This window comes from Gemmatimonadota bacterium, assembly GCA_009841265.1.
GTDB lineage: Bacteria > JAAXHH01 > JAAXHH01 > JAAXHH01 > JAAXHH01 > JAAXHH01.
Map to the genome: position 1 here is coordinate 1 of VXMB01000001.1, position 230,686 is coordinate 230,686.

A 230,686-nucleotide genomic window follows, 5' to 3' on the forward strand; every position below is an offset into this window, starting at 1 on the left:
TAAGCGGCCTCAACGAAGCGGGCACGACCATCATCATGGTGACCCACGACCAGACGCTGGCCGACCACGCCCACCGGATCATCCGTCTCTTCGACGGGCGTATCGTGCAGGAAGCCGCGGCGTAGGCCCCAAATAGAAAAGGCGCCCGAAATGAATCGAGCGCCTTTTCAGCATCCCCCGGCAGCGTCCTACTCTCCTGGATATTCAATTCGTCTCCCCGGCATCGTTGTTGACTTCAGGATGCCCTACTTGAGTAAAGTAGGGTATCACCCTATTGATGTTCGGTCCGTCCTGCGTTAACTTAAATTACAGACGGCGCTCTCGTACCCATTCTGAAGGAGGTACGAAATTGATTGCTCGACACTTCCTGCTGACAATTGCCGCGTGCGCGATGACGCTGGAAGTGGCATCACAGCCCGCTGCCGGCCAACCGGAATCTGTTGAAAGTCCTTCCCCCCTGGAATCCCCCCTGGAAACCGGCAAATCCTTTTACCAGCAGGGTCGATTCGACGAAGCCCTGCCCCTCTTCCGGCAGGCGGTGCGCGACGAGGGAAGATCAGCGCCGGCGCGTTCCTGGCTCGGTATGGCCTGGTTGGCCCTCGGAAACGATGATGAAGCGTTGAAGGCGTTCAGGCGGGCCACACAGTTGGACAGGCACTGGGCGCCCGGCCACGTCGGCATGGCCATGGTGTACATGCGCTCTCCCAACCGGCGGCTCGACGCCCGTAAGGCCCTGCGGAACGCGATCGAGGCCGAACCCGATAACGCGGATATTCACTACTACCTGGGCATGACCTACATGGACCAGGTCCGGACGAGCAGGTTGATCGGCAGCGATAAAGACGGGAGACGGTATTTCCAGAAAACCGTAGAGCTGAACCCCTCGCATCCGGACGCCTACTTCCAACTCGGCCGCTGCTACGACAGCCCGCCGGAGCCGGAACACGAGAAAGCGATCGCGGCGTATATGTACCAATACCGCGTCAATCCGGATCACGACGAATCGCTGCTGCGTTTCGCCGACGTGAATCATCGTTCCGAACGTTACGATTTCGGGGTTGTGCAACTCAGAGGGCTGGTATGGCAACTGGGTGAGGACGCGCCGGCCAGGGTCCGTACCATGCTGGCGCAATTCGAGGTGCTGTCCCTTGGATCCAAAGGAAATTACGGGCAACTGCAGGAGGCCCTGGAAGACTATGTCGCCCTGCTGGACGCGGATGAACGGGCGGTCTACAGGGATCTGCGCCATGTCGCGCCGCAGGAGGAACTGCAGGCCTGGAAATCGGCGACCGGACCGGAACGCGAATCCCTGTGGCGTGCCTTCTGGAACGAGCGGGACGCGAATCCGGCTACGACAGAGAACGAGCGCCTGGTCGAGCACTACCGTCGCGTCATGTACGCCAGGGTTCATTTCTCCGAGGGACAGCAACCCTACGACCGCCGCGGCGAGATCTACATCCGTTACGGAGCGCCCGACGACCGGCGGCGCTTCGTGTTTCGCCACTATGAAGATCCGGACATCCCCCACATGCTTACCGGAAACCCGGCCGTAGACGCAATTCGCGAAAAGAACCTCCTGACCGGCTACAGGCTGCAGCTTCATGACAGCGAGTCGCCATTGCCCATGATGCAAAGGACGGTGAACCGGGTGGAAGCGGCCTGGCTCAACGCGCGAAGCGAGATGGAGACCCAGCCGGGATACGTGGTGGAAAGCTGGGTCTACGTACAGCACGACCTGGAGCTGTTCTTCGTGGACATGTTGAAGGATGGGAATTTCGACTATCCGCTCAAGACCGTCAGTAATTTCACAAGTGATATGGTCCGGCAGGATCGATTCCACCCCCGTCAACGCACAGCCGAACTGATCGACCGCCGTCCCGAGGTCTACGCGCATGACTTCGGCGGTGAACTCCTCGAGTATGCCTTCGATGCAGTGTCCTTCCGGGGCGACAGCGGATCGACCGAGGTGGTACTCTCCTACAGCATTCCGGTCTGGCAGTTCGGCAACATCACCGACGAAAAGGGCGACCGGACCTGGCTGAACAACCAGGTCACCGTGCGAGATACGGTACAGACGCCGGTCCTCTCCCGCGCGTACAGGTTCGGACCCATAGACCGGCCCGAAAGGCAGGCGGGCAACCGGGAACTCCAGGGAGCGGCCTTTACACTGGTCGCGGAACTGACCGCCCCTTCGGGCATGTTCACAGCCGCCGTGGAAATGCGGGACGAAGCCACGAGGCGAATCGGGGTTTACAAGAAGTCCGTGTCTTTCTCGGATTACAGCGGCGGCGGCCTGCTCATCAGCGATCTCAAGCTGTCCACTGCCATCACGCCCGCGGCGAGTTCGGGCCCCTTCGTGCGCAGGGGTCTGAACGTCGTGCCCAATCCGGGCCGGCTGTACCCCCGAGGACACCTGGTGTACGTGTACTACGAGGTGTACAACCTGAAGATGGACGAAGGCGGACGGACTTCCTACGAGACGCTATACGAGATCACGCCGAAGGGCATGCCCGCCCTTCGAAACAGGAGGGCGAGACCTCCAGGAGACATGCAGACGGTCATGTCGTTCTTCGAAGGAGCGGGGCATGTGGAGGAAGATGCGGAGTACACAGCCCTGGACACCACGGACCTCGAAGCCGGAGAATACGTGCTCACTGTGACGCTGACGGACCGCTACGGAGACGATTCCGTCTCCAAATCCGTCAACTTCATGGTGGTGGAGCCGTAGGCCGGGCTTCGCAGAAATGTGGCGGCCGAAAAGGGTGGCGGCCCGGTCGCTAATTCGTTAGCGTGGCGGCCGCTAACCCTGGACCAGGACGGTCTGCTCTTCACCCGCCGCCATTTCAAGCACCGGATCGAACGCCGCCTCGCCCGAATCCCCCAATCGCAGCCGCGACAGCCTGAGTGCTCCGTGGAGGACGCTCATTTCGGCCTGCAGTCCAGCACCGTTACGCGACACCACGCACGTCCCCCACGCATATCCGGTCGACCAGAAATACCGGCCCGGCCGGTCGGTCAGGGCCATGGTCTTCGTAACCGCCGAGTAATGAAAGCCGGTCAGGGCGAGGTGGGCGGCCCAGGCGGCCATGGCCCGGGCGTAGTGATGTCCGCATTCGGCCTCGTCGAAGGGATTGCGCCGCCGTCCGTCGTACCGGTTGCGGATGTCCTGGATGCAGGCCAGGCCCTCATCGACCATGCCCTCGTAGATCATGCCGATGGCCGCGGTGTACTCGAAACCGGTCATGACCTCGGTGAAGTAGGAGAAGGGGTTGTCGGGACGGTCCTTCGGGTAGGACGCCATGAGCAGCGCCGACTCGTCGCCGAGGACGTAGGACCGCATGACGTTGGTGTGGCGCTGGAAGCCCTCCAGCCTGTTGTACGCCAGGATGCTTTCATGCGACTTGCATACCTTGCCGGCGTCCGCCAGGTATCCCAGGCCGCAGACGTGGGCCATGTACTGGCCGACGAGCTGGTCCACCAGGCAGCCCGGACCGAGCTGGTAGTCCGGGTTCGACAGGTCCTTCGGCCCCATGCCGACGGTGAGTCCTTCCGCGATATCCTGCGCGCTCCGCGGCGTCCGGATCTCGTGTTCGTAGTAGTCGCCGTTGAAGAGATGGGCGTCGGTCCATGCGCTTCCGCGCTCGTACAGATCTCGGCATTTCCCGGCGAAGTCGTCGTCTTCCAGGTAGCGGGCCATCTCTTCCGCGGCGCGCAATGCGCCCAGGTACCAGAACTCCATCTGGGGATTGGGTCCGAAGTATTCCACGTCCATGGTATTGTGCTGGCAGCCTTCCATGACGCCGTCGCGGTCGGCGTCCCATCCGCCGGGAATCCAGCAGAAGGCCAGCGACTTCATCACATCGGGCCACAGCGCTCTAAGCCGCTCGGCGTCGCCAGAAAGTTGCCAATCGCGGTACATCTTCATGACGCAACCCATCTGGCCGTCCGCCGCCGCGCGATTGAAACTGCGGGCTCGCGCCAGGGGCAGCCAGACGCGGAAGCTCATCAGCCCGTTTTCGTCGGTGGCGTGGGCGAACTCCACTTCGCGCATGGTCTGCGCCAGATCGCCGAAGAGGAAGGCCGTGGACTGCTCGTAGTTCCAGACGTGGGTGCAGGAACCCAGGCAGCACCCCGCCGCGTCGTGGCATCCTTCCCAGCCGTAAAAGCGGCCGTCGGGCGTGCGGAAGCAGGTCTGGCTGCGCAACGTGCTCAGGTTGAACAGGGCCGCTTCCTTGACGACCTCCGGCAGGTCCGATCCGCTGAACGCCTCGACGAACCGGAGCGTGTCCGTTTCCAGGCTGTCCAGATCGGGTGCGACCTGCTCCACCACGTCCCAGGCGTCCTCGAACCGCGTCGAATAGTAGTTTCCGATCCGGTCGCCCGTGTCGCAACAGGCGCTCCCGTCATCGCAGCAGTCGCTACCTTCGTCTCCGCCGTCGCCGTTGTTGCCGCTGTCCTCGCAACAACCCTCACCTTCGTCGCAGCAGGCGTCATCATCGGCGGTCTCCGTATCGCCGCCCACCGTCAGGTCCTCCTTCGTCGCGGGCGTCCAGGTATAGCGGTTGGGGAAGTGCCAGGCCAGCACGAAGGTCACGCTGGACGTTTCGCCCAGCGCCAGGTCGATGCGAGCGGAAAGGGAGGCCATGGGCCGGTCGTTGTTGCCGGCTTCCCGGTCCGTAAGCACACCGCCGGCACTGAATTCATCCCAGAAGTCGAGGAGCGGAGTGCCCCAGCCGGCCTCCCGCCAGGCGGTGCGGTAGCTGACCGTCTCCGCCGTAGTGGCCAGCGCCATCGTGCCCCACTGCGCAGCCTCCCGGTCCACGCCCTTCGAGGCCATGAACAGCCCGCGGTACCCGTCGCCCGCGCGGTATCGGTTCCGGTTTTCGCTGCAGGCCCCGTCCGTGCCGTCCATGCCGATGAAATTGGGGATCGAGCCGCAGACGGCAGCCGAAACGGGAACGTCGGTCCGGTTGGCCAGCACGTACCGGAGGACCGCCACGGGCAGTCCGCTGCGGTCGGCATCGCAGGGGATGAGGGGATTGAACGCCTCCAGCCGCACGTCGACCGGCACGTCATCGTCGGACAGGTGGACCCGGCCGAAAGGGTAGGCCGCGTCGAAGGTGCACCGGGCGAAGCGGGGCAGGCCGTGATTGGCCGTGGGGCTCCCGCTCGCGCCTTCGTATTCGAAGTATTCCAGGGGGCCTTCGAGCAGGCGGGTCACTTCGGCCCCGCCGTCAGGCCGCGCATAAAGTACGAACGAAGGCGGACACCGGTTGTCCCGGCCGGGAATGAACCCCTTGGCCGGGCGATTCATCAGCTCCCAGTCCCGGAGGTCGCCCCGCCCTCCCAGGGAAACCGTACCGGTGCCGATGCCGCCCAGGGGCAGGGCGATGCGCGCGAGATGATCCTGGTCGTAGTGATGTAGAACGGGCCACGTCATGGGTATTTATCCCTTCTTATCCCAGTTGAAAGCGTTTCCGGTAGTCCCGAATCGCCGCCATCACTTTGGGCGACAGGAGCAGGGCCGAGAGCATGGTGGGGATGGCCATCAGGGCGAACGTGCCGTCGATCATGCTGATGGCGGTATCCAGTGAAGCGACCGAGGCGGCGATGATGCAGCCTACGTAGAAATAGTTGTACAGAAACTGCCACCGGGCCCCGACCAGGAAGCCGAGGCACTTCGTTCCGTAATAGGAATAGGTGAATATGGTGCTGGTGCTGAAGAAGAGCACACACACGATCAGCATGTAGGAACCGAAGCCCGGCATGGCGGATTCGAAGGCGTTGGCCGTCAGCGTCACGCCGTTGTCGGACGTCGTCTGCCATACCCCGGTCATCATGATTACGAGGGCCGTGCAGGTGCACACGATCATGGTGTCGATGACGGGCTCCAACATGGCGACCAGGCCCTCGCGCGTGGGTTCCCGGGTCTTCGTCGCGCCGTGGACGAGGGATTCGGTGCCGATGCCCGCTTCGTTCGAGAAGGCGGCGCGGCGCACGCCGGTCATGATGACCGCGCCCACGGCACCGCCCGCCGCGGCTTCTCCGGAGAAGGCGTCGGTGACGATCAGCATGAGGTACCGCGGGACATCCGGTAAGTTCGCTACGATGATCCACAGGGCGCAGAACATGTACAGGATCACCATGGCCGGGACGACGCGGGAGGCGACGTCGGCGATCCGGGTGATACCGCCGAATATGACGGTGCCGACGAGCAGCACCAGCACCACGCCGGCCGTGAGGTCGAACCAGAAATGATCTTCGCCGACCACGCCCATGGGGACGAAGATCACGTCGCGCATGATCTGCACCAGCTGGTTGACCTGGAACAGGGGCAGGCACCCGATCACCGCCACGACGGCGAAGAAAAAGGCCAGGGGTTTCCAACTCGGGCCCAGTCCCTCCTGGACGACGTACATCGGCCCGCCCTGCGTTTTGCCGGCGCTGTCCTTGCCCCGGTACATGATGGCCAGGGAGCAGGTGAAGAACTTGGTCGCGATGCCCACGAGGGCGCTGACCCACATCCAGAACATGGCGCCCGGCCCGCCGACCGCGATGGCGACGGCCACACCGGAGATGTTGCCCATCCCGATGGTGGCGGCGAGGGCGCTGACCAGCGCCTGGAAATGCGTGATGTCGCCGGGTTCGTTCGGGTCGTCGTATTTACCGCGGATGATTTCAATAGAGTGCTTGAAATGCCTGAGCGGCATGAAACGGGAGTACAGCAGGAGAAACAGGCCGCCGCCGATCAGGAGGTACAGCAGATACGACCAGGCGGTATCGGCGAAGAAGACGATACCACGTTCCATTAGCTCCATGAGTCTCCTCCTCCGAGGCGCGTCGTGATGATTTGCGTCAGTCTGATGAATCGCGGCGGTCTGTCGAAGCTATTTCCTGGTGAAGACCAGGGTGCCGCCCGCAAGCCGGGAGGTATCCGGCACGTTGGCGGCGACCAGTACTTCGCTGCGGGGCACCAGGAACACGGTATCGTTCCGACGTACGGCCTGGCGGCCGGCGCTGTTTAACGCGACCGGCGCGTTGTATCGGACAAGCACCCGCGTCCCCGGCGGAATGCGGTCCCATCGGCGGACCTGCCTACCGTGTTTTATCGTGCCCGTTGGAAAGATGTAGTAGGTGTCGGAGCGCCGGTAAGCCGTACCGGCGATGTCGAAGGCCGTGGTTCCCTGGATGATGACGGGTACGACGGCGGTGACCGCCTTCACATCTTCGGTGCGATCACGGTTGAGATAGACCTTCGTCCCGACCGGGATCCGGTCCCAGTTCCTGATCTGGTTCCCCCGCATGACCGTCCCGTTGGGGAAATGGTACACCGTCGAGGCCTCGTCATAGTGCCCGCGGGCGATGCGCCACGCCGTGTTGCGCCGGGTAATGACGTTTTCGGACAGCTGGGCGACTTCTATGTCGTACCTCCCGCGGTCCACGAGGCGAACCCGGGCAATATCGATGTCGGGATCCGGAATGAGCCGCCCCGCCCTGACGTCCGGATCATAGAGTATGCTGTTGCGCGGATCCTCCGAGGTCAGGCCGGCCCGGGCCCGGCTGAAATTGAACACGCCGGGATCTTTCTTGCGTCCGCGGTGGAGCCGTTTTACCCACCTGTTCGGCCTGCCGTAGGCGACACGGTAGTGTTCCAGCACATGGTAATCGGGAATCTTGTACACCCGCTGCAATACTTCGATCAACCATTTCAGGGCATCGTACTGGGACGCGCTAAAGGGGTCGTTGTGGTATCCCACCAGTTCGATGCCGATGGAATGGCTGCTGATGTCCCTCAGCCCGTTCCACATGCTCAGACCCGCGTGGTGCGAACGGTACTTCTTGTCCAGGATTCGATAGATGGTCCCGTTGCGGGCGACGAGGTAGTTGGAGTACCCCCTGCGCGAAACAGTGTTCAATGCACTTCTCAACCCCGATTCCGTGCTGTGTATTACGATGAAACGACTGGATTTGCGGAGGCGTTTCCTGAAGGACCGGGGTAGGCGATTTTGAATGTCGACGATTTTCGGAGTCGCCGGAGCCGGGGGGGCTGCCAGGGCCGTCAGGGCCGACGAAGTTGCCGGGGCCGAGGGGGTTGCCGGGGCCGCCTCGAGGACTTCCGGATCGAAGGAAACGGACCAGAGCAGGGCCAGGCAGATGAGCCAGACCGGCGTGCGGACCAGCACGAGGGAGCTGTATTTCCTTGGGATCAGGACCATCGTGATGGCAAGATAATAAACATATGTTTTGTTTAGTACCGCTTTTTTATACCTGCCGTCCATTCACGGACCGCACGGTTCCGACATGGGCAGCGCGCGATACCGCCACGCGATTTCGGCCGCGGCCCTGCCAATCGATCGGAAAACCCGTTACCAGTTCGTGAAAGATCCGTCTTCGCGCTGCAGCATGTGACCCCGGGCCGGTTGGTACGGATGTCGTTTGGCGGCCTCTTCGTCGAACTCCACCCCAAGACCGGGTCGGGCAGGCGGCAGCAGGTAGCCTTCTTTCCATTCGACCTGGACGGGGAAGACCTCCGGGAGCATGCCCGGCAGCTGGGGCAGTTCCTGCACGGCGAAGTTCGATGACGCCAGACTCAGGTGCAGGCAGGCCGCCGTGGACACGGGGCCGAGGGGATTGTGCGGCGCCAGGTCGATGTAGTGGGTCTCGCACCAGCCTGCGACCTTGCGCGCCTCGGTCAATCCGCCCACGAGGCAGAGGTCTGTGCGGGCGTAGTTGATCAGGTCTTCCTCGATCAGTTCCCGGAATTCCCATTTGCTGGTGAAGTGTTCGCCGACACCGAGGGGTACGGCGACGTGCTGCCGGAGCATGCGGTAGGACGACTTGTTTTCGGAACGCAGGGGATCTTCGATGAAAAAGGGACGGTAGGGTTCGGCGGCACGGCAGAATGCGACCGCATCGGGCGGGTCGAGACGGGTATGGACGTCGCAGATCAATTCGACGTCGTCGCCCAGGGCTTCCCGGAGGGCCTGGAACAGCGCGATGCCCGTACGCACCGCCCGGGTGGGCTCCAGTACGTTGCCTTCGTGGGGCAACCCCCAGCGGATGAACTTCCAGCCGTCTTCCATCCGGCTGCGCGCCTGGTCGACCAGCGCCCCGGACGGACCGTCGCCGCCGCAGTGGGTATAACAGACCGCCTTGTCCCGGCACAGGCCGCCGAGCAACTCGTAGACGGGCACGCCGAGCGCTTTGCCGTGTATATCCCAGAGGGCGATGTCGATGGCGCTGACCGCGGCGGAAAGGGCGTGGGCGCCGGGAAAGAAACCGCCGCGGAACATCACCTGCCAGAGGTGTTCTTTGCGCACCGGGTCCTGGCCGACGAGCCGGTCGCGGAGGGCGTGGACGATCTCCTTGACGGCCAGTTCGCACCAGGTCAGGCCGCTTTCACCGATCCCGTAGATGCCCTCGTCCGTCTCCACCTTGACGATGAGATAGTTTCGGCTTCCGCCCCAGACCGGAAAGACTTTGACGTCGGAAATGCGCATGGGTATCGCAGGCTTCTGCTCCTTGCCGTGAGAGCGGAGGCCGGGAGCCTGCTGCTCGTTCCTTAACCGTGATCTACTTATCTGGAACCGTGATCTACTTCTCGGGCTCAAAGTCCAGGGAAGCGGAATTCATGCAGTACCGCAGGCCCGTTGGCTGCGGGCCGTCGGTAAACACGTGCCCCAGGTGAGAGTCGCATCGCTTGCACAACACCTCTGTACGGATCATGCCGTAGCTGAGGTCCTGCTTCTCGTCGATGTTCTCTTCGGCGACCGGCTCGTAGAAACTGGGCCAGCCTGTGCCGGATTCGTACTTGGTCCTGGACGAGAAGAGCGGCGTGCCGCAACCGATGCACTTGTAGACACCGTCTTCATTGTGCTTGTTGTATTTACCCGTAAAGGCCCGTTCCGTGCCCTTCTCCCGGGTGACATAGTACTGCTCGTCGGTGAGTCGCTCTTTCCATTCGTCTTTGGTCCTGACCACTTTATCCACCGTAACGGCTCCTTTCTTCGTTCCGTCGGAAGCGACCTCGACAATGGTCACCTTCTCAACCTTACCGGACTTGTCCTGGGCCACCGCCTCGTCCTGTCTCGGCATGCCCGAATCGCATGCGGCTACGAAGGCAAACGCGGATACGGCTAAGATCATTCGGTACATGACGCCACCTCCCCGTCAACAATCGAGTTTCGGTCGGATTCGGCCAACAGGGCGCTAGCCGGTGCCAACAGGCGCTAACCGGTGCCAATCTCCTGCATGAGCGCCGCCCCGGCCGTGGAAATCCCGGGGACGGGGAAACCGGCACAGAGTTCCCTGACCTCATCATGGATCGACGATAGTTTCTCGTCGTTTCCGTGGTTTTCGATTGCCGTGTCGATCCAGCAGGCGATCTGCTTCATCTCGGGTTCCTTCATCCCTCGCGTCGTGGCCGCGGGCGTGCCGATGCGGATCCCGCTCGGGCTGAAGGGCGATCTCGTGTCGAAGGGCACCGTGTTCTTGTTCACGGTCAGTCCGGCCTTGTCGAGGGCGGTTTCGGCGTCCTTGCCGATGATGCCCTTGTTGGTCAGATCCACCAGGACGAGATGGTTGTCGGTCCCGCCGGAAACGAGATCGAAACCGTGCCCGAGCAATGCCTCGGCCAGGGCCTTCGCGTTGGCCACGATCTGGCGGGCATAGTCCATGAACTCCGGCCTCATGGCCTCCTTGAAGGTCAGCGCCTTGGCCGCCGTGATGTGATCGTGGGGGCCGCCTTGCAGCCCCGGGAACACGGCCCGGTCGATATCCTTCGCGTATTTCTTGTGGCACATGATGATCGCGCTGCGCGGACCCCGCAGCGTCTTGTGGGTGGTCGTGGTGACGACGTCCGTGAAGGGCAGCGGACTCGGATGGACGCCCCCCACGATGAGACCGGAGATATGGGAGATGTCGGCCATGGGCACGGCCCCGACCTCGTCGGAGATGGCCTTGAACGCCTCGAAGTCGAACTGCCGAGGGTAGGCCGTGGCCCCGGAGATGATCAGCTTCGGCCGGTGCTCGAGGGCCAGGTCGCGGACCTCGTCCATGTCGATGCGGCCCGTTTCCCGTTGCACCCCGTAGGAGACCACGTTATAGGACTTGCCGGAGTAGTTGACATGGAGCCCGTGGGTCAGGTGGCCGCCCTGGTCGAGCTTCATGCCCATGATCGTGTCGCCGTAGTCCAGCAGGCCGAACATGACCGCGGTATTGGCCGGGCTGCCGGAGTAGCACTGCACGTTGACGTGCTCGGCGCCGAAGAGTTCCTTCGCCCGCCGGCGGGCCAGGTTCTCGATCTTGTCGATGTACTGCTGCCCGCCGTAGTACCGCTTGCCCGGGTATCCTTCGGAGTACTTGTTGGTCAGGACGGACCCCATGGCTTCCAGGATGGCCGGCGAGACGTAGTTCTCCGAAGGGATGAGTTCGATCCCGTCCCGCTGGCGTTCGCGCTCGGCCACCAGCAGGCCGTATAGTTCTTCGTCTCGTTGCTGTATCGCGGAAAAGTCCTGCATGTTCACTCCCCGTCCCGGGCCTTCGTAAAAACCCACGACTCACGGGTTCATACTAAGCAAATCGGCCGTGAGTCGCAAGCGAAAAGGGATGCGTCCAACCCCGTGCGGCACCGCTGTCGGGACGCGGTATCGTGGTACATCGAGGCATGGATTTCTGTCCGTATTTCAACGTTTTTTGCGAGGTGTCCAAGGTAGTTCCGCACTATAACCTTTACATCATGTCATTTGGCGATCACTAGACGCAGTCCGCGAAGGAGCTGAAATGCCAGGAGAAGATCAGTTGGAAGTGCCGGCAACCCGTTGGGATTTTCTCGTCGAACGGTTGAACAAAGTCGACAACCGTCTGAACAAGATCGACAATCGCCTGTCCGCCCTCGAAGATGCGCAGAAACACGTCGCAACGAAGAGGTGGGTTGTCGGCACGGGACTGACGAGCATCGTCGTGCTGACGGGACTGATCATCAATCTGCTGAACTACTTCAAACCCTGATGGTCCGGAAGACCGGACGTCTTGCGTGTCGTCACTTCTGCAGCATGCCCGCGGCGCTGACGACGAAGGCCGAGAGGAGCACCACGGTGGAGAGCACGCCCAGGACGAGCATGGCGGGACGGGTGCGGTATGCGGGGGGCAGTTTGAAATTCAGGTAGACGGCCGCGCAGCAGACGATGCCCACGCCCAGGTTGGTGGCCAGGAGCGCCACGATCTGCGTGATCAGGTCGAAGGTGATGTCACTCCAGATCGCCGCGGAGGAGGAGATGAAGAACCAGATCACGATCCAGGTCTGCAGCCTGCGGTAGGAATAGGACTTGAACCGGGGCCAAACGGCCGTCAGGAATTCATGGGCGAACCGGGTCAGGGCCTCCGGTATGGTGGCCAGGGTTCCCCACAGGGCCGCGAGGATGGCCACGTAGTACACGGGGATGAGGGCGGCGTGGATCTGCGCCCAGATGGAGGACTGTCGCGTGAGCAGGTCCCACGCGTTGCCGGGGAGGACCGTCTGCCGCGGGTAGAGCACGACCGCGCCGGCGATCATGAAGGCGGCGGTGACGATGAAGAGCACGAGCGCGCCCATGGACACGTCCCATTTGAGCGGCGAAAGCAGCACGCGCATGCGCCGCGCCTCCGACGGATCCTCCTTCAGATAGTTGATTTTCAGCGTGTGGTCGATCCGGCTGCCGAGCCACTCCATCCCGCCATGATTCGTCAGGCCCCAGCCCCGTTGCGCCACCCAGCCGGAATAGGCCAGGTAGGTACTCAATGTGCCTCCCACGTAGCCGAAGACGGTGACCAGGTTCAGGAAGTAGTCGTTCCTGGCCGCGATGGGCGCCCAGTCGGGGGCAGCGGGCAGGTTTCCGATGGACAGCGTTCCGATGAGGACGCCGCCCAAATTTGGCCAGACGATCACGGTGGCCAGGATGGTGCCGGAGACCAGGACGCCGCAGATGATGATCTGCTGCTTCTCCAGGAACTCGTAGGACGTCAGCAGGCTCAACCCGATGGCCAGGCCCAGGAATCCGGTCGTTACCAGGTTCGCCCAGAACGTATCGGTCGGTCCGGCCGGCAGCGAATCCGAGAAAATGTGTACGACGAGATTGCCGCAGGGCTTGGCGACCGCCGTCAGGGCGATGCTCAGGGCGAGCAGCTCGATGGTCAAAAGCGTCAGGATGAACCAGCCGCGGGGACCCGGCAGCTTCGCCAGCATCCGGCCGAAGGGCTGGCCGCTCACCGCCGTGAAACGGCCCAGCAGGTACGTTACGGCGACGCCCTTGACCAGCACGCTCAGCAGGATGAGCCAGAGCAGGCCGTATTCCGCCCAGGCGCCTACGCCCGTAACCAGGATGGTCTCTCCCGCGCCCACGGCCATGGACGCCACCAGCGCGGCGGGCCCGAAGAAACCGAGCATGCGCCTGAACTTCCTCCAGGACCACGGTTCCGCGTAGACGCCGGCAGGTTCGGGAATGGACAGGAATTCGGAGGAATCGGGACCTTTCGGGGCTTCTTTCATGGAACTAAAATGATATGATCACGAAGCCGTCACATCAAGCATTAATACCGGGGATGGGCCATGAACGGACCGTGTTGTGAGACGGCTCTGAATACCGGAACAGTAGCGCAGGCACAACCTGCGAATTTCGTTCACAAAAACCTGTTTCAACCGGTGTCGACTTTGTATAATCAACCCATACCTTCCCTATCTCACGATGTGGATGGTCTACCGGCCATCCGCGCGTTTTCTGGATTGTGATCCGGCGGTCAGAAAGGAAGCCATCCGATGGACCCCAGCCTTCAGGCGATTTTAGATGAAGCAGGCAAATCAACGACCCGTTCCAAAGACCGGGAAGCCCTGACCCGGCGCGCCTTTCTCAAGCAGGCGGCCTTCGCGGCCGCGGCGATGGCGACGCCCTTTCCCGTGCTGGCGGATCCGTACGCGCCGCAGGCCGGAAGTAACGCGGCGGCCGGCGCGCATCCCGTCCGCCCGGTCCGCCCGGTGCGCGTCTCCGGACGCGTCACAGCCGGCCGCGTGAGTCTGGCCGGGGTCGCGGTCACGGACGGGTTGACGGTCACGTCAACAGACGCGGACGGACGCTTCGAAATCGTTTCCAATACGCTTCAGACTTTCGTTTCGATCTCCACGCCCGACGGATACGCCATAGCACAGAATCCAAGCGGCACGGCCTCCTTCTACCGGCCGATCATGGCGGACGGGTCGGGGGAGATGGCCGCGCGCTTCGAACTCGAGGCCCTGGACGGATCGGATGATCGCCACGGATTCCTGGTCCTCTCCGATCCCCAGACCCAGGACGCCTACGAAATGGGCCTCTTCCACGCGGAGACGGTCCCCGACGTGCGGGAGACCGCTGCCGCGCTGGCCGACCGCCGGCTGTTCGGCGTGGGCTGCGGGGATATCATGTTCGACGACCTGACCCTGTATCCGGAGTACGAACGGGGCGTAGGTCAAATGGGCATGCCTTTCTTCCAGGTCGTCGGCAACCACGACCTGGACTTCGGCCCGACCGACGACGGATCCGTCCGCACGTTCTGCCGCCATTTCGGCCCCAACTACTATTCCTTCGACCGGGGAGAAGTCCACTACATCGTGCTGGACAACGTGTTCTGGCACGGCCAGGGCTACATCGGTTACGTGACCGACGATCAGCTCAACTGGCTCGCCCAGGACCTTGCCCTGGTGGAAGCCGGCCGGACCGTGGCGGTGTTCAACCACATCCCCCAGTACACTACGCGCCATATCCGAACCGGCGACGGCAGTCCGTCCATCTCGTCCACGACCGTGAACCGCGAGCGCATGTACCGGATGCTCGAGCCCTACCGGGCCCACGTGTTCTCCGGCCACGTGCACGAACACGAACACATCTTCGAAGGCGGGGTGCACGAAATCGTCCAGGGCACGGTCTGCGGCGCCTGGTGGAGCGGTCCCATCTGCTGGGACGGGACGCCCAGCGGGTACGGTGTCTACGAGGTCGACGGATCGGATATCCGATGGCGCTACAAGTCCACGGGACTGGACGAGAACCACCAGATGCGGGTCTATCTCCGCGGCGCCGATCCGGGGGCGCCGGACGAGATCGTGGCGAACATCTGGGACTGGGAACCCGATTGGCGGGTCGTCTGGTATGAAGACGGCATGCGGAGAGGCGCCATGGCCCGCCGGCCGGGCACCGATCCCCTGTCGGAGTCCATCCACCGCGGGCCAGACCTGCCCGAACGCCGTCCCTGGGTGGATCCGGTCCCCACGAATCACCTGTTCTACGCGCCCGTGTCACCCGACGCAGGGAAGGTGGTGGTCGAGGCCACGGACCGCTTCGGCAGGACGTACACAGAAGAATTGGGTTGAGGCCGGATCTGGCAATTTCAGCGGAAGCCGGCTACGAGCAGCGTTTCCATTCACTAAGACACGACACCATTAACCGCCAGACCACGGGGAGAGCACCATGGCGAGCGACGGGCTGATCAGCCCCTTCGACATCGATGACGACGGATACTTCTGGCTCAAGGGCAACCTGCATTCCCACACCACCAATTCCGACGGAAAACCGTCCCCCCAGGAGCGGCTGGACGGTTACGTCAACCAGGGTTACGACTTCCTTTGTATCTCCGATCACTACAAGATCACCCGGATCGATACGGTAAGCGCGCCGGACGATTTCGTGCTGGTGCAGGGAGCGGAGATCCATCCGGAAAACCCCTTCGGCGGCCAGACCCACCATTTCCTGGCGTACAACATCGACGAAGACTTGGACTCGAAGCGCATGCCGCCGCAGCACGTGATCAACGAAGTCAGGCGGCAGGGCGGCTCGATCTGGCTCGCCCACCCCCACTGGAGTTCGGTCAACATCCTCCGGGACACGCTTCCCCTGGACGGCCTGGCCGGCATCGAGGTTTTCAACACCACCTGCCGCTGCGCCGGACGGGGCGAGTCCTCCGTGCACTGGGACGACTGGATGGACCTTCTCGGCCGCACGATACCGGCCCTGTCCAACGACGATTCCCACGCCCTCGAATCGGACAACAAGGACACCTACGGGGGCTGGAACATGGTGAAGGTCAGGGAACGCTCGGCGGAAGCGATCATCGACGCGCTGGAACGGGGCTGCGCCTACGCGAGCTCAGGACCCGAGATCCGGGATATCCAGCTTCGCCGGGTCGACGATCGGGGAGACGGGAATCGCGTCGTTGAGGCGAGCATCCGGTGCTCCGAGGCACAGCGCATCATTGCCGTGTTCGATTCCTACGGAACGGAGCACCGGCCAAAGGACGGCAGGTCCTTCGAAGAGGCCACGTTTACCCTACGGCCTAACGCGCGTTGGGTGAGATTTGAAATCATCGCGCCGGACGGCACGAAAGCGTGGTCGAACCCGATGGATCTGGAGAACGCAGGGCGGTAGAAACTACGGCAGGTCCTGGCGGCGGATGGCCTCGGCGAGCACGACGGCCGAGGTCGAGGCGTTTTCGTTGTAGTAGGAGACGAAGCGTTTCGTCTCGTGGGCATCGTAGGGGACGAGATTCTGCGCCCACCGGAAGCCGATCGTCTGGAACATGAGCCGCGCCCGAACGTCGACGCGCTGCACGCCGGCCGGGACCTCGACCTGGTACCGGATCCTGTCGCTGCCGGCCTGGAAGTCCGCGTCTTCCCCCGCCATACCGTGCACCATGATGGCGGCGTCGGCCGTCTCACGGTCAAAGCCCTCGGGAAGCAGCCGGTTGTCCTTGGCGTAGGTGACGGCCGTAAGCAGGCCCGTGGTGACCCTTCCCGACCCGTCCGCGATAATCGGTTCATAGATCTGTACCTGGCCCGGATCGTCGATCACCTCGTAATGCGGCTCGTAGCGGGACGCGTCCGCGTCGTTGTCGTTGCCCTCGATGCTCCCGTCGGGATGCATGGCGCCGGATTCGAACACCAGGTTCCCGACGTCATCACGCACCTCGAGATGGATCCAGGCCCTTCGCGACGGGTAAGCCGTCGGCAGCTTGTGGCCCGCCAGGTTCGTTACCTCGATGTCGATAGAAATGTGGTCCTCTTCGCGGGTCACGGTCAGCACCTCCAACCGGGCGGTGGCGGTCTCCAGGTTTTCCAGGGTCGCCTCGGCGGCGCGCTGAAGATCGCCAGGCGGCGCGGTCACGAGCAGTTCATCGCGGTACTTGTCCAGAATTCGCAGCATAAACACGTTGCCGCCACGGAACACATGCTGCGAGACATCCTCCCGGTATTCCCCAAGCACCGAGGAGATGGGGGCCGATGCGATCTCCGGCATATGGCAGGACTGGCAGCTCTCCGACTCCGCGAAGGCGCTGTGCCGCCACTCCAGGTAGGGCGTCTGTTCCGGGAAACGGGCCACTTCCCGTCCCTCGGCGTCCAGGCTCGTCGTAAACAGGGTGTGGCACGTGGCGCAGAACTCGGACTGCTGGACGTGGGTGGAACTGTCCGGGAGGAAACCCGTGGCAGACTGCATGACCCGGGTCAGTCCGTCGTCCACTTCAAACGGTCCGAATATCTGCGGGGCGACGCCGGCTTCCGTCCGAATCACGAAGTTTCCGTCGAAGCTCGATTCCTCGCCGAGATTATCGGGCCGTATCTGGTGGCAGGTCGTGCAGGACACCCCGTCCATGGCGAGCAGCGCACTTTCCTCGCTCCGCCGGGCGGCTTCGAGGTGCGCGAACACCTCACCGAGTCCACCGTTCTCCCGCGCCACCACACGCGCCATGGGCATGTGGCAGGTCGAGCAGGTATCCTCGATCTCGGCCCGCGCGCCCGGATGGTCGGTGACCTCCCGCCGCACGGATGCCTGCCAGTAAGGGTCCCGGGCGGATTGCGCCATCATGGACCCGCGCCAGACATGACCGATGGACACGTTCTGCCCGTCCGCGTCGACGATATTGCTGTGGCAGGCGATGCACTGGTCCGAAGTGGCGAAGGTGCTGTGGTTCACCGATTGCGTGTCGACTGACTGTGCGTCAACGGATGCACACGCCAGCCCGACGAACGCCAGCCAGGCGAAGGCCAGCCAGGCGAGACCGAGCGGCACCTGCGCGCTGTACGCCCTCAGCCGCATCCACACACTGCCCGCCGTCCGGCTACCAACCATCGCGGAATCCTCCGTCGAACCAGTCCCACAGCAGGTACATGACGATCTGCGACTTGCGGCCCTGACTGTTGGCGACCGGTACCCGCACGCCTACGTTGAGGAGGATATGCTGGCGCGTATTCAAGGCCACCTGCATTTGAGGTACCAGGTCGAGCGTCACGTCGGCCCCGGAAACAGTTTCGCGTGAGGCGAGCAGCTCGACCATGGGACTCCAGGCCCGGCCGAATTCGCCTTCCGTGATGGTCCTGCCGATCGCGGTGCGGACAATACCCTTGTCCGGTGCGGACCCCGTTACGGCGAAGTCCATCTGCACCTGGGACTGGAAAAATGCGTCGCCGGGCAATAGCTGGACGAAGGATACATGGGGCTCCAGCTTCGTCGAGCCGGTACCGAAGCCGTCGTCCTCATCGCCGGTGGGCAGTACGACTTCGCCGCCGATGCTGAAGGCGTTCCCGCGATCCAGATTGTGGTAGAGCGCATACCGGTAGCCCACGGTAAGGTCGCCGAAGCCGATCTCCGTCCCGTCGTCTCCCCCGGTCTGGCGCCGGCCGAAAGGCACTTTCGCTTCGATCATGCCGCGGGGGCCGAACCGCTTTTCGTACAAAGGCTCAATGACCACAGCCTTGCTTTCGTCCGTGTCCAACCTCACGTTGAATACAGTCTCGTCTTCGGGGAAGGCCTTTTCGGTAAACAGGGGCTTGGGCACGTTGAATTCGCCGCGGGGCCAGTTGTCGTTGGTGCAGAAGGTGCGGACGTGCCCGAGGATGGCGTATATCTCCTCGTCCGTCAGGGCATCCCCGAAGGCAGGCATCATGCGGTCGAAGGCCCGCACCGGCCCGCCTTCATGGATCACGGCGTGCCAGTCGGGATCAGGTTCGCGGGACGCGAATTCGCAGTCCGTAAAGTCCGGAAGCTCCAGGGCGAAGCCACGTTCCTCGAGCGGCCGTCCCCTTCCGTCCGAACCGTGGCAGGCCGCACAGGCCTGTTCATAGAGTTTTGCTCCATCCAAGGGTCTGGTTCCGGTAACGGGATTGGCCCCGTTTACCTGGTCGGCGAAGGCAGGCCGCGCCAGAAAAAGACCGATGAGACAGAGCGGCACCGCAAAGTATCTGTAGTGTAGTTGCATATCCAGGCAAGATCTCGCGACGGTGGATATGATATTAAACGGTGTGTTATATTAGACCGATTTGGGATCGGTTTCCTGCGATACGAATTCAAACGACACGTTCGATCCGTACGCGTTTCGCCCCTTCCCGGCGTATCCGGTAACACACTGCGCAGAAGTCACTGGCGTCTCCGACCATCCGGGCAAAGAGGTTTACTGAGACGGGGCCGTCCGGCATGTTGGGGCGACCGTCCCTTCCGTAGAACCAGCACAGTTCGGTGATGCCGTCCAGCCATCCGTGCATCAGGCCCGGTTCCAGGCGGTAGTAGCAGATATCACCGGGCAACGTGCGGCTCGTCAGGTTCTCGGGCGGAATGACGATGTCCTCGGACAGGAAGTAGGCGATCTCGCTGCCCGAGTACACGGCGTGGATGCCCTCCTCCTCCAGGGGCAGGGCGTCCCATACCGCCTGACAGGTCCTCGGGGCCTCGTCCTCGAGCAATTCGGCTTCGACGGAAACGTCTTCGTCGACAAATGTCAATCGAATCCTGCGCGGCATGGTTTGTTCGGAAATCCTTGATATAACGGAGGTTAGCTACAAGGTCGGAATTACAACTTCATGAAAAGTCCGATGTCCCAGGCGGGCGCGTCCAGCACATTGTGGGCGCCCGTGTACTTCGTCACGCCCGCGGTGATCCCCGCGTTGGGCGTGATGTAGAAACTTACCTCCGGACCGAAGGATGCGTACTGCTGGTCGTACACGGTCCATTCTCCATCCGTACCAATCGCCTTCGCGCCGCGGACCCAGCCGGATACGCCAAAGCGCTCGCCGACCATGAATCCCGCTTCCACGGCATACCGTATCTCGTCCGAAAAATCGCTCTCACGGTTGTTGTATCCGATTTCGGCTTTGAGATAGCCCGGTGTCGGCCACAGGGAATGACCGACCTGGAGCATAAACAACTGGTTGAATTCTCCGTCCCCGGTAAACAGGCCGACTTCCTGTTGATCGGAAAAGGAATCTCCTAGCGGCAGGCCGGCCATGACCTGAATGCTCACGACCGTGGCCCGGTTGGTGAGCAATCCTATCCGGGCGCCAAGCTCCCAGTCGCCCGTTCCCGTCTTGGCTTCGGCTCCGCGCCGGTCTTCGCTGATACGCTGGTAAAAGGGGATGTAGCCAACGAGCGTCAACCGGTTTGCCAAGCCGTATTCGCCGTACAGGCTGGTGGTATACCGGCTCTGGTCCGTTATGTCTATCCGGTCACCGGACGGCTCGAAATACGAATCGCTCCGTATGATCTGCTCGTTCAGCTTGAAGTAGCCTTTGCCCGGAGCGTGCGTCCATCCCCCGGCGAAGACCGTGCTAGCCTGAAAGACGAATACCGCGAGCATCGCGGCGAGAAAGACGATTCTCGACATCGGCTGTTTCCTACAGTTTCAGAAAAACGCCGAATTCCCAGGCAGGCGCGTCCAGCATGTTATGGCTTCGGGTGAATCTTGACATACTGGCGGTAATCCCAGCGTTTGGCGTAACGTAGAAATCGACCTGGGGCCCATAGGACAGGTACTCGACATCGTTACGCGGATGAAACTCGTCGTCCGCTCTGTCGAGGGCTTCGACACCGCGAATGCTAAATGCAACGCCGACCCGTTCGGCGATCGTATATCCGGCCTGCATGCTGTACCGCAACTCGTCGGCGTAATTGTCTTCAATGTTGTCACTGCTCTTACGGTTGTTGTATCCGATCTCACCCTTTAAGTAGGCAGGTACGGGATAGAGCGAATGGCCCACCTGAAGTGAGAAATGCTGATTGAATTCCCCGTCGCCGGTCCAGAGGAGGATGTCGTCCCCTGATTCACCAAGCGGCAATCCGGCCATGGCCTGCAGGCTGACCACCGTTGGTCCTTCGGTGAGAATTCCGACCCTCAACCCTACGTCCCAGTCACCAATTCCTGACGATGACGGTATCCCTTCCAAATCCGCGCTGAAATTGGTATAAGCGGGCATGTAACCTACCAGCGTCAAGCGGTCGAGCAAACCGAATTCGCCGTACAAGCTCGTCGTATATCCACTGACTGTGGTGGGGATTTTATGGCGTTCGCCGTTCGGCCGTGTAATTGCATCTGCCCGTACGACCTGCTGGCTCAGTTTGAAATACCCCTTACCCCTTGGTTGAGTCCATCCGCCGGCGTGGGTAGTGGAAATATGGCCCGCAAATACAGCAACGATAAACAAGCAGAAGGCCAATCGCTTCATACTGCTGCTCCTTATTAGTCTAATTACTCAGTGAATTCGAGGAGATTAGCAGGTTGAATGCCCTACAATAGAGGATGACATAGTCGTAGGAGTCGATATCCTTGCCAGATGGGGGAGTAAATGTACTCGTAAAATCCCCATCTGGAACTTTACCGAAACTGCGCGCAGTGCTGGGTAAAGGTGTCCCTGTAGGCCACTGAATGTTCGCATTCTCTGATAAAGCCAACCACGTATCAGGAGCAGTGCTATTCAGACCTGTTATTGTCAGCTTTAGTTGCCCGCCGGAAACTTCACTTAGTGTTACATTTCCAGCAGCTGAATAAGCGCCCGAAATTCGTCCTGTCCGACTTCTCAGCGCGGTTATAGTCAGCGTCGCATCGCCTGACTCTCCCTCTGTAGTCGCTGTAATCGTAACAGAACCCGCATCCCGGCCTGTAGCCAACCCTGTAGAATTGACCGTTGCCATTAAGGGATTGCTGCTTGTCCACGTAAAGGTCTTGCCTGTTATCTCATTGTTGTCCGAGTCATATGCCGTAGCGCTGAACTGTTGCGTCTCTCCCTCTTTGACCGTAGCTTCCGACGGACTCACCGAAACGCTGGCTACCATCGGCTCGGGAGGTGGTGGCGGTGGATCCGGCATGTCCGGTGGATCCGGCGTGTCCGGTGGATCCGGCGTGTCCGGTTCCGTGACGGTAAGTGTAGCAGAACCCATAACACCGCCTGCCGTCGCCGTGATCATCGCCTCGCCTGCTCCGACACCGTTCGCCAGACCATTCGCGTCGACCATCGCCACCAGAACGTCCGAACTCGACCAGGCAAACTCCACGTCCGGGATCTCCATCCCGTCCGACGTCAAAGCCATAGCCGTGAACTGTTGCATCTCGCCTTCCTCGATCATCGCTTCATCCGGACTCACCGATACGCTCGCTACCACCGGCTCATCAGTCGGGGGGACACCCACCGTCAGCATCGCCGTGCCGGAAATGCTGTCCGCGGTGGCCGTAATCATCGCTTCTCCCGCACCGACACCGGTCGCCAGACCGTCCGAATCGACCGTCGCGACCATTTCATCCGAACTCGACCAGGTAAATTCCACATCCGGGATTTCCATCCCGTCCGACGTAAGCGCCTTCGCCGAAAACCGCTGCGTCGCGTCCGTCTCGATCATCGCCTCCGTCGGACTCACCGTTACGCTCGCTACTACCGGCTCGGGCGGCGGAGGTTCGGCCACGTTGATGGTAACCGGGGAACTCGTAATACCGTCCGCGGTAGCGCGGACCATTGCCGTACCGGCGCTGACGGCTGTGGCCACGCCGGCGGAAGTAATAGTCACTACGCCGGTGTCGCTGCTCGCCCACGAAATACTGACATCACCGCGGACCGCGCCCCCAGCCGTCCGGGCCGTTGCCATGAAGGTGACCGTTTCACCGATCATCAACTCCTGGGTCGAGGACGGAGAGACCGTGACACGGGCTACTGCGGCCACGGTGACCGTGATCGTCACCGCCGCGCTCGAAACACCGTTTCCGGTCGCCCGAATGGCGGCCGTTCCGGCGGCTACGGCCGTGGCAACCCCGTTGTTATTGATAGTAGCCACGGCGGTATTGCTGCTCGACCAGGCAAAATCGACCCCGCTGATCACGGTGCCGTCGGAAGCTTTGGCGGTCGCGACAAACCGCTGAGTCTTGCCTACCTCCAGCGTTGCCATGTTCGGGCTGACTTCGACAACGGAGACCGTCGGCGCAGGCGGCGGTGGAGGCGGGGGGGATGGTGTAGAAGGGGTCGGCTGGGTCGGTGAATCGCCTCCGCCGCAACCCGCGGTCCAGAGACCGCCAGTAATGACCAGCATGGCAAAACGAGTTGTTATCAATCGGATCGACATAATACCTCCCACCGTACCGATAGACTACATTGCGTTCGTGTTGCAGGCACACACCAGATTAGGCCGGGCCAACACGCATGATTCTGATATAAGATATCGACTTCCCTTCATGATACTAAAACATTTTAAGCATTGGCTCGTTCCAGTTACGCGCAGTCCTATTTCCCGTTCCCGTCACCGTTCCCGTTCCCGTCCCCGTTCCAGCGGCCGCGGCCGTTCCGCTTCCTGCCGTTCATCTCCACCGGTTTCCATCCGCTTTCACCGCTGTGCACGGGCGCGCCAGCCAGCCGGACCCGTTTCGCGCCGCTGGATTCACGCAGCGTCTTCAGCAGCTCGTCCGTGGGCCTGACCTGGAGATGATTCCCCGCCCTTACGCCGATCTCGCCGTGATCGGCCGTCGACACTTCGAGCACCACGTCGCATTTTCCCGGGTAGGTCTCCAGCACGTCCTTGAGCGACGCGAGGTTTTCATCCCCGACCTTTTCGTACTCCATGGACACCACGACGGACCGCGCCAGCCGGTCCCGGGCATCCGTCAAGGCGATGATTTCGGAAGCGATGACCTTGTTGTCCTCTTCTTTTTTCGACAGGTGCCCGTTCACGAGGATCAGCGCGTCGATCGACACAAGATCGCGGTACAATGCGTATGGTTCCGAAAAGACGAGCACTTCGCCGGATCCGGAGAAGTCCTCGAGCGTGACGAAGGCCATGGTCTTGCCGTTCCGGTCTACGATGGGCTTGATCTCGGTCACGATACCGCCGACCACGACGCCGTCCTGCCGGCCGTTGGCGAGTTCGAGGCGCCGCATTTCCGCCGTCGTGAACGCCCGGATGTCTTCCTCGTATTCCTTCAGCGGGTGCCCCGTCACGTAGAATCCGAGCAGTTCCTTCTCGAGGTCCAGTTCCTGGCTGGCCGCCCACCGTGGGACCATCGGCAGCACGGGCTTGTGTACTTCCAGCCCGGAGCTTCCTCCCATGCCATCGAGGTCGAAGAGGGAGGTCTGGCCCTTTTCCCGGTCCTGCTGGCGGGTCTGCGCCCCTTCGATGACCGAATCGAGCACGTCCATGAGTTGCGCCCGGTGTCCCTCGAGGCTGTCGCAGGCGCCGGCCTGGATCAGAGACTCCAGCACCCGCTTGTTGACCAGCCGCAGATCGATGTGCTCGCAGAGCCCGAATACATCCTCGAAGGTTCCATGCTCCTTCCTCGCCTCGACGATGGATTCCACCGCGGCCTGCCCCACGTTCTTGATGGCGCATAGCCCGAACCGGATGGAGGGACCTTCCACGACGAAGGTCTTGTCGCTACTGTTGACGTCGGGCGGCAACACCTCGATGCCCATCTTCCGGCATTCGTTGATCAGTACGACGATTTCCTCGGTATTGGACATCGTGTTTGACAACAGCGCGGCCATGAAGGGCACCGGGTAGTGCACCTTCAGGTAGGCCTCCTGGAAAGCGAGTACGGCATAGCCCGCCGAATGGCTCTTGTTGAACGCGTAGCCGCCGAAGTACTCGATCAGGCCGAAGACCTCTTCCGCGATGCTTTTCTCGATGCCGTTCTCCACGGCGCCGTCGACAAAGTTCCGCCGTTCTTCGGCCATGACTTCAGGCTGCTTCTTGGCCATGGCCTTCCGGAGGAAATCGGCGCGGCCCAGGGTGTAACCCGCCATGTCGCGGGCGATCTGCATCGCCTGTTCCTGGTAGACGATGAGGCCGTACGTCTCCTTCAGGGCCGTTTCCATCACGGCGTGGTGATAGGTGACCTCCTTGCGCCCGTGCTTGCGGTCGATGTAGTCGTCCACCACCCCGCCGTTCAGGGGGCCGGGCCGGCAAAGCGCGTTCATGGCGATCAGGTCGTCGACGCCGTCCGGCCGGAGCCGTCGCAGGAATTCGTGGAGCCAGCCGCTGTGGAACTGGAAGATCCCCGTGGTCTCGCCCCGGCGGAACAGATCGAGGGTCTTCGGGTCGTCCAGGGGAATGTCGTCCAGCTCGATCTCGTCGCCCGTCGTGTCCTTGATGATCGCGAGAGCGTCCTGGATGACGGACAGGTTCTGCAGGCCCAGGAAGTCCATCTTGGGCAGGCCGATGTCCTCCATGAGCTCGCCTGGATACTGGGTGACGATCGTATCCTTGTTGCTCGGCTTGTACAGCGGCACGTAGTCGGTCAGTTCGCCCGGCGTGATCACCACCCCTGCCGCGTGGACGGACGCGTGGCGGGCCAGGCCTTCCAGGGTCCTGGCGTACTGGATCAGCTGGCCTTCCGTGCCGCCGCCGTCGGCCATCTGCTTCAACTCCGGGACCTGGTCGATGGCCCGGTCGAGTGTGATCTTCAGTTCGCCGGGCACCAGCTTGGCCACGCGGTCCACGTCGCCGTAAGACATGCCAAGGACGCGGCCCACGTCGCGGATCGCCGCCTTGGCCCCCATGGTGCCGAAGGTGATGATCTGGGCCACGCTGTTCTTGCCGTATTTCTCCACCACGTAGTTGATGACCTTGTCGCGTTCGCGGTCCGCGAGGTCGATGTCGATGTCGGGCATGCTGACGCGCTCGGGATTCAGAAAGCGTTCGAATAGCAGCCCGTACTCGATAGGGTCGATGTTCGTAATGCCCAGCACGTACGCCACCATGCATCCCAGGCCGGATCCCCGCGTCATGAGCGGGATGCCCTGCTCCGCGGCGAACCGGGCGATATCCTCGACGATGAGGAAGTAGCTCGGATAGCCCATCTGGCTGATGACGCCCAGTTCGTATTCGAGGCGCGCCTTCAACTCTGGGGTGACGGTGTCGTACCGCTTTGCCATCCCGTCGAAAGACAGCTTGTGCAGGTAGGCGTCCGCGCTGTCATAACCTTCCGGCAGCGGGAAGTGGGGAAACTTGAACTGGCCCATTTCCATCTCGAATTCGATGGACTCGGCGATGGATACCGTGTTTGCCAGGGCGCCGGAAACGTGGCCGAACAACTGGCTCATCTCGTCGGCGTTCTTGAAGTAGAGTGAATCCGTGGCGAACCTGAGCCGCTTGGGGTCGTTCAGTTCCTTCCCGGTCTGAATGCAGACCAGCACGTCCTGGGCGGGGGCGTCGCCCTGCTTCAAATAGTGGGCGTCGTTGGTCGCGACGATGGGGAGGTCGAACTCCCGGGAAAAATCGATCATCGCGTTGTTGATGGGCTTGTCGAACTCCAGTCCGTGGTCCTGGATCTCCAGGTAGAAGTTGGATCCGAAGACCTCTTTGAGCTCGGCGCATTTCGTCCGGGCCCGGTCGATCTGGCCGTCCACCACCAGGTTGGCCAGCGGCCCCTTGGCGCAGGCGGACAGGGCGATCAGCCCTTCGCTGTGCTTCTTCAAAAGCTCCATGTCCACCCGGGGCTTGTAGTAGAATCCCTCAAGGTACCCGGCGGAGGTGAGCTTCATCAGGTTCCGGTAGCCCGTCGCGTTCTTTGCGAGCACGACGAAATGAGTAGTCTGATCGGCACGTTCACCGCCCCGGACCGGGCGCTTTTCCTTCCTGCTGCCCGGGGCCAGGTACAGTTCGCAACCGATGATCGGCCTCAGGCCTGCGGCCGTGACCGTCTTGTAGAACTCCACGGCGCCGAACATGTTGCCATGGTCGGTCATGGCGATGGCGGGCATGTCGAAGGCTTTGGCGGTCTCGGCGAGATCCCCGATGCGGCTGGCGCCGTCGAGGAGGCTGTAATGGGTATGGTTGTGCAGGTGTACGAACGAGGACACGGGGTTCGTCCTTGAGGCAGATACCGCAGTTCACCTGTTGCGGACGGGCGGGGTCCTGCCTGATGAGTGCCTGACGGGCTTCAAAGTGGGAATGAAGTTACGAGACTGCCTCTGGAAAAATAGGTTGATAAGAACCACCGGCGCAAGGTATTTTACGTTTTTTTCCGGTGGGTCTGAGCACGATCCGGGTGATGGGCAGGAAGGCTTCGATCAGACCGGGAATCCGGCAGTTTCTTCGGCCGTTTATCCGGTCGTGTTTCAGTCCGGGTTTACGCCTGAGCTACAGTCCGGACTTCAGCCCGGATTTACATATCACGTAAAAGGAGTACCCGGCGCGTCATGCATCACGTTATCGTCCTCGACAAACTGGCCCGGGAAGGGCTCGAACGGCTCACCGGGGCAGACGAAGTATTCCACGACGTGCGTACCGGCCTCGACGGAGAAGCGCTGCGCGACGCCCTCCTGGAATACGACGGCGCCATCTGCCGGAGCGACACGAAGATCACGGCGGACGTGCTGAAAGGCAACGCGCGCCTGCGCGGCATCGTGCGGGCGGGCGTGGGCACGGACAACATCGACCGGGTCGCGGCGACCCGGCAGGGCATCGTGGTCATGAACACGCCGACCGGCAATACACTGAGCACGGCGGAACACACGTTCACCCTCATCGCGGCCCTTTCGCGCAACATCGCGCCGGCGAACCGGAGTCTCATGGAAGGACGGTGGGACCGCGGCGCGTTCACGGGGGTCCAGCTGGCAGGCAAGACCCTGGGCATCATCGGCATGGGCCGCATCGGCCGGGAGGTCGCTGCGCGGGCGCAGGCCTTCGCCATGCGCGTTATCGGTTTCGACCCCTTTCTTTCGCCCGATCAGGCCGCCAAGCTGGGCGTGGAGTACGTCGACGAAGTGCGCGACCTGCTGCCCGAGGTGGACTACCTGACCGTGCATACGCCGCTGACGCCGGAGACCCGCCACCTGGTGAGCCACGACGAGATCGACCTGCTAAAACCGGGTGCGCGGCTGGTCAACTGCGCCCGCGGCGGAATCTACGACGAGGAAGCGCTGATCCGGGGCCTCGAATCCGGGAAGCTGGCCGGCGTGGCGCTGGACGTCTACGAAGAGGAGCCCTGTGTCGACAGCCCGCTGTTTCACATGCCCGGCGTGCTGTGCACCCCCCATCTCGGGGCGAGCACGGAAGAGGCGCAGGCCGACGTCGCGGTGGAAGCCGTGGACCTCCTGGTCAACTTTTTGGTCACCGGGGAAGTCCGCCACTCCGTGAACGCCGTCACCATCGATTCGAATACGTACCAGACGCTGGGCGGCTATCTCGACGTGGCCTACCGGCTGGGCATCCTGCTGTCCCAGTGGCACAGCGGGGGGCCGCGCGCGTGCCGGCTTACCTACCGCGGCAAGGTGGTCGACGAGAACACGCGCCTGCTCACCTCCGCCTTCTGCGCGGGCCTGCTCGAGGACGCTCTCGACGAAGAAGTCAATATCGTCAACGGCGAGATGCTGCTCCGGGAACGGGGCATCCACCTGACGGAACAGACCCGCAGCGCGGCCGGGTTCTTCTCCTCGGCCATCAGTGTCGAGATCGAATGCGCCGACGAGACCTACCGCGCCGACGGAACGGTTTTTGGAAACAACATGCCGAGGTTGATCCGCCTGGGCGAACACCGCATGGAGGCGTACCTGGACGGCAACCTCCTGGTCTTCCACCACAGCGACGTGCCCGGCATCGTCGGCGCTATCGGCGACACCTTCGGACGGTACAAGGTCAACATCGCCCAGATGGCCGTGGGCAGGCTGGGGAACGAGCCCGGCGGCAAAGCCGTGGGCGTGCTGAACCTGGACGACGTGCCGCCTCAGGAATCCATCGACGAGATCATGCGCCACCCGGCCATCAACAGTGCGCGGTTCATCAGGCTGCCCGCCCACGGAGCCCTGCCGCCCTGGATGCCCGGATGATGCCGACCGCGCGCAATGTGGAACGATTGAAGAAAAACAGCCGTTTAAGGGAATACAGAGTCTATGGCTAAACTTAGTGTCAACGTAAACAAGGTGGCCCTGCTGCGTAACACGCGCCTGCACGGCATACCCAGCGTGACGGGCTTGTCCCGGACCGCGATCGAGGCCGGCGCCTACGGCATCACGGTGCACCCGCGGCCCGACCAGCGGCATATTACGCCCGGCGACGTGGACGACCTGGCCGAAATGCTGAAGGACTACCCCGATATCGAATACAATATCGAGGGCAATCCCTTCCACCAGGTCATGGACATCGTCCGAAAGACCCGGCCCACGCAGGCCACGCTGGTCCCGGACGACCCGGACGCCTTCACCTCGGACCAAGGCTGGGACGTTGAGACCCATGCCGATAGACTCAAACCGATCATCGCGGAACTGAAGGACCTCGGCTGCCGGGTCAGCCTGTTCATGGACGCGGACCTCGACCAGATCGAGCGGGTGCCCGATATCGGCGCCGACCGGATCGAACTGTATACCGAACCCTACGCCGTGGCCTTCGCGGCAGGTCCCGAAGAGATGCAGCCCGTGCTTTCGGCCTTCGCCAGGGCGGCGGAACGCGCCCACGAGATCGGCCTGGGGGTCAATGCCGGCCACGATCTCAACCTGGACAACCTGGCGTTGTTCTGCGGCACCGTACCTAACGTACTCGAGGTCTCGATCGGCCATGCGCTGGTCGCCGACGCGCTCGAAATGGGACTGAAGACCGCGGTGGGCGCGTACCTGGGCGAACTCGAAAAAGCGGAAGTGATTTCCGCAGCGAACCCTTCCAAACCATAAATCAGGATTCCCCTGTAAATCAGGTTTCCCTGGAGGTTATTACATGAAGACTCGATTAACGCGCTACATCCCACTGGCCGTCCTGGTTCTTGCCTTGTCCGGCCCGTCCGGTCCGGCGATGTCCCAGGACCTGGCCGCCTTCGAGCAGAACGTCACGGAATTCACCCTCGACAACGGACTCACCTTCATCGTGGTGGAGAACCATGACGCCCCGGTCCTAAGCGTCCTTACCTACGCGGACGTCGGCTCCGCGGACGAGGTCAAGGGCATCACCGGCATAGCCCACCTCTTCGAGCACATGGCATTCAAGGGTACCACGACCATCGGCGCCATGGACCTGGAAGCCGAGTATGCTGCCATGGAGAAGGTGGACGAGATTTTCGACGATCTCCGGAACGAACGGCACAAGGGCCACCTGGCCGACCCCGAGCGCCTGGCCAGCCTGGAGCAGGCCTTCGAAAACGCCAAGACGGCGGCCCGGGAACTCGGCCGGTCCAATGCCATGGACGAGGCCATCGATCGCGCCGGCGGAACGGGGTTGAATGCCTCGACCAGCCGGGACGCCACGCGGTACTACTATAGTCTTCCCTCGAACAAGCTCGAGCTATTCTTCGCGCTGGAGTCCAACCGCTTCCTCGAACCGGTGCTCCGGGAGTTCTTCATAGAACGGGACGTGGTCAAGGAAGAACGCCGGATGAGCGAAAGCAGTCCGGTCGGACGCCTGGTGGAGGAGATGCTGAGCGCTGCGTACAAGGCCCATCCCTACGGTGAGCCGATCGTGGGCCACATGTCGGACATTGATTCCATGACCCGCGCGGAGGCGATGGATTTCTTCAGGCGATACTATGGCGCCGGCAACCTGACGATCATCATCTCGGGCGACGCGGACCCCGCGCACGTCAAGGAACTGGCCCACGAGTATTTCGACCGCCTTCCAGCCGGACCTCCGGTCGAACCGGTTGAGACGACCGAACCCCCGCAAATAGCGGAGCGTCGCGTAACCATGGAAGACCGGTCCCAGCCGGTGATCCTGATGGGTTACCATAAGGTCGACATCAACCACGAAGACGACGTGGTGTTCAACGTACTGTCCGATATCCTGGGAAGCGGCCGCACCAGCCGATTGTATACAAAACTCGTCAAGGATCAGAAAATCGCGGTGAACGCCTCCTCCTTCACGGACTTCCCTGGCAGCAAGTACCCCAACATGATCGTGTTCTTCGCCTTTCCGAGTAAGGACTACACCGCGGCGGACACGGAGCAAGCCATCGAGGAGGAAATCGAACGGATCCGTAACGAGGAAGTCACCGAAGAGGAACTGTCCAGGGCGAAAGTGCGGGCCCGGGTCAACCTGATCCGGGGACTCGAGTCCAACATGGGACTTGCGACTCAACTGGCTTATTTTCATGTACTTACCGGAGACTGGCGGAACCTCTTCCACAGTATTGACGCGATCAATGAGGTGACCGCCGAAGATATCAAGCGCGTAGCCAACCAGTACCTGGTTTCCAAGAACCGGACGGTGGCTTCGATCGTTACCATGGATGATGGCGGAACCGAGTGATCACGGACCTAATGTTCACGGAACGACGCGAACATCCGCTGCCCTGAACACAGGAGTCGAACACAGGAGTCGAACCCATGCGCAGTACCCGTCTGAAAGTCATTACACTTGGCCTGATGCTGGCAGGGCTGGTCTTTTCGGCCTTGCCGGTCGCGGCACAGAAGGACTACAGAGCGCTGCAATTCCCGCCGCTCAACGACATAGTCACCCCGACGCCGACCAGGGTAGTCCTGGATAACGGGATCATCCTGTACCTTGTGGAAGACCGCCGGCTGCCGATGATCAACCTGAGCGCCCGCTTCGGCGTGGGCTCCGTCAATGAACCGGCGGACAAGATCGGCCTGGCCGGAATCACCGGCGCGGTAATGCGCACGGGTGGGTCCACGAGCATGTCGGGCGACGAGATCGACGAGACGCTTGAGGGGCTCGGGGCGGCCGTGGAAACGAGTATCGGCCTGGTTTCCGGCTCCGCGTTCATGTCGGTCCTGAAGGACAACGTGGATACCGTGCTACCCATACTCGCGGACGTGCTCATGCATCCCGCCTTCCCCGAAGACAAGATCGAACTGGAGAAAGTCACCGCGCGATCCACGATCTCCCGTCGGAACGACGACCCGACCGACATGGCCTTCCGGGAATACCGCAAGCTGATCTACGGCGCGGAGAGCGTGTACGCGCGCCACGCCGAATACGCCACGATCGACGCCATTACCCGGGACGACCTCGTGGCCTTTCATCGGGACTGGATGCATCCGGACAACACCATGTTCGGCGTGTGGGGGGATTTCGACACGGACGAGATGGTAAAGAAGATCTCCGATGTTTTCGGGGGATGGGAGAAGGCCGGGTTCGTGCGGCCCGATCTGCCCGATGTCGACTATACCTACGACAGTTCGGTGAACCTGGTCCGGAAGGACGATATCAACCAGAGCACGGTCGTCCTCGGCCACATCGGCGGCGTCAGGGACAATCCCGACTACTTCGCCCTGCGGGTCATGAACGATATCCTCAGCGGCGGGTTTTCCGGCCGGCTCTTTCGAATTGTCCGGTCGGAGCAGGGCCTGGCCTACGCCGTCTTCGGCATCTACAGCGCCAACTACAATTTCCCCGGGATTTTCTACGTGGCCTGCATGACCAGTTCGGAAACCACGGCGCAGGCGATCAGGTCTCTCCGGCACGAGGTGGGTCGGATGACGACCGATGAAATCACGGAAGAGGAACTGAACCTGGCCAAGGAAAGTTTCCTGAATTCCTTCGTCTTCAATTTCGACAGTCGCCGTGAGATCATCGACCGGCAGATGACCTACGAGTACTACGGTTATCCCCAGGATTTCCTCGAGAAGACCAAGACCGGGATCGAAAAGGTGACCGTGGAAGACGTCAAGCGCGTGGCTCGCGAATACCTGCAGCCGGACAAGATGCGCCTCATCGTGGTCGGGAACGACCAGGATTTCGACGAGGCGATGTCGGCGTTCGGCGAGGTCAACGAGATCGACGTGACCATCGCGCTTCCCGCCGTGGAAGCCCCGGTAGCCACCGAGGACGACGTGGCCATGGGCAGGGATTTACTGATGCGCTCGGCCGAGGCCCTGGGAGGGCTCGATGCCCTGGCAGCGGTTCAGGCGGTCAGGGTAACCGCGGAAGTCACAGTGATCCAGCCCATGGGTGAGATGGCCATCGGCGTGGAAAGCCTGGTCGCGTTTCCGGACAGAATGAAGACGACGATGCAGACGCCGATGGGAAACATCGATATGATATTAACCGGCGACCAGGCCCTGGTAGTTGATCCCATGGGCAATACGCAGCCCCTTCCGGACCAGCAGCGGGATTCGATGCGAGAGGAACTCTGGCGGAACCTGGTCTTTTTGTACAGCCGGATGGACGCGGAGGGGTTGATGGTGCAACATATCGGGCAGGAAGAGATCGAAGGACGGACGGCGGAAGCGCTTCTGATCACGCCTCCGGGTCTGAACCCCTTCAGGCTGTACCTGGACGCGGAGACCATGTTGCCGGTCAGGAAGGCCGGCCAGTCCATGTCCCAGCAGGGCCCCGTGGAAGCCGAATCGACCATGAGCGATTACCGCGAAGTCGGGGGAATCAAACTGCCCTTCAAGGAGTCGATGAAACAAAACGGAAATCCCAGCGGTGAGTCCGTGACCCAGACTATCGAGATCAACCCGGAGTTACCGGCCGACGCGTTTTCGGCGCCTGAATAAAAGGAAGCGAGTATGTCCGCAGCTATCAAGCACCTGATCGACTGGAAGTACTGGGACGACGGCGAGATTGTTGAGATCCTGGACCTGGCCCGGCGTGTCAAGCACTACCGCTGGGAGTACCAGGGCAGGATGCAGGGCAACACGCTGGTCATGATCTTCCAGAAGACTTCCACGCGCACCCGGGTTTCCTTCGAGGCGGGCATGACCGAAATGGGCGGCCACGCCATCAACCTGGACTGGATGGCGACCAACTTCACCCTGAGCAAGGTCCGCTTCGAGACGCGGTACCTGGGACGCAACGCGGCGATCATCATGGCGCGGCTGAAGGACAACCGGGACCTGCTGGAGATGGAGAAGGCCTCCACGGTGCCGGTCATCAACGGGTGCTGCAACCTCTACCACCCCTGCCAGGCCCTGGCGGACGTGCTGACCATCGCGGAAGACCGTCCGGAGGGCGTGGAAGGCGCGAGGCTGACCTACATCGGCGTGTACAACAACGTGGTAAATTCGCTGGTTTCCATCGCCGCGCCGCTGGGCGTGCACCTGACGCTGGTCTGTCCGATCAGGGAGCCGGCAAGTGTCGACGAGGAAAGCCGGAAGAAGTTGCTTGACAGGGGGCTGCTCACGGAGACGCTGGATGCCGGGGAGGCGGTTGCGGAGGCCGACTACGTCTACACGGACACCTGGCTCGACATGGAACTCTTCAACGATCCCGACTACGCGGCCGAGAAGGAAAAGCGTAGCGGGATCATGATGCCCTACCAGATCACCGCGTCCCTGCTCGCCGGCAGCCGTGCGAAGATCATGCACGACATGCCCATCCATCCCGGCTACGAAATCGCCGAGGACATGATCGAGCACGAGCAGTCGATCATCTACGACCAGGCCGAGAACCGCCTGGACGCCCAGAAGGCCATCATGCTGCGGCTGCTGAACCGGTTGTAACGGGCGTCATGTCCACCGGCGCCTTCCATGCCGGCTGCCGGAATCTTCGCGCTTCTCTGGGACGCCCCGGACATCGCCTGTCACGGCAAGCTCAGCACCACCAGTTCCGCCCTTTCCGACGCCCCGCCTATCGGTACGGCGACGTACTGCTTGCCACCCTCCATATAGGTCATGGGATTGCCCGTCGCATTGCCGGGAAGGGGGATTTCCGCGATCAGATAGCCGTTATCCGGATCGAAGGCCCGCAGGAACGCCTCGTTGCTCTCGGAATCGTAGGTCATGGCGTTGCCGCGGTCCGACACCTGCCGGTCCAGCACGATCCCCATTTGGGCGGCGAACAGCAAAGACGGTGTCAGTAGCGGGAAGGTGCGGCGGTCCCACCCCAGAGGCGGCAGGTCCAGGCCTTCCAGGGCCGGGTGATTCCGGGGTCCGCTGCCCACCGGACTCATCCACACATGCTCGCCCGTGTTCAGATCGATGGCGGTGATGCGGCCATAGGGCGGCTTGATCACCGGCAGGCCGTCCATGACGGTGGGACCGTAGGCGAACCGGCCGGTGTACGCGTAGGGCGCGTCCGCCTCCTCCGACGCGTTTACGATCATGATGGCCGGCAGGCTGTAGGAGGGCACGTACAGCATGCCCGTCTCCGGGTTTACGGCCGCCCCCGACCAGCTCGCGCCGCCCACCAGTCCGGGCACCGCGATGACGCCTCTCGTGGTCGGCGGGCTGAAAAGCGGACCATGGTCGTATTCCGCGATCGCGTCCAGGGCCGCCTGGCGCAGTTCGGGCGTGAAATCGATGAGATCGGCTTCCGTCAGCCCCTGGCGCTCGAAGGCCGTCGGTTTCGTGGGGAAGGGCTGCGTGGGCGAGGCCGTTTCTCCGGGTACGGTGGACGGCGGCGTCTCCCGTTCCTCGATCGGCCAGACCGGCTCTCCGGTTACCCGGTCGAAGACGAAGGTGAATCCCTGCTTGGTGACCTGGACCGCCGCCTTGATCTCACGGCCGTCCACCGTGATGTCCAGCAGGATCGGCGCGGCGGGCAGATCGTAGTCCCATATGCCGTGATGCACGGTTTGGAAGTGCCAGACCCGTTCGCCGGTTTCTGCATTGACGCAGACCAGGCTCTCGGCGAAGAGATTGTCGCCCAGCCGGTGGCCGCCGTAGAAGTCGTTGGTAGGCGTGCTGACCGGTAGATAGACGTAGCCGAGTTCCTCGTCCGCGCTCATCCACGTCCACACGTTCGTACTGCCCGCGGTCTTCCAGGACTCGTCCAGCCAGGTATCGTTGCCGTACTCACCCTCCTGCGGTATGGTCTGAAACACCCATTTCTGTTCGCCTGTCCGCACGTCGAACCCGCGCACGTCGCCCGGCGGCATGGCTGCGTCGGGCATCCGGTCGACGGCGAATGAATCCAGCACCGTCGCCCCCACCACGACTGTCCCGCGGACGATCGCAGGCGGACTCGAAACGGCGTAGAGGCTCCGGTCGACCGGACGGCGCAGGCCCTTCGTCAGGTCCACGCGGCCGTTGTCGCCGAAGGCCGGGATCGGTTCGCCCGTTCCCGCGTCCAGCGCAATGAGCCAGGCGTCACCCGTGGCATAGAGGATGCGCCGGTCCTCGCCCTCCTCCCAGTAGGCCACGCCGCGATGGACGAAACCCACGTTTGCGGGCGTCCCATCCTTCCACGTACCGGGATCGTATGACCAGATCGTCTCCCCCGTAGCCGCGTCGATGGCCGCCACCTGGCTCAGAGCTGTACTCGTGTACAGCACGCCGCCGACCTTGAGCGGCGTCGCCTCGTTCACGAATACACGCAGGGTCGAATCCGCCTCCAGGATGGCGTTGTCGATGGAATCCCAGCGCCACGCGACCTCGAGGTCCGTCACGTTATGCCGGTCGATCACGGCCAGGGGCGCGTACTTGGTGCTCGCGTGGTCTCCGGCGTACGCGCGCCATTCCTTCTGGGAGGCGTCACCCGCTGGACCGGCGTCACCGGTGCAGGACGACATCACGGCGAGCCACAGGACCGAGAGCGTCAACGCGGTCAATGAACGCAAGCTTTGCATGTTGAAATCTCCTGGAAAACAGGATTAAGTCGAATACCTGCGATGTCTATTATGTTTCAAGTGTTTCATCACCGTCACGTATACCTTGCGTGGTTCAGTATTGTACAATTGTACAACTCATATGACCTCTATGTGTAACATCGCGCCTACGTTCCATCAGATGTAGGACGTCGACCCGTCAGGACGAATGGTACATGTCCGCTGCCAGTGCACGATCTTATTGTCTTTCAGCGCCTCCTCGTCGATTTCGATACCCAGCCCGGGACGATCGCGCAACAACAGGTAGCCATCCTCGGGAAGATATGGATCGGCGATACACTGTTCCCATTCAGTACCCACAGGAAGGCCATATTCGAGTATCTTGAAATTGGGTGTGGCCGCCGCGAAGTGCACGTTGACGGCCGTGGCCAGCGGACCCATGGGATTGTGTGGGGCGATGGATACGTAGTGCGCTTCGGCGATAGCAGCGATCTTGCGCATCTCCAGCAATCCTCCGCATACGCAGATGTCCGGCTGTATGATATCGGCGCCGTGGGCTGCCATGAGGTCCAGGAACTCGAACCGTGTGTAGAGCGATTCACCGGTAGCAAGCGGTACCTGCATTTGCGACCGCAACCGTGCCCACGCGGGAATGTGTTCGGGACGCAGGGGCTCTTCGTAGAAATACGGATCGTATGGCGCCAGGGCGTTGGCGAGTTGCAGCGCCCTGACCGGCTCGAAAATCCGGGCGTGGGGATCGAAGGCGAATTCCCATTCGTCGGGCGTGCGGTCCCTTACATCCTCAAAAAACCGCGCGGCGGCGCTGCAGACCCGGCCCCACCGTACGGCCTCGATATCTACCTGGTAGGGACTCGTCTTAAAGGCCGTAAATCCCCATCGGTCATGCAGTTCGTGCGCCTGGTCAGATGCTTCGCCTGCGTTTCCGCCGACGCTGTGATACACCCGAACGCGGTCCCTGACGGTGCCGCCAAGAAGCATGTAGACCGGAAGCCCGGCGGCTTTTCCACTGATATCCCAAAGAGCGTGATCGACGGCGGACATGACCGCCAGACCCGTACCGCCCGGTGGAAAGCGAAACTGCTGGAACAGCTTCAGCATGATGTATTCGACGCGCCTGGGATCTTCCCCCTTGATCATTTCGAAGATATAGTCGGCAATTGGTTCCACGGACTTGTCGGGACCGATCGAGTAGGCTTCCCCCCAGCCGTACAGCCCCTCGTCCGTCTCCACCTTGACCAGTCCGCGCGAACGGTTTTTGAAGTATCCGGCAAGTGTTTTGATGGCGGTGATTTTCATGAACGAGACTCCGGACGAATGGGGTGCTGAACTCCGCAACCGTGGCAGCATCCAGAAAGATTCAAGTGACGAACAGGGGGCGGGTGAGTCTTGAGCAAGATAGACGGGTGGATTCGGGCTGTCAAGGAAGGGCAGACGAGCCGGAAGCGAGCGGTAGAAGGTGAGTCAGGGCACCAGCAGACGCTGTTTTTCGGTGTGGTTGACTTGCCCTGCCCAATGCATATCTTGATTTGATGGGTTACGCGATTGAACTGTTTTACGATGATGCGAGCGAACAGGCCGTTCGCCATATCTGGGACGGACTGGGCAGGGTCCTGGGTCAACCTTCGCTGTCGGAACTCGGCGCCCGGCCGCACGTTTCCCTCGCGGTCTACGGCGACGCCCTCGATACGACCGGTTTCCCGGAGCGGCTGCTCGAATTCGCGCGATCCATTGATCCGTTCGACTTTACATTGAGCAGCCTGGGGACTTTCCCCGGCCAGGAAGGGGTGGTATTCCTGGCGCCCGTGGTAACTCGCCGGTTGCTGGAAGTCCACGCGCAATTTCACGAGGTGTTTTCGAAACACGAGAACGCGGGCATGGGCTACTACCTGCCCGGCAACTGGGTGCCGCACTGCACGATCGCCATCGACCTGTGGGCGGCCGAAGTGATCGAGGCCGTGGCGTACGGTCGTGAGGCCTTCCAACCGATTTCGGGACGGTACCGTGAGATCGGACTGGTGGAATTCCGTCCCGTGAAGGAACTGTTTACCTGTGCATTAGGTTAGCATTACTATGAGCCGCAAACATGGTTGCCGAAAACCCCGTTAGCACATCGAATCTGTAAGGATCCCCATGGCCAGTCTGATCGTCGAAGGCGGTAAACCCCTCTCCGGCACGGTCGTTCCGTCCGGCAACAAGAACGCCGTGCTGCCCATTCTCTGCGCTACCCTGCTGACCGACGAGACGGTGACGATCCGGAACGTGCCGGACATCACCGACGTGCAGAAAATCGTCACGTTCCTCGAAGCCCTGGGCTCCCGGATCGACTGGGACCGGGACGCCGGTTCGCTTCAGGTCAACAACGCAGGATTCCATGACGACACGGGCGAGGTGGCCCTGCCGGAAGGCATGCGTTCCGCCCTGCTCCTCCTGCCCGGCCTGTTGCATCGGACCCGGTCCATCCGCTTCGCGAACGTCAAGGGATGCGCCCTTGGGGTGCGGGAGATCGACCCGCACGTGGACGTACTGCGCGCACTGGGGGGGCGTATCGTATCGGAAGATCCCATTGAATTCGAGCTGAACGGCCGGTTCAGGGGCGACCGGATCTGGCAGGATTACGTATCGGTGACCGGGACCGAGAACTTCATCATGGCCGCGGTCCTGGGCGAGGGCAAATCGACGCTGGTCAACGCGGCGTGCGAACCCAACGTGCAAGACCTGTGCCATTTCCTCAACACCCTCGGGGCGAGGATCGAGGGCATCGGTGCGAATGTCCTGCACATCCAGGGCGTGGAACGTCTCGGCGGCGGCACGGTGGAGATCACGCCCGATCATCACGAGATCACGACGTTTCTGGCCGTGGGCGCCATGACGGGCGGCGAAGTGCGGGTCGAGCAGGCCATACCCCACCATTTCGACCTGATCAACCGCTGCTTCAGGAAACTGGGCGTAACCATCGAATACGAAGGCGATACCGCGCTGGTGCGGAACGGCCAGCCACACCGGATCGAGAACCCCTTCACGTCCAATATCCTGGCCAAGATCGAGGCCGCGCCCTGGCCCTACCTGCCCGCCGACCTCCTGCCCCTGATGATCCCCCTGGCCATCCGGGCCGAAGGATCGATCATGTTCTGGAACAAGGTATACGAAGGCGCCTTCTTCTGGATCTCGGAACTGGTCAAATTCGGTGCCCACGCGGTCATCAACGACCCCCACCGCATCATCGTCTTCGGTAACCGTCCCCTTCAGCCGGCCACCGTGGAGGCGCCCTACATCATCCGGGCGGCCGTGGCCCTGTACATGACCGCCGCGAGCATCCCGGGCACCAGCGTCATCAACGGCGCGGAGTCCATCAACCGGGCCCATCCGAATTTCGTGGAGAACCTGCGCGCCCTGGGTGCGGAAGTGTCGTGGGAAGGGTTGGAAGAGGATTGAAGGGAAGGCGGGGGTGGCGGTGTGGGTGGCGAATATAGCCGTCGCGCTTTACTAGCCGATCACCCGTATGGGCAGAAGGGGTTTCGAGGCGTCGACTCCGAAGTCCAGCCTGACTTCCTGGTCCCCCTTGCGAAACGTCATCTTGCCTGTTCCGGCAGGCGCGTCCACCCCGGGCGCCTCGTACAGCGGGTAGGCGTCGTAGTCGATGGCCTCGCCGTCCACCCTGTGCTGGCTATGCTGACCATGCTGGCCATCGAAGTACATCTCCATCTGGTTTCCGTCCAGCGTCTCGACGGTGACGCGGTCGCTCCCCGGCCATCCGGACAGGTCGGGTGATAAAGCGGCCCGGCGCGCGCAGAACGCTTCAAACGATTGCTCGCTGTCCGCCTCCCTGGCTTCAAGCACCAGTCCGCCATGCAGGTCCGGGATCCTGAGTAGCCAGCCGTCGATCTGGTCGGGATTGGCCGCCAGGTGGCGCATGGACCCTTCCTCCCGGATTTCCGACCACCCGTAGGGACCGATCGGATAGAGGGCGATATAGGCGCCGGCGCCGGTATCTCCCATGATCCAGCCTTCGCGCTCCACCCAGCCGATAGACCGGGGCAGAAACAGGTTGATGAAGGGGGCCTCGTCGTCCGTTGGAATCTTGTACAGGACGATGACGGTGCCCTTGTGCTGCATCATCCTTTCATAGGGTGATGCGCCGAAAAGCCGGTCGGGCCATTGGAGATAGGGCTTGTCGGATCCGATCTGCCGTCTGATCTGCTGCGGATAGCCCACGAGAAAGGCGCTGAACCGTTCCGGGCTGCGATAGGGGTGGTTGCAGCAGATCTTGGCCTGCTGATTCTCTCCCCGCCACGTTAGGTCCCATGAAATCAGGTCGATGGGGCCGGCCCCGGGGCCCGGCAGGCCCAGCTGCGACGACCCGAGGGCGAAGGACGGGCTCATATACGTGTACTTCCGGACCGGACGCGCCTCGTGCTCCACGCGTCGGTAGATCGTCCTGGGCGCCTTGGTCTTCTTGACGACGTGGGCCGTGGACCGGTCCACCGCCATCTCCGCGAAGAGGGCCGGGGGCCGGTAGGCGGCCGTGGCCGGCGGGATGCAGAAGCCATGGACGTGATGCTTCGGTTCGAACTCCTCGTCGCCGAAGTACAGATACTGCAGTGCGGAGATCGCGCCGGATTTCCTCCAGGTGTTCTCCCGGTAGCCTTCGCGGCTGTGGCCGCCCGCCCAGGATCCGTAGTAATACTCCAGCGCCATGTCCGCCACATACAAGGACAGCACCTGTTCGACCTGCCGGCGCAGGTGGGGGTCGGCCGCATGGTCCGCGAGCGTGATCATCGGCACCATGTGCTCCACGTGGTACTGGGGAGAGTCGTATTCGTGGTGGCCGTTGACTGCGGTGCGTTCGATCATCCCCAGGATCCAGCGCATGGCCTCGGCCCGGTTGGCTTCCGCGGACAGGCCGTTCCACATGCATGTCGCGTCCGGCCACCGTTCCGCCGCCAGCAGGTTACCCACGTAGAACATCAGCCAGTGGTTCTCCGTGTTGCCGCGCTCGAGGACGCCGTCCATCATGAAATCCCGGATGATCCCCAAAGCTTCCTCCGGCAGCCGGTCGGGCCACCGGGCGATGAGCGCGCCGCAGGGATATACGTGGAACGGACCGCCGGCGGGGCGGCCTCCCCATCCGTCCGTCTGGTCCGAAAGCGCGTTCCGCACGATGTCGACGACCTTCGCGTCGTCCATGCCCATCGCAAGGTGCGCGTTCAGGTCCCAGAGACCGCCACCGTCCCGCGTCGACCATTGCCGGACGACCCGGTCGGCCCGCTCGTCTACCTGCCTGTTGTAAGTTGCCTGGTCCATGTGTTGGTTTTTGGGGGTTTGACTAAGCTTCAGGTGCAATGATCGCGCGAACGTTTACGAAACCCGGTATCTGTTGCCACCCATGACCGCAGTCGTCCGTGTACCACAGCCCGCCCGGTGTGGCGCCGGCCAGCCAGGTCGACGTCGAACCGGGATGGCATCGCACGGCCGCGCACAGGTGGCGGGGTCCCCTACGAACCCAGTGGCCCGAACCATCGCCGATGGCCACGCCGTGTTCCGTGGCGGCAACGATATCGTCGCCGGCCCGCATCAATTCGAAGACCGCGCCGCCGTCCGCCGTATGGCCCGCCGAATCCCAGCGTTCACCGTCCTCGCTGCGCCAGATCCCCCGGTCGTCGGTGCCCGCCCAGAACTGACCGCCCATATGTGCCAGCGCGCGAACGGCCGTACCCGAGATACTGGTCCGCCGCCACGCCGCTCCCGAGTCGTCCGCGATCAGGACGCCGCCTTCGGTGCCGATCAACCACGTCTTGGGCTCGTCGGGATGCACGAGGATGGCGTTGGTGAAACGTTCGTTGACGCGGAGCGCGTCCGAGTGATGCGTCCAGCGGACCGCCCCGAGGTCGTCGTAGCGACCCGTGGCGATGCCGTAGGGGGATCCAGCAATCACACCCGGCGATCCTGCGATCGCTGCGATGGCCATGATCTCGGTTAGCGTCTCGTCGTGCAGTTGCTTCCAGCGGCCGGCCTGGTCCGCGTCGTTCGGCCACTCCCAGAGTCCGCTGCCCCAGCTCGCGCCAGCCACCAGGCGGCTCGGTTCACGGATCAGGCTGGAGATGCCGTACTCCTGGGCGCCGATGCGCGTCCAGGATCCACCAATGGTGCCGTGGTATACGCCCTTGGATCCGATAAGCCAGTGATCACGGGGGACAGTTCCCAATGAACACTCCAAATTTAACTGATTGAAATTGTTGTTTTTATCGGCTGCGGTGCAACATCTTCAATTCAACTTCCCAACGATGGTCGTCCCGCGTGAATAGGACAATTTCAACGTCCACCTCGCGGAAACACCGCCCCAAAATAAACACTGGCCATGAGGCAAACAAGGAAGTTTCCCGGTAGCCGGAAAGTTTAGGGTTGCGCGACAACGCGCAGTGGTTCCAGATTCCAGAAACACCCCCATGGCCCGTTGCCCCCAACGAAGGAAGTCGATTTGACGGATACCCGGGAACTCGCCGACTGGCTGTATCAGTTGCCCGACCTGCCTCGCGCGCCGTTGGTTCAACTACCCACGCCGATTCATCAACTCCCGAATCTCGGCGCGCACCTGGGAGGGCCGGAGCTTTGGATCAAGCGCGACGATCTGACCGGGCTGGCGGGTGGCGGCAACAAGTCGCGCAAGCTGGAGTTCCTGGTGGGCGACGCCCTGCGGATGGGCGACGATACCCTGGTCACGGTCGGTGCCATACAGTCGAACCACACCCGGCAGACGGCGGCCGCGGCAGCCCGGTGCGGGTTGCGGTGCGCGCTGCTGCATTGCGCCTGGACCAGAGATGCGGGACCCGGATACCGTCACGTGGGTAACATCCTGCTCAGCAATATCCTGGGCGCCGAACTCTACCTGGATGACCGCGAACGATCCATCGAGGACAAAGGTCCGCTTGAAGATCTGGCCGAACACCTGCGCCGGCAGGGACGCAATCCGTATCTCATCCCGGGCGGCGCTTCCGATCACACACTGGGCAGCATGGGCTATGTCGCCTGCGCCGCCGAGATCACGCGGCAGTCACGCGACCAGGGCTTTAAATTCGACTACGTGGTGCATTGCACGGGCAGCAGCAGCACGCAGTCGGGACTGGTCGCCGGTTTCGCGGCGATGGCAGCCGGTACGCGCGTGATCGGCGTGTCGGACGATAACGAGGCCGAGATCAAAAAGACGAGGGTACTCCGGCTTGCAAATACTACGCTGGAAACCCTGGCCCTGCCGCAGCGCGTCCGTCCCGACGACATCGAGATTGTCACCGCCACGGCCGATCCCTATGGTATCGCGAACGAAGAGGTGTTCAAGGGGATCCAGCTTCTCGCGCGCAGCGAGGGAATCATGGCCGATCCCGTCTACGAGGGGAAGGCAATACACGGCCTGCTCAAGCTGGCTGCTGAAGGACGGTTCGAACCGGACGCCCGGATACTGCTCATGCACCTGGGCGGCACCCCGGCGGTCCACGCCTATGCCGGACAGTTTCCCCCGGTGGAGTTTACGCGATTCGAGCCTTGATCGGGTCGCGTCGGATCCCTTCGATTTCCCCATCCTTGACCCTAGTAACCCGCCCGGCTATACTCTCCTACCATGTACCGGACCCTATTCTGGTTCCTCCTCCCCCTCGTCATCACCGAACTGATCTACGAACTGGGCATCCAGGTCATCAACGGCGGCATCGCCCGTGTGCCCCGACCCACCGAAACCCTGGCCGCGTACGGTATTGCCTGGGGGCTGACGTCCTTCCTGACCGGCACCGTCTCCCAGACCCGGCAGATGTCCATGGTCCTCGTCCGGGACCGGGCGACCTTCCACACCGTGTTTCGATGCGTCGCCGGTTTCGGCGGCGTGCACTTCCTCGTACTGGCGTGTCTGGCGTTCACGCCGGTGGGGCTGTGGGTGATCGACGAACTTCACGCTGTGGACCCGATCCTCGGCGGCACGGTGCGCAGCGCGCTCGGACTCCTGCTGCCCATACCGCTGATTGTGGGCATCACGAGGTTCCTGTCGGGACTCCTGTTGCGGGTGCGGCGGACCGACATCATCAGTTATGCCATGATGGCGGGCATCAGCATGAGTGTGGTGTCCGTGTTCCTGTTCCTTCCGACGCCGACCGTTCAGGCCGATCCCATTCTGCTGCCGGTGGCCGCGACCTACTTCGGCGTCCTGACGGAACTGGCCGTGATCATCTACGGCTACCGGCGATTCGTTCGGAGATCACTGCGGAGGGGCGGGAGCACGGAAGTGGAGCGAGCGGCTGGACAGGATGCGGCCGGGCAGGATGCAGTGGGCGAACCGGTCTCCAGGAGACAACATCCGCTGACCGCGGCCTATGTGTTGCGGTTCTACTGGCCCCTGGCCGTAACGATCGGCATTCAGGCCTTGAGCCGGCCCATCATCAACCTGTTCGTCGCCCGGGGCGCGGACGGCACGGAATCCCTGGCCGTGCTCACCATCGTGTACGCCCTCGCGCATCTGCCCTACGGGTGGCTGAACGAACTCAAGAACCTGCCGCCCGCCTTTCAGCGGCAGGATCCGGAAGGCCGGATCATCCGCCGGTTCACGGCCATCTGTGGTCTGATTTCCTTTGGGACGATGGTCCTGATGTTCTGGACCCCGATGAGGTTTTTCCTGCTTGAGACGCTGATCGGCGTGGATCACGATTTCGCCGTGCGCTGCACCGTGCCGCTGATCATCTTCTCCTTCTTTCCCCTCGCCGTCACGATCCGGTCCTATCTCCACGGGATCGCGCTGCGGGACCTCCGGACGGGCGCCATCGCACCGAGCGGCCCCGCCCGGGCCGGCGCGATCGTCATCGTCGTGAACGTACTCGCGCTCTTCGACCTGCACGGGGCGATCCGCGGCGTGGCGGCCCTCTACAGTGGTTTCGTCACGGAAACGATCGTGGTGCGGTGGCGCATGGGCAGAAGCCGCGGCTAGCTGGCGGTCTCCCTCCAGCCCTTCGTGATGTCCAGAAAGGCGTCGATGTCCTGCTCGTTGTTGAACATGGCGGGACCCACGCGGATCTGGGTGTTGTTCTCCCGGAAGGACAACCAGACGCTCGCGTCGTTGAGCTGCTTTTCGATCACCTCCTGATCGGCGCCGTGGTTGAAGGACACGATGGCGGACTGGTTGCCGGGCGGCGTGAAGACCTCGAACCCCTGCTCGGTCAATCCGGCGTGCAGGCGGTGCGCCAGGGCGACCGTGTGCTGTTCGATTCGGTCGGTTCCCACGTTAAGCAGGTAATCCAGCGACCCGGAAAGCTGGTAGATCGCCGCGAAGGCCGGCGTGGCGTATCCGAACTTCCTGGCGTCGGTATATAGCGTGTACTGGTAGTCGGGCAGCCTTTCGTCCACCATTCTCCATCCCAGGCGGTCGGGTTTCACCACGTCCATTACCGATTCCCGCACGTAAAACGGCGCCACGCCGAAACCGCCGAGGAGCCACTTGTAGGATCCCGTAGTGAGGAAATCGACCCCGGTCGGTCCGACGTCGAGATCGACCATGCCCACGCCCTGTACGGCGTCCGCATACAGGTAGGCGCCCTGGGCGTGAGCCACGTCCGCCAGGGCTTTCAGATCGTGGCGATAGCCGTTCCGGTTGGATATCCAGGCCACGGAGACCAGCTTCGTGTTCTCGTCCACCATCTCGGCGAAGGAATCGGGCGAAGCCACGCCGTCCACGTTCCGGACGATACGCGTTTCGATGCCCAGGGTCTCGGCAAGTTGACTGTACATCACGAGCGAAGTCATGTAGTGTAGATCGTCGATCACCACGTTGTCCCCGGCCTTCAGGTCCAGGGAGTTGACCACGATGTTCTCGCCTTCGCTGGTGGACGACACCAGGCCGATCTCCCCGATCCGGGCCCGTATGAGGCGCGAAAACTTCTCCCGCACGGCTTCCTCTTCATCGAGCATGGCGCGCAAATGGACCGGATCGCGGGACTTGGCCGCGAGGAACTCGATAGTCTTGTCCACCGCAGGCTGGGGCGACGGACCGATGTACGGTGTATTCAGGTACAGGTTATCGCCGGCGACCGGAAAATCCGCGCGAACGCCCAGCGGATCGTCGCCGGTGGGAGGCGCGGCGCTGACATCCGCCGGGGCCTGGTTCGATTCGTCGCTGCATGCGAGTCCGGCGGCGCCGGCGAGGGCGGCCGTGGACACGACGCCCATGAACTCCCGTCTCGATACGGACATGAGTTGCTCCTTGTTGTATTTCCATGTTGATTGATGATTTTGTGCTGGGAATGGCGTACGAGGACGGTACAGGATCCGGTGCCCGGCGTCAAGGAAAGTTCACCGGCCGGCGCCGGTCGAAATCCCTTGACGGTACGCGCCATATGGCATAGTCTGGCAGGAATTCCAATTACCTCGATTCTTCCTGCTATAAAGCCAGTTCTGATCATACAGGGTTCAAGTCGGAACCCTTGTCTCGTGACCGTTTTTAACGGATGCTGTCATAGGAGACCGAAGCATGTCCTTTCGCCTCGCTATTCCAATAATTGGCCTGTTGCTCGCCGTACCGTTGCTCGCAGCACCCCTCCAAGCCCAGGAAGCCGATCCGCCCTTCGGCGATCCGGAGTTCATCTCGCCCGACGCACGCCTGGAGATGGTGTTCAACGAGGGTCTCGCCCTGACCGAAAGTCCCGCCGAGGGCCCGGACGGGATGATCTACTTCAGCGACATCACCTTCACCACGTCGGCGGGTGCGGACGGCATCGAGGCCGGCCACATCTGGCGGTACGACCCCGATACGGGCGAGACCACCATATTCCGGTCGCCCAGCGGGATGTCCAACGGCCTCAAATTTGACGCCCAGGACCGGCTCATCGCCGCGGAGGGCGCCGACCAAGGCGGACGGCGGGTAACGCGGACGGACATGGAGACGGGCAAGGCCTACATCATCGCCCACGAGTATGAAGGGCGGCCCTTCAACGCCCCGAATGACGTAGCCATCGACGAGCAGGGACGGGTCTACTTCAGCGATCCCAAGTACATCGGCAACGAATCGGTGGAACAACCCGTAATGGCCGTGTACCGCATCGATACGGACGGGTCGATCCACCGGATCATCACCGACGCGGGCAAGCCGAACGGCGTGGTGGTCTCTCCCGACCAGCAGACTCTCTACGTGGTCAGCAACGACAACGGTTCCATCGACCTGGGCAAGATCACCCTCGACATCCCCGTGCACAAGGGACGCATGGCCCTGCTGGCCTACGACCTGCACGAGGACGGGTCCGCCACGTTCCGGAGCGTTCTCGTGGACTACCTGCCCGACGACGGGCCCGACGGCCTGGTCGTCGACGTCGAAGGCAACCTGTACGTGTCCGAGCGCGACATGACCCGGCCGGGCATCGCCATACGCGCGCCGGACGGGACCGAAAAGGCCTTCATCCCCACCGGCGTGCTGCCTACCAACGTGGGCTTCGGCCGCGGCGAGAACAGCAAGATCCTGTACATCACCGCGGGTACCGGGCTCTACCGGATCCCCGTGATGAAGGACGGCTACCATCTTCCACGGTAGCAAATGCGGGAATCGGCGCGGCTACCCAACGATCCACGACCTCGTCGGACCGGCTTGTTGACCATCCGAACCATCACCAGGCCGGTCCGGCACCTTGCCCCACGCGTCCCGGACCCATGTCCTTTCTAGACTGGACCATCGTCTTTCTCGTCAACGGCGGCATCGTCCTGTACGGCCTGCTGGCCTTCCGCGAGAAAGGCGAGAGCTTCGACTGGTACCTGGCGGCCAAGTCCATGCCCTGGTGGGCCATTGGTCTGTCCGCCTTCGGCACCGCCGTGGACAGCGGCGACTACGTGGCCATCGCCGGCGGCTCGTACCAGTTCGGCCTCTCCCAGCTATCCCAGTGGTGGCTCGGGATCGCCATCGGCTGGTTCGTGCTTGCCTTCTTCGTCATCCTGCCCATGTACCGGTCGGGCGTCTTCACCAACGCCGAGTGGCTGGAGTACCGCTTCGGGCCGTCCGTCCGCATCATGGCGGTCCTCATCAACATCCAGTCCCGCACCAACGTCCTCGCCAACATCTTCTTCTCCATGTACCTGGTACTGAGCGTCCTCGCCGGGTTCTCCACGACCGCCAGCTGGTTCGTCGTGGTGGCGGTGGCCGCGTCCGCGACCCTCTATGTGGTGCGCGGCGGCCTGCAGGCGGGGGTGTTTACCGACGCCGTCCAGGGCGTGGCCATGATCATCGGATCCTTCGTGCTCTGGATCGTGGTCTGGGTCCGGGGCGGCGGATGGTCGGGGTTGAACGAGCGCCTTGCCGCCGTGGACCCCGGACTGCCCGACGTCATGCTCCACGTGGGCGGTTACGCGCCGCCCGGTGTCCCCGCGGTCGTGGTCATCCTCAGCTTCATCGTTGTGCTGACCATGTACGCCGTCATCAACCAGTACGAGGCGATCCGGTTCCTGGGCGCCCGGTCGGAGTGGGATTTCAAGATGGCCGCCGTAGTGGCCAGCACGGCCACGGCCGTGTGTCTCTGGTTCAACATCACCATGGGCCCCATGGCCCGGGCGGATTTCCCCGCACTGGAAACCATCGACCAGGCCTATCCCCTGATGATCCAGGCCTACCTGCCCCACGGGCTCATCGGGATCGTCGTGGCGGGGCTCATCGCGGGCGGGTATTCCACCTTCGACTCCATCGGCATCGGCATATCTAGCCTCTTCGTCCGCGACATCTACGCCCGGTTCATCGTGAAGCGCGCGTCGGACGCCCACTATACCCGCGTGGGCCGCATCACGGCTCCTTTCATCATGGCCCTGGGATTCGCCTACGTGCCCTTCATCCAGGAGGGCATGCTGGCCTTCTATCTTCGGCTGGCCGGCGCCATCGCGGTACCTCTCATGACAGTCATCCTGATGGGGGTGTTCACCCGCGTGCACCGCTCGGCCGGCATCGTGGGCCTGCTCGTCGGACTGGCCTACGGCGTGACGGCCATTTTGGGCGAAAGCCTGGAATGGGGCCTGCCGGTCTGGTATACCAACACGTGGTGGACTTACCTGTGGAACATCGTGCTGCCCGCCGGCGGCATGCTGGTCGCGTCGGCGCTGATCACGCTCCGGCGCGGTCCTATGTCCGACGAGGACCTGGAAGGACTCGTCTACGCACGGGAAAACGACATCCCCTCGGTGCGCAACCGCATGGCCCACCGGCTGAAAGCCCTTGAAGGCACCTGGCTGCAGAAGACCCTGGCCGAGATGCCTGTTCGGGGGGCCTATCCCTTTAAGCTGCCGCCCGGAGGATTGCCGCTGTTCCGCAGACCCGGTGTATTGGCCCTGGGCTACCTGGCGATTGCGTCGGGCTTGCTGTTCGGGGTGCTTTGGTAGTACTCCTGCCGTAGTTGTACACATCCAGATAAACTTGATAATTGAGCTACAGCCTACCTTCTGTTTGAACTGTGTCCCGCAACTTAAACCGGTTACATTGAGTCTTAATACCAGATCCTCGGGGCCCTGAATCCGGGAACTGTATCCTGAAACCGTACAACCCTTCTTTAACAACGGGAGTGATTCTTGCTTAAAAACTACATGACTGTCGTATTAAGACATCTGCTGAAATACAAGGGCTATTCGGCGATCAACGTCCTGGGGCTGGCCATCGGTATGGCCAGCTGTGTGCTGATCATGCTCTACGTGCAGGACGAACTCAGCTACGACGGGTTTCATGAAAAGAGCGACCGGATATACCGTCTGGTGGAATCGGCGACGGTGGCGGGCAGGCCTGTCGAGGCCGCGGTCACGCCCCCGCCCTGGGCTCCGGCACTCGCGACGGACTATCCTGGGATCGAAGCGTACACCCGGATCAAGCCGCCGAATTCCCGCTGGCTGATCCGGTATGATGACAAGCGGTTCTACGAGCGGTACTTCATTTTCGCGGATTCATCGGTTTTCGATGTTTTCACGCTCCCTCTCGTCCAGGGCAAAGCCGAAACGGCCTTGGCCGAACCTCATACCGTGGTACTGTCGCAATCCATGGCGGACAAGTACTTCGGGAATGAAAATCCGATCGGCAAGGTGATTACCGGGGATGGCCGCTATGAGTTTACGATCACAGGCATCATGAAGGACATGCCGGCGAACTCGCACTTCCACGCCGACTTCCTGGCTTCCTACGCCTCGCTGGCGCCACACAGGCTTTACGGTGAGCCTTCCTCGATGCAGGGGAACGCATTCAACCATACGCTGTACACCTATTTTCTGCTGGAAGACGGTTACGGGCCCGAAACCCTTGAAAGAGAACTCCCCGGTTTTCTGGACAGATACCTGGGTGAATTGTTGCAATCCATCGGCATTGTGGCCACACCCTACCTGCAGCCAATCACGGATATCCATCTGCATTCCCGCCTGGAAGGTGAAATCGCGCCAAACAGCGATATCCGTTACGTGTACATCTTCTCTTCGCTGGCCGTGTTTCTCCTCCTGATCGCATGCGTCAATTTCATGAACCTGTCCACGGCCCGTTCCGCCCGCAGGGCACAGGAAGTGGGCATTCGAAAAGTTCTCGGCGCCCAGCGGCAACAACTGATCAAGCAGTTCGTGGGAGAATCCGTACTGTATGCCGTGATCGCGCTCGTCTTTGCGCTGGGACTGGTTCACCTGCTTCTGCCGCAGTTCAACGCGCTTTCCGGCAAGTCGCTGGTGATGGACTACCATTCCACGTGGCTGGCGCCTGTGCTGGTGGGCATCGCCCTGTTTACGGGCATCGTCGCGGGAGGCTATCCCGCCTTCGTCCTCTCTTCCTTCAGGCCGGTGGCCGTGCTGACGGGCGCGCTGAAAGCGGGCGCTTCCGGTTCACTGCTGCGAAAGGTACTGATCTCTTTCCAGTTTATCGTCTCCATCGTCATGATCGTCGGAACGGTCGTGATCCACGATCAGTTAGCGTATATGCAGAACAAGAAACTGGGCTTCGACAAAGATCACCTGGTGGTCGTTCGTTTGCCGGATGAAGATGCCATCAAGGGGTATCCGGCCTACAAAAACGAAGCCCTGCAGTATCCTGAAATCGTGAACGTGAGTTCTGCGACCAGCGTGCCCGGCAGTCCGCCCAGTCTCAATCTGGTTACGCCGGAAGGCGTGCAGGAGGATGAGAGTCCGCTTTACCAGATGATCTGGACGGACTACGACTTTGTGGAAACCATGGATATCAATTTGGTGTCGGGCCGGTCGTTTTCCCGTGAATTCGGCTCGGACTCCACCGCCTGCCTGATCAACGAAGCAGCCGTGCGCGCCCTGGGTTGGGAGAACCCTATCGGCAAGACCTACAGGATTACGGGCGCTTCCGACGACGAGCCTATGCTGAGCGTCATCGGCGTCATGGAGGATTTCCACAACCAGTCGTTGCACCAGCCCATCGAACCGCTGATGATACAGGTGATCCAGGAACCATCCGCGTTCATGGTAATACGGATACAGGGAAGCAACGGTTCACGCGGACTGGAGGTGATTCAGGAACAGTGGCGACGGATCTATCCCGGCCATCCCGCCATGGAGTATACCTTTCTCGAAGAAGACCTGGAGCAGCTCTACCAGGCCGAACAACGATTGAGTTCCGTGTTCGTTGCCGGCGCCGTCCTTTCCATACTCATCGCCTGCCTGGGACTGTTGGGCCTCTCGTCCTTCATGGCCGAACAGCGGACCCGGGAGATCGGGGTTCGCAAGGTCCTCGGCGCCACGATTACCAACGTGATCCTGCTGTTGTCCAGGGACTTTACGAAGCTGGTCCTGCTGGCATTCGTAGTCGGCGCGCCGACGAGTTACTATGTCATACAGGCCTGGCTCGAGGGTTTCCCCTACCGTATCGAGCCGGGACCGGAGGTGTTCTTCTTAGCGGGCCTCGCCGCGTTGTTGATTGCCTGGCTGACCGTTGGATACCAGGCTTTTAAAGCCGCGACCGCTAACCCGGCGGACGCGGTTCACGCAGAGTGAGATGTAACCCGATGACTCGTTTCCGGCGTAACGATCCCGGGGCAATACGGTCGTAGCTTCGGCGTTGCTTTTGGGGTGGTTTGGTGATACAATAAGCCCCATGATCCGAAACTACCTGACCGTCGCCTTACGAAACCTGCTCAGGCACAAGGGTTATTCGGCCATCAACGTCCTCGGGCTGGCCATCGGCATGGCAAGCTGCGTGCTGATCCTGCTCTACGTGCAGGACGAACTCGCCTTCGACCAGCATCATGAGAAAAAAGACCGGATCTACCGCATCGCGGAATCCGCCACGATCACGGGCCGGGCGATCGAAGCGGCCGTCACGCCCCCGCCTTGGGCGCCGGTCCTCGCGCGGGACTATCCGGAAATCGAGTCCTACACCCGGATCAAGCCACCGGGATCCCGCTGGCTCATCCGGTACGAGGAGAATCGATTCTACGAGCGGTACTTCATTTTCGCGGACTCGTCGGTCTTCGACATCTTCACCATCCCCCTCGTACAGGGCAACCCCGCGACCGCCCTGGTCGAACCGCATACCGTGGTGCTGTCCGAGTCCATGGCCGACAAGTACTTCGGAGACGAGAACCCGATCGGGAATGTGATCACGGGGGACGACCTCTACGAATTCACCGTGACGGGCATCATGGGGGACATGCCGCGGACTTCCCACTTCCATTTCGATTTCCTGGCTTCCTTCGCCACGCTGGCGCCGAACCAACTTTACTACAGCGATCCGGACGACATTCAGAATGGCGGGTTCAACCACGACCTGTACACCTATCTGCTGCTTCGGGAAGGCGCCACGCGCGAGGAAATGGAATCCAGGTTCCGCCCGTTCCTGGACAAGTACCTCGGTGAAGTGCTCCAATCCGCAGGCATTGAAGCCAACCCCTACCTGCAGCCGCTCACGGAGATCTACCTCCATTCCAACATCGAAGCCGAGCTGCGGCCCAACAGCGATATCCGCTATGTCTATATCTTCACGTCCCTGGCCGTCTTCATTCTCGTCATCGCCTGCGTAAATTTCATGAACCTGTCCACCGCCCGGTCCGCCCGCAGGGCGCAGGAGGTCGGGATCCGGAAGGTCCTGGGCGCCCAGCGTATCCAGCTGATCCGGCAGTTCATCGGCGAATCGGTACTGCTCGCGCTGCTCGCGCTGGTCATCGCCCTCGCGCTGGTGCACCTGCTGCTTCCGCAATTCAACCTGCTGTCCGGCAAGGACCTGGTCATGGACTACGGGTCGACCTGGCTGGTTCCGGCCCTGGCGGCCATCACGCTTTTCGTGGGTTTCGCCGCCGGCGGATATCCCGCGTTCCTGCTCTCTTCCTTCAGGCCGGTGGCCGTGCTGACCGGCGCGCTGAAAAGCGGCGCCTCCCATTCGATCCTCAGGAAGGTGCTGATCACCTTCCAGTTCAGCGTATCGATCCTCATGATGGTGGGCACGGGAGTGGTCCTCAGCCAGCTGGAGTTCATGCAGAACAAGCGGCTGGGATTCGAAAGCGAGCACCTGGCGGTCGTCCGCATGCCGGATGAAGCGGCCCTCAGAGGATATGGGGCCTACAAGAACGCGGTGCTGCAGTATCCCGAGATCCTGAAGGTGAGCACTTCGAGCAGCGTACCGGGCGCGCAGACCAGCCTGAACCTGTTGACGCCCGAGGGGATGCCGCCCGACCAGAGCCCGGTATTCCAGACGATCTGGGGAGATTTCGACTTCGCGGAAACCATGGCGTTCGAGCTGGCCGCGGGACGTACGTTTGACACCGCCTTCGCCACCGATTCATCGGCCTGTCTGATCAACGAGACCGCGGTTCGAGCCCTGGGTTGGGAAGAGCCGATCGACAAGACCTTCCGGTTCGCGGGTTCACCGGAAACCGCCCCGTCGCACCGGGTGATCGGCGTCATGAGGGACTTCCACCAGCACTCGCTGCGCCAACCCATTGAACCCCTCATGATCCTGTTCAACGCGCCCGGTCCGTACTTGGTCATCCGGATGCGGGGAGAGGACCCACGGCGGGGCATGGAGATCCTGCAGGACCAGTGGCGGCAGACCTATCCGAACCACCCGGCCATGGAGATCTCGTTTCTCGACGCGAACCTCGAGCAACTGTACTCCGCCGAAGAACGGCTGGGCAGCGTCTTCATCGCCGGCGCCGCGCTTTCCATGCTGATCGCCTGCCTGGGTCTCCTGGGCCTTTCGTCCTACATGGCCGAACAGCGGACCCGGGAGATCGGGATCCGCAAGGTACTCGGCGCAACGATATCGAACGTGATCGTGCTATTGTCCGGGGACTTTACGAAACTGGTCCTGCTGGCCTTCGTGATCGGCGCCCCCGTGGGATACCTGGCCATGGGTGCTTGGCTCGAGGACTTCCCTTACCGCGTCGAACTGGGTTTCGGCGTTTTCGTACTGGCCGGTCTGGTCGCGCTGATCATTTCCTGGCTGACGGTGGGATACCAGGCGTTCAAGGCGGCCACGGCCAACCCGGCGGACGCGGTGCATGGGGAGTGAGGGGGATTGCCTCTAACTGCTCACCAGCACCTTCTTCAGCGCCGCGATGAAGGCCTCGTTCTCCTCGGGCAGGCCGGCGGTGACGCGGATCCAGCCTTCGATATTCCAGCGCGCCCTCGCGTTGCCCACCAGGACGTTGTGTTCCTCGCGCAGCCGGCGGACGAGTTCATCCACGTCCGTCTTCATGTTCATCATTACGAAACTCGACTCGCTCGGCGCGTATTCGATGCCCATGGCGTCCAGCTGCTCGTAGAAATAGCGTTTCCCCCGGCTCACCAGTTCCTGTGACCGACGCAGGTGATTCGTATCGTCGAGGGCCGCCGATGCAGCGTGCGTGGACAGCAGAGTGAGCGTGTTAGCCCGGTGGCGGCCGATCCGCTCGATCACCTCCGGTTGGGCGACTGCGTATCCCACCCGCATGCCAGCCATGCCGAAGACCTTGGAAAAGGTGCGCGTCACGATGACGTTCGGGTGATCCGCGACCAGCGACGCCGCGCCTTCGCGGTCTGCCTCGTTCTCCGCGAATTCGATATAGGCTTCATCGACGAGGACCAGCGCGCGCGCGGGGATCGATTCGACGAAGGGCCTTAACTGCGACATGGGGGTCAACTGGCCCGTGGGATTGCCGGGAGTGGTCACAACGACCATGGCGGTCCGGTCAGTCACGGCCGCGCTGAGACCGTCCAGATCGGGTTTCATCCCTTCCAGCAAGGGAACCCGGACCGGTTCCGCGTTGGCCACGCCGGCGAATCGGGTGATGAAACCGAAGCCTGGCAGGCTTTCCACGACCTCCGTGCCCTCGCGAACGTAAGCGTGACCGATGGCGAACAGCAGATCCGACGACCCGGCGCCCACCGCGATCCACGCGTCTGGTACCGGGGCGAAGGGACTGTCCGTCCACTCCACCACGGGTACGCCGTGCCGGCGGGCGAGCTTGCCCAGCAGGTCCGGGTTCTGGCCGTACCGGTTGATGCTGGTCACCAGGGACAGCACCGCCTCGACGGCACGGGGAGACGGCCCCAGGGCGTTCTCGTTGGCGTCGATGCGCACCAGGCCCGGGGGCACCCCCCAGCCACGTACGGAAGGACCGCCCACCATCTGGGCCGCGGCCTCGTAACTGCCAAACGAAATCGCACCGGCACCCGCAAGAGCCCCTTTCAGGAATCCCCGGCGCGAAAACCCTGGTCTGGACCGTGATTGCCCCGGCCTGGGTGACGAAAGCCCCGGCCTGGCCGTGGTACTTGCTTCTTTTCTGTCGGACATTGGAACACTCCTTCTCCGATTGTCGAGTTTTCGGAATTTCGATTCGCCGTATACACCGATTGATTACATGTTATACCGTCATGATACAACGTCGCAAAACGGATGGGAAGATCAATTGCGTCGACCCTGACGCCCCAGGACCTTGACGCACGCCGACGTTGGCGCTCTCACCGACCTTAACGTGCGCTCCGACCTTGACGATCTCCCGGACCTCCCGTAGATTTATGGCACGCCACACGCGTAGTCCATCCCCCTAGAAGGAGACCGCGATCTTCAGCCAGTTCCACCCCGTATCAACTGAAACCCACCTCCTGCTGGACCGGTTGCTCTCCGAACGCATCCTCATTTTCGACGGCGCCATGGGGTCGGTCCTCCAGGGCCATGCGCTCGACGAGGCCGATTTCCGCGGAACCACGTTCAAAGACCACCCCGTTTCGTTGCGGGGCGACCTCGATCTGCTGTCGATCACGCAGCCGGACCTCATCGAAGAGGTCCACCGACAGTACCTGGACGCCGGCGCCGACATCATCGAGACCAACACCTTCAATGCCACGGCGATCTCGCAGGCCGACTATGGCCTGCAGGACCGGGTTTACGACATCAACGTGGCGGCAGCGAAAATCGCGAAACGGACCGCCGTGGCCGCCATGGCCGCCGATCCGGAGAGGCCGCGCTTCGTGGCCGGCGCCCTGGGGCCCACCACCCGGTCGGCTTCCGTCGCCTCCGACGTGAGCGACCCGGCTTTCCGGTCCGTTACCTTCGACGAACTGGCCGCCGCCTACCGAGAGCAGGCCCGGGCACTCCTCGACGGTGGCGTGGACCTGCTTCTGGTCGAGACCCAGATCGATACCCTCAACCTGAAGGCCGCGCTGTTCGCCATCAACACCCTGTTCGACGAAGGGACGCGCCGCGTACCCCTCATGGCCTCGTTCTGCATCGTCGACGCCAGCGGCCGTACGCTGTCGGGCCAGACGGTGGAGGCCTGCTGGACGTCCATACGCCACGGGGACCTGTACAGCGTGGGGATCAACTGCGCTCTGGGCGCCACCGAACTGCGGCCCTACATCGAAGAACTGTCGGCCATCGCGAACCTCCCGGTTACCTGCTATCCGAACGCGGGGCTCCCGAACGAACTGGGCGGTTACGACGACACCCCGGACCACATGGCCGAGTTGCTGGGAGGCTTCGCCGAAGAAGGCTGGCTCAACATGGTCGGCGGATGCTGCGGCACGACCCCCGCGCACATCGCCGCGATCTCGGAGGCCGTAAAGCAGCGGGGGAAACTGCGGGTTCCCCACCCCGTCGAGCCCCTGTCCCGGTACAGCGGACTCGAAACCTTCACCGTCCGGCCTGACGGCAACTTCACCATGATCGGCGAACGGACGAACGTGACGGGTTCGCGGAAATTCGCCCGGCTGGTCCGTCAGGAGAAATACGAGGAAGCCCTGGGGGTGGCCCGGCAGCAGATCGAGGGCGGGGCGAACATCATCGACGTGAACATGGACGAGGGCCTGCTCGACAGCGAACGGGCCATGACCACCTTCCTGAACCTGATCGCGTCCGAACCCGACATCGCCGCAACGCCCGTCATGATCGACAGCTCGAGCTGGCCGGTGATCGAAGCGGGCCTGAAATGCGTTCAGGGCAAGAGCATCGCCAATTCCATCAGCCTGAAGGAGGGCAAGGAGGTCTTCAAGACCCAGGCCCGCGTGGCGAAACGGTACGGAGCCGCCGTGGTGGTGATGGCCTTCGACGAGGACGGGCAGGCCACGGATACGGACCGCAAGGTGGAGATCCTGAGCCGTTCCTACCGGATCCTCACCGAAGAGATCGGCATGGACCCCACGGATGTCATCTTCGACCCCAACATCCTCACCGTCGCCACGGGCATCGAGGAACACGACGACTACGCCGTCAACTTCATCGAGGCCGTCCGCCGGCTGAAGGAGCGGCACCCCCTCGCCCGGGTCAGCGGCGGCGTGAGCAACATCTCCTTCTCCTTTCGCGGCAACGACCATATCCGGGAGGCGATGCACGCCGCCTTCCTGTACCACGCCATCCAGGCCGGCCTGGACATGGGCATCGTCAACGCGGGACAACTGGCGATCTACGAGGACATCGAACACGATACGCTGGCCATGGTGGAAGACGTCCTGCTGAACCGCCGGCCCGATGCCACCGAACGGTTGCTGGAATTCGCGGCATCACGTAGAGGTGACGCGGCCGAACGGGTGCGCAGGGACGAAGACTGGCGCAACGACAGCCTGGAAGAACGCATCTCCCACGCCCTGGTCAGCGGTATCGCCGACCACGTCGAGGCGGACATGGACGAGGCGCTGCAGCGCTACGACCGTCCACTTCACATTATCGAGGGGCCCCTGATGGCCGGGATGTCCATCGTCGGCGATCTCTTCCAGGAGGGAAAGATGTTCCTGCCCCAGGTGGTCAAGAGCGCGCGGGTCATGAAAAAGGCCGTGGCCCACCTGGTGCCGCACATGGAAGCCGAGCACGGTGACGGCGGGGAGAGACAGTACCAGGGGACCATCCTCCTGGCCACGGTGAAGGGGGACGTGCACGACATCGGCAAGAACATCGTGGGCGTGGTCCTGGGATGCAACAACTACCGCATCATCGACCTGGGCGTCATGGTACCGGCGGAGAAGATCATCGGTACGGCCGTAGACGAAGGCGTCGACCTCATCGGATTGAGCGGGCTGATCACCCCGTCCCTCCACGAGATGATCCACGTGGCCCGCGAGGTTGAGCGCAACGGCTTCGAACTGCCCCTGCTCATCGGCGGCGCCACGACGAGCCGCAGGCACACGGCCATCAAGATCGAGCCGGCCTATCACGGGCCAACCGTGCACGTGACGGACGCGTCGCGGGCCGTGGAAGTCGTCGGCAGCCTCCTCAGCGACGATTTGAGGACAGGCTACGTCCGGGGCGTCCGGGAAGACTATCAGCATATCCGAGAAACCTACGAAAGTCGCACGCCACGCGCACCCCTCGTACCCTTCGCCGAGGCGAGCGCGCGGCGGCCGGTCCTCGAGTGGTCTGCAGCGACCATCGCGGTACCCGAATTCACCGGGGTCCGCGTCGACGACGACTATCCGCTGGAGGAACTCGTACCCTTTATCGACTGGACGCCCTTCTTCGGTGCGTGGGAGTTAAGGGGGCGTTATCCCGCCCTCCTGGAGGACGAGAAGGTCGGCGAGGAGGCGCGGAAGCTCTTTGAAGACGCAAGGAACCTGCTGGATGAGATCGTGGAGGGAGGATTGTTGCGGGCCCGGTCCGCGTGGGGATTCTTCCCCGCCCATTCCACCGGAAACGACATCGTGCTTTTCGACGATGCCGCGCGGTCGGAGGCGCTCGCGACCTTCCCCATGCTGCGCCAGCAGCGGCCCCGGTCGGCGGACGGACCCTGCCTCGCGCTTTCCGATTTCGTGAGTCCCAAGGGCACGGAGGACTACATCGGCGCCTTCGCGGTCACCGCCGGCATCGGTCTCGACGCATTGGTCAGGCGGTACGAGACCGATCACGACGACTACCGCGCCATCATGGTCAAGGCGCTCGCCGATCGGCTGGCCGAAGCATTGGCGGAGCACACCCATCAGCGGGCCCGCCGCGCCTGGGGTTACGGGCGGAACGAGGACCTTACGGGAGAAGACCTGATCCGGGAGAAATACCGCGGGATCCGGCCGGCGCCGGGATATCCGGCCTGCCCCGACCACACCGAAAAACGCCGGCTCTTCGACCTGCTGCAGGCCGAGGAAATGATCGGCGTCACGCTGACCGAAAGCTACGCCATGGATCCGCCGCCGTCCGTGGCCGGCCTATATTTCGGCCATCCCGAGGCCCGGTACTTCAACGTGGGAAAAATTGGACGGGACCAGGTGGAGGACTACGCCCGGCGCAAGCGGATGACGGTGGAATCCATCGAACGGTGGCTCGCGCCCAACCTGGATTACGAGCCGGCGGATGGTGCCGCCGCGATTCCGGCCCCATAGCTCACGACGTGGGTTCCCATAGTTCGATCGCGTTTCCTTCGGGGTCATGTATGCGGGCGAAGCGGCCGATGCCCTCCATCTCGATTTCGTGGCTGACCACGATATCCGCGGACTTCAGTTGCGTGATCATCGCGTCCAAATCAGCCACGCGGAAATTCAGCATGAATGACTTATCCGGCGCGAAATAGTCCGTATCGGCATCGAAGGGTGAGAAAACCGTCACACCGGACTCGGTTACCCAGGGCGCCGTCTCCATGTCTGTCGGAGCGGGATTGATGCCAAGATGATCCAGATACCATTTCGCAAGTCCTTCTGCGTCCTTTGCCCGAAAGAAGAACCCGCCGAATCCCTGAACTCTTTGCACGCTACGTCCTTTCGATGATGGTCTGGTCGACCTCTTCTCTTCTCGCCAACTACCTGCTTAACACCGCCGTGCCCCACGTGCTGGGGTCCACGTGGACGCGCAGGTCCCGCCCGGCGCTCCACCACTGGGCGGGATACTCCGAATTGTTGAGGAAATAGGTGAAGCCCAGCCGGGGGAACTCTTCCGGGTCGTATCCGCTGAGGGTTTCGGTCGGGAGGCACACCTCCAGGGTGTAACCGCGGTCCGTGATCAGGGACGCGATGGGTAGCGCTTCCGATTCCGGCATGTTCCACTTCTCGCGGGCGCGGTCGACCTGCGAGGGCTTGACCACGGGCCGGTCCCCGCGGTCGCCGCCCCCGGTGGGGAGGCAGTTGAACTGGTGGCAGTATCTTCCCGCCCGCCTGGCCGTCTTCACGTCGCGCGTGTCGAGCCAGACCTGAAAGCTGTCTCCGGTCCAATGCCGTCCGTAGTGGGACTGGACCGGCTTTCGCTTGCGCACGTCCACCGCGAAGTACAGCCCCTCGTCGTTCCAGGCCATGTAGACGTCCGCGGCTTTCGGCCGGTTCTCCAGGAAACCCAGGTCGGGTACCAGGTATTCGGTATCCCAGTCGTCGAGGACGCCATTGATCCGGGGCGCCTGCTCGCGGTATCTGCACTGGAAGGCGTAGGCGAAGTAGACTCGGTTGGGAATATCCAGCGGCATAGGCGTTCAGCGGTTGTAGTCCGTACCCTCAAGATCGAGCAGAAACGCCTTGACCTCCGGCCGGCCGCCGTAGCCTCCCAGGCGTCCGTCGCTGGTGATCACGCGGTGGCAGGGAACCAGGATGCCGATGTCGTTGCTGCTGTTGGCCTGACCCACCGCCCGGGCGGCCCGGGGCCTTCGAACCTGCTCGGCCACCCACTTGTAAGAACGCCACTGCCCGTATGGAATGGCCTGCTGCGCGGTCCAGACCTGCCGGGTAAAGGACGTGCCCCGCAGGAAATTCACCGGGAGGTCGAAATCCTTCAGTTTTCCTTCGAAATACCGCGTGATCTGGTCTACGACCGTGGTAAGCAATCCGTCGTCCGGGACGAAGGCGAGTTCCGCGTCGAAGCGGTTCAGCATGTCCGTCGCGAATGCCTCGTCCGTGACGCCGGAGGTAACCCGGCATACGCCCGCTTCACTGGCCGCCGCGTACATGGGGCCGAGCGGCGTGGGGAAGACCGTGTATTTCAATACCTGCTTCAATAGGGTCTGGACTATCCTACGATGTCGCGGTCCCGCAGGCCCTGGGCCAGCGCCTGCGCGATGACCTCGCTGCCTTCGATGGTGGGATGCCAGGTATCGGCGAAGTACCGTTCGCGTTCACCGTCCATCCCGGTAAAAGCGGCGTTGAGATCGATGAGGTCCGTATCCTCTTCCATGGCCAGCCGGCGGATCGAGCCATCGTAGATATCGTAGAGTTGCCTGAGGCGGTCGAGGTCGCCCCGGGCCATAAAGGACGGATACCGCATCTTGTCGAGGCTTTGCATGGACATCTCTGCGCCGTTACCGGATATGAGCGTCGGCAGGGTCGTCAGGACGACGCGGATCCGGTCGTGCTTCGCCGTCTGAATGAGGCGGCGCATATTGTACTCGTAATTCTCGGGCAGGAAGTCCTCGAGGTCGAAGGAGCCAATGGGCGGCGGCGTGTTCAGTTCCAGGATCTCCTTGGCTTCGTCCAGCAGTCTCAGGCCCGTGTTGCCACCGTTGCCGTAGTGCCAGTAAGACTGGGTCTTCCTGCGCATGTCGGGATAGTGCTTCGGGTTTCCCAGCCACATGTCGTTCCAGCCGATGTAGACGATCAGGATATCCGGTTCGAACGCCAGGAGCCTGGGAAGGCGCAACTGGGCGTTGATGGACGCGTGGTCTTCGACGCCGGCATTGATTACATGATGATCGCGTTCCAGGTCCATGTGGGCCAATTGCCGTTCCAGCTGGTAGGGATAGGGTGAATCATCCCCGGGCGCGCCGAAGGTGCAGGAGTCGCCGAGACACATGATCCGGACGGCTTCGGGATCCTTCCGTATCGGGAAGTCCGTCCCCCGGAACCCGTAGTCGTTGATCCGGATGCCGGCCACGCTGTATCCCGGCATCAGTTCCCAGCCGCTGCGGTTGTGAAACACGATGTAGGGATGGGCGCCGTCGTATTCCTCGTGGAACCAGCGGTCCCTGTTGTACGCGTGATCCTGCCGGCGGAGGTAGAACTCCGCACCCACGAGGGCGCCCACCGCGGCGCCGGCCATGGCGGCAAATGCGTAACGCTTCATACCCGTTCTCCGGCTGTGAAATTGAACTGCACCGTCCCCATTCACGTTACCGTCGCACTCCCCCTGAATCTAAGGGCACACAGGCCGAAATCGCAAGTGAAAACGCGTACCCGGTTTTGTTTGACGACAACGCCTTCGTTCCCTGTATAACCAATAGTGAAAGGTCTTGACGATGACCGGACCGACTTCCATATTCACAGGGTGGTTCCCAACCCGTTTACCACAGAACACCGGTCTTGCCGGTTCCGGTTCTCGTGATTACTCGCCAGCCTGGTTCTGTCGTTAGCACTCCGTCAGTTCGGATGGCTTTGATTTGATGGCATAATACGTGAAGAGGAGGTCCTATGGCTGATCGACACGATGAAGCCAGGCCCGATGAATCGTCCCATTCCGAAACGAAATCGGGGACCCGGTTCACGCGCCGTGGTTTTCTCAAGGGCGCGGGCGCGGGTGCGGTAACGGCTGCCGTAGCGCCGGCCATCCTGGTTTCAGAAGCCGGGACGGCGGCCGCCCAGGAAGCCGAGGGCGTCATGTCGGCGACCATAACGCTCGACGTGAACGGCCAGTCCCACAACGTCGAGGTGGAAGCGCGCACGACCCTGGCCGACGCGCTGCGGGACAGGCTGGAGATCACCGGTCCCAAAGTGGTCTGCGACAAGGGCGAGTGCGGGGCCTGCACCGTGGAGATGGACGGAAAGCTCGTCTTCAGCTGCATGACGCTGGCCATGGACGCCCAGGGCCGAAAGATCGAGACTGTGGAAGGCATGGCGGACGGCGACAGTCTGCATCCCATCCAGGAAGCCTTTGTCGAGAAAGACGCCCTGATGTGCGGATTCTGCACGCCGGGGTTCCTGATGTCCTCCAAGTCGTTGCTGGACGCCAACGACAACCCGACGCCGGAAGAGGTCCGGGAGGGTCTGTCCGGCAACATCTGTCGCTGCGGCACCTATCCCCACGTGTTCGAGGCCGTGATGAGCGCCGCCGAAAAGATGCGGAAGGGAGGGTGAGCCGATGCAGCAGAAGATGAAGACCGTCACGATCACCATCCAGGAAGACGGTGAACCCAGAGAAATAGAGATACAGGTCCCCGATACCGGCGAAGGCGGCTGGGGAGACCTCTCGAAGAACACCTATATCAACAAGCCCCACACCCGCGTGGACGCGGTCGACAAGGTCACCGGCCGCGCCAAGTACACCGCCGACATCAAGTTGCCCGGCCTGCTCTACGGTCGCATCCTGCGGTCGGCCCACCCCCGCGCCCGGATCAATCGCATCGATGCCACCCGGGCGATGGCGCTGCCCGGCGTGAGCGTGGTGGTGCTCCCCAACGACGACCCCGAGGTCTTCTCGCGGGAGTGCCGGTTCGCCGGACAGGAAATAGCGGCCGTGGCGGCAACGACGCCGGAGGTCGCCGAAGACGCGCTCCATGCCATCGACGTGGATTACGAGGTGCTGCCCTTTGTCGTGGACGAAGACGCGGCGCGGGACCCGGACGCGGCCCAGGTGCACAGCGACCGCGGTAACGTAGGTGAGCCCAGGGTCGGCGAGCAGGGCGACATCGCCGCGGGATTCGCCCAGGCCGACGTGACCCTCGAGGCCTCCTACCGGTGCCAGGTGCAGTCCCACATCGCGCTGGAGACCCACGGCAACGTGTGCCAGTGGGAAGGCGACAAGCTGACGGTCTGGGCCTCCACCCAGGGCGTATTCAGCGTGCGCGGCGAACTGGCCGGGCATTTCGGAATTCCCGAAACGAACGTCCGCGTGATCACGGAGTTCATGGGCGGCGGGTTCGGCGCCAAGTTCGGCGCCCGCAAGGAAGGCGTGATCTGCGCACTGCTCGCCCGGAAGGCCGGAGCCCCCGTGAAGCTGATGCTGACGCGCAAGGAAGAGCACCTGGCCACCGGGAACCGGCCCTCCGCCGTGCAGCATGTGAAGCTGGGCGCGACGAGCGACGGCAAGCTGGTCGCCTACGAGCGGTCCAACTACGGTACGCCCGGCGTCGCCGGCAGCGCCAACATTCCCGGGGCGCCGTACCTCTACGAGATCCCCAACTACCGCATCGAACAGACGAGCGTGTTCACCAACGCCGGGCCGATGGCCGCCCAGCGCGCGCCGGGACATCCCCAGGCGGCCTTCGCCATGGAATCCATGATGGACGAGATGGCCGAGGCGCTGGGCATGGACCCCATCGACATCCGCCAGATGAACGATCCGGATGAAGCGCGGCGCAACATGGTGGCCATGGGGGCGGAGCACATCGGATGGAAGACCCGCCGGAGCGCCACGCCCAATTCCCAGACCGGCCGGATCAAGACCGGCATGGGTGTGGGATCGTGCCGGTGGGGCGGCGGCGGCGGAAGGACGCAGGCCGAGTGTACCATCAATCCCGATGGGAGCGTGCAGGTGAAGTGCGGCACGCAGGACATCGGTACCGGGACGCTCACCCTGGTGCACATGGTCGCTGCGGAAGAGTTCGGGTTGAAGATGGAGGACATTACCGTCGGCATCGGCGACACGAACTACCCTTATTCGGGCGGAAGCGGCGGTAGCACAACGGCCGCGTCGGTATCGCCCGCCATCAAGGGTACGACGATGCTGGCGAAACTCGAACTGTTCAAGAAGATCGCGCCCAGGTTCGGCGTGGAACCGGGTGAACTCGTAGCCTCGGACGGCAACGTGTTCGTGGGCAGCGATCCTTCCAAGAGCATGACCTGGCAACAGGCGACGGCACAGCTCGGGGACGAACCCATATTCTTCCACGGCCAGTGGCTGCCCGGCTACTCGGACAGCGGCGTGCCCGGCGTGCACTTCGTCGAGGTCAGCGTCGACACCGAGACCGGCCTGGTGAAGGTCGACCGGGTCGTGGCCGTCCACAACAGCGGCATGATCCTGAACCCGCTCACCTGGGCGAGCCAGGTGAACGGCGGCGTCCTGATGGGTATCGGATACGGCATGTACGAGAACCGCATCATGGACCCCGCGACGGGCTACATGGTCAACGCCAACCTGGAAGACTACAAGGTCATGGGCTCCACGGACATCCCTGAAATCGAAATCCTCAGGTACGACGAACCGGAACGGGGCGTCATCGGCATCGGCGAACCCGCGACGATCCCGACCCCCGCCTCCATCGCCAACGCCATCTACAACGCCTGCGGCGCCCGGATACGGGAGATGCCGTTCACCCCCGACAAAGTGCTCAGCGCGCTGGCCGCAGTGAAGGAGGGCTGACCCATGCAGAACTTTTCCTACGTCAATGCGACGTCGATAGAGCAGGTGCCTTCCCTTCTGGGACGTAGCTGGGACGACGCGGTGGTCATGGCAGGCGGAACGGACCTGGTCGGCGAGATGAAGGACTACGCCGCCGTTCCGAAACGCGTGGTCAACCTCAAGTCCATCGAAGGGCTCGACTACATCCGGCAGGATGACGCCGGGATGCGTATCGGCGCGCTGACCACGCTGACGGACGTGTTGGAAAACAGCGCCGTGTCGCAGGATTTGCCGGTGCTGCACCAGGCGGTATCCGTCATCGCCTCGCCGCAGATCCGCAACATGGCCACACTGGCCGGGAACATCCTGCAACGGCCGCGGTGCTGGTATTACCGCAGCGAGGACTTTCCGTGCCTCAAGAAGGGCGGCGCAAGGTGCTACGCGGTGGGCGGAGTCAATACCTACCACGCGATCTTCGGGTCCGGACCGAGCTACATCGTCCATCCCTCCGACGCGGCCCCGGCGCTCATGGCCCTGGGTGCCACGGTGAACATACACGGTCCCCGTGGCGCGAACGAAGTCGTCCTGGACGATTTCTTCACCATGCCCGAAATGAACATCCGGCGGGAGAACATCCTTCGTCCCAACGAGATCGTGACGGAAATTACGATTCCGAAACCGGAGGCGAACAGCAGGGGCATGTTCCTCAAGGTGCGGGAGCGGGAATCCATCGATTTCGCCCTCGTCAGCCTGGCCGCGCAGATGACCGTGGTGAACGGGACCTGCGAACGGGCCAGCCTCGTGCTGGGCGGCGTGGCGCCTATTCCGTGGCGTGCCGTCGAGGCGGAAGACTACCTCAGAGGCCGCAGGATAACGGAAGCCCGGGCGGAAAGCGCCGCGGAGGCCGCGGTGGAAGACGCCGCGCCCATGCCGCACAACGGTTACAAGGTGGAGATCGCGAAGAACCTCGTGAAACAGGCCGTTCAGGCCCTGGCGGCGTAGGCAGTTCAACGTCGCAAGCAAGGAGTCTATCATGGCACAACCCGTATGCCGGTACCTGAGGACGAAATCGTTCTACACGGCGGAAAAGAGCGACACGACCCTTACCGAAGAAAAACCCGGCCGTTCATTCTGGTGCGTCCGCTCCGTGTCGGGCATCGGTCCCGATGACAAGGTCGTGGGTCCCACGGAATGCGACGCCCACCGCACCTGCTTCGAAACCGTCGACGTACGTTTCGTGTAAGGAGACGTCCGGCTTGAACGACTATGTCCATCGCGAGCTCCTGCCCCTGGGGAAGGACGCGACGCCGTACCGTCTGCTCACCAGCGATCACGTCTCATCGGGCACCTTCGAAGGCAGGGACATCCTCAAGGTCGACACGGATGGCCTGATCCTGCTCGCGGACCAGGCCATCCGCGACAGTTCCCACCTGCTGCGTCCGGAACACCTCGCCCAGCTGCGCAAGATCCTCGACGACCCGGAAGCGTCCGACAACGACCGTTTCGTCGCCATGGAGATGCTGAAGAACGCCAACATCTCCGCCGGCGGCATCCTGCCCATGTGCCAGGACACGGGAACGATCATCGTCACGGGCAAGAAGGGCAATCGAGTCTGGACGGAGGGCGACGATGAGTCCGCCCTCTCGCAGGGCACCATGAACGCCTTCCTCAGCACCAACCTGCGGTACAGCCAGCAGGCGCCCCTCGACATGTTCACGGAGACGAACACGCGGACCAACCTGCCTGCCCAGATCGAGATCTACGCGGACCGGGGCGACGAGTACAAGCTGATGTTCATGACCAAGGGCGGTGGGTCGGCGAACAAGAGCTTCCTCTTCCAGGAGACCCGGGCGCTGCTGAACGAGGAACGGTTCCTTGATTTCGTCGACGAGAAGCTGCGCATGCTCGGCACGGCGGCCTGTCCGCCGTACCACCTGGCCATCGTGGTGGGCGGTACCTCCGCGGAATACACGCTGAAAACGGCCAAGCTGGCGAGCGCGCGCTTCCTGGACACCCTGCCGACCGAGGGCAACGAGTACGGACAGGCCTTCCGCGACCTCGACATGGAAGCGAGGGTGCTGAAGATGAGCCAGGAAATTGGCATCGGCGCTCAGTTCGGCGGGAAGTACTTCTGCCACGACGTGCGGGTGGTCCGCATGCCGCGGCACGGCGCCTCGTGTCCGGTGGGCATTGCCGTTTCCTGCGCCGCCGACCGGCAGATCCTGTCGAAGATCACGCGGGACGGCATCTTCCTGGAACAGTTGGAGACCGAGCCATCCAAATACCTGCCTGAGATCGCCGACGAGACCCTGGACGGCGATGTGGTGGAAATCGACCTGAACCGGCCCATGTCCGAGGTCCGCGCCACCCTCAGCAGCTACTCGGTCGCCACGCGCCTTTCCCTGACGGGTCCCATGATCGTCGCCCGGGACATCGCCCACGCCCGGCTCAAAGAGCGGCTCGACGGCGGCGAGGAACTGCCGCAGTACTTCAAGGACCTTTGCGTCTACTACGCGGGGCCGGCCAAGACGCCGGAAGGGTACGCTTCGGGGTCCTTCGGGCCGACGACGGCGGGCCGCATGGACACCTACGTGGACCAGTTCCAGGCGGCCGGCGGCAGCATGGTCATGCTCGCCAAGGGCAACCGGTCCGTCCAGGTCACCAACGCCTGCAAGAAGCACGGCGGATTCTATCTCGGGTCCATCGGGGGACCGGCCGCGCGGCTGGCGAAGGACTCCATCCGGGAGGTCTCGCTGGTGGAGTACCCCGAACTGGGCATGGAGGCCATCTGGCGCATCCAGGTGGAGAAATTCCCGGCCTTCATCGTGGTGGACGACAAGGGCAACGACTTCTTCTCGGGGTTCATGCGCCGGAACTGATCTCCGGTGCGTCCTCCAGACGGCCGCGGCACGCTCCGGTGCGGTCGGCGCTTCGGTGCGGCCAGCCGCCGCGTCACCCTGATCTCAGGGGTTTATTCGGCCAGTTCCAGTTCCAGGTGGGTTTCGGGCATCCGGCCGTCCACCAGGACCAGCGGTTGCCATGACCACGTGGCCTGCCAGCGATGTCCGCGCTGGTCGATTACCTGCCGGCGTAGCAGGCCGATCCGCCATACGTCTCCCGGAACGGGGGCGGTGGCCTGCCCATCGGCCAGCCATTTCAAGCCTTCCCACGGCAGGGCCAACTCCACGGTCCAGCCCCGATCGACCCGGTCCCTTCTGCCCGGTTCGCCATCCACTTTCACCCCGGCCTGCAATCCCGGTAAGCGCCAATCCGAAAAGGCCCAACGCATGGCACGGATGTCGGTCCGCGTGTGGCCGCCCAGTACCTCGGGCTGGTGGACCACCAGGTCGAATTCCGGCACGTGGAACCGATCGTCGTCCCGGTGGGCTTCTTTCCAGATGTAGCACATTTCCGAGGTGGCGCCCAGCGGATTCACGGCCAGGTCGTAGTACGTGCCGGGACCGGTGATGAGCACGCCCACGTGGCTGTCCTCCCGTACCTCGTGAGCAGATTCTTCCTGGGTGGCCTGAATATCGCGATCCTCCAGCCAGAACCCGATGTAGAGGCTCTTGTCGTCCCAGGCCACGGCCGCCGTGGTATCGAACAGGGCACGGGCGCCCGTGTGATCGCTGAACAGCGCAGATCGCTCCGCCAGCGCCCACGTTTCCTTGCCCAGGTCGCCGTCAACAACCAGGTCGCCCCGCGACCTCCGGCACCGGTATCGTGCGGCCTGCGCGACCTGTTCGGCCCGCCCGGTCCGGGTTGCCGTCGCGGGACGCGCGCTGCCGATCACACCCACCTGCTCCACGCGATTAACCGGTTCATCACTTGTCGCCTGTGGTTCACCGCTCGTCGATCGCGATCCGTCCTCACCCACCGCTTTCTCGGAGAAATGGATCACGCTGAATCGATCGGGGATGTGCGAATCGTAGATCCCGTGGCTGTTCCAGGCCCATCCCGGACACGTCCTGAAGCCGCCTTCGTCGATCCACTGGAACCGCGAGAAATCCATGCGCCAGGTATCCCCTTCCCGCGCCGGCAGCGAACGCCCGTCCGCAAGATGCTTCAGGTCCTGCCAGGGGAAAGCGATCTCGGCCGTCCATCCCCGGTCCCGGTCGGACGGGTCGTTGATGGTGCCGTCCACGTGCACCGCCCACTTCAAGCCAGGCATGTCCCATTGGCGGAACGCCCAACGGCGTCCGCGCGGATGGGCGTGGCCGGTCTTGATACCCCCGAGCGTATCCACCAGGTCGGTGCCCTGCAGGTCGAATTCGGGATGCGCGCCGAATCCGGCCTCCACGTAGGCGTTCTGCCACACGTAGAACCGTTCCATGATGGTTCCCAGGGGGTTCAGTTCGAATTCATAGTAACTGTCTTCCCCGGCGATGAAGACTTCCACGTCGTTTTCCTCGCAGATCATGGAATCACGCTCCGTGTACGTCGCCCGCACATCGGGGTCCTCCACCCAGAAGCCCACGTACAGGTAGTCGTCGTCCCAGAGTACCGCGGCCCGCGTGTCGAACAGCGCCGGCCGGCCCGGCTCCTCCAGGTCCTCGAAGCGCGGCGAACGGACCGCGTACTGCCACGAAGGCTCGTCGAGGCGACCGTCCACCACGATGGGACCGATGGTCCGGCACGCGGTGTAGTGCTTCAGCCCTTCTTCCGAATAACCCCAATCACTGGTCATGCGTTTGATCTCCAAAATGTTCTAATCCCTTGACACTCCTCGGACATTTACGTCCGCCTACGCTTCCCAGGGTACCTTCAGCCCGAATTTTGTCGCGACCTCAATGAGCTTGTCCCGGGTGCCGGCGGGCAGGGGGATCCCGTGCTCGATGCGCTCGTTGTGGACGAGCTCTTCCGGTTCGCCCGGTACGAAGAGTTCGTCGACCCCTTCGACACGGGGCAGGCCCTTCATGGCCGAAACGAGCTCATCGATCTGCGTGCGGTAGGTGTCCGGATCGGTGAACGTCGCGATATCGATGGCGCCGATGAAGCTGTTCTGCGCGCCGGGCCTTGCGCCGCGTCCCGAGATGGCGGCCGTCAACAGGGGATTGCCGACCATCAGGCTCGACAGGCACTCGAAGATGAGGGCCAGTCCATAACCCTTGTAGCCGGCCGCGGGCTGCAGGAACCGGGCCCTGCGGGGATCCGTCGTCGGATGTCCGTCGCCGTCCAGCGCCCACGTGTCGGGGATGGACTCGCCCCGGTCCACGGCCACGTCCAGCTTGCCGAAGGCGGCCACGCTCGTGGCCATATCCAGGGATATGGTACGGCCACCGCTGCCCGGTACGGCGATGGCGATCGGACTGTTGTGGACCCCCGGCGCCCTCGCGCCCGGAGGGGCCATGTTCGGGGGGTTGCAGACGGAAGCGATGCCGGCCATGTTCTCCCGGGCGGCCATCTGGGCGTAGTATGCCATGGCGCCCTGGTGGGTCGTGTTGCGGATCAGCACCCATCCGATGCCCGCCCCGCGGGCCTTCTCGACGGCCTGCTTCATGGCGTAGGTCGTGACCACCGGTCCGAAGGCGCTGTCGGCCTCGATGAGCATCGTGGCGGGCGTCTCCCGTTCGATCCGGATGTCCGGCCGGGTATTGTAGTGTCCGGCTTCCACCGCATGGACATATCCGTTGACCCGCTGGACACCGTGGGAGTCCACTCCGCGCAGGTTCGCCCATACCAGCACTTCGGCCTCGATGGCCGCGTCTGCAGGCGTCAGGCCGACCTTTTCGAAGACCGCCGCCGTGAATGCCCGCAGTTTCTCCCCATCCACGCGGATGTCCGCCATGAGACTCCTTTCCGAACGGTGTCGCCGCAACCACCTGGGTATCATCAGACTGGCGTAAGATAGATGGGCAAATCGCTCCACGCCAGTGGTTACTTTCCGGCTCGAGATCCGGTTGGTCGGAATCCGCAGCGGCGTCGAATCGAGACGCGGGCAACCGGGGCGTTCTGGCCCTATCTTCGTCGTTGACAAAGCCCACGTTGGTCGGTAAAGTTCCCATGCACTCGGAGCGCAGCGAAATTCGTCTGATACGCCACTATCATGATCCTGATCCAGATACTACGGATATACCTGGTCCTCATCATCGGCCGCGCGGTCATGTCCTGGTTCAATCCGGATCCGGCCTCTCCGCTGGTACGTCTGCTGACGTGGCTCACGGAGCCGGTCCTGTTGCCCTTCAGACGGATCATACCACCCATTCCCGTGCCGAAGACGAACGTTCGGATCGACCTGGCCCCGGTCTTCGTGCTATTGATCGGCGGCTGGCTGTTGACCAAGCTGCGTTACTGACCATGACGGAGACAACTCGACCATGATCGTCGTGGGACTCGAGACTTCATCCACAATCGCCGGGATCGCCGTGATCCGGGACCGCCAGGTGATGGCTGAAGCGTCGCAGGAGTTGGGCGGCGTGCACGCCGAAAAGCTGCCCGGAATGCTGGAACGTATCATGGGCGACCTGGACGTGCAGTGGTCGGAAGTGGAAGCATTCGCGATCTCAATCGGACCCGGATCGTATACCGGGCTGCGGGTGGGATTGAGCCTGGTCAAGGGCCTTGCCTACGTGACGAAGCGGCCGGTCGCCGCCGTGCCCACGCTCGATGCCATCGCCTTCCAGGTGCCCTGCTGCAGGTATCCCGTCCACGTGCTGACCGATGCCCGCAGGGGCCAGGTCTACGAAGCCCGCTACGATACGTCCGGCGGCTGGCCCGAGCGGCAGTCCGAATTCCGGGTGGGGCAGCTCGAAGACGTGTTGGCATCCATCGAGGACGAGGTATTGCTCGTCGGCAGCGGTGTCGACGCGTATCGTCCGAACATCGTCGCCGTTCTCGGTGAACGGGCCTGCTTCCCGCACGAGGGCGCCGGGCGGCTGATGGCCTCCTCGACCGCGTTTCTTGGCCTGGACCGACTCAAGCGGGGCGAGCAGTCAGACCTGAACACGCTCGAACCCCTGTACCTGCGAAAAACCGACTTCGCCAGGCAACCGCCATCCCGGCTCGAACGGACGCCATCGGCCAGTGCTTCCCCTGCCGCGCCTGGCTCGCCTGGCCGGGCCGAAACCTCGTCTGAATAACCCATGACCGAGGCGAACCCCTTCGTCATACGGAAAATGGACCGTTCACACGTGCCCCCGGTCCTGGATATCGAACGGGCGTGCTATCCGGCGCCCTGGTCCGAATCCGCCTTTAACCATGAAATGACGTCGGGAACTTCCGTTGCCCTGGTCGCGGTGGACGGGGAGTCTGTCGCGGGTTTCCTGGTGGGGTGGATCGCTGCCGACCAGGTGCACGTCGCCAACATTGCCGTGGCAGCCGGGTATCGGCGTCGGGGTGTCGGAACCGGGATGATGCTGCGGCTTCTCGAGGAGGCGGTCCGACGGGGGTGCGTTTCCTCCAGCCTGGAAGTGCGCGAGTCGAACCTGGCGGCCCGGTCGATGTACAGCCGGTTGGGATACCACGCGGCAGCCCTAAGGAAGTCCTACTATTCGAGTCCTGCCGAAGACGCCGTGGTCATGGTGAAGGACCTCGAAACATAAGACTGGGCTGTGGCGCTATCGAAAAGCATCAACGCCACCCGTCACCAGTTTCTCCAGCACTGCAGACGCGGATCGTCCGATCTGTTCCGTGGAAGCGTGGTCGCGGAAGACGCGGCTGCCGCCCTCGGCGATCCTGCGCAGCAGTTCGCGGTCCCCGTGCAACCGGCGGACGGCGCCGGCGAGCGCTTCCGGATCTCCGCGCCTGCACAGTATGGCGCTTTCCCCGTCGGCAAGCAGCTCCCTGATGGCCGGTGAGTCCGCCGTGATGACCGCCTTGCCCGCCGAGAGGGCCACGAACACCTTGCCCGGGATCACGCGGACCGCTTTGTCCGACGTGCCGAAAATCCCGAGACATGCGCCCCATCCCTGCAGGAACCGGTGCAACTGCTCGTAGGGTATCCAGTCCGTGAAGCGTACGTTCGCCAGGTTCAGTCTCCGCGCAGTTTCGTGTATTTCGTCCGTCAGTTGACCCGATCCGACGAAGTGAAATTCGATATCCGGTACGTCCTTCAGGCGGTTCGCCGCTTCCAGCATGAACGGCAATCCGTGTAGCGGAATGAACTTGCCGATGAACATGACCCTGAAGGGGGCGTCCCTGGAATTCGTGTCCTCCGAGGGCGGGCCTTCAGCGGGCGGGTCAATGGCCGGCGGGTCAATGGCGGCCCTGTCCTCCACGCGCGCATCCAATTCCACGGCGCCGACGAATACCCGGGCAAACCGCTTCGGCGGCAGGTTGAATGCCTGCACGAAATAGTCTATGTGGGCTTCCGTGTCGAGCAGCACAAGGTCCGCCTTCGCGCAGGCCTGCCGGTCCAGCCAGCGCAGAAAGCGGCTCATGAGCGTGCCTTCCGCAATGGACCGGCGGTCATCGACGAGGGTATCGTAGAGAGAGATCAGCGGACTGAAAACGAGGGGCCGGCGCGGAAACCGGGTGAGCAGCCAGGCCAGCGGCATATCGAAATGACCGATATACCCGACCAGCATGACGTCGTAGCGGCCGACCGTGAAGACAAACTTGAATAACAGCCGGAGGCAGGCCAGCTTCAGCTCGACCGCGCGCAGGACAAGCGAGATCGGTCCCAGGTACCGGCCGGTCTTGTCGCGTTCCTTCTCCCAGAGCGGCACGTGGCACTCCAGCACCTGCCAGCCGGCCCGTTTCAGGCCTTCGGCGAGCGTCCGGTTCCGCGGATAGTCGCGTTCGTAGGTACCGAAGAAGCAGACTCGGCCGCGCGGGGTGGGTGTCATGACCTCATCCCAGCCGTTCCCGGACGGCGTAGTCTTCCGTGCGCCGGGCCTGGTGGGCGATCATTTCGGCGATCAGCCCCATGGAGACCAGCTGGATGCCGAGGACCATGAGGAAGACGGAGAACAGCAACAGGGGTCGGGTCCCGATCCCGATACCGGTCAGCCAGAGCCAGGTCAGGTAGAGCGCGATCCCCACGCCGACGACGAAGGACAACAGGCCGAAGGAGCCGAAAAGGTGGAGTGGCCGCCGGGTGTAGTTCGACACGAAATACACGGTGAGCAGGTCGAAGAACCCGTGGGTGAACCGTCCCAGGCCGAACTTGCTGTGGCCGTGCTTCCTGGGATGATGCAGCACCGGCGTTTCCGTCACGTGGAAACCGGCCCAGTGCGCCAGCACCGGCAGATAGCGGTGGAGTTCGCCGTAGACGGGAATGGTCTCCACGACGGCCCGGCGATAGGCTTTCAGCCCGCAGTTGAAATCGTGCAGCCGCAGGCCGCTGACGATCCCCGTGACCCGGTTGAACAGCTTTGACGGAATGCGCTTGGACAGCGGGTCCTTCCGCGTTTTCTTCCAGCCGGACACCAGGTCGAAGCCCTCGTCCAGCAGGTCGACCATGCCGGGCACTTCCGCGGGATCGTCCTGCAGATCTCCGTCCATGGTCACGACGACCTCGCCGCGGCTCGCTTCGAAGCCGACGGCCAGCGCCGCGGACTTCCCGTAGTTGCGGCGGAACCGGATGGCCCTCACCCGGTCGTCCTCCTCCCGGAGCCGGCGCAATTCGTCGAAGGACCCATCCCGGCTTCCGTCGTCGATAAAGAGCACGTCGAAGGACTTCCCCGACGCTTCGAGGGCCGTCACGATGCGCGCGTGGAGTTCCCGCAGGCTCTCCGCCTCGTTGAACAGGGGAATCACCACGGTGATGTCCATCTTCTCCTCCCTGTCATCCGCTATCGCCGGATCGTCACGCGGCATCGGTGCTTTCCCCCATGGAACGCCGGATTACCTGCAGCGTCTGCCGGGCCGTGTTCTCCCAGGTATAAAGCCTGCTCCTCGCCACGGCATTCCCGGCAAGCCGTTCGCGCTTTACCCGGTCGCGCAGCAGGTCGATCAACGCGCGCGCCATGGCCTCCCGGTCCCCGAGCGGGACCAGCACGCCCGTTTCCCCGTCGACCACGGCGTCCCGAAGTCCGGGCACCCGGGCCGCCACGACGGGCACGCCGCAGGCATTGGCCTCGATCACGGTGATGCCCCATCCTTCCTTGCTTGAGGGATAGGCCGCCACCTCGGCGCGGGTCAGCAGGCGCAGTTTTTCATCCTCGGAAACGAAACCCGTGAAACGCACCGTGTCGTCCAGGCCCTTGGAACGCGTCAATGCCTCGAGCGCGCGCCGCCGGTCGCCCGTGCCCACGATCACCAGGCACGCACCGGGCACCTCCTCGCGGACGATCGCCATGGCCTGGATCAGGTGGTCCACGTTCTTGTACTTCTTGAGGCGGCCGAGGTAAATGACCAGGCCGGGTTCTTTCCGGTCCGGTGTGGCCGGCGCATCCTTCCGGTCCGGCGCGGCGGGTGCGTCCTTCAGGTCCGGTGTGGCCGGCGCACCCGTGTTACCGGCGTCCAGGAACCGGCTGTCCAACCCGTTGTGCACGACGCTGATCCGGTCCGCCGCGACCCCCATCCTGACGAGTTCGTCCCGGGTGCTTTCGGAAACCGCTTCGAAGAGGCAACGGCGGTACACCCGGGGAATCAGCCGTTCCATGAAGTACAGGTAGGTCGCGAGCACCGGGTTGATTTCCCGGTAGAACGTGGTCCCGAAAAGATGGTGCAGCAGGACCATCAGCGGGGGGCCGTCCAGAAACCAGGGCATCAGGGCCGGGATCTTGTTGATGTCTTCGATGACGACGTCGAAGGACCGGTGAGCCAGATGCCTTCTATAATACCAGGGCGCGGTGAGGTTGAACGTCCATTTCCCGCCGTGACGGATGACGTCGATCCCGTCGATCCGCTCGGATTCCGCCGCGGCGGGAAACCGGCTGCAGAGCAAGGTGACCTCGTTTCCCCATGTGGCGATCCGCGAGAAGGTCTCGTGCAGGTGTACTTCGGCGCCGCCCGCTTCCGGGTTGCGGATATCCCTCCAGTTTATGACCAGAATGCGCATTGGACTGAACCGGCTGGCGGCCCGGCCTCAGTGAAATCAGGACCCGGGACGCGGCCCGGCCTCAGGGATCGCTCGCATCGCCGCGCCTAGGGTCCGCTCGCATCGGCGGCTTCCTTCAGATCCTCGATCATGTCCTGTACGACCGTATCCCCCGGAGCGATCCGCTGCCACCTTTCGAGCGTTTCAAGCATGCGGTCCGAATCATCCATCTGGAAATAGAGATTCACCAGTTGATCGTATCCCGTAGCGTATTCGGGATGGGACGAAACGCCCCGTTCCAGCAGTTCAGCGGCCTCCGCCTCGCGGCCCAGTCTCCGCAGGGACTGGCTCAGGATGGTATACCCGTCGAAGGTACTGAATTCCCCGGCCAGTTCTGACGCAAGGCCCTCGACGGCGGCAAACTCGCCCTGGTCGGCGTTGAACTGGATGAGCATCAGCCGTTCAAGCGCGCCGTTCGTGATGTCGTACTCCAGGTACTTCTCCATGGTCTCGATGGCCTGGTCCGGCCGGCCGCGTCGCCACTGGTTCAGCGCCAGTTGATGGAAGGACACGGTGTAGTTCCGCAGGAGGGTGCGGATCTGCGGGTCCTTGTAGACTTCGGGATCCGCTATGCCGCGGTACTGATAGACGTTCCAGAGGTTGTGCCGGGTCCGCTCCACGTCCATCAGGTCCGGATCGGGATCCGGGAGGACCCGCCAGACCATGCCTTCCAGCTGCATGTAATCGTCCAGGCCTACGTCGTTCTCCGGCGAGACGGTCACGGCGAAGAATACGGGTTTTGCCCAGTTGTTCTGCTCCAGGATGTGCAGGATCATCAGGTCCTGTACCCTGAGATATCCGATGTCCTCTCCCAGCATGCCGGCCGGGGGCACGGTCCACGTAATGCCCGCGTGATTCACCTCCCGTTCCTCCCAGCCCTGGATGTTCAGCATGTCGATGGTCTCGTCGGCCAGGGTGATGGGCACCCTGGGTTCCAGGTGCTTCAGTTGCTTGATGTACCAGTTCGTGTTGAGTAGGCTGAGATTGATCACCCGCACGTCCTTGCGAATGCCTTCCACCTCCTGGAGAAACCAGAGCGTGAAGGTGTCGTTGTCGCCGTTCGTGAAGATGAGACTGTTCTCGTCGCAGGACTGCAGCATGTTGTAGGCGTAGTCGTAGGGTATGTAATTGCCTTCCCGGGAATGTGACTCGTAATGATAGGCAAAGGGGACCAGGGGCAGTGCGGTCATCAGCACGGCGATACCGGCCGTTCCCTTGTCCACGGGCAGCTTAAGCCGGCCCAGCCAGACGCCGACCTGGTTCAGCAGAGACCGGACGCCGATGCCCATCAGCACCGCGGCGAATACGAAGGCCGGGGTGTAGAAGTAGTCCCGGATGCGGACCTCCCGTTGTATACCGCGCGAACCGTCCGAGAAGTTCAGATACAGGATCATCCCGACGCTGCAGATCAACAGCATGGCGCCCAGGAAGACGATGCTGCGGCGGTCCCGCTCCGCCTGGGAGACGATACCCAGGGCGACCAGCAGGACGGGAAAGAGCCAGAAGGGAAAGGACGGGGCGCTGAACTGACGGGAAAAGAACCGCCAGAACCCCATGTTTTCTCCGTTTCCGAACTGGGAGGACCAACTGCCCTTTCTGTTGAACATCGATTCGAACATGCTTTCCTGGCCGTACTGCTTGCGTTCCAGAAATCCCTCGAAGTTCTGCCAGGTCGACGGATCGTTCTCGTTGATGACGGGCTGCTGGGCCGCCCGGATCGGCACGTAGAAGTTCACGGAATAGCCCATTACGGCGAGAAAGAGCACCACCGTCCAGAACGGCCACTTGTAGCGTCCGGGATCGTCGGCCGTGGCCGAGACCAGGGCCAGGACCGCGCTTACCAGCGCCAGGCTGAACATCACGGTGCCGAAGGTGGCCTCGAATCCGCCGATCACGATCAGTGGAAGTCCGTTGTATGCGCCCACGCCGTCCATGCCGAAGAATACCACGGCGACGGCGAAGATGCACAGCAGCGCCAGGTAACCCCATGGCAGCCGCCCCCGGGTGAGAACCAGCCCGGCGATGGCGAGGGGTACCGTGACGAAAAACACGTCGATGGAAGCCACGACGCTGAACAGGATCAGGCCCATGGCCGCGCATAGCAGCACCAGCTTCCGGTTCGAACGGATGACCCGGTCCGTGAAGACCACGCAGAGGAACGCGGCCGGCAGAATCAGCATGGTGAACATGTGCACAGCGATGCCGAGAAAGGCCAGGTAGCCGACCAGGAAGAGATAACGCTCGCTGCCGTTTTGCTCGTGCCGTTCGATCCAGTGCAGCATCAGCCAGGTACAGGCCATCATGCACAGCATGGAGAGCGCGTAGACCTCAGCTTCCACCGCGTTGAACCAGAACGTATCGGAGAAGGCCAGCAACAGCCCGCCCGTCAACGCGCTGCAGCAGACGGCCAGGCTTTCGTAGAGGGACAGCCCATCCCGGTCCCGGTTGAGCGTAACCGCCTTCACGATGACCAGGTAAACGCCCGTTACCGTCAGCGCGCTGAAGAGACACGAGGAGAAATTCACCAGCCAGGCGATGCCCAGGCCCAGGTCGGGCAATACGGTGAAGAGCCGGCCGATCAGGATGTAAAGCGGGGATCCCGGCGGATGGGGTATGCCCAGGATATAGGATGCCGCGATGAATTCGCCGCCGTCCCAGAAGGGCACCGTAGGCGCGATGGTCTTGGTGTACACGGCCAGCGACACGATGAACGCCACCGCCATGCCGGTCATGGAAACAACGCGATAAGCAACCATGTGCTCGTAATCCTCAGTCACCGACCGAATTCAAGCGTCACCGGCCGAATTCAAGCCGCTCGGCGAGCAGGTCCGGCAGGCCGGCCTTGCGAATCTTCCGCTGTGCGGAGTCCAGGTCGTAGGGCACCCGCTTGATCTCGATCTGCTTCATCTCCGTATCGTATACACAGTACGCCGCCCGGGGATCTCCGTCCCGCGGCTGGCCCACGCTGCCCACATTCACGATGTATCTACGCTCTGATACCAGTTCAAGCGCGGACGGCGGAATCTGTATGCTGCGGTCCTCCGCGTTCCGCTTCTCGAAGATCATCGGCGCGTGCGTGTGGCCCAGCGCGCAAAGCGCCACACCGGCGGGCATCGCCTCGAAGGCTTCGTCCGCCTGCCAGGGCGAAGTCAGGTAGATCCACTCCTCCGGACGGACCGGGCTCGCGTGGACGAGAAAAAGATCCTCGTTCCGCCAGACATAGGGCAACCCTCCCAGGTAGCGCCGGCCGTCGGGTGTAAGCTGCCGCCGCGTCCACAGCGCCGCTTCCGCCGCATAGGGGTTGAACGTGGAGATATCCAGCTTCCCGATCGCGGCATGATCGTGATTTCCCGCGATCACGTCCGCCGTCAGTCCGGTAACGCGGTCGAGGCACGCATTGGGACTGGCACCGTATCCAACGATGTCGCCCAGGCAAAGGTAACAGCCGATACGCTCACCGGCCATCGCTTCGAGTACGGCATCCAGTGCTTCCAGGTTCCCATGTATGTCGGACAATATGCCGTATCGCACGTCGAGGTTTCATTTCCTGTGTATGCGCCGGCAAGCCGATCGGGCGGGATCAGGCCTGGTCCGCCGCCGTGAAATGTCTCGCGGCCACGGCGTCCAGGACGCCATTGACGAACCCGCCGGACTGTTCCGTGCTGTACTTCTTGGCCAGTTCGATCGCTTCGTTGATGGATACCGCCGTCGGGATATCGAGAAAGGCGATGAGTTCGCAGGCGCCCAGCCGGAGGATGCAGTCGTCGATGCGGGCCACGCGGTCCCGGTCCCAGTGCCGCACCACCGCGGTGATGTGGCCGTTCACAATCTCTTCGTGCTGCAGCAGCCGATCGATCAGCGCCTCGGCGAAACGCCGGGCTTGCTCGGACGCCAAGGGCCACCCGGGCAACCCGGGAAGGGCCTTGCCGGGATCCCCCCCGGTCTGTTCGGAAAGATAAAGCGACTGCAACGCCAGTTCACGGCCCAGGCGACGTTCCCCCGCGCGTACGTTCACTCCGGATCCCCTGGTCCGCCTGGTCCGCCTGGCCCGTCCGGCCCGCCTAGCTTGCGCATCACGTCCACCATTTCCAGGGCGGCCAGCGCGGCGTCCCAACCCCGGTTGCCCGCCTTCGTACCCGCCCGTTCGATGGCCTGTTCGAGGTTTTCCGTGGTCAGCACGCCGAAGATCACCGGCACGCCGGTGTCCCGGGCCGCGGCGGCGATCCCGCTGGCCGCTTCCCCGGCCACGTAGTCGAAGTGGGGAGTGGCGCCGCGGATGACGCATCCCAGGCAGATCACGGCGCCATAACGCCCGCTTGCCGCCATGTTCCGGGCTACCAGGGGAATCTCGAAAGCGCCCGGCACCCAGGCCACGTCGATCCGGTTTTCATCCACTCCGTGGCGGTGAAGCCCGTCCAGCGCGCCTTTCAGCAGGGACTCGGTGATGAACCCGTTGAAACGGCCGGCTACGATGGCGTACCGGTCGTCTCCTCCGCTCTCCACGCTGCCTTCAATGGTTCTCGTCACGCAGGCACTCCTTGCAGATTGCTTCCGGGCCGCGCGGCCGCGAGGGCACGGCGGTGTATCGGCCGGCACGGCGGTGTATCGGCCGGCACGGCATGCACGGCCGGCGCGGCACGTGCATCACAGCAGGCTGTCGAATCCGACGTCGTCCGGCGGCTCTTCAAGGTCGAGCAGGTGACCCAGCTTTCCGCGCTTGGTCTTGAGATATCCCACGTTGTAACAATTCGGAAAAGTCTGCAGCGGGACGCGTTCGGTCACTTCGAGTCCGTACCCCTCGATCCCGAACCGTTTCGACGGGTTGTTGGTCATGATCCGGATCGTGGTCAGTCCAAGGTCCGCCAGGATCTGGGAACCGATCCCGTAGTCGCGCGCGTCCACGGGCAGGCCCAGCGCCAGGTTCGCTTCCACCGTGTCATGACCCTGGTCCTGAAGAGCGTAGGCCCTGAGCTTGTTGGCCAGTCCGATGCCCCGTCCCTCCTGGCGCATGTAAAGGAGCACGCCGCTGCCTTCGTCGCTGATTCGCTTGAGCGCCTGCTGCAGCTGTTCACCGCAATCGCATCGCATGGATCCGAAAACGTCCCCCGTGAGACACTGGGAGTGCACGCGGACGAGCACGTTCTGCTCGCCGTCCACGTGGCCCTTGACCAGGGCGACGTGGTGGTCGCCGGTCAACTGGTCCTCGTACAGGTGGGACTCGAACTCCCCGTGCCTGCTGGGGATAGTCGTCGTGACCACCCGCTTGACGAGTTTCTCGCTGCGCCGGCGATACTCGATCAGGTCCTTGATCGTAATGATCTTCAGGTCGTGCTCGTTCGCGATCTCGACCAGCCGGGGCAGGCGGGCCATGGACCCGTCGTCGTCCATGATCTCGCAGAGCACGCCGGCGGGGTAGAGGCCGGCCAGTTTCACCAGGTCGACCGTGGCTTCGGTGTGTCCGGCACGGCGCAACACGCCGCCGTCGAAGGCCTGCAGCGGAAAGATATGGCCCGGACGCGCCAGGTCCTCGGGTCTGCTTCCCTGGCGGACGAACACCTGGACCGTCTCGGAGCGGTCCGCCGCCGAAATGCCCGACGTCGTTCCATTCACGGCATCGACGGATACGGTGAAGCGCGTGCTGTGCAACGCCGTGTTGACCTCTTCGCCGACCATAGCGGGCACTTTCAGCTCTTCCAGGCGTTCGCGCGTGGTCGGAAGGCAGATCAGTCCACGGCCGTACCGGGCCATGAAATTGATGGCCGCCGGAGTCGTTCTTTCGGCGGCCATGATGAAATCGCCTTCGTTTTCGCGGTCTTCGTCGTCTATGACAATCAGTATGTGCCCGGACTTGATCTCCTCGACCGCTTCCGGGATGGAACAAAAGGGGGACGACATGCTTTATAACCGTTTAGTTCGGTCGACCGGTCTCGGCGGACCTTGGTCTTTATTCGAACCGCCGCCGGGTCTTGCCGACGCTACATGCGTTCTTTCAACCAGGATTCGGTGATGGGTGACGGACCCGGGTGCGCTCCCTGGCTTGTATCGCCGCCGGCATGCAAAAGAGACGCGACGTACCGGCCGATCATGTCCACTTCTATGTTCACTTTGTCACCGATCTGCCTGCCGCCGAACGTCGTAATCGACGCGGTATGCGGTATGATCGATACGGCGGCCAAACTACCCGTCAGACCGGCGATTGTCAAGCTTATTCCATCCAGTGCGATGGACCCTTTCTCGATGACGAAGGGCGTCAGATCGTCCGGGATTTCCACCTCGTACCACAGGCTGTTGTCCCGTTCTTCCCGCGCCGCGATGCGTCCCACGCCGTCCACGTGCCCCTGGACCAGGTGGCCGTCTATCCGGTCCGAAAGACGCAGCGGCCGCTCCAGGTTGACCTGGTGCCCGGGCTTCAGGCTTCCGAAGGTCGTCCGGGAGACCGTTTCGGGGACGATTTCCACGGAAAACGCCTCGCCGGCAGTTTCCACGACGGTCAGGCAGACGCCGTTGACGGCGACGCTGGCGCCCTGCTCGAAGTCCGGCGCCATGGACGGCGCCTCCACGGTCAGCCTGAGGCCGCCCGATGCATTCTCGCCTGCATCGTCGCCCGGTAAGTTTTCGCTTGTGCCCGCGGCCTCGCCAGCGTCGTCGCTCGTGTTGTCGCCCGATGCATTCTTGCATGCGTCGTCGTCCGAGGAGTTTTCGCCCGCGACCCGGTCCAGCGACCGGACGACGCCCGTGGTTTCAACGATACCCGTGAACATGGTTCATACTCCGTGCCAGGTTCCTGCTACGTGCCAAGTCCGAATGACGTGCCATTGCCAGGTTCATGTTACGTGCCGACCGGCGCCGATGATCTCCTAAGGCGCGGCTTCCGACTGCCCGCGACCACTTCAGGCGTACCCCGGCGTGCCGGTGACAAGTAGATCGCCGTCCAGTTGTTCCACCCGCGTATCGTTCAACTGGATCGCCTTCGAAAGGTCGTCCAGTGCCAGGTCGGCGATCGATGGGATCCCCGCGCCCAGAATGCGCGGCGCAACGAAGCAGGCGATCCGGTCGACGGCGCGTTCCCGCAGGAAGGAAGCGGCCACGCGGCTACCGCCTTCTACCATCAGGGTCACGATCCCTGCCTTTCCAAGTGCCGATTTAAGCGGTGTTATAGGAATGGACCCCTCCCCGCCAGGCAATACCAGCACCTCGGCACCCGTTCCTTTCAGTCCCTCAACCCGATCCGCGGGCGCGGCCTCCGCAACGCACACCGTCGCCGGTGCTTCGCCGTTCAATACCCGAGCGTCCAGCGGGGTGCGGGCCCGGCTGTCGAGCACGATGCGGCGAGGCTGGCGGCCGTCCACGTGCCGGACCGTGAGCCGCGGGTCGTCCGCCAGCACGGTGTCGATGCCCACGAGCACAGCATCCGCCTGGCTGCGCATCAGGTGAACCCGTTTCCGCGCGGCCTCCCCGGTAATCCACTTCGAATGGCCGTTCCTCGTGGCAATGCGTCCGTCCAGCGTCTGGGCAAGCTTGAGCAGCACGTAGGGCTGGCCGGATTCCCGGTGGCGCACGTAGGCCGCGTTCAGTTCCCGCGCTTCCGCTTCCAGCAGGCCCGTCTCCACGGTCATGCCGGCGGCGCGCAGCCGCTCGATCCCCTTGCCGGAGACGCGCCGGTCCGGATCGGCCATAGCGACGTGGACGCGGGCGATGCCCGATGCGATGATCGCTTCCGTGCACGGCGGCGTACTGCCCTGGTGGCAGCAGGGCTCCAGGGTAACGTACAACGTGCCCCCCCGCGCACGCGCTCCCGCCTCCTCGAGCGACTGCGGTTCGGCGTGCCGCCCGCCGTACTCCCGGTAGTAGCCCTCGCCCAGGACGACGCCGTCGCGGACGACCACGGAACCCACCATGGGATTGGGACTGGTACGCCCTATTCCCTGCGCCGCGAGGTCCAGCGCCTGGCGCATGAATACCGCGTCATGGTCCGATTTCGTCATGGCGTAAGCTAGGGGATTCGCGAAGAGGGTGTCAAGCCTTTTGCCCTTGACAACGGGGGGTTAGCCCCCTAGTTTGCGCCAGATTGTCGGCGCAGATCGAACCGCAGAAAGGAGACCTTGATGGCCACCCTGCCGGAGGCCGAATACATCTGGTTCAATGGGAAACTGGTACCCTGGAAAGACGCGAAGCTCCACGTGCTTTCCCACGTGGTGCACTACGGTTCGAGTTTCTTCGAAGGCATGCGCTGCTATAAGACGAATCAGGGCTCCGCGGTGTTCCGGCTCCAGGAGCACGTGGACAGGCTCTTCGACTCCTGCAAGATCTACCGGGTGGAAATCCCCTACTCCCCAGCGGAAATCAGCGATGCCGTCCTGGAGACCATCCGATCCAACAAGCACGCTTCCTGTTACGTCCGCCCCGTCGTATACCGCGGGTACGGCCTGCTGAGCGTCGACCCCCTGGGATGCCCCGTGGAAGTCGCCATCGGGACATGGGACTGGGGCACCTATCTAGGCGACGACGTACTGGAAAACGGCGTCGACGTGTGCATCTCGTCCTGGACCCGTCCCGCGCCAAATACCCACCCCGCCCTGTCCAAGGCCGGAGGTAACTACCTCAATTCCCAGCTCATCCGCATGGAAGCCATTGAGAACGGGTACAGCGAAGGCATTGCGCTGAACACCGATGGCCTGATCAGCGAAGGTAGCGGCGAGAACATCTTCGTCGTGAAGGAGGGCCGGGTCATCACGAACAGCCTGACGGCCTCGGTCCTCGGCGGCATCACCCGCAACTCCGTCATGACGCTCGCCCAGGACGCCGGGTTCGAGGTCGTCGAACAGGACATCCCCCGGGAAATGCTCTACATCGCCGACGAGGTGTTCTTCGTGGGCAGCGCCGTGGAGGTAACGCCGGTCCGGTCCATCGACCGCATCACGGTGGGTGCCGGGTACCGCGGTCCGGTCACGAAGGAGATCCAGGACCGGTTCTTCGCGGTCACCACCGGCGAGGGAGAGGATGCCCACGGCTGGCTGACCTACGTGTGAAGCGAGTCATTGACTCATCTGGCCGTCGAATTAGTCTAAGTCTTTCGCTTGACAGACTGCCCCGTAGGATAGCCTTTTCAATTGATGTTGGCATCCATACAAACTCGTGGGTGCGAAATGACCTCCTATAAAGCCCAAAACGAGCCTCCAACCCTCAGGCTAGCTCGCTACCTAAAGGAATTTGTTGGACTCCGGACGACCACGATTCGCGACATTGAACAATACGACGAATTCCTCTGGTTCGGAGACATGCCTCAGGATCATGACTGCCAGAGTGCTGCTTGGACGGACGATTTCGACGAGGACGATCCATGGCTAGAGGTAAGAAAACAGCAGTTTGAAAAAGTGCCGGCACCTCCCGAGTCCGCCCAGCCATGGGTGGATAAACAGGCACTCTCAAAAGCATCACACAGATTTCCCCCGCTCCACTCAACCATAGTTGTACCAGACGACGAAACCGTTCTTGAAAAGGACGAAACCCCACCACTGAAGTCGCTATCACTTATCGATCATCCTGAAGTTTCACAAGCCTATGAGAGGTACCGGCCACGCTGGGAAGCTTGGTCAAAGGAACATCGTCGTCGGAAAGCGATACAACGTGTGTACGCCGATTTGTTTCGGTTGCATACACAGGTGCTGAAGCAAGGTGAGATAGTCGAGGTCGTCTTGGGGCTTGGTTTCTTGGACTGGCGTAGCAAAGTAAATGAAAAAGCTATACCCATCCGTCGTCACGTAGTCGTAGCACAAGTAGACATAGAGTTCAATCCGGATAAAGGTGTGATCAGAATTTGCCCTCCCGGTGACGGTGCCCGACTACAAATCGAAGATGATATGTTAGAAGCCGAACTCCGTCCTGATCGCACCTTCTACGACATAGCCGAAAGCCAACTGAATGAGATTGGAGATGATATTTGGGACAAACCGCAAACGCATTCTATGCTCAAAGCCTGGGTAGGGGCCCTGAATCCAAATTCCCAGTGGACGGACAGCCTTATCGCTCGGGAGAGCACAACGAATGACCCGGTTCTGAGTTTTGCTCCCGCGCTCATTATGCGTAAAAGAACCCAGATCGGTATGGCACGAATCTACGACAGGTTAATTGAACAGCTTTCTCATAATAACGCTACAGTACCAAAATTGTGGCATGGATTGATCGAGGACGTTGAAGACAGCGGAAACGACATTGGTCAAGAAAACGGTCGGTATGAAAGAGCCGATCAGCATTTAGACTCTTCCGAAGTCTACTTTCCCTTGCCCGCGAACAGGGAACAACGACGCATCGTACAAGCGATTGACGATCGATCCGGTGTACTCGTACAGGGACCGCCTGGGACCGGTAAAAGTCATACTATTGTCAACCTAATGTGCCATCTGCTGGCAAACGGCAAACGATTGTTGATCACTGCCGAGACCGGACGAGCCCTAAGGGTTCTCAAGGAAAAGCTCCCGGTGGAGATCCAGCCGTTATGCATCAGCCTTTTAGGGCAGGGTGGTGACGCGTTCGCGGAGCTGAGCAAGTCGGTGCAAGGGATTACGACACGGCAAGCCACCTATATGCCGGGCGATTACAAAGACAGAATCGATGAAATCGACCAAGATCTCGACAATTCTCGTCGTCGCCTGGCAGAAATTGAGTCTGAACTACGCAGTCTCCGCGAGGACGAAACAACCGTCCATTCGGTTGCTGACGGAATCTATCTCGGGACGGCGTCGGCTATCGCAGAACAAGTGGCTCGAGAAAAAGATAAGTATAAGTGGCTACAGTTACCCCGAGAAGCAGACACAAGACCGCCTGTTTCAAATGAAGATATGATCTCATGGCTCGAAATCCGACGAAGGTACACTGACCAACAGATATTGGAAGCCAATAAACAGATTCCTTCGAGAGATGACGTACCATCCCCGACTCAATTCGCCGCTTCAGTCAACCAAGAAGCAGAAGCACTCAAGCTGTACGAGCAACACGAGCACATGCGATCTCACGAGGCGTATGGCCCGATCCTCTCACTACCTGACAACTCGCGGGAGCAACTGCGGTCAGAATTGGAGGCGGTTGAAAATCAACATCACGAACTGAGACGGCAAGGAGGGGGATGGAGTCAGATCGCAATTCAAGATCTGATTTCGGGTCAACAAGCCCGCTGGAGTACTGTTCTCGAAGTAAGTGGCGGATGTCTACCAAGAATCGAGAACTTGATCCAGAAGGTCAGTGCCCGAACGGTGGAATTGCCTGAAGGCAGCGATGCCAGGAAGGTGCTTGCCGACGCGATTGCTGTGATCGACTACTTCAAGAACGGTGGTAAGTGGAAGCGATTTCGTGTCTTTACGCCAAAAGAAGTAAAGGATCGCACCTATTTGAAAGACAGTGTTTTTGTCGATGGAGAACGTGCTTCGAATACCGATAATCTAGAGGTTGTCCGCGATAAACTGGAACTGGAATTAGAGTTGGCAGATCTTCATTCGGTTTGGAACGGGGTTGGCGTGTCGTCCCCTGAAGGTATTAGCCGCTTGAGGTTTGCCGAACTAACGGAGCGAACTTCAATTCTTAGGCGGTGCTTCGAGTACACGCACGGCTGCGATCTCCTCTCGCAATTCATGACCAACGCGTCACCACCCGTACCAGTGCCGGATTGGATCAGTGGCCAAACGCAGGAATACCTTGACTTGATTAAAGCGACATCCGTCGAGGAACAACTCAACGAAACAACGAGCGCAGTCGACTCATGTGCAAGAAGTCTTAGAAGTCTACAGGAATTACATGATGTCCATCCTGTGGTTAATGTACTTCTACGCGCAATAGAAGACCGAGATGTTCGTTCATACAGCCAGGGTCATACAAGTGTTGTTTCAACTGAACAAACTCGATTGGATCAACAGCGGCGGATGCGTGTAGAGAACTTGCTCGCCAGTTATGTTCCCAGCCTTGTGGACTGTGTTTCAACGAGTCTCGATGATGAAGCCTGGGAGACTCGTTTTCGAACATGGCAGTCGGCATGGCATTGGGCTATAACTGACTCATGGCTCGTTAAACGTTCGGATTTTGAATACCAACGAGAACTTTGGGAGCGACAAAGTGAGATTGAAGCTGGAATCGGTGAGCTTCTAGCGGAAGCGGCCGCTCTCCGTGCGTGGACGTATTTCTTCGACCGTCTCTCTCCCAAAGAGACCGCAGCCCTTAAAAGCTGGCGGGAAGCCGTTCGAGCCATGGGAAAGGGCACGGGTAAATCAGCCAAGATGGCACGTTTACGACAGGAAGCGCGACGATATATGGCCGAATGCCGTGAAGCGATTCCTGTCTGGGTCATGCCTCGCTATTTGGTAGCTGAAATGGTTGATCCCGCACCTGACCGCTACGATCTTGTAATCGTGGACGAGGCGAGCCAGTTAGGAATAGAAAGCCTCTTTTTGTTCTATATTGCGAAAAAAATGGTGGTGGTCGGGGACGATCAGCAAATCAGTCCGTACGGCGTAGGCGTACCCGATGCCGCGATCTCAGGGATGCAGCAGCACTATCTCTCGGGTATCCCACATCTTCATGCGCTCTCAGCTCAGAGCAGTTTGTATGCTAATGCCAAAATCCGGTTTAGTCAGAACATCGTGTTGCGCGAACACTTCCGTTGTATGCCTGAGATAATTCAGTTCTCGAATGATCTTTGTTATGCGAGCAACGGAACACCTCTTGATCCTTTGCGTACCTATCCAGCGAATCGTCTACAGCCGCTCGTACTACGTCATGTTCCAGAAGGCTATCGACGCGGACGTACGCAACATGCACAAAATCCGCCCGAAGCGGACGCCGTCGTTAGCCAAATACATGCATGCGTCAAAGATCCCCGTTACAGTGGGTTGACTATGGGGGTCATTAGCCTTCAGGGTGAAGGACAGTCCAAGTTAATAGAACAGAAACTTTTGGAAACACTAGACCCCGAGATCATTGAAGAACGTCGTCTTATCTGTGGAGACGCCTATGCTTTCCAAGGAGACGAGCGCAACGTTGTCTTCTTAAGCATGGTCGCTGCACCTGGAGAGATTAGGATCGGTGCGTTAACGGCCGAATCGGCACGGCAGCGTTTCAATGTTGCTGCAAGCAGAGCACAGGATCAACTTTGGCTTTTTCATACGGCTAATCTCGATGTGCTAAGTGATTTGTGCATGCGTCATCGTCTACTGAGCTACATGTTAAATCCATCACGCCAGTCTACTGATGAAAACGAACAACGTTTCGAATCCCAATTTGAGCGAGATGTATATCGTTGCCTTACCGAACGAGGTTTTCATGTACGTACCCAGGTCTGCGTAGGTGACCCAACTAATCACAGGTATCGAATCGATCTTGTTGTGGAAGGTATGCAAGGACGACTTGCGGTTGAGTGCGACGGTGATGAATGGCATGGGCCCGAGCGGTATGAACATGACATGGCTAGACAACGTGATCTCGAACGAGCCGGGTGGCAATTCGTTCGTATTCGTGGAAGCGATTTCTACCGAGACCGTACGCGGACTATGGAGTCGGTCTGGAGCGAATTGGAACGGTTCGGTATCGAACCCGGTGGAATCGATAAAGTTGCAACTGAACCTCCACTAACGGCAAACCTGAATATGGACGACGTTTGGTCAGGTCCACCAACCTCACCCGAAAGGACAGAATCTTCGATTGGTGCAGTAGCATCGGAACTCTCTGTTGTACCGCCAGCAGAAGAGTTAGATCGAGAGACGACTCGACGAATTTCTGGTATGTCGAACTCAAACGCCTGCCCGCCACGAATACCCTATGCTAACTTTAAAGGCGAAAGTGGACCCGATCCACGACATGCTAGTACTGCGCAAGTATCGGATGTTCTTGTACAGATCATAAATTTAGAGGGACCAATGCTTGCGAAACGATCTTACGACATCTATCTACGTAGTTGCGGGATCCGCAGGATGGGAGGCCCACTCAAACGTGCAATGAATAAGGCCTTGCAGCACGCAATTCGAAGCAACTACATCGTTTTGGAGGACGAATCGGGCAAAGGTGGTCTCACGTATTCGATTGCTCGCTCAGCGAACACATCTCCAGTTATCGTTCGCGAACGAGGTCCGCGTTCCTTTGATGAAATCCCACCGAGCGAACTCCAGTTTGTCGGGAGATGGTTGCTAAGAAACGAAAATGAGGAACTCGAGCGAGGATCAGATGATCATTTGAAGGCTGTACTTCGATGCTTTGATTTGAAACGACTTACAACTCAGGTAGGACTGAAATTGCGAAATATCTTGAATCACCATTATCCCTATGTAGATGTAATGTTAGATGGCGATGATGAAAGCACAGTTAAGCACAACAACGATTAGGGCAAGAACTAACCACACACAAATAGATGACTATCAAAATACCCAGCTGTTTTCTAACTTTAACAACCCCCTTACCCAATCACCCCACCCACACCGGGTGATCCGCGCCCAGGTGTTCGTATCCGTTTGTAAGCTTCCGCGCATTGCCGCCGTCGGCATCGACCAGCCAGATGGCGCTGGGCGATCCCACCTCGGCGCGGCAGAAAGCGAACATGGAACCGTCCGGTGACCAGGCCGACCGGAAGTTCCAGACCAGGGGTTCGTAAGGAATGAACTCCGATTCCTCTCCCGAAAAAGGACTGAGCAGGCAGATGGCGGTGCCGCCGCGGGCTGCTGCAGGGTAGTAGTCCCGGTTGAAATGGTCGGTGTCCGGCCGTTGCGCCTGATATGGCCAGGCCGTCCGGGAACCGGGCTCCGCACGGGTGTAGGTGACTCTCTTCCCGTCTGGCGTCCACTGGGCAATGTTGGAACCGCTGCCCCGCGAGTCCGGGTTGCCATAGGACGTGGCGAACCACTGGCGTTGTCCCGTCGTGACTTTTCGGTGGCGCGCGCCATCGGGGCCGTCCGGACTGCCGAGGCACAGATCGGCCCAGTCGTGTCCCGGATCATCGGGATAGTGGCAGTCCTGGTAAATCAGCCACCGCCCGTCCGGCGACCACATGGGACCGAAGTACAAATGTCCCTGTGCCGCAGCTACTTCCACCCGGTTTCCAGCATCCAGATCCGAGACGAATATGCAATAACTGTCCCGGCCTTCCAGCATGGTGGAATGGTAGGCGAATCGGCGGCCATCCGGGCTGATCTGCACGCAGTAGACGAACCCGTCCTCCGCGCCAGTGATCTCTCTCGGATCGGACCCGTCCAGATCCATGGTCCAGATGCGCTGCTTCCCGTCGATGATTGGGTTCGTCACGAGCCGTTCTTCCCCGGGCAGGATATGGGTGCAACCCATGAACGGTGCGGGCCGGTTCTTCAGTGCGATTTCCTCCAGCAGACGGTCTTCCTCCAGGTCGTAAATCCATAGATGGACCTGCACGTTGCCCTCCCAGGCCTTGCCGGGTTCATAGCTGGAAAGGATCACCCTGCGACGGTCCTCGAACAGGGGTCCCCAGCCCCAACTGGCCATACCCGGAGCGTCGGGATTCGGATACCAGACCTGCACCCCCGTCGTGGCCGCGGCGGCATCCAGGGCAGTCGGGTCCCGGGCGGCATCAACGCCCGGCTTGGCTCTGGAGGCATCCAGTTCGATCACGCCCAACCGCCCGTGGGAGTTGAAAAGTATTCGCTTGTGCGTGTTATTCATGCTGATTCCCGCTGATTCCCGAGGTAACGGCCGCCAGGGCATCTCTGTTCCGCGGTCCGGGCGTCGTCGTCCGGCACCACAACAGCTAGGGCGTCCTCCACACGAGTCCGACGTGCAGCCCCACATCGGGGGTGTTCTGATACTGGCTGAGGTTTTCGGTCAGACCGGCATCGAGCGACAACGACTCGGACAGGGCGTACCGCACGCCGGCGGTCGCCTCGATGGCTGTGCGATTCAAGGGGCCCAGCCTGCTGCTCGGAAAGGGACCGATGTTGACCTGCGTCTGGAGCAGCGCAGCGAGCCGGCCCGTGGTCCGGTATTCGAAGGCCAGCACGAGCGTCGTGATGGACCGCAGGGGAAATCCCTCGCCGTGGGTCGGTTTGCCCAGCCGGCTGTGGGCGAGGTTGGCATGGAAGATCATGTCCTTCTTCGGTCGGTCCGGCCGCCAGGTAGCGAAAAACGCCGCCTGGAAATCCCATCCCCCGCTGCCGGTCAGCGTTTCCAGGCTGCCCGTGGGCAGCTTCAGGGCGCCGGCAATGGCCATGACGACCTGCTCTCCGCCACGGTTCAATGGCGTCTTCATCCGCACTACCAGGTCCCCGGGCCTGAAGCCGGCGGACTCGACGCTCCTGATCCAGAAACGGCGGTCGCGTACGACGAATACGCCATAGTCGTTCCTCGGAGCCCACTCCCGGCCCCCGTTGGACAGGTTGAACGCGCCGTGGAACCCCTCTACCACGCCGTCCAGGAAGCCCCCGCCATGCTTCAGGAACGGCAGCGTCATGCCGACCTGCAGCCTCGACGCGATCCGCCAGTCCAGATCCACCGACAGGCGCAGGGATTCCGTGTCCACGAAAAGCCGGTACTCGTCTGGCGGCGCGGCCCGGTAGTAGTCGTCGGCGATCAGGGTATCGCCCACGGGAAGGGTGCTCGCATAGGTATTGGCGTAGTCGAACTGCACCGCCCACTGGATCGATCTCCGCAGAAGGAGGTCCCCGGTCTCGGGACGTAGTCCGAGGAACAACATTCGGACGGGGAACTGGTCGCGCTGCATGAAGGGACCGGTGGCCGGGGACTGGGAAAAGGCGGGATAAGCGGGGATTACGAGCATCAACATGCCGCAGGAAACGGCCCGGCGCAATATGCGGACCGCGCTCAGTATACGGGCCGCATTCCGCGTGCGGGCCGCGGTCAGCATTCGGGCGTTCGGCGTGCGGGCCGCGTTCATGAAGTGTGTTTTAAGGCAAATGCGGTGTATGGGGAATCCGGCCATGCGACGCTCCAGCCCTAGGGATCCGGATCGGGGGTACTCAGGTACTCAACCCAGGTAGGCCAGCGTCTGGCCCGCGATCACCTGGACGCCGGGGTTTATGGAGACATGGGTCACGGTTCCGGCGACATCGGCAGTGACCTCCATCTCCATTTTCATGGCTTCCAGGACCACGATGACGTCCCCTTCCTCGACGGCCTGTCCGGGCGTGACCGCCACCTTGAGAACTTTCCCGGGGATCGGGGCGATGACCGGCGTGGTCCCGGCGCGTTCCGCCGCTTCCGTCGCGGCCTCGGACATATCGGGCTGCAGGTCGACGTCATAGGCCTTGCCGTTCACGATCGCCGTCTTCCCCTCGATCCGCAGCGCGTAACTCCGACCGTTGACGGTCACCTGGTATCCGCGGGGGCCGTTCGTCGAGGCCATCGCGTCCTCCTCCAGCACCTCCTGGTCGGCCGGTGACTTCTTGCGGACGCCGATGAACCCTTCGCCCTTGAGGAAGGCCAGCCCTCGCTCGCCGCATGCCGCGACGATGAAGATGTTCTCGTCCGTATCCTCTATCCCGGCTTCTTTCAGCGCGCTACGCGCCGCTTCGACCCCTTTCTTCGGGTCGTTGTCGTTGAGTTCCAGCACCGGCCGCCGGTTGGGCGGCAGACCGAGCTGCTCCGAGGCGATGTTCACGACCACCGGGTCCGGGGGCACGGGCGTCCGGCCGAAATAGCCCAGCACCATCCGGCCGTAGTCCTCCGCGATCTTCTTCCAGGGGCCCATCATCACGTTGTTGAAAGCCTGCTGGAAGTAGAACTGGGAAACGGGCGTGACGGACGTGCCGTACCCGCCCTTCTCCACGACCTCGCTCATGGCCTTGATGATGGCGGGATAGCGGTCCATGATCCCGTTGTCCCGGAGCATCTGCGTGTTGGCGGTCAGGGCGCCGCCCGGCATGGGACTCCAGGGAAGCAAAGGCTCCACGGCCACGGCCTCGGGCGGCAGGAAATAGTCCTCCATGCACTCCTTCAGGATCTCCGCTGCTTCGCGCACGCCGTCCGGGTCGATGTCCAGGTCGTAGTCCGTCCCGCGAAGCGCGTGCCACATGACGAGGATGTCGGGCTGGGAAGTGCCGCCCGACACGGGCGCGAAGGCCAGGTCGATGGCGTCTGCGCCGGCTTCGAGCGCCGCCTGGTACGCCGCGACGGCGATGCCGGCCGTGTCGTGGGTGTGGTAGTGGATCCAGGTTCCCTCGGGCAGCAGTTTCCGGGCGGCCTTGACGGATTCATACACCTTGGAGGGCACGGCCGTGCCCGACGCGTCCTTGAAACACACCGAGTCGAAGGGGATGTCGGCGTCGAGGATCTTCCTGAACGTGTCCGTGTAGAACGCCGCGTCGTGGGCGCCCGCGCAGCCCGGGGGCAGTTCCATAACGGTGACGCACACCTGGTGCTTCAGACCGGCTTCCGTGATGCACCGACCGCTGTGCACGAGGTTCTCCACGTCGTTCAGGGCGTCGAAGTTCCGGATGGTCGTCATGCCGTGCTTCTTGAACAACTCGGCGTGCAGCCGGATGATGTCGCTGGGCTGCGAATCCAGCCCGACCACGTTCACGCCCCTGGACAGGGTCTGCAGGTTGGCGTCCGGGCCCACCGCCTCCCGGATGGCGTCCATCCGCTCGAAGGCGTCCTCGTTGCAGTAGAAATAGGGCGACTGGAACAGGGCCCCGCCGCCGGCTTCGAAGTAGTCGATCCCCGCGTCCCGCGCCGCTTCCACCGCGGGCATGAAGTCCCGGGTGAAGACGCGCGCGCCGTAAACGGACTGGAATCCGTCGCGGAACGTGGTGCACATGAAATGAACTTTTTTCTTCACGTTGGTTCCCTCGTTTTAAGGGTTCAATGTATTCACCTTAATTACCCGCCCACCAGGACGGACCAGAGTATGCCCGCGGCGATGGCGGAGCCGAGGACGCCCGCCACGTTGGGCGCCATGGCGTGAAACAACAGGAAATTCCGCGGGTCTTCGCGATGGGCTTCCACCTGGGCCACCCGCGCCGCCATGGGCACGGCGGAGACGCCCGCCGCGCCGATCAGCGGGTTGATCTTGTCTTTGACGAAAAGGTTCAGGAACTTGGCAAAGAGCACGCCGCCGGTCGTCGCGATGCAGAAAGCGACCACGCCCAGGGTGAAAATGAAGAGCGATTCCAGCGAAAGGAACGCCGACGCCTGCGTGCTGGCGCCGACCGAGAACCCCAGGAGGATGGTGACGATGTCGATCATCGAGGTCCGCGCCGTATTGGCCAGCCGTTCGGTGACGCCGCATTCCTTGAGCAGGTTGCCGAAGAAGAGCATGCCCACGAGCACGATCGAATCCGGCGCGATCATGGCGGCGATGATGAAGGCGACGATGGGGAAGAGGATCTTCTCCCGCTGCGAGACCGCCCGGGGCGGCGCCATGCGGATCAGCCGTTCCTGCCGTGTCGTGAAAAGCCGCATGATGGGCGGCTGGATGATGGGTACCAGGGCCATGTAGGAATAGGACGCGATGGCGATCATGGAAAGCAGGTGGGGCGCCAGTTTCGATGACAGGAAAATGGCCGTGGGACCGTCCGCGCCGCCGATGATGGCGATGGCGCCCGATTCGGCGGGCGTAAAACCGATGGCCATGGCGCCCAGAAGGGTCAGGAAGATGCCGATCTGCGCGGCGGCGCCCAGGAGGACGAGCCGCGGGTTGGACAGCATGGCCGAGAAATCGGTCATGGCCCCGATGCCCAGGAAGATCAGGGGAGGGAAGACGCCTTCCCTGACGCCGAAGTAGATGTAGTAGAGGACGCTTCCTTCATCGTAGACGCCGTGCCCGTCCCCTTCCATCATGGGGATGTTGCCCAGCATGATGCCGAAACCGATGGGCACCAGGAGCAGCGGTTCGTAACGGCGGATGATCGCCAGGCCGATCATGACCATGCCGATCAGGATCATCACGGCATGTCCCCACGTCGCCGCGGCCAGACCGGAAGCCGACAGAAAATCGTACAGTATCGTCATTTAGTCCGTCCGCATGGCCTGGTTACCGGTGGTTGTTCTTCTCGTCGAGCGCGAACCCGACGGCCGCGGCCACGGCTTCTTCGTCCTGCGGGGAATCCGTACCGGTGGGGTTGTGCGGATGTTCAGGGAGCATGCCCCCCAGCGCCGCCACGACCCTGGGTAGCATGGCAATGCAGAAGCTGATGGCGGCAAGGGCCAGGAACACGATGAACATGCCCGTGAAGGCGACTTCGAGACCCTGGCCGTCCAGGATTCGTTGCCATCCGGTGTGCAGAGGATTGGACATTAGCCCTTTGACAGAATCCACGGTGACGTTAGATATTACCGATGGTTCAAATAAAGGACGGGGCACGCTGCGGGCAAGGGATTTATGCCGGGTCGAACGAGGTGGTAAAGGCACCTGTCCGGGACGCCGGGCGGCGACCGGCAGCCGGCAACCTGTACGCGGGATACCTTCATGAAGGCAGACAGGAGGAACGTCATGTACGCACTGGCCCCGGACCGTATCTGGGACGGCGTTTCCGGCGAGACGCGAAGCGGTGTGGCCGTCGTGGTGAAGGACGACTTGATCGACGCGGTCCTGCCCGTCTCCGAAATCCCCGCCGTCATGGAGACCGCGGCCCTGCCGGAATGCACGCTCCTGCCGGGCCTGATGGACGCCCACGTCCACTACAGTTCCGTCATGGGACCGGCTTTCCTGGCCGCCGGGGTGACCACGATCCGCGACGTGGGCAACGACCTGGCCTGGATCCTGGGCGAGCGCGAGCGCCACGCGATGGACCTTTCCGCCGGTCCCGCCATCCTGTGCTGCGGACACCTGCTCGACGGGCCCAGGGTCTACTGGCCCCAATTGGGCCGCGCCCACGGCACACCCGGCGAGATCGCCGATTCGGTCCGGCGGCACGTGGAAGCCGGGGTGGACCAGATCAAGCTGTACGCGGGCGTGGAACCCCCACTGCTGAAGGCGGCGGTCGACGCCGCCCACGCATCGGGCAAATTCGTGGTGGCCCACCTCCAATCAACCACCGCGGATGATGCCGCGCGGCTCGGACTGGATGAGTTCGAGCATCTGGCCGGGTGCGGCGTGGCCTGGCGAGCGGCTTCCGAGGCGGAAGACGATCTCATGATCGACCTGCTCCTGGAACGGGACGTGATCATCGACCCGACCCTGGTGGTCTGGGACCGGCTAGGGCGCGTCCTGGACCGGCCCTTCCACCACGACACCCGGAGAGCCTGGGTACACCCTCGCCACCTGGATATATGGCAGCGGTATCTAGGCCGTTTCGGTCCGCCGGAATACCGGTTGAGATACCAGGGCGCCATGTCGCACCTGAAGCGGTTCCTGCGCCGGGCCCATCAGCGGGGGGTGACCGTCGCACTGGGCACGGACACGCCCTTCCCCCACCTCGTGCCCGGGATGAGCGTGCATGACGAACTCGTCATGTACACGGACGCCGGCATCCCGGCCGTGGACGCGCTGCGATCGGCCACATCGATAAACGCCCGGGTCCTGGGCATCGACGGCCGGACCGGTTCGATCCGGCCGGGTCTGCGGGCCGACCTGGTGGCGGTCCGGGGGAACCCCCTCGAAAGGATCGAAGATATCGAAAACGTACAATGCACCGTGCGCGAAGGTAGGCGGTTCGAGCCGCCCGACCTGATGCGGGTCTTCAAGGCGACCTTCGACCGGGAGCCCGACGGCGCGGTCACACGGGATCTGCTGGACTACGTCGACGGCAAACATGTGAATCGGCCGGCCTCATGAAACCCATGATCAAGAGTCTTCTTTTCTGCCTGATTGTATCCGCCGCTACCGCGGCTATTCCCGCGGCCGGCGTAAGCACGCTGCTGTCGATGACCGGGATCATCGAGGACGACCGGGCGCTGATCTGGATTTTCCTGGCCCTCGCCCTACCCATTTTCGTTATTGCCTATGTGCGCGTTACGAGAAACTCGCGGGGCTAAACCGGGGCGAACGAGACCGGCCCCACACTCCACGGAGGACGGCTACATGACTCAAGAGACGCAGACGGCGACGCTGGGCGGTGGTTGCTTCTGGTGCCTGGAAGCGATCTACCAGCAGGTCAGGGGCGTGACGAGCGTGGTGTCGGGCTATGCCGGCGGCAGCGTAGACAACCCGGATTACAAGTCCGTATGCACCGGCGCTACGGGCCATGCCGAGGTCGTGCGGATCACCTTCGATCCGGCCGTGATCAGCTACGCGGAACTCCTGCACATCTTCTGGCGCATACACGACCCGACTACGCTCAACCGCCAGGGCGGGGACGTCGGGACGCAGTACCGTTCGATCATCCTCTACCACGACGAAGAACAGCAGCGCGCGGCCGAGTATTCGAGGACGGAGGCCGACGCGTCGGACCTGTGGAGCGCGGCGATCGTTACGGAGATCGAACCCCTCGAGGTTTTTTACGAGGCCGAAGCGTACCATCACGACTACTATCGCAACAATCCACGGCAACCCTACTGTTTCATGGTCATCGACCCGAAGGTGGACAAGTTCAGAAAATCCTTCCAGCACATGCTGTCGTGATCCACTGTCGTACGGGCCGCAGCAGGGTCCGCAGCCGAAGGAGCGCAATTCCGTGCGCGTGGGCATCCTCTCGCTGATCCACGAATCCAATACGTTCAGCCACACGCCGACGACCCTCGACCTGTTCCGGCGGGACGGGATCCTGACAGGTGAAGCCGTCGCCGATCATTTCAGGGGTGGATTCCACGAGATCAGCGGCTTCCTGGAGGGACTGGACGACGCCGGCATCGACGCCGTTCCGCTGTTCTACGCGTCCACCCCGCCGTCCGGCCGGATCACGCGGGACACCTGCAACGTGCTGATCGAGATGATGTTCGCGCAGCTCGCGGGTGCGGGGCCGCTCGACGGCCTGCTGGTCGCTCCCCACGGCGCCAATGCCGGCGAGGGGGCGGATTACCACGACCTGGACGGGTACTGGCTGACCCGGCTGCGGGGGGAGGTCGGGCCGGATCTTCCGATCATCTGCACCATCGACCCCCACGCCAATCTCTCCCGGCGCATGGTCGAGGCCTGCGACGCCACCATCGCCTACCGCACCAACCCGCACCTGGACCAGAAGCAGCGGGGCCTGGAGGCCGCTACGCTCATGGCCCGGACCCTGCGCGGAGAAGTCCGGCCCGTGCAGGCCGCGGCTTTTCCGCCGGTGGCCATCGGCATCGAGCGCCAGGACACGTCCTCTCCGCCCTGCCGGCCTCTTTATGAGAAAGCGGACGCGTGGCTGGAGAAAACCGGCGTCCTGTCGAACAGCGTCGTCCTCGGGTTTCCGTACGCGGACGTGCCGGAGATGGGTTCGGCCTTCATTGCCGTGACTGACGGTGACGCCGGTCTGGCCCGGCGTATCGCGGATGAACTCGCCGATTACCTGGCCGCGCACCGGGACGAGTTCGTCGGCGAGTTCATTTCCATCCCCGAGGCCGTCGATGCCGTCCTGGACGGCGAGGGGCCCGTGTGCCTGCTCGACATGGGTGACAACGTGGGCGGCGGATCGGCCGCAGACGGCACGCTCATTGCCCACGAGATCTTGAGCCGCGGGGACGTGAAGACCTTCCTCTGCCTGTTCGATCCCGGATCCGTCGAACGGGCCGTTGCAGCGGGCGTGGGTGCGAGGCTCACGCTGGTCATGGGCGGCAAGACGGACGACCGGCACGGCCCGCCCATCCGGACCGAGGTGCGGGTGCAGGGGATCCACGAAGGACGCTTCACCGAATCGGCTGTTCGCCACGGGGGCAAGACATCGTTCAATATGGGGCAGACCGCTGTCGTGGCCACGGACAACGGACTGACGGTGAGCCTGACGTCGCTCCGGACGGTGCCGGTCAGCCTGGGTATGATGACCAGTATCGGCCTGGACCCGGCCGACTTCCACGTGCTCATCGCCAAGGGCGTTCATGCGCCAACAGCAGCCTACGCGCCCGTGAGCAAGCGGCTGATCCGGGTGGACACGCCCGGCGCCACGACCGCGGACATGCGGCGATTCGACTTCCGGTACCGGCGTCGTCCGCTCTATCCGTTCGAGGAATGATCCCGCGGGGCCTCGCCGAACCGGTCCTCGCCCGGCCGTCGAGGAGGCCGTCGCGCAGCCCACGAGTCGTCCTGCGAGGCGTCCCGTATGCCTTGACAGCAAATGTTCCCGTGTTTATGGTCTTGTCGAAATCCGCGGGGTGAACCCTAAGCGGCCGGTGCGCGACCGTTACGCGGCCGTTGCGGGACCGGTGCGCGACCGGTCGGACCACCGATTTCCGGATCAGGCAGCGGTGTACTTTAGCAGCAGCGTACTTTAGCAACGGCGTACTTGACAACGGCGTACAAGGAGAGACCAGGTGAAAGATCTCGACGAAAAACTGGATCAACTGGAACGGGACGGTTTCGTGCTCCTCAAGGGTGCCCTGTCCCCGGAGGAAACCGAGCAGGTGCGGTCCCGCATATTCCACGCCAAGGAGCAGGGATGGGAGGAAGGACTGAACGCGGTCGGGAACATGTGGTTCGACACCCTGCTGGACCGGGAGCCCGACGTCTTCGCCCCGCTCGTGGGCCATCCGAGCGTGGCGCCGCTGCTCTACGCCATGATGGGCAAGCAGTGCCAGCTCCGCAGTTTCCGGGCGCACATCAACCCCGGCGCCTACACCCAGGAATGGCACATGGACTTCTATGGTTATTGGAACGAGAAGCGGGAGACGGAAAAACGCAGGCTGGCCGTGCAGCCCAGCAGCGTGAACACGACCTTCTACTTCCAGGACAACGTCCCCGGCCAGGGCAATCTCCGCTTCGTCAAGAACGGCCATCTCTCCGAGCCGCCCCACCTCTACCCCCGGATCGACCACGTCGCGTTCGAAGAGTGGTGCTACGCGCAGGAACACGTCGTGCTGCACCCCATGGCCGGCGACGCGGTCGTCTTCCTCAGCCACATCCCCCACCAGGGCGCCAAGGAAGATGTCGACATGGAACGGTGCAACGTGGTCTGCCACTACCAGACCTGCCCGATGTACGAGGGCGTGTGGTACGTCTCCAGCCCCCGTCCCTTCAAGGGGTCCTTCCCCTTCCACGAAACGACGCCGGCGGGGATGAATTAAGTCCATAAAATGCCGATTACCGGTGTTACAACGGAAGCCGTTCGCCGATTCGAACATGACCAGGACACCGCATTTATACCGTACCGGCTTGGTTGGCAAAACTGCTTGGTTCATACGCAGATTCGGCGCGAAAGAAATAGTGATGAAACCCTTGCGCCGGATCCTGGCGCCGATCGTCATACCTCGACTTGAAGAAGCAACCTTCCAGTACCAGGGCCAATCCCTCCCCCTTACCTATCATCCTAATGGCGCTACCTGGTCCAACGAACGGGCCGTCGAGATCGCGATCGCCCGGGACTATCTAGAACGCTATAAAGGAAAAACTGTCCTGGAAGTAGGCAACGTCACCTCACATTACTACGACGTGCGGCATGCAATCCTCGACAAGTACGAAAAGGGGACCGGTTCAATTGAGGTGATCAACGAGGATGTGGTAGAATTCGAAACCGAAAGACGATTTGATCTGGTCATTTCAATTTCGACCATCGAGCACATTGGATTCGACGACGACGGAGACAGCCGCCAGAAGATTCCACTGGCCATCGCAAAGTGCCGAAGCCTGTTGACGCCCGGCGGGTTGTTCCTAGCCACGGTTCCCCTGGGATATAACCCCGTCCTGGACGAGCTTGTCGCATCCGATGGGCTGGGCTTCGACCGGGAGACCTTCATCCGCAGGAACGGCCGGCTTGCGTGGGTTCAATGTGAAAAAGTAGACGCGCTTCGCTGCAACTACGGCAGGCCGTTCCCCTATGCCAATTGCATCATGGTGGCTGAGTTGGATGGATCTTCAACGTGTTGAACGACCATCCGTCGAATCCAGCAACAAACTTGCATTTCCAGCTTCGCGACAAAATCCGTTGACAGGGCGAATACCGCCCCTTAGAATACGTGCGGCGTTGTTAAGTTGAATTAATGCAAAGGGATAGCGTCCGTTGCGTACCGGTGTGCCGATTGCCGGGAGGAGGCCTTCATGACCACCACCAAGAAAGAATTGGTGGAACTGATCAGCAAGCGTCTGGGGCTTAAGAAAGAGCAGGTGTTTCCCGTGGTCGACCAGACGTTCGTGGCCATGCGGGACTCCCTGATCGAGGGAGACCGGATCGAAATCAGGGGATTCGGGGTTTTCGAGGTCAAGGACACGAAAGCCCGCACTTCCGCGCGCAATCCCCGCACGAGCGATATCGTTTACGTCCCGGCAGGTAAAAAGACCCGTTTCAAACCCGGAAAACTATTGAAAGAAGCCCTGCGGGTCCCCTTAGATGACTGAAAAAAAGGCGGACCGCAACACTCCCGCCATCCTGTCGACCGTTTGTAAATACGCCCGCCCATATCTGTTCCGATGTCTGCTGTGCCTGAGTCCGCTCCAGGCCGCACCTCAGGACACGACCGTCGCCGCAGTACCGCCCCAAACTTCCTCCATTACGCTTGAGAAAGCCGTTGCCCTTTACGAATCGGGCCGGCACGACCAGGCGCGCGAGGCCTTCCTGCTCATGCTGGACGACCGGCCCGAAGACCCAGTGGTCCTGTACTACCTGGGACGCCTGGATCCGGACCGGGAAGCGGCCGAGCAGTATTTCCTGAAGGTCCTGATGCACGGCCCGGAACACGTCCTCGCGGACGACGCGCTGCTGGAGGTCGCCCGCATCCAGTTCGCCCTGGAACGACACGACGACGCGGTGAACGCCTGCAATCGGTTCCTGTCGGCCTATCCCGACTCGGAACTGGAGGATGAAGCGCGCTTCCTGCTGGGGCAGGCGCTCCTTGCCGGAAGGCGGCCGGAACTCTCGCGCATGGTCTTCCAGCAACTGCTTGCTTCCGAGCCCGATACGACGCTCGTGCAGTCGGCGCGTCTCGCCATAGCGGAAAGCTACCGCGCGCAGGAGGATTTCATCGAAGCCGCCCGACAGTACCTCAGGTTCGAGATCGACTTTCAAGGTGTGGAAGGCCTGGAGGCGGTTTTGTGGGAGGCGGGGCAATGCCTCGAAGCCGCGGGACGCACCGTCGAGGCCGGTTTCGTGTACCAGCGGCTGATCAAGCGGTATCCCGACTCACCGGAGGCGAACCGCGCCCGGGTGGAAAGACCCCTGCTCGAGTAACGTCGTGCCCGGCGCTACGGCGCGGGGATTACCGATGCCAGAGCAGCGGCACGCCCGTGCCTTACCGGGCCGCCTTGAAGTACACCGAGAAATCCGGCGCGATGTCGATGCGCTTCGCCCTGTCCGGCAATGCATACTCGAAGGTCTGGCGCCTTTGGGCGTTCCAGATCTCCCGGACGATCCGGTCGCCGTTCTCCAACTCGATGACCAGGGGCACGATCGCATGGAATACGCGGCCTTCCTGTTCCTGCAATAGCTGTCCGCGCACCGTGAACCCCCTGGCGGTCCTCTCACCGCCCGAATCTAATCCGCCCTGACCCGGACCGCTAGATGCCGCACCGCCGGACACCGCACCTACGCCCCCTTCGCTGCTGGTGAAATACACCCGGTAGACCGGAAAGCCCGTGTCCCGGATCCACTGGTCGAAGAACCAGCCCATCTCCCGGCCCGTTTCCGTTTCCACCGCCGCCTCGAAATCCGCCGTCGTAACCAGCTTGCCCGCGTATTGCCGGCTGAATCGTGAGAGCACGTTCATGAAGTGCTCGTCGCCGATGGTGCGCCGCAGCATGTGGAGTACCACGGCGCCCTTTTCGTAGACGACCGCCTGGTAATGTTCCCCGAGCCGCATGCCCAGGTCGATCGCACCGTGCCGGTCGGCGTACAGCGCCTGGTCCGTGTGCCGTTTCAGCATCTCGCGGAACGCTTCGGGACCGGTCTCACTTTCGATGTAAAGGTCCGCCGCGTACGTCGCCACTGCCTCCGAAAGCCAGGCGTCGCGATAGGTCTTCGGGACCACGGTGCCGCCCCACCACTGGTGGGCGAGTTCGTGGGCCAGGAACCCGCGGAAGAGGTGCTGCACTTCCGTGTACATGTGGGCGTGCAGGTTCGCGTCCAGGCGGAAGGCATCCTGGAAGTACAGTCCCCACAGCATCAGCATCGACGGAAGGGCCCGTCCGAAGGCGTAGTCGTCCGGCATTTGCACGACGTCGAGCTTCTCGTAGGGGTAGGGACCGAAGACGCCGCCGAAGAAGTCCAGCGCGGGGCCGATGTGCGTGAGGATCCGCGCTGTGTTCGATTCGGCCGGGCGCCGGTCTTCATCCACGCTGAGGATCACGTCGATGCCACCTGCGGAGACCGTGCGGGTACGGTTTTCGGAGACCGTCATGCCCAGCGAGGACACGGGCCGCGTCCGCCGCCAGCGTGTGACGCGCGCATCTTCCTCCTCATGACTGGCCACGTGTGCGCCGACCGTCGCCACGGTCAGCTCGTCCGGATAGCGCAGTTCCAGGTCGAAAGTGTACAGATCCTCGTTGGAATGAACGGGAAGCCACTGCTGGTTGGTCAACAGGCCGAAGACGCTGCCACCGCGGTGCTGGAAGACGTCGCCCTCGTACCAGAGGGTCAGCGTGGAGGTGCTGTCCCCCGGCACCGGCCGCCGGAACGGGACCGTGAGCCAGGTGCCCTGCCGCGTGAACAGCGCGCCGTCGCCGCCGGCGTAGTCCACGCGGTAGACATCCAGATCCGGGTTCAGCGTGAAAGTCGCCGCGGTGAGCGGGGCCGCCCGGGCCGTGATTTCCAGTGTCGTCTTCATGCGCATGCGGCGGCCGTCCTGCTCCAGGGATCCCGTGAGATCGTAGTGGTCCAGGGACAGCAGCGGACCCCGGACCGTCTCGTCCTTCGCGGCGCGGCCGGCGCGGTCGGCGCGGCCGGACGGTCCCTCCGGACCCGGCGAGAAACGGCACCAGACCACGGGCGGACTGATGTCCGGGTTCCTGGGAAACCCACTCTTCTGAACCAGGCTGACCGATTCCGATTCATAGGGGCTGTTCGTATAGACAAGCCACCGGTCCGAGTCCGAGAGATCGATCTCCGCCTGCAGGAATCCAGGATGCGTGTGGGCGAGGGAGAAGCGTTCACGGGCGGGTTTCATGTCCAGCAGGTAGTCCCGGTCGACGCGGTTCAGCAGGGCCTTCGCCCGGTCGAATGCCCGTCCGCCCTCGACACGCGAAAGCGCCACGCCTTCCACCAGGTGCTCATATCCCCCGGGCGACAGGACCAGCACCATCCGGTCGAAGTCCGTCGTGTAGGTATCGTCGGCCGTGCGGGCGTACTTGTTCATCTGGTGACGCTCTACGCGGTCCGAAGGCGTAAAGGTGAATCGTCCCGCGCCCACGAGGACCGCGCGTCCGATCCGATCTCCCGAGAACCCGGGCATCAGCAGGCCGTCTTCGATCTCGAATACTCCGGCGGGCCGCTCGATCGTCAGGTAGTCGAAAGCGTAGAACTCATCCTCCCGCAGGGAGAATCGGAAACCGAGGTGGGCCGTCAGCAGCGGCTTAAACCGTTCGGCTTTCCAGCCATCCCCATGCCGGGTGAAATGAATGTCCCACAGTTCGGCTGAAAGCCGCTCTTCCTCTTCGAAGAAAACGTTCAGCCGTATTTCGGGACGGGCGAGGAGGCTGTCCAGCGCGTGCCGCTCCCTCAGCCTGATCCTGGCGTCGCCATACCGTTCGGCCAGGGAAGGATCGCCGTCGTCGAGGATCTCTTCGAGGGGGTTTTCGTCAATTCGCCGGCCATTCAGCTGCCGGTACAGCTCCGCCAGGGCCGCTTCGATGGCTGGGCCCGGGATGTTGGGACGGTCGACGGTCGCTGGACCGGAAATGGCCTGCGGATTGGGTATTGCCGCGCGGGCGCCTGGGGTATCGGACGCGAGGGAAAAGAGGTTGAACAGCAGGCCCGACAAGAGAGCGGGCAACAGCCGGGACGACGGACGGGGCGGGAAGGCGATCATGACCGTTTCCTGAACGCGGAATGCATGGCCCTAGTCCATCGAATCCCGTATCTCGATCAGGCGGGACCGCAACCACTGGATGAGTTCGGATTGGGAGGAGGTATCGGTCGGGGGGGTCTTCCGCTCGCCGGGGTCCGCATGCTCGCCCGGGGCCGCCGACTCCGCGCCAGGGGCCGCCTGCTCGCCAGGATCAGCCTGCGCCGCGCCAGGATCCGCTTTCACCGGGCTGGGCGCTGCCTGTTCCGCGGCGCGGTCCGCCCTTTCCGCGGTTCGGACCGCCTTCTCCGCGCCCCGGTTCGCCGCGAATTCCTGAAGCTTCTTTTTAGCGCCGGCGATCGTGTATCCTTCGTCCCGTGTGAGCTGCTTGATCGTGCGGATGAGCTCGATGTCCTTCTCCCGGTACATCCGCTTGCCGGCGCGGTTCCGCTTGATGCGAAGCTGGCCGAACTGGTCTTCCCAGAATCGGAGTACGGACGGCTCCAGCTCGAGCATGGTCGAGACTTCGCTGCTGGAATAGTACAGCTTGCTCATCGTTTCCCTTCCCGCCCGCGGATCAGCACGCGTATGGGCGAACCCTCGAATACGAAGGTCTCCCGGAGCCGGTTCGACAGGTACCGCCTGTACGAATCCGGGATCGCGTCCAGATGGTTCACGAAAAACACGAAGGTGGGCGGCGCGTTCTGTACCTGCGTGCAGTAGAGGATGCTGGTCGCCCGCCCGTCCGGCGCGGCCGGGGGCGGATAATAAGCCGTGATGCTTTCCACAACGCGGTTCAGCTCGCCGGTGGATACCCGGAGCGAACGCATTTCGTGGACGTGGCGCGTCTTCTGCATGATCTGGGTCACCCCGCGGCGGGTCTCGGCCGACACGAACAGGATCGGCGCGTAGTCGGCGAACCGGAGGTACTCCCTGGCCGTCTGGGCGTAGGCCTCCGTCGGATGCTCGGTCCGGTCCACCAGATCCCACTTGTTGAAGGCGACGACCAGCCCCTTACCGGCCTCGTCCACCTGCGATACGATCCGCTGCTCCTGCGTGGCCAGGCCGTCCACGGCGTCCACCAGGAGTACCGCCACGTCGCAGCGCGCTATGCTCCGCATCGTCCGCGTGATACTGTAGAACTCGATGTCGCTCTTGATCCGGGACCGGCGCCGGAGGCCGGCCGTGTCGATCAGACTGTACGTCACGCCCTGCCGGGTGATTTGCGTGTCTACCGAGTCCCGCGTGGTGCCGGGGACGTCGGAGACGATTACCGTGTCCCTGCCCACGATGGCGTTGACCAGGGACGATTTGCCCACGTTGGGCCTGCCCACGATCGCCACCTTGATCGCGCCGTCGTCCTCTTCTTCGACAGGCTCGGGTTCAGGAATCCGCTCCGCCAGCAGGTCCATCAGGTCGCCCGTATTGCGTCCCTTCAGGGCGGAGATCATCACGGGCTCGCCCAATCCCAGGGCGCCGAACTCGTAGGCATGGTTTTCCTGGGCGCCGCTGTCCACCTTGTTGGCGACGACGATGACCTGCTTGCCGGCCCGGCGGACGACTTCGGCCGCCTTCTGGTCCAGGGGCGTGATGCCCGTGCGGACGTCCGTGACCAATAGGATCACATCGGCTTCGCTGACGGCCAGCCGGGCCTGCTGCTCGATGGCCGCCTCCATGGGCTCGTCGGATTCCGGGACCAGGCCCCCCGTGTCCACCACGGTGAACTTCTTCCCGAACCAGTCGGCGTCGGCGTAATGCCGGTCCCTCGTGATGCCCGGGGCGTCGTGCACGATGGCGTCGCGGCGGCCGATCATCCGGTTGAACAGCACCGACTTGCCCACGTTGGGGCGTCCTATGATGGCGATTACAGGGGACATGTTTGTCTAACCGTTCGCTTCCGCCAGCCCCGGAAGATCCCGCACGTGGCCGGGGAAGAGTTCCACGGGCACCCCGATCCGCTCGCTCAGGCCGGGCAGGTTCATGTCGTCCAGCAGCAGGCCGTCGTCGTTCAGCACGTTCGGAGGAAGGTACACGCGGTCGCCCACTTCCTCGTCCTTCAGCGCATGGAGGATGTCCCGGCCGGTCAGCAGTCCCGACACCGTGATCCCCGGGCCGAAGAACGTGTTCTCCGCCACGACCAGCTTCGCTTCCACGTGCTCCACCCGGTTCAGGGGTTCCACGAGCGATGTCCGGACCACGTCTTGTGCCAGTTCGGCCGTGACCAGCGTCGCCCAGAGCGGTTCGGCCGCCCGTTCGGGAAGCGAACGCGTCTGCTCGGCAATTTCGGTTTCGAAATGTGTGACCATGCCGACGCCGTTCTCCACGACTGGACAGTCCTCGTAGAAGGACGGCGGAGGAAAGGGCGTGGAAGACATCAGGTACCATTCGTCGGACAGATACACCAGCGGATGCCCAAGCCGCTCGCGGAGTTCCTCCTGCCAGTCGCCGACCGTATCGATCATGCGCCGGGCGTAGTCCACGGTGACCGGCTCGAGGTGATACAGTCCCTGACGGTGCGCGGTGAGGCCGACGGGCACGATGGAGATCGACTCCACCGCCGGATACAGTTCGGCCAGGTCGTCTACGGTCTTTCGCAGCGCGGGGCCGTCGTTGAGTCCGGGACAGAGGACGATCTGCGTCTCGATCAGGATCCCGCCATCCGCCAGCCGCCGGAGGATGGGCATGACGTCTTTCGCCTTGGGCGCGCCCAGCAGCATCCGCCGCAGTTCCGGGTCCGTGGCGTGGACCGACACGTAGATCGGACTCAGGCGCTGCACGATGATCCGGTCGAGGTACGCGTCGGAAGCGAAGGCCAGCGTCACGTAGTTGCCGTAGAGGAACGTGAGGCGCACGTCCTCGTCCTGGAAGTACACGGCCTTGCGCATGCCCTTCGGATTCTGGTGGATGAAGCAGAACACGCACTTGTTCGCGCAGGCCTGGTAGGGCGGCTCGTGGAGAGACAGGCCGAGGTCCTCATCCGGATCCTTCTCCACGTCGATCAGCACGCGGTTTCCATTGGCCTGTAGAACGTCGAGTTCCAGCACGTCTTCGCTGGACCAGAACCTGTAGTCGAGGGAATCCCTGACCCGGGCCTGGTTGATCCGGATCAACCGGTCTCCCGGGACCAGGCCGACATGTTCCGCGATGCTGTCCGGACGCACCTGTTCTATCCGCATATCACCTAACACTTTGAAATATCAGTGACAACATAGCGTCATCACAAGCAATCGTTTAGGTATCTACATTTAACAAATTGCGACCCTTGGAAATATAGAGAATCGGACCCTTTCTGTCAAGGGGATTGGCGGGTTCCGGAACCCGTGAATGCCGCACCGGCAAACCCGTGGATGCCGCACCGGGAAGCCTGCATGAGACGGGTGCCGACAACCGGAAAACGAAGCCGCCGGGACTCGGACTTTTCGCTTGCCCGCGGGGCCGCTGTCAGGCTATATTGGATCAGTTGGCCCGTAAGACGGAACCGCGGGTGTAAGCGTATGAATTTACGGTCTTTACAGGCCGCCGTGCAGTGCCGCGCCTGTTTATGAATCGGAAGAATCCCGGGGAAACAGCAATGCCTCCCAAAACCATGTACGAGAAGGTCTGGGACCAGCACGTCGTCAAGGAGATGCCGGACGGGCTCACCGTCCTGTACATCGACGCCCACCTGATCCACGAGGTGACCTCTCCGCAGGCTTTCGAAGGGCTGCGGACCGCCGGCCGGAAGCTCAGGCGGCCCGACCTGACCTACGCCACGATGGACCACAACGTGCCCACCACCGACCGCTCCCTGCCCATGACCGACGAGATCGCGCGCCTGCAGGTGGACATGCTGGCCCGGAACTGCGAGGAGTTCGGCGTGCCCCTGTACGATCTCGACTCGCCCCACAACGGGATCGTTCACGTGATCGGTCCGGAACTGGGCATCACGCAGCCGGGCAGGACCATGGTCTGCGGCGACAGCCACACGTCCACCCACGGCGCCTTCGGCGCGCTGGCCTTCGGCATCGGCACGAGCGAAGTCGAGCACGTCATGGCCACGCAGTGCTTGCTCCAGAAGCACTCCCGGACCTTCGAGATCCGCGTGGACGGCGTGTTGAGCGAGGGGGTGACGGCCAAGGACATCATCCTGAACATCATCCGCCGCACCGGTACGGCCGGGGGCACGGGCACGGTCATCGAGTACGCGGGCAGCACGATCCGCGGTCTTTCGATGGACGAAAGGATGACGATCTGCAACATGTCCATCGAACTGGGCGCGCGGGCCGGCCTCATCGCGCCGGACGACACGACCTTCGAGTACCTGGCGGGGCGGGAGTTCGCCCCGGAAGGCGCGGCGTTCGACCGGGCCGTGGCGGAGTGGCGTACGCTGGCCACCGACGACGGGGCCGAATTCGACGAGCGGCTCGCGCTGAAGGCGGACGAGATCGTACCCCAGGTGTCGTGGGGAACCAATCCCGGCATGGTGACGGACGTGACCGGCGTCGTGCCCGATCCTGTAGAGATGGACAGCGAGAACGACCGGCGCGCGGCCGAGAAGGCCCTCTCCTACATGGCGCTGGAGCCCAACACGTCGATCACCGATATCGAGATCGACCGTGTCTTCATCGGCAGCTGCACCAATTCCCGGTTGAGCGACCTGCGGGCGGCCGCGGACGTCATCAAGGGCCGACGCGTATCGCCGCGGGTGACCGCCCTCGTGGTGCCCGGGTCCCACGCGGTCAAGCAGCAGGCCGAGGCCGAGGGACTGGACCGTGTGTTCCTGGAGGCCGGCTTCGAATGGCGCGAGGCCGGTTGCAGCATGTGCCTGGGCATGAACCCGGACATCCTGCAGCCCGGCGAGCGGTGCGCCAGCACCTCGAACCGCAATTTCGAAGGGCGGCAGGGCCGGAACGGACGCACGCACCTGGTCAGCCCGGCCATGGCCGCGGCGGCCGCCGTCGCCGGCCATTTCGTCGACGTGCGAGACTGGTAAGGCAAACCGAAACGGAGCATATCGGTAACGGAGCAAACCGGAAACGGAGCAAACATGGCGGATCCCTTTACCACGCACACCGGCCTGACCGTCCCGCTCGACCGGATCAACGTGGACACGGACCAGATCATCCCCAAGCAGTTCCTGAAACGGATCGAGCGCACCGGGTTCGGCCAGTTCCTGTTCTACGACTGGCGGTTCACGGGCGACGGCTCGACCGACCCCGGTTTCGTGCTCAACGAAGACCGCTACCGGGACGCCACGATCCTGGTAACCGGGGACAACTTCGGCTGCGGGAGTTCCCGCGAGCACGCGCCCTGGGCCCTGCAGGACTACGGCATTCGCGTAATCATCGCGCCGTCCTTCGCGGACATCTTCTACAACAACTGCTTCAAGAACGGGCTGCTTCCCGTCGTGCTGCCCGGCGATACCGTGCGCCGCATGCTCCGGAACGCGGCGGAGCAGCACCCCTATTCCGTCTCGGTGGACCTCGAACGGCAGGTCGTCACCGAGCCCGGTAGCCCGGCCGATCCCAACGGTGCTCCCGAGCCCGGCGGCGCGTCCCACCCGTTCGAGGTCGACCCCTTCCTCAAGCACTTTATCCTGGAGGGTCTGGACGAAATCGGCTGGACCCTGCAATTCGAGGACGACATAGCGTCGTATGAAAGTACCCGGAGTACGGGCTGACCAACTGCTCGCGCTGTCCCAGGCCAGCGACGAAACGTTGCGCAGCGTGTTTCACCGGGACCGTCACGCCACCCTGTGATCGGGCACGTTGTCCAGGATCCGGATCGTTCGAACCATGTGTGGCATAGTGCGCGGCGCGATGTGATCGAAGGGTAGCGCGTAGCGCAGTGCGCGGCGCGTTGCGGCTGCCGCAAAGGCCAAACGCGGGGCATCACGGCTTGAAAATCGTAGAAGAACCCGTAAACAGGCTGGCCGAACACGGCCATGTACCCATCGCCTACGAGGTGAGATCCCTTTTCCGGGCCGATCAGGTAAACGGTGGCCTCGGGGGTATCGCATTGGTGGAAGAACCGGTGGATCCCCCCTACGTCAAGGACTACGATCAGACGTCCGAAGAAGGGCCCGCCCGGTGGCCAGCGCGGTGGCTCGGCCGGTGGGACACTTCGGCGTGGGGATTGCTCGCGGCCTTCGACGGTTCCAGGCGGGTGGGCGGCGCGCTGCTGGCCCGCAGCACGCCGAACGTGAACATGCTGGAGGGCCGGGACGACCTCCTGGTGCTGTGGGACCTGCGCGTCCACCCCGACCATCGCAAGACCGGCGTGGGACGAAAACTCTTCGAGGCCGCGGTGGACTGGGGGCGGCACCACGGCTGCATCGAGATAAAGATCGAAACCCAGAATACCAATGTTCCCGCGTGCCGGTTCTACGCCCGCCAGGGGTGCCGCCTGGGCGCGATCATTTCCAACGCCTACGAGGAGTTCCCCGACGAGCTTCAGTTGATCTGGCGCATGCCGCTGTGACGGGCATTTCCGCCTTGCGTCCGGGTTTCGTCGGCTTATAATGAGGAGTATCCGGCAGGCCGGGAAGTCTCGCGCGCAACGAACCATCCAGCGAGCTTCATCCCGAAGTAACGATACGCCCGGTGCGTCGCTTCCCGTGTCGGTTGCCAGTATTCAGTTGTACAATTGTACAATACACTTTTTCGTCAGGCACCCTGGACTGCCCTATGCATCCCACGCCCCTGACCACATCCCAGCGCCGTTCCTTCGAGGAGGACGGCTACCTCGTCGTCCCGGGCGCGCTGGATCCTGCGCAGATCGAAGCGCTGACGGAGACGGGCGACCGGCTCATGGAAGGGTTCGAGTACCCCGACTTCTATGCCCACCGCCGTCCCGGTCTCGTGCAGGAGCAGCCCTTCCTCGACCTCGTAACGAACGAGCGCACGGTCCCGCTGATCGTGGCCCTTCTCGGTTTCAACATCCACATCACGAATACCGCGCTCATCTTCAAGCACCCGGAGGCGCCCGGCGATACAGGCCAGGTCAACTGGCACCGCGACGTGGGCGTTTCGCTGGACGTGGGCCACGTGGTGCTGCCCTTCGTCGGCCTGAAGATCGGCTATTGCCTGACGGATTTCCCCGATCCGGACACGGGGGCGACCATGTTCGTCCGGGGCAGCAACAACATGAAATCCGCGCTGCCGATACGAAAGGGCCAGATCCATCCCGACGAATACGTGCAGCCGATCCTTCGGGCCGGCGACGCCTTTCTCTTCGAAAACCGCACCTACCACGCGGCCGGGCTGAACTTCGCCAAACAGATCGCCAAGGTCGTCATCTACGGCTACCACTACCGCTGGATCAAGCCGGACCACTACATGCGATTCTACAGCGGCATTCAGCAGCCCGACGCCGGCCTGCTCGCCGGTACCGACGACGTCGGACGCCAGCTGCTGGGCGCCACCGTGGACTCGGAGGGACGCGAGGCGCCCGACGGCATCGACTGGCCCATCCGGGAATGGGCCGATCGGCACGGACTCGACGTGGCGCAGTACACCCATACCGTGGAAGTTTGATCGCTAGCCTGACCCAACCGTTGCCCGGCAGGAATCCATGTACCTGAAGCACATGCTTCCCCATCAACTGCGCGAGGCCGTGGAACGGGGCGACCCGCTGCTCGTGCCCGCCGGCTGCATTGAGACCCACGGTCCCCACATGGCTATCGGTCACGACACGATCATCGTGGAGGAGATCTGCGCGCGCGTGGCGAAGCGCCTGGACGTGGTTGTCTCGCCGCCCTTCGATTTCGGCCCCACCGGTTACGCCCTGGGCGGACCCGAGGACGGCACCATCGACCCCGATTACGATGCCTTCGGTTCGTACGTCAAGTCGATCCTGCGCAACTTCCTGGAGATGGGCTTCGGGCGTATCTACGTGATCATCATGCACCAGGGCATGGAAGCCCCGCTGGCACTGGCTTTCAAGAAGGCCGCGGCGGAACTGTCCTTCGAAATGGTCCTGGCCGAAGGCAAGCCGCGGGGATGGTGGGCGGATGCCAAAATGTCCAGGGAGAAACGCCGGTTCGGCAGGATCCAGGTCCACCCCATGATCCTTCCCGCCGCGTCACCGCCCGCCGGCGGCGACCACGCCGGGTACAACGAGACTTCCTTCCTGCTGGCCGCGCGCCCGGAACTTGTGGACCAGGGCCGCCTCGACGAAAACGCGCCGTGGTACTGCCGGCAGGACGAAGACCGGAACAGCTGGACGGCCAATGCGGCCCATGGGGAGGCCATGGTCGGGGCGGTCGTCGATGCGTGGGCCGAACTACTGCAGCGCTGAATTCAAACCGAAGCGTTTAACCGTAGAAAGGAGCTACACATGCGGTCCATTTTCGTCGGAATCGAGTACGCCGGCAAGTCTACCCTGATCGATCACCTGGACGCCTACTACCAGAAACGGCGGCGCCGGACCCATCTCGACGATCATTTCACCATCCCGGACGCTTCCCTGAGTCCCGTTTCCCGGGCCCAGTACGTCCACTATCCCGACGACGTGAAAGAACGCATGCAGCGGATGCAGCTGCACTACCACGTGGAGGTCATCCGCAACTACCCCCACACGCTGATCGCCGGCTGGCACATCGAGGAGAAGGTCTACTGCGACGTGTACGGCAGCGTGGAGGGAAATCCGTACTATCCCAACTACGTCCAACACAACCAGCGGCACTACGAGGTGCTGGTCCTGGAAGCCCGGCTGCCTGACGTCGTGCTGATCCACCTAACCGCCGACGACGACGCGATCCGCGAGCGCATCCGCACGGACCCCCACGAGTACCAGATCATCGACGAGCAGGACATACCTGATCTCAAGAAACGCTTCGAGGACGAGGTCGACCGATCGCTCCTTACGCGAAACGGCCACCTGATCACGCTGGATACGACCGAAAAGTCACCGGCGGAAACCCTGGACGAACTGCTGCTCAAGACCGATCCGCTGGTGACCGACGGGGAACTGGCCATGCGGGCCATGCCGGTGCCAGAGGAGGACTACGAGGTCAGGTACGAGAACGGCGAGCGGAAGATGGTGTAGGGAGAAGCCACGGTGTAGGGGGAAGCCACAGGGTTTTGTGTTTTTTGTGTTTTTTTTAAAAACCAGAACGAGATCGTGGGTTTCAATTCCGACGATTCTAGTATGGACCACCTTGTAGGGAAGGCTGGATAGTATTGAAGGCGTTATTCGTCCAAGGAGTCAGACAATGACCGAGATCTCCCGCGACAACTTGACCTTTGGCGCACAGATCGTAACTGCCGTTGGAATGTTCATTGTGACCTTGGGCATCTTGTTCATTGCGACGCTTACTTACCTGGATCGGGAAGATCAGGGATTCAGGAATGAGATTCGGACCGAACTGACCGCAATCCGAACTGAAATGCAAACCGACTTTACGGAAATCCGTAACACGATGAGAGATATGAATAGTCGGCTCGACAACATGAACACCCGACTCGGAAGGGTCGAGGGGTATCTGAGGGTATCCGGCGAAGAGTAACGCACCCGTTTCTACGCCGCCAGACCCTTGTCCTGGGCTTCCTTAATGCATTCGGCGAGGATGGGGACGCCTTCGCGGATATCCTCTATCGTGGGGAACCCGAATGCGATGCGCAGGTAGGGGATGTCCTCGTTCGCGGCGCTGAAGGACTGCCCGAGACTGTAGTAAACCCCGCGCCCTGCCGCCAGTTGCAGCGCTTTCCGCGTGTCCGTCGCCGAGGGAATGCGTACCCAGACGAACATGCCGCCGGGCGGATCCGTCCACCACACCTCCTCGCCCAGATCGCCGAAGTGGGTCGCCAGCGATTCGACCAGGGCGTCCTTGCGCGCCTTCATGACCTCGTTTACTTCTCGGATGTGGTCCCAGAGATGATCGCCCAGGTATTCGGCCACGATCATGCTCGCCAGCGTGTTGGTTCCACCATCCATCTTGTTCGCCATGATCCACTGCTGCAGCGCCTCCGGCGCCATGAAGTAGCCCTGCCGGACGCCCGGCCCGAGGATCTTTGAAAAAGAGCCGACGTACACGACCCGGCCGTCTTCGCCCAATTGGTACAGGTTCGGCGGCACCGGATCGGTCTGGAATACGAGATCGGCGTAACAGTGGTCTTCCACGACCAGCGTGTCGAACTCCCGGGCCAGTTCGAGGAGGCGCTTGCGACGCTCCAGGGACAGGATGGAACCCGTGGGATTGTGATGGGTGGGGATGGTATAGATGAACTTCGGCGGCGTGCCCGCGTCGACAAGTCCTTTGAGTAAGGTCTCCAGTTCATCCGGCACCAGGCCCTGATCGTCGATAGGCACCGGCGCGATGCGCACCTGCCGGCTTCGGAACACGCTCAGCGATCCACCGTAGGTGAAGGATTCCGTGACGATCGTATCGCCCCGTGACGCGAAGGCTTCCGTGATCAACTGGAGCGCCTGCATGGAACCGGATGTCAGTACGATTTCCTCCAGGGGCACCGCCCGGCCCGCGCCGTGCTCGAAGCGCTCCGACGCGATGGCCCGCAAGGGTTCGTAGCCGCGGCCGTCCGGATAATTCACCAGTTCCGGGCCTCGGACCCTGATGACTTTCGCGGCGGCCTCGGCCAGTGCGTCCGAAGGAAAGGACAGCGGATCGGGCCTCCCCGCGCCGAAATTGATCTCACGCATGGACCTGCTCCTGTAAGGTGTCGGTTACGCCGATGGCGGATTTTACTTAATTCGATGCACAGGCAAGTCGATCACGGAATGTAGGACGGCCGTCCCGCGCCTGTCAACCGGTTCTGCGTGGATCCGGTGCGCAGCGAGGGCTTAGTGAGGCGGCCACCGGGACGGGGCCGGAGCGCGAACTACAGGACAAGGTGGGTGGCGTTGACAGGATATACCGCGCATCCTACATTGATCCTACCTGACCCTGTAGGTCGCACCCATCGGCTCTCCAACCATGATCCCGTTCCGATTCCTCCTGCTGTTCACCATACTCACGTCGTTCGTTGCAGCTTCCGAAGCGCAGGAACAGCCGGCGAATCGGGCACAGACCGAGCGTCCCGTCCAAACTCAGGCACAGCCCCCCAACCAGGCACAGCCCCCTATTCGCGTCGAGATACCCCTCTTCGAGGGCGGCCAGGGACTGGAGTTCTTCCTCGAGTGCGCCCGGACTTACGAACAGGAGCACGAAGGCGTGGTGATCGACCTCTACGGCGATCCGCGCATCCACGACAAGGTGCGGGTGCGCATCCTGGAACGGTCCTTCCCCGAGGTTACCAACGCCCGGCTCAACTACTGGGCACTCATTCGCAACGGCGACCTGCTGCCCCTGGACGAGTTCCTCGACCAGCCCAACTGGGAGGGCGACCGCACCTGGCGCGAATCGTTCCTGCCCGGGACCCTGGCCCAGTACACCCACGAGGAAAAGACCTACGGCATCCCCCTGATGGCGTCGGCCTACGCCGTGTGGTACAACAAGAACATGTTCGAGGAAAACGGCTGGGAGCCGGCGACGACCTGGGAGGAGTTCCTCGACCTGTGCGAGGAGATCAAGGCCGCCGGGATGTGGCCCCTCGCCTTCCAGGGACGGTACCCGGGCTACGTGCAGGCCGTGATCGATCACGGCTACTACCATCTCGCCGGACCTGACCGCTACAATGACCAGAAGAACCTGGTGCCCGGCAGTTTCGACAACCCCGAATTCATCGAGGCCCTGTCCAACGCGCAGCGTATCGCCCTGAATTACTTCCAGCCGGGCGCCATGGGCATGAGCCACACCGAATCCCAGCTCGAGTTCTTCCTGGGGCACACGGCCATGATCTTCTGCGGTTCGTGGCTCAAGAGCGAGATGCTGGGTAAGATCCCGGACGATTTCCGCCTGGGGTCCTTCAACATCCCGGTGGCGCCGACCGGCAGGGCCGATCCCTCGGCCGTCTACGGCGGGTCCGGATACTATTTCGTCCTGAAGGACAGCGAGAACCCGCTGGCCGGGGTCGAGTTCCTGCGCTTCATGACTTCGCGGCGCATGGCCGGCCTGTTCGCCCGGATGCGCGACATCCCCGTGTCCGTGGCCGGCGTCTCCGAAGCGAACCTGACCGAGGATATGGCGGACCTGGCGGATATGCTGAAGAACGCGGCCGTCACCTACGGCACACCGCCCGGCGAGGGTTATCCGGCCATGACGCAGTACTGGACCGACGCCCGGTTCCGGGTGATCACCGGCCAGACCACGCCCGCCGATGCCGCCGCGGAACTGGAAGCCGCCGCGGCCGTCGTTCGACGGCAGACCATCGCGCCGGACGAGATCAACATCCGGCACGTCTGGAAACCCGGTCTGCTGATCGGCCTCATGGCCCTGGCCATCGGCTACTGGTCGGTCACGACCTACAAACGCTACCGGGACCGCCGCCGCGCGGGGAAATCACACGTCGCCGGCCTCCCGTTCCTCGGGCGGATTGACCGGATCATCTTCATCGCGCCCGCCCTGCTGCTCTACGCGGTGTTCGTGATCATCCCGAGCGCGAAATCGTTCCTCTGGAGCCTGAACGAATGGGACGGGCTGACCGACATGCGCTTCACGGGCCTGCTCAACTTCGGCCGGCTGCTCTTCGAAAGCGACGGGTTCTGGATCGCGCTGAACAACAACCTGTTCATCATGTTCGTCATCCCGCTGTTCGTCATCCCCCTCTCCCTGTTCCTGGCCGTGTGCATCAGCCGGCAGATCCGGGGATCGAAGTTCTTCCGCATCGCCTTCTTCTTCCCGAACATCCTCGGGGCCGTGGCCGCGACACTCCTCTGGATGCATCTCTACAATCCCCAGGGCGGACCGATCAACGCGGCGCTCGTGGGCCTCGGCATGATCCTGTCCGCGGTAGGCTTCGAGAGCGCGGGCAGCTGGCTGCAGGCCATGGAAGGATTCGCCTGGCTGTCGCAGTCCAACCTGTACTGGGCGCTCATCCCCATGTCCATCTGGGGCGCCTGCGGGTTCAACATGATCCTCTTCCTGGCCGCCATGGAGAGCATACCACAGAGCCTCTACGAAGCGGCGGACATCGACGGGGCCTCGTCGTGGCGGCAGTTCTGGACCATCACCCTGCCGCTGATCTGGGAGGTGCTGTCCATCTCCATCGTGTTCATGGTCATCGGCGGGATGAAGGCCTTCGAGACCATCTGGCTCCTGACCAACCAGACGCCCACCACGCAGGTGCACGTCATCGGCACGCTCATGGTGCAGGACATGTTCACCGAGTTCAAGATCGGCGAGGCCACGGCCATCGCGGTGCTGCTGTTCATCATGGTCTTCTTCGGCACGGCCGCCACGCTGCGGCTCATGCGAAGAGAAACGGTGGAATTCTGATGACGCGGACGGAAGGAATGAAACGATCGGGCGAAAGCAGCCGGACGTCGGCCTGGAATTTCGTGATCTATCCGGTCTTGCTCGGGTACCTGGTCATCGTGGTCTACCCGATGGCCTGGCTGCTGTACACGTCGCTCAAGACGGACCGGGAGATCTTCCTGGCGCCTTTCACGCTGCCGGACTGGGCGGACCTGCAGTGGATCAATTTCTCGCGGGCGTGGACGGTGGGGCAATTCGGGGACTACTTCCTGAACAGCGCGATGCTGACGGTCATGACGGTGATCCTGTCGCTGCTCTTCGCGGCCATGGCGGCCTATGCCCTCTCGCGGTTCCGCTTCTTCGGGGCACGGCCCCTGTTCTTCTTCTTCCTGGCCGGCCTGATGGTGCCGCTGCAGCTAGCCATCGTGCCCCTCTTCTTCCAGATGAAGGACCTGATGCTGCTCAATTCCCGGCTGGGGCTGCTGCTCGTCTACATCGCCTTCGGCATGCCCTTCGCCATCTTCATCCTGGCGGGCTTCTTCAAGTCGCTGCCGTCCGGACTCCACGAGTCGGCCCTGATGGACGGCGCCGGCGAACTGCGGGCCTTCTGGCACATCATGCTGCCGCTGGCCAAGCCCGCCCTGGTGACCGTCGGCATCTTCGCCTTCCTCGGCACCTGGAACGAGTTCTTCATGGCCTTCATGTTCCTGTCGGGCGAAAACGCCGAAAGCCTGCGCACCCTTCCCCTCGGCCTGGCCAACATCACGATCGTGAGCCAGTACCGCAGCGACTGGGGCATGGCCTTCGCCGGCCTGGTGCTCATGATGCTGCCCACCATGGCGGTCTACGCCCTGCTCCAGCGCCAGGTGACGAAGGGGATTACGGTGGGGGCGCTCAAGGGGTGACGCCTGTCGTCGACTGGTGGAGCGCCCGAGGGGTGATGCGCCCAAGGGATGACGCGCCCGAGGGGTGGCGCGCGAAACTACGGCTTCGCGATCCAGACCGGGTCGGGCGTGATGCTCGTTTCCGGCGGCGGACCCGTATCGTCCCACTCGTCCTCGTTCTCCAACAGGAAGCCTGGCTCGACCGACATGTCGTGATCGCAGATGATCTGGCAGGACAGCCGTACCTCGCCGAGCGCTCCCTTCTCCGTCAGCACGTCGCGTTCGGCCTCGGTCATCGTTTCCGGTTCGCCGGAGACGAAGTTCACGCGGCAGGTCGTGCACTTGGCGTTTCCGCCGCAGCGATGGCCGATGTTCACGCCCGTGCCCTCGATGGCCAGCACGAGACGTTGTCCCGATTCGACCTGGTTCTCTACGCCGTTTACGGTGAGTTTCGGCATGGTGACACGCTCCTTTCATATGTTGTCAATGTTGACAATGTATTAAATGTCGTTAAAACAACCCCCGGCAGCCGGCGCGATCAGCCTGTAGCCGGCGCGATCAGCTTGTAGCCGGTGTAATCAGCCTGTGATATCGTGACCGAGCCGGTCCCGCGTATGCTCCAGGTCCACCCAGCGGTGCGGGCCGTCGGTCACAGCGAAGCACACCTCGTACACCGGGTTTTCCGTGGCTTTCAGGGCCAGTTCGATGATGTTCGTGATGTCCGCCTGGCTGCACCAGACCGATCTCAGGAAGGGTTCGGTGGCCTCGTTCTGCTTGTTGACCCAGCCGATGCGGAGGCAGACGACGGAGAAGCCGTGAGCATCGTGGTAGGTGCGGCAGATGCCCTCGCCCCAGACCTTGCTGGCCGAATAGGGTTCGGTGGGACGGGGCGGGTCGGAGACTTTCACGATGGGCATGGGATCGGGCAGCCCTTCGAGCCGGCCCTCGTTCAGGGAAACGTACGGTTCGGAAAACTGTCCGTACCCCCAGCTCGCCATGACCGAACTCGCATAGATCAGCCGCTTGATGCCCTCCTCTCGGCAGACCTCCAGCACGTTGTAGGTGCCGCGGATATTGCTTTCCAGGATGGTTTCGAAGGAGGCGCCGGGATCGGGGACCGCGCCGAGATGGACCACCGCGTCCATGCCGGAGAGCGCTCGGGACACGGCGTCCCGGTCGGTCAGGTCGGCCAGTGAGAAGCGGTCATCGGGTATCCGCAGAAGATCCTCATCGTCGATGCGGTCCGAAGAAACCGTACGCCGGCCGCTGCCGTAGACTTCGTAATCATCCTTTCCGCTCAGGTGCCGGTAGGTCAGGTTGCCGATCAGTCCGTACGCACCCGTTACGTGCACCTTCAAGGGTCTTCCCTCGCTCATTGGTTCCTCCGGTTGAACTTCGGTGAATCGATGATAAGTCTTGCGTGCTTCAGACTTTCCGCCAGTAGACTGCCGGCTTCAGCGCACGGCGTCCGCACAGGGCCCCGATCAATCCTCGTCCATGAAAGGATACCGCCAATCCGTCGGCGGGACCATGGTTTCCTTGATTGTCCGGGCGCTCATCCAGCGGAGTAGGTTCATGGGGCTGCCCGCCTTGTCGTTCGTACCCGACGCCCGTGCGCCCCCGAAGGGCTGCTGCCCGACGACGGCGCCGGTGGGCTTGTCGTTGACGTAGAAATTGCCGGCCGCGTTCCGAAGCGCGTCCGATATGCGCACGATGGCCTCGCGGTCCCGCGCGAATACGGACCCGGTCAGGGCGTAGGGCGACGTGGTGTCGCAGAGCGCGAGGGTCTCGTCCAGGCGGTCGTCCTCGTACACGTATATGGTCAGCACGGGACCGAAGATCTCCTCCCCCATGGTCCTGAACCGCGGGTTCGTCGTCACGATGGTCGTGGGCTCGACGAACCAGCCCCGCTCGCGGTCGCAGCCGCCCCCGGTGATGATCTCGGCGTCGTCCGCTGACCGGGCGTATTCGATGTAACCGGCGATGGTGTCGAAGGACGCCTCGTCGATCACGGCCGCCATGAAATTCGAGAAGTCTTCGGGATCGCCGACCCTGATCTGCGATACCTCGGCCGTGAACCGGTCCCTGAAGGCTGGCCAAAGGGAACGGGGCAAGTACATCCGTGAGGCCGCGGAACACTTCTGCCCCTGGTATTCGAAGGCGCCGCGCACCGCCGCCGCGACGAGCGCATCCACGTCCGCCGAGGCGTGGACGAAGATGAAGTCCTTGCCGCCCGTCTCGCCCACGATGCGGGGATAGTGCTTCATGCGCGCCAGGTTGCCGGCCACAGTGCGGTACATCCGCTGGAACGTGGCGGTCGATCCGGTGAAGTGAATGCCGGACAGGTCGGGGCTGTCGAGCACCGGGTCGCCCACCTCGGCCCCGGAACCCGGGATGAAGTTGATCACGCCGGGCGGCAGGCCGGCTTCCTGCAACAGCTCCATGACGTGCCAGGCCGAGTAGACGGCCGATGACGCCGGTTTCCAAAGGACTGTGCAGCCAGTGAGGGCCGGCGCCGTGGGCAGGTTGCCGCCGATGGCCGTGAAATTGAAGGGCGTTACGGCGAATACGAATCCCTCGAGAGCCCGGTACTCCAGGCGGTTCCAGACGCCGGGCGAGGAAGCTGGCTGGTCGCTCATGAGCTGCGCCAGGTAGCTGACGTTGAACCGCCAGAAGTCGATCAGTTCGCAGGCCGCGTCGATCTCTGCCTGGAACACCGTCTTGGACTGGCCCAGCATGGTCGCGGCATTGACCGCCTGGCGCCAGGGCCCGGCGAGCAGGTCGGCCGCCTTCATGATGATCGACGCCCGTTGCTCCCAGGGCATGTCCGACCAGGCCGCCCGGGCCTCCAGGGCCGCGTCGATGGCCATGCGGACCTCGGCCTCGCCGGCCTTGTGATATACGCCGAGGTCGAGCCCGTGGTCATGGGGGGCCCGCAGCGGCGCCGTGTTGCCCGTCTTCACCTCCCGGCCGCCGATGATCAGCGGGACCTCTACGGGGGTGGATTTCAACTCGGTGAGCTTCGCCTTGACGGCCGCTTTTTCGAGCGATCCGGGCGCGTAGTCCAGGACGGGTTCGTTGAAGGGCTGAGGCGGGTTGAAGCGTGCGTTGGCCATGCTCCATATGTATCCGGCGCGCGGCCGATGTGTCAACTGTTTTGTAGGCCGTCTGCCGGTATCCCGCCGCGCTGATCCGCGGCGTCCTCGCGGCCTCCCCGCGACGGTCCCAGCAGCAATCTCCACGGCGCTCCCCATAGCGCTCCCACCGCGTTCCCCGCACCCATTTTACTCTTGCCAGATCCCTCAGTGATATGAGATATTGGCGGTATAAACCGAGTCAGACAGACGATCGACAACAGCAGGGCTCGCGGCAGCTCAGGAACAGCGGCCGGCCGGGCCGGGAGTACGGTCATGAGCACCGATCAGGCCAAACAGGAACAGGGCATTACGGCGGTAAACCAGGAATACACGCAGTACGACCAGGTGAAGAAGGAACAGACCTACAACCTGGCCGAAGGTGGGGCGAAAGAAGAATTCGACGAGGAAACGCGGATCCGGACCTGCGACATGAGCCTCTTCCACCACGGCGGCCCGGAGGGCAGGGCGCAGTTCGCCCGGGACATCGGCGAGGCCATGGAGGGCATCGGCTTCGTGATCCTCGAGAACCACGAAATCCCGCCCAGCCTGTACGAGGAGGCCGAGCGCAAGGTGGCCGAGTTCTTCACGGACACGCCCATGGCGGACAAGATGAAGTACGAAGCCGAGCGTCACGGTTCGGTCAACCAGGGCTATTTCCCCATCAAGCAGACCAGCCGGATGCATCCCGACCTCGTCGAGGGCTGGGTCTTCTGCCGGCGGGCATTCAACCTGGGCGAGAACCCGGACTACCGCGAGACGGAGTACTGGCCCGCAGCCGGTTACGAACCGTTCTTCCGGCAGATCATCCAGCACCACGAGAACCTGATCCTGCCCCTCATGCAGAGCATCCTCGCCTACCTGGGCTGCGATCCGTCCCTCTACGACGAGAAGCTCACCCGGACGAACTTCGGCTTCCGGCTCAACTACTACCCGCCCATCACCAAAGAGGACGACGAATCCGGGGCCGGCCGCATGCTGGGCCACGAGGACGTGGACCTGTTCACCATCCTGCCTTCCCACGGGGTGGACGGCCTGCAGGTGCTCAACCGCGAGAACATGAAGTGGATCCGCCTCAATCCCCCGGAAGGCAGCATCATCATCAACACGGGCGACTACATGCAGCGGATCACCAACGACCGCCTGCCCTCCACCACGCACCGGGTCAGCAAGCCGCAGGACGCCAGCCTCTTCGGCTCCGCTCGTGTCAGCATCCCCATGGCCGTCTACGTTTGGGAGGAGGAGATGCTCGAGGTACTGCCCAACACGGGCGAGCCCAAGTACGAACCCATCTCGGCGGTCCAGTTCCACACCCGCACCACGAGCAAGTACTACGGCGACGACTACGCGGTGGATGATGACTAGTCCGTATCCATGAAAGGTCGGGCCATGACCCCCCACGAGCAATACCTCTTCGACCTTCAGGGCTTCATCGCGGTCCCTGACGCCCTCGACGCCGGACAACTCGCCGAGTTGAACCGCATCCTCGACGAAAAGATCGAGGAGGCCATGGAACCCGGCGCGACCACGCACCGTTTCGGCTTTACGCTGCTCGACTGGGGATCGGCCTACCAAGACCTGATCGACAACCCGCGCATCGTCCCCTACCTGGAGCACATCGTCGGACCGCGGTTTCGGCTGGACCACGATTACGCCGACATCATCCGGAAGGGCGACGGACCCATCGGCACGACCCTCCACGGCGGCGCCATCCCCTTCGACCCGCTGTATTCCTACACCTGCGTCAATCAGGAGATCCGGTGCGGCCTGTCCGTGGTCGCCTACAACCTGAAGGACGTGAACCCCGGCGACGGTGGCTTCGGCTGCGTGCCCGGCAGCCACAAGAGCAATTTCCGCTTCCCCGACGAGTGGCGCAACCTCAAGACCGACCAGCCCTTCATCCGCGCCGTGACCGGTAAGGCCGGCACCGCCGTCATCTTCACCGAGGCGTTGACCCACGGCACCATGCCCTGGCACGGCGACGAACGCCGCACCCTCTTCTACAAGTATTCTCCCAACTCGGTATCCTGGTACGCGGAGTACTACGACGCCGAAAAGTACGAGGGACTAACGGATCGGCAGCAGAAGATTCTCGAAGCGCCGAACGCGCGGTACGGGCAGCGGTTTAAGCGTGGGGTGGTGGTGTAGGTGGGTTTGCGGGTTAGATCGTAGGAAAGACTTCAAGCGGTAGTGTTTCTGCAATTCAGTTAATCCCATAAGCATAGTCAGCATCCATAATAGTGGGAATTCCAAATGGCCCTGAAGAAGTCCCAACTGTATTCCTCTCTTTGGCAAAGCTGCGATGAACTGCGTGGTGGCATGGACGCCTCTCAGTACAAGGATTACGTCCTTACACTGCTATTCATGAAGTACGTCTCCGACAAGGCGACCAAAGACCCAAACATGCTTATCCTAGTGCCAGAGGGAGGGAGTTTCGCCGACATTGTAAAGCTGGTTGGCGATAAAGAGATCGGCGATAAGATAAACACGGTGATCGCCACGCTCGCAGAAGCAAACGAATTGGTAGGCGTCATAGATCAAGCGGATTTCAACGACGAGAACAAACTAGGGTCCGGCAAAGAGATGCAGGACAGGCTCTCCAGGCTCGTCGCCATATTCGACAGCCTGGATTTCGGCGCAAACCGGGCTGATGGGGATGATCTCCTCGGCGACGCCTACGAGTATCTGATGATGCACTTCGCCACGGAATCCGGCAAGAGCAAGGGACAGTTCTACACGCCGGCCGAGGTCTCGCGCATCATGGCCCAGGTGATCGGCATCGGACCAGATACCCGGCAGGATCAGACCCTCTACGACCCGACCTGCGGTTCAGGTTCGCTCCTACTCAGGGCCGCCGATGAAGCGCCGCGCGGCATTTCCGTCTACGGCCAGGAGATGGACAACGCCACCTTTGCGCTGGCGCGGATGAACATAATCCTGCATGGTCACGAGACCGCCGTAGTCTGGCGAGGCAACACCCTTGCCGCTCCGTATTTCACGAGCGAGAACGACCGTCTCAAGACCTTTGACTTTGCCGTTGCCAATCCGCCCTTTTCCGCCAAGGCCTGGTCCAATGGTCTTGATCCGGCCAACGACGAGTTCGGGCGTTTTGGCTACGGTATCCCACCTGCCAGGAACGGCGACTACGCCTTTCTTCTTCACCTCATTGCGTCGCTCAACAGCAAGGGCAAAGGCGCGATCATCTTGCCGCACGGCGTACTGTTCCGGGGCAACCGGGAAGCTGACATTCGAAAGAACCTTATCCAACGAGGATACATCAAGGGTATCGTCGGCCTTCCGCCCAACCTGTTCTACGGCACCGGCATTCCTGCATGCATCCTGGTTTTAGACAAGGAAAGTGCCCATTCGCGTGGCGGTATCTTCATGATCGACGCAAGCAAGGGCTTCCGCAAGGACGGCAACAAGAACCGACTGCGGGCCCAGGACATCCACCGAATTGTCGACGTGTTCATCCGGCAGATTGAGTTGCCGCGTTACTCCCGCATGGTTCCGACGGCTGAGATCGCGAGCACTGCTAACGACTATAATCTCAACATTCCGCGCTATATCGATTCCAACGAGCCGGAAGATCTGCACGACCTCGACGCTCATCTGCGCGGCGGTATCCCGGACCGCGACCTCGACGCGCTCGGTGTCTACTGGGACGTGTTCCCCTCACTCCGCCGAACGTTGTTTGTCGGCAACGGCCGAGAAGGCTACAGCGAAAGTCGCATCGAGACGGGACAGGTGAAGGCAGCCATTCTCGATCACGAAGAATTTAGATCGTACCAGGCTCGTGTTTCAGTTGTTCTCGACGATTGGTGCAAGGCACACGAGGCCGTTCTGAAGGGACTGGAGACAGGTGCCAATCCCAGGGAAATCATTCGCACCCTGGCAGAGGATTTGCTGGCGCGTTTCGCCGACATGCCGCTGCTCGACCCGTACGACTTGTACCAGCGGTTGATGGATTATTGGGACGAGACGATGCAGGATGACGTGTACCTGATCACCACGGACGGTTGGAACGAGACCATCAGACCGCGTAGTATCATCGAAGACAATGGCCGAAAGATCAAAGAAGCGCCGGATCTCACGATCAAGCGCGTAAAGTACAAGATGGATTTGCTTCCTCCGGAGCTGATCGTTTCTCGGTACTTTGGCAGCCAACAGACTACTATCGAAACTCTGCAGGCGAAGCAAGAAATCGACAGCCGGGAACTGGAGGAGTTCGTTGAGGAGCATACTGGTGAAGAGGGGTTGCTAGCGGATGTCGTCAATGACAAGGGCAAAGTCACCAAAAGCAGTGTCACGCAACGGTTCAAGGCAATACAATTCGAGCCGGAGAGCGAGGAAGAACAAGATGCCCTAAAGCAATGCAGGACCTTGATCGAGGCCGTGATTAAGGTGACCAAGGCCGTTAAAGTCGCCCAAGAGCTTTTAGACGAGAAAGTGCTTTCCCGCTACACCACACTCACAGAAAATGAGATCAGAACGCTGGTGGTTGAGGACAAGTGGTTTGCGAGCATACGGGCCGCAATCGAGGATGAGGTGCAAGGGCTGACACAGCAGCTTGCTGGGCGTGTGACAGAACTGGAAGAACGCTACACTCGGCCACTGCCGGAGTTGGAACGGGATGTGGAGACGTTCGGCTCAACGGTCGAGGGGCACTTGAAGCGGATGGGAATTTCACTATGAGAGAGAGTTTGTTCGGTGGCAGCGCACAACGGTGTGGGCAGACTCCAGAGATATTGCAGTCCATCATGAACGAAGAATGACCCGCGTTGTCTTCGATATCGGAACCACGTTTCTGACTTACGAGACCAGGTGAATGTGATGAATACGAGGTAGGATATCGTGGGCAACGAAATTGATGACCGATTCCCCGAGTTACCGGCCAATGCTTATACGCATGCCGTACCCGTTCCGTTGCACGACACTAAGGCAGACAGATCGGATCAGGTGCCGTCAGGTTACAAACGGACTGAGGTGGGGGTGATTCCGTCTAATTGGGACGTAGAACTACTCGGCAATCTCTTTGTATTCAAGAACGGTTTGAACAAGGCCAAGCAGTTTTTCGGTACCGGGACACCCATCGTCAACTACATGGACGTTTTTAAAAACCCGGGACTTAGGATGGACGATCTATCTGGACGAGTAAAATTGAGTCCCGAGGAGATCAGAAACTTCGAGGTTCGGTTGGGAGACGTGTTCTTTACACGCACATCGGAGACAGTTGAAGAGATTGGCGTGGCATCCGTTATGCTCGAAGAGCCTTGTGATACCGTATTCAGTGGATTCGTTCTTCGTGCGCGGCCCCGAGATGATCGACTTGAAGACCACTACAAGCAGTACTGCTTTAGTTCCAGAGTAATCAGATCCCAAATCGTATCAAATGCGACATACACAACGCGCGCCTTGACCAATGGTCGATCGTTGTCAGCTGTGCGTGTCACAGTACCCCCGAAACCAGAACAACGCGCTATCGCCAAGGCGTTGTCGGATGTAGATAGGTTGTACACAGCTTTGGAGGTGTTAATCTCCAAGAAACGGGCCATCAAACAGGCAGTCACACAGCAACTTCTCACCGGAAAGATTCGTTTACCTGGATTTCATGAGGCATGGGAGACCCAACGGCTAGGAGATATGGGAAGTTGCCTACGTGGAGTTAGCTATAATCCCACAGCGGACTTAGTAGGTCATGACAAAGCCACCACTGTAAGGCTTCTGAGAGCTAACAATATCCAAGATACTACAGTAACAACTTCGGATATCCATTTCGTTGAGTCACGAAAAGTGTCCGATTCCCAAGTTTTACGACCTAATGACATTCTCGTTTGCATGGCGAATGGCAGCAAGGAATTAGTCGGAAAAGCTGGCCTATTTCGCATATCTGACGGTTTTGCGTACACCTTTGGTGCTTTCATGGGATGTTTCCGCACAAAACCAAAATTTGTTGACCCAAGTTTTGTGTATTATCTCTTCCAATCAGACAGATTTCGCCGCTTTGTTGGCCTTATCTTAGCTGGATCAAGCATCAACAATTTAAAACCAAGCGATATAGAATCGGCTGAGTTCCAAATTCCAAGCAGAATCGAACAAACTGGTATAGCAAATGTCCTCTCGGACATTGAAGCTGAGATTGCCGCACTCGATCAACTCCGTGACAAGGTTCGAACCGTCAAGCAAGGAATGGTGCAGCAGCTTCTCACAGGGGGAGTAAGTCTGGTTTATCCCAAAGTTTCTTCCAATTGAAAAACTGACTGGTTTGGCATTACGATGCAGAAAAAGATAAAGAGACTGTACCTTAACATGACTGGGTTACCTTATAGGACAGAATAAACGAAAACACATGATCAATCTTGACAACCCCGAACTGAAGCAACTTGCAAAGGTCCTTCAGAAGTACAATCTACGTCATACAGTAAGTCGCCTTGCCAGTCTACTCACCGTACCATCATTCCATGCGAATAACCTTCGAGTGGAAACTCTAGTACATATTGCTGTTATCCACTGTCGAGGGAACAATAGGCCTTCGTTGAAAGTTATTGATCGTTGGCTCAATGATTTTCTGGGAAACACGTCCGTAAATTATGCAGAAGACCCGGCTGAGGATGTTTTCATCACAAACGTTAGAACCCCCGAAGGCAATCGACGGCTGTTTGAGGGTATCTGGCAATCAAGTTGCTACTTCACACAGACGGTTATCGACATTCTATGCTCAAGACAAGTAACACCCGAACTCAGGAGACTACTCGCCCCCATTCTTACGTTACTGAAGCTGAGCGATATTGTCGCGGATAGAGTTGGATTACACAGGTGGCATTCTGAGCCATCATCTCCAAAAGGCGTGTGTGAGTTATCGCCCGCGATCAGGATTGTCGACAGAGGGAAATCTGTATCGTTCACTTCAGACGAACTTTCCACGTATCAGATTAACCTCGCTTTGTTAGACCCATTTATTCTTAAAACTAGCAGTAAGAATCTACTTTGTACTGAGACTTTGGGTCACACTTCATTGGAGCGTTACCCAATTTTACAGTTAGGGAACAAACTGATACTTGCGTTACCAAATGCGGTCGGGCCAGCTATCAGAAGATTCCTTCTGGATAGGTTACAGCTGATGGGGGGGCTGCCAACCTTCGCACAACTGCTAGATTCGTATCAGTCCGATCAGGTCGAATCGGAAGGAATAAGCAGATTCGGTAATGCGGATTCCGCTGAATCACTGAGCACAGATGATACAGACCTACCAATTTATGATTGGTTGTTGAAGGTTGACGTAAACAGGTACCTGCATGTAGTCCTCCTCACTTACCCTTTGGAACCACTGCACAACGAAGGTCTAGACAGTTCGATTGGATATCGCAAAAAAACTGAGAAAACTCTATGTGCTTACCTAAATCGGACTGTAAACCAATGCATGGATTCACCAGGTAAAATCGACGGAACAACCTTATTATTGACAGGTGGATTGGGGGGTAACTGCGGTTTGAGTTTTCAAAACTGGTCGAACCGATGGAGTCTTTCGGTAATTCATATCTCGGATTTTCTCATGTTGGTAAATGATCCAGACCAATCAATCGCACGTTTTTTGAAGTTCATCAAACAGAAAAGATGGGCAGAAGACCAAGGAGTCAAGTTTCCCCCTATCATTGGTGATTACACTCTTTTCTGTTTTTGGTTAAGGTCTGGTTTTCAAATAGTTCATACTGAACTCTCGGTGAGCCCCGGATCAGTTCTACTGGCGGATGTCGGTTATCCGCTGAATGTGCGCACCAAATGTAGAAGAACCCTTGATCTCCACCTTATCCAAACTACGAATGGGGGTTTAGTAGACGTCAAACGGCTTGATGTAGATACGTACTTTCATTCCCTTACTGCTCGACCAATATATGGAAGCATTAATCATGCCCAAGCCGGTGTCTTGGCAGGTGCGATTGAAACAAGACGAGGTCCCAGTTGGTTTAGTTTACGCCTACGCCAAAAGGAAAATGGATTTCGGAACCATGCTTTTCAGTTTTGGAATGGTTTTATTGACTTGTTTTACAGGGTTGTGGTCGAACATGAGTCACAGAACTCAAATCTGCAATCTGGACCGATAGAGGTATGCCTTGATCTTACCGATGTTGTTATGCCCGAAGTCGATGCAGAAGCACAACCGGCAACGGAATTCGTTGAATCTAGGATTTCAGTACAAAACCGAACTGCCGTGATAAAGCTCCCGGCAGTTCTCTTGAAGTACTTCCAGCAGCCTGAAAACATCGGTGAGAAATATGTTGTCAAGCATATTGCGAAAGCCCTTATCAGACTACATACGAGAGTAGTCACGGACTTCGATGAGATATCTGTCGAGCAACTAACGGACAGGATTGTAAATGATGCAGGTATACGGGTAATACATGTTCTGACAAGTTATGATAGAGTCGAGCAGCTATTACAAAAACATAACAAGAAACCAGTAATGCTTGCACCAGAGGACTTTGCTTTTGCAAAACTAAAACTGTCGGAGGGCTGTCTACCAAGTGATGACGTGAGTAATCTCGATTCGAGGAGCGCATGCAACAGTTTTTTGAATAAAGTTGTTGCCAAGATCTGGAGTCAGATACGAAGTAGATTGAAGACTCTCGATCGAGCTTCAGTATTGCGAAATTTGTTATATGTACACGAAAACATCCTTCACGACCGAAATCGTTGGCGTCGCACTGCAAATGCTGTTCAAGCGCTGTATGGACCGGATGACGATGTGCATGATACCGTACATGAACGTGAGGGAATGCGAAGCATCACAGATTTGGCGACTCGTACTATATTGGAAATGGCAATTTGTGAATGCCCGGAGTCTGGAGGTGATCTACTCTCAAAAGAGCAATTGGATGAATTGATAGCGAAAGCTGCGCTTATGCATGAAGTCGCAGCTCACTCCGACGGCATCAAAAACAAACTAATCAATCCTCCAATTGAGTTGCACCAAAATGGCTCATACTCGATAGAACATGAATTCATCAATACCGTAATCGAACCTTTCTTGAAAGCATACGCTACCGATGATTTCGGGGAAGCTGCATCCAAATACCATACACAGTATCAAAACAGACCATCTGTAAAACCAGTTGAAGAGCTTTATCCTGAAGACTTCATCGAGGCGTTTGAGACCGAGTTCGACATACCGTTACAAGATACCGTAGAGGGATTTGCTGAGATTTTCGAATTGGCGAAAGATTATAATCAAATCGTTGTCAAGACGACACTTGGCGAAATTCGAAACAGACTTACATCCAATAGGGGATTCTCCGAAACCAAGACCAATGCATTCATCTCGGCTTTTAGTTTATTCCACAGGCCTAAATGGGATTCTACACTGCCTGGTATGACAAACAGGGATATTCAACCGTGGCGCTACAGTCGTCGAATGTCCATGGTTTTTAAGCCAATACTTGTTTTTGGAAAACAGGACACGGACGTAGTGATCTTCGGAGTTGGCACCTTACAGTTGGGATTCCATTATCTACTATACTGCATTGAAGAAGGGTACCTACCTCAGGAGTTTTTTAGTTCGGATACGATGAGAAGTTTTATCGGCGGAATCACAGACAGGAAAGGTCATGACTTCACAGTCACAGTCGCTGAACATCTGAGTACGAATGGATGGCAAACTAGAACCGAGATTCCGATGACTCAGATAGGTGCGTCGTCCGACTTTGGAGATATTGACGTCTTGGCATGGAAACCAAATGGAGCAATCTTAATCATTGAGTGTAAACGATTGAGACTTGCCCGAACAGTCGCTGAGATCAGTGAGATCTGCCGTCGTTTCCGTGGAGAAGCGAAAGATGAGCTGTTTAAGCATATGAGAAGGGTAAACTGGATCGAAACCAATCCCTCTAGATTGAACACGATTATAGGGATGCCGGTAAAACCAAATCAAATTGACCAGAGGTTAATTACAAACATTCCGGTACCAATGAGATTCCTATCAAACCTACCCATACCGAATGATAAGATCGGTCCGTTGAACGATGTGGGAGTTTAGTTTATCCGCAATTATTCGATGACACTAATGCTATGACGGCATTCATCATGTATCGCGGGATATGGGAATGACAGAGTCGGTTAGTTATGTACTAGGATGAACAGTACAAAATCGAATATTGATATCCTTGGTCACAGATGTGCTAAGCAGAACAAAAGTTTGATATCATTGACTTCAATGCAATCACAATTTAACTTATGATCCGAGACGGCAAGAAAGGAGGCATCAATGGCAAGTATGACAATTCGCAATCTGAGCGAAGACATCAAACAGCGACTACGCATCCAGGCGGCTGAGCATGGTCATTCCATGGAAGAAGAAGCCCGGGAGATCCTGCGAACGGCGCTGAGTGAACGCGACTCTCCAATAAACTTGGCACAAGCTATACGCGCTTGTTTTGAGCCGTTGGGTGGAGTGGAACTTGACATACCACCTCGCAAGCCGATGCGTGATCCTCCGGAGTTAGGTTGATTAGCACGAAATGATACTCCTCGATACAAACGTTGTATCAGAATTTACACGCCCAACACCCAATCTAGCCGTCACGAACTGGATTGCTGAACAATCCTTTTCAGCCGTATTCTTGTCGGCGATCACGGAAGCGGAATTACGGTATGGTGTGGAGATTCTACCAATGGGTAGGCGTCGTGAAACGCTAAGTATCGCAATAGAGACTCTGCTCCAGAAGGTTTTCGTGCGGCGCATCTTACCTTTTGACAGCGATGCTGCACGTATGTACGCGAAAATCGCTGCCAATCGACGAGCTATTGGGAAGCCTATAAGCGATGCAGATTGCCAGTTGGCAGCCATCGCAAGATGTCATGGAGCGGCAGTCGCAACACGTAATGTCAGAGATTTCGAATACTGCGAAATTGAGGTAATCAACCCTTGGTCCATTTGACTGCTTCATAGACTATCGCAGGAATGAATCGACCAAGTCCCGGGCTCTTTACCAGACCAATGAGAGCCTATCCGCCTCCACAAATGCCAAGTCAGAGAGCATGACGCTATGAGCAAAGTCGGCGAACAGGAGATCCTTACACAAAAACGTGTCGTCGAGTTGTTTGAAGATACGCTTGGTTACGCTTATCTCGGTAACTGGAAGGATCGTGTCGACAATAGCAACGTCGAGGTCGAACTGATCACCGATTGGCTCAAGTGCCAAGGCCACGATAAAGGGATTATCGACAAGACACTGTTTTCATTTGGCAAGGCGACAGCACTCGGTGGAAGCAGAACGCTATACGACGCCAACCGCGAGACGTACGAACTGCTCCGCTACGGTGTGAAGATTCAACCCGCAGTGGGTGAGCAAACGGTCACCATATGGTTGATAGATTGGGAAAACCCCGAAAACAACGACTTCGCCATCGCCGAAGAGGTGACAGTCGTCGGTGAAAATACACGACGTCCCGATATTGTACTGTACGTCAACGGCATCGCCATGGGCGTACTGGAACTGAAGCGCTCCATTGTATCGGTAAGCGAGGGCATCCGGCAGAACCTCGACAGCCAGAAGAAGGAGTTCATCCGGCCGTTCTTCACGACTGTACAACTGGTTATGGCGGGTAACGAGACGGAAGGACTTCGTTACGGCGCGATAGAGACGCCAGAAAAACACTGGCTGCGTTGGAAGGAACAAGAATCCTCAAACACCATCGATGACAATCCACTGCTCCAGGAACTCAGACAACTTTGCGACAAGAAACGACTGTTGGAGATCGTACACAACTTCATCGTCTACGACACGGGTAACAAGAAGGTCTGTCGGCACAATCAGTACTTCGGTGTGCGAGCCGCCCAGGAGCGCGTAAACTGGCGCGAAGGCGGCGTCATATGGCACACCCAGGGTAGTGGTAAAAGCCTGACCATGGTGTGGCTGGCGAAGTGGATTCGTGAGAATGTGAATGGAGGCCGCGTCCTTATCATCACCGACCGCACCGAACTGGACGAACAGATCGAGAAGGTCTTCAAGGGAGTCAGTGAGGATATCTATCGAACCAAAAGCGGTGCCGACCTTGTTCACGTCCTGGATTTATCTAACGAGTGGTTGGTTTGCTCTCTGATACACAAATTCAGCTCGTCGGAGGAAGGCGACATCGACTCATACCTCGACGATATCAGGAAGAACCTTCCCAGTGACTTCCAGGCCAAGGGAGAACTCTTCGTCTTTGTCGACGAATGCCATCGAACCCAGTCGGGCAAACTCCACAGAGCCATGAAACAGTTACTACCTGATTCTACTTTGATCGGGTTTACTGGCACACCGCTGCTAAGGGATGACAAAAGACGTAGTATCGAGACTTTCGGACCCTACATACACACCTACAAGTACGACGAAGCGGTGAACGATGGTGTGGTGCTGGATCTGCGTTACGAGGCGCGCGACATAGATCAGAACATCACCTCTCAGGAGAAGGTTGATCAGTGGTTCGACGCCAAGACCAAGGGGTTGAGCGACGTGGCGAAGGCTCAGCTCAAGGAGCGTTGGGGCACGATGCGGAGGGTACTGAGTTCACAGCACCGGCTGGAGAAAATCGTGGCGGACATTCTGTTGGACATGGAAACGCGCGACCGACTTAAGAGTGATCGGGGCAACGCGTTGCTTGTCTCGGACAGCATCTACTCAGCCTGTCGAATCTATGAGATGTTTCAGAATCACGGCCTTGAGGGAAAATGCGCTATCATCACCTCCTATCGACCGGTCATCGCGGACATTAAAGGGGAGGAGACGGGGGAAGGGCTAACCGAGAAGATACAAAAATACGACGTCTACCGTAAGATGCTCGCGGACTACTTCAACGAGCCCGAAGACGCGGCAATGCACAAAGCCGACCGGTTTGAACAGGAAGTCAAGAAACGCTTCATCGAAAGTCCCGGACAGATGAAGCTCTTGATCGTGGTGGACAAGCTACTGACGGGTTTTGACGCACCTTCCGCAACCTGTCTTTACATCGACAAACATATGCAGGATCACGGACTGTTCCAGGCGATCTGCCGGGTCAACCGTCTGGACGGTGATGACAAGGATTACGGATACATAATCGACTATAAAGATCTCTTCCGATCCCTGGAACAATCAATCAAAGATTACACTGGAGAGGCGTTCGATGGCTACGATGCTGAAGATGTAAAGGGCTTGCTGAAAGATCGGCTGCAGCAAGGTCGTGAGCGGTTGGAGGAAACGAGGGAGGCGATCAAGGCGCTGACGGAACACGTCGAACCACCTCGCGATACTTCCGCGTATATCAAGTACTTCTGTGGCATGACAGGTGGGGACGCTGAACAACTCAAGGAAAACGAACCGAAACGCGTTGCTTTCTATAAACTTGTGGCGGCTTTCTTGCGCGCATATGCAAACCTGGCAAACGAGATGGAGGAATCCGGCTACTCCGTTGCCGAGACCAAGGAGATCCGGGCCGAAGTGGACCACTACGAGAAGGCGCGGAAAGAGGTCAAGCTAAACAGTGGCGACTATGTCGATATGAAGATGTTCGAGCCTGCTATGCGTCACCTGCTCGACACCTATATCCAGGCAGAGGAAAGCGAGAAAGTCTCCACGTTTGACGATATGACCCTGGTAGAACTGATTGTAAGAGATGGTGAAGACGCAGTCGATGCGCTACCTGAATCGATGCAAGAGGACAAAGAAGCCGTAAGTTCGACCATTGAGAATAACGTCCGCCGACTAATCATAGATGAGACTCCGGTCAACCCGAAGTACTATGAGAAAATGTCACGATTGCTAGACGATCTGATTCGCCAGCGCAAGCACGAAGCACTGGAATACAAGGAATACCTCGCCAGGATGGTTGAATTAGCTCGAAACGTCCAGAACCCGGACTCTCAAACATCTGAGTCCTACCCTTCATCGATTAACACCTCTGCTTTAAGGTCACTATACGACAACCTCGTGGGAGAAGAGGGGTTGGAAGTGCAATTACAACAGTCGGACTTTCCCGTTGATTCGAACGAAGATGTCTCTGAAGCAAAGGCAATTGCATTGGACAAAGCCATAAGACAGGTAAAAAGAGACGATTGGCGGGGACACATATTAAAGGAACGTCAGATTCGAAACGCCATCAGGTCAGAACTTGACGGCAACGAAAATCTCATAAATGCGATTTTCGAAATCGTAAAACACCAGGATGAATACTGAGTTGAGTGGTCACTTCATCGAAGTACGAGGAATAGCGATAGAGATCGTCCGAAAGGACATCAAAAACCTGCATCTTGGTGTGTATCCACCGAACGGCAGAATCCGCGTAGCCGCTCCGTTGCATCTCGATGACGATGCAGTCCGGGCGGCGGTAGTATCGCGTCTTGCATGGATTCGGAAGAAACAAGCCGAGTTCGAAAAGCAAGTCCGACAGTCTCAGCGAGAGTTCGTATCGGGTGAAAGTCATTACTATCGCGGTCGTCGCTATCGGCTACAGGCGATTGAGTTCGATGGTCCACCAAGTGTCCGACTGCTCAACAACACGAGGATGGTAATACGCTTCCGGCCGAATTGCGATCGGAACGCACGGGAAGCTGTAGTACAGCTATGGTACCGTAGCCAACTACGAAACCAAGTGGTTTCGTTGAAAACCGAATGGGAACGAAAAACTGGAGTTACGGTAAACGAAATCCGTATCAAGAGGATGAAAACCCTCTGGGGCTCTTGCAACATCGAAGCAAAACGTATCTGGTTGAACCTTGAACTGGCAAAAAAACCCGCATCCTGCTTGGTGTTCATCCTCGTACACGAAATGGTCCACTTGATTGAGCGCAAGCATAACGACCGGTTCAAGGCACTGATGGATGAACATCTTCCTCAATGGCGTTTGTACCGGGACGAATTGAACAGCGCGCCACTCGCACATGAAGACTGGCGGTACTAAACAAGGCTATCCCCAATGGAAGAGTGAAGGTTAACCAAACCCTCATTGCAAATCACACAATCAAGGACCACCCATGACACCCATCGACCTGGGATCGCAACGTGAACTTTTTGTAGATCCCTACCTGATCGACACCCTGTCCGGCGCCCGGCTGCACCTGCACGAACCGGTCCGCAAAGAGACGGTGTTCCGCGTCGTCGAACCCCTGGAGAACGCCTGCACGGGATGCTACAACCTGGTCCAGGCCGACGGAAAGATCCTGGTGTACTACCGCGGCTACCACCCCACGGGCAAGCACGAGGATCTGCCTGAGGGTTGGGCGCAGACGCAGACGACGAACCTGCTGGTCAGCGACGACGGCATCCATTTCGAGCGGCCCGGCCTGGGCATGGTGGAGGTGGAGGGATCGACGGACAACAACATTCTCATCCGGGGTGCCCAGGCGCACAACTTCTGCGTCTTTCTGGACGGCAATCCGTCCGCGCCGTCCGAACAGCGTTTCAAGGCCATCGGCGGAGAGGGCAGGAACATGCTGTTCGGGTTTACTTCTCCCGACGGGCTCGTCTGGAAATCCATCGTGGACGGTCCCCTCAAGATCGAGGGCGCCTTCGATTCGGTGAACGTGCCCATGTGGGACGACTATGTGGGTTGCTACCGCATCTTCAGCCGTTACTTCGAAGAGACCGGGGACGACGGCGTCGGGGTTCGAGCCATACAGAGTTGCACGTCGGACGATTTCATCCACTGGACCTCGCCCGAGCATCACGTGTACGGCGAAGGCGTCCCGTTCGAGCATTTCTACACCAACGCCACCACGCTCTGCCCCGGGGCGGAACACATCCTGCTTTCCTTCCCCATGCGGTTCGTGCCGGAACGGACGAAGGATACGGAGGGCATGGACTATCCCGGCGGCGGGATCTCCGATGCGGTGTTCATGTCGAGCCGGGACGGCGTACACTGGGATCGTACGTTCATGGACGCGTGGTTGAGGGCCGGCCTGGACCAGCGCAACTGGACCCATCGCAACCAGACGCCGGCCGCGGGGATCATTCCAACCGCGCCGGTCGAATGGTCCATGTACGTCGCCGAGCATTACGGATGGAACACCAACGCCGTGCGGCGGGTGACCGTCCGCCCCCACGGCTTCGCCTCGGTACGGGCGGGATACCACGGTGGCGAACTGCTGACGAAACCCCTGACCTTCACCGGATCGACGCTATTCATCAACTACTCGACGTCGGCCGTCGGAAGCGTGTCCGTGGAAATCCAGGACGCGGAGGGTCGTCCCCTGGAAGGATTCGGCGCGGGGGATATGGATCCGTTGTTCGGCGACGATCTCGACGCACCGGTCGCGTGGAAAGGGGGCGGGGGCCCGGGTGGTTCGGGCGACCCAGGTGGCCCCGGCGACCTGTCCCGCCTGAACGGCACGCCTGTTCGTCTGCGCTTCGTGCTGAAGGACGCAGACCTGTTCTCTATCCGGTTCGGGGATTCCTGATCAGGCCGACGACTTTCAGCCTAACCCGCCTGAATCGGTTTTCCGCGAAGCTTCCGGTAGATGGCCGGGGCCATGGAGATGGTGATGAGCAAGGCGAGGGCGATGGCCAGGTTGGTCAGGGCCGAGGTGCGCAGAGCGGCGCGCGTCACCTCGTCGAGTGCGGCGCCGGCCAGGTAGACCTGCATCAGCGACGCCGCGGTATAGGCGTAGATGAAGGTGCCCGGTGTAATCCCGATCACAGTCGCCAGCGCGAAGTGGAGCTTGCGTAGACCGGAGAGGCCGGCGGCGAAGTTCAGCACGTTGAAGGGGATGACCGGGATCAGCCGAAGCTGGAGCATGCGCAGGAACCCCTTTTTCCGGAGTCGACGGTCGATCCGGTCAATGGGCCCCTTGATGTAGCGGGATACGAAATCGCGGCCCAGGTATCGGGCCAGGTCGAAGGCGAGGTTGGCGCCGATGTTCGCGCCGATCATGACGTACAGCGCGCCCTCCAGGGCGCCGAAGGTGAAACCCGCGAAGAAGGTCAGGATCACCATCGGTACGCCCAGCACGGTCAGGAGGACATAAACGCCGATGAACACCAGCGGCGCCCACCAGAATCCCTCGATCGACTCGAAGAACCCCTCCATCACGACGGGCTGGAGATAGTTGCCCAGGGGCGTGAAGCTGTAGGCCAGAAAGCCTGACAAGGCGATCGCGAGCAGGATGACCGGCTTGACGAACTGTCGCTTCGTGCCGGTGGCCTCGACTGTTCCCTCGCCTGCATCCTCGGCTACGCCTTCGCCGGCTCCCTCGACTGTACCTTCGCCGGGGTCTAACTGCGACACGGCGCGTTTTGTTTATTCATGGATTTATCATTCCGTGCGCTTAATCCGCAGGCTGTTCGTTGATGCCCCAGTCGTAGTGCAGGTAATCCACGTCCACGTCTTTGCGCTTCAGCAGCGCGCGGGCCGCGTCATCGGGCACGTAGGGGGCGATGTAATCCAGGACTTCCCGCTGGTTCTTGCCGAAGTCGTCCTTGTACCAGTCCATGATCGGCGAAAGCCAGACGGTATTGTCCTCCGGATCGGCTCGGAACTTACTGGGATCGGCGAAAAAGACAAGGGTATTCGCCTTCATCTGCCGTTCCACGTCATCCGCGGTAAACGCTTCGGTCATGAGCGGCGGGCATCCTATGGAGGCGCACACGAGGGCGAAATGGACCAGGGGCTCGTCCATCTTGCGCAGGATGTTGTGTTCGATGTCGTCCAGCGAGTATTCCCTGCCCTGGATCTCGATCTTGTAATCCTTCCAGATGCTGTACCCGAGCACGCTGACGTGATCCCTGATGCTGCTGGTGGGATAGAAGTGCAGCATCCCGCGGATCGTGAGCGCGTTGTAAGTATTGATCCAGTAGGCGAAGATCTCGTTCCGGTCCTTCAGCCCGGCGGGGTCCACGCCCTTGATCATCTCCAGGTAGCCGTCCAGCGTGCCCACGTCGCGGGCCTTCCAGGTCCGGTAGTCGATCATGCCCCGGTCGTCGACGTACTTCTTCAGCAGACCGTCGTACACGGAGTGATCCACCATACCAGCTCCCTGCGCTTCGGCCATTCCAGTATACAGGACTGCCGTCAGTGCAACGGTCATCATGGTTTTCCAAGGCCTTGAATCCATACGTCTTATACGCATCGCTCGTGTCCCCTATTTCCCTTGCCCTGCATGGGATTTCCTGCTATATTTCATTGAAATCCGCAAACGTTTCACGCACCGGATTCACCCTTCCCAGGCGGTAAACAACCATGGAAACGAAATCCCGCGCCAGCATAATCTACGTCCTCGCCGCGATCCTGATACTGGCCGGCCTGATCTCCGCCATCGTGGGCGAAATGAGATCGCCTGAAGTGGCTGTCGTGTATGATGCGGATGGCGCCGTATCTTCGAATCCCTACTCGGTCGACCTGGATATTACCCTGGCGGACCTCGACGAGAACGAAGTGACCATCGGCAAGCTTGAAGAACCGGTCCGGATCATCAATTTCTGGGCCACCTGGTGCGGTCCCTGTGTCGCCGAGATTCCCGAATTCCAGGCCTTCCATGAAGAATACGGAGACCAGGGGGTCAAGGTCATCGGCATCGCCCTCGACGAGCAAGGCGCTGAAATCGTCCGGCCCTTCGTCGAGGAAAACAACATGACTTACCTGACGCTCATCGATACCGCAGGGAAATCTGCCTCGAGTTTCGGCGGCGTCTACGCCATCCCGACCACCTTCATTGTCGACCAGGACGGCATGGTACACAAGAAACACGTTGGCCTGATGTCCTACGAGAACCTGGAATCCGCCGTACTGCCCCTGCTGGCGAACTAGGTCGCGTTCGACCGCGGGACGCCGGCAATACCTCCGTAGGATATCGGAACTCCGGCTCCGTCACGCCGGCCTTCTCCCGAACTCGATCCGAAGTTGCGCGACACGCTCCGAATCTAAGGCCCCGTGCCGTGCAGTCTCCCAAGCGTCTCCGCCAGGTTACGTCCCAATCCCTCCACCGCCGCGTGGCGCTTCTCGTCTTTCAATCGCCCGTCTTCCACGAACGCGCCGTGCGCGCCCGGTAGCGCCACCTGGTCCGGCAGGACCATCACGTGGATGTTGCTCAGGATCGATCGCACGTGCACGAGTCCGCGAAGGCCGCCCAGCGACCCCGGCGACGCGCTCATCAGTGCGGCCGTCTTGTTCCGGAAGACCGCCAGCCTCTCCTCTCCCGGCACGGGCCTCGATGCCCAGTCGATCGTGTTCTTCAGGAGGGGCGTAATGGAACTGTTGTATTCCGGGGCGGCGATCAGCAGGCCCTGGCTGGCCATCATCAGCGCCTTGAAGCGGACCGCGTTCTCCGGTAGCCCTTCCTTTTCTTCCAGGTCGCCGTCGTACAGCGGCATGGAATAGTCGCGCAGGTCGACCAGGTTGACCTCGGCCCCGGCTTCCTCCGCGCCGCGCGCCGCGATTTCGACCAGTTTCCGATTGAAAGACCCGGTCCGTGCACTGCCGGCGAACGCGAGTATCCTGGGCACATAGCTCATACTGAATAGTCGCGTTTCAGGCCCCGAAAGTCAAGGGCGGATTGAACGCCCGGCGGCAGTGCTCCCATCGGCCGTTACACCCCATCCCGCAAGGCTTTATTCAGCCGGTTTCGCGAAGGAGAAACACCTTGACGCAAGGGCCTGGCATGGCTATCGTTCAAACATCTCAAACGCTACTTCCGCTCGCCCAAACGCACGCCCAAAACCCCATCCCGCCCATGCCCCGATCCAAAGGAACGCTGACCCCCGCCATGGCGCAATACGCCAGGATGAAGGATCAGCACAAGGATGCGATTCTCTTCTTCCGCATGGGGGATTTCTACGAGACCTTCGACGACGACGCCAAGCTGGTCTCCCGCGTCCTGGGCATCACGCTGACCGCCCGCAATTCCGGTACCGGCGGCGCGGAGAAGACGCCGTTGGCCGGCGTGCCCTACCACGCGGTAGAAAAGTACATCGCCGAACTCGTGGGATCGGGTTACAAGGTGGCCGTCTGCGAACAGGTCGAAGACCCGAAGAAGGCCCGCGGCGTGGTCAAGCGGGACGTAGTGGAGGTCGTCACGCCGGGGACGACCATGCTGGCGCAGACCCTCGATCCCGTCGAGAACAACTACATGGTCGCCCTCGCCTTCGACGGGGACGCCTACGGCCTGGCCTTTCTGGACCTGTCCACGGGCGAGTTCCGGACCGCGGAACTAAGCGAGGACGACCTGCTCAGCGAGTTGAGCCGCCTCGACCCCGCCGAGGCGATCGTGTCCTACGACCGGGCAGAGCAGGCCGAGGCGCTCCTCAAACCTCGTTTCCCCGACATCGCCATCAGCCGGCTCGAGGAGTGGGCTTTCGTCTACGACCAGGCGCATCAGTCCCTGCTCGATCATTTCGAGGTACTGACGCTCAAGGGTTTCGGATGTGATGAAATGACCGCCGGTGTCTGCGCGGCGGGCGGCATGCTGGTCTACCTGCGGGAGACCCAGAAGAACCGCCTGGCCCACCTGAAGACGATGGCGCGCCATGATGTCGCCGACGCGATGCTGATGGATTCGGCGACGCAGCGCAACCTGGAGCTGATCACCTCGCTGCGGGACGGCGGCCGCGAGGGGACGCTCCTTTCCGTGATGGACCGTACGTACACGCCCATGGGCGCCCGTTACATGCGCCAGGCCATCACCCGGCCGCTGGTATCCGTAGAGGCCGTCCTGGCCCGCCAGGAAGCGGTGGGCGAACTCCACGGGGAACACGGGGCACGGGACGAATTCGCCGGCCTGCTCAAGTCGATGGGGGACATGGAACGGCTGGCCGCCCGCGTCGGGTCGGAGCGCGCCAATGCCCGCGACCTGATCGCGCTGAAGGCCGCCCTGCACGTGATCCCGGTCATCAAGGAGAAGCTCGCTGACCTGAAGGCCGGGTTGTCCGCGGGTCTCCGGGACGGGCTGCAGGAGCTCAGGCCCCTGGCGGAGAAACTCGAGCGGGCCCTGGTGGACGATCCGCCCCTCTCGCTGACGGAGGGCGGGCTCATCCGCGCGGGATACAACGAGGAGCTCGACGACCTGCGCGTGATCAGTTCGGGTGGAAAGCGCTGGATCGCCGAACTGCAGCAGAAGGAACGCGAGCGCACCGGGATCCAGTCCCTCAAGGTGGATTACAACCGCGTCTTCGGCTACTATATCGAGGTCACGAAACCGAACCTGCACCGGCTGGAAGGCGAGTACATCCGCAAGCAGACCATGCGCAACGCGGAGCGGTTCATCACGCCGGAACTGAAAGAGTACGAAGAGAAGATCCTGGGCGCCGAGGAGAAGATCGGCGAACTGGAATACACGCTTTTCCTCGAACTGCGGGAGGAAGTGGCCGCGAGCCTGGGCGAGATCCAGGGCAACGCCCGGGCGATCGCGCAGCTGGACTTCCTGACCGCACTGGCGGAACTGGCCGTCCGGAACGACTACGTGGCCCCGGAAATCGTGGACGGTCCGGTCCTGGAAATCGACGACGGCCGCCACCCGGTGGTGGAACAACTGCTGCAGGGCGAGGCCTTCGTGCCCAACGACACGCAGCTCGACAACCGGACGAAACAGATCGCCCTGATCACGGGGCCGAACATGGCGGGCAAGAGCACCTATCTCCGCCAGGTGGGCCTCATCGTCCTCATGGCCCAGATCGGTTCCTTCGTCCCGGCGCGCTCCGCGAAGATCGGCATCGTGGACCGCATCTTCACCCGCGTGGGCGCCTCCGACAACCTGGCCCGGGGCGAGAGCACCTTCCTCGTCGAGATGAACGAGACCGCGAACATCCTCAACAACGCGACGCCGAAAAGCCTCGTCCTCCTCGACGAGATCGGCCGGGGCACGAGCACCTTCGACGGCCTGAGCATCGCCTGGGCGGTCACGGAATTTCTCCACAACACGCCGGAACGGGCGGCCAAGACCCTCTTCGCCACACACTATCACGAGCTGATCGAACTGGCGTCGAGCCTCGACCGCATCGCCAACTACAACGTGGCCATCCGGGAACAGGAAGACCAGATCGTTTTCCTGCGGAAAGTGATGCCCGGAGGAAGCGACCGGAGCTACGGGATCCAGGTGGCGCGCATGGCCGGTCTGCCGCGCAGCGTGGTCGAACGGGCCCGGGTCATCCTGGCCGACCTGGAGGGCGAGGATCTGTCTGCGGACGGTGTGGACGGATCGGGCGGGCCGAGCGGTGTGGAAGGACTGGCTGGACCGGACGGTGCGGACGGATCGGACGGCGCGGTTGTTGCGGGCGGTGTGGGCGTGGCGGGCCCACCGCGCCACGGTCGGCCGAAGGTCGAAGGCGCCGAATACCAGCTCAGCCTGTTCATGCCGACGGACCATCCGGTCGTCGAGGATATCAAGGAACTCGACCTGGACCTCATGACGCCGGTCGAAGCCATGAACGCCCTGTACCGGCTTCAGCAGAAAGCGGCTGGTCCCGATCCCGACGGGGAGTAGCCTTGTCCATCATCTCTTCCGCCATGCTCGTCAATCCCGACGGCGATATCCTCGTCAACCTGCGCGACGACGATCCCCGGATCATCTTCCCGAACCGGTGGAGCCTCATCGGAGGTCACGTGGAGGAGGGCGAAAGTCCCGAAGAAGGCCTGGTGCGGGAGGTGGAGGAGGAGATCGGCTACCGGCTGGACGACTACCATCCCCTGGCGACCTTCTTCGACGGCGCGGACGTGCGGCACCTCTTTCTCGTCCCGATCGACGTCTCCATCGACGACCTGGTCCTGGGCGAAGGACAGGCCATCCGGTACATGGACCCCGCACGGGCGCTGGCCGAACTGGATCTGTGCGTCACCGGCCGACGGTGCATAGAGGTCTACCTGCGCCACCTCGAGTTCCAGGACTACATCCGCGGGCGGGGCTGAGTGATTGCCGCGCGGTCCTATGCGCGCCCTGATGCCCGGTCCTCCGCCGGCACCTTATGAGCCTTCCTCCCTACGCCTTCCGCAAACCCCATGACCTGACCATGTAGTAGATGACCGGGATGACCACGAGGGTCAGCACCGTGGACGTTACCATGCCGCCGACCATGGGCGCGGCGATGCGCTGCATGACCTCCGAACCCGTGCCCGTGCCCCACATGATGGGCATCAGGCCGGCGATGGTGGCGGCCACCGTCATCATCTTGGGCCGCACGCGTTCAACCGCCCCGTGCATGACCACCTCGTAGAGATCCTGCCGGGTGTTGAGCGCGTCGCGGCTGACACGGTCCCGGTAGGCCTGCTTGAGATAGAGCAGCATGACGACCCCCGTCTCCGCCGCCACGCCGGCCAGGGCGATGAAGCCGACCCCCACCGCGATGCTGAAGTCGTAGTCCAGCAGGTACATCAGCCACACGCCCCCGACCAGCGCGAAGGGCAGCGACAGCATGACGATCAGGCTGTCCACGACGTTCCGGAAGTTCATGTAGAGGAGCAGTAGAATGATGGCCAGGGTGACCGGAACGACGATCTGCAGGCGCCGCTGCGCTCGTTCCAGGTACTCGTACTGCCCGCTCCAGACCATGCTGTACCCCACGGGCAGCGAGACCCGCTCCGCGATGAGCCGGCGGGCGGATTCGACGTAGGCGCCGATGTCCGTATTCGTGAGATCCACGTACACCCAGGCCGTGGGCCGGGCGTTCTCCGACTTGATGCCGGACGGTCCCTTGCGGATCCGGATGTCGGCCACCTGGCTGATGGGGATCTGCGCCCCCGAGGGCGTGGGGATCAGGACGCGCCTCAAGTCCGAGACCTCGTCGCGCAGTTCCCGGGCGTAACGGACGTTCACCGGGTAGCGCGCCAGACCCTCCACCGTGTAAGTCACGTCCACCCCGCCCACCGCCGACATGATGATGTCCTGCACGTCGCCCACGGTCATCCCGTAGCGGGCCGCCTCGACGCGGTCGATCTCGAAGTCGAGGTAGTTGCCGCCCAGGGTCTTCTCGGGGAAGGCGCTGAGTGTGCCGGGCAGTTCCTGCAGTTCGACGGCGACCTGCTGGGCCAGGTCCGACAACACGGCCAGGTCGTCTCCCATGATCTTGATGCCGACCGGGGTCCGGATCCCGGTGGACAGCATGTCGATCCGGGTGCGGATGGGCATGGTCCACGCGTTGGTCAGCCCCGGGAACTGGATGGCGTCGTTGAGCACCTCCACGAGCCCCTCGCGGGTCATGCCCGGCCGCCATTCCTCCTCGGGCCTGAGCATGATGGTGGTCTCGATCATGGACAGCGGCGCGGGATCGGTAGCCGTGTCCGCCCTTCCCACTTTTCCGAAGACCCGGTCCACTTCCGGAAAGGAACTGATGATCCGGTCGGTTTGCTGCAGGAGTTGGCGGGCCTTGGTGATCGAAATGCCCGGGTCCGTGGTGGGCATGTAGAGCAGGTCGCCTTCGTAGAGGGGCGGCATGAACTCGGAGCCGATCCGCTGCAGGGGATACCACGTGGCCGAAAGGGCGACGACCGCGACCCCGACCGTCAGCCACCTTACACGGATTGCCGCCCGGATCACGGGCCGGTAAAGGAAGACGAGCAGCCGGTTCAAGGGGTTCCTGCGCTCCGGCAGCAGGCGGCCGCGCACCAGGTATCCCGTTACGACCGGCACGAAGGTGATGGCCAGCAGGGCGGCCGCGGCCATCGTGTAGGTCTTGGTAAAGGCCAGCGGCTTGAAGAGCCGGCCCTCCTGGGCCTGCAGAGCGAAGATCGGCGCGAAGGAGAGCGTGATGATCAGCAGAGAGTAGAATAGGGACGGCCCCACTTCCTTCGCGGCGTCGAGCACGATCTGCCAGTGGTCCTTCTTCCCGCGGTCCCGCTCCATGTGCTTGTGCGTGTTCTCGATCATGACGATGGCGGCGTCTACCAGCGTGCCGATGGCGATGGCGATCCCGCCGAGGGACATGATGTTGGCGTTGATCCCCTGCCAGGACATGACGAGGAAAGCGGCGAGCACGCTGATCGGCAGGGTAAGGATGACCACCAGGGCCGAGCGGAAGTGGATCAGGAAGATGATGCAGACCAGGGCGACGATGAGGCTTTCAACCAGCAGCTTGTCGCTCAGATTGTCGATAGCCCGTTCGATCAGGCTCGACCGGTCATAGGCCGTGATGATCTCCACGCCCTCCGGCAGGCCCGACTTGAGCGACTCCAGCTTCTCCTCGACGTTCCGGATGACCTCCATGGCGTTTTCGCCGAACCGCATGACGATGATGCCGCCGACGATCTCGCCCTCGCCGTCCCATTCCGCCAGTCCACGCCGCAGCTCAGGTCCCGTCGTGACCCGGGCGACCTGGTGAAGGAAGACCGGCGTCCCGAATCCGTCGACGCCCAGGGCCACGTTCTCCAGGTCCTCTACGGACTGGATATAACCCAGCCCACGGACCATGTACTCGGACTCCGCCATCTCCACGACCCGGCCGCCCACGTCGTTGTTGCTCCGCTGGATCGCTGTCTTGATCCGGTTGAGCGGTATGTCGTAGATCAGCAGCTTGTTGGGGTCGACCTCCACCTGGTACTGCTTGACGAACCCGCCGATGCTGGCGACCTCGGACACCCCGTTGACCGAGGTGAGTTCGTACCGGAGGAACCAGTCCTGGATGCTTCGCAGTTCCGCCAGGTTGTGCCGGTCGCTCCGGAGCACGTACTGGTAGACCCAGCCCACGCCCGTGGCGTCGGGCCCGAGCGCGGGGTTCACGCCCGGCGGCAGGCGGTCGGTCACGTAGCTCAGGTACTCCAGCACGCGGCTGCGGGCCCAGTAGAGGTCCGTGCCGTCCTCGAAGATGATGTAGACGAAGCTGAGCCCGAAGAAACTGTAGCCGCGGACCGTCTCCGCGTAGGGCACCGCGAGCATGGCCGTGGTCAGGGGATAGGTCACCTGGTCCTCCACCACCTCGGGCGCCTGGCCGGGATACTCGGTCAGGACGATCACCTGCACGTCCGAGAGGTCCGGGATGGCGTCGAGCGGGATCTCCACCAGGGCCACGGTCCCGCCCGCGATCAGCAGCAACGTGACCAGGATCACCAGGAACCGGTTCCTGACGGAGTATTCGATAATGCGTTGCAACATGATGGATTCCTTTAAATTCCGGTCGGGCAGAAAGTTCCAGACGGTATGGGCAGGCCGGTCGACCCGGCCGCCCCGGTCAATGCATCATCCGGTGGTCGAGCATCTTCTGGATCGCCTCCTGGAGCCGGCTTTCCGAATCGATCAGGAACTGGGCCGACGTCACGACCTGCTCGCCCACGCGGACGCCGTTCGTGGCCTGCACGTAGCCGCCCTCCCCTTCCATGCCGAGGGTCACCTCGCGCGGTTCGAACCTGCCGCCTTCGAGGGCTATGAAGACCACGTTGCGCTCCCCGCTGTGAATGACCGCGCTGCCCGGGATCACGAGCACGGGCCGCACGCTGCGGGTAGACAGGCGGATATTGGCGTACATCTGGGGTTTCAGTGCGAGATCCCGGTTGGGGAAGACCAGCCGGATCTTGATGTCCCGCGACGCGCGGTCCAGGTAGGGATAGATGTAATCGATCGTGCCGCGATAGACCTTCCCCGGATTGTAGGGCAGTTCCATTTCGGCCGCCAGCCCCGGACTCAGCCACGGAGCATCCGCGTCGTACACGTGGGCGAAGGCCCAGATGGTGGACAGGTCGGCCATGCGGTACATGTCCATGCCGGGCGTGACTCGCATGCCCAGTTCGGCCATCCGCTCTACGATGATGCCTTTCGAAGGCGCATGGATGGTCATCGTCCTGGCGATCGTGCCCCGTACCTCAAGTTCCCGGATCTGCACCTCGGTCACGTCCCAGTAGAGCAGACGGCGCTTCGAGGCGTCCAGCAGCGACTCCGCGCCGCGCGTTATGTTTTCAAACGTGCTGTTTTCCAGGTTTTTCACGTTCTGGAATGCCAGCAGGTATTCTTCCTGCGCCGCTACGAGTTCCGGCGAGTAGATGTCCAGCATCGGATCGCCCTCGGCGACCTGCTGGCCGGTCTCGTTTACGTACAGCTTCTCGATCCACCCCGCGTACTTGACGTTGATCCGGGAGAACATCTCCTCGTTGTAGTCCAGGTGGCCGACCGTTCGTATGGACCGGGTCAGCCGCCGTTCCTGGACGGTCGCGGTCTGGACGCCGATGTTTTGTATGGTGACTGGGTCAATCACGATAGCGCCGCCGCTGGATGTACTGGCAGATTCGTCCGTGGACCCCGCGGACATTTCACCATCCTCATGCTCGTGTTCCATTTCGGACTCGCGCCCCGCGTCGGCAGCCGACGCCTCCGCTTCGGCCGTACGCTTCAACGGCGTCAGGTTCATCCCGCAGATCGGACACTGACCGGGCTCCTCTGCGATCACGTTCGGGTGCATGCCGCACGTCCAGAGCTGGACCTGCGCCGTTTCGCCGCCCTCGGACGTGCCCGACGACTCGGGGTCGCCGCAACCGGCGAGCATCGCGGCCGGCGCGACGGCCACTGCGGCGGCCAGCCACAGGAAGATCAGTAACCGAGACACCCTGCGGCGTATTTGTTTGACGTATCCCATGATGGTCCTCCTGTGGCTACGGGAGCAATCCTCCGGCGGCCCGTTCCAGGTGGCTGAGGTACTTTCGATAGTTTGCCGTCTCCGCCACGTACCCCAGCCGGGTACGCAGCACCATGCGCTCCGCGTCGAGCAGGTCGAGAAAGTCCATCTGCCCCGTCTGGTAGGCGGCCAGCGTCGCCAGCACGCTGCTTTCCGCCTGGACGATCAGGCCCTGCTCGTAGACGTCGAGGGCCCGCCCGGAATGGCTGAGCCGTCCGTAGGCCCCCGCGACCTCCGCCGCGACGGCATCCAGGATGCGCTGCCTGGCATGTCGGCTTTCTTCCACCCGCGCCATGGCCTCCTGCACTTCGGCCCGGGTGCGACTCCGAAACACGGGCAGATTCACGCTCAGCATGACGCCGAATGCGTCTTTCCCCGCGTCCGAAGCCGGATGGTCCCCGATTTTCGGCACGGTGATATAGGAACCCTGCACCATGAAATCCGGGCGGTTGGCGAGGCGGGCGAGGCGAACGCCCAGTTCGTTTCGCCGGATCCGGGCGTCGACCGCATCCAGCTCCTGACGGACGGCCAGCGCCCGTTCGACCACCATGGATTCGGGCTGCGCGTATCTCGTGGTGTCAATGGACGCCACCGGATCGACCGGCGTATCAGACGGGCGGCTCAGCACGCCGTTGAGCCGGGCAACGAGGGCGCTGCGCTCGCCTTCCAGCGTAATGCGCTTCTGCAGGATCTCCGACGTTTCCACGTGAGACTTGAGCACGTCGGCCTGCGAACCGCTCCCGGTGGCGTATTTTTCCTCCGCGGCGGCAGTGAAGGTCTCCAGCAATACCAGGTAGTCCTCGAGGATGCGCAGGGACCGGTCGACCCGGTACAGATCGTAGTAGACGGACTTCACTTCGTAGGCGATATCGCGGGCGATGGACTGGATGCCGGCCTTTTCGACCGCCGTTTCTTCCCCGGTCATGTCGCCGCGCAGGCTCAGCTTGCCCGGATAGGGGATCGTCTGACCGAAGGCCAGTACGTTCCGCTGTGGCCCGACGCGCGTTTCCGGCGAAGACAGCCACCGCGTGTACGATAATGCCGGGTCCGGGTAGGATGCTACCTGCGGCCGGCGGTGCTCCGCCGCGACCCTGCGCTGACGGGCCGCCTGCAGGACTGGGCTTCGGTCCAGGGCCTCGGCGACCAGCGCCTCGAGCCGCGGCGTCTGCGCCCGGGCCGGCTGAACGGTGGACGCCAGGGCGAAAGACACTGCGAGAATCACGATCAGAACGCCCGCATATCGTGGGAATACGGACATGGGCTTCTTCCTCGGTTGAAATGTATGGTTGCCAGTGATTACGGCCGGGCGAGCGGATAGGGCGGTCCCCGGTTGCGGATAGGACGGTCCCCGGTTGCGGATAGGACGGTCCCTGAAGGGCTACCGCGCCGCACTCCGGACCGGACGCGCCGAAATGAGACGGGGACGTACCGGTAGCCGGACAGAAACGTATCTGAATGTCCAGGTACACGATACCGGTAACCCGTCGCGGATTACGCGTCGTGGGTTACGCTCACGGCCTGTTGTTACGCTATGGAGTAAGGGGTATTAAATGAGGTAGGTGCAGAAGAGTGCGCGCAATGGGGGTGGAGACCGGCTGGTTTCCATATCGGAAGACCATTGCGTGGCAAGAACCACCGGTTCAACCACCTGGAATCCCCGAAGCGGCGTGGTCAGGTCCAACTGATCAGGTTGAAAGGGAACGGATGCGGGCAGCGCGTCCGTCCCGGCTTGCCGGTATGGGGCCGGCTCGACGCTGCAGCAGGACATGGCCGGCATCCCCGCGGCGCATGTTTCCGGCGTATGGGCCGTCGCGCAGGAGTCCGGTGCCGGCGCCGTCGCACAACAGGCGTGGGCGCCGCCGGTCGGAGACGCGCCGGGAGTCGGGGCCATTGCCGTGATGCACGTGCCGACCGCGGCAGTGACCGCCAGGGACGGCGACGACATCGCGAGGGCAAGCATGAGGACGGTGAATCGCCTGGTCAGCCTGTTCATGAACGGATGCTCCGGGGAATCAACGGCGATCAATACATAGAATCTACGCACATCCGGGTGAAATCGCAAACGAAAACCAGACCATCGGGCGGAGTGCGGAACCGGGCCGGCCTCCACCTCGGCGTGGTTTTCTTAATCGGAGCCCCTCTTTTTTCCCCTGACGCGCTGGCGCCTGACGAGCTTGACCACTTCCTTCACCGTGATGCTCGTCTCGACCGTCGGTATATCCAACGGTGATACGGGAGACAGCTCGGGGATGACGGCGTATCTCCGACCATCCTTCCTGCGAATGATGACCTTGCCAGTCGATTCCGCTTCGTCGAGCAAACTCGACAGATGCTGCCTCGCTTCGGAATAGGTATATACATCCATGGCGCAGTCAACCCCCCTCATCTTCCAAACGCACCACGTAAATGCCGAGCGACTCCGCGGCGCGGCCCAACGATCGGTCCAGGGTCAGCAGCGGCGCATTGTACCTGATGGCGGTCTCCAGCAGAAACGCGTCGGCCGCCACCCCCTTTATTCGAGACGCGATCGACAGCACCTGCGCCATGTCCACGTCCACGTAACGCAGGGGTATGTTATCCAGGATCTCCATCCCTCTTCGAGCTTCCACGACGTCTATACCTTTCTGCCGAATCATGACGGACAGGGCCTGGCAGACTTCCCACCGGACGAATCCCGGCGCGATGAGGACATGGCCCGAAGCCGCTTCGGAAAGGGCGTCCCGTTCAGGACCCCGCATGACGGATGCGATAATCGCCGATGTATCGATGACCATATTCATGCGGAAACCCCCTTTTATGCATTGTACAATTGTACATAAGCGTGTCAACAAAAACCGCGAATGACCCGTTTTCCCTGCCTATGGGGTTTACCGCCAGGGGTCGTTACGCGTTGTCCGGCCTCAAAGACGCGGGACGCCGCTTAAAGGGGGTTTCACGTGGTCATTTCGTGGTTATTCGCACAATTATCCTTCTTTAGAGCCAATTGTTCACACACCGGTCACACTTTTTCCGTTATACTCGGGTAGAATGGGCGGTTTTGGACCGACGCACTTCCAGAGCCTGAGTCATCGTCACCTTATAGACATTGGACCACCGGCCGTATATACGCACGTTAATCACGTATTCGGGGAAGGCGCTCATGAACGGTGCAATGGGAGAAGGTGTCAGAGGAGAGTTGACGGACCGGTTTGTCTGTGCGATACAAATTCTGAGTCGATTGATGCACATTGAACGTCTTGGCGAGCTGAAGAAACTCGGATTGAATGCGCACCAGGCAAATACACTGATGATGTTGTACCACCACGGCCCCACGCGGATGGGTGCCCTGGCGAATCACCTGGGCAGCAAGCTGCCGCATATGTCGATCATCGTAGATCACCTGGTTGGCAAGGGTTACCTGCAACGAAGTTCGGATCCGAGCGATCGCAGAGTGGTGATCTGCGAGTTTACCGACGACGGCAGGAAGGCTACGCAGCGGATCATAAACCATGCGAGGATTCGCGCGAAAAAGGTGGCCGAAAGGTGGGATTTCAAGCAATTCGAGTCCGTGGTCGAGTCGCTGGAATCGTTATGGAACACCGACGAGGAAAGGTCTGTCGGCATCGTTTCGGATCAAAAGAAAGACAGGCTGTTCAACAAGATGTAATGCCGGACCTGCATCCGGCGTCCCGCTGGCCGGATTGAATCGGTCCAGCCCGAACGGGTCGGGACGCCGATCAACGCCGGGACGTCAACCTCTCTCCCGGTGGCCCGACCTGGTCGAGGTGCCAGTTCCGTGCCGGAGCGCCAGCCTCGCGCCGTGACACCAACCTCACCAGAGGCGCCGTACTCTTCTATCCCGTAATCAACGCATACGCTCTGATCCGGTGATCGCCGCCTGACGCGCTCCGGTGGTCGCCGATTTCTTCCCCACCAAGGTCGCCGCCCATCCACACCTGGTGATCGACGGACCTTGATCTCTTTAAGGCGATCACCGCCAAAGAATCCCAGTAATCGTCGCTTTTTCACCTGGTAATCGCCGTTCTACCCTTCCACCGGTGATCGTCGCTTCCATCCGCTGTCATGTGCCCCTTCGGTCCGTATCCGGCCGCCCCTGAGCGGACCGCCCAAGACCGGACGGCATCACCGTGACCTGCTAAAACCCAGTGAAATCGCTCCAACATGCCGGATCGCGGCAACACACACCAAAGGACACGGGAAATAACTTAGCCGAGTTAAAGTTTGATTTGACAAATGTTAATTTGCTGGATAGTTTCTTATCAGTTTTGTTGGATTGTATGATTTTTCTCCGGGCATTCCCCGCCCCGGAGCTTTCGATTTGAATTTATGCAGGAACGGCCCGTAAGCATTGAAGGAAGTACCACAGCCGCCTTCCAGTCAGGATCGACCGTTCCCGGGGTTTTTGCTTAAGAAACGGAATCTTTCGATCTCGCAGAAAAGTTGCCTTACGAACCGCTCGCTCTACCCATGGTGACCGATTTGAACAACGAACGCACGCAGGATATCTCAGACCGCTACCTGAATTCCGTGGAAGAAATCAACCGGATCATGTACAGCGGCCGATTACATGAATGGCAGGGGATGGACCTCTCGATTTCCCAGTTCAATACCCTGGTCATGCTGAAGCAGATGGGTTCCATGCGGATGGGAATGATCTCCTACTATCTGAAGAACACGCTGGCCGCAACGACATCGATCGTGGACCGCCTGGAGAAAAAAGGCCTGGTGGTCCGGACCAAGGATCCCGACGACCGAAGAGTGGTCATCTGCGAACTGACGGAAGAGGGTCAGAAAGCCACGGAGCGGTTCTGGCGTGTCGCCAGGGAGGCGGCACTGAGGGTAGCCGGAAAGTGGGACCAGGAGCAGTTGGAATCCGTGGTCAAGGCGTTGGAACTGATCCTGCGGACCCATAAGGAGATCGTTCAGTCCGGCGTTTCGTCCAGGGCCAACGAGTAGTACCAGCCTGCCTTATTACCTTACGCGAACGACTGAATAAAAACCGAAGTTACGTGGTACGGGTCCTCATGAAGTGCCGCGCTGCACCGATGATGCCGGCGTCGTCGCCGAGTTTGGCAGGCACGATTTCGAGGATACTAGCGGACCACTTGTATGCGCGCCGCGCCACCTCCGCGCGGACGGGGCCGAAGATCAGATCACCCGCCTTGATGACACCCCCGCCTATGACGATCAGTTCGGGATTCAGCAGGTTGGTGAGACTGGACACGGCCGTGCCCAGGAGCGTGGCGGACCGGTGCATCACCTCGCGCGCCGTCTCATCGCCCCGGTCGGCCGCCTCGGCGATCATCTCGGCGTCGATGCGGCCGGGATCGCCGCCGGCCAGCTCCGTCAACACGCTCGTCTGTCCGTCTCGTAGCCGTTCCCGCGCCTGTTCGGCGATGGCCGTCGCCGAGGCATAGGCTTCCAGGCACCCCGGCGCGCCGCAGCCGCACATTCTGCCGTTCTCCACGACGGTCATATGGCCGATCTCGCCACCCGCGCCGTTGGAACCGCGCCAGACTTCATTGTTCATGATGATCGCGCCGCCGACGCCCGTCCCGAGGGTGATGCATACGATATTGGCAAAACCGGCGGCGCCCCCGACCCAGTGCTCCCCGATGGCCGCCGCGTTGGCGTCGTTCTCGATCGCCACCGGAAGCCCCAGGCGTTCCCGGAGCAAGGACTGGAGGGGAAGATCCACCCATTCCGGCACGTTCGGCGCGTAGACCACGGTACCCGAATCCTCGGGGATCAACCCGGGCGTACCCACGCCCACGCCCGCCACGCGGTCCCTACCGCAGGAATCCATGGTCATCTCGACGCAGGCCACCAGGCGGTCGATCACCTCCCCGGCGGTGCGGCTGCCCGATATGGACTGCCAGGCCCGGTGAGAAATGCGACCGCCTTCATCCACGACGGCGCTGTTGACGTTGGTCCCGCCCAGGTCCACGCCTATGACCAGGTCGCGCTTCATGCCCGCTCCGTGCTTCCGGCCGGATTGGCCAGGTCCGTGCCCGACATCGATTCCGGACAGGAAATACCCATCATGGACAGCACGGTCGGCGCCACGTCCGCCAGCCGCCCGCCGGTGCGCAACAGTCCGTATTCCCGCTTGTCGTCTACGAGGATAAGCGGCACGGGATTCGTTGTGTGCGCCGTATGGGGCGCGGAGGTGTTGGGGTCGACCATCATCTCCGCGTTGCCGTGGTCCGCCGTCACGATCGCCCCGCCACCGGCCGAGCGGACCGCGTCCATCACCTCTCCCAGGCACCGGTCGACCGTCTCCACGGCCGTGATCGCCGCCGGGAGCGAACCCGTGTGCCCCACCATGTCCGGATTGGCGAAATTCACCAGCACGAATTCGTATCCTCCGCCGTGCAGGGCATCGGCCACCCGGGCCGCGACCTCGGGCGCGCTCATTTCGGGCTTCTCGTCGTAGGTGGCCACGTCCCTCGGCGAGGGGACCAGGATCCGGTCCTCGCCAACGAAGGGCCGCTCATCGCCGCCATTGAAGAAATAGGTGACGTGAGGGTACTTTTCCGTTTCCGCCACGCGCAACTGACGCCGGCCGGCCAGGCTGATCGTTTCTCCCAGGATTTCGCGCATGCGTTCCGGCGGACGAAAGGCGCAGGTCACATCGAAACGCGCATCGTAGGGCGTCATGGTGACGATACGTACGTCCGGCACGGTCCCGCGGACGAATCCGTCGAAATCCCTTTCGATGAAGGTCCGGACTATCTGGCGTCCCCGATCCGCCCGGAAATTGAAGAAGATCACCGCGTCGCCGTCCGAGATCACGCCGGCGGACCCGTCCGGTCTTGCGCTGGTGGGACCGTTCTGCACCACACTGGCGGGACCGTCCGCTTCCGGTGTTGCGCCGATCACGGTAGGCGATACGAACTCGTCCGTTTCGCCCCGCTTGTAAGCCGCCTGTACGGCTTCCGCCGCGGTGGCGGCCCGGTATCCCTTTCCTTCGGTAAAGAGTTCGTACGCCTTGCTCACCCTCTCCCACCGGTTGTCCCGGTCCATGGCGTAGTACCGTCCGGTCACGGTGGCGATGCGGCCTACGCCGAGTCGCCTGATGGACTCCTGCAGCGTCTCGAGATAGGCCGGTGCGCTCCGGGGCGCCGTATCGCGGCCGTCCAGGATGGCGTGCACCAGGACGCGATCGCCGGTCAGGCCCCTGCGCCGGGCCAATTCGAGTAGCGCCAGGTAGTGTTTTTCAGCACTGTGAACCAGCCCGTCCGACGTGAGTCCCAGCAGGTGCAGCCGGCCACCCGTTCCCCGAAGCCGTTCCAGTATTTCGACGAACGCGGCGTTCTCGAAGAATGAGCCGTTGTCGATGGCCTCGTTGATCCGGCTGACTTCCTGGCGAACCACCCGTCCGGCGCCCATGTTGAGATGGCCGACTTCCGAGTTGCCCATGATCCCGGGCGGAAGCCCCACGTCCTCGCCCGATGCGCTCAGCATGGTATGGGAATACTGCTGCCACAGCCTGTCGAAGTTCGGCGTCTCCGCCAGCAGAACGGCGTTGGCATCGCCGCGGGGGGCGATGCCCCAGCCGTCCAGGATGACCAGCGCGACGGGAGCATTCATCTGCAAGTACGTACCCCGGCCGTATCGATGCGGGTGCCCGATACCCGTCGGCCGAAAGGTCCCCTATGAAGAAAACGCGGAAGTCACTCCGCGTTTTCTGATGAGTTAAATGATATCCCTGGAAGCCGGACGCGCGGCGGTGTGCCGGACGCGGCTTCAGCGTCTCGCGTTCGTACTAAATGTTATTCTTCGGGAATCCGCAGGCCGACCAGGAACTGGCGATTGGCGCGCTGTATCTGGAACCGGATGGCCTGTCCGGGCTCGAAGTGCCGGAACATGGCATTGAATTCCTGTACAGTCGTCACCGGATCGCCGTTTACCTCGCGGATCAGGTCACCCCGCTGAAGGTTCTTCTCCTCTGCCACGCTGCCTGACCGGACCGCGTTTATGATAACACCCGATCCCGATTCGTAAAAGCGGGTCCACTGCCGCGTGACATCCACGACTTCAATACCGATGTTGCCGGCGGGACTGCTAGACGGCGAATCCTCTCTCGAGGCGGTGCGCGTGGGATCTCCGTCGGGCAGTTCGCCCAGTTCGATCGCGATCGTCACGGGTTCGCCGTCCCGGATCACCCCGAGTTCCACCTCCGTTCCCGGTGAAATACTCGCGATGCGTTTGCGTAGGTCGTCCGAGTTCTCCACGTCAGAGCCATTAAGCGCGACAATCACGTCCTCCACCTGGAGGTCCGAGTCTTTCGCCGGACCGTCGTCGGCGATCATTTCGATGAGTACCCCGGCGGTGCTCTCGAGCCCCATGGACTCCGCCAGTTCCTCCTCCAGGTTATCGATCCCGACGCCCAGGTACCCGCGGCTTACGCGTCCATCCTCTACCAGCCGGGTCATGATGTCACGGGCCATGTTGGCCGGAACGGCAAACCCGATGCCCTGGTACCCGCCCGTCCGGGTGGCGATGGCCGTGTTGATACCCATGAGATTTCCCTCAAGGTCGACCAGTGCGCCTCCGCTGTTCCCGGGGTTGATGGCGGCGTCCGTCTGAATGAAGTTCTCGTAGGAACCGTCAACCGGCAGCACCTGTTTGCGGCCCTTGGCGCTGACTATGCCGGCCGTGACGGTGTGGTTCCGTCCCAGGGGATTTCCTATGGCCATGACCCATTCGCCCACGCGCAGCTTGTCCGAATCGCCGAAGGCCAGGACGGGAAGATCATCGAAATCCACCTTGATGACGGCCAGGTCGGTACGGGGATCCAGACCGACGACCTTGGCATTCGTCTCTCGCTCGTCGGCGAACTGGACGGTCAACTCATCGGCGTTTTCCACCACGTGGTTGTTCGTCAGGATGTAGCCGTCTTCCGAGACGATAACCCCGGATCCCAGACCCTCTAAGGGCCGGGGTTGGACATCGGGCGGCTGCCGGCCGCCGAAGAACTCCTCGAAGGGGCGCCAGAACCGTTGCGCCTGCGCCTGCCTGACCACGCGTTTACTCTTGATCAGCACTACCGAAGGCTTCACCCGCTCGGCTATGGTGGCAAAAGTTTCACTGAAATCCTGAAGCGATCGCTGGTCCGCCGCCACGACCGGCGTGATCGACCGGTAGACGTCCCGTTCTGCAACCGATGCGTCCCAGTTGGATATGAACAGCGCCCCGAGCACCATGCCCGTGACGAGCAGCGCCGCAGCGGCCAGGCCCCCGAACTTCCTTTTCTCCGTCATGCTCGATCTCCCTGTTTTACTGGCTGAATCCTGCTTGATCCAACTATGCATAATACCGGGCGCGCGGCCCGGCGTCAATCGTTTACACTACGCCGCGCGTTGCGTACTCGCCACGTGACAGGCCGTCGCAGCCTTCTGTGCATCACGCTTCCTCACATGGCCGCTCAGTTCAGATTCACGTCCCGGGGCGCAACCGTCACCCCGCCTTCCAGGCTTTCCGCCCACGCCTCGTCGCTTTCCGGTGCGTCGACGGGCTCGTCTTCGACCGGTCCGTCCATGAGCGCCAGTTCCAGGACCTGGTCGATATGGTCGACCAGGCAGAATCCGAGCTTCTCCTTGACGGCCTCGGGCACGTCGTCCAGGTCTTTCTCGTTCCGTCGGGGCAGTATGATGGTGGTGATACCGGCCCGCATCGCCCCGAGGACCTTTTCCTTGATGCCGCCGACGGGCATGACCTTCCCGCGGAGGGTGACCTCGCCGGTCATGGCCAGGTCGTTCCGTACGGGCCGGCCCGTGAACAGGGAGGTCAGTACCGTCACGAGCGCGACGCCGGCGGAGGGTCCGTCCTTGGGTATGGCGCCCACGGGCAGATGGATGTGGATGTCGTGCCCGGCGAAGAACGCCGGGTCGATCTGCCAGTCCGTGGCGTGCGACCGCACGTACGTGAGCGCGGCCCGGGCGGATTCCTTCATTACGTCGCCCAGTTGGCCCGTAAGCGTCAGGCCCTTGCCGCCGGACATCTTGCTGGCTTCGACGAACATGATTTCGCCGCCGGCAGGGGTCCAGGCCAGGCCGATGGCCACGCCGGGTTCGCCGGTGCGCTCCGCGGTCTCGGAGAAGTACTCCGGCGGCCCCAGGTACCGGTGAAGGTCGTCTTCGGACACCGGGATCGGGGGCGCCTTTCCTTCGGCGACAGAACGGGCCGACTTGCGGGCCACCGTACGGATCTTGCGCTCCAGGTTGCGCAGGCCCGCCTCCCGGGTGTAGTCGGCAATGATCCGGCCGATCGCCCGGTCGTCGAAGACCACGTCCTCGGTGGACAGCCCGTGCGTCTCAAGTTCCCTGGGGACGAGGTAGCGCCGGGCGATCTCGATCTTCTCCTCTTCCGTGTATCCAGACAGCTCGATGACCTCCATGCGGTCGCGTAGCGGCTCCGGAATGCCGGCCAGCATGTTGGCCGTGGTCACGAACATGACGTTGGACAGGTCGAAGGGCAGATCGATGTAGTGATCGGTGAAGGTGTCGTTCTGCTCCGGGTCGAGCACTTCGAGGAGCGCCGAGGAGGGATCTCCCCGGAAGTCCCGTCCGAGCTTGTCGATTTCGTCCAGCATGAACACCGGGTTGTTGGTGCCCGCCTTGCGGATGCTCTGGATGATGCGGCCGGGCAGCGCGCCGATGTAGGTCCTGCGGTGCCCCCTGATCTCCGCCTCGTCATGCACGCCGCCCAGCGAAATGCGCACGAACCGGCGGTCCAGGGCGCGGGCGATGGACTTGCCCAGAGAGGTCTTGCCGACCCCCGGCGGTCCGACGAAGCACAGGATGGAACCCTTCAGGTCCGGCTTCAGGCTGCGCACGGCCAGGTGTTCGAGGATGCGGTCCTTGATCTTCTCCAGGCCGTAGTGGTCTTCGTCCAGGATCTCCCGGGCGCGCTCGATGTCCAGTTGATCCTCCGACGAGACCGACCAGGGCAGTTCCGACAACCATTCGAGATAGGTCCGCAGCGTCGAATACTCGGGAGAGATGGACGGGATGCGTTCCAGGCGCTGGAACTCGCGCTCCGCCTCCACCCGGGCTATATCCGGCAGGCCCGCCTCATCGATCTTCTCGCGCAGATCGGACAGGTCCTCACCCTGACCTTCGCCGTCTTCACCGAGTTCCCGCCGGATGGCCTTCATCTGCTCACGGAGATAGTACTCGCGCTGGGCCTTGCCCATCTTGTCCTCGACCTGTGACTGGATGCGGCTGCCCGTCTCCGCCACCTCGATTTCGTGGGCGATCAGGAAGGTAAGCGCCTTCAGCCGGTCCTTGACGTCGCTCAGTTCCAGCATGGCCTGCTGGTCTTCGAGGGAGATCTTCAGGTTGAAGGCGATGAAATCGGCCATCTTGGAGGGCTGGTCCTCCAGATTGAGCAGGGGAATCCGCAACTCCTCGGACATGGTCGGGACCAGTTCGATCAGCCGCTGGAACTGCTCCGCCAGGTTGTGGGCCAGGGCCTTGCCTTCCATGGACTCGTTCTTCCGCTCAGTCTGAAGCTCCGCCCGGGCACGCATGATGGGTTCGGTTTCGAGCACTTCCAGCACCCGGGCGCGCGAGACTCCGTGTACGACCGCGTGGAGGCTGTCTCCGGGCAGTTTCATCGTCTTGTAGATCCGGACCAGTGTTCCGAATTTGTAGAGATCGTCCGGTGTCGGCCGGTCCGTCTCGGGGTCCCGCTGCGCCAGGATCAGGACCATCTTGTCCTGCTGCAGCGCTTCGTCCAGCGCCTTCACGGAACCCGGCCGGTCGGCCACCAGCGCGGCGGCCATGTGGGGATACACGACCAGGTTGCGCACGGGCAGCACGGCGACGGACTCGATCACCGAGTCTTCCCGCAGATTCGTCTGGATTTCCTGGAGTGCCTTGACCTCGGCCATGGGCTACCTCGCTTTCCCTGCCTTCGCTTTACAGCTGCATCGAGAGACGACCGGCCGCACGGGAGACGGTCAGCCGGTTGCACGTACCACCCTGTGGTGCGCAAAGTCGGCGGACGACCGGCCGCCCTCGTGGCTGCTTACCCTCCTTATACGCACGAACCGGCCTGTACGCTTCAATTAGACCGAAAGTTCGTGCCGTAATGCATATATGGAAGGTGCAAACATCATGCCACGGCGATTCCGGCCCTGCGCACGACAGCCTCTCACTGTGATATGCCAAATTGGCATATTCCGCGGTTCGTGAACTGCCATTTCGGCATATTCGACACACCTTCATAACATGGTGCGCTGGATTGGCCGATACGCCGATTCCCGATCCCGGCGCGCTATGCGTGTTGCGTAGCGAACGATTTCCATCCGGGGTGTTTTCATTGACCTTAATGCCAACTGCTTTAACTTGTTGTTTAACCTCACTATGGAGAAAGAAACCATGTATCGTACGATTGCTTCTGTATTGTTTGTCGTAGTCACCTCACCGATCTATGCCCAACAAACAGAGGTGATGATGCTTAATAGCGGTCAAATCACATCGCCTGAGGATTTCTATACTCCTCCACAGGAGCGGGTAGCTGAAAAGAACCCGTGGATTTCGTTCTTGTTATCCACCGCTATAACGGGCAGCGGGCAGTTCTATAACCAACAGTACAGCAAGGGTTCCGCGATGTTCGTCGGTGCTGCCACAGGAATCGGCATGTATTTCTTCTCAAGAGAAGACAACTACACGCACTCGATATCCTTCAAGCATATCGATCGGAAAGACAACGATAGTATGGGCAATGTAGGAATAGGTTTGACATTGGGTTTCATCGTGTGGTCCATGGTCGATGCGCAAATTTCGTCCATCAAAATCAACGAGCGCAATCAACTGGCTGTGACCATGGGACCCATGATTGCCAGAGATCGGTTGGGGGTAGTACTCAGCCTGAATATCGACTAAGGGCAGGTCTTCAATACGGTACGTTGTCCGTGCGTTAAACGAACGATTTTGAGGAAACTCCATTTCTCCAGAAAAGGAATACCTAATGAAACGTCCTTTCAATCGGATCATGACGTCCGCCCTGGTCTGCTTCCTGCTCGCGGGATGGGCCGTGGCGGGTTGCGGCGGCGAAGACGGCGGTGAAAGCCAGGACCACGGAGCGGAACCGGTCGAAGTCGAAGCGCCTGATCCCAATACGGAGGCTCGCCAGGAGCACATGAGAGAGATCGCCCAACTCTGCGAGGGCATTGCCCGGGCGATCGAGGAAGGTTCGCTGGGGACGATCGGGGCCGACGTGACGCATCTCAAGGAAATCATGGAAGACGTATCGACGATGCCGCCGCGGTACGACTCCTCGAGGTACGGGTTCTACGCCTCCGACTTCCAGATACGCGCCGAGACGCTCATTGCCGCCGCGGAGACCGGTTCCGCCATCGAGGCCGACTCGGCGCTGCAGGACCTGACCATTACCTGCGGCGTTTGCCATTACAACTGCCAGTTTCCGGCCGTTCCGTAAACCCCGGCAGGACCGTAAACCCCGGCAAGGAGGAACCATGATTCGCCAGATCACCGCCGCGCTGGCCTGCGCGGCGCTCATAGCCGCGGCGTGCGGACAGTCCGATACGTCCGATACGTCCGAAGCACCCGCGCCGCCCGAAGAGGAGTCCGCACCCGTGAATCCGATGAACGAATACGGCATGACGGCCAGCAACGTTTTCCTGTACTACGCCGACGTGGAAGCGGCGACGACGTTCTACACCCGGACACTGGGCTTCGCCGTAGCGGCCGATTACGGGTTCGCCAAGATCCTCCGCGTGGGGCCGAGTTCCTTCATCACCCTCGTCGACGAAGAGATGGGCATGCACAGCGCCAGCGATCCCAAGACCGTCGCCATCGCCCTCATCACGGACCAGTTGGACGAGTGGTGGGACTACATGAAGGACCAGGACGTGGAGATGCGCTTCCCGTACAACCCGGTCGAGGGACGCCCCCATCACGGATTCGTGGCCATCGACCCCGAGGGCTATCTCCTGGAGTTCGAGCGGTTCAACGAACACGCCGAGAACGAGATGCTGATCCCGGTGCTGAACGAGACCGAGACCATCTATCCCGCCGAAGGAGTGTCCGACGTGCCTCCGGGACTGGGTTTCAAGGCGACCGTGGTGTGGTTCTACTACAAGGACATGCCCGCGATCCAGGCCTTCTACGAGGATGTCATGGGCTTCGACCTGATCGTGGACCAGGGGTGGACCAAGATCTACCGCATCTCACCCTCGGGCTACATGGGCCTCGTGGACGAAACGCGCGGCATGCACAACTTCACGGAGAAGAAGGCCGTCACCATGTCCTTCTGGACGGACCGCATCGACGACTGGTACGCCTACGTCAGCGGCCACGGTTCCTTCGAGATGCGTTCGGAGAAGGTGGAGGAAACGGACCGCTACCGCGCCTTCGTCGCCTACGATCCAGAGGGCTACTTTCTCGAGTGGAACGTCTTCAAGGACGCGCCGGACAACGAGACCCTTCACCGGATGCTGCGGGGCGAGGAGTAGCCCGGAGCGAGGAGTAGCCTGGGGCGAGGATTATAAGGGACAGAAATGGCGATCATCCGGCCCTATAACCCGGAACGCGACCAGGACGCGATTATCCGGGTCTGGCGGGAAGTCCACTGGATCACAAACGACGAACAGGCCAAGTGGGCGCCTCAGTTCATGGAGAAAGCCCGGACCGACGTGGCTGAAGTGAACGGTGAGGCGGAGTGCCAGGCCTCTTCGACCGACGGCACGTTCCGGTACCTCGACGAAGACCTCACCATGTCCGCCATCGTGGGGGTGACGACCAGCCGGATCGCCCGGAAACAGCGCCTCGCCCAGCGGGTCACCGCGCACCGTATCGCCCAGGACGCGGCGAACGGCGTGGAGATCTGCACGCTGACCATGTTCGAACAGGGATTCTACGACCTGATGGGGTTCGGTACGGGTCCCTACGGACACAGGGTACGCTTCGATCCCGCCGACCTCACGATAGACCGTCCGTTCCGGGTTCCCAGGCGCTTGAAGGCCGACGACTGGGAAATGATCCATGCCGCCATGATTAACCGCAGGCTGACCCACGGCGGCTGCAGGTTATATCCCGCGGAGTTGTTGCAGGTCGAGCTGAATCATGCGGAGAAATCCTTCCTTCTGGGGTATTGCGACGGCCCCGGCGGCGAACTGACCCACTTCTTCTGGGCCAGCGACCATGAAGAACACGGCCCAAGCTACATCTACATGATGGCCTACCAGGACCACGACCAGTTCCTGGAACTGCTCGCGCTCATGAGATCGCTCGGCGACCAGATCCGGCTCTTCCAGATGGTCGAACCCCCTGACGTGCAGCTCCAGGACCTGATCAAACAGCCCTTCCGTGCCAGGATGGTGTCCGAAAAGGGATCCTTCAACACCCTGATTCGGGGTGATGGCTACTGGCAGGCCCGGATCTGCGACCTGGAAGCCTGCATGGCCAAGACCCGCCTGGACGGGCCGACGGCGCGGTTCAACCTGGCTCTGGAAGACCCGATCGAGAAGTATCTGGACGCAGACGCGCCCTGGCGCGGACTGAGCGGCGAGTACGTTGTTACGCTTGGCCCGAAATCCAGCGCCAAATCCGGCACTGACCCCGCCCTTCCCACGCTGACCGCCTCGGTGGGCGCCTTCACCCGCATGTGGCTCGGTGTCCGTCCCGCCACCGGCCTGGCCGTCACCGACGACCTCGACGGTTCCCCCGAACTGCTGTCCGCGCTGGACCGGACCCTGCGCCTGCCCGTGCCGGGGTTGTGCGGGTGGGAGTACTAGGTTTCGTAAGGCCTTTTCGACTAATCCAGTAATCGCGTCATCCTGGCTTCTCTTTCTTTGTGAATTCAGGCTTGACGCGGTCTCCTTACTAATTTATTATCAAAGTAAGGAGGATCGGCATGTTTTTAAAAGTCACATCTAAACGACAGGTCACCTTCCCCGCCCGGGTTTTGGATGCCCTCGGCGTAGGTCCCGGAGACCAAATCGAAATCAGCGAGGGGCCGGATGGTTTCATTCTCAAGCCCCGGCGTATTGACTATTCCCGTCTAGGGACATTGAAGGGTAAACTCAGACGTGGCCACGGTACGTTCGATATTCAAGCCTTCCGCGAGCAACCCTATGACCCGTCGCTTAGGGATTGATACCTCGGTGCTTGTACTTTTAATCACAGAGGATCCGGAAGCTGAATTCGAAGACTGCGTGGAGAAGCTCCGTTCGCTGGTTGAAGATAGTGGTGACGAGATATTCGTCTCGAACCAGGTCATCGGTGAAGCTTACGTTGCCGTGCAACTGCATTACGGAGTAACCAAGGCCGAAGCCCGGTCCTCGTTGCTCAATACGCTTCAAAGCGGTCTGGTCTCTCCGCTCAACGGTCCGACCGTCATTGCTGCTTTAGAAGCTAAAGGCGGACCAGGTCTGTTTGATCGTCTCATCGCCAACGACTACGCCCGCACCGGGCTTGAAGTCCTCACGCTGGACCGAAAGATGGCCAGTTTACCTGACGTGAACCGCCTGTAGCGACCACGCACGACCGATCCGTCACAGCTTCGGATCCGGATCACGGGTATTCTCGCCGCCCGCCTGAATCAACAGGTAATTCATCGTCGACGCGGCCTGGCGGAACTTCATCGCTTCCTGGTACGCTGGATCGTTGTACCACGCCTCCGCGTGCGCCCTGCTGGGAAACTCCAGGATCACCATCCGCCCGTCGTAATCCCTGCCCTCGACACAGGCGATTTCCTCGCCCCGCGTCAGGAACCTCCCTCCGTGTTTCTTGACGATGGGAGGGATCCAGTCGGTGTATTTCCGGTAGGTATCGGGATCGTGGACGGACATCATGGAGATGACATAAGCAGGCATAGTAGGCGCTCCCTGTCTGGTTGGCGAATCCTGGTAAACGATGAATTCAGCGCCCGAAGCACAAAGACGCCTGACTGACCTCCGGCGGATGTACGATGCGACTGACCAGGCCGCCCGCCCCGTCGTCCTGCCACTGGATCTGTATGCCCTTCAGGTCGCGCTGGGCACCGGCCTGGGCGTCACCCAGCGGATAGACGCCATAGGGTCCCAGTACGGTCTGTTTGGAGGTGGCAAACAGAAAGTCGCGGATTGACGCGCGGTCGATTTCCCCGGTGGGCGTGGCGGCCCGGTTGATGCCCTCCGCGAGCAGTTCCACGGCGCCGAAACCCGAGGCGGCCTGGTAGTCCGGTATCTTGTTGTAGGCCGCTTCGTAGCGTCGAATGAATGTATCGTTCGTGGCGATGTATCCCTCCGTGCGGATCGATGGATCCCAGGCCGCGTTGCCGATGACGCAACGCCCGGCCGCGCCCGCCTCGCCTATGAAGGATGCTCCGCTCGCCAGGAGGAGAGACGTCAGGAGCGGTCGGTATTCCACGACGGTCACGGCCCTTGCGAACGCGATCGCGTCGTCGGAATACCCTCCGCCGATGAACAGATCGGCGCCCGCATCCCGCGCCATGGCCGCCAGTGCCTCGTGGTCCGCGCCACCCGCCGCATAGGCTTGCTCCATCACGAGGTCCAGCCCCCAGGTCCGGGCCGCATCGCGAATGCCCTGGGCCACCGCCGTTGGAAAGGCCGTATCCTCCCAGACCAGCGCCACCGTGCGCGCACCGGCCTGGGCGGCCAGTTCCACGGAACCCTCGAGATAGGTCGGTCCCGGGTTCGACATCTGCACGCTCCACAGTCGATCTCGATTCGCCCAGATATCGGGAGCCGCCGCAGCCGCGGAAACGAGTGGGATGCCGGCCGATTCCGTCACGTTGATCACAGGTTCGGTGATCGCGCTGCCGTATGGACCCAGAAAGGCGGTGATGGAATCCGAGGCGATCATCTCCTGGTAAAGGCGAACGCTCGCATCCACGTCGCTCCCATCGTCGTGAATCACCAACTGCACCTTCCGTCCGCCGATCCCGCCCATCTCATTCAGGATTTCAACGGCAAGCCGATAACCGCGGCTGACCTCTGCCCCGGGCGTGCTGAGGCGACCGGTCTCGGCCACAGCCGCTCCAAGCACGATGGGTTTCGGTTCCGGCATCGGCGCCGGATCAGGACCGGTCGGATCTTCGCTGCCGCATGCGGCCACCGCCAATGCCATCGCCATTGACAGCAACGGCGCCAGCGCCAATACGGCAGGCCATCTTTGCATCATGGTCGCGCCTCTCAAGTCGAAGGTGAGGGTTATAGCGGCGTTTCAGACCCTACCTCACCCGTTCCGCCCGGTGAGTTTGCCCGTCCTGGAGAAAGAGGAAGTGGTCGACGTATCCCTCTTCGTCCGGGACGAAGGTGATCCGGGCATCCTCTTCTTCCAGGTAAAAATCGCCTGACGATTCGAGAACGAGCTCGCTCCGGGGCTGGCCGGGAGGCTGGCCGTAGAGCATGCCGTCGCTGTAGGTGATGTCCACGGTGAATTCGGGGGAAAAGGCGTAGGTGCCCGTGCAGGCCACGTAGGCGTCCTCGGTCATGTGCACGACCTTCCTCGGGGGCGGCGCCAGGGGGTTCCTGGCGCTCAGCAGGTGGAACCCGATGTCCTCGACGCTGGCGGAGCTGTTGGACAGGACCACGACGCCCTTGCGCCACTGCTTGAGAAAGGCGGCGAAGGCGTAGAACCCGTTGGTCCGACCGGCGAGCCAGTGGATGTCGCGGCCCCGCTCGTCCTGGCTTACCTTCCATCCCAGCGCGGTCCGGACGCCCTCTTCATCCGCCGGATTCCGGGCCACAATGAGGCTGTCGAAGGACGCGTGGTAGCGGGTCGAATCGTCTTCGGTGAAATCTTCCGGAAGGGCGTAGATGATCCCCATGCTGGCCGACACCAGGGTCATCATGTCCAGGAGGTTGGACCGGAGACCCGTACCGCCTACGAGGGTCGTGTCGGACCAGGAGGGAACGGGCCGCCGGGCGTCGTCGTGTCCGGTCGCCAGGTAGGTCCGCATGGACGGCGTAGACGCATTGGCCGTGTTGGCCAGCTTGAGGGGATCGCCGAGCAACTCCCGGATCAGAATGTCATAGGTTTCGCCGGTGGCCTGTTCGAGCACGTGTCCCAGTAGTCCCATGCCGAGATCGGAATAGGCGTACCGGTCCTCCGGTTCGTCGCGGCCTGGCGTATCCGAACGGTCATCGCCTTCCCGATCCAGGAGACCTTGGCGATCCGGACCTTGGCCGTCCGGATCTTCGAAATCGAACGGGAAATCGTACCCTTCGCGCTGTACCTCCGCGTACCAGTCGAGGAATGCGTACATCAATTCCACCGAGTACCCTTTCAACGGATCATCCGGTGCTGAAGAAACCAGGTTGTCCGGCAGGCGGGGCAGTCCCGAGGTGTGGGTGGCGAGGTGCTCGATCAGGATGGGGTTTCCTGCACGCGTGGCCGGGACGGTCACCGTATCCGGGAGATAGGCGGACACCTCGTCGGTCAGGTTCACGTCTCCCCGCTGGACCATGAGGGACAGCATGGCCGTCGTGTACAGGCTGCTCAACTGCCCGATCTCGAAGACCGTCATGCCGCTCACGCGCCGGATCGTGCCGCGGTTGAGCGTGCCGTGGGCATAGACGTACCGGTTGATGCCGCGGATGATCCCGGCGACGACGCCCACCGTCTGGCCGTATTCATCGACGCGCTCCCGCAGCACGCGCTGCACGGGATCCTCTTCCTCGGCTTCTTCCGCGCCGGGACTTCCCGCGCTGCCGGTCACATTGCCCCGCGTGCCCTGCGCGTGCGCCGGCGCCTGTGCGAACGTCACCATCGACGAGGCGAGCAAATACAGGATGCCGGAACGACACAGCCACGAGAGAAAACAGTTCGAGAAAAACCGCATTACGCCAACCTTTTCCCAGTGTGCTAAGTGTGCCCAGTACGCTCGGCGCGCTCAGTGCCGCGGAACCAGCACTTCGTTAACACAGTCCATACGGACGGGTTCCGCATAGTGGTACACGTTGACGCCTTCTGCGACCGGAGTGGGAACCCGGACGATGAACTCCACCCAGTCCGGTGTATTGAACGCCGCGAAGGCCAGTTCGATCCCTTCCATCATGTCGTCCGGGTCGCGAGACAGGTCCGGCAGCAGCACCGGACCCGTGTCCGGCTGGTAGATCCAGTCCCGCTCGTTGGCATTGATCGTCTTGACCGGGTACTCGAGCACTGCGGCGTACCGGTCGTTCCCGATGGTCGTCCGGGCGTTCAGGGGGACGTTGCCGAGGACGGCCTCCACGATAGCTTGCGGCGTCTCCAGGAGGCGGCCGTCGACGCGGGGCAGGTCGATCCGGACGTCTTCGAAGGTCTCCTCGATGGCGACGATCTGCCATTCGGGCTGCTCGCCCAGGGAGGGCGGGTAGAGCGTGGCGCCCCGGTCGGCCACTTCGTAGGTCTTGATGGCCATGAAGGTGTCCGACGAGAAGATCGGCTTGAAGTCCGCGTTGGGAATGTGCCAGATATCCCGCTCCACCCCGACCTGCTCGGTCTTGCAACTCACTCCGAGGACGTACTCATCCCGGAATCCGCCGTCCTTCGCGGTCACGGTCAGGGCGGCCTCGATGGGTATGCGGGCGTTGTTAAGGGAGTAGGGCACCTTCCGGGTCACGGTCTTCGGCGGCTTCTTTTCGGAATCCACCCGGAAAGTAAAGGTTGAACGTGCGAAATCTACGGTCTGCATGGGACCCCCGAAAATGAACGGAACACGGTGTGTCCGGGTTCCGGATAATATAGTGTTCCGCGCGGGATTCCGGTATAAATTATGCATGGCGAAATCACCAAAGTTAGGAGCAGTCATATCGAAAGGGCAGTCATGTCGAACGAACTGACCAGGACCTACCGGCCCTTTTCGGATTCCCGTCCCTACACACGCTGGTGGTGGTTCTACGACGACCTCCGGATGGCAGACATACGGACGCAGTTGCAATGGGTACGGGACCAGGGATTCGGCGGGGTGGAGATCGCCTTCATGTATCCCCAGCCCGGGGCCGGGGAAGGACCCCACTGGCTGAGCGAGGCGTGGACCGGCCTGGTCGCCGGCGCTAAGGCGGAGGCAGACCGGCTGGGCATCGGGTGCGACTTCACCTTCAGCACTTCCTGGCCCTTCGGCGGGTCGATCGTACCGGAGGAGGACGCGGGACAGGTATTCGATGGACCATCGGACCAGCGGCTGGAGAAGTCGTGGGAGCTGTCCTATTACGGCCGGGGCCGGATCCTGAACCACCTGGACCCGGACGCGCTGAAGCGGTACGCCGGCCACGTCGGCGGCGCGTTGGAGCCGGCCCTGCGGGGCACCACTTCGGCGCTGTTCTCCGATTCATGGGAGGTGTACCCGGAGGGGCTCTGGAGCGCCCATCTGGACCCGGTCTTCCGGGACCGTATCGGGTACGACCTGGAACCGTTCAAGGCATCGATCGACGAACATCCCGACGTGCGGTACGACTACCGGAAGATCCTGTCGGATGCGGCGATCGAGGGTTTCTTCAGACCCTACGCCGACATCTGCCGCCGTCTCGGCGCCGTGAGCCGCGTGCAGTGCCACGGGGCGCCGGCCGACCTGCTTGAAGCCTTCGCGCTCGTGGACGTCCCGGAATCCGAGGCCCTGCTGTTCGAGACCTTCTTCTCGGCCATCCCCGGTTCGGCAGCGGCCCTGGGCGCGCGGCCCGTCGTGACCTGCGAGACCTTTACCTGTATCTACGGCTACGAGCCGTGGCCCGCGCCGTCGCCCCATCACGGCGAGGAGAAGGTGGAGGACCTGAAGCTCATGGCGGACGCGGTGTTCGCCCACGGCGTCAACCACATCGTCTGGCACGGCATGCCCTACAACGCGCCCGGCGGGAACAACGCTTTTTACGCGACCACGCACGTCGGTCCGGACAGCGGGTTCGCCGGCCGGCTTCCGGCCCTCAACGCCTACCTGGCGGAGGCCGCCGATTTCGTCAAGCAGGGCAGGACCTACACGGACGTGGCGGTGTACCTCCCGCTGGAAGACCATTGGATGCGCCACCTGCTGCCCGAGGACCGGCGCGGACCGGCCGCCAACTACTACTGGGAATTGCAGACCGTTGAACGGCCCAGCGCCTTGCTGGGCTACCATCCCCTGTGGATCTCGACGCCCTTCCTGGCGGATGCGGTGGTGGTGGACGGGCGCGTCCGATACGGCGAGGCCGCGTTTTCCATGATCTACGTGGACGTGGATTGGCTGGACGGCGAAGGGCTTTCGGCCCTGCTTCGGCTCGCAAGGGAGGCCGCCCGGATCTGCGTTCCTCGCCGGCCCGCCGTACCGGGCTACCGTCCGCCAGCAGATTACGAGGATCGCCTGAGGAAGCTGATGAGCCAGCCCTCGGTCACCGCGGATCCAGGTGCGGCGCTTCGCCATCCCCCGCTCGTCAGCGGCCGGGACGCGCCGGAGTTCTGGTGTCGGGAGGTCGATAGCGACTACCACGTCTTCTTCGCCCATCCCGATACGAAGCGGATCCGGTACCCCATGGCCTACGAAGGCTGGCGGTCCACGGAACGGGTCGAGCGTGAGGTCGTCCTGCACGTCAACGGCTGTGAATGGAAGGTGCGCCTGGACTTCGAACCCGAAGACGCCATGCTGGTCAGGATATCGGCGGCCGGGGCGGTGGACGTAACGCCCGGTCGCGTCGATGCGTGACCCGCGGGCGGATCGATAGGCGCGGGCGGCGGGCGCGGGCGGCGGCCAATATCCCGAGTGACTCGAGCGGCCAGCCACTCAACCTGAACAATTACAATAAATAACCCACGGAGACAGAACCCCATGCGCGACCCACGATACGGCGACCTGGCGAAAGTGCTCACCGGACATTCGACGAAGATCAAGGCCGGGGACCGGGTGCTCGTCGAGGCCTTCGACGTGCCCGACGACATGGTGATCTCGCTGATCCGGGCGATCCGGGAGGCGGGCGGTGTGCCGCTGGTCTCCATCAAGCACCAGCGCGTCATGCGGGAACTGGTCCGCGCCGGGGACGAGGACGCCATGGAAGCCGCCGGGGCCTATGAATCCCATCGCATGGCGCAGGTGCAGGCCTACATGGCCCTGCGCGGCAGCCGGAACGTGATGGAGATGTCGGACGTGCCGGGCGACGCCATGCGGCTCTACGAGCAACGCTGGATGAAGCCCGTGCACTTCGAAATCCGGGTGCCGAAGACCCGGTGGGTGGTGCTGCGCTGGCCGACCCCGTCCATGTCGCAACAGGCCGGGATGAGTACCGAGGCCTTCGAGGACTTCTTCTTCGACGTGTGCACGCTGGATTACGGGAAGATGGAACGGGCACTGGCGCCGCTGAAGGAGCGCATGGACCGCACCGACCGCGTCCGGCTGACGGGTCCGGATACCGACCTGGCCTTCAGCATCCGCGACATCCCCACCGTGGGATGTTCGGGTGATCGCAACATCCCCGACGGCGAGTGCTTTACCGCGCCGGTGCGCGACTCAGTCAACGGCGTCATCCGGTTCAACACGCCGACACTGTACCACGGCGTGTCGTTTACGGACGTGCAACTGAGATTCGAGGAGGGCAGGATAATCGAGGCGACGGGCAACCGGACGGAGAAGCTCAACGAGATCTTCGACACGGATGAGGGGGCGCGCTACATCGGCGAGTTCGCCATCGGCTTCAACCCCCACATCACCGCGCCTATGCTGGATATCCTCTTCGACGAGAAGATCGCCGGGTCCTTTCACTTCACGCCCGGTCAGGCCTACGAGGAGGCCGACAACGGCAACCGGTCCGCCGTCCACTGGGACATGGTCATGATCCAGACGCCGGAATTCGGCGGCGGGACCATCGAGTTCGACGGGGAAGTGATCCGGAGGGACGGGAGGTTCGTCGTTCCGGAACTCGAGGACCTGAACCCGGAACGGCTGAAGTGAAACGGTTCGACGAAGGTTTCTACTGTTCCAACAGAATGAAACTGGTCGAACGGGTTACGCGCTGCCCGGTATGGCGGTCCTCCAACGTCACCGTTAGCATGTACACGCCGGGCGTCAGGTCCGCGGTGTCGATCGCCGTGAACTCGGCTTCCTCGGCCGCTTCGCCCTCGCCCTCGTACGTCAGGACGACGGTCTGCTGGTCACCGGGCCCATCACGCCGTCCAGGCTGACCAGGCCGTCCAGGCTGACCACCCAATCGACCGCGAGAATCCGGCATGCCCTCGGGGTTGATTTCGTAGTAGGTCGCGTAGGACGTCCTCCCCGCTTCATCCTGGTCCAGGTTGTATACTTCGTAGTACACGTAAACCAGTTGGCCGCGTCCGTAGGCGCGCAGCGGATGGGGTACGATGTTCAGGCCCTGCCTGACGAAGGGTCCGGACCGGTCGGTCGGCGTAATGCCCGCGGACAGTTTCAGGTCGCTGATCATCAGCGCACGGCCCCGGTAGTCGGGGATGGTGACCGGTTTCTCGTAGACGCCGATGCGCCGGGAGGCTTCGTCGTTCATCTCCACGGCCGCCGTGAATCGGCCCGGAGGCGCCAGCACATCGACGGCCAATGTGTAGGCCGAGACCCTGGCCTGATCGGAGCTGATCGGCCGTTGCGGCCGTTCGATGGGCCCGAAGCGGAATTTCTGATTGAACGCAGGACTGAAAGCCGAGTCACGCAACGTGGCCTGGTTGCTCAGGAAGGTTTCGGATCCCCGGCCGTCGGTGACGTCGCCGAACTGCCAGACGGGAATGCTGTAGGCCAGTTCCATCACCGTCTTGTCGCCGGCGCCCCGGAAGGTGGTGATGTCAAAGGCATAGTCCAGCGTCTCGCCGCCGAAATCGTGCGCATAGTCCTCGGGAGATTTCTCGATCAGTACGGCGGCAACCTGAGTGGGGTGGTACCGGTCCTGACGGACCATATCCCGGGTGAAGTTGCTAACGGTCTTGAGCGGATAGTCGAACTTGCCGTCATTCATCAGATCCACGAAGAAAAGTTCCATATCGTGTTGTACGTACACCCAGCTTTCTACCGCGTACCCGTAATACAATTCCGCTCTTCCTCGAAACCCAAAATAGTCGGTACTTGTTTCGTAACCTCCGTCCATGATATTCCGCTGCCCCGGGCCGCCCTGCAGCTTAAGCTTGTAACCCGTAAGCAGGTTCCTTTCCCGGATCGCATCCACGGCGGGATTTCCGGTGAGCGCGTGGTTGATATCAGAATCCTGGTAAGGACTGAATATGAAACGACGGCGATCGTCGGGCGCCCCGTAGCGGACATACACCTCTCCACGGCGATCATAGGGCTGTTGTCCATCGGCAAAGTGCAGCCGGACGTACATCACCCGTTTGTAATGCTCGACCAGACGCTCGTTCTCGACCGTGGCCGGATTGGAATCCCGGGCGTTCCAGAAGGCCCTCCACACCTCGTCCCGGTCGGTGCCTTCCGCGGACCGCCAGGCTTCCAGAACGTCCGTCGGCGCCACGTGGGACAGGTCCGCGTACACCTCCTGCTCTTCCGGGTCAAGCGATTCGATGTAGGTCTCCAGCGACCGCTGCAACAGATCGTATTGTTGCTCGATGCTCATGGTCAGCGCTTCGAACTGCGTGAGCATGGCCCGGATCACATCCGGTGCGATGCCCTCCATCTCCTCCGCCATCTGCCGCAGCCGCTCCGCGCCCCGTTCGTAGTATTCGAACCGGTGGCAGATACCCGCGAACCGCCGGAGCGCTTCGGGGTGTCCCGGATTGACCTGGTACTGTTTCAGGTAAGCGTTCAACGCCTGGATGTAGTCGTCGTAGCGGTCCCTGACCAGCTTGCCATGGTCAGCCAGGTTCAGTTCCTCGTAACATCGGCCCAGTTGAAACCATGCATCCGGATGCATGGGATCCAACTCCACGGCCCGCTGGAAGTACTCCCGCCCATCCGCGTCACTGCCAATCAGCCAGCCCTTGTCGCCCTGGTCCATAAAGGTAAGCCCCATGATGTACTGGTATTCCGCGCTTCCCGGGTCAAGCCTTAACGCCCTGCGAAGCGCCTTCCGCGCATCGAGCCTCCGGCGGGGCATGCGCACGTATACGAGTCCCATGCCCACGTGACCCGGCGCCCAGTTCTTGTCCCGCCGCACTGCCGTCTTGAAGGACTCGAGTGCTTCCTCGTCCCTGGACAGGGCGTACAGGGCCATCCCCAGCCAGTAGTGACCGGGTGCCGCCTTTTCGTCATCGCGGACCGCCTGCTCCAGGTGAGAAAGCGCTTCGGTGTACAAGCCGAGTTCGTAAAGGCGCTTGCCCTCTTCGAGCGGCGACAGGCTGGCAGGCGTAGACTCCGGGGAGCTTGTCGATGACGACCCGGACGGACCGGACTGCGCCTGCGACGTGCCGAACGGCGCTCCAATGACCAGCATCAGCGCTGCAGCCGGAATGAAACGAGCCCCCATCGGAATCAAACGGGTTAAAATCATGGTCTCCCCAAGACTCCTCTACCGTTCCATGACCAGGAAGTTGGCCGACCGGGTGACGTTCCTTCCCGCGTTCAGATCGGTGAAGGTGACGGTGAGCAGGTACTCACCCGCCGGCAGGCCGGATGTATCCAGCGACGTGTACTCCCGGTCCTCGGTCGAATAACCTTGTCCCGAGAAAGCCATCATCACCGTCTGCATGTCTCCCTGCCTGCGGCCCGTCCAGCCGCGCCGCGCGCTGCCGCCCCTGGGACTGATCTCGTAGAGGATTTCGTACGCCGTCTTCCCCTCCCCGTCCAGGCTGAGATTGTATACCTCGTAGTAGACGTAAACGGGGTTTTCCCGGATGTAGAGCCGTCCCGGATTGGGTGTGATGTTCAGTCCGTTGCGCACGAAGGGGCCCTGCACGCCGGACGGCGTGATCAGGGTGGCCAGCTTGAGGTCGCTGATGAGCAGTTCTTCCCCGCTGTAATCGGACAAGGTGACCGGCCTTAGATACACCCCGGTTCTTTGCGACGTTTCGTCCCGCACCTGGACCGCCATCGTGAAGCTTCCCGGCGGCGCCACGACGCTCTCGGGCAAGGTATACACCGGCACTTTCACGTGGCTTTCGGCCATCTTCCGCTTCGGCCGGTCAAAGGGGCCGAATCCGAAGGCGTGGGTAAACCGTGGGCTCATGGCCGAGTCTCGCAGCGTGACCTGGTGTTCGAGCCGGGTACGGATCCCCTGGCCGTCCGATATGTCGCCGAACTGCCAGACGGGGATGCTGTAGGACAGGTCCAGTTCCGTCGCGCCGTTGTCCGCACGGAAGCTCACGGCGTCGAAGGCGTACTCGAGTTGTGCGCCGCGGAGGTCATACAGGTATTCCTCGGGCGATTTGGCGATCAGTTCCTCGGCCAGCCGCCGGGGACTGAACTGTTCCTGCCGGACCATCTCCTCAGGGGAGGTAAGCAGGTTTCCCCACGGGTAATCGAACCTGCCCCCGCCGAACTGGTCGACGAAGAACAATTCCAGGCCGTACCGGACGTATACCCAGCTTTCGGTGGCGTATCCATGCCCCATCAACTTTCTCTCATCCTGCATGGTCAGTTGTCCGGATGATGCGACGATCCCACCGGCCAGCAATTCGCCGGCATCATTGATTTCTTCTTCGGTCATTCCCTCGGGCGGGACGATCGTCAAACGGCCCCGGTCGACACGCAATCGATATCCGTACCGGTCATTCTGCTCCCGAACCGCGTCCACGACCGGATCATCGGAAAATGAAGCCGACCTGTAGGCGTTTCGATCCGCAATATGGACGTCGCCGCGGCGGTCTTCCGGTGCTCCGTAACGGACGTAAATCTCGCCGCGGCGGTCATAGGGGTGCTGCCCCTGCGAGAAATGGTACCGGGCGAACATGACCCGCCGGTAATGCTCCACGAGGCGTTCATTCACCACCGTGACGGGGTTCGAGTCCCTGGCGTTCCAGAAGGCGTGCCAGCGCGCTTCGCGTTCGCTGCCACCGGCTTCTTGCCAGGACGCCAGTTCGTCAGGCGGGGCTACGTGCGCGAGGTCCCGGTAGACTTCTTTTTCGTCAGGTTCAATAAGGGAGAAGTAGGTCTCAATCACCTCATGCAACACGTCGGGCCGTGGTTTCGCGGCTTCGGAAAGCGTGCCGAATTGCTTCCGCAGGGTCCCGACGATCGCCGGATCCGATGCGCCCAGGTCGTCGGCTACGCCCGGGTCGTCCACGGCCCCTTCGAGCAGTTCCACGGCCAGACCGTATTCTTCGGACAGCAGGGCTAGGTAGACGAAACGGCTGAGCGCGTCGTCATGCAGGGGATTCACCCTGAACTGCGAGAGATAGGCCGCCATCGCCTTGTCGAATTCGGGCGACCCGCGCGACCCGCGCGACTCGGGCCGTTCGTAACAACGGCCGGCCTGGAAAAACGCATCGGGATGGGCGGGATCCAGTACCGCCGCTTTGAGGAAGAAGGACCGGCCGTCCCTTTCGCCGCCGACAATCTGGTCGGTCAATCGCGGGTTCATATGGGCCATGCCCAGCTGGTACTGGATTTCCGGATCGTCCGGCGCCAGCCGGGCCGCCTTGCGCAAGGCGTTGCGAGCGTCCAGTCTCCGGAATTTGATCTGCAGGTAAGCCTTGCCCAGTCCCACGTAGCCCGATGCCCACTTCTCGTCCAGCTCGACCGTACGCTTGAATGAGACGACCGCCTTCCGGTAGGCTGCAAGTTCGTACTGCGCCATGCCCCGCCAGTAGTGCGCGGGGGCGGACCCCCCGTCCTCCTTAACCGCCTGCTGAAACAGCGCCAGCGCTTCCTCGAACCGTTCGGCTTCGAAAAGCGCCTTGCCCGTTTCCAGGAGAGCATCAGGGTGTTTTTCAGGTATGGAACTCTCGGGCGAGGGATCCTCGGGCGACAGCGCGGGCGAGACCGAGGGCGCGGGCGACGAGGACGCAGGCGCGGGCAGGGCCTGGACAGGACGCTGCGATGCACAGATCACCAGGGCTGCAACGAGCAGCAGGCAGAATCTTGACATGATTAAAACAGAATTGTTGGTGTGCGTGGACGCGAAAGGCGTGGAATGTACGCTTTAATAGATGTTTAAAAAAACTACAATAAAGCGATTCAACGGTCAATCTAAAACCGCCTACTCGCGCCGCAGCGTGTCCGCCGGATTGATCAGGGCACTTCGGAAGGTCTGCAAGCTGACGGTGACCAGGGTTATGGCCAGAACCACGAGACCTGCCAGGACAAATGGCCCCACGCCGAGTTCGGCGCGGTAGGCGAAGTCGGCCAGCCATTCGTTCATGAGCCACCAGGCCGCCGGCCAGGCGAGGACGTTTGCGATGAGGACGAGGTAGACGAACTGTTTTGACAGCAGGCCCACGATGTCCGATACGGCGGCGCCCATCACCTTGCGGATGCCGACCTCCCGCGTGCGGCGGACGACCTCCAGGGAAACCAGGCCGTATACCCCCAGGCAGGCGATCAGCAGGGCGAAGACCGCCGAATAGGTGAAGATCCGCGCCAGGTTGGTCTCTTCCACGTAGAAGCGGGAAAGGTCGTCATCCAGGAAGAAGTATCCGAAGGGCGATCCCGGCGCGACTTCGACCCATGCTTCTCTCAGCAGATCCAGCGTGGCGGGCAGGCCCTGCTCGCTGACGCGCACCATGAAAAAATTGATCCGATCCATATCATCATCCCCGAACACCACCGGATTGAGGGTGAGTATGACGGGTTCGATCTCGTGGTGCATGGATCGGTAATGGTAGTCTTCCACCACGCCGACGACCGTGACGCCGTGCGGCAACGTGCGGCCGACAGGATCTTCCCATCCCATCGATCTGGCCGCGGCCTCGTTGATGATGCACGACCCCGATTCGTCTCCCCCGAACTCCCTCGAGAAATCGCGACCCGAGACGAGGTTGAGTTCCAGGGTCTTCACGTAGTCATAGTCCACGGTATACATGAACGCTTCCAGCCGGTTGCCGGCCGTGTCGGCGTACGCGGCCTGGGCCAGTCCCCGGTTCGGACCGAAGGAGTTTGATACACCGGTCACGTCCAGCACGCCCTCGTAGGATATCACCCGATTCCGGAAAACATCCAGGCTGCCGGAATCCTGGTCTTTCTCGATCACGACGATGTTCTCGGCGTTGTATCCCAGGTCCCCGGTCCGGGCGAAATCCAGCTGCCGCGTCATGACGAGAATGGAGACGACGAGCGCCGCGGACAGTCCGAACTGCACGACCATGAGGCCCCGGATGAGCAGATTCGGCCCGCCAACCTGGATCCGTCGCTGGAAGATGGCGACCGGATTGAACCGGGAAAGGACCAGGGACGGGTAGCTGCCGGATACGAAGGCGACCAGCAAGGTGAACGCCAGGAGCGCGGCCAGCGTGGAACCGCTGGATAGGTAGTCGAGGACGAGCGAACTTCCCGCCAGCGAGTTGAAGATGGGCAGGAAGAGATGGGACAGGATCACCCCGAGCACGGGAGCGAAGCAACTCAGCACCAGCGATTCGCCCAGGTGCTGCCCCACGATCTGCGACTGTTGCGCGCCGAACACCTTACGGAGGCCGACCTCCTTCGCGCGGGTCGAGGAACGGCATATGGCCAGGTTCATGAAGTTGACGCACGCTATGAAAAGGACGAGCAGCGCGACGCTGATCAGCAGGTAGGACCTGTTCGGATCGCTGGCGGTACCCAGGCCGTTCCCTACTCCCGGGTCCAGGTGGGTGTCCGTGAGCGCCTGGATCTCCAGCTCCCTGGACATCTGCCCCGAGAAATGAGCCCTGGAGAATTCGGGGAACTGTTCGTTGAGCAGATCGGCCTGTTGCGGATCCGACAATTCCGCGTACGTGGACGTAACCGAGTAGTTCCAGCTGTCAACGGCATTGGCGAGAAAGGGGTTCATACCGATCGTCCGCTCGAAGGGAAGCAGGAAGTCAAACTGAATACTGGAATTGCCCGGGTTGTCCTCCGTCACGCCGGTCACCGTAAACGGCTCATCCATGATCGTGAGTTGCCGGCCCAGTGCGCTTTCCTGGCCAAAGTACTTCTCCGCAATGGACCGACTGATCACCAGGGCGTTGAAATCGGCGAATACGGTCTCGGGATCTCCTTCGATAAGCGGAAACGAAAACACCTGGAAGAACGAGGGATCGCAGGTGAGCATGCGATCTTCCCTGAACGTGTCGTCCCCGACTCGCACCACCAATCCACCTCCGAACGACCGAATCCTGACCGTTTCGACCACACCGGGGAACTGGCGTTTCAGCGCCGGCGCGAGCGGAATCGGTGTAATGGCGGTGCGGAACGGCGTGCCGTCGAATCCCAGCCCCGATACGTTTACACGGTAGATCCGGTCCGCTTTTTCGTGGAAGGTATCGAAGGTCCACTCCTGGCGAACGAAGAGGAAAACGAGCAGGCTGCAGGCGATGCCGGTCGAAAGGCCCAGTGTGTTGATGAAGAAGTAGCCCTTGTTGGCGAAGAGGTGCCGAAGCGCGATGACGAGGTGGTTTTTCAGCATGGCCACACCCACTCCCGGGTCTCACTGCTGCAAACTGTAATCACTCACCGGAGACCGCATTCCCGGTGGGTTAGAAAAGGGGATCTACGGTTTCGACCCGCCGATCCCCTTGAAGGTTGCACATTGGAAACTGTTACGATGCTGAACTTACTATACGCGTTCCTGACGATCAGGGTACGGTGACAGTATTCTCACTTGCACGAAACTCCTTCATACCGTCGAGTGTCACCTCACCGACTAGTCTGTACTCGCCGGGGTCATCGGTTGGGTATGGACAAACGTCAAAGGTCTTCCGTGTTTCCTCGATGTCTTCCCATGGACTGTCCATGCCGGCTCGAATCTGCCAAACGGAGTAGTGGACTGTAATGGTGGCACCCAATAACCTGGCGTTGTTAAGCTCACCACCAGCCAATAGACTGGCACAGCTAGTTAACGGTATTGGACCAAGTCCCGGCACCGTGAAAACGGCACCGAGCTGACCAAGTGATTCATTGTAAACAACCCTCACACCGGTCCACGGGACGTAGACAATCTCGTCGACTTCTTCATCAGGGACCTCTTCTTCGTCATCCCCTTCTTCGACTGCATCCGGATCCATCACCGAAATGCTCACCATGTCCGATACGTCGCCGGACGCGGCCATGACATCGGCCATACCGTTGCCCACCGCTTCTACCAGTCCATCCTCGTCCACGGTAACCACGGCCTCGTCACTGCTCATCCACGTGACTTCCGGATCGGCTATGGGTTCTTCGTTCTCGTCGCTGACGGAGACCATGAGCTGCAGGGTCTGTCCGATCTCGGTCAGGGTGGTGGCTTCGGCGTCAACCTCGATGCTGATGTTTGCCGGAACCTGGGAGACGGTGATCGCCGCGGTACCCATGGCGTCTCCGGCCTGGGCCGTGATCTCCGCCATGCCGTTATCCACCGCGGTGACCAGGCCGTTCTCGTCCACGGTCGCTACGGCTTCGTCTCCGCTAGACCAGGTCACGGTCACGTCCATCATAGCGTTCTCACGCTGGTCCAGCACGACGGTCGCGAGCTGTAATGTGTCTCCGATCGCCTCGAACGTGTGCGCCGCCGGCTCGATCGTGATGCTTGTCGGCACCGGACTCGCGACGGTTATGGCCGCAGTGGCAGACAGGCTGCCGGATTTGGCCGAGATCTCCGCCATGCCGTCGCTCACCGCCGTCACCAGGCCGTTACCGTCCACGGTCGCCACGGATTCGTTCCCGCTAGACCAGGTAATGGTCTGGCCGGACATGACGTTGTTCCGCTGATCCCTTACTGTTGCCCTGAGTTGTACCGTTTCTCCGATCTCCTCCAGCGTATGCGAGGCGGGCGTAACCGCGATCCGGGTCGGCACCGGCTCGGCCACCGTGATGTTCGAAGTGCCCGACGCGTTGCCGGCACGCGCCGTGATCTGGGTCGTACCGTTGCTTACCGCCGTCACCAGGCCATTGCCGCTGACCGTCGCAACACCGGTGTTGCTGCTCGACCAGGTCACCGTCTGGCCGCTCATCGGGTTGTTGTTCTGGTCCCTTACTGTAGCCGACAACTGCACGGTAGCACCGATCGACGCGAGGGTGTGCGAAGAAGGCGCGACGGTGAGGCTCGTCGCCACGGGCGTTGGAGGCGGCGCCGGGGGCGTCGGTGTGGACGGCGTGGGGCTTGTCGGACTGCTGTCCCCGCCGCCGCATCCAGCCAGGATCATGAAGTACACGGAAGCCGTGATCATGACGAACGCACGACTATATGGGCGAATCACGTTGGACTCCTCTCGGATAAAGACGGTAATGCGGTTCGCATAAATCTACCGCACGTCATCTTAATAAATCGGCTTTGGATAGTCTATGTTTTTAACTGTATGTGTCTTAAATGATCTACGAATTCAAAAGATTCATGCTCTCCCGGGCCGCGTCGAGGGTCCGGTCGATGTCCTCTTCGGTGTGGGCCAGGGACACGAATCCCGTTTCAAGGCGCGAAGGCGCGAGATAAACGCCGCGGTCCAGCATGTTCCAGAAGTACCGACCGTACGTATCCGCGTCCGAAGTGGAGGCGGCGTCGAAGTTATCGACGGCCTGGTCGGTGAAGAAGGTACACATCATGGACCCGGCGCGCGTCAGGTACGCGGGAACGCGGGCTGCTGCCGCCGCGGCGCGAAGACCGTCGCCGAGCCGGGAAGCCAGGTTCTCGAGCCGCTGGTAGACACCGGGTTCCTGGAGCTGCCGCACCGTCTCATACCCCGCGGTCATGGCCAGCGGGTTACCCGAGAGCGTGCCGGCCTGGTATACCGCTCCGACGGGGGCCACGGTTTCCATGATTTCCCTGCGCCCGCCGTAGGCGCCGACGGGAAGGCCTCCGCCGATGATCTTTCCCAGGCAGGTCATGTCGGCCGTGATCCCGAACCGTTCCTGCGCGCCGCCGAAAGCGATCCTGAAACCGGTGATGATCTCGTCGAAAATCAGTATAATGCCTCGCTTCTCCGTTTCTTCCCGGATGGTTTCGAGAAAGCCTTCGGCCGGCGGGATCATACCCATGTTGCCGGCGACCGGCTCGACGATCACGCAGGCGATGTCGTCGCCCCGCTCCGACAGGGCGGCCCGGACAGCTCCGATGTCGTTGTACGTCAGGTTGAGGGTCATCTTCGCCAGGTCCGCGGGCACGCCGGGGCTGTCGGGGATGCCGAACGTGGCGGCGCCCGACCCGGCCTGGATGAGAAAGCTGTCTCCGTGGCCGTGGTATCCCGCCTCGAACTTGACCGCCAGGTCCCGTCCCGTGTATCCGCGGGCTACGCGCAGGGCACTCATGGTCGCTTCCGTGCCGGAGTTGACCATGCGCAACAGTTCGATGGACGGGAAGGCGGTCTTGACCAGTTCCGCCAGCCTGATCTCTGCCTCCGTGGGCGTGCCGAAACTCGTGCCCCGCTCACAGGCCTTCTTCAGGGCTTCGACCACGGCGGGATGGCCGTGGCCCAGGATCAGCGGCCCCCAGGATCCCAGGTAGTCGATGTACGCGTTGCCGTCCACGTCGTAGACCTTCGACCCCGCGCCCCGCTCCATGAAGACGGGGCGGCCTCCGACCCGGCCGAAATTGCGCACGGGGCTGTTCACCCCGCCAGGCATGGATCGCAAGGCCTGGTCGAAGAGCGTGCTGGATCGGGAACGGTTCATTCGGCTCGTCCCATTCGGTTCATTCCGTTTGTTCGGTTCAACCGGATTGGAGTCCGCGCGCGACCTCCCGCGCGAAATAGGTAAGGATCATGTCGGCTCCGGCGCGCTTTATGGCGGTCAGCGACTCCAGGACAATCCTCTCTTCATCGATCCATCCCATCTGTCCCGCCGCCTTGATCATGGCGTATTCCCCGCTCACGTTGTAGGCGGCCACCGGCACTTCAAAAGTCGATTTCACCCGGTGTATCACGTCGAGATAGGCCAGGGCCGGCTTGACCATGACGATATCGGCGCCTTCCTCGAGGTCCAGCTCCACTTCCCGGAGCGCTTCGTTGGAGTTCGCCGGGTCCATCTGGTAGGAACGGCGGTCGCCGAATTGCGGGACCGAGTCCGCGGCGTCGCGAAAGGGCCCGTAGTAGGCCGAAGCGTACTTGGCGGAATAGGCCATGATCGGGACGTGCGTAAGCCGCTCGTCGTCGAGGGCCTCCCGGATCGCGCCCACGCGGCCGTCCATCATGTCCGACGGCGCGACCAGGTCGGCACCGGCCTTCGCCTGCGAGAGCGCAGTCCGGACGAGCAGCCGAAGGGTGGCGTCGTTCTCCACGTCGTCTTCTTTGATGACCCCGCAGTGGCCGTGATCGGTGTACTCGCAGAGGCACACGTCGCCGATGACGGTGAGTCCCGGCGCCGCCTGCTTGATCGCGCGGATGGCCCGTTGGACGATGCCGTCGTCCGCATAAGCGCCGGAACCGTAGGTGTCCTTGCTTTCCGGGATGCCGAAGAGCATAACGGCCGGGATGCCCAGGTCCGAGACTTCGCGGCAGACCTCCGCGCCCTGGTCCACCGACAGCCGCTCCACACCGGGCATGGAATCCACCGGGGCACGGACACCTTCTCCCGGGCAGATGAACAGGGGATAGATCAGGTCGTCCACGGAAAGCCGGGTCTCGCCGACCATTCTGCGCAACCGCTCCGTGCGGCGCAGGCGCCGCAGTCTGTGTACGGGAAATGCCATCAGGACCCACCGCAGTTGGCGCAGCCGCCGCCGTCGAATCCGTTCAGGGCGCTGCAGCGTTCACACTGGAAAAGGACATGACCGGCGTCGATGGATCGTAATGCCATCCACTCCCGCGCCGGCGCCCGGTGTTTCGAAGGCACGATGATCCTGGCCTCTCCGATCGATCGAGCGTCCGGGAGGAGGCCGGCGTCCTGTCGGGCCGAGAACACCCGGCAATCCACGCCCTGCTGCGCAAGGTACCGCCGGTAGTTCAGCGCTTCCCGGTCTTCCGCCCGGTAGAGGATCTCCTCCTCGACCGGCGGATCCTCTTCCAACCCGTGTCTTTCACAGAAATACCGGCCCAGCCTGCGGATCCCGCAGTCCCCGCACACGTGTTGTCCGCAGACGACGCATCGTCCGTGGGCGGGCTGGTCCGGATGGGTCAGGCAGCGCAGGTCGTCGACGAAAACCGTCCCGCAGACCGGGCAGGATTTCGCGTCGCCCGGGATTTCCTCCTTGCACTCATCGCAGACCCAGGTCGACGCCTCGTTCAGCGTTTCGACCAGGGTTGTTGCGCAGATGGGGCACTGCGCCACACCCTGGGCGTATTTACATTCGCATTCCGGACAGAAAGGCATAGTATTCGGCTGTTTGTTAACTGAAATCACGCCCGACAAATATATACCGGTGCGTCATTTCAGGGCAATCGTTATTACGCGGGCCGCTCCCCCGCGGCCAGCCGGTCGCGCACGATCGCGTCCACGAGCGCGGGGACCGTGGCCTGGCCGGGCACGATATCCACGGACAGGCCCGCCTCCGCGGCGGTTTCCGCCGTGGAAGGACCAATGCACGCGATGCGTACGCCCCGGGTCCATCGTTGCGGACCGTCCGGCCCCGCGGCCTTCGCGAACGCCGACACGGTCGACGAACTCGCGAACACGGCCAAATGGATCTTCCCGTCCTCCAGCATGGACGCTATGTCGTCCGGCATGTCCGGTGCAAGGACCGTCCGGTAGACCGTCACCCGGGTCACGGACGCGCCCGCGGCGGCCAGTCCTTCCTCCACGGCGGGACCCGCAATGTCCGCCGCGGGGAAGAGGATCCGCGCATCATGAAGGTCGCGGTCGCCGGCCAGGGCTTCAACGAGCCTTTCGGCCCGGAATACCTCGGGTTGATCGTCTGCTTCGATCCCGCGACTTCGCAGCGCGCCGGCCGTGGCCCGGCCCACCGCGGCGACGCGGACCCCGCCCAGGGCCCGGGCATCCAGGCCCTTGTGATTCAGCCGGGAGAAAAACGCCTCCACGGCGTTCCGGCTGGTGAACACCACGTGCTCGAAACCGGAGAGATCGGCCAGCGCGGCATCCACTGCCGTCCAGTCTTCGGGCGCTTCGATCCGGATCAGCGGCGCTTCGACCGGCTCCGCGCCATGGCGTACGAGCGACTCCGAAAGCTCGCCGGCCTGGTCCCGGGCGCGCGTGACCAGCACGCGTACGCCGAAAAGCGGTTTCGATTCGAACCAGTCGAGCTGCGGACGCAGCGCCACCACCTCGCCTACGACGATCAGCACGGGCGGCGTGAAGGAAGCGGTCCGGGCCCTGGACACGATGTCGTCCAGCGTGCCGACGAGGGTCCTTTGCTCCGCCGTGGTGCCCCACTGGATCAGCGCGACGGGCGTGTCCTTCGGCCGGCCGTGTTCGATCAGTCTTTCCGCGATGAAGGGCAGGTTCCGTGCGCCCATGTAGAAGATCAACGTGCCGATCCGTTTGGCGAAAGCCTCCCAGTCGAGATCGTTGTGGTCCTTGTCCTGCGAAACGTGGCCGGTGACGACCGTCATCGACGAAGTGATCTCCCGGTGGGTCACCGGTATGCCGGCGTAGGCAGGTACCGCGACGGCCGCCGTGATGCCGGGAACCACTTCGAAGGGTATCCCGGAGCGCTGGAGATGCAGCCCCTCCTCGCCGCCCCGGCCGAACACGAACGGATCGCCGCCCTTCAACCGGACCACGGTCTTCCCGGCCCGGCTGTGCCGCACCAGCAGGTCGTTGATCTCCGCCTGACGCCCCGGCCGCCAGGGCACGCGGATACGCTCGGCGTGGTCCGGCGCTTCCGCCACCAGCCGGTCGTCGGCGAGGAAGTCGGCAACGACGACGTCGGCCCGCCGCACGCAGGAAAGGCCCTTCACGGTAATCAGCCCTGGGTCGCCGGGGCCCGCGCCGACCAGGTATACCATGCCCGGCGTCGCGGCGGATGCGGACCCGCCCGGGGATTCGGTACTGCCTGGGGATTCGAAGTCGCCCGGATATTCGGTCTTGTCAGGGAACTCGGCGTTCATTGGGATTCCGTGGTCGGACTAGACGGCCGGGACGGCCGAACGGGATCAATCGGCCTGGACGGATCGGCCTGTGCGGCCTGTTCCAGTACCGCCTCGGCCAGCCGGCGGCCCAGATCAGCGCTCTCTTCCGGCTGTCCGCGCAGGGATTGACGCACGAGCCATTCGCCGTCATCGGCGGCCAGGACGGCATCCAGTACCAGGCAACCTTCCTCGATTCTGCCCCAGGCGCCGACCGGGGTATGGCAACCGCCGCCGATACGATGGAGAAAGGACCGTTCCGCCGTTACGGCCTGCCTGGCCTGAAGGTCTTCGATGCGCCGCGCCGCTTCCAGAGCGGGCTGATCGTCCTTCCGGGTTTCGATCGCGAGCGCGGCCTGGCCGACAGCCGGCATGCAGACCTCCGGAGCCAATATCTCGGAGATGCGTTCCGTCCAGCCCAGCCGCTGCAACCCCGCCACGGCCAGCACGATGGCGTCCGGGCCGTCCGGTTCTTCCAGTTTCTTCAGCCGGGTGTCGATGTTCCCGCGGATCCCCGTGAATCGCAGGTCCGGCCGGTAATGCTGCAGTTGTGCCCGCCGCCTCGGACTCCCCGTGGCGACACGGGCACCCGACGGAAGGTCGTCCAGCCCGGCGCCGTCGCGGCTGATCAGGGCATCGCGCGCGTCCACGCGCTCCGGAACCGAGGCGATTGCCAGGCCGCCGGGAAGGGACGTGGGCAGGTCCTTGAGGCTATGCACGGCCGCGTCGATCTCCCTCGAGACCAGGGCCCGTTCCAGTTCCTTGACGAAGACGCCCTCGCCGCCGAAGGTGTCCAGTGAGGCGTCCCGGTCCGCGTCGCCTTTCGTCGTGAGGACGCGCACCTCCACGGCCAGATCGTCGCGGCCCGCTTCCAGGTCCCTGGCCACCGAATGGGCCTGGACGAGGGCCAGCCTGCTGCCGCGGGTGCCTATGATCAGTGAAGAAGCCATGTTAAAGGGATCGATGTCCCGGCCACCTGGACGCACCGCGCTATTCGTGCTCGGCCACCCGGACGCGCCGCGCTATTCGTGCTCGGCGCCGTTCTTGTCGTTCCCGTGCTCGTCGAGTCCGAAGAGATGGCGCAGGCTGTAGAGGTGGTAGTCCCGGTGCTCCGGATCGGAAGTGTTCCTGAGCTGGACCGTCGGTTGATGGAGCAGCTTGTTCACGATGGCGCGGGTCATCTTCTCCACGGTCTCCCGGTCGTCATCGGAGAGATGGCCGAGCTGGGTGAAGGCGCGGCCGATCTCCTGGTGCCGGACATCCTCCGCGAAGTGGCGGAGCTGGGCGATGGTGGGCGCGATGGAGAGGTTCTGGTACCACGCGAGCAACCGCTCCACCTCGGTCTCGACGATCGCCTCCACCTTCTGCGCTTCCGCCTTCCGCGCCTCCGCGTTGTCGTCCACCACCGACTGCAGGTCGTCCATGTCGTAGAGGATGACATTGTATAGACCGCGCACGCGCGGGTCGATGTCCCGGGGCGCGGCGATATCGATCAGGAATATGGGGCGGTTGCGGCGGTCGTGCATGATCTCGGCCATCCGGTCCCTTCCCAGCACCGGTTCGGTGGCGCCGGTGGAACTGATGACGATATCGACGTCGGAGATCATCTGCAGCCCGTCCTGCAGCGATACGGCGATCCCGTCGTAGCGGTGGGCCAGGTCGGCGGCCCGGTCGTAGGTCCGGTTGGCGACGATCAGCCGCTTCACGCCCTGGTCGACGAGGTACTCCGCGGTCCGTTCGCCGGTCTCTCCCGCGCCGATCAGCATGGCCGTATGCTGCCGCAGGTCCTTGAAGATCTTCCGCGCGAGTTCGACCGCCACGGAACTGACGGAAACCGAGCCCGTCCCGATCTCCGTGGTCTCCCGCACCTGCTTGCCCACGGCCAGCGCCTTTTCGAACAACCGGTTGAGGACCAGTCCCGTGTTCTTCGTGTTCAGCGACTGCATGTAGGCCTCTCTGACCTGGCCGAGGATCTGCTGCTCCCCGACGACCATCGAATCCAGGCTGGAGACCACCCGGAACAGGTGCCGGATGACCGCCTCGTCCCTCCGGTGATAGAGGTAGGGCGACAGAACGCCTTCGTCCACGCCGTGGATCTCGTGAAACCACGCCTCGATAGGACCGGGATCGGTATGTTCCTCGTCGGTGGTCGCGTACATCTCGCTGCGGTTGCACGTGGACAGCAGCACCGCTTCCAGGATGCCGTTCGAGGCCTTCACGAAGGAGAGGGCCTTTTCCTGGAGCGATTTCGTCAGCACCGCCTGGTCGCGCACGTCGATGGGCGCTGTATGGTGACTCAGTCCGACGAGTGTGAGATGCATGACTCCACCCTGTCGCGCGCTTCGTCCGCGCGTCCGGCGCGCAGGAGGTCGAGGAGGTCGGAATCGACCAGGGACGTCCACAACCTCGCGCGGGTTTCGGTTTCATCGGGGTACGCGGCCTTCATCCGGGGGCGGTACGCGCCCAGCAGGTCGAGCAGATCGGCGTACTCGGGCCCGTAGGCCCCTTCCAGCTGCCCGCGGATCTTCTTCGCCAGCGCGGGGCTCTTGCCTCCCGTGGAGATGGCGATGCACAGGTCGCCCTGCCGGACGATGGAGGGTACGATGTAACGGCACAGCGCCGGCACGTCCACCACGTTGACCATAATGCCCTCCGCTTCGGCGTCCCGATAGACCCGCTCGTTGACTTCCGTGGAATCGGTCGCCGAGATGACCAGCCTGTAGCCGCGGACGTCGCCGGGACTGTACGGCCTCGCCAACCAGCGCAGTGCGCCGCGGTCCGCATGGTCACGCAGTCCGTCCGTCAGGTCGGGGCTGATCACGGTAACGACCCCGCCACATTCGAGCAGCGAACCCGCCTTCTCCTCAGCGATCGCACCGCCGCCCACCACCAGGCACGGCTGGTCTTCGATGTCTACGAAGGCGGGATAGTATTTTTTCATGGCTTGATAACCGTCGGTTGTCGTCCAGTTGTCGTCCAGTTGTCGTCCAGTCGTCGTCCAGTCGATGTCGTCCGGTCGCCGTCGTCAGTCGAATATGTGCAGATTGGTCCAGAGTCCGGCGCCGAGATAGGCCAGCAGCACGGAGGCGAACCCGGCCATGGAGATGATGGCCGCCCGTTCACCCTGCCAGCCCGCGGTATAGCGGGTAACCAGCTGGCAGGTGTAGATGACCCAGGTCAGCATCACGCACAGTACTTTCGGATCCAGCAGCCAGGGCGTGATCGAGTCCCACGCGGCCGTCGCCCACCAGATGCCCGTGGCGATGCCCGCGGACAGGAAGACCCAGCCAATGAGCGTCGCCTTCAGGTTCATTTCGTCCAGCATGCCCAGCGCGGGCAGCCGGGAGAACACCAGGCCCACGCGCCGGTGGTGGATGTAGTACATCTGCATCACATACAGCAGCCCGGTGATGAAGGAGAAGGAAAAGGCCGCGTAGGCCAGGAAGCTCGCCGTTACGTGGAAATTGAACCACGGGCTCTGCAACAGGGGCGGCAGCGGATCGACGGGGCTCATGAACGCAGTGGACGCCGCCTGGGCCGCCAGGACCAGGGGGAGGACGAACACGCCCAGCGACCGGTCGTGGAATCGGCGCTCCAGTAAGAGATAGACCACGGCGATGAGCCAGGCGAAGAAGCTCATCGACTCGTGCAGACCCACGAAGGGCGCGTGGCTGGATTCGACGGCTCGGGCGATCAGAAAGGCGCTGTGGCAGGCCAGGGCGAACACCAGGAAGAGGCTGGCATAGATCCCGGACCCGGGATGCTTCGTCCAGAAATGGCGGAAGTAGACCACGGTGGCGACCGCGTAACCCGCCAGAATCATCCCATGCAGAATGTAGATGCCCATGGATACAGCCTCCACGTGAAACCGCTCCAGGAATTCAGGCCCGACAAGGTATCGTAAAATACCGTCTTATCAAGTATTTATCAAGTCGAAAGGGGCGGTTCAGTCCGTGTTTTCAATCTGCGCCAGGATGTCCATGCCCACCCGCCGGCTCCAGGCTTCCATGGCCCTGCCGAACAGCGGACCGGGCCGGCCGTCGCCGATGGGCGTGTCGTTGATGCGCGTGCAGGGCGCCAGGCAATACGGCGTACTCGTCAACCAGGCCTCGCCGGCATTGACGGCGTCGTAGGGCTGCAGTTCCTTCTCGACCCAGCCCAGCCCCAGTTCCGGCGCCATCTCCCGCAGCGTCACCAGGCTGACCCCTTCCAGGATATTGCGGCTGGTGGGCGTATAGATCGTATCGTCCGCCACCAGGACGAAGTTCGCGCCGGAACACTCCGTGAGGTTGCCGTCCAGGTCGAGCAGCAGCGAGGTGGCTGCGGGGTCGACGGCCTGCGTCTGCCGGTCGGCCAGCCAGTAGTGCAGGCGCGAGCGGTTCTTGGTCTTGGGATCGACGCACTGGGGCGGCACGTGGCGGATGGAGGGCGTGACCACGTGGGCGCCCTGCCGAAAGAAGGGGCGCCATACGGAGAAGGGCAGCGGAAAGGAATGGATGCACAATGTGGGCTTGAGACGCACCGGCCTGCCCGCGCTCCCCGCGTAGATCTGGTTCTCCCCCGGAGTAACGAAGTGGACGACGCCCAGGTCCTGCTCCGGGCCGATCAGCCTGCCGTTGGTCTCGATGAGGCTCCGCGTGCACTCGACCAGGCCGTCGTGGTCCAGGTCCAGCTCGAAGCCCGCGTATTTGCACGACCGCAGCAGCCGCCGCACATGTTCGTCCAGGCGGAACGGTTCATGCCTGAAGGTCCGAGTCATTTCGGTCACGGTGGCCCCCAGGACGATCCCCAGGTCGTAGATGTTCAGATGGGCCCGGGAGGCGGGGACGAATCCTTCGTTGAGATAGACAACCGGTTCACTCATGGCGCGCTATGCTCCTGTGGTTGAAACCGATGCGTACGGGTATCCTGGAAACGGTTCCGTGTTCGCTCGTCGAGCAGTTCATAGATGCAGTATATCTACACCTATTGATTGAAAACCCCAAAACAAATGCAAAACACACGACGTCTTTTATGGGTCGAGTTTCTCGCGCACATTCTCGTTGATGATGAAGCTGTCGATTCAGAAGTGCATCCTGTGGTACGAACCAATACCAGATCGCCCTTGACTCATGGGCGCAAATCCACTAACAACGTTAAACTTCGCCGGCAAAGACCTTTCATAACCGCCAATATCCTTTAAAAAGGAAAATAGTTTACCGATCAGGCCTGTTTTACTGACCGATCAGGCCCATCGACTTAACCGCCGCTGCTCTTTACACACTCTCCAAAGGAAGCGGGCAATGATACGCAGTAGATTACCCTTTACGCGCTATTTAATCATGCTTTCCCTGGCGACGCTAACGGCATGTGGGAAGGACAGTCCCACTCAGCCGCCGGCGCGGGTTTCTTCCAGTATCGTCCTCACGGCGGATGCCGCGGCGCTCACCACCATAGGGCAGACGTTACAGATCAATGCAACGGTACTGGATCAGGATAACAACCCCCTTACTGGCGCGACCGTTGCCTGGTCGAGCAATAACCCTGCCGTCGCCTCGGTCAGCAGCAGCGGTCTCGTGACGGCGGTGTCGGGCGGCACCGCCCAGATCAGAGCTACCTCCGGCAGTGCCCACGCAACGGCCAACGTAACCGTCATGCAGGTGGCGGTCAGTGTTGCCATCGCCCCGACTTCCGCCACGTTGGCGTTGCTGAGTGAGAGCGTCCAGCTCGAGGCCGCGGTGTACGACAGCGGGAACACGCCTATTCCCGGTGCGGCCGTGGTGTGGTCCAGTGGTAATCCGCTCGTCGCCACAGTAAGTTCCAACGGACTCGTTACCGCAGTTTCAAACGGTACTGCCCGGATCACAGCCACGTCGGGCAGCGTCTCGGCCTTCGTGACGATCACGGTCATGCAGACTGTCGGAAGCATCACACTGGTGCCTTCCGTTGTAACGCTGACGGCGATCGGCGAAACCGAGCAGCTTACCGCCAGTGTCTATGATGTAGGTGGACAGCCCTTCAATGATGCGGAAGTAAGCTGGTTCAGCAGCAATCCGGCTATCGTGTCCGTCGATTCGCACGGTCTTTTGACCGCCGTGTCGAACGGTACCGTGTTAATCGAGGCCAGGTCGAACGGCCAGTCCGCAAGCGCGGCGGTTACGGTCATGCAGTCCGCGAGCCGAATTGAGATCGCGCCGATGACGGCAATGTTGTCATCAGTTGGCGAGACTTTGCAACTTACCGCCAGGGTGCGCGACGGGAACGGACATCCCATCATAGATGCCGCGGTCAACTGGTCCAGCGGCGACACCAGTGTCGCGACCGTCAGCGGGGAGGGCCTGGTGACGGCGGTAATGAACGGTACCGCGGAGATAACCGCCGAATCGGGAACCGTATCCGCGCGTATCGAAGTCGTCGTGGATATACCCGATTTGGACCGAGATGTATTGGTGAGGTTTTACACCACCACAGGAGGACCAGACTGGGCGAACAGCTCAAACTGGCTGAGTGACGCGCCACTAGGGGAATGGTACGGTGTGACGGATGATGAAGATGGTCAGGTGACCGAACTCAGGCTGAGAAGAAACAACCTCAGGGGCCCGATTCCCAAGGAACTGGCCAATCTCGAAAACCTGAGGGTGCTGGACCTCAACACCAATAGTCTGACTGGAACGATACCACAGGAACTGGGCGACCTTACAAACCTGATTGACTTTAATCTCGGGGCAAATAACCTGAGTGGAACGATACCATCGTCATTAGGCAATCTCCAGAACGTGATAAACTTCAAACTCGACCGCAACCTTCTGACCGGGTCTATCCCCTCGACACTGGGGAATCTGTCATCGGTCACCAACTTCGATCTGTGTATCAACCAGCTGAGTGGCTCAATACCATCGGAATTGGGCAATCTGTCATCCGTAGGGTTCCTCTGCCTCGGAGCAAACCGGTTTACAGGATCATTGCCATCGGCACTTGGTGAATTATCGACAGTGTGGTATTTTCATGTTGGACAGAACATGCTGAGCGGCAGGATCCCATTGTGGTTTGGAAACCTCAGCAACTTGCAGGAACTTCTACTCTTCAGTAACAGGTTCACCGGTGCATTCCCACGGACTCTCGCCGACCTACCTGCTCTGACACGTTTGAGCATATCCGGCAATAGTCTGACCGGATGCATCCCCCCATCGCTACGCAATCTGCCCAGAAACGACTTGGATAGTTTGAATCTGCCAAACTGCCAAACGGGACAGTGATACTGAGGATGTGGAATTAACATGACCCGGCAGCACGCTGGTAAGACCGGCAGCACGGGCATCGCAGTCTATCGCGCAGGATGTCTATGAGCAAAATAACCGAGCTATCCGGCTCACTGGATAAGATTGTAAGGTTCCTGGCATATCACACGCCAAGGCCCTTCAGGGATTTCATTTTACCTTCTTATCCCTATGCGATCAACCCCACCATGCTTTCTTTTCTGACCCAGGCGATTGACAAGAACCGGGGAAAGGGCGGCGCCGTGTGTGAGATTGGTGTCGGATGGGGACATACTTCCGTTTTTCTTCTGGAGCACATGTGCAGTGCGGGCTACAATGACCGAGTAGTTCTCGTCGATACTTTTCGAGGTTTTACGCCGGAGTCGATGGACCATGAAGTAGCGCATCGTGGTAAACTCAAAAGGGAGATCGACCGTTTTGGTTACGCGTCCCCCAAGGTCTACGAGAAGAACCTGCGCAAGCAAGGATACGACAACTTCGAAGTCATCGCCGGCAATTGCGAGAAGGTGGACTGGGCACGTATCGGTACCCTGGCTGTAGTCCTTCTCGACGTCGACCTGTATCTTCCGACGATTCGGACGCTGGAAGCAATCTATCCCCTGCTTGTATCTGGCGGTGTCATACTGATCGACGACTGTCAGCCGGATCAGACATTTGACGGCGCTCTGCAGGCCTATACCGAGTTTACCAAAGCCAGGAACCTGCCCTTTGAAATCGTCGGAGGGAAAGCGGGACTCATAACCGGATAACTTCTCATGGAAAGCACCGGGCAGATGGCAGGGCAGATGGCAGGCGCCGCCGGCGACGGATCCCATCGCGCGGGGTTCGTGGCCCTGGTCGGGAAGCCGAACGTGGGCAAGTCCACCCTGATGAACGCGCTGCTGCAGCACCGGCTTTCCATCGTGACGCCGAGGCCCCAGACGACCCGCCAGCGGGTACTGGGCATTCTGACGAAAGACGACTACCAGGTCCTGTTCCTCGATACGCCCGGACTGCTCGAACCCGGCTACCGGCTCCAGGAATACATGCTGCAGTCCGCGGTCCATACGCTGCACGACTCGGACGCGGCCGTGGCCATCGTGGACGCCACCCGTTTCGAACGCGATCTCGACGACCGGGTCGCCGGCTTCCTTGAGCAGAGCCGCGGACCGGTCATCCTGGCCATCAACAAGATCGACCGGATACCCAGGACTTCCCTGCTGCCCATGATCGAACGGGCCGCGGACCGGTTCCCCTTCACCGAAATCGTGCCCGTGTCCGCCCTCAAGGGAGACGGCCTGCAGCCGCTGCTGTCCGCCGTGATCCGCGTGCTTCCGGCGGGTCCGGCGCTCTACCCCGCCGACATGCTCACGGACCAGCCGGAGCGATTCTTCGTGGGAGAGATCATCCGCGAGCACCTGTTCCTTGCCGTGCGGGAGGAACTGCCCTACGCGTCGGCCGTGATCGTCGAGGATTTCACGGACCGACCCAACGGCACGGCGTTCATCCAGGCCGGCATCATCATCGAACGGGATTCCCAGAAGGGCATCATCATCGGCAAGAACGGGCGCATGCTCAAACGCATCGGATCGTCCGCGAGGAAGGCCATCGTCGAATTCCTGGACCGCCCCGTCTACCTCGACCTGCGGGTCAAGGTCCGGCCCTCCTGGCGGAAGAAAGAGCAGGAGCTGAGGCGGCTGGGCTATACCAGGCGCTGAGCGGCCAGCCCGATGTAGCGTTCCAGGTCCTCCCACAGCGCTTCCATCGGCCGGGGTTCGTTCCAGGGCTGGACCACCTGCCGGCCGTACCCTTCGATCAGGGCCAGGACCCGCACGCACCATTGCACGGGAAGTATGGCCTGGTACACTTCCATCTTCCCGCTCGCGTGGGGGTCGGCGCTACGTTTGCAGTAACCCGCAATGGCTTCCTCCCGCAACCCCGCCTCCAGCCCCGTGCTCTCCGGATGCCAGAAGAAACCGGCGACCTCGTAGAACGGGTCCATGATTCCCGCGTGTTCCCAGTCGACCAGCGCGACGCGGTCCGGATCCGCTTTGATCACGTTGGCCGGCCGGAAATCCCCGTGGCACAACCTGGGCGATGCATCCGCCCATAACGCGGGCCGCAGGTCCATCATGTCCAGGCCCCGTCTCAGGTCGTGCAGCCGGTCCGCGGTCCGGCGAAAGGACGTATCGTTCATGGCAGTGGACGCGGACAGGGTGCGCAGGCTCTCGTCCATGTACAGAAGGCAGTCTTCGGGACGGGACGGACCCGCCGGCCGGCCCAGTATGGGATCGCCGGGATCCCGGATACCGTGTACACGGGACACGATCCCAAGGAGCCGGTCGAGGTCTTCCCGGTTCATGCCGGCGGGTTCCACCGGCGATCCCGGGAGTTTCTCGTAGATCAGCACGGGCGCATTCAGTCCGGCGGCCCGTGCGTCCGCCGATACGGCGACCGGCATGCCTTCCAGGGCGGATAGCCGCCTCATCGCGGCGTATTCCCGTTCAAGGCGCTGGACACGGTCATCGGGATACACCTTGAGGAGGTAGGACACGCCACCTGTATCTACTTCGTATATACGGTTGTTGAATCCACCCGTCATCGGCCGGATACGGTGCGGTCCGGCGGCGACCGCGTGTCCGTCAGAAGCCAGCCGGGCCAGGTATTGCGTAACGGCTGCAGGTACCGATGGTTGATTCATGGCTGGCGGTCTCCACCCGGCCTTTTCCGATTGCCCGCGGTACTTGAGGTCCGTATCTTCAGTGCTCAGAACCTGCGGCCGGTCTGGTCAGCATGACCGGCCTGGTCCACGCCCGGCCTGTCCCGGATTCCGGGGTGATTCCAGATGAGATCCCTTAGCCTTCTCCGGCGCGCCGCAAATCGCCTGGCCCGCCTGGTCCGCCTGGCCCGGTCCCAGTCGCTCAGGACGACTGTCGCACCGCTCACCGTCTTCCTGCTGGCGACGTCGGGTTGCGGCAGCGTTTTTCAGAACGTCAACGTGCTTTCCGAGGCGGATGAAATCGCGCTCGGGCGCGAGTTTTCGAGAGAGATCGAAAGAGAGCTCAAGCTGTACCGGGACCCGGAGGTGGTCCGCTACGTCGACGGACTGTGCCAGGCCCTGGTCCTGCATTCAAAACGGTCGAATATACCCTACTACATAAAGGTCGTGGATACGGATGAAGTCAACGCCTTTGCCCTTCCCGGCGGCTATCTCTACGTCAACCGGGGGCTCATTTCCATCTCCGGAACCGAGGCGGAACTAGCCGGGGTGATCGCCCATGAAATCGGCCACGTGGTAGCGCGCCACGGGGCCAAGGCCCTGACCCGGCAACTCGGGCTGGAGATCATGCTGGGCATGATATCGGGAAGAAACCCCACGGGCGTCCGGCGCGTCGCGGCGCAACTGGCGGGGATCGGCGGCATCCTCTCCATGCTGCACCATTCCCGGGAGGCGGAACGGGAGGCGGACACCCTCGCGATCGTCAACCTCCGGGAGGCCGGTTACGATCCCGAAGGCCTCACGGGTTTCTTCGAGAAGCTGCTGGAGATCAACGATCGCGAACCCGGAACGCTGGCGACCATGTTCGCGACCCATCCGCCGAGCAGGGAACGTATCGAGAACACCCGGGAACAGGCCACGGCGTTGCCGGCCCTGGAGGGACTGGTCACGGATTCGGAACGGTTCAGGCAGATCAAGGACATGCTGCCACCGCTCAAGAAAAACCCGCTGAAAAACGAGAAAGAAGAATAACCGGCCGCATGCGCCGCACGGTTCGCCAAGGCCGATCAGTACATGCCAACACTCGTCGAAAACCACCCCGGCCTCCTGCTTCGCGGCGGGACCGTCGTGGACCCGTCGCAGGCACTGAACCGGGTATGCGACGTCGCCATACACGACGGTTCGATTTCGGCCGTCGGCGACGGCCTGCCGGACGATGGCTGCCGCGTCTTTGACGTGTCCGGGCGGTACGTCTTTCCCGGCCTGGTCGACCTGCACGCCCACATTTGCTGGGGGTTCACCGACATCGGCCTGGTGCCGGACGACATCTGTCCCTCCACCGGGGTGACGGCCATCGTGGACGCCGGAAGCTCGAGCTGGCCGAGCCAGGACGCCTTCCGCCGCATCGTGGCGGAACCCTCCAGGACGCGGGTCTTCGGTTTCTCCAATATCTCCAGCGTGGGCATCCCGACGGCGGGCACGCCCGAACTGGCCAGCCTTCGGTTCGTGGACGTGGACCGTTCCGTGGCCGCGGTGGCCGGGAACCGGGACCTCATGACCGGCATCAAGGTCCGCATGGGCCGGCACCTCATCGGCGACAATGGGATCGAACCGATGCGCCTGGCGGTGGAGGCAGCGCAACAGGCAGGCGTCCCGGTCATGGTACACGTGGGCAATACGCCCTGTCCCCTGGCCGGCATCATGGACCTGCTCCGGCCGGGCGACATCATCACGCACGCCTATCACGGCCACCCCCACGGCATCCTCGACGATCACCGGGCCGTCTGGGAGGACGTCATCGAGGGACGGTCCCGGGGCATCCTGATGGACGTGGGGCACGGCGCCGGCAGCTTCAGTTTCGACGTGGCCAGGTCGGCCTTCGAACAGGGGTTCTTCCCGGACGCCATCAGCACGGACCTGTACACGGTGAACGTCGACGGACCGGTTTTCGACCTGCCGACCACCATGTCCAAGATGCTGAACCTGGGCATGCCCCTCGAAGATATCGTAGAAAGCACGACCTCCATACCGGCCGCGGCGATCGGGAGAAACGAGCTGGGCACGCTCCGTCCGGGCGCGGCCGCCGACGTGGCGGTATTCGAACTGGAGGAAGGCGACTTCGAATTCAGCGATTCGCACGGGAACCGCCGGAGGTGGCCGCAGCGCCTGACCTGTGAAATGACCCTGCTGGACGGGGAAATCGTATATGAACGGAGATAACGCACCATGAAAGCCAGATACTGGGTGGGCGGATGCCTGTCCGCGATCATCCTGCTCGCCGTTATCGTCGGTGCAGCCTACTATTTCATCCTCCAGGCAAGTGATGAACTGGTGGACACCTACACCAGCCCGGAGCCCCGCGACTTCGCCCGCGCGGAGGAGGGACGGGATGAGGCGCTGTCCGTAATCGACCGGTTCAGGGACTTCGTCATCGCCCTCGAGCGGGGCGAGGAGACCGAAAGCTTTTCGTTGTCGGCGGACGACATCAATGCCCTCCTGGAGTATGAAGACCTGCTGCGGGAGTTTCACGGGATGGCGCGCGTGGACATCCAGGACGACAGGCTGCTGGCCGAGATCAGCGTGCCCCTCGACCTGTTCAACGAACGATTCGAGGGCAGGTACCTCAACGGCACGGGCGAGCTCTCCGTCGAGATGAGGGACGGACGGCTCGAGGTCAACATCGATCGGCTGGAGGTCGGCGGCCGGAACATTCCCGAAGAGTTCATGAATGAAATCCGGAAGAACAACGTGGTCGAAACCCTTCTCCAGGATCCCTCCCTGGAGCGGTTCATGGGCCTGGTGAAGTCCGTGAAAGTCGAGGACGGACGGGTCGTCATCGAGCCCAAATAGGATCCGGCAGTTCTCACCAGGGATTCCTCTTCATGCCCGTCCTCCTCGCCATCGCCCTGCACGCGGAAGCGCGGCCCGTGATCGAGCGTTTCCGCCTGAAGCAGGACGCTTCCTCAGGTCTGCCCGTCTTCCGGCGGGACGGAATCTGGCTCACCGTGACGGGCACGGGAAGCATGAAGTCCGCGATCGCGACCACCTGTCTGCTCACCCGGGTCGAAAGGGATGAAGACACGGTCCTGTTCAACCTCGGCATCGCCGGTCATACGCAGCAGGCGGAGGAAGGTCCCGTTTCGGTGGGAGACCGGTTCCTCGCGAACAAGATCACGGAGCGGAGCACGGGCCGTTCCTTCTTCCCCGACCTGCTGGTGAGGACACCCCTGGAGGAATCCGTAGTCACCACCGTGGAACGGCCCCTGGACCGGGCGGATGCCGGGACCGTGGAACCGGGCCTGGCCGACATGGAGGCGGCCGGGTTCTACCAGGCGGCGGCGACCTTCATCCCGCCCCACCGGATCGGGTGCGTGAAGGTCGTTTCCGACCACCTCGAAACGCGGCGGCTCGATAAAAACAGGGTAGGCGAACTGATCGAGGGCGCCCTGGATGAATTCGAAGCGACGGTCGCGGCCTACCGATCGATCGGCGACGGAGGGGCGGACGTGTTGACTGATGCGGACCTGCAGCTCGTGGAAGACATCCGCGACCGGCTGCGTCTGACGGCCAGCCGGCACCGGATGCTGTCCGACCTGGTCCGGTCCTACAAGCTCCACACCGGATCGGACCTGCCCGACCTGACGCGGTTTACCCACGTCTCCGTGAATACGAGACAGGAAGGCGATGCGCAATTTGAGCGACTTCGGGGCATCCTCTCGGTGGAGTAACTTTTCCCACCTCTACATCGAGCGCGGCGCAATGGAATTCCCGCTCACGCGGCGCATCCGGGAACGCTTCGCGAAGGCCCGCGTGGTGGAGATCGACGACTACAAGACGGTATTCGCCCGGCCGCGGCAGCGGTTCCAGGCGCAGAAGGAGAGCATGAAACTGATCCTGGCCGTGAAGAAGGACCGGTTCCTTTACGACGGATCGGGAAACAGCCAGAACTTCAGCCTCGATGACTTCCACTACAACACGCTCATGTTCAACTGCGTGTACAACTGCGACTACTGCTACCTGCAGGGCATGTACCCCTCGGCGAATATCGTGGTTTTCGTGAACCTGGAAGACTATTTTACCGCGACGCGCGAGGGCATACGCGACAGGTCGAATCCTGCGCAGCCCTTTTATCTGTGCATCTCGTACGACACCGACCTGCTCGCTTTCGAGTCGGTCGTGCCCTACTGCCGCGCGTGGATCGAATTCGCCCGCGAGGAGCCGGACCTGCTTATCGAGATCCGTACCAAGAGCGCCGCGTACCGCGCCATTCGGGATCTGCCGCCCACGGACCGCGTCATCCTGGCCTGGACGCTTTCCCCCGAACCGGTTGCCGCGCGCTACGAACACGGGACGGCATCGCTCCGAAGGAGGCTGGAGGCCGTCCGGTCGGCCATTGACGACGGATGGCCGGTCCGGCTCTGCTTCGACCCGGTCCTCGCCGTTCCGTCCTGGGCGTCCCTTTACGGAGACCTGGTCGAGGAGGTCGTCCAAAGGATCGACCCGGCCGCCGTTCGCGACGTGACCGTGGGCGCCTTCCGCCTGTCGAAACACCATTACCAGCGCATGAGGCGCCAGCGGCGAGATACGCCGCTGCTGTACGGCGAATTCGCGCAGGAGAACACTACAGTGACCTACCCCGTCGAACGGCGTGAGGAAATGACCGCCTTCATGCGGAAGCGCCTGGGAGACCACTTCGGAGAGGAGCGGATCTTCGCATGGACGTAGCACTCGTCACCGGCGCTTCCTCCGGGATCGGCCTGGCCATCGCCGCGCGCCTGGTCGAGATGGGTTATGACGTATACGGGTATGCCCGGGACCACGGGAAGACCTCGCTCCGCCACGAGCGGTTCAAATCGATCGAATGCGACGTCACCGATACCCGGGTCCTGCTGGATTGCACCGAGGAACTGCTCAGATCGACCGGGGGCCTTAAGATCCTGGTCAACAACGCCGGTGTCGGTTTCTTCGGACCCCACGCTGCCATGGCGCCCGACCGGATAGAACGCATGGTCCGGACCAACCTGATCGCGCCCATGGTCCTGACGCGGGCGACCTTGCGACACCTGGAGGAATCAAGGGGATATGTGGTCAACATCGCCTCGACTGCGGCGTTGATTCCCGGTTCCTTCGGGGCCGCCTACGGCGCGACGAAGGCCGGTCTCCACCAGTTCGGGCAGGCGCTCTTCAGCGAGGTGCGCAAGAGCGGCGTCCGGGTGGTGACCCTGTACCCGGACATGACCCGGACGCCGTTCTACGACCACGCAGACTTTGAACCCGGTGAGGATCCCGGCGAACACATCACGCCCGAGTGCGTGGCCAACGCCGTCGCACAGGCCGTGGACCAGCGGGAGGGGACGGTGATCACGCAGATCGTCCTCCGGCCGCAGCGGACAAAGGTAGCGCGCAAACGTCCGCCGCGGCGGAAGAAGGATTAGCCGGCCTTAGCGGGGTCGGACGCGTGCCTCGCGCGAACGAATACCCCGGACCCGGCGTTATGGAATGTGAAACGGGTCAAAAACGAATAACATCCGGGTGCTTTAAAAGAAAGGAACTTCGATGCCTTACATTTCCTCCCTCCACGTCTATCCCGTCAAGTCCTGTGCCGGGCACGAGCTGACGCGGGCAGAACTGGACGCCCGGGGCATTCGGGACGACCGGTCGTGGATCGTCGTCGGGGACGGCGGCAGGCAGCCCGGAATGCTCACCCAGCGTGAAGCGCCCGCCCTGGCACTCGTCCAGCCCGCCCTTTCCTCAGACGGATTGGCGCTTTCGGCGCCGGGTATGGAGGACCTGACGGTACCGCGAATCGAGGAAGGCCCTGTCAGGAACGTGGACGTGTGGGGAGACCTCTGCGACGGGATCGACCAGGGCGACGATGTGGCGAAATGGCTCGGTACGTACCTGGACAAGCCCTGCCGCCTGCTGTACTTCAATCCGGAATTCGTGCGGCCCGTGGACCCGGACTACGCAGCGCAACCCGGCGACCAGGTGGGTTTCGCGGACGGATTCCCGCTGCTGGTGATCTCCGAGGCTTCCCTGGCGGACCTGAACGCGCGGCTCGAGACCCCGATCCGCATGAACCGCTTCAGGCCCAATGTCGTCGTGGCCGACTGCCCGCCCTACGCGGAGGACACGTGGAAGCACATCCGCGCGGGGGAGGTGGAAATCGACCTGGTCAAACCCTGCGGCCGGTGTGCCACGACCCTGGTCGAGCAGGAGAGCGGGTCGCCGGGCAAGGAACCGCTGCGCACGCTGGCGACCTACCGAAAGTTCGATCGGCCGGCCCCGTCCTTCGGCCATAACGCCGTGCACCGGTCGGCCGGCGTGCTCGAAGCCGGGATGGCCATTCAGATCCTGGACGTGCGGGAATCCGCTTGAATACTCCAGAAAGGAAGACCCCTTGAGCCAGCGCGAAATCACCATGCCGGCCGGCCGGTGCGGTCTGGGCTTCGCACGGATCGACATCACCCCGCCCGCGGGGATCTATCACCGCAGCTGGGGCGCGGCGAAGCATGACGCATCGACGGGCGTGCACCGGGAGCTGACCGCCTCCGCACTGGTGTTCGCGGACCCCGGGTCCGGAGAGGAACACGCCCTTGTCGCCCTCGAACTGGGCTGGCTGCAGGCCGGCGACCTGCGGCGTCTGTCGGAGACCGTTTCCGCCGGAACGGGCCTGCCGGCCGAACGCGTCGTCATCACCTTCTCCCATACTCATGCCGCGGGCAATTACGATCCGGACCGCCTGGAGCACGAGGGCGGCGCGCTGATCCCGGGATACCTGGACGATCTCGGCATGGGGCTTGCCGGCCTCGTTTCAACGGCCAGAGACGCCGTGCAGCCGGTCGACCTGGCCTTCGGATACGGCCGGTGCGACCTGGCGTACAACCGGGACTACTGGGACGAAGAAAAACAGCTGTACGCCGTTGGGTCCAACCCGGAACGAGCCGCCGACGACAAGGTCGTGGTCACCCGCGCCAGCGACCGGGAAGGCCGGCTGGTCGCCACCCTCGTCAACTACAGCTGCCACCCGACGACCCTGGCCTGGGACAACACGCTGATCAGTCCCGACTACCCCGGCGCCATGCGGGATGTGGTGGAGCGGGAAACCGGCGCGCCCTGCGTGTTCCTGCTGGGCGCGAGCGGCGATCTCGGGCCGCGGTACGGGTTCGTGGGCGAAACGGAGGCGGCGGACCGGAACGGCCTTCAACTGGGCTACGCCGCGCTTTCGGCCCTGAAGGGCCTGCTGCCCGACGGGACCGAGATGCGCTACGATGGCCCCGTGATTTCGGGCGCTACTATCGGGGTGTGGCGTCAACGCCCCATGGATGCCGGGCGCGCGCAAGGGCTCGAAGCCTTCGACGTTGCCGCCATGACCCTGGACCTGCCCCTGCTGGACCTGCCCGGGCAGGCGGAGCTCGACGAGCAACTCGCCGAATGGACGTCCCGCGAAGCGGCCGCCAGGCAGGATGGGCTGGACGGGGAAGCCGCCGACTGCCGCGCGCACATCGAACGGGTCCGGCGGGCCATGCGGCGCATTGAAAGCATCCCGCCGGACAGGCAGTCCGCTCCTTACGGCGTGACGCTCTGGCGCATCGGCGAAGGCGTCCTCGTGATGGTGAGCGGCGAACCCTACAGCGTACTTCAGCGTGAACTCAGGGCACGATTCCCGGCTACCGCCATCGTCGTGGTCGTCCTGTGCAATCGGGGAACGGGTGGCTACCTGCTCCCCGCGGACGACTACGGCAAGGGGCTTTACCAGGAAGAGGCGGCGGCCATCGGCCCGGGCGGACTCGAAGCGGTGACCGACGCGATCGAGCGGCAACTTGCGGTATGGGACCTGAAGTAGGCGGAAGTCCGTAAGAGGAAGCGGCACAAGCATCGAACCAGGAACAGGACTTAGATCAGACAGGAGCTTAAAACATGTCGGCAGGCAACTTACGCATCGGGCTCATCGGACTCGGAACGGTCTGCGAATTCGTGCATTACCCGGGGTTCTCCCGCATTCCGGGCGTGGAGATCGCCGGCCTGTGCGAAGTGGACGAAGACCTGCTGGCCCGCAGGCAGGCGCAGTGGGGCGTCGCGGCCGGTTTCACGGACGTGGACCGGTTCCTGGCCGCCGTCAAGCCGGACGCCGTGACCGTCGCCGTGCCGAACGTGTACCACCGCGATATCGTGCTCAAGGCCGTCGCGGCGGGCTGTCACGTGCTGTGTGAGAAACCCATCGGCATGACCGTCGCGGAGACCGTGGACATGTACGAGTCCGCCCGGGACGCCGGCGTCCGGCATATGACCGCCTTTACCTACCGGTTCGTGCCCGGCATGCGGTACCTGAAGCACCTGGTCGACGAAGGTAAACTCGGCGAGATACGCCACGCCCGCTTCCAGCGGCTCCAGGACTGGGGCGAGCGGTCCGTGGGATGGCGCCAGTACCGGCGCATGGCGGCGACGGGAGAACTCGGCGACATGGGCATACACCGCATCGACTTCGCCGAGGACCTGCTCGGTCCGATCAGGTCGGTGTGCGCGTCGCTCAAGCAGGTCGTTCCCCGGGACCGCACGGAGGACGGGCGGCCCTGCGAGCCGCAGGACGTGGAGGACTGGGTCGCCTGGATCGCCGAGTTCGAATCGGGGACCACGGGCGTGTTCGAGATGGGTAAACTGACCAAAGGGCACGGGCCCGCCGGCGACCATGACCTCTGCGAGTTGAACGGAAGCGAAGGCTCAGCCGCCTACCGGTTACACACTCCCTTTGCCATCCAGGTCGGACCGCGGCGGGAGCAATACCGGCGGCGCAGCGTACCGAAGCGCTTCCTCGCCGTGCCCGGTTCCCCCCGCGACCCGAAAGAAGGCGACCCCGCCCAGACCTTTCGCTTCGACCAGGCCTGGGAGTTCGTCTGCGCCATCCGAGAGGGACGGGACTGCGTGCCTTCCTTCTACCACGGCATGCGCGCCCAGGTCGTGGCGGAAGCCATCCTTGAGGCGGCGGCGTCCCGGAAGTGGGTGGACGTGCCGGCTTGAATCGACTCCAGCCCTACTTCGGTTCCTTCCGCCCTGTACCGCGCACTACCGAATTTTCATTTCACCGTCATAGATTCGTCATACTCCTCCGTTATATTACGACCGATCGAATTCAGTTGTCCTGACGGGATAAAAAGGGGAGATTGGGTTGGAGGAGAAAACGTGAGAAAGCTAAGCTACCTGCTCATTGCAACACTGCTGGCGATCCCGGCCGGGCCGTCCCGGGCCGGTGTCGGGCAGGGCGGCGGCCTGTTCCTGCAGATCGCCCCCGACGCGCGGTCCACGGCCATGGGCGAAACCGGCGTCGCTCACGCCCTGGGCGCCCAGGTCCCCGCGTGGAATCCGGGCGGACTGGGATTCCTCGAGTACAGCGGGGTGGCGGGAACCTATTTCAAATGGCTGCCCTACCTGGCGGACGATCTCTACTACCTGCACTTCTCCTACGTGCATCCGGTCGAAGGCATCGGGACCTTCGGCGTCAGTGTGCCTTATCTTTCGCTGGGTGAACAACAACGGGTGAGCGCGACAGGAGACAGCCAGGGGACGTTCAAGAGCTCGGACATGGCGTTGTCCCTCTCGTACGGCGCCCTGATCAACGACCGCCTGGGGGTCGGATCCAATCTGAAGATCATCCGGAGCGCCCTGTCCGACGAGGACGACGGGGTGGGCACGAGCTTCGCCCTGGATGTCGGCGTGACCGCCCGCGTCATGCCCCGGTTCACCGTGGCCGGCGTCCTTCAGAACCTGGGGACGGAAATCAAGTACACGGACTCGAACCAGGGAGACCCGCTTTCCCGGAACCTCAAAGTGGGCGCCGCGCTCACGGCGCTCGAAGACGAGTCGAACAGCCTGCTGCTTGCCGTCGACCTCAACCGCATGCTGCTGGAGGACAGCGGGAACATCCTGAACGTCGGGCTGGAGTACTGGTACCAGGATCTGATCGCGCTGCGGACGGGGTACGTGCACGACGCGGACGGCGATGTGAAAACGCCCACGTTCGGCGGCGGCCTGCAGTGGAATATGTACCGCATCGACTTCAGCTACACCACGAGTTCGACACTGCAGGACATCACCAAGTTCACCATTTCCGCCAGGTTCTAAGACAAGGAAAGCAGAGATCCGTTGGTCGAACAGGGCAGGATCGGCCGGGTAAACGGTTACCCGGAGGGGTCCTGTTTTTCGACCAGCCGGATCTCGAAGAGCCGGGGCCACCACTTCCCGGTGACGAACAGCCGGTCCCCCGCGGCATCGTAGGCAATGCCGTTGAGCACATCCACCGTGCCGCCCCCTTCGCCAAGTCCATGCTGACCGCCCGATTCGAGCAGTCCCTCCAGGTCGATCCACCCCGTGACCCGGCCCGTTTCGGGATCGATGCGGGCGATGCGGTCCTCCTGCCAGATATTTGCGTAGACCTCGCCCTTCACGTACTCCAGTTCGTTCAGGTTGCGCACCGGGCCGTCTCCGTCCCGCACGACCACCCGGCCGGTCTCCGCGAAGGTCACCTTGTCGCGGAAGTACAGGTTGGACGAGCCGTCGGTCATGATGAACCGGGCGCCGTCGTAGGTGATGCCCCATCCCTCGCCGGGATAGGACACGCTCCGCAGCAGCTCGAAGCGCTCCCGGTCGTAGATGAACCCGACACCCGATTTCCAGGTGAGCTGGATGATCTTGTCGTCGTAGAGGGCGAGGCCTTCCCCGAAGATCGTCGCGGACAGCCGGCGGACCCGTTCCACCGCGCCGGTCAGCAGCGCCACCTGGCGCAGGGAGGACTGGCCGTAGTTCCCGGTACTTTCGTACAGCGTTTCGCCCGCGATCGCCAGGCCCTGGGTAAAGGCGCCCGTATCGTGGGGGAAGGACCGGACCACCTCGTAGGTATAGGACTTTGCCGCGACCGTCGTGGTGTCGTTCCCCGCCTGCGTATCGGTGGGACTGGTGCTCGAATTCGTCGGCTCGGTACAGGCAACGAGGCCGGACAGCGCCGCGAGGCCGGTCAGGGCCGCGATGCTGACCAGGACGGCGATCAGGTTCCGCTTCATGGGTCAGTTTCCTGCAGCTTCCGGTACATGATGTGTACATCCACGAGGCCGTGCTCGGGATGGTCGAAGGCGGCCGGTACGGTGCCGACGATCGAGAACCCCAGGTCACGCCAGAGTGCGACGGCCCGGTCGTTCGTGCCGACGACCATGTTGAACTGCATGGACAGGAATCCCGCGCGGCGCGCCTCCTCGAGGGCATGAATACCCATGGCCCGCCCCACGCCGCGTCCCTGGATGTCCGGATCGACCATGAACCCCGCGTTCGCCACGTGGGCGCCCTGGCCCGGCTGGTTGGGACGGATATAGTAGGTGCCCATCACCTTGCGGCCTTCCAGCGCGACGTAGGTCCGGTTCGGCGGCGCCATCCACAGCGCGCGTGCCTGGTCCCTGTCCGTATCGGGGGGATAGGGATAGGTGTCGGCCGACCGGACGACCCGGTGAAAGATGGACCAGATGGCTTCGAAGTCGTCTTCGCCGGCCCGGCGTATCCCGATCATCCGCGCCCTCTTTCCAGGAGCATGGATTCGATGGCTTTCCTTTTCTTCTCGCGGGCGACGTCCAGCGCCGTGGCGCCGTCCCGGTCCCGGATGGACGGATCGGCGCCCTGGTCGAGCAGGTAAGTGACGAATGGCTTCCCGGCGCCGCGGACGGCGGCCCAGTGCAGCGCGGTGCGTCCGCGGTGATCGTCGACGCCGTTCACGTTGGCGCCGCGGTCGACCAGGAAACGAGCCATGTTGTACGTCCCGTACTGCACCAGTTCGCTCAGGGTGTCGTCCACCGCGGGATGCCGGATGTCCGCCCCGGCCGCCAGCAGCATTTCCACCGAATCGTAATCCACGCTCCACAGGGCGTTGACCAGGCCGGGATCGGGTTTCGCGCCGGCGTCCAGCATCGCCTGCATCATGGCCCGGTTGCCGATGGCGGAGGTCAGCGGCGGGGGAGGCCGGTTGACCTCGGCGCCCCGCTGCAGGAGCAACACGACGATCGCTTCTAGACGGGCGGCGACCGCCGCGTCGTCCCGGCCCGCGCTTGAAGCCGCGGCGTAGTTCAGGGGCCGCCACCGGTTCTCGTCCACCGCGTCGACCAGGCCTTCGTCCCCGTCCAGGAGCGCCCGGACGCGATCCGCCTCGCCCAGGGCCACGCTGGTGAAGATATCCCATTCCTCGATGTATTCGCGGAGCACCGGCAGGAACTGGATCTCCCCGCCCACGGCGGCGAGACAAGGCGCCGTCATGCGGCCATGGCCGCCCCGCAGATCGATGCGCGCGCCGAGTTCGAGCAAGGCGCGCACGGTTTCCAAGTGGTGCGGACCCTTGGGTATCGTCTTCTTGTGTTCCAGCACGCGATGCAGCGGACGGTGCCGATGGTTGTTGCGGCTGATCACGTTGGGATCGGCGCCGTGTTCGACCAGCAGCCTGACGATCTCCGTACTCCCCGTGAAGGCGGCCGTCATGATGGGCTGCCAGTGCCGGGCGGCCTCCGGATCTTCCTTCAGCAGGGCTTTCGCGGCGTCCAGGTCGCCGGACCACGCCGCGCTCGTCAGTTGCTTTTCCAGGCCCATGGACCTCGACCTCCCTTTCCTCGATGCCTTACGGTCGTCTTACGGCCACCTCACAGCCACCTTGATCACCTCGTTCGGCGCGTGCCGCATCTTGCCGTACGCTTCCGGCAATTCGTCGGGTGTCACGACGGGATCGGGCAGACCGTGTGGATGGAGCGTACCCTCCCGGAATAGGCGGACCAGGGTTTCGAATATACGGTCCTCTTCCCAGAACAGGTTCCGCTGCGGGCGGCTGCATGCCCTTGCCGAGACGATGTCGATCTGGTTGAAATGAAACTCCTCGCCCAGGTAAAGTCCCTTCGCGTCCCCCAGGTAGAAGGCCAGGGGCACCACCCGCCCCGCGTACCGGGTGGCCCGGATCGCCTGGTTGAGCGCGTGGTAGCTCCCGCTGGCCTCGATGGCGACATCCGCGCCGTGTTCGAGCCATTCGCGGGATGCCATGCCGAAATCGCCGACCTCCTTCGGATCGACCGCCATGGTCGCGCCGTGCCGCAGTGCCAGTTCGCGCCGGCGGGCGATCGGGTCCACCGCCACCACGTCGACCGCGCCGGACAGCCGGGCCAACTGGACGGTGAAGAGCCCGATGGCGCCCATGCCGAAGACGATGACCCGCTCGCCAATCCGCACCTGCCCGTCCCGCACGGCCGCCAGGGCGAAGTCGGCGGGATCCATGCAACAGGCCGCCTCCTCGCTAAACCCCGGGAGCAGCGGCTTAAAGTGACGGCCCTGGTGGACCGGCCTGAATCCGCCGTAGCCGTATACCCGGTCGCCCTCCTTCAGATCGTCGACTTCGCTGCCGGCGGCCATGACCGTACCCACGGTCGTATTGCCCACGGGCTTCCAGGCCGTCGAGTCGTACGAATGGGTCCGCGACCGGTCGAAGACCCGGCCGTCCGGGTCCATGGGCACGCTGCAATAGATGGATTCTCCCGTGATCTCGCCCTTCTCCGTCCCGTGTTTCGCCGCGGAGAGTTTGCTGCGGACGCGGACTTCATCGGGTCCGAGATCGTCCAGCGTATAGGATTCCCATCGGGGTTCGAAGGCGTTGTTGCAAACGAGTTGCCGCAGTTCGATACCATCCACGGTGGCCATGCTTTCCTCCATGCCTGTCGGCCTGATGCCAGGGCGCCCTTCGTTGCCAGCCGGCCTGATGCGGGCCGTCCTCCGGTGCTACGGGTGGTTCAGGTCCATATCGATTTCATCTTGTAGGCCCGGAGCGACCGGACCCGGCTGTCGACGCCCTGGGAACGGAAGGACAGGCCCGTGCTGTCCGGCCGATCGGGATAGACCCGCAGCGCGACACACTGGCGGCCGTTGGCGAAGACCTCCACGACGCTCCGGTCGACGAACACCCGCAGTTTCAGGGTTTCGTCCTCTTCCAACGCCAGCGGCGCGGTCTCTGGCGCGCGGGACAGGACATCGGGCGCGGTGGACGCGTAGGAGGTATCGACGGAAAGCAGGCTCCCGCCGTGGAACCCGCGGCCCTGGTAGAAGGCGATGCGCGTGAACTCCTCCCGGTCCGGCGACCGCAGCACGTTCATCTCCACCATGGGCGACGATCCCGGGTCGATCTCCACCTCGAACTCCATGGTGTTGCCGCCCTCCGGCGCGGGCAGGACGACCTCCCGGTTGGCCGGAAGGTTGAAGCCGTCGAACCGGACCGGGGCTTCCCGCAGCGATTCGAGGGCCTCGACCGGCTCCTGGTACAGGTCGTCGCCGTCGACGGTCAGGCGACGGGGCAGGGACATGATCTGATTCCACCCCTCCGTCGGCTTGCCGTGGTTCATGTTGAAGATCGCGACGAGCCCGCCCTTGCCGTCCGGCGTGGCCGAAGGTGCGTGCAGCCCGGACGGCTTGTACGCGCCGAAATTGAACTTGGCGCCGTAGGTGACGACGAACTTGTCCCGATCCGTGTCATAGTCGCCGATCAGGTATTGGGGACCGCTCATGTGGCTGAAGAAGAGCAGGATGTGGCGGTCTCCGATGGGCCAGAAGTACGGGCAGGCGCCGTCGTCCCCCACCAGGGTGTAGTCGTCGTCCTCTACGAAGGGATGGAGGTAGGTCCAGCGGGCAAGGTCCTCGGAGCGGAAAAGGTAGTTGGCACGCCTTTTCTTGCCGGCCGGCCCTGTCGGCTTGGTGCCCGCGGAGAGCGAATAGTACACCCCGTCCTTCTTCCAGATGCACGGATCGAACACGTTGTATGGCGCGGGCGGACCGTCCTTCGGCGGCATGGGGATGACGGGGCCTTCGGTGACCTTCTCCCAGTTGAGCAGCAGGGGATCGCTGGAAACGGCGACCATGTTGCCCGCGACCGTGCCGTGGTACATGGCGATCACGCGTTCTTCCTCCACCAGCGCGGCGCCCGAGTAACAGCAGCGCTCCGGGTTGGGATAGATACAGTAGGGCAGGTCGCGCCAGTGGACCAGATCGTCGGATATGGCGTGGCCCCAGTGCTGGCGCGTGTCCTCCGGAGGATAGGCCTGGTAGAAAAGATGCCAGCGTCCCTGCCAGAAGCACAGGCCGTTGGGGTCGTTGAGCATGGCCTCGGGATTCACGTAGTGGTACGCGGGCCGGTGAGGATCTCCCTCGTAGCTCCTGCGGGACGCGTTGAGCCGCTGAAGAAGCGGATTGTCCGCCAGCGCGGCCTCCTGCGCCTCGAGCGAATCCGAAGGAAAGGTGTAGTAGGGGACCAGGGACGTGTAGTCTTCCATTTTGCGCTCCATATTTGGATTCGATGGCGGCCGGCGGCGCTCCACCTCAAGATGCCGGACGCCTTGATTGTTTCAGCGTTCGGTCACTTCGGACACCCAGGAGTCGACCAGGAACCGGGCGATGGAATCACGGCGGGGCAGGGCATAGGACGCCGACTCGTCGCCCCACTCGCCGAAGGCCCGTACTTCCTCTGCGGTGAACCAGCGAGCCTCCACGAGTTCCTCCGCGTTTACCACGATGGCGGTGGATGCCGCCCGCGCGCGGAAACCCAGCATCAACGACGAGGGGAAGGGCCAGGGCTGGGAGGCCTGGTAGTGCGCCGCGCTCACGCGGACGCCGACTTCTTCGAACACCTCCCGGGCCACGGTTTCCTCCAGGCTCTCCCCCGGCTCCGTGTAGCCGGAAAGCGTGGAAAACACGTTCGGCGGCGGCCTGTGGTGGTTGCCCAGGAGACACATGGGCGGGCGGCCGTCTTCCGGCCGGTATTCCACCAGTGTGATCACCGCGGGGTCGATACGAGGAAAGGCGTTCCTGCCGCAATCCACGTCCGTGCACCGGCGCCGGCGGCCCCCTTCCAGGCTTTCGGTGGCGTGGCCGCATCGGCCACAGAACCGGTTCTCGCGGTGCCAGTACAGCATCCCCCGCGCATACGCCATGAGCGCGGCCCCGCGCGCGTCGATCGACGGACCGGCGCGCCAGAGGTCCTGGAACTTCCCCCGGCCCCCGGCCGCCGCGACCGCATCTTCTTCATCGGAACCCGAGAGGTCCACCGCGAAAACGGCCCGGTCTCCTTCCATACCCAGGAAAACGGTTTCGCAACTGGCCGCCAGCACGTCCGCGCCGGACGGACCGCTCGGGTCATCCGGACCAGCCACTCCGGTCGCGCCGGCCGCGTCAGAGGAACCCCCGCAGATGACCGCGGACGGCAGGGACGCCCCACGTTCGTCATCAATCAGGCTCAGATCGCGCCAGACGGGTATGAAGCAGGTGTCGTCCAGGGCCAGCCGTCCGGCGAGCCACTCCGGATCGCCGCGCCGTTCCTCCACCCGATCCAACGGGACGTCCGCGAATTTCAGTACCGGATTGTCCATGGGACCCGTGTCTCGCCCGAATGCCGCGCTACAACACCGCTTCCAGCGTGTTGATGAAGGCCTCGTTCTCGTCCGGCGTGCCCACGGTCACGCGCAAATGCCCCTTCAGCCCCCACCACATGGCGTCGCCGATCCAGACGTTGCGCTCCTGGAGCGCGTTGAACACGGTTTCGGCCTTGTCCCCGAGCCTGAACAGGACGAAGCAGGAATCGCTGGGCGTATACGGGATATCCAGCCGTTCGAAGGCCTCGCCCAGGTAGGCCTTGCCTTCGTCCACAGCCCTCCGGCTGCGCTCGTAGTGCCCGTGGTCGTCCAGCGCGGCGATGGCGGCGTACACGCCCAGGTTGCCCGGCGGGCCGCCCAGGTTGTAGAGCGACAGCTTCCGTCTCAGCCGGGGCGAGAGCGCGGCGTACCCGACACGCATGCCCGCCAGGCCGTAGATCTTGGAGAATGTCCGGGATACGATCACGTTGTCGTGTTCGAGCGTCAGGTACATCGCGTCGCGGTAGCCGGGATCGGTCGTATAGTCGATATACGCTTCGTCGATGAACACCGTGACGTGTGACGGCACGGACTGGACGAAATCCGCCAGCGCGTCATGTTCCACCACGGTGCTGGTGGGATTATTGGGATTCGTCACGACCACGACCGTCGTGTTGTCGTTGATCCTTTCGTACATGGCGTTCAGGTTGTGCCGAAGGTCCCGGGTCAGTCGGACGTAGTTGACCTTGACGTCGGCGCCTTCTTCTTCTTTGAACCGTCTCCAGACATCCGCCGTATCGAAGTAGGCGGGCTGGGCCTGGACCAGTTCCGCCTTGTCCCGGACCGTCGCCAGACCCACCGAGTGAAGGATCATGCTGGAACCCGCGCTCAGGATCATCCGGCGGTCTTTCGTAACCTCTTCCCAGTTGTCCCACGTCGTCGTGGTGACAGGCAACCCGTGTTTCCGTTCGAGGGCGTTGATCAGGGCTTCCACTGGGTCCGGCATGAAACTCCAGTGGTAGCGGTTCACGTCTAAAATGCGCGCGGCGACCGCCTCGACGGCCCGCGGAGACGGTCCCAGGGGGTTCTCGTTGGACGACAGGTTCACGTAGCCCGGTGCGATACCATGACCCTGGATATCCTCCGGTTTCTTGCCCGACACCAGGGCCTGCGCCATCACCATCGGATCGGCAGACAGGGCAGCCAGTCCTCCCAGCAGCGTTCCCCCTATGAATCCCCGGCGCGACAGGTTGGAATCAAGTTTCATGACGTCTTCAACTCCTTTACCGTTTCCCGGATGCTGTCCGCCAATATGTCCAGCATGAGGTCCGTCTCTTCCCGGTTGATGACAAGCGGCGGCGCCAGGGCGATCCAGTTGGGATCGAAGCGCGTCAGCAGCCCTTTTTCGAGCGCGGCATGGCCGGCCTGCACGCCGAACTTCACCGATGGATCGAAGGGCGTACGGGTATCGGGATCTTCCACGAATTCAACGCCGGCCAGCAGGCCGCAGCCTCGGATATCGCCCACGATGCCGAATTCCCGCAGTTCCTCCAGCCGCTGCCGGACATAGGCGCCCGTCTCGCTTGCCCGGGCGCACAGGTCCCTTTCCCGGATCTCCGCCAGGTTCGCCAGTCCGGCCGCCGCGGCCAGCGGGTTGCCGCCGTAGGTGTGGCCGTGGGAGAACTCGACCTCGTCCTCTTCGCGACCGAGAAAGGCGTCTGCGATGGAATCCCGGAAGGCGATCCCCGCCAGGGGCACGTATCCGCTGGACATGCCCTTGCCCATGCAGAGGATGTCGGGCGCCGCCTCGAAGGTCTGGGCCGCGAACATGCTGCCGGTGCGGCCGAAGCCGGTGATGATCTCGTCGTAGATCAGGAGGATTCCGTGCCGGTCGCAGATATCCCGGAGCTCGGGGAGATACCCCGGCGGCGGCATGATGATCCCCCCGGTGTTCCCCACGGGTTCCAGGATGAGCGCGGCGATGGTCTCGGCGCCTTCCAGCTCGATGAGGTCCTCAACTGTCCGGGCGCAGAAGACCTCGCAATCCGGGAAGGTCTTTTCATAGGGACACCGGTAGCAGGTCGGCGGGTGGACGTGCAGGAAACCGTGCAGGGTGGGTTCGAACATGGTCTTGCGCCGGCGCGTGCCCGTGGCCGACAGGGCCCCCATGGTCGCGCCGTGGTACCCGTGAAACCGCGAGATCACCTTGAACTTGCCCGGGTTGCCGGTCTGCCGGTGGTATTGCCGCGCCAGCTTCATGGCCGCCTCGGTGGCCTCCGATCCGCCGGACAGGAGCTTGATGGTGTTCAGGTCCTCAGGCGTGACTTCCGCCAGCCGCTGGACCAGCTCGATGGCCGGCGGGCTGGTGGCGTGGAGCGGAGGCGCGAAGGCCATGGTGTCCAGCTGGGCCTTGATCGCCTCGATGATCCTCCGGTTGCCGTGGCCGGCGTTCACGGTGAAGATGCCCGACAGACCGTCCAGGATCCGCCGTCCGTTCACGTCCTCGTACCAGACCCCGTCCGCCATTTGTACGACGAGGGGGTCCTCGATGAAGGTCTCCATCTGGCGCAGGTCGAGGACGAGGCGCCGGAGGGATTCAGGTGCGGTGAGCAGTTCGGCATTCATCATTTGGTTGGCGACTAGTACAGCCGGTCGATGACGACGTCCGCCCCGGAGTCTCCGACGACCACCCGCGCGTTGATCCCTTCCATGTCGCCGGCCTGCGGGACGCCGGCGTTCCCGTCCAGGTCGATGCGCGCGACGATGGTGACTTCTCCGGAGAAGGACGGGCCCTGGACGGCCTGGTCCGCGCCGCTCAACGTGTACGGCATGGGGAACCGCAGGCTCCTGAAACGCTTGACGGCCATGGGCGGACCGTTCTCGCTTCGTCTCGCCATGACGTACATGGTCTCCGAGCCCCTGAGCCGCGCGAAGAGTTCCGGCGTGATGTCGATGGTACCCGATACGCTCGTACCGCCTGCCGGAGGCGTGGTGGGCTGACCTTCCTCGAAGCTTCGGCCGGCCACCCGGCTGCCGTCGATCGGCCGCTGCGCCTCCACGAAGGACCTGCCGGACGCCTGCCCGCCGTCTTCGGGCAAGGGACGCAGGTTCTGATCGCATCCGCACCAGATCAGCGCACCCAGCAATATCGATTTGAAATGTATAAGGCGCATGTCAATAAAGGGACCCGGTTATGGGTCCCGGTTATGGGCCCTGGTCAGCGGGAAGGCCCTGTTGCTACGGGTGTTTTTCGTCGTCCGGACACTCCGGATAGTCTAGGCTAACCCCCGCCGGTTGTCAACCTCTATGTACCTGCCATGTACCTGCGCGAGGGAAGAAGAAAACCCTTGACTTGACCTGTTGCGCAAACCTAACATGAAACTTCGCCGGCGACTCCTTTCCCGGGGTTGGCCGGTATGTTGTTTCAGGCAGGCAAAGCACGAGCGTTCATCTACTTTGCCATGCATGCCTCGGGTGGGAATGGCCGGCATGGTCTTGCCAGATTCCACCTCCTCTTTACGATAGACCGGGTCTTCTTCCAAGGCGGTTCCCAGGAACCGGGACTGGACAGTCATGCCGCAAGGTACGATCACCAGGCTGAACCACACCAGGGGTTACGGGTTCATCAACACCCCGGAGAACGAAGACCTGTTTTTCCATCGATCCAACATTACGGACGGGCAGTTTTCGTTGCTGCAGGTCGGCGACCAGGTGGCGTATACCGTCCAGTTCACTTCCCGCGGCCCCCGGGCCGATCAGGTCCAGGTCCAGAGTCAGTCCGTGAGACTCCAGGTGAACCTTGCCGTGAAGGACCTGCAGGTGTCCGCGGCATTCTACACGGAGACCTTCGGCTTCAAGGAACTGTCGAACGATCCCGGTTACATCCTGCTCCAGCGGAACGAACTGGTCCTCGGACTGAAGACCGACGAACTGCTCTGGTATCCGGACCCGGGGGAACAGCCTGTCGAGTCGCTCGCCCGCGGCGTGGGAGTCGAACTGGTCCTGGAGATCTCGGATATCGGCCAGTTCCATGCAAAGATGCAACAGGCCGGGGTGGCCATACACGAACCTCTGACAGAGCAACCCTGGGGCGCCACGGACTTCCGCATGCTGGACCCGGACGGCTATTACTGGCGGATCACGTCCCCACGCGACCGCGATGCCGTCCAGGCCGAAGAAGAATCGACGGAAGGTGAACCCGCATGAGTCTTCTGGGGATCGATATCGGCGGAACGGGCATAAAAGGCGCACCGGTCTGCCTGGAATCCGGAAGACTCGAGACGGAACGCTTCAGGATCGGCACCCCCAGGCCGGCCACGCCAAAGAAAGTGATCGAGACCGCGGCGGAGATCGTCCGGCACTTCGACCTGCAGGGTCCCGTGGGATTCGGCTTTCCCGCGGTCATCAAGCACGGTACGGTGCGGACCGCCGCGAACATCGACGCGTCCTGGATCGGTGTCAACGCGGCAGAACGCATGGCGAAGGCGACCGGCCGGCCGGTCGTTTTCCTGAACGACGCGGATGCCGCGGGCATGGCGGAAATGCGGTACGGCGCGGGCAGAGACCGGGACGGTGTGGTGGTCATCGCGACCCTGGGAACCGGCATCGGCACCTCCCTGTTCGTCGACGGCACGCTCGTGCCCAGCACGGAATTCGGACACATCGAGATGAAAGGCCGCGTCGCGGAGAAATACGCCGCCGAAAGCGTTAGGAAGGCGAAGGGCCTGAGCTGGGAGGAATGGGGCGGTCGGGTGAACGAATACCTGTGCAGGCTGGACGAGTTGATCCGCCCGGACCTGATCATCGTGGGCGGCGGCGCCAGCAACAAGTACGAGAAGTTCTCGTCGTGCTTCACCGTGGATACCGAGGTCGTCCCCGCCCGGCTGAGGAACCAGGCCGGGATCATTGGGGCGGCCCTGGCCGCGCAGACCGCCGCGTGACCCGCAGAAAGCGCCGTACATGTCCATACTCAGCAAGTCGAAACTGTTTCCCATGCTGCCCGACGGCGTCCGCGGACGTGTGACCGAAAACCACCGCCTGTCCCCTTCCCGCCGTCTGAAGAGCAGGAAACAGGCCGGCGAGTTCATCCTGGAACGGTGTTTCGTCTCGGTCTACTCCGGCACCGAACTACCCAGTATCCAGGAGGCCATAGACGGCAGGACCGGCCTTGCCGGCAACGGTAACGGGATCAGCACGGGACAGGGCATCGCCAGTATCTGGCTGAGCGACCTGCCCGAAGCCGTTCCCTGCCTGTTCGGCACCTTCGTGAAGCGCAGGCCCACGCTCGTCGCCCGGAAGCACTGGGCGGCCCTGCTGGCCATGGAAGGAGAAGGCTTCCGGGGCGCACGGGAGCGCAACCGGATCTCCCCGGCGGCGTTCCGCCTGGCCGACTGCATCGAACGGGACGGCCCGGTCACGGGGCGGGCGCTGCGGGACCGGCTCGCAGGATCCGTCCGCATGGACGGGCGGACGTTCCGCAAGGCGTTGCTGGAACTCGAGAAGCTGTGGTTGATTGTTCCTGGACGGTCCGGACAGCCTGGTAGGAACGTCCATGACGCGGCCTCGTGCGTATGGGAGCTGACTAAGCGGTGGGTGCCCGACGAGACGGCGAGGGAAGCCGTTTCCATGACCCGCCGTCACGCCATGCGCAGTCTGCTCGTGGGCGCCGTGGAGTCCGCCGGAGCCGTCGACGAGAAGGCGGTCTACCGGTGGTTCGGCTGGCCCCGGTCCATGACGGGCGGGCTCATGGACGAAGCCCTGTCGGCTGAGGAATGCTTCCGGGTGGACGGCCCCAGTCCCGTGATCATCTCAAGCGCCCTGGCCGAAATCTGGCCCGAAGCCTGACTCGGCGGTGAAGGCCGCCGTCCGCCCTTACTTCCCGCAATGCGCCTTTACCACGATGACGACCAGTCCCGGCTCTGGCTAGGCGACGCGCGCAGGATGGACCCGATTCCCGACGAGTGCGCCGGGCTGGTCCTGACCTGTCCGCCCTGGTGGGAGAGCGGCGACTACGGCCACCCGGACCAGATCGGTTTCGGCCAGACCTATCCGGACTTCCTGGCCTCGCTTTCCGAGGTGTGGGCGCAGTGTTACCGGTGCCTCATGCCCGGCAGGGCGATTATCGTCTGGATCGCCGACCTGCTCTGGCGGGATGAACCGGTCGCCCTTGCGGCGGATACGCACCGCAGTCTGCAGGAGGCGGGATTTCAGTACGAGGCCACCTGGTACTGGTTCGAACCGGGGAAGGCGGTGCGGGAGGAACCGGCGGATGCCCGCGTTCCGCTCGGATGCCGGCCCAAGGTGCACGCCGAGACCATCCTGGCCTACCGGAAGCCCGGCGAATCCGAAGCACCGGCGCCCGGCGTCGTGGAAGAAAGCAGAATTCCCTCTTCAGCATGGCGGGCGGGCCGCCAGGCCGTCTGGACGCCCGACGATAACCTCGAACATCCCTACAGGCGCTTGATCCGCCTCTGGTCATACGCGGGCGATACGGTCCTGGACCCCTTTGCCGGGCAGGGCACGATCGCCCTGGCCGCACGCGCGCTCGGGCGCCGCAGCATCTCCGTGGAACTGAACCCCGATTCCTGCCGGCACATCACGTCGCTTCTCTCGCAGCCTCACATGCCGTTTTCGGCGAGCAGGCGCCGCAGGTAGGCGACGGCCTTGGGTACCGCGATCTCCTCGGCTTCGACGTCCTGCCCTTCGTAGACGACCGACATCCAGCCGTTGAAACCGACCTGCTTCAGGATCCCCAGAATGCGGGGATAGTCCAGCCACTCCTCCTCGCCGGACTGGATGCGGTAGAACTTCGCCCGCACGTGCGCCGCGTACGGCGCGCTCTTTTCCATGCTGCCGTAGAAATCGTAGGCGGGGTCCGGGTTGCCCCTGCTGCCCGAAGCGCCCGGCGACCCGGCGTACTGGCCCGTGTCGAGGATATGGGTGAACGTGGGACGATCCACCTGGTTCAGGATGCGAACGACGTCGTCGCCGGTGCGGGTCACGCAGCCGTGATTGTGGTTGTGAAGCCCCACGGCCACGCCCCGGGCGGCTCCGTGATCCACCACCTCGGAGATGCCGTAGATCATCCGGGACCAGGTGACGCGCGCGGGCGTGTCCTCCCGGTCCCAGGCCGCGAAGATCCGGACCAGGGGCACGTTCAGCCGCGCGGCCACGTCGATCCAGTGCTTGACCATCTGGATCTCGGCGGCGATCTCCCCGGGCGGCTTCCCGAAGTTGTTGCTGATGCCCAGGTAGGAAATGGCAAGCCCTCGCTGCAGGCACCGCATGCGCACGTCCCGAAGGTACGCGTCATCTTCCGATTCCAGCGCCCGGGTATGGATGTCGATCCCGTCGAGGCCCATTTCACGGGCGTGGTCGATGAATTCGAACAGGTCCATGCGGCCCTCGGAAATGGCGTGGCCGTAACTCAAGGACATGCAACCGAGTTTGATCACTGCGTGTCGTCCTTTCTCCCTTCGGCCCGGTCGCCGTCCATCGTACAGGACTGCTCCAGGAAATAGACCATGACGTACTCTTCGGCCGTGCGTTTGGGACCGGGTAGGTTTCGGATCCGCCGCGCGTGGGCTTCGAGGTGGCGCTTGACGAAGAACAGGTAGAGCTGGGTGACGAAGTCGGTGGCCGTATGGTTGTAGAGATAGGTGGGCGGCAGGGAAAGGGTGGTATCGACGCTCGGATACGTCTCCCTGTGTTGCCCCTCGATCAGTTTGTCGCCCAGGGACTCGAGTTCCTCGGTGGACACGCTGAAGAGGAACTCTCGAAAGGCCTGCAGTTCCTCCGGCGGACAGGTCTTCCTGGAGAAATAGTCGAGGAACCGGATGTCGCCACCCGCGCGCATCAGGGCAAATACCTCGGAAACCCCCATGAGGGTACCCAGCTGAACGGTCGTCTGCCGCCGGGCTTCCCAGGTGGTCTCGAGGACGGGCAGGAAGGCTTCGATCCGGCGGGAGAACCGGTCCTCCCAGAGGTGGGTCAGGGCGGTGGCCGCCTTGATGCGGACCGCGCGGCCGAGGTTGTCGTCGCAGACGATGGCGATCAGCAGCGATTCGATCACCTTGTTGTGTATGCTCTGGCTGATCCGGGCGCCGATGGCGTCTTCCACGGCCGTGAATTCGTCCCGGCCGCCCAGCGCTTCTTGGACCACCTGGTGCAGGAGTCGGAACAGGTTCAGCCGCGCCATGACGTACACCTGCCCGACCGCGGCCCGCATGGGAAGCAGCATGTCGACGGTGAAGAGCGTGGCGTTGGACAGCGCTTCGATGAGGGAAGCGGCATCCCGCCGCTGCTGGCCGAGGGACTGGCTTTCCAGCAGGGAGGGATAGGCGTTCATGACCCTGGCCAGGTCGCTCAACCGGGCGATGGACTCGCAGATCGCCTGGTCGAGGTGCGCGGCGTCGGGATTCCTGCATTCCTTCAGCGAATCGGTGATGTCCCGGATCAGCCGCTTTTCGTCTTGCGTCAGGACGGGCGTATTGAGGGTGGAGGTGTCCAAGTGGTCTTGTTTTACCTTATTAACCTGCACGCGGGGGGCGCGCTTTACTTTTGTTTCAGGTAGAAACCTGTCATTCCAGGTAGAAAACCTGCTCCAGCGGCACCATGTTCTCGTCGGCGTGCTTGCCGCCGAGGTTCTCGAAATAGGGTGCCATGAACTCCTGCCAGCGCGCGTTGACGTCCGTCTCCGCCATCCTGGCCAGTGCCTTCTCGAAATCCGGGGTCTCGCAGTAGCCGAAGAGCAGTCCGTCCTCGCGCATGAACAGCGAGTAGTTACGCCAGCCCGCGTCTTGCAACGCCTCCAGCATCTCGGGCCAGACCTCCCGGTGGTGCTTCTTGTAGCCTTCGATCATGTCTTCCTTGACTTTCAAAATGAACCCGACCCGTTGCATGGTAATCTCCTTCATGCTTTGTACTTGTAACTGACTTTCTCGATGTTCTCGTGGTCCGACCTGCGTGCCCGTTCCAGGGCGTAGGACGAGACGGGGAAGTAGTAGTGGGTTTCGGCATGAAGCGTAATAAATCCTTCGGCGTAGGCGACGTGTCCCGCGCTGCCGAAGGCCCCGTCGGACGTCTCGATGCGCTTGCGCGCGTACGCGCCGCCGTAGCCCTGGCTCACCAGGGCGTCCAGCGCCGCCAGCTTCTTGTCGACCACGTCCGTGATGTCGATGAAGACGTCGTTGTAGTACCCGCCGCGGGCGTCCCAGACGTTCCTGGGCAGGCTCGCACCGCCGCAGCCCCAGTAGAACACCTGGGCCACCTGGTGGGGCGGGCGCCGGTCGCCCGGGTCGACGGAACCGGCCAGGCCCATGGCGAGCATCACGATGCGGCCGGCCACGGCGTGGGGGTTCCAGGTGCCGCCGCCCTCGTCGGGGAAATGGGTGAGGATGATATCCGGCTTCAGTTCCCGCAGCAGGCTGGCGAGCTGGCGTACGATCGGCCGGTCGGGCAGGAGCACGGCATCGTCCGCGCCCATGAAATAGACGTCCTCCACGCCGAGGGCCCGGCACGCCGATCTCACCTCTTCCGCCTTTACGTCGGACCGTTCCGCCATCATCCGCTTCAGGGTGTCCCCGTCCGGCACCTCATCCGCGTGGAACATGTCGTCGCTGATGACCTTGTCGTGCACGCGGGCGCCGTGGGTCAGCACGACGCATCCCACCCAGTCGCCGCGGGCGGTGTGATGAGCCATGGCGCCGCCCGACTGGTCGAAAATATCGGCCGGATGCGCACCGATGGACAGGATGCGAAGCTCGTCGCTCATGACGACACTCCCATATTTCGAGCAGGCGTGATTATGGCGTTCGAAAGGGTATGCGGAACGCTTGACTGTGGCCGATAGAAAGGCTTACTTGTCCCAGAATCACCGGCGGACCGAATTGTCGGAAGACGACGAGGAGATCCGGTTTTCGGTGGTGCCGATCGTTCAGATAAATCGGAATATAGATGGTCCCACCTGCCCGTCAACAGGATTTTCCACAGGGCGTCCATGTTCGTCCGGCTCGGCTCACGCTGGAAAGCGGCCCGTCTGCTTTCCATCCCCGATTTCCGTAACCTCTGGATATCCAGCAGCATCTGGTGGCAGACGCGCTGGATGGACGAACTGATCGTCGGCTGGGTCGTGCTGGAAATGACCGACTCGGCCGGCATGGTGGCGCTGGTCAGCTTCTGCCGCATGGCGCCGTTCATGCTCTTCGGCCCCTTCTTCAGCACGGTGGTCCGATACGTGAGCTACCGCCGGCTGATCGTCAACGCCCAGTTCATCAACTGCATCGTCATCGGCCTCTTCTGGGTCCTCGCCCTCCTCGGCCACCTGGCCTTCTGGCACGTCGTCATCGGCTCCGTCCTGATCGGCCTGGGCAGCGCCTACGACTGGTCCTGCCGCCGGGCGCTCATCCCGGACCTGGTAGGCAAGGACCGGACGACGGACGCCATGGTGCTGGAGACGGTGCCCCAGAATATCTCCCGGCTGATCGGGCCGCTCATGAGCGGCATCCTGCTCGAGTTCGCCGGGACCAAGGGCGGCTTCCTGGCCCTCTTCCTCCTGCAGGTCGTCCAGATCGTCGTGATCGTCCGGCTCTCTGCCGATACGGACCGGAAGGGCCGGAAGAAGGGCCGGCTCGGTCCCATGAAGGACCTGCTCCTCGGCTACCGATATTCCCGCCGGCATCCCAGGATCTCGGGCGTGCTGATCATCACTTTCATCATGAATGCCTTCGCCTTCTCCTACCAGGTCCTGCTGCCCGTCTTCGTCCGGGACGTCCTCTTCCTGGGTCCCCTGGAACTGGGCATCCTAGGCGCGGGCACCGGCATCGGCTCCATCCTCGGCATCGCCCTCATCGACCGACTGGGCCAACACTACCGCGACGGCATGGTCTTCACCATCAGTTCCCTTGTGAACGCCCTGGCCACGCTGGTCTTCGCCCTGTCGACGTCCTTCCCGCTTTCGCTCATCATGTTGATCCTGGTGGGCGTCGGGCAGACCGGGTTCGGTATCATGCAGTCCTCCATCGTCCTCCGCACGTCCAGCGACGCCATGCGGCCCCGGGTCATGGGCCTCCTCGTCCTCGCCATCGGCGGCGGTCCGCCCGGCCGCCTGCTCGTCGGCGGACTGGCCGCGGTCGCGGGCGCGCCCCTGGCCCTCACGATTTGCGGCGGGATCGCCAGCCTGGGGGTGGTCAGCGTGCTGTGGAGGGTAGGCGGGTTGCGGAAGGACTGAGGGGACGGCGGCCGCGTGGACGGCTGGTGGCGCGGTCGGCTGGCGGCGCGGTCAGCCTGGCGGCGCGGTCAGCCTGGCGGCGCGGTCGGCCCAGCGGCGCGGTCGGCTTGGCGGCGCGCCTCGTCTACCGCAGCCAGCCCATCCGATCCTTGCGCCAGCCCAGCCGGTCGAGATGGTTCGCCCGGATCGCCTCGATGTGGCGGGTGTGCAGATCCTGCTTCTCTTCCGTCCACCGGTATTCGTCGAGGAGGTCGTGGTCGAGTTCCACGCCCAGGCCGGTTCCCTCGGGAACGCGGAGGCAACCGTCTTCGTAGGGCATCTTGCCGCCCTTGATGACGTCGCCCATCCACTGGTTGTAGTGGGCGTCCAGGCCGTGGAGCGACATGGGCATGGTCCCGTTCCCATGCACGATGTGGTAGGGAATGGTGTAGGGGAAGGCGAAGGCGGCGACGTGGAGGCGTATGGCCGTTCCCGGGCCCAGTTCGTAGGCGCTGTGCATGCCCAGTTCCATGCCCATGAACCGGGCGGTGTCGTAGTACCGCTTGAGGGCCAGCGGCCCCGCGTAGGCGTCCGGCGCGGACACGTCGGCGGGCACGTGGCGGCGCATGGCGTCGAGGTCCAGCGGCTGGTCCAGCGTCTCGTCGCCGTAACGGCCGGAAACGTAGGTGCCGTAGGGACGGGGCGCCGCATCCCGCCGGAGCGGCGGCAGCCAGACATGGGAGGAAATGGGGATGCTGCTCATGAGCCGCAGGCGGTGGCCGGCGCGGAAGATGTTCTCGAACCGGCCGCCGACGGGTTCCTCGATCCATTCGATCCGGCAGTCCTCCACTCCCTGCATGAACCGCAGGGCTTCGCTCTCGCTCCACGACGCGTGGGGATCGACGCGGATGTCCACGTCGAAGCCGGCCTCGTCGCGGATGTTGTGGATGAGCTCGACGTAACGATGGGGTTCGAAATCGCACATGGACAGCTTGATGATCCGGAAGGTCTCGTCCTCCATGAGCGACTTCACGTGCCGCGGATAGGTGTCGAAGGTCACCTCGTGCTCGCCGTTCACGTCGGGGAAGCGATACCAGGTGTATGCCGCGATGGGGATCTTCGTGACCTCCGGAGTATCCAGTTCGAAGACCTCCCGCAGATATCGGTAGAGGGGCTTGCCGGCGATCTTGCCGGCCAGGTCCCAGTAGGCCAGGCCCATCAACCCCCGGATCTCCGGTTCGAAGGGGTTTTTACCCAGGACCCGGGAACGCAGCGCGTCGGCCTCGCTGGACAAACCTTCGGCTACGCCCACCAGGCCCTGGTCTGTTTCGAATTCGGCGAATGAGAACCCCTCCGCGGACCCGTCCCATCGCTTCGTGCCCCGCCACGGCATCAGCACGCGCCAGGTACGCACGTCCGTGATCTTCAGCCCGGCCGCGCGCCCGTCCTCGTTGATCCGGCCCTGGCGGGCCTTGATATCCGCCACGTTCTCCCGGTCGAAGGCGGCGACGGCGTCCACGTCATACATGTCCGGCGCTCCTCTGGGCGGTATCCACGTCATACATGTCCGGCGCTCCTCTGGACGGCAGTACCCTGCTCGTATGGATTCAGTGTTTCTACGCCGAGCTGGTCATAGGATTCCGGATCCCCGGTGACCACGGTCAGCCGGTGCACCACGGCCGTCGCGGCGATCATGGCGTCGGTCATGCGGACGTCCCATCGGCGGTACAGAAGCCTTCCCCACACACGGAAGACCGCTGTATCCATGGGAAGGACGCGTTGGGAATCCATCAACTTGCCCATCCAGGATTCCAACTCCGCCGCCCGGGAAGCATCCTTTGCCCGTGCGAACTCGATGCCCGTCTGAATCTCGCCCACGGTAACGGCGGAAAGGAAGACCTGGTCCGGGGCCAGTCCCAAAAACCACTCCAGCGCATCCTGGTGCGGTTTTCTCCTGCGCAGTTCCGATACGACTTCGGTGTCCAGTAGATACATGGGTCATTCCGAGTCTGCCGGGGTTGCCGGGTCTGCCGGGTCTGCCGGGTCTGCCGCCCCGCGTGTTCGACGCCGTTCCCGCAGTGGTGTCAGGGACTCGGTGCGCGCTTCCGGCGACAGCAGCAGGTCCTTCAGGCCAAGCCGGGCCGACCGCTCCATCCGTTCCCACGTTTCGATGGAAACCAGGACGGCCGTTTTCACGCCCCGCTTGGTCACGACCTGAGGACCCTCCTCCCGGCTCGTTTCGAGGAGTTCGCTGAACTTCGCCTTCGCTTCCTGGACCTGCCATTCCCTGCCCATGATACCGTGGCCTGTTCGAAGATCGACGTTCTCATTTGGATCGAAGAACGATAATCTAACTAGTCAGATAACTAGTTATTTTAATAAGGTCAAGAGAAATCCGCACCAGCGGGAGTATTTCACCTGCCACCGGTCGGCCGGACTTAACCCTTGCCTTGTCGTTCCAGCCGGGTTTTATTCGATGCTACGTACGCAGAAACACACTCGCTTTGTACGTGACCTTAAATGCCAAAATCGGAAACGGCATGACCTCCGGCACAATCTCCCTGGGTGGCAAAGTCGCCGGACCGGCGCAGATCCAGGACTGGGTCGATACGTTCAACCGCCAGGGATTCCTCTTCCTGGAGAGCGTGCTGCCGCCCGACTGGTGCGGAATCCTGCGCGAGGACCTGGACTACGGCTTGCGGGAGAACCCCAACGGGCTCAATTCGGTCAGCGAGTACATGGCGCTGTGCCACCGCATGTTCGAGTTCAGCGAGACGAACCGCCGCCTCTTCGATCTCGAACCCATCGTCAGCTTCGCCGAGGCGCTGGTGGCTGAGAACTGCCACGTCATCCACAACAACTCCTTTAAGACGCGTCCCGGCGGGTCCTTCCGGTGGCACCAGGACGACGCGCCGCATTTCCTGGTGACGGATGGAGACCCTCCGCAGAACATCCGACTTCCGGTCCTCTTCTTTACCTGCAACTACTATCTCACCGACGTCACCGAACCCGAACACGGCGGCACGGAAGTCATCCCGGGATCCCACCTCTTCGGCCGCCCCTGTCCCGATTCGCTGGAGGGCACCGAGTGGGAGGACCGGATCCACTACAACCTCGGCCCGGCGGGC

General features: G+C 62.1%; 182 protein-coding genes (1 of these 182 cut by a window edge). 88 read left to right on the forward strand and 94 right to left on the reverse strand.

Going from position 1 to position 230,686, the window contains the following annotated elements:
• Both F4X08_00005 and F4X08_00010 read left to right on the forward strand, forming a co-directional pair.
• Positions 1-125 (forward strand): macrolide ABC transporter ATP-binding protein (locus F4X08_00005; protein ID MYD24180.1); only part of this gene is annotated, 125 nt, incomplete at its 5' end.
• Between the two features lie 152 nt (positions 126-277).
• The gene (locus F4X08_00010; protein MYD24181.1) at positions 278-2,728 is read left to right on the forward strand and encodes a tetratricopeptide repeat protein; all 2,451 of its coding nucleotides are present in this window, start codon (positions 278-280) and stop codon (positions 2,726-2,728) included.
• A 72-nt stretch (positions 2,729-2,800) separates the two neighbouring features.
• Here F4X08_00010 and F4X08_00015 read toward each other — a convergent pair whose 3' ends face one another.
• The 6 genes from F4X08_00015 to F4X08_00040 form a co-directional block, all read right to left on the reverse strand.
• The gene (locus F4X08_00015) at positions 2,801-5,440 is read right to left on the reverse strand and encodes a hypothetical protein (protein MYD24182.1); all 2,640 of its coding nucleotides are present in this window, start codon (positions 5,438-5,440) and stop codon (positions 2,801-2,803) included.
• 16 nt (positions 5,441-5,456) lie between these two features.
• Positions 5,457-6,818 carry an alanine:cation symporter family protein gene (locus tag F4X08_00020; GenBank protein ID MYD24183.1) on the reverse strand — a complete coding sequence of 454 codons (1,362 nt, stop codon included), beginning with the start codon at positions 6,816-6,818 and terminating at the stop codon, positions 5,457-5,459.
• A gap of 69 nt (positions 6,819-6,887) precedes the next feature.
• Complete coding sequence (locus F4X08_00025) at positions 6,888-8,279, reverse strand: N-acetylmuramoyl-L-alanine amidase (GenBank protein MYD24184.1); 1,392 nt, start codon at positions 8,277-8,279, stop codon at positions 6,888-6,890.
• Positions 8,280-8,366: 87 nt separating this feature from the next.
• Positions 8,367-9,500 (reverse strand): galactonate dehydratase, encoded by a 1,134-nt coding sequence (dgoD, locus tag F4X08_00030; GenBank protein MYD24185.1) that lies wholly within the window; start codon positions 9,498-9,500, stop codon positions 8,367-8,369.
• 94 nt (positions 9,501-9,594) lie between these two features.
• The gene (msrB, locus tag F4X08_00035; protein MYD24186.1) at positions 9,595-10,095 is read right to left on the reverse strand and encodes a peptide-methionine (R)-S-oxide reductase MsrB; all 501 of its coding nucleotides are present in this window, start codon (positions 10,093-10,095) and stop codon (positions 9,595-9,597) included.
• A 134-nt stretch (positions 10,096-10,229) separates the two neighbouring features.
• Complete coding sequence (locus tag F4X08_00040; protein ID MYD24187.1) at positions 10,230-11,519, reverse strand: serine hydroxymethyltransferase; 1,290 nt, start codon at positions 11,517-11,519, stop codon at positions 10,230-10,232.
• A gap of 262 nt (positions 11,520-11,781) precedes the next feature.
• On the opposite strand from F4X08_00040, the gene F4X08_00045 reads away from it, so the two are divergent.
• Positions 11,782-12,009 (forward strand): hypothetical protein, encoded by a 228-nt coding sequence (locus F4X08_00045; protein MYD24188.1) that lies wholly within the window; start codon positions 11,782-11,784, stop codon positions 12,007-12,009.
• Between the two features lie 31 nt (positions 12,010-12,040).
• Here F4X08_00045 and F4X08_00050 read toward each other — a convergent pair whose 3' ends face one another.
• Positions 12,041-13,525 carry a hypothetical protein gene (locus tag F4X08_00050; GenBank protein MYD24189.1) on the reverse strand — a complete coding sequence of 495 codons (1,485 nt, stop codon included), beginning with the start codon at positions 13,523-13,525 and terminating at the stop codon, positions 12,041-12,043.
• 267 nt (positions 13,526-13,792) lie between these two features.
• Between F4X08_00050 and F4X08_00055 the strand changes: the two genes are divergently transcribed.
• Entirely contained in the window at positions 13,793-15,373 is a 1,581-nt protein-coding gene (locus F4X08_00055) for a twin-arginine translocation signal domain-containing protein (protein MYD24190.1), read from the forward strand.
• Between the two features lie 97 nt (positions 15,374-15,470).
• Positions 15,471-16,424 carry a hypothetical protein gene (locus F4X08_00060; protein MYD24191.1) on the forward strand — a complete coding sequence of 318 codons (954 nt, stop codon included), beginning with the start codon at positions 15,471-15,473 and terminating at the stop codon, positions 16,422-16,424.
• Between the two features lie 3 nt (positions 16,425-16,427).
• On the opposite strand, the gene F4X08_00065 is transcribed toward F4X08_00060, so the two are convergent.
• The 7 genes from F4X08_00065 to F4X08_00095 form a co-directional block, all read right to left on the reverse strand.
• Positions 16,428-18,122, reverse strand: coding sequence for a hypothetical protein (locus F4X08_00065; GenBank protein ID MYD24192.1), 1,695 nt, complete (start codon positions 18,120-18,122; stop codon positions 16,428-16,430).
• Entirely contained in the window at positions 18,112-19,248 is a 1,137-nt protein-coding gene (locus F4X08_00070) for a c-type cytochrome (GenBank protein ID MYD24193.1), read from the reverse strand. The genes F4X08_00065 and F4X08_00070 overlap by 11 nt, the downstream gene beginning before the upstream one ends.
• An 88-nt stretch (positions 19,249-19,336) precedes the next feature.
• A complete protein-coding gene (locus tag F4X08_00075) occupies positions 19,337-19,786 on the reverse strand; it encodes a DUF3830 family protein (GenBank protein MYD24194.1) in 450 nt (149 codons plus the stop codon).
• 50 nt (positions 19,787-19,836) lie between these two features.
• Positions 19,837-20,646 carry a hypothetical protein gene (locus F4X08_00080; protein MYD24195.1) on the reverse strand — a complete coding sequence of 270 codons (810 nt, stop codon included), beginning with the start codon at positions 20,644-20,646 and terminating at the stop codon, positions 19,837-19,839.
• Between the two features lie 10 nt (positions 20,647-20,656).
• Positions 20,657-21,484, reverse strand: coding sequence for a hypothetical protein (locus F4X08_00085; protein ID MYD24196.1), 828 nt, complete (start codon positions 21,482-21,484; stop codon positions 20,657-20,659).
• 19 nt (positions 21,485-21,503) lie between these two features.
• Entirely contained in the window at positions 21,504-23,366 is a 1,863-nt protein-coding gene (locus F4X08_00090; protein MYD24197.1) for a hypothetical protein, read from the reverse strand.
• Positions 23,367-23,524: 158 nt separating this feature from the next.
• Entirely contained in the window at positions 23,525-27,094 is a 3,570-nt protein-coding gene (locus F4X08_00095; GenBank protein MYD24198.1) for a DNA polymerase III subunit alpha, read from the reverse strand.
• A gap of 339 nt (positions 27,095-27,433) precedes the next feature.
• On the opposite strand from F4X08_00095, the gene F4X08_00100 reads away from it, so the two are divergent.
• The 5 genes from F4X08_00100 (at position 27,434) to F4X08_00120 (ending at position 34,624) form a co-directional block, all read left to right on the forward strand.
• Positions 27,434-29,062, forward strand: coding sequence for a phosphoglycerate dehydrogenase (locus F4X08_00100; protein ID MYD24199.1), 1,629 nt, complete (start codon positions 27,434-27,436; stop codon positions 29,060-29,062).
• Positions 29,063-29,125: 63 nt separating this feature from the next.
• Positions 29,126-29,899: a pyridoxine 5'-phosphate synthase gene (locus F4X08_00105; GenBank protein MYD24200.1), complete on the forward strand. Its 774-nt coding sequence runs from the start codon at positions 29,126-29,128 to the stop codon at positions 29,897-29,899.
• Between the two features lie 43 nt (positions 29,900-29,942).
• Complete coding sequence (locus F4X08_00110) at positions 29,943-31,463, forward strand: insulinase family protein (protein ID MYD24201.1); 1,521 nt, start codon at positions 29,943-29,945, stop codon at positions 31,461-31,463.
• A gap of 77 nt (positions 31,464-31,540) precedes the next feature.
• The gene (locus tag F4X08_00115) at positions 31,541-33,679 is read left to right on the forward strand and encodes an insulinase family protein (protein MYD24202.1); all 2,139 of its coding nucleotides are present in this window, start codon (positions 31,541-31,543) and stop codon (positions 33,677-33,679) included.
• Between the two features lie 12 nt (positions 33,680-33,691).
• Positions 33,692-34,624, forward strand: a complete 933-nt coding sequence (locus F4X08_00120) for an ornithine carbamoyltransferase (GenBank protein MYD24203.1) — start codon at positions 33,692-33,694, stop codon at positions 34,622-34,624.
• An 80-nt stretch (positions 34,625-34,704) separates the two neighbouring features.
• Here F4X08_00120 and F4X08_00125 read toward each other — a convergent pair whose 3' ends face one another.
• Positions 34,705-36,633, reverse strand: coding sequence for a pyrroloquinoline quinone-dependent dehydrogenase (locus F4X08_00125; protein MYD24204.1), 1,929 nt, complete (start codon positions 36,631-36,633; stop codon positions 34,705-34,707).
• A gap of 213 nt (positions 36,634-36,846) precedes the next feature.
• Entirely contained in the window at positions 36,847-37,986 is a 1,140-nt protein-coding gene (locus tag F4X08_00130; GenBank protein MYD24205.1) for a mandelate racemase/muconate lactonizing enzyme family protein, read from the reverse strand.
• Between the two features lie 233 nt (positions 37,987-38,219).
• Here F4X08_00130 and F4X08_00135 point away from each other — a divergent pair, with 233 nt between their 5' ends.
• On the forward strand, positions 38,220-38,753 hold the full coding sequence (locus F4X08_00135) for a 2'-5' RNA ligase family protein (GenBank protein ID MYD24206.1): 534 nt from the start codon (positions 38,220-38,222) through the stop codon (positions 38,751-38,753).
• Between the two features lie 67 nt (positions 38,754-38,820).
• Positions 38,821-40,122, forward strand: a complete 1,302-nt coding sequence (locus F4X08_00140) for a UDP-N-acetylglucosamine 1-carboxyvinyltransferase (GenBank protein ID MYD24207.1) — start codon at positions 38,821-38,823, stop codon at positions 40,120-40,122.
• Between the two features lie 51 nt (positions 40,123-40,173).
• Here the strand turns inward: F4X08_00140 and F4X08_00145 are convergent, their stop codons facing one another.
• Together F4X08_00145 and F4X08_00150 are read right to left on the reverse strand one after the other, a co-directional pair.
• Positions 40,174-41,991, reverse strand: coding sequence for a hypothetical protein (locus F4X08_00145; GenBank protein ID MYD24208.1), 1,818 nt, complete (start codon positions 41,989-41,991; stop codon positions 40,174-40,176).
• Positions 41,992-42,013: 22 nt separating this feature from the next.
• Positions 42,014-42,892 (reverse strand): hypothetical protein, encoded by an 879-nt coding sequence (locus tag F4X08_00150; GenBank protein ID MYD24209.1) that lies wholly within the window; start codon positions 42,890-42,892, stop codon positions 42,014-42,016.
• Between the two features lie 357 nt (positions 42,893-43,249).
• Here F4X08_00150 and F4X08_00155 point away from each other — a divergent pair, with 357 nt between their 5' ends.
• Positions 43,250-44,227 carry a D-cysteine desulfhydrase family protein gene (locus tag F4X08_00155; GenBank protein MYD24210.1) on the forward strand — a complete coding sequence of 326 codons (978 nt, stop codon included), beginning with the start codon at positions 43,250-43,252 and terminating at the stop codon, positions 44,225-44,227.
• A gap of 72 nt (positions 44,228-44,299) precedes the next feature.
• Positions 44,300-45,649, forward strand: a complete 1,350-nt coding sequence (locus F4X08_00160; GenBank protein MYD24211.1) for a hypothetical protein — start codon at positions 44,300-44,302, stop codon at positions 45,647-45,649.
• Here the strand turns inward: F4X08_00160 and F4X08_00165 are convergent.
• Positions 45,646-46,908 carry an aminotransferase class V-fold PLP-dependent enzyme gene (locus F4X08_00165; protein ID MYD24212.1) on the reverse strand — a complete coding sequence of 421 codons (1,263 nt, stop codon included), beginning with the start codon at positions 46,906-46,908 and terminating at the stop codon, positions 45,646-45,648. The genes F4X08_00160 and F4X08_00165 overlap by 4 nt on opposite strands.
• Positions 46,909-47,185: 277 nt before the next feature.
• Between F4X08_00165 and F4X08_00170 the strand changes: the two genes are divergently transcribed.
• The 4 genes from F4X08_00170 (at position 47,186) to F4X08_00185 (ending at position 55,171) form a co-directional block, all read left to right on the forward strand.
• Entirely contained in the window at positions 47,186-48,238 is a 1,053-nt protein-coding gene (locus F4X08_00170) for an SMP-30/gluconolactonase/LRE family protein (GenBank protein ID MYD24213.1), read from the forward strand.
• Positions 48,239-48,354: 116 nt separating this feature from the next.
• Positions 48,355-50,061, forward strand: a complete 1,707-nt coding sequence (locus tag F4X08_00175; GenBank protein ID MYD24214.1) for a hypothetical protein — start codon at positions 48,355-48,357, stop codon at positions 50,059-50,061.
• A 186-nt stretch (positions 50,062-50,247) separates the two neighbouring features.
• Positions 50,248-52,659: an FtsX-like permease family protein gene (locus tag F4X08_00180; protein MYD24215.1), complete on the forward strand. Its 2,412-nt coding sequence runs from the start codon at positions 50,248-50,250 to the stop codon at positions 52,657-52,659.
• 100 nt (positions 52,660-52,759) lie between these two features.
• On the forward strand, positions 52,760-55,171 hold the full coding sequence (locus F4X08_00185; GenBank protein MYD24216.1) for an FtsX-like permease family protein: 2,412 nt from the start codon (positions 52,760-52,762) through the stop codon (positions 55,169-55,171).
• A 12-nt stretch (positions 55,172-55,183) separates the two neighbouring features.
• Here F4X08_00185 and F4X08_00190 read toward each other — a convergent pair whose 3' ends face one another.
• Positions 55,184-56,434: an aminotransferase class I/II-fold pyridoxal phosphate-dependent enzyme gene (locus F4X08_00190; GenBank protein MYD24217.1), complete on the reverse strand. Its 1,251-nt coding sequence runs from the start codon at positions 56,432-56,434 to the stop codon at positions 55,184-55,186.
• 269 nt (positions 56,435-56,703) lie between these two features.
• Here F4X08_00190 and metH point away from each other — a divergent pair, with 269 nt between their 5' ends.
• Positions 56,704-60,441: a methionine synthase gene (gene metH / locus F4X08_00195; GenBank protein ID MYD24218.1), complete on the forward strand. Its 3,738-nt coding sequence runs from the start codon at positions 56,704-56,706 to the stop codon at positions 60,439-60,441.
• 1 nt (position 60,442) lies between these two features.
• Here the strand turns inward: metH and F4X08_00200 are convergent, their stop codons facing one another.
• From F4X08_00200 to F4X08_00215, 4 genes are read right to left on the reverse strand one after another with little or no spacing between them, the layout of a single operon-like run.
• Positions 60,443-60,805, reverse strand: a complete 363-nt coding sequence (locus tag F4X08_00200) for a VOC family protein (GenBank protein ID MYD24219.1) — start codon at positions 60,803-60,805, stop codon at positions 60,443-60,445.
• 49 nt (positions 60,806-60,854) lie between these two features.
• Complete coding sequence (locus F4X08_00205; GenBank protein ID MYD24220.1) at positions 60,855-61,508, reverse strand: hypothetical protein; 654 nt, start codon at positions 61,506-61,508, stop codon at positions 60,855-60,857.
• Between the two features lie 6 nt (positions 61,509-61,514).
• On the reverse strand, positions 61,515-62,033 hold the full coding sequence (locus tag F4X08_00210; protein ID MYD24221.1) for a methylated-DNA--[protein]-cysteine S-methyltransferase: 519 nt from the start codon (positions 62,031-62,033) through the stop codon (positions 61,515-61,517).
• A gap of 11 nt (positions 62,034-62,044) precedes the next feature.
• A complete protein-coding gene (locus F4X08_00215) occupies positions 62,045-63,094 on the reverse strand; it encodes a hypothetical protein (protein MYD24222.1) in 1,050 nt (349 codons plus the stop codon).
• A 344-nt stretch (positions 63,095-63,438) separates the two neighbouring features.
• Here F4X08_00215 and F4X08_00220 point away from each other — a divergent pair, with 344 nt between their 5' ends.
• The 5 genes from F4X08_00220 to F4X08_00240 are packed head-to-tail and all read left to right on the forward strand — an operon-like array spanning position 63,439 to position 69,183.
• The gene (locus tag F4X08_00220; GenBank protein MYD24223.1) at positions 63,439-64,101 is read left to right on the forward strand and encodes a (2Fe-2S)-binding protein; all 663 of its coding nucleotides are present in this window, start codon (positions 63,439-63,441) and stop codon (positions 64,099-64,101) included.
• Between the two features lie 16 nt (positions 64,102-64,117).
• On the forward strand, positions 64,118-66,325 hold the full coding sequence (locus F4X08_00225; GenBank protein MYD24224.1) for a xanthine dehydrogenase family protein molybdopterin-binding subunit: 2,208 nt from the start codon (positions 64,118-64,120) through the stop codon (positions 66,323-66,325).
• 3 nt (positions 66,326-66,328) lie between these two features.
• Positions 66,329-67,306 carry a xanthine dehydrogenase family protein subunit M gene (locus tag F4X08_00230; GenBank protein MYD24225.1) on the forward strand — a complete coding sequence of 326 codons (978 nt, stop codon included), beginning with the start codon at positions 66,329-66,331 and terminating at the stop codon, positions 67,304-67,306.
• Positions 67,307-67,337: 31 nt separating this feature from the next.
• The gene (locus F4X08_00235) at positions 67,338-67,547 is read left to right on the forward strand and encodes a hypothetical protein (GenBank protein MYD24226.1); all 210 of its coding nucleotides are present in this window, start codon (positions 67,338-67,340) and stop codon (positions 67,545-67,547) included.
• Entirely contained in the window at positions 67,471-69,183 is a 1,713-nt protein-coding gene (locus F4X08_00240) for a fumarate hydratase (GenBank protein ID MYD24227.1), read from the forward strand. The genes F4X08_00235 and F4X08_00240 overlap by 77 nt, the downstream gene beginning before the upstream one ends.
• Positions 69,184-69,275: 92 nt before the next feature.
• Here the strand turns inward: F4X08_00240 and F4X08_00245 are convergent, their stop codons facing one another.
• Both F4X08_00245 and F4X08_00250 read right to left on the reverse strand, forming a co-directional pair.
• A complete protein-coding gene (locus F4X08_00245; protein ID MYD24228.1) occupies positions 69,276-70,991 on the reverse strand; it encodes a hypothetical protein in 1,716 nt (571 codons plus the stop codon).
• A gap of 57 nt (positions 70,992-71,048) precedes the next feature.
• Entirely contained in the window at positions 71,049-72,137 is a 1,089-nt protein-coding gene (locus tag F4X08_00250) for an Ldh family oxidoreductase (protein ID MYD24229.1), read from the reverse strand.
• 213 nt (positions 72,138-72,350) lie between these two features.
• Between F4X08_00250 and F4X08_00255 the strand changes: the two genes are divergently transcribed.
• Genes F4X08_00255 through rimI form a run of 3 tightly spaced genes read left to right on the forward strand, consistent with a single transcriptional unit; the run spans position 72,351 to position 73,845 of the window.
• Positions 72,351-72,599, forward strand: a complete 249-nt coding sequence (locus tag F4X08_00255) for a YggT family protein (GenBank protein ID MYD24230.1) — start codon at positions 72,351-72,353, stop codon at positions 72,597-72,599.
• Between the two features lie 22 nt (positions 72,600-72,621).
• Positions 72,622-73,383, forward strand: a complete 762-nt coding sequence (gene tsaB / locus F4X08_00260; protein MYD24231.1) for a tRNA (adenosine(37)-N6)-threonylcarbamoyltransferase complex dimerization subunit type 1 TsaB — start codon at positions 72,622-72,624, stop codon at positions 73,381-73,383.
• A gap of 3 nt (positions 73,384-73,386) precedes the next feature.
• Positions 73,387-73,845, forward strand: coding sequence for a ribosomal-protein-alanine N-acetyltransferase (gene rimI / locus F4X08_00265; protein ID MYD24232.1), 459 nt, complete (start codon positions 73,387-73,389; stop codon positions 73,843-73,845).
• A gap of 15 nt (positions 73,846-73,860) precedes the next feature.
• On the opposite strand, the gene F4X08_00270 is transcribed toward rimI, so the two are convergent.
• From F4X08_00270 to ribD, 10 genes are all read right to left on the reverse strand, one after another.
• Positions 73,861-75,090, reverse strand: a complete 1,230-nt coding sequence (locus F4X08_00270; GenBank protein MYD24233.1) for a glycosyltransferase family 4 protein — start codon at positions 75,088-75,090, stop codon at positions 73,861-73,863.
• 4 nt (positions 75,091-75,094) lie between these two features.
• The gene (locus F4X08_00275) at positions 75,095-76,018 is read right to left on the reverse strand and encodes a glycosyltransferase family 2 protein (GenBank protein MYD24234.1); all 924 of its coding nucleotides are present in this window, start codon (positions 76,016-76,018) and stop codon (positions 75,095-75,097) included.
• A 34-nt stretch (positions 76,019-76,052) separates the two neighbouring features.
• Positions 76,053-77,249: a glycosyltransferase family 4 protein gene (locus F4X08_00280; protein ID MYD24235.1), complete on the reverse strand. Its 1,197-nt coding sequence runs from the start codon at positions 77,247-77,249 to the stop codon at positions 76,053-76,055.
• 86 nt (positions 77,250-77,335) lie between these two features.
• Positions 77,336-80,044 (reverse strand): DUF2723 domain-containing protein, encoded by a 2,709-nt coding sequence (locus F4X08_00285; protein ID MYD24236.1) that lies wholly within the window; start codon positions 80,042-80,044, stop codon positions 77,336-77,338.
• A 37-nt stretch (positions 80,045-80,081) separates the two neighbouring features.
• Positions 80,082-80,819, reverse strand: coding sequence for a metallophosphoesterase family protein (locus F4X08_00290; protein ID MYD24237.1), 738 nt, complete (start codon positions 80,817-80,819; stop codon positions 80,082-80,084).
• A 49-nt stretch (positions 80,820-80,868) separates the two neighbouring features.
• Positions 80,869-81,276, reverse strand: coding sequence for a transcription antitermination factor NusB (nusB, locus tag F4X08_00295; protein MYD24238.1), 408 nt, complete (start codon positions 81,274-81,276; stop codon positions 80,869-80,871).
• 23 nt (positions 81,277-81,299) lie between these two features.
• Entirely contained in the window at positions 81,300-81,815 is a 516-nt protein-coding gene (locus F4X08_00300) for a 6,7-dimethyl-8-ribityllumazine synthase (GenBank protein ID MYD24239.1), read from the reverse strand.
• 117 nt (positions 81,816-81,932) lie between these two features.
• The gene (locus F4X08_00305; GenBank protein MYD24240.1) at positions 81,933-83,183 is read right to left on the reverse strand and encodes a bifunctional 3,4-dihydroxy-2-butanone-4-phosphate synthase/GTP cyclohydrolase II; all 1,251 of its coding nucleotides are present in this window, start codon (positions 83,181-83,183) and stop codon (positions 81,933-81,935) included.
• 80 nt (positions 83,184-83,263) lie between these two features.
• Entirely contained in the window at positions 83,264-84,049 is a 786-nt protein-coding gene (locus F4X08_00310) for a riboflavin synthase (GenBank protein MYD24241.1), read from the reverse strand.
• Positions 84,050-84,178: 129 nt separating this feature from the next.
• Positions 84,179-85,273 (reverse strand): bifunctional diaminohydroxyphosphoribosylaminopyrimidine deaminase/5-amino-6-(5-phosphoribosylamino)uracil reductase RibD, encoded by a 1,095-nt coding sequence (ribD, locus tag F4X08_00315; protein MYD24242.1) that lies wholly within the window; start codon positions 85,271-85,273, stop codon positions 84,179-84,181.
• Between the two features lie 120 nt (positions 85,274-85,393).
• Between ribD and F4X08_00320 the strand changes: the two genes are divergently transcribed.
• Positions 85,394-86,317 (forward strand): branched-chain amino acid transaminase, encoded by a 924-nt coding sequence (locus tag F4X08_00320; protein ID MYD24243.1) that lies wholly within the window; start codon positions 85,394-85,396, stop codon positions 86,315-86,317.
• An 84-nt stretch (positions 86,318-86,401) separates the two neighbouring features.
• The gene (locus F4X08_00325) at positions 86,402-91,648 is read left to right on the forward strand and encodes an AAA family ATPase (GenBank protein MYD24244.1); all 5,247 of its coding nucleotides are present in this window, start codon (positions 86,402-86,404) and stop codon (positions 91,646-91,648) included.
• A gap of 79 nt (positions 91,649-91,727) precedes the next feature.
• On the opposite strand, the gene F4X08_00330 is transcribed toward F4X08_00325, so the two are convergent.
• From F4X08_00330 to F4X08_00350, 5 genes are all read right to left on the reverse strand, one after another.
• Positions 91,728-93,077: a serine/threonine protein kinase gene (locus F4X08_00330; protein ID MYD24245.1), complete on the reverse strand. Its 1,350-nt coding sequence runs from the start codon at positions 93,075-93,077 to the stop codon at positions 91,728-91,730.
• Complete coding sequence (locus F4X08_00335) at positions 93,037-94,224, reverse strand: DUF3187 family protein (protein ID MYD24246.1); 1,188 nt, start codon at positions 94,222-94,224, stop codon at positions 93,037-93,039. The genes F4X08_00330 and F4X08_00335 overlap by 41 nt, the downstream gene beginning before the upstream one ends.
• A 45-nt stretch (positions 94,225-94,269) precedes the next feature.
• Complete coding sequence (locus tag F4X08_00340; protein MYD24247.1) at positions 94,270-96,060, reverse strand: biotin/lipoyl-binding protein; 1,791 nt, start codon at positions 96,058-96,060, stop codon at positions 94,270-94,272.
• 62 nt (positions 96,061-96,122) lie between these two features.
• The gene (locus tag F4X08_00345; GenBank protein MYD24248.1) at positions 96,123-97,253 is read right to left on the reverse strand and encodes a sodium ion-translocating decarboxylase subunit beta; all 1,131 of its coding nucleotides are present in this window, start codon (positions 97,251-97,253) and stop codon (positions 96,123-96,125) included.
• Between the two features lie 22 nt (positions 97,254-97,275).
• Entirely contained in the window at positions 97,276-97,539 is a 264-nt protein-coding gene (locus tag F4X08_00350; protein ID MYD24249.1) for a hypothetical protein, read from the reverse strand.
• Positions 97,540-97,710: 171 nt separating this feature from the next.
• Here F4X08_00350 and F4X08_00355 point away from each other — a divergent pair, with 171 nt between their 5' ends.
• From F4X08_00355 to F4X08_00390, 8 genes are all read left to right on the forward strand, one after another.
• Entirely contained in the window at positions 97,711-99,018 is a 1,308-nt protein-coding gene (locus tag F4X08_00355; protein ID MYD24250.1) for an amidohydrolase family protein, read from the forward strand.
• Complete coding sequence (locus tag F4X08_00360) at positions 99,015-99,218, forward strand: hypothetical protein (protein ID MYD24251.1); 204 nt, start codon at positions 99,015-99,017, stop codon at positions 99,216-99,218. Before F4X08_00355 ends, F4X08_00360 begins: the two co-directional genes overlap by 4 nt.
• 46 nt (positions 99,219-99,264) lie before the next feature.
• Complete coding sequence (msrA, locus tag F4X08_00365; protein ID MYD24252.1) at positions 99,265-99,804, forward strand: peptide-methionine (S)-S-oxide reductase MsrA; 540 nt, start codon at positions 99,265-99,267, stop codon at positions 99,802-99,804.
• A 52-nt stretch (positions 99,805-99,856) separates the two neighbouring features.
• Positions 99,857-101,326 (forward strand): M81 family metallopeptidase, encoded by a 1,470-nt coding sequence (locus F4X08_00370; GenBank protein ID MYD24253.1) that lies wholly within the window; start codon positions 99,857-99,859, stop codon positions 101,324-101,326.
• Between the two features lie 298 nt (positions 101,327-101,624).
• The gene (locus F4X08_00375) at positions 101,625-102,374 is read left to right on the forward strand and encodes a phytanoyl-CoA dioxygenase family protein (protein ID MYD24254.1); all 750 of its coding nucleotides are present in this window, start codon (positions 101,625-101,627) and stop codon (positions 102,372-102,374) included.
• Positions 102,375-102,516: 142 nt separating this feature from the next.
• On the forward strand, positions 102,517-103,173 hold the full coding sequence (locus F4X08_00380) for a hypothetical protein (GenBank protein MYD24255.1): 657 nt from the start codon (positions 102,517-102,519) through the stop codon (positions 103,171-103,173).
• A 171-nt stretch (positions 103,174-103,344) separates the two neighbouring features.
• Positions 103,345-103,641, forward strand: coding sequence for an integration host factor subunit beta (locus tag F4X08_00385; GenBank protein MYD24256.1), 297 nt, complete (start codon positions 103,345-103,347; stop codon positions 103,639-103,641).
• Positions 103,634-104,470, forward strand: a complete 837-nt coding sequence (locus F4X08_00390; protein MYD24257.1) for a tetratricopeptide repeat protein — start codon at positions 103,634-103,636, stop codon at positions 104,468-104,470. The genes F4X08_00385 and F4X08_00390 overlap by 8 nt, the downstream gene beginning before the upstream one ends.
• 61 nt (positions 104,471-104,531) lie before the next feature.
• Here the strand turns inward: F4X08_00390 and F4X08_00395 are convergent, their stop codons facing one another.
• The 4 genes from F4X08_00395 to F4X08_00410 are packed head-to-tail and all read right to left on the reverse strand — an operon-like array spanning position 104,532 to position 110,413.
• Complete coding sequence (locus F4X08_00395) at positions 104,532-107,261, reverse strand: M1 family metallopeptidase (GenBank protein MYD24258.1); 2,730 nt, start codon at positions 107,259-107,261, stop codon at positions 104,532-104,534.
• A gap of 30 nt (positions 107,262-107,291) precedes the next feature.
• Complete coding sequence (locus tag F4X08_00400; protein MYD24259.1) at positions 107,292-107,792, reverse strand: MerR family transcriptional regulator; 501 nt, start codon at positions 107,790-107,792, stop codon at positions 107,292-107,294.
• On the reverse strand, positions 107,789-109,114 hold the full coding sequence (locus F4X08_00405) for a ribosome biogenesis GTPase Der (GenBank protein MYD24260.1): 1,326 nt from the start codon (positions 109,112-109,114) through the stop codon (positions 107,789-107,791). The genes F4X08_00400 and F4X08_00405 overlap by 4 nt, the downstream gene beginning before the upstream one ends.
• A gap of 6 nt (positions 109,115-109,120) precedes the next feature.
• A complete protein-coding gene (locus tag F4X08_00410) occupies positions 109,121-110,413 on the reverse strand; it encodes a DUF512 domain-containing protein (GenBank protein ID MYD24261.1) in 1,293 nt (430 codons plus the stop codon).
• A 395-nt stretch (positions 110,414-110,808) separates the two neighbouring features.
• Here F4X08_00410 and leuC point away from each other — a divergent pair, with 395 nt between their 5' ends.
• The 7 genes from leuC to F4X08_00445 all read left to right on the forward strand — a co-directional run bounded on the left by leuC (position 110,809) and on the right by F4X08_00445 (position 116,724).
• Positions 110,809-112,209, forward strand: a complete 1,401-nt coding sequence (leuC, locus tag F4X08_00415) for a 3-isopropylmalate dehydratase large subunit (protein ID MYD24262.1) — start codon at positions 110,809-110,811, stop codon at positions 112,207-112,209.
• A gap of 54 nt (positions 112,210-112,263) precedes the next feature.
• Positions 112,264-112,896, forward strand: coding sequence for a 3-isopropylmalate dehydratase small subunit (leuD, locus tag F4X08_00420; GenBank protein MYD24263.1), 633 nt, complete (start codon positions 112,264-112,266; stop codon positions 112,894-112,896).
• A gap of 167 nt (positions 112,897-113,063) precedes the next feature.
• Positions 113,064-113,696, forward strand: coding sequence for a GNAT family N-acetyltransferase (locus F4X08_00425; GenBank protein MYD24264.1), 633 nt, complete (start codon positions 113,064-113,066; stop codon positions 113,694-113,696).
• A 206-nt stretch (positions 113,697-113,902) separates the two neighbouring features.
• A complete protein-coding gene (locus F4X08_00430) occupies positions 113,903-114,751 on the forward strand; it encodes a phytanoyl-CoA dioxygenase family protein (GenBank protein ID MYD24265.1) in 849 nt (282 codons plus the stop codon).
• A 37-nt stretch (positions 114,752-114,788) separates the two neighbouring features.
• Positions 114,789-115,514 carry a creatininase family protein gene (locus F4X08_00435; protein MYD24266.1) on the forward strand — a complete coding sequence of 242 codons (726 nt, stop codon included), beginning with the start codon at positions 114,789-114,791 and terminating at the stop codon, positions 115,512-115,514.
• Positions 115,515-115,553: 39 nt separating this feature from the next.
• Positions 115,554-116,264 carry a hypothetical protein gene (locus F4X08_00440; GenBank protein ID MYD24267.1) on the forward strand — a complete coding sequence of 237 codons (711 nt, stop codon included), beginning with the start codon at positions 115,554-115,556 and terminating at the stop codon, positions 116,262-116,264.
• Between the two features lie 166 nt (positions 116,265-116,430).
• A complete protein-coding gene (locus F4X08_00445; protein MYD24268.1) occupies positions 116,431-116,724 on the forward strand; it encodes a hypothetical protein in 294 nt (97 codons plus the stop codon).
• An 11-nt stretch (positions 116,725-116,735) separates the two neighbouring features.
• On the opposite strand, the gene F4X08_00450 is transcribed toward F4X08_00445, so the two are convergent.
• Positions 116,736-117,875, reverse strand: a complete 1,140-nt coding sequence (locus tag F4X08_00450; GenBank protein ID MYD24269.1) for a PLP-dependent aminotransferase family protein — start codon at positions 117,873-117,875, stop codon at positions 116,736-116,738.
• A gap of 274 nt (positions 117,876-118,149) precedes the next feature.
• On the opposite strand from F4X08_00450, the gene F4X08_00455 reads away from it, so the two are divergent.
• The gene (locus F4X08_00455; GenBank protein ID MYD24270.1) at positions 118,150-120,549 is read left to right on the forward strand and encodes an extracellular solute-binding protein; all 2,400 of its coding nucleotides are present in this window, start codon (positions 118,150-118,152) and stop codon (positions 120,547-120,549) included.
• The gene (locus tag F4X08_00460) at positions 120,549-121,433 is read left to right on the forward strand and encodes a carbohydrate ABC transporter permease (protein ID MYD24271.1); all 885 of its coding nucleotides are present in this window, start codon (positions 120,549-120,551) and stop codon (positions 121,431-121,433) included. The genes F4X08_00455 and F4X08_00460 overlap by 1 nt, the downstream gene beginning before the upstream one ends.
• Positions 121,434-121,510: 77 nt before the next feature.
• Here the strand turns inward: F4X08_00460 and F4X08_00465 are convergent, their stop codons facing one another.
• From F4X08_00465 to pruA, 3 genes are all read right to left on the reverse strand, one after another.
• Positions 121,511-121,870: a (2Fe-2S)-binding protein gene (locus tag F4X08_00465; protein MYD24272.1), complete on the reverse strand. Its 360-nt coding sequence runs from the start codon at positions 121,868-121,870 to the stop codon at positions 121,511-121,513.
• 120 nt (positions 121,871-121,990) lie between these two features.
• Positions 121,991-122,788 (reverse strand): NAD-dependent epimerase/dehydratase family protein, encoded by a 798-nt coding sequence (locus F4X08_00470; GenBank protein ID MYD24273.1) that lies wholly within the window; start codon positions 122,786-122,788, stop codon positions 121,991-121,993.
• Between the two features lie 108 nt (positions 122,789-122,896).
• On the reverse strand, positions 122,897-124,528 hold the full coding sequence (gene pruA / locus F4X08_00475; GenBank protein ID MYD24274.1) for an L-glutamate gamma-semialdehyde dehydrogenase: 1,632 nt from the start codon (positions 124,526-124,528) through the stop codon (positions 122,897-122,899).
• Between the two features lie 294 nt (positions 124,529-124,822).
• Here pruA and F4X08_00480 point away from each other — a divergent pair, with 294 nt between their 5' ends.
• From F4X08_00480 to F4X08_00525, 10 genes are all read left to right on the forward strand, one after another.
• The gene (locus tag F4X08_00480; protein MYD24275.1) at positions 124,823-125,911 is read left to right on the forward strand and encodes an isopenicillin N synthase family oxygenase; all 1,089 of its coding nucleotides are present in this window, start codon (positions 124,823-124,825) and stop codon (positions 125,909-125,911) included.
• Between the two features lie 24 nt (positions 125,912-125,935).
• Positions 125,936-126,694 (forward strand): phytanoyl-CoA dioxygenase family protein, encoded by a 759-nt coding sequence (locus F4X08_00485; GenBank protein ID MYD24276.1) that lies wholly within the window; start codon positions 125,936-125,938, stop codon positions 126,692-126,694.
• A 105-nt stretch (positions 126,695-126,799) separates the two neighbouring features.
• Complete coding sequence (locus tag F4X08_00490) at positions 126,800-129,241, forward strand: SAM-dependent DNA methyltransferase (GenBank protein ID MYD24277.1); 2,442 nt, start codon at positions 126,800-126,802, stop codon at positions 129,239-129,241.
• A gap of 159 nt (positions 129,242-129,400) precedes the next feature.
• On the forward strand, positions 129,401-130,798 hold the full coding sequence (locus F4X08_00495; protein MYD24278.1) for a hypothetical protein: 1,398 nt from the start codon (positions 129,401-129,403) through the stop codon (positions 130,796-130,798).
• Positions 130,799-130,895: 97 nt separating this feature from the next.
• Complete coding sequence (locus F4X08_00500) at positions 130,896-134,576, forward strand: hypothetical protein (protein ID MYD24279.1); 3,681 nt, start codon at positions 130,896-130,898, stop codon at positions 134,574-134,576.
• A 228-nt stretch (positions 134,577-134,804) separates the two neighbouring features.
• On the forward strand, positions 134,805-135,047 hold the full coding sequence (locus tag F4X08_00505) for a plasmid stabilization protein (GenBank protein ID MYD24280.1): 243 nt from the start codon (positions 134,805-134,807) through the stop codon (positions 135,045-135,047).
• Between the two features lie 10 nt (positions 135,048-135,057).
• A complete protein-coding gene (locus F4X08_00510) occupies positions 135,058-135,477 on the forward strand; it encodes a type II toxin-antitoxin system VapC family toxin (protein ID MYD24281.1) in 420 nt (139 codons plus the stop codon).
• A 108-nt stretch (positions 135,478-135,585) separates the two neighbouring features.
• A complete protein-coding gene (locus tag F4X08_00515; GenBank protein MYD24282.1) occupies positions 135,586-138,735 on the forward strand; it encodes a type I restriction endonuclease subunit R in 3,150 nt (1,049 codons plus the stop codon).
• Positions 138,725-139,459: a M48 family metallopeptidase gene (locus F4X08_00520; GenBank protein ID MYD24283.1), complete on the forward strand. Its 735-nt coding sequence runs from the start codon at positions 138,725-138,727 to the stop codon at positions 139,457-139,459. Before F4X08_00515 ends, F4X08_00520 begins: the two co-directional genes overlap by 11 nt.
• A 73-nt stretch (positions 139,460-139,532) precedes the next feature.
• Positions 139,533-140,954, forward strand: a complete 1,422-nt coding sequence (locus tag F4X08_00525) for a hypothetical protein (protein ID MYD24284.1) — start codon at positions 139,533-139,535, stop codon at positions 140,952-140,954.
• A 20-nt stretch (positions 140,955-140,974) separates the two neighbouring features.
• Here the strand turns inward: F4X08_00525 and F4X08_00530 are convergent, their stop codons facing one another.
• Positions 140,975-141,781, reverse strand: coding sequence for a TVP38/TMEM64 family protein (locus tag F4X08_00530; protein MYD24285.1), 807 nt, complete (start codon positions 141,779-141,781; stop codon positions 140,975-140,977).
• 40 nt (positions 141,782-141,821) lie between these two features.
• On the reverse strand, positions 141,822-142,622 hold the full coding sequence (locus tag F4X08_00535) for a DUF547 domain-containing protein (protein MYD24286.1): 801 nt from the start codon (positions 142,620-142,622) through the stop codon (positions 141,822-141,824).
• 110 nt (positions 142,623-142,732) lie between these two features.
• Here F4X08_00535 and F4X08_00540 point away from each other — a divergent pair, with 110 nt between their 5' ends.
• Positions 142,733-143,299, forward strand: coding sequence for a TlpA family protein disulfide reductase (locus tag F4X08_00540; GenBank protein MYD24287.1), 567 nt, complete (start codon positions 142,733-142,735; stop codon positions 143,297-143,299).
• A 113-nt stretch (positions 143,300-143,412) separates the two neighbouring features.
• Here F4X08_00540 and F4X08_00545 read toward each other — a convergent pair whose 3' ends face one another.
• Entirely contained in the window at positions 143,413-144,003 is a 591-nt protein-coding gene (locus F4X08_00545; protein MYD24288.1) for an NAD(P)H-dependent oxidoreductase, read from the reverse strand.
• A 218-nt stretch (positions 144,004-144,221) separates the two neighbouring features.
• Here F4X08_00545 and mutS point away from each other — a divergent pair, with 218 nt between their 5' ends.
• Positions 144,222-146,966: a DNA mismatch repair protein MutS gene (gene mutS / locus F4X08_00550; protein ID MYD24289.1), complete on the forward strand. Its 2,745-nt coding sequence runs from the start codon at positions 144,222-144,224 to the stop codon at positions 146,964-146,966.
• Positions 146,967-146,968: 2 nt separating this feature from the next.
• Positions 146,969-147,388, forward strand: a complete 420-nt coding sequence (locus F4X08_00555; GenBank protein ID MYD24290.1) for an NUDIX domain-containing protein — start codon at positions 146,969-146,971, stop codon at positions 147,386-147,388.
• A gap of 70 nt (positions 147,389-147,458) precedes the next feature.
• Here the strand turns inward: F4X08_00555 and F4X08_00560 are convergent, their stop codons facing one another.
• The 6 genes from F4X08_00560 to F4X08_00585 form a co-directional block, all read right to left on the reverse strand.
• Entirely contained in the window at positions 147,459-150,563 is a 3,105-nt protein-coding gene (locus F4X08_00560) for an efflux RND transporter permease subunit (protein ID MYD24291.1), read from the reverse strand.
• 76 nt (positions 150,564-150,639) lie between these two features.
• Positions 150,640-152,034, reverse strand: coding sequence for an efflux RND transporter periplasmic adaptor subunit (locus F4X08_00565; GenBank protein ID MYD24292.1), 1,395 nt, complete (start codon positions 152,032-152,034; stop codon positions 150,640-150,642).
• A gap of 16 nt (positions 152,035-152,050) precedes the next feature.
• Complete coding sequence (locus F4X08_00570; GenBank protein MYD24293.1) at positions 152,051-153,331, reverse strand: TolC family protein; 1,281 nt, start codon at positions 153,329-153,331, stop codon at positions 152,051-152,053.
• A 288-nt stretch (positions 153,332-153,619) separates the two neighbouring features.
• On the reverse strand, positions 153,620-154,066 hold the full coding sequence (locus F4X08_00575; protein MYD24294.1) for a hypothetical protein: 447 nt from the start codon (positions 154,064-154,066) through the stop codon (positions 153,620-153,622).
• A gap of 132 nt (positions 154,067-154,198) precedes the next feature.
• On the reverse strand, positions 154,199-154,438 hold the full coding sequence (locus tag F4X08_00580; GenBank protein MYD24295.1) for a type II toxin-antitoxin system Phd/YefM family antitoxin: 240 nt from the start codon (positions 154,436-154,438) through the stop codon (positions 154,199-154,201).
• A gap of 7 nt (positions 154,439-154,445) precedes the next feature.
• Positions 154,446-154,853 carry a type II toxin-antitoxin system VapC family toxin gene (locus F4X08_00585; GenBank protein ID MYD24296.1) on the reverse strand — a complete coding sequence of 136 codons (408 nt, stop codon included), beginning with the start codon at positions 154,851-154,853 and terminating at the stop codon, positions 154,446-154,448.
• Positions 154,854-155,212: 359 nt separating this feature from the next.
• Between F4X08_00585 and F4X08_00590 the strand changes: the two genes are divergently transcribed.
• Together F4X08_00590 and F4X08_00595 are read left to right on the forward strand one after the other, a co-directional pair.
• Complete coding sequence (locus F4X08_00590) at positions 155,213-155,719, forward strand: MarR family transcriptional regulator (GenBank protein ID MYD24297.1); 507 nt, start codon at positions 155,213-155,215, stop codon at positions 155,717-155,719.
• Between the two features lie 821 nt (positions 155,720-156,540).
• On the forward strand, positions 156,541-157,029 hold the full coding sequence (locus tag F4X08_00595; protein MYD24298.1) for a MarR family transcriptional regulator: 489 nt from the start codon (positions 156,541-156,543) through the stop codon (positions 157,027-157,029).
• 49 nt (positions 157,030-157,078) lie between these two features.
• Here F4X08_00595 and F4X08_00600 read toward each other — a convergent pair whose 3' ends face one another.
• From F4X08_00600 to lon, 4 genes are all read right to left on the reverse strand, one after another.
• Positions 157,079-158,044 (reverse strand): ROK family protein, encoded by a 966-nt coding sequence (locus tag F4X08_00600; GenBank protein ID MYD24299.1) that lies wholly within the window; start codon positions 158,042-158,044, stop codon positions 157,079-157,081.
• Entirely contained in the window at positions 158,041-159,666 is a 1,626-nt protein-coding gene (locus tag F4X08_00605) for a 2,3-bisphosphoglycerate-independent phosphoglycerate mutase (GenBank protein MYD24300.1), read from the reverse strand. The genes F4X08_00600 and F4X08_00605 overlap by 4 nt, the downstream gene beginning before the upstream one ends.
• 182 nt (positions 159,667-159,848) lie before the next feature.
• The gene (locus tag F4X08_00610; GenBank protein ID MYD24301.1) at positions 159,849-161,390 is read right to left on the reverse strand and encodes a Do family serine endopeptidase; all 1,542 of its coding nucleotides are present in this window, start codon (positions 161,388-161,390) and stop codon (positions 159,849-159,851) included.
• 113 nt (positions 161,391-161,503) lie between these two features.
• Entirely contained in the window at positions 161,504-163,972 is a 2,469-nt protein-coding gene (gene lon / locus F4X08_00615) for an endopeptidase La (protein ID MYD24302.1), read from the reverse strand.
• A 490-nt stretch (positions 163,973-164,462) separates the two neighbouring features.
• On the opposite strand from lon, the gene F4X08_00620 reads away from it, so the two are divergent.
• The 6 genes from F4X08_00620 to F4X08_00645 all read left to right on the forward strand — a co-directional run bounded on the left by F4X08_00620 (position 164,463) and on the right by F4X08_00645 (position 168,580).
• Positions 164,463-164,969 carry a hypothetical protein gene (locus tag F4X08_00620; protein MYD24303.1) on the forward strand — a complete coding sequence of 169 codons (507 nt, stop codon included), beginning with the start codon at positions 164,463-164,465 and terminating at the stop codon, positions 164,967-164,969.
• An 85-nt stretch (positions 164,970-165,054) separates the two neighbouring features.
• Positions 165,055-165,525, forward strand: coding sequence for a hypothetical protein (locus F4X08_00625; GenBank protein ID MYD24304.1), 471 nt, complete (start codon positions 165,055-165,057; stop codon positions 165,523-165,525).
• Between the two features lie 37 nt (positions 165,526-165,562).
• Positions 165,563-166,561: a VOC family protein gene (locus F4X08_00630; protein ID MYD24305.1), complete on the forward strand. Its 999-nt coding sequence runs from the start codon at positions 165,563-165,565 to the stop codon at positions 166,559-166,561.
• 45 nt (positions 166,562-166,606) lie between these two features.
• A complete protein-coding gene (locus tag F4X08_00635; GenBank protein ID MYD24306.1) occupies positions 166,607-167,842 on the forward strand; it encodes a GNAT family N-acetyltransferase in 1,236 nt (411 codons plus the stop codon).
• A 119-nt stretch (positions 167,843-167,961) separates the two neighbouring features.
• Positions 167,962-168,204: an AbrB/MazE/SpoVT family DNA-binding domain-containing protein gene (locus F4X08_00640; GenBank protein ID MYD24307.1), complete on the forward strand. Its 243-nt coding sequence runs from the start codon at positions 167,962-167,964 to the stop codon at positions 168,202-168,204.
• The gene (locus tag F4X08_00645; GenBank protein ID MYD24308.1) at positions 168,182-168,580 is read left to right on the forward strand and encodes a type II toxin-antitoxin system VapC family toxin; all 399 of its coding nucleotides are present in this window, start codon (positions 168,182-168,184) and stop codon (positions 168,578-168,580) included. The genes F4X08_00640 and F4X08_00645 overlap by 23 nt, the downstream gene beginning before the upstream one ends.
• A 21-nt stretch (positions 168,581-168,601) precedes the next feature.
• Here F4X08_00645 and F4X08_00650 read toward each other — a convergent pair whose 3' ends face one another.
• From F4X08_00650 to F4X08_00665, 4 genes are read right to left on the reverse strand one after another with little or no spacing between them, the layout of a single operon-like run.
• Positions 168,602-168,922 carry a DUF1330 domain-containing protein gene (locus F4X08_00650; protein MYD24309.1) on the reverse strand — a complete coding sequence of 107 codons (321 nt, stop codon included), beginning with the start codon at positions 168,920-168,922 and terminating at the stop codon, positions 168,602-168,604.
• A 46-nt stretch (positions 168,923-168,968) separates the two neighbouring features.
• Positions 168,969-170,231 carry an ABC transporter substrate-binding protein gene (locus F4X08_00655; GenBank protein MYD24310.1) on the reverse strand — a complete coding sequence of 421 codons (1,263 nt, stop codon included), beginning with the start codon at positions 170,229-170,231 and terminating at the stop codon, positions 168,969-168,971.
• A 49-nt stretch (positions 170,232-170,280) separates the two neighbouring features.
• Positions 170,281-171,894, reverse strand: a complete 1,614-nt coding sequence (locus tag F4X08_00660) for a serine hydrolase (protein MYD24311.1) — start codon at positions 171,892-171,894, stop codon at positions 170,281-170,283.
• 51 nt (positions 171,895-171,945) lie between these two features.
• The gene (locus tag F4X08_00665; GenBank protein ID MYD24312.1) at positions 171,946-172,728 is read right to left on the reverse strand and encodes a hypothetical protein; all 783 of its coding nucleotides are present in this window, start codon (positions 172,726-172,728) and stop codon (positions 171,946-171,948) included.
• An 81-nt stretch (positions 172,729-172,809) separates the two neighbouring features.
• Here F4X08_00665 and F4X08_00670 point away from each other — a divergent pair, with 81 nt between their 5' ends.
• Both F4X08_00670 and F4X08_00675 read left to right on the forward strand, forming a co-directional pair.
• A complete protein-coding gene (locus F4X08_00670) occupies positions 172,810-174,705 on the forward strand; it encodes a hypothetical protein (GenBank protein ID MYD24313.1) in 1,896 nt (631 codons plus the stop codon).
• A gap of 123 nt (positions 174,706-174,828) precedes the next feature.
• Positions 174,829-175,944, forward strand: coding sequence for an aminopeptidase (locus F4X08_00675; GenBank protein ID MYD24314.1), 1,116 nt, complete (start codon positions 174,829-174,831; stop codon positions 175,942-175,944).
• Positions 175,945-175,963: 19 nt separating this feature from the next.
• Here the strand turns inward: F4X08_00675 and F4X08_00680 are convergent, their stop codons facing one another.
• The 13 genes from F4X08_00680 to F4X08_00740 form a co-directional block, all read right to left on the reverse strand.
• Positions 175,964-178,450, reverse strand: a complete 2,487-nt coding sequence (locus F4X08_00680; protein ID MYD24315.1) for a tetratricopeptide repeat protein — start codon at positions 178,448-178,450, stop codon at positions 175,964-175,966.
• Positions 178,451-178,468: 18 nt separating this feature from the next.
• The gene (locus F4X08_00685) at positions 178,469-180,985 is read right to left on the reverse strand and encodes a GWxTD domain-containing protein (GenBank protein ID MYD24316.1); all 2,517 of its coding nucleotides are present in this window, start codon (positions 180,983-180,985) and stop codon (positions 178,469-178,471) included.
• A gap of 111 nt (positions 180,986-181,096) precedes the next feature.
• The gene (locus tag F4X08_00690) at positions 181,097-183,478 is read right to left on the reverse strand and encodes an FtsX-like permease family protein (protein MYD24317.1); all 2,382 of its coding nucleotides are present in this window, start codon (positions 183,476-183,478) and stop codon (positions 181,097-181,099) included.
• Between the two features lie 169 nt (positions 183,479-183,647).
• Positions 183,648-185,246: a hypothetical protein gene (locus tag F4X08_00695; protein MYD24318.1), complete on the reverse strand. Its 1,599-nt coding sequence runs from the start codon at positions 185,244-185,246 to the stop codon at positions 183,648-183,650.
• Between the two features lie 115 nt (positions 185,247-185,361).
• On the reverse strand, positions 185,362-186,651 hold the full coding sequence (hemL, locus tag F4X08_00700) for a glutamate-1-semialdehyde-2,1-aminomutase (GenBank protein ID MYD24319.1): 1,290 nt from the start codon (positions 186,649-186,651) through the stop codon (positions 185,362-185,364).
• A 37-nt stretch (positions 186,652-186,688) separates the two neighbouring features.
• Positions 186,689-187,669, reverse strand: a complete 981-nt coding sequence (gene hemB, locus F4X08_00705; protein MYD24320.1) for a porphobilinogen synthase — start codon at positions 187,667-187,669, stop codon at positions 186,689-186,691.
• The gene (locus F4X08_00710; GenBank protein MYD24321.1) at positions 187,666-188,244 is read right to left on the reverse strand and encodes a hypothetical protein; all 579 of its coding nucleotides are present in this window, start codon (positions 188,242-188,244) and stop codon (positions 187,666-187,668) included. The genes hemB and F4X08_00710 overlap by 4 nt, the downstream gene beginning before the upstream one ends.
• A gap of 116 nt (positions 188,245-188,360) precedes the next feature.
• Positions 188,361-189,980, reverse strand: coding sequence for a uroporphyrinogen-III C-methyltransferase (gene cobA, locus F4X08_00715; GenBank protein ID MYD24322.1), 1,620 nt, complete (start codon positions 189,978-189,980; stop codon positions 188,361-188,363).
• Positions 189,977-190,948 carry a hydroxymethylbilane synthase gene (hemC, locus tag F4X08_00720; protein MYD24323.1) on the reverse strand — a complete coding sequence of 324 codons (972 nt, stop codon included), beginning with the start codon at positions 190,946-190,948 and terminating at the stop codon, positions 189,977-189,979. Before hemC ends, cobA begins: the two co-directional genes overlap by 4 nt.
• A 72-nt stretch (positions 190,949-191,020) precedes the next feature.
• Positions 191,021-192,319, reverse strand: a complete 1,299-nt coding sequence (locus tag F4X08_00725) for a glutamyl-tRNA reductase (protein ID MYD24324.1) — start codon at positions 192,317-192,319, stop codon at positions 191,021-191,023.
• Entirely contained in the window at positions 192,295-192,939 is a 645-nt protein-coding gene (locus F4X08_00730) for a bifunctional precorrin-2 dehydrogenase/sirohydrochlorin ferrochelatase (protein MYD24325.1), read from the reverse strand. Before F4X08_00730 ends, F4X08_00725 begins: the two co-directional genes overlap by 25 nt.
• A gap of 84 nt (positions 192,940-193,023) precedes the next feature.
• A complete protein-coding gene (locus tag F4X08_00735) occupies positions 193,024-193,845 on the reverse strand; it encodes a hypothetical protein (GenBank protein MYD24326.1) in 822 nt (273 codons plus the stop codon).
• 99 nt (positions 193,846-193,944) lie between these two features.
• On the reverse strand, positions 193,945-194,862 hold the full coding sequence (locus F4X08_00740; protein ID MYD24327.1) for a branched-chain amino acid aminotransferase: 918 nt from the start codon (positions 194,860-194,862) through the stop codon (positions 193,945-193,947).
• Between the two features lie 418 nt (positions 194,863-195,280).
• Here F4X08_00740 and F4X08_00745 point away from each other — a divergent pair, with 418 nt between their 5' ends.
• From F4X08_00745 to F4X08_00755, 3 genes are all read left to right on the forward strand, one after another.
• Positions 195,281-197,233: a hypothetical protein gene (locus F4X08_00745; protein ID MYD24328.1), complete on the forward strand. Its 1,953-nt coding sequence runs from the start codon at positions 195,281-195,283 to the stop codon at positions 197,231-197,233.
• A gap of 80 nt (positions 197,234-197,313) precedes the next feature.
• Positions 197,314-198,003: a hypothetical protein gene (locus F4X08_00750; GenBank protein MYD24329.1), complete on the forward strand. Its 690-nt coding sequence runs from the start codon at positions 197,314-197,316 to the stop codon at positions 198,001-198,003.
• Between the two features lie 6 nt (positions 198,004-198,009).
• Entirely contained in the window at positions 198,010-198,951 is a 942-nt protein-coding gene (locus F4X08_00755) for a GTPase Era (protein ID MYD24330.1), read from the forward strand.
• Here F4X08_00755 and F4X08_00760 read toward each other — a convergent pair.
• Positions 198,936-199,934, reverse strand: coding sequence for an aminoglycoside phosphotransferase family protein (locus tag F4X08_00760; GenBank protein ID MYD24331.1), 999 nt, complete (start codon positions 199,932-199,934; stop codon positions 198,936-198,938). The genes F4X08_00755 and F4X08_00760 overlap by 16 nt on opposite strands.
• A 144-nt stretch (positions 199,935-200,078) precedes the next feature.
• Here F4X08_00760 and F4X08_00765 point away from each other — a divergent pair, with 144 nt between their 5' ends.
• The 10 genes from F4X08_00765 to F4X08_00810 all read left to right on the forward strand — a co-directional run bounded on the left by F4X08_00765 (position 200,079) and on the right by F4X08_00810 (position 210,071).
• Positions 200,079-200,984 carry a M48 family metalloprotease gene (locus F4X08_00765; protein MYD24332.1) on the forward strand — a complete coding sequence of 302 codons (906 nt, stop codon included), beginning with the start codon at positions 200,079-200,081 and terminating at the stop codon, positions 200,982-200,984.
• A 42-nt stretch (positions 200,985-201,026) separates the two neighbouring features.
• Positions 201,027-202,172, forward strand: coding sequence for an amidohydrolase/deacetylase family metallohydrolase (locus tag F4X08_00770; protein MYD24333.1), 1,146 nt, complete (start codon positions 201,027-201,029; stop codon positions 202,170-202,172).
• A 6-nt stretch (positions 202,173-202,178) separates the two neighbouring features.
• Positions 202,179-202,802: a hypothetical protein gene (locus tag F4X08_00775; protein MYD24334.1), complete on the forward strand. Its 624-nt coding sequence runs from the start codon at positions 202,179-202,181 to the stop codon at positions 202,800-202,802.
• Between the two features lie 32 nt (positions 202,803-202,834).
• Entirely contained in the window at positions 202,835-203,680 is an 846-nt protein-coding gene (locus F4X08_00780) for a hypothetical protein (GenBank protein ID MYD24335.1), read from the forward strand.
• Entirely contained in the window at positions 203,637-204,677 is a 1,041-nt protein-coding gene (locus F4X08_00785) for a hypothetical protein (protein MYD24336.1), read from the forward strand. Before F4X08_00780 ends, F4X08_00785 begins: the two co-directional genes overlap by 44 nt.
• On the forward strand, positions 204,668-205,387 hold the full coding sequence (locus F4X08_00790; protein ID MYD24337.1) for an SDR family oxidoreductase: 720 nt from the start codon (positions 204,668-204,670) through the stop codon (positions 205,385-205,387). Before F4X08_00785 ends, F4X08_00790 begins: the two co-directional genes overlap by 10 nt.
• A gap of 121 nt (positions 205,388-205,508) precedes the next feature.
• Positions 205,509-206,330: an MOSC domain-containing protein gene (locus tag F4X08_00795; GenBank protein MYD24338.1), complete on the forward strand. Its 822-nt coding sequence runs from the start codon at positions 205,509-205,511 to the stop codon at positions 206,328-206,330.
• Positions 206,331-206,373: 43 nt separating this feature from the next.
• Positions 206,374-207,798, forward strand: coding sequence for a hypothetical protein (locus F4X08_00800; GenBank protein MYD24339.1), 1,425 nt, complete (start codon positions 206,374-206,376; stop codon positions 207,796-207,798).
• 74 nt (positions 207,799-207,872) lie between these two features.
• Entirely contained in the window at positions 207,873-208,970 is a 1,098-nt protein-coding gene (locus F4X08_00805; GenBank protein MYD24340.1) for a Gfo/Idh/MocA family oxidoreductase, read from the forward strand.
• Between the two features lie 162 nt (positions 208,971-209,132).
• Entirely contained in the window at positions 209,133-210,071 is a 939-nt protein-coding gene (locus F4X08_00810; GenBank protein ID MYD24341.1) for a PorV/PorQ family protein, read from the forward strand.
• A 56-nt stretch (positions 210,072-210,127) separates the two neighbouring features.
• On the opposite strand, the gene F4X08_00815 is transcribed toward F4X08_00810, so the two are convergent.
• The 8 genes from F4X08_00815 to F4X08_00850 form a co-directional block, all read right to left on the reverse strand.
• Entirely contained in the window at positions 210,128-211,006 is an 879-nt protein-coding gene (locus tag F4X08_00815) for a glutaminyl-peptide cyclotransferase (GenBank protein MYD24342.1), read from the reverse strand.
• On the reverse strand, positions 211,003-211,503 hold the full coding sequence (locus F4X08_00820) for a GNAT family N-acetyltransferase (GenBank protein ID MYD24343.1): 501 nt from the start codon (positions 211,501-211,503) through the stop codon (positions 211,003-211,005). The genes F4X08_00815 and F4X08_00820 overlap by 4 nt, the downstream gene beginning before the upstream one ends.
• The gene (locus F4X08_00825) at positions 211,500-212,567 is read right to left on the reverse strand and encodes an ankyrin repeat domain-containing protein (GenBank protein ID MYD24344.1); all 1,068 of its coding nucleotides are present in this window, start codon (positions 212,565-212,567) and stop codon (positions 211,500-211,502) included. The genes F4X08_00820 and F4X08_00825 overlap by 4 nt, the downstream gene beginning before the upstream one ends.
• A gap of 39 nt (positions 212,568-212,606) precedes the next feature.
• A complete protein-coding gene (locus tag F4X08_00830; protein MYD24345.1) occupies positions 212,607-213,671 on the reverse strand; it encodes a zinc-binding alcohol dehydrogenase in 1,065 nt (354 codons plus the stop codon).
• 77 nt (positions 213,672-213,748) lie between these two features.
• Positions 213,749-215,278 (reverse strand): glycoside hydrolase family 32 protein, encoded by a 1,530-nt coding sequence (locus F4X08_00835; GenBank protein ID MYD24346.1) that lies wholly within the window; start codon positions 215,276-215,278, stop codon positions 213,749-213,751.
• Positions 215,279-215,350: 72 nt separating this feature from the next.
• Entirely contained in the window at positions 215,351-216,370 is a 1,020-nt protein-coding gene (gene nudC / locus F4X08_00840) for an NAD(+) diphosphatase (GenBank protein ID MYD24347.1), read from the reverse strand.
• A 28-nt stretch (positions 216,371-216,398) separates the two neighbouring features.
• Positions 216,399-217,619, reverse strand: coding sequence for an aminotransferase class I/II-fold pyridoxal phosphate-dependent enzyme (locus F4X08_00845; protein MYD24348.1), 1,221 nt, complete (start codon positions 217,617-217,619; stop codon positions 216,399-216,401).
• A complete protein-coding gene (locus F4X08_00850; GenBank protein MYD24349.1) occupies positions 217,616-219,472 on the reverse strand; it encodes an aspartate aminotransferase family protein in 1,857 nt (618 codons plus the stop codon). The genes F4X08_00845 and F4X08_00850 overlap by 4 nt, the downstream gene beginning before the upstream one ends.
• Positions 219,473-219,925: 453 nt before the next feature.
• Here F4X08_00850 and F4X08_00855 point away from each other — a divergent pair, with 453 nt between their 5' ends.
• Genes F4X08_00855 through F4X08_00870 form a run of 4 tightly spaced genes read left to right on the forward strand, consistent with a single transcriptional unit; the run spans position 219,926 to position 223,006 of the window.
• Positions 219,926-220,558 carry a hypothetical protein gene (locus F4X08_00855; GenBank protein MYD24350.1) on the forward strand — a complete coding sequence of 211 codons (633 nt, stop codon included), beginning with the start codon at positions 219,926-219,928 and terminating at the stop codon, positions 220,556-220,558.
• Positions 220,555-221,292 (forward strand): ROK family protein, encoded by a 738-nt coding sequence (locus tag F4X08_00860; protein MYD24351.1) that lies wholly within the window; start codon positions 220,555-220,557, stop codon positions 221,290-221,292. Before F4X08_00855 ends, F4X08_00860 begins: the two co-directional genes overlap by 4 nt.
• Before the next feature lie 19 nt (positions 221,293-221,311).
• Positions 221,312-222,196, forward strand: coding sequence for a hypothetical protein (locus tag F4X08_00865; GenBank protein ID MYD24352.1), 885 nt, complete (start codon positions 221,312-221,314; stop codon positions 222,194-222,196).
• A gap of 39 nt (positions 222,197-222,235) precedes the next feature.
• Entirely contained in the window at positions 222,236-223,006 is a 771-nt protein-coding gene (locus tag F4X08_00870; GenBank protein ID MYD24353.1) for a site-specific DNA-methyltransferase, read from the forward strand.
• Here the strand turns inward: F4X08_00870 and F4X08_00875 are convergent.
• The 3 genes from F4X08_00875 to F4X08_00885 form a co-directional block, all read right to left on the reverse strand.
• The gene (locus F4X08_00875) at positions 222,970-224,778 is read right to left on the reverse strand and encodes a TIM barrel protein (protein ID MYD24354.1); all 1,809 of its coding nucleotides are present in this window, start codon (positions 224,776-224,778) and stop codon (positions 222,970-222,972) included. The two genes, F4X08_00870 and F4X08_00875, sit on opposite strands and share 37 nt — an antisense overlap.
• Before the next feature lie 153 nt (positions 224,779-224,931).
• Positions 224,932-225,252 carry an L-rhamnose mutarotase gene (locus tag F4X08_00880; protein ID MYD24355.1) on the reverse strand — a complete coding sequence of 107 codons (321 nt, stop codon included), beginning with the start codon at positions 225,250-225,252 and terminating at the stop codon, positions 224,932-224,934.
• Between the two features lie 11 nt (positions 225,253-225,263).
• The gene (locus F4X08_00885; protein ID MYD24356.1) at positions 225,264-226,124 is read right to left on the reverse strand and encodes a hypothetical protein; all 861 of its coding nucleotides are present in this window, start codon (positions 226,122-226,124) and stop codon (positions 225,264-225,266) included.
• A 225-nt stretch (positions 226,125-226,349) separates the two neighbouring features.
• Here F4X08_00885 and F4X08_00890 point away from each other — a divergent pair, with 225 nt between their 5' ends.
• A complete protein-coding gene (locus F4X08_00890) occupies positions 226,350-227,579 on the forward strand; it encodes an MFS transporter (GenBank protein ID MYD24357.1) in 1,230 nt (409 codons plus the stop codon).
• A 124-nt stretch (positions 227,580-227,703) separates the two neighbouring features.
• On the opposite strand, the gene F4X08_00895 is transcribed toward F4X08_00890, so the two are convergent.
• The 3 genes from F4X08_00895 to F4X08_00905 are packed head-to-tail and all read right to left on the reverse strand — an operon-like array spanning position 227,704 to position 229,853.
• A complete protein-coding gene (locus F4X08_00895) occupies positions 227,704-229,119 on the reverse strand; it encodes a hypothetical protein (protein MYD24358.1) in 1,416 nt (471 codons plus the stop codon).
• Positions 229,116-229,553 carry a type II toxin-antitoxin system VapC family toxin gene (locus F4X08_00900; GenBank protein ID MYD24359.1) on the reverse strand — a complete coding sequence of 146 codons (438 nt, stop codon included), beginning with the start codon at positions 229,551-229,553 and terminating at the stop codon, positions 229,116-229,118. Before F4X08_00900 ends, F4X08_00895 begins: the two co-directional genes overlap by 4 nt.
• A gap of 3 nt (positions 229,554-229,556) precedes the next feature.
• Entirely contained in the window at positions 229,557-229,853 is a 297-nt protein-coding gene (locus F4X08_00905) for a type II toxin-antitoxin system Phd/YefM family antitoxin (GenBank protein MYD24360.1), read from the reverse strand.
• 245 nt (positions 229,854-230,098) lie between these two features.
• Here F4X08_00905 and F4X08_00910 point away from each other — a divergent pair, with 245 nt between their 5' ends.
• Positions 230,099-230,686, forward strand: the 5' portion of a protein-coding gene (locus tag F4X08_00910; GenBank protein ID MYD24361.1) for a phytanoyl-CoA dioxygenase family protein. Its footprint extends 216 nt past the window's final position; the window shows 588 of its 804 coding nt (coding positions 1-588); it begins with the start codon at positions 230,099-230,101; the stop codon falls past the right edge of the window.

Excerpts from the sequence above, each read along its gene's own strand:
- F4X08_00010 (MYD24181.1), top strand. The coding sequence starts at position 278 with ATGTTCGGTCCGTCCTGCGTTAACTTAAATTACAGACGGCGCTCTCGT.
- F4X08_00015 (MYD24182.1), bottom strand. The coding sequence starts at position 5,440 with ATGACGTGGCCCGTTCTACATCACTACGACCAGGATCATCTCGCGCGC.
- F4X08_00020 (MYD24183.1), bottom strand. The coding sequence starts at position 6,818 with ATGGAGCTAATGGAACGTGGTATCGTCTTCTTCGCCGATACCGCCTGG.
- F4X08_00025 (MYD24184.1), bottom strand. The coding sequence starts at position 8,279 with ATGGACGGCAGGTATAAAAAAGCGGTACTAAACAAAACATATGTTTAT.
- dgoD (MYD24185.1), bottom strand. The coding sequence starts at position 9,500 with ATGCGCATTTCCGACGTCAAAGTCTTTCCGGTCTGGGGCGGAAGCCGA.
- msrB (MYD24186.1), bottom strand. The coding sequence starts at position 10,095 with ATGCCGAGACAGGACGAGGCGGTGGCCCAGGACAAGTCCGGTAAGGTT.
- F4X08_00040 (MYD24187.1), bottom strand. The coding sequence starts at position 11,519 with ATGCAGGACTTTTCCGCGATACAGCAACGAGACGAAGAACTATACGGC.
- F4X08_00045 (MYD24188.1), top strand. The coding sequence starts at position 11,782 with ATGCCAGGAGAAGATCAGTTGGAAGTGCCGGCAACCCGTTGGGATTTT.
- F4X08_00050 (MYD24189.1), bottom strand. The coding sequence starts at position 13,525 with ATGAAAGAAGCCCCGAAAGGTCCCGATTCCTCCGAATTCCTGTCCATT.
- F4X08_00055 (MYD24190.1), top strand. The coding sequence starts at position 13,793 with ATGGACCCCAGCCTTCAGGCGATTTTAGATGAAGCAGGCAAATCAACG.
- F4X08_00060 (MYD24191.1), top strand. The coding sequence starts at position 15,471 with ATGGCGAGCGACGGGCTGATCAGCCCCTTCGACATCGATGACGACGGA.
- F4X08_00065 (MYD24192.1), bottom strand. The coding sequence starts at position 18,122 with ATGGTTGGTAGCCGGACGGCGGGCAGTGTGTGGATGCGGCTGAGGGCG.
- F4X08_00070 (MYD24193.1), bottom strand. The coding sequence starts at position 19,248 with ATGCAACTACACTACAGATACTTTGCGGTGCCGCTCTGTCTCATCGGT.
- F4X08_00075 (MYD24194.1), bottom strand. The coding sequence starts at position 19,786 with ATGCCGCGCAGGATTCGATTGACATTTGTCGACGAAGACGTTTCCGTC.
- F4X08_00080 (MYD24195.1), bottom strand. The coding sequence starts at position 20,646 with ATGTCGAGAATCGTCTTTCTCGCCGCGATGCTCGCGGTATTCGTCTTT.
- F4X08_00085 (MYD24196.1), bottom strand. The coding sequence starts at position 21,484 with ATGAAGCGATTGGCCTTCTGCTTGTTTATCGTTGCTGTATTTGCGGGC.
- F4X08_00090 (MYD24197.1), bottom strand. The coding sequence starts at position 23,366 with ATGTCGATCCGATTGATAACAACTCGTTTTGCCATGCTGGTCATTACT.
- F4X08_00100 (MYD24199.1), top strand. The coding sequence starts at position 27,434 with ATGCATCACGTTATCGTCCTCGACAAACTGGCCCGGGAAGGGCTCGAA.
- F4X08_00105 (MYD24200.1), top strand. The coding sequence starts at position 29,126 with ATGGCTAAACTTAGTGTCAACGTAAACAAGGTGGCCCTGCTGCGTAAC.
- F4X08_00110 (MYD24201.1), top strand. The coding sequence starts at position 29,943 with ATGAAGACTCGATTAACGCGCTACATCCCACTGGCCGTCCTGGTTCTT.
- F4X08_00115 (MYD24202.1), top strand. The coding sequence starts at position 31,541 with ATGCGCAGTACCCGTCTGAAAGTCATTACACTTGGCCTGATGCTGGCA.
- F4X08_00120 (MYD24203.1), top strand. The coding sequence starts at position 33,692 with ATGTCCGCAGCTATCAAGCACCTGATCGACTGGAAGTACTGGGACGAC.
- F4X08_00125 (MYD24204.1), bottom strand. The coding sequence starts at position 36,633 with ATGTCGTCCTGCACCGGTGACGCCGGTCCAGCGGGTGACGCCTCCCAG.
- F4X08_00130 (MYD24205.1), bottom strand. The coding sequence starts at position 37,986 with ATGAAAATCACCGCCATCAAAACACTTGCCGGATACTTCAAAAACCGT.
- F4X08_00135 (MYD24206.1), top strand. The coding sequence starts at position 38,220 with ATGGGTTACGCGATTGAACTGTTTTACGATGATGCGAGCGAACAGGCC.
- F4X08_00140 (MYD24207.1), top strand. The coding sequence starts at position 38,821 with ATGGCCAGTCTGATCGTCGAAGGCGGTAAACCCCTCTCCGGCACGGTC.
- F4X08_00145 (MYD24208.1), bottom strand. The coding sequence starts at position 41,991 with ATGGACCAGGCAACTTACAACAGGCAGGTAGACGAGCGGGCCGACCGG.
- F4X08_00160 (MYD24211.1), top strand. The coding sequence starts at position 44,300 with ATGTACCGGACCCTATTCTGGTTCCTCCTCCCCCTCGTCATCACCGAA.
- F4X08_00165 (MYD24212.1), bottom strand. The coding sequence starts at position 46,908 with ATGTCCGTATCGAGACGGGAGTTCATGGGCGTCGTGTCCACGGCCGCC.
- F4X08_00170 (MYD24213.1), top strand. The coding sequence starts at position 47,186 with ATGTCCTTTCGCCTCGCTATTCCAATAATTGGCCTGTTGCTCGCCGTA.
- F4X08_00175 (MYD24214.1), top strand. The coding sequence starts at position 48,355 with ATGTCCTTTCTAGACTGGACCATCGTCTTTCTCGTCAACGGCGGCATC.
- F4X08_00185 (MYD24216.1), top strand. The coding sequence starts at position 52,760 with ATGATCCGAAACTACCTGACCGTCGCCTTACGAAACCTGCTCAGGCAC.
- F4X08_00190 (MYD24217.1), bottom strand. The coding sequence starts at position 56,434 with ATGTCCGACAGAAAAGAAGCAAGTACCACGGCCAGGCCGGGGCTTTCG.
- F4X08_00205 (MYD24220.1), bottom strand. The coding sequence starts at position 61,508 with ATGCCGCTGGATATTCCCAACCGAGTCTACTTCGCCTACGCCTTCCAG.
- F4X08_00215 (MYD24222.1), bottom strand. The coding sequence starts at position 63,094 with ATGAAGCGTTACGCATTTGCCGCCATGGCCGGCGCCGCGGTGGGCGCC.
- F4X08_00220 (MYD24223.1), top strand. The coding sequence starts at position 63,439 with ATGGCTGATCGACACGATGAAGCCAGGCCCGATGAATCGTCCCATTCC.
- F4X08_00225 (MYD24224.1), top strand. The coding sequence starts at position 64,118 with ATGAAGACCGTCACGATCACCATCCAGGAAGACGGTGAACCCAGAGAA.
- F4X08_00230 (MYD24225.1), top strand. The coding sequence starts at position 66,329 with ATGCAGAACTTTTCCTACGTCAATGCGACGTCGATAGAGCAGGTGCCT.
- F4X08_00235 (MYD24226.1), top strand. The coding sequence starts at position 67,338 with ATGGCACAACCCGTATGCCGGTACCTGAGGACGAAATCGTTCTACACG.
- F4X08_00240 (MYD24227.1), top strand. The coding sequence starts at position 67,471 with ATGACAAGGTCGTGGGTCCCACGGAATGCGACGCCCACCGCACCTGCT.
- F4X08_00245 (MYD24228.1), bottom strand. The coding sequence starts at position 70,991 with ATGACCAGTGATTGGGGTTATTCGGAAGAAGGGCTGAAGCACTACACC.
- F4X08_00250 (MYD24229.1), bottom strand. The coding sequence starts at position 72,137 with ATGATACCCAGGTGGTTGCGGCGACACCGTTCGGAAAGGAGTCTCATG.
- F4X08_00255 (MYD24230.1), top strand. The coding sequence starts at position 72,351 with ATGATCCTGATCCAGATACTACGGATATACCTGGTCCTCATCATCGGC.
- tsaB (MYD24231.1), top strand. The coding sequence starts at position 72,622 with ATGATCGTCGTGGGACTCGAGACTTCATCCACAATCGCCGGGATCGCC.
- rimI (MYD24232.1), top strand. The coding sequence starts at position 73,387 with ATGACCGAGGCGAACCCCTTCGTCATACGGAAAATGGACCGTTCACAC.
- F4X08_00270 (MYD24233.1), bottom strand. The coding sequence starts at position 75,090 with ATGACACCCACCCCGCGCGGCCGAGTCTGCTTCTTCGGTACCTACGAA.
- F4X08_00275 (MYD24234.1), bottom strand. The coding sequence starts at position 76,018 with ATGGACATCACCGTGGTGATTCCCCTGTTCAACGAGGCGGAGAGCCTG.
- F4X08_00280 (MYD24235.1), bottom strand. The coding sequence starts at position 77,249 with ATGCGCATTCTGGTCATAAACTGGAGGGATATCCGCAACCCGGAAGCG.
- F4X08_00285 (MYD24236.1), bottom strand. The coding sequence starts at position 80,044 with ATGGTTGCTTATCGCGTTGTTTCCATGACCGGCATGGCGGTGGCGTTC.
- F4X08_00305 (MYD24240.1), bottom strand. The coding sequence starts at position 83,183 with ATGTCGTCCCCCTTTTGTTCCATCCCGGAAGCGGTCGAGGAGATCAAG.
- F4X08_00310 (MYD24241.1), bottom strand. The coding sequence starts at position 84,049 with ATGTTCACGGGTATCGTTGAAACCACGGGCGTCGTCCGGTCGCTGGAC.
- ribD (MYD24242.1), bottom strand. The coding sequence starts at position 85,273 with ATGACGAAATCGGACCATGACGCGGTATTCATGCGCCAGGCGCTGGAC.
- F4X08_00320 (MYD24243.1), top strand. The coding sequence starts at position 85,394 with ATGGCCACCCTGCCGGAGGCCGAATACATCTGGTTCAATGGGAAACTG.
- F4X08_00325 (MYD24244.1), top strand. The coding sequence starts at position 86,402 with ATGTTGGCATCCATACAAACTCGTGGGTGCGAAATGACCTCCTATAAA.
- F4X08_00330 (MYD24245.1), bottom strand. The coding sequence starts at position 93,077 with ATGTGGGGCTGCACGTCGGACTCGTGTGGAGGACGCCCTAGCTGTTGT.
- F4X08_00335 (MYD24246.1), bottom strand. The coding sequence starts at position 94,224 with ATGGCCGGATTCCCCATACACCGCATTTGCCTTAAAACACACTTCATG.
- F4X08_00340 (MYD24247.1), bottom strand. The coding sequence starts at position 96,060 with ATGTGCACCACGTTCCGCGACGGATTCCAGTCCGTTTACGGCGCGCGC.
- F4X08_00345 (MYD24248.1), bottom strand. The coding sequence starts at position 97,253 with ATGACGATACTGTACGATTTTCTGTCGGCTTCCGGTCTGGCCGCGGCG.
- F4X08_00350 (MYD24249.1), bottom strand. The coding sequence starts at position 97,539 with ATGTCCAATCCTCTGCACACCGGATGGCAACGAATCCTGGACGGCCAG.
- F4X08_00355 (MYD24250.1), top strand. The coding sequence starts at position 97,711 with ATGAAGGCAGACAGGAGGAACGTCATGTACGCACTGGCCCCGGACCGT.
- F4X08_00360 (MYD24251.1), top strand. The coding sequence starts at position 99,015 with ATGAAACCCATGATCAAGAGTCTTCTTTTCTGCCTGATTGTATCCGCC.
- msrA (MYD24252.1), top strand. The coding sequence starts at position 99,265 with ATGACTCAAGAGACGCAGACGGCGACGCTGGGCGGTGGTTGCTTCTGG.
- F4X08_00380 (MYD24255.1), top strand. The coding sequence starts at position 102,517 with ATGAAACCCTTGCGCCGGATCCTGGCGCCGATCGTCATACCTCGACTT.
- F4X08_00385 (MYD24256.1), top strand. The coding sequence starts at position 103,345 with ATGACCACCACCAAGAAAGAATTGGTGGAACTGATCAGCAAGCGTCTG.
- F4X08_00390 (MYD24257.1), top strand. The coding sequence starts at position 103,634 with ATGACTGAAAAAAAGGCGGACCGCAACACTCCCGCCATCCTGTCGACC.
- F4X08_00395 (MYD24258.1), bottom strand. The coding sequence starts at position 107,261 with ATGATCGCCTTCCCGCCCCGTCCGTCGTCCCGGCTGTTGCCCGCTCTC.
- F4X08_00400 (MYD24259.1), bottom strand. The coding sequence starts at position 107,792 with ATGAGCAAGCTGTACTATTCCAGCAGCGAAGTCTCGACCATGCTCGAG.
- F4X08_00405 (MYD24260.1), bottom strand. The coding sequence starts at position 109,114 with ATGTCCCCTGTAATCGCCATCATAGGACGCCCCAACGTGGGCAAGTCG.
- F4X08_00410 (MYD24261.1), bottom strand. The coding sequence starts at position 110,413 with ATGCGGATAGAACAGGTGCGTCCGGACAGCATCGCGGAACATGTCGGC.
- leuC (MYD24262.1), top strand. The coding sequence starts at position 110,809 with ATGCCTCCCAAAACCATGTACGAGAAGGTCTGGGACCAGCACGTCGTC.
- leuD (MYD24263.1), top strand. The coding sequence starts at position 112,264 with ATGGCGGATCCCTTTACCACGCACACCGGCCTGACCGTCCCGCTCGAC.
- F4X08_00430 (MYD24265.1), top strand. The coding sequence starts at position 113,903 with ATGCATCCCACGCCCCTGACCACATCCCAGCGCCGTTCCTTCGAGGAG.
- F4X08_00435 (MYD24266.1), top strand. The coding sequence starts at position 114,789 with ATGTACCTGAAGCACATGCTTCCCCATCAACTGCGCGAGGCCGTGGAA.
- F4X08_00440 (MYD24267.1), top strand. The coding sequence starts at position 115,554 with ATGCGGTCCATTTTCGTCGGAATCGAGTACGCCGGCAAGTCTACCCTG.
- F4X08_00445 (MYD24268.1), top strand. The coding sequence starts at position 116,431 with ATGACCGAGATCTCCCGCGACAACTTGACCTTTGGCGCACAGATCGTA.
- F4X08_00450 (MYD24269.1), bottom strand. The coding sequence starts at position 117,875 with ATGCGTGAGATCAATTTCGGCGCGGGGAGGCCCGATCCGCTGTCCTTT.
- F4X08_00455 (MYD24270.1), top strand. The coding sequence starts at position 118,150 with ATGATCCCGTTCCGATTCCTCCTGCTGTTCACCATACTCACGTCGTTC.
- F4X08_00460 (MYD24271.1), top strand. The coding sequence starts at position 120,549 with ATGACGCGGACGGAAGGAATGAAACGATCGGGCGAAAGCAGCCGGACG.
- F4X08_00465 (MYD24272.1), bottom strand. The coding sequence starts at position 121,870 with ATGCCGAAACTCACCGTAAACGGCGTAGAGAACCAGGTCGAATCGGGA.
- F4X08_00470 (MYD24273.1), bottom strand. The coding sequence starts at position 122,788 with ATGAGCGAGGGAAGACCCTTGAAGGTGCACGTAACGGGTGCGTACGGA.
- pruA (MYD24274.1), bottom strand. The coding sequence starts at position 124,528 with ATGGCCAACGCACGCTTCAACCCGCCTCAGCCCTTCAACGAACCCGTC.
- F4X08_00480 (MYD24275.1), top strand. The coding sequence starts at position 124,823 with ATGAGCACCGATCAGGCCAAACAGGAACAGGGCATTACGGCGGTAAAC.
- F4X08_00485 (MYD24276.1), top strand. The coding sequence starts at position 125,936 with ATGACCCCCCACGAGCAATACCTCTTCGACCTTCAGGGCTTCATCGCG.
- F4X08_00490 (MYD24277.1), top strand. The coding sequence starts at position 126,800 with ATGGCCCTGAAGAAGTCCCAACTGTATTCCTCTCTTTGGCAAAGCTGC.
- F4X08_00500 (MYD24279.1), top strand. The coding sequence starts at position 130,896 with ATGATCAATCTTGACAACCCCGAACTGAAGCAACTTGCAAAGGTCCTT.
- F4X08_00505 (MYD24280.1), top strand. The coding sequence starts at position 134,805 with ATGGCAAGTATGACAATTCGCAATCTGAGCGAAGACATCAAACAGCGA.
- F4X08_00510 (MYD24281.1), top strand. The coding sequence starts at position 135,058 with ATGATACTCCTCGATACAAACGTTGTATCAGAATTTACACGCCCAACA.
- F4X08_00515 (MYD24282.1), top strand. The coding sequence starts at position 135,586 with ATGAGCAAAGTCGGCGAACAGGAGATCCTTACACAAAAACGTGTCGTC.
- F4X08_00520 (MYD24283.1), top strand. The coding sequence starts at position 138,725 with ATGAATACTGAGTTGAGTGGTCACTTCATCGAAGTACGAGGAATAGCG.
- F4X08_00525 (MYD24284.1), top strand. The coding sequence starts at position 139,533 with ATGACACCCATCGACCTGGGATCGCAACGTGAACTTTTTGTAGATCCC.
- F4X08_00535 (MYD24286.1), bottom strand. The coding sequence starts at position 142,622 with ATGCGTATAAGACGTATGGATTCAAGGCCTTGGAAAACCATGATGACC.
- F4X08_00540 (MYD24287.1), top strand. The coding sequence starts at position 142,733 with ATGGAAACGAAATCCCGCGCCAGCATAATCTACGTCCTCGCCGCGATC.
- F4X08_00545 (MYD24288.1), bottom strand. The coding sequence starts at position 144,003 with ATGAGCTATGTGCCCAGGATACTCGCGTTCGCCGGCAGTGCACGGACC.
- mutS (MYD24289.1), top strand. The coding sequence starts at position 144,222 with ATGCCCCGATCCAAAGGAACGCTGACCCCCGCCATGGCGCAATACGCC.
- F4X08_00560 (MYD24291.1), bottom strand. The coding sequence starts at position 150,563 with ATGTTGCAACGCATTATCGAATACTCCGTCAGGAACCGGTTCCTGGTG.
- F4X08_00565 (MYD24292.1), bottom strand. The coding sequence starts at position 152,034 with ATGGGATACGTCAAACAAATACGCCGCAGGGTGTCTCGGTTACTGATC.
- F4X08_00570 (MYD24293.1), bottom strand. The coding sequence starts at position 153,331 with ATGTCCGTATTCCCACGATATGCGGGCGTTCTGATCGTGATTCTCGCA.
- F4X08_00575 (MYD24294.1), bottom strand. The coding sequence starts at position 154,066 with ATGAACAGGCTGACCAGGCGATTCACCGTCCTCATGCTTGCCCTCGCG.
- F4X08_00580 (MYD24295.1), bottom strand. The coding sequence starts at position 154,438 with ATGGATGTATATACCTATTCCGAAGCGAGGCAGCATCTGTCGAGTTTG.
- F4X08_00585 (MYD24296.1), bottom strand. The coding sequence starts at position 154,853 with ATGAATATGGTCATCGATACATCGGCGATTATCGCATCCGTCATGCGG.
- F4X08_00590 (MYD24297.1), top strand. The coding sequence starts at position 155,213 with ATGAACGGTGCAATGGGAGAAGGTGTCAGAGGAGAGTTGACGGACCGG.
- F4X08_00595 (MYD24298.1), top strand. The coding sequence starts at position 156,541 with ATGGTGACCGATTTGAACAACGAACGCACGCAGGATATCTCAGACCGC.
- F4X08_00600 (MYD24299.1), bottom strand. The coding sequence starts at position 158,044 with ATGAAGCGCGACCTGGTCATAGGCGTGGACCTGGGCGGGACCAACGTC.
- F4X08_00605 (MYD24300.1), bottom strand. The coding sequence starts at position 159,666 with ATGAATGCTCCCGTCGCGCTGGTCATCCTGGACGGCTGGGGCATCGCC.
- F4X08_00610 (MYD24301.1), bottom strand. The coding sequence starts at position 161,390 with ATGCATAGTTGGATCAAGCAGGATTCAGCCAGTAAAACAGGGAGATCG.
- lon (MYD24302.1), bottom strand. The coding sequence starts at position 163,972 with ATGGCCGAGGTCAAGGCACTCCAGGAAATCCAGACGAATCTGCGGGAA.
- F4X08_00620 (MYD24303.1), top strand. The coding sequence starts at position 164,463 with ATGTATCGTACGATTGCTTCTGTATTGTTTGTCGTAGTCACCTCACCG.
- F4X08_00625 (MYD24304.1), top strand. The coding sequence starts at position 165,055 with ATGAAACGTCCTTTCAATCGGATCATGACGTCCGCCCTGGTCTGCTTC.
- F4X08_00630 (MYD24305.1), top strand. The coding sequence starts at position 165,563 with ATGATTCGCCAGATCACCGCCGCGCTGGCCTGCGCGGCGCTCATAGCC.
- F4X08_00635 (MYD24306.1), top strand. The coding sequence starts at position 166,607 with ATGGCGATCATCCGGCCCTATAACCCGGAACGCGACCAGGACGCGATT.
- F4X08_00640 (MYD24307.1), top strand. The coding sequence starts at position 167,962 with ATGTTTTTAAAAGTCACATCTAAACGACAGGTCACCTTCCCCGCCCGG.
- F4X08_00645 (MYD24308.1), top strand. The coding sequence starts at position 168,182 with ATGACCCGTCGCTTAGGGATTGATACCTCGGTGCTTGTACTTTTAATC.
- F4X08_00650 (MYD24309.1), bottom strand. The coding sequence starts at position 168,922 with ATGCCTGCTTATGTCATCTCCATGATGTCCGTCCACGATCCCGATACC.
- F4X08_00655 (MYD24310.1), bottom strand. The coding sequence starts at position 170,231 with ATGATGCAAAGATGGCCTGCCGTATTGGCGCTGGCGCCGTTGCTGTCA.
- F4X08_00660 (MYD24311.1), bottom strand. The coding sequence starts at position 171,894 with ATGCGGTTTTTCTCGAACTGTTTTCTCTCGTGGCTGTGTCGTTCCGGC.
- F4X08_00665 (MYD24312.1), bottom strand. The coding sequence starts at position 172,728 with ATGCAGACCGTAGATTTCGCACGTTCAACCTTTACTTTCCGGGTGGAT.
- F4X08_00670 (MYD24313.1), top strand. The coding sequence starts at position 172,810 with ATGCATGGCGAAATCACCAAAGTTAGGAGCAGTCATATCGAAAGGGCA.
- F4X08_00675 (MYD24314.1), top strand. The coding sequence starts at position 174,829 with ATGCGCGACCCACGATACGGCGACCTGGCGAAAGTGCTCACCGGACAT.
- F4X08_00680 (MYD24315.1), bottom strand. The coding sequence starts at position 178,450 with ATGATTTTAACCCGTTTGATTCCGATGGGGGCTCGTTTCATTCCGGCT.
- F4X08_00685 (MYD24316.1), bottom strand. The coding sequence starts at position 180,985 with ATGTCAAGATTCTGCCTGCTGCTCGTTGCAGCCCTGGTGATCTGTGCA.
- F4X08_00690 (MYD24317.1), bottom strand. The coding sequence starts at position 183,478 with ATGCTGAAAAACCACCTCGTCATCGCGCTTCGGCACCTCTTCGCCAAC.
- hemL (MYD24319.1), bottom strand. The coding sequence starts at position 186,651 with ATGAACCGTTCCCGATCCAGCACGCTCTTCGACCAGGCCTTGCGATCC.
- cobA (MYD24322.1), bottom strand. The coding sequence starts at position 189,980 with ATGAACGCCGAGTTCCCTGACAAGACCGAATATCCGGGCGACTTCGAA.
- hemC (MYD24323.1), bottom strand. The coding sequence starts at position 190,948 with ATGGCTTCTTCACTGATCATAGGCACCCGCGGCAGCAGGCTGGCCCTC.
- F4X08_00725 (MYD24324.1), bottom strand. The coding sequence starts at position 192,319 with ATGCATCTCACACTCGTCGGACTGAGTCACCATACAGCGCCCATCGAC.
- F4X08_00730 (MYD24325.1), bottom strand. The coding sequence starts at position 192,939 with ATGAAAAAATACTATCCCGCCTTCGTAGACATCGAAGACCAGCCGTGC.
- F4X08_00735 (MYD24326.1), bottom strand. The coding sequence starts at position 193,845 with ATGGGCATCTACATTCTGCATGGGATGATTCTGGCGGGTTACGCGGTC.
- F4X08_00740 (MYD24327.1), bottom strand. The coding sequence starts at position 194,862 with ATGAGTGAACCGGTTGTCTATCTCAACGAAGGATTCGTCCCCGCCTCC.
- F4X08_00745 (MYD24328.1), top strand. The coding sequence starts at position 195,281 with ATGATACGCAGTAGATTACCCTTTACGCGCTATTTAATCATGCTTTCC.
- F4X08_00750 (MYD24329.1), top strand. The coding sequence starts at position 197,314 with ATGTCTATGAGCAAAATAACCGAGCTATCCGGCTCACTGGATAAGATT.
- F4X08_00755 (MYD24330.1), top strand. The coding sequence starts at position 198,010 with ATGGAAAGCACCGGGCAGATGGCAGGGCAGATGGCAGGCGCCGCCGGC.
- F4X08_00760 (MYD24331.1), bottom strand. The coding sequence starts at position 199,934 with ATGAATCAACCATCGGTACCTGCAGCCGTTACGCAATACCTGGCCCGG.
- F4X08_00765 (MYD24332.1), top strand. The coding sequence starts at position 200,079 with ATGAGATCCCTTAGCCTTCTCCGGCGCGCCGCAAATCGCCTGGCCCGC.
- F4X08_00770 (MYD24333.1), top strand. The coding sequence starts at position 201,027 with ATGCCAACACTCGTCGAAAACCACCCCGGCCTCCTGCTTCGCGGCGGG.
- F4X08_00775 (MYD24334.1), top strand. The coding sequence starts at position 202,179 with ATGAAAGCCAGATACTGGGTGGGCGGATGCCTGTCCGCGATCATCCTG.
- F4X08_00780 (MYD24335.1), top strand. The coding sequence starts at position 202,835 with ATGCCCGTCCTCCTCGCCATCGCCCTGCACGCGGAAGCGCGGCCCGTG.
- F4X08_00785 (MYD24336.1), top strand. The coding sequence starts at position 203,637 with ATGCGCAATTTGAGCGACTTCGGGGCATCCTCTCGGTGGAGTAACTTT.
- F4X08_00790 (MYD24337.1), top strand. The coding sequence starts at position 204,668 with ATGGACGTAGCACTCGTCACCGGCGCTTCCTCCGGGATCGGCCTGGCC.
- F4X08_00795 (MYD24338.1), top strand. The coding sequence starts at position 205,509 with ATGCCTTACATTTCCTCCCTCCACGTCTATCCCGTCAAGTCCTGTGCC.
- F4X08_00800 (MYD24339.1), top strand. The coding sequence starts at position 206,374 with ATGCCGGCCGGCCGGTGCGGTCTGGGCTTCGCACGGATCGACATCACC.
- F4X08_00805 (MYD24340.1), top strand. The coding sequence starts at position 207,873 with ATGTCGGCAGGCAACTTACGCATCGGGCTCATCGGACTCGGAACGGTC.
- F4X08_00815 (MYD24342.1), bottom strand. The coding sequence starts at position 211,006 with ATGAAGCGGAACCTGATCGCCGTCCTGGTCAGCATCGCGGCCCTGACC.
- F4X08_00820 (MYD24343.1), bottom strand. The coding sequence starts at position 211,503 with ATGATCGGGATACGCCGGGCCGGCGAAGACGACTTCGAAGCCATCTGG.
- F4X08_00825 (MYD24344.1), bottom strand. The coding sequence starts at position 212,567 with ATGGGCCTGGAAAAGCAACTGACGAGCGCGGCGTGGTCCGGCGACCTG.
- F4X08_00830 (MYD24345.1), bottom strand. The coding sequence starts at position 213,671 with ATGGAGGAAAGCATGGCCACCGTGGATGGTATCGAACTGCGGCAACTC.
- F4X08_00835 (MYD24346.1), bottom strand. The coding sequence starts at position 215,278 with ATGGAAGACTACACGTCCCTGGTCCCCTACTACACCTTTCCTTCGGAT.
- nudC (MYD24347.1), bottom strand. The coding sequence starts at position 216,370 with ATGGACAATCCGGTACTGAAATTCGCGGACGTCCCGTTGGATCGGGTG.
- F4X08_00845 (MYD24348.1), bottom strand. The coding sequence starts at position 217,619 with ATGAAACTTGATTCCAACCTGTCGCGCCGGGGATTCATAGGGGGAACG.
- F4X08_00850 (MYD24349.1), bottom strand. The coding sequence starts at position 219,472 with ATGCGATCAGAACCTGCGTCCCTTGCCCGAAGACGGCGGGCAGGCGTC.
- F4X08_00855 (MYD24350.1), top strand. The coding sequence starts at position 219,926 with ATGCCGCAAGGTACGATCACCAGGCTGAACCACACCAGGGGTTACGGG.
- F4X08_00860 (MYD24351.1), top strand. The coding sequence starts at position 220,555 with ATGAGTCTTCTGGGGATCGATATCGGCGGAACGGGCATAAAAGGCGCA.
- F4X08_00865 (MYD24352.1), top strand. The coding sequence starts at position 221,312 with ATGTCCATACTCAGCAAGTCGAAACTGTTTCCCATGCTGCCCGACGGC.
- F4X08_00870 (MYD24353.1), top strand. The coding sequence starts at position 222,236 with ATGCGCCTTTACCACGATGACGACCAGTCCCGGCTCTGGCTAGGCGAC.
- F4X08_00875 (MYD24354.1), bottom strand. The coding sequence starts at position 224,778 with ATGCAGGAATCCCGACGCCGCGCACCTCGACCAGGCGATCTGCGAGTC.
- F4X08_00880 (MYD24355.1), bottom strand. The coding sequence starts at position 225,252 with ATGCAACGGGTCGGGTTCATTTTGAAAGTCAAGGAAGACATGATCGAA.
- F4X08_00885 (MYD24356.1), bottom strand. The coding sequence starts at position 226,124 with ATGAGCGACGAGCTTCGCATCCTGTCCATCGGTGCGCATCCGGCCGAT.
- F4X08_00890 (MYD24357.1), top strand. The coding sequence starts at position 226,350 with ATGTTCGTCCGGCTCGGCTCACGCTGGAAAGCGGCCCGTCTGCTTTCC.
- F4X08_00895 (MYD24358.1), bottom strand. The coding sequence starts at position 229,119 with ATGACGTGGATACCGCCCAGAGGAGCGCCGGACATGTATGACGTGGAC.
- F4X08_00900 (MYD24359.1), bottom strand. The coding sequence starts at position 229,553 with ATGTATCTACTGGACACCGAAGTCGTATCGGAACTGCGCAGGAGAAAA.
- F4X08_00905 (MYD24360.1), bottom strand. The coding sequence starts at position 229,853 with ATGGGCAGGGAATGGCAGGTCCAGGAAGCGAAGGCGAAGTTCAGCGAA.